At 69.7% G+C, this 226,435-nt stretch carries 205 protein-coding genes, 1 other RNA gene and 1 pseudogene (1 of these 207 running past the window's edge); 126 read left to right on the top strand and 81 right to left on the bottom strand.

Annotated elements, in window-relative coordinates; translation table 11 throughout:
• Positions 1-861: the 3' portion of a serine/threonine protein kinase gene (locus ACWD0F_RS02565; protein ID WP_449872056.1), read on the top strand. Its footprint begins 1,407 nt before the window's first position; 861 of the gene's 2,268 nt are visible here — the last part of the coding sequence; its start codon lies beyond the left edge, outside the window; its stop codon occupies positions 859-861.
• A 198-nt stretch (positions 862-1,059) separates the two neighbouring features.
• Here the strand turns inward: ACWD0F_RS02565 and ACWD0F_RS02560 are convergent, their stop codons facing one another.
• The 4 genes from ACWD0F_RS02560 to ACWD0F_RS02545 form a co-directional block, all read right to left on the bottom strand.
• Positions 1,060-1,347 carry a YbaB/EbfC family nucleoid-associated protein gene (locus ACWD0F_RS02560; RefSeq protein ID WP_449872378.1) on the bottom strand — a complete coding sequence of 96 codons (288 nt, stop codon included), beginning with the start codon at positions 1,345-1,347 and terminating at the stop codon, positions 1,060-1,062.
• Positions 1,348-1,359: 12 nt separating this feature from the next.
• Complete coding sequence (locus ACWD0F_RS02555) at positions 1,360-1,752, bottom strand: YbaB/EbfC family nucleoid-associated protein (protein ID WP_449872054.1); 393 nt, start codon at positions 1,750-1,752, stop codon at positions 1,360-1,362.
• A complete protein-coding gene (locus tag ACWD0F_RS02550) occupies positions 1,749-2,507 on the bottom strand; it encodes a hypothetical protein (RefSeq protein WP_449872052.1) in 759 nt (252 codons plus the stop codon). Before ACWD0F_RS02550 ends, ACWD0F_RS02555 begins: the two co-directional genes overlap by 4 nt.
• A gap of 187 nt (positions 2,508-2,694) precedes the next feature.
• A complete protein-coding gene (locus ACWD0F_RS02545) occupies positions 2,695-3,078 on the bottom strand; it encodes a hypothetical protein (RefSeq protein ID WP_449872051.1) in 384 nt (127 codons plus the stop codon).
• Between ACWD0F_RS02545 and ACWD0F_RS02540 the strand changes: the two genes are divergently transcribed.
• A complete protein-coding gene (locus ACWD0F_RS02540) occupies positions 3,056-3,559 on the top strand; it encodes a hypothetical protein (protein WP_449872049.1) in 504 nt (167 codons plus the stop codon). The two genes, ACWD0F_RS02545 and ACWD0F_RS02540, sit on opposite strands and share 23 nt — an antisense overlap.
• 38 nt (positions 3,560-3,597) lie before the next feature.
• Here the strand turns inward: ACWD0F_RS02540 and ACWD0F_RS02535 are convergent, their stop codons facing one another.
• The 3 genes from ACWD0F_RS02535 to eccCa all read right to left on the bottom strand — a co-directional run bounded on the left by ACWD0F_RS02535 (position 3,598) and on the right by eccCa (position 9,102).
• Positions 3,598-4,719, bottom strand: coding sequence for a transglycosylase SLT domain-containing protein (locus tag ACWD0F_RS02535; protein WP_449872047.1), 1,122 nt, complete (start codon positions 4,717-4,719; stop codon positions 3,598-3,600).
• Positions 4,716-5,024: a hypothetical protein gene (locus ACWD0F_RS02530; protein WP_449872045.1), complete on the bottom strand. Its 309-nt coding sequence runs from the start codon at positions 5,022-5,024 to the stop codon at positions 4,716-4,718. Before ACWD0F_RS02530 ends, ACWD0F_RS02535 begins: the two co-directional genes overlap by 4 nt.
• Before the next feature lie 94 nt (positions 5,025-5,118).
• Positions 5,119-9,102, bottom strand: a complete 3,984-nt coding sequence (gene eccCa, locus ACWD0F_RS02525) for a type VII secretion protein EccCa (protein ID WP_449872043.1) — start codon at positions 9,100-9,102, stop codon at positions 5,119-5,121.
• A 237-nt stretch (positions 9,103-9,339) separates the two neighbouring features.
• On the opposite strand from eccCa, the gene eccD reads away from it, so the two are divergent.
• The 8 genes from eccD (at position 9,340) to ACWD0F_RS02485 (ending at position 15,661) form a co-directional block, all read left to right on the top strand.
• The gene (gene eccD, locus ACWD0F_RS02520) at positions 9,340-10,719 is read left to right on the top strand and encodes a type VII secretion integral membrane protein EccD (RefSeq protein ID WP_449872041.1); all 1,380 of its coding nucleotides are present in this window, start codon (positions 9,340-9,342) and stop codon (positions 10,717-10,719) included.
• Positions 10,720-10,741: 22 nt separating this feature from the next.
• Positions 10,742-11,182: a YbaB/EbfC family DNA-binding protein gene (locus tag ACWD0F_RS02515; protein ID WP_449872039.1), complete on the top strand. Its 441-nt coding sequence runs from the start codon at positions 10,742-10,744 to the stop codon at positions 11,180-11,182.
• Between the two features lie 232 nt (positions 11,183-11,414).
• On the top strand, positions 11,415-11,762 hold the full coding sequence (locus ACWD0F_RS02510) for a WXG100 family type VII secretion target (RefSeq protein ID WP_449872037.1): 348 nt from the start codon (positions 11,415-11,417) through the stop codon (positions 11,760-11,762).
• Positions 11,763-11,779: 17 nt separating this feature from the next.
• The gene (locus ACWD0F_RS02505; protein WP_449872035.1) at positions 11,780-12,085 is read left to right on the top strand and encodes a WXG100 family type VII secretion target; all 306 of its coding nucleotides are present in this window, start codon (positions 11,780-11,782) and stop codon (positions 12,083-12,085) included.
• Positions 12,086-12,157: 72 nt separating this feature from the next.
• Entirely contained in the window at positions 12,158-12,553 is a 396-nt protein-coding gene (locus ACWD0F_RS02500; protein WP_449872033.1) for a hypothetical protein, read from the top strand.
• On the top strand, positions 12,553-13,890 hold the full coding sequence (locus ACWD0F_RS02495) for a hypothetical protein (RefSeq protein WP_449872031.1): 1,338 nt from the start codon (positions 12,553-12,555) through the stop codon (positions 13,888-13,890). Before ACWD0F_RS02500 ends, ACWD0F_RS02495 begins: the two co-directional genes overlap by 1 nt.
• Positions 13,887-14,918 carry a pentapeptide repeat-containing protein gene (locus tag ACWD0F_RS02490; protein WP_449872029.1) on the top strand — a complete coding sequence of 344 codons (1,032 nt, stop codon included), beginning with the start codon at positions 13,887-13,889 and terminating at the stop codon, positions 14,916-14,918. Before ACWD0F_RS02495 ends, ACWD0F_RS02490 begins: the two co-directional genes overlap by 4 nt.
• Positions 14,915-15,661 carry a WXG100 family type VII secretion target gene (locus ACWD0F_RS02485; RefSeq protein ID WP_449872027.1) on the top strand — a complete coding sequence of 249 codons (747 nt, stop codon included), beginning with the start codon at positions 14,915-14,917 and terminating at the stop codon, positions 15,659-15,661. The genes ACWD0F_RS02490 and ACWD0F_RS02485 overlap by 4 nt, the downstream gene beginning before the upstream one ends.
• A 67-nt stretch (positions 15,662-15,728) precedes the next feature.
• Here the strand turns inward: ACWD0F_RS02485 and eccB are convergent, their stop codons facing one another.
• Positions 15,729-17,165, bottom strand: a complete 1,437-nt coding sequence (gene eccB, locus ACWD0F_RS02480; protein WP_449872025.1) for a type VII secretion protein EccB — start codon at positions 17,163-17,165, stop codon at positions 15,729-15,731.
• A 96-nt stretch (positions 17,166-17,261) separates the two neighbouring features.
• Here eccB and ACWD0F_RS02475 point away from each other — a divergent pair, with 96 nt between their 5' ends.
• Together ACWD0F_RS02475 and ACWD0F_RS02470 are read left to right on the top strand one after the other, a co-directional pair.
• On the top strand, positions 17,262-17,651 hold the full coding sequence (locus tag ACWD0F_RS02475) for a hypothetical protein (RefSeq protein ID WP_449872023.1): 390 nt from the start codon (positions 17,262-17,264) through the stop codon (positions 17,649-17,651).
• A 5-nt stretch (positions 17,652-17,656) separates the two neighbouring features.
• Complete coding sequence (locus ACWD0F_RS02470; RefSeq protein ID WP_449872021.1) at positions 17,657-18,985, top strand: WXG100 family type VII secretion target; 1,329 nt, start codon at positions 17,657-17,659, stop codon at positions 18,983-18,985.
• A gap of 10 nt (positions 18,986-18,995) precedes the next feature.
• Here the strand turns inward: ACWD0F_RS02470 and ACWD0F_RS02465 are convergent, their stop codons facing one another.
• Positions 18,996-20,480, bottom strand: a complete 1,485-nt coding sequence (locus ACWD0F_RS02465; protein WP_449872019.1) for an alpha/beta hydrolase family protein — start codon at positions 20,478-20,480, stop codon at positions 18,996-18,998.
• Positions 20,481-20,559: 79 nt separating this feature from the next.
• On the opposite strand from ACWD0F_RS02465, the gene ACWD0F_RS02460 reads away from it, so the two are divergent.
• Positions 20,560-21,123 (top strand): ArsR/SmtB family transcription factor, encoded by a 564-nt coding sequence (locus ACWD0F_RS02460; RefSeq protein WP_449872017.1) that lies wholly within the window; start codon positions 20,560-20,562, stop codon positions 21,121-21,123.
• A 14-nt stretch (positions 21,124-21,137) separates the two neighbouring features.
• On the opposite strand, the gene ACWD0F_RS02455 is transcribed toward ACWD0F_RS02460, so the two are convergent.
• Positions 21,138-25,793, bottom strand: a complete 4,656-nt coding sequence (locus ACWD0F_RS02455) for an FtsK/SpoIIIE domain-containing protein (protein WP_449872015.1) — start codon at positions 25,791-25,793, stop codon at positions 21,138-21,140.
• A 348-nt stretch (positions 25,794-26,141) separates the two neighbouring features.
• On the opposite strand from ACWD0F_RS02455, the gene ACWD0F_RS02450 reads away from it, so the two are divergent.
• From ACWD0F_RS02450 to ACWD0F_RS02395, 12 genes are all read left to right on the top strand, one after another.
• Positions 26,142-26,813: a hypothetical protein gene (locus ACWD0F_RS02450; protein ID WP_449872013.1), complete on the top strand. Its 672-nt coding sequence runs from the start codon at positions 26,142-26,144 to the stop codon at positions 26,811-26,813.
• 1 nt (position 26,814) lies between these two features.
• A complete protein-coding gene (locus ACWD0F_RS02445) occupies positions 26,815-27,531 on the top strand; it encodes a hypothetical protein (protein WP_449872011.1) in 717 nt (238 codons plus the stop codon).
• Positions 27,528-28,823, top strand: coding sequence for a CpaF family protein (locus ACWD0F_RS02440; RefSeq protein WP_449872009.1), 1,296 nt, complete (start codon positions 27,528-27,530; stop codon positions 28,821-28,823). The genes ACWD0F_RS02445 and ACWD0F_RS02440 overlap by 4 nt, the downstream gene beginning before the upstream one ends.
• Before the next feature lie 39 nt (positions 28,824-28,862).
• Positions 28,863-29,711 carry a type II secretion system F family protein gene (locus ACWD0F_RS02435; protein ID WP_449872007.1) on the top strand — a complete coding sequence of 283 codons (849 nt, stop codon included), beginning with the start codon at positions 28,863-28,865 and terminating at the stop codon, positions 29,709-29,711.
• 71 nt (positions 29,712-29,782) lie between these two features.
• Positions 29,783-30,706, top strand: coding sequence for a type II secretion system F family protein (locus tag ACWD0F_RS02430; RefSeq protein ID WP_449872005.1), 924 nt, complete (start codon positions 29,783-29,785; stop codon positions 30,704-30,706).
• Positions 30,703-30,933 (top strand): hypothetical protein, encoded by a 231-nt coding sequence (locus tag ACWD0F_RS02425; RefSeq protein WP_449872003.1) that lies wholly within the window; start codon positions 30,703-30,705, stop codon positions 30,931-30,933. The genes ACWD0F_RS02430 and ACWD0F_RS02425 overlap by 4 nt, the downstream gene beginning before the upstream one ends.
• 22 nt (positions 30,934-30,955) lie before the next feature.
• Complete coding sequence (locus tag ACWD0F_RS02420) at positions 30,956-31,354, top strand: TadE family protein (RefSeq protein ID WP_449872001.1); 399 nt, start codon at positions 30,956-30,958, stop codon at positions 31,352-31,354.
• Positions 31,351-31,743, top strand: coding sequence for a TadE/TadG family type IV pilus assembly protein (locus ACWD0F_RS02415; RefSeq protein WP_449871999.1), 393 nt, complete (start codon positions 31,351-31,353; stop codon positions 31,741-31,743). Before ACWD0F_RS02420 ends, ACWD0F_RS02415 begins: the two co-directional genes overlap by 4 nt.
• The gene (locus ACWD0F_RS02410; protein WP_449871997.1) at positions 31,740-32,156 is read left to right on the top strand and encodes a TadE/TadG family type IV pilus assembly protein; all 417 of its coding nucleotides are present in this window, start codon (positions 31,740-31,742) and stop codon (positions 32,154-32,156) included. The genes ACWD0F_RS02415 and ACWD0F_RS02410 overlap by 4 nt, the downstream gene beginning before the upstream one ends.
• A 108-nt stretch (positions 32,157-32,264) precedes the next feature.
• Positions 32,265-34,940 carry a hypothetical protein gene (locus tag ACWD0F_RS02405; RefSeq protein ID WP_449871996.1) on the top strand — a complete coding sequence of 892 codons (2,676 nt, stop codon included), beginning with the start codon at positions 32,265-32,267 and terminating at the stop codon, positions 34,938-34,940.
• A complete protein-coding gene (locus tag ACWD0F_RS02400; protein ID WP_449871994.1) occupies positions 34,937-35,557 on the top strand; it encodes a hypothetical protein in 621 nt (206 codons plus the stop codon). The genes ACWD0F_RS02405 and ACWD0F_RS02400 overlap by 4 nt, the downstream gene beginning before the upstream one ends.
• A 200-nt stretch (positions 35,558-35,757) precedes the next feature.
• Complete coding sequence (locus ACWD0F_RS02395) at positions 35,758-36,480, top strand: hypothetical protein (protein WP_449871992.1); 723 nt, start codon at positions 35,758-35,760, stop codon at positions 36,478-36,480.
• 59 nt (positions 36,481-36,539) lie between these two features.
• On the opposite strand, the gene ACWD0F_RS02390 is transcribed toward ACWD0F_RS02395, so the two are convergent.
• Positions 36,540-36,971 (bottom strand): MarR family winged helix-turn-helix transcriptional regulator, encoded by a 432-nt coding sequence (locus ACWD0F_RS02390; RefSeq protein WP_449871990.1) that lies wholly within the window; start codon positions 36,969-36,971, stop codon positions 36,540-36,542.
• Positions 36,972-37,062: 91 nt separating this feature from the next.
• Between ACWD0F_RS02390 and ACWD0F_RS02385 the strand changes: the two genes are divergently transcribed.
• On the top strand, positions 37,063-38,220 hold the full coding sequence (locus ACWD0F_RS02385; protein WP_449871988.1) for an MFS transporter: 1,158 nt from the start codon (positions 37,063-37,065) through the stop codon (positions 38,218-38,220).
• A gap of 34 nt (positions 38,221-38,254) precedes the next feature.
• Here ACWD0F_RS02385 and ACWD0F_RS02380 read toward each other — a convergent pair whose 3' ends face one another.
• The 6 genes from ACWD0F_RS02380 to ACWD0F_RS02355 all read right to left on the bottom strand — a co-directional run bounded on the left by ACWD0F_RS02380 (position 38,255) and on the right by ACWD0F_RS02355 (position 44,044).
• Positions 38,255-38,929: a hypothetical protein gene (locus ACWD0F_RS02380; RefSeq protein WP_449871987.1), complete on the bottom strand. Its 675-nt coding sequence runs from the start codon at positions 38,927-38,929 to the stop codon at positions 38,255-38,257.
• Positions 38,930-39,149: 220 nt separating this feature from the next.
• Positions 39,150-39,650 (bottom strand): methylated-DNA--[protein]-cysteine S-methyltransferase, encoded by a 501-nt coding sequence (locus ACWD0F_RS02375; protein WP_449871985.1) that lies wholly within the window; start codon positions 39,648-39,650, stop codon positions 39,150-39,152.
• Entirely contained in the window at positions 39,647-41,047 is a 1,401-nt protein-coding gene (locus ACWD0F_RS02370; RefSeq protein ID WP_449871983.1) for a DNA-3-methyladenine glycosylase 2 family protein, read from the bottom strand. The genes ACWD0F_RS02375 and ACWD0F_RS02370 overlap by 4 nt, the downstream gene beginning before the upstream one ends.
• Before the next feature lie 161 nt (positions 41,048-41,208).
• Positions 41,209-42,150: an NYN domain-containing protein gene (locus ACWD0F_RS02365; RefSeq protein WP_352361843.1), complete on the bottom strand. Its 942-nt coding sequence runs from the start codon at positions 42,148-42,150 to the stop codon at positions 41,209-41,211.
• A 107-nt stretch (positions 42,151-42,257) separates the two neighbouring features.
• On the bottom strand, positions 42,258-42,458 hold the full coding sequence (locus tag ACWD0F_RS02360) for an acyl-CoA carboxylase subunit epsilon (protein WP_449871980.1): 201 nt from the start codon (positions 42,456-42,458) through the stop codon (positions 42,258-42,260).
• A complete protein-coding gene (locus tag ACWD0F_RS02355) occupies positions 42,455-44,044 on the bottom strand; it encodes an acyl-CoA carboxylase subunit beta (protein ID WP_449871978.1) in 1,590 nt (529 codons plus the stop codon). The genes ACWD0F_RS02360 and ACWD0F_RS02355 overlap by 4 nt, the downstream gene beginning before the upstream one ends.
• 36 nt (positions 44,045-44,080) lie before the next feature.
• On the opposite strand from ACWD0F_RS02355, the gene ACWD0F_RS02350 reads away from it, so the two are divergent.
• The 3 genes from ACWD0F_RS02350 to ACWD0F_RS02340 all read left to right on the top strand — a co-directional run bounded on the left by ACWD0F_RS02350 (position 44,081) and on the right by ACWD0F_RS02340 (position 49,206).
• Positions 44,081-44,917 (top strand): ABC transporter ATP-binding protein, encoded by an 837-nt coding sequence (locus tag ACWD0F_RS02350; protein WP_449871976.1) that lies wholly within the window; start codon positions 44,081-44,083, stop codon positions 44,915-44,917.
• Positions 44,918-44,945: 28 nt separating this feature from the next.
• On the top strand, positions 44,946-46,514 hold the full coding sequence (locus ACWD0F_RS02345) for a hypothetical protein (RefSeq protein WP_449871974.1): 1,569 nt from the start codon (positions 44,946-44,948) through the stop codon (positions 46,512-46,514).
• A 70-nt stretch (positions 46,515-46,584) separates the two neighbouring features.
• Positions 46,585-49,206, top strand: a complete 2,622-nt coding sequence (locus ACWD0F_RS02340) for a phosphoenolpyruvate carboxylase (protein ID WP_449871972.1) — start codon at positions 46,585-46,587, stop codon at positions 49,204-49,206.
• Positions 49,207-49,396: 190 nt separating this feature from the next.
• On the opposite strand, the gene fdhD is transcribed toward ACWD0F_RS02340, so the two are convergent.
• Positions 49,397-50,275, bottom strand: coding sequence for a formate dehydrogenase accessory sulfurtransferase FdhD (fdhD, locus tag ACWD0F_RS02335; RefSeq protein WP_449871970.1), 879 nt, complete (start codon positions 50,273-50,275; stop codon positions 49,397-49,399).
• Positions 50,276-50,329: 54 nt separating this feature from the next.
• On the opposite strand from fdhD, the gene ACWD0F_RS02330 reads away from it, so the two are divergent.
• The 7 genes from ACWD0F_RS02330 to bfr all read left to right on the top strand — a co-directional run bounded on the left by ACWD0F_RS02330 (position 50,330) and on the right by bfr (position 55,384).
• Entirely contained in the window at positions 50,330-51,154 is an 825-nt protein-coding gene (locus ACWD0F_RS02330; protein ID WP_449871968.1) for a biotin--[acetyl-CoA-carboxylase] ligase, read from the top strand.
• A gap of 78 nt (positions 51,155-51,232) precedes the next feature.
• The gene (locus ACWD0F_RS02325) at positions 51,233-51,748 is read left to right on the top strand and encodes a PH domain-containing protein (protein WP_449871966.1); all 516 of its coding nucleotides are present in this window, start codon (positions 51,233-51,235) and stop codon (positions 51,746-51,748) included.
• Between the two features lie 201 nt (positions 51,749-51,949).
• The gene (locus ACWD0F_RS02320; RefSeq protein WP_449872377.1) at positions 51,950-52,855 is read left to right on the top strand and encodes an adenylate/guanylate cyclase domain-containing protein; all 906 of its coding nucleotides are present in this window, start codon (positions 51,950-51,952) and stop codon (positions 52,853-52,855) included.
• A gap of 15 nt (positions 52,856-52,870) precedes the next feature.
• On the top strand, positions 52,871-53,956 hold the full coding sequence (locus ACWD0F_RS02315; protein ID WP_449871964.1) for an S-(hydroxymethyl)mycothiol dehydrogenase: 1,086 nt from the start codon (positions 52,871-52,873) through the stop codon (positions 53,954-53,956).
• A complete protein-coding gene (locus ACWD0F_RS02310; protein ID WP_449871962.1) occupies positions 53,957-54,577 on the top strand; it encodes an MBL fold metallo-hydrolase in 621 nt (206 codons plus the stop codon). It begins immediately after the preceding gene.
• 119 nt (positions 54,578-54,696) lie between these two features.
• Complete coding sequence (locus tag ACWD0F_RS02305; protein ID WP_357812177.1) at positions 54,697-54,873, top strand: (2Fe-2S)-binding protein; 177 nt, start codon at positions 54,697-54,699, stop codon at positions 54,871-54,873.
• 25 nt (positions 54,874-54,898) lie between these two features.
• Positions 54,899-55,384: a bacterioferritin gene (bfr, locus tag ACWD0F_RS02300; protein WP_449871960.1), complete on the top strand. Its 486-nt coding sequence runs from the start codon at positions 54,899-54,901 to the stop codon at positions 55,382-55,384.
• On the opposite strand, the gene ACWD0F_RS02295 is transcribed toward bfr, so the two are convergent.
• Positions 55,342-57,708 (bottom strand): glycoside hydrolase family 95 protein, encoded by a 2,367-nt coding sequence (locus tag ACWD0F_RS02295; protein ID WP_449871958.1) that lies wholly within the window; start codon positions 57,706-57,708, stop codon positions 55,342-55,344. The genes bfr and ACWD0F_RS02295 overlap by 43 nt on opposite strands.
• A 236-nt stretch (positions 57,709-57,944) precedes the next feature.
• On the opposite strand from ACWD0F_RS02295, the gene ACWD0F_RS02290 reads away from it, so the two are divergent.
• Together ACWD0F_RS02290 and ACWD0F_RS02285 are read left to right on the top strand one after the other, a co-directional pair.
• A complete protein-coding gene (locus ACWD0F_RS02290) occupies positions 57,945-58,613 on the top strand; it encodes a response regulator transcription factor (protein WP_043620820.1) in 669 nt (222 codons plus the stop codon).
• 2 nt (positions 58,614-58,615) lie between these two features.
• A complete protein-coding gene (locus tag ACWD0F_RS02285; RefSeq protein ID WP_449871955.1) occupies positions 58,616-59,893 on the top strand; it encodes an ATP-binding protein in 1,278 nt (425 codons plus the stop codon).
• Here ACWD0F_RS02285 and ACWD0F_RS02280 read toward each other — a convergent pair.
• Entirely contained in the window at positions 59,877-60,386 is a 510-nt protein-coding gene (locus tag ACWD0F_RS02280) for a GtrA family protein (RefSeq protein ID WP_449871953.1), read from the bottom strand. The genes ACWD0F_RS02285 and ACWD0F_RS02280 overlap by 17 nt on opposite strands.
• Before the next feature lie 295 nt (positions 60,387-60,681).
• Between ACWD0F_RS02280 and ACWD0F_RS02275 the strand changes: the two genes are divergently transcribed.
• The 3 genes from ACWD0F_RS02275 (at position 60,682) to ACWD0F_RS02265 (ending at position 63,403) form a co-directional block, all read left to right on the top strand.
• A complete protein-coding gene (locus ACWD0F_RS02275; RefSeq protein WP_449871951.1) occupies positions 60,682-61,830 on the top strand; it encodes a 5-(carboxyamino)imidazole ribonucleotide synthase in 1,149 nt (382 codons plus the stop codon).
• A gap of 46 nt (positions 61,831-61,876) precedes the next feature.
• The gene (purE, locus tag ACWD0F_RS02270; RefSeq protein ID WP_449872376.1) at positions 61,877-62,353 is read left to right on the top strand and encodes a 5-(carboxyamino)imidazole ribonucleotide mutase; all 477 of its coding nucleotides are present in this window, start codon (positions 61,877-61,879) and stop codon (positions 62,351-62,353) included.
• A 174-nt stretch (positions 62,354-62,527) separates the two neighbouring features.
• Positions 62,528-63,403 carry a GNAT family N-acetyltransferase gene (locus ACWD0F_RS02265; protein ID WP_449871949.1) on the top strand — a complete coding sequence of 292 codons (876 nt, stop codon included), beginning with the start codon at positions 62,528-62,530 and terminating at the stop codon, positions 63,401-63,403.
• 30 nt (positions 63,404-63,433) lie between these two features.
• Here ACWD0F_RS02265 and ACWD0F_RS02260 read toward each other — a convergent pair whose 3' ends face one another.
• Positions 63,434-64,747: a UDP-glucose dehydrogenase family protein gene (locus tag ACWD0F_RS02260; RefSeq protein WP_449871947.1), complete on the bottom strand. Its 1,314-nt coding sequence runs from the start codon at positions 64,745-64,747 to the stop codon at positions 63,434-63,436.
• 126 nt (positions 64,748-64,873) lie between these two features.
• Here ACWD0F_RS02260 and ACWD0F_RS02255 point away from each other — a divergent pair, with 126 nt between their 5' ends.
• Positions 64,874-66,037: an acyl-CoA dehydrogenase family protein gene (locus ACWD0F_RS02255; RefSeq protein WP_449871945.1), complete on the top strand. Its 1,164-nt coding sequence runs from the start codon at positions 64,874-64,876 to the stop codon at positions 66,035-66,037.
• A gap of 349 nt (positions 66,038-66,386) precedes the next feature.
• Here ACWD0F_RS02255 and ACWD0F_RS02250 read toward each other — a convergent pair whose 3' ends face one another.
• Positions 66,387-67,583 carry a helix-turn-helix domain-containing protein gene (locus tag ACWD0F_RS02250; protein WP_449872375.1) on the bottom strand — a complete coding sequence of 399 codons (1,197 nt, stop codon included), beginning with the start codon at positions 67,581-67,583 and terminating at the stop codon, positions 66,387-66,389.
• 2 nt (positions 67,584-67,585) lie between these two features.
• On the bottom strand, positions 67,586-67,882 hold the full coding sequence (locus ACWD0F_RS02245) for a putative quinol monooxygenase (RefSeq protein WP_449871943.1): 297 nt from the start codon (positions 67,880-67,882) through the stop codon (positions 67,586-67,588).
• A gap of 181 nt (positions 67,883-68,063) precedes the next feature.
• Here ACWD0F_RS02245 and ACWD0F_RS02240 point away from each other — a divergent pair, with 181 nt between their 5' ends.
• From ACWD0F_RS02240 to ACWD0F_RS02230, 3 genes are all read left to right on the top strand, one after another.
• A complete protein-coding gene (locus tag ACWD0F_RS02240) occupies positions 68,064-68,492 on the top strand; it encodes an ATP-binding protein (protein ID WP_449871941.1) in 429 nt (142 codons plus the stop codon).
• Between the two features lie 669 nt (positions 68,493-69,161).
• Positions 69,162-70,478, top strand: coding sequence for a hypothetical protein (locus ACWD0F_RS02235; protein ID WP_449871939.1), 1,317 nt, complete (start codon positions 69,162-69,164; stop codon positions 70,476-70,478).
• Positions 70,479-71,174: 696 nt separating this feature from the next.
• Complete coding sequence (locus tag ACWD0F_RS02230; RefSeq protein ID WP_449871937.1) at positions 71,175-71,651, top strand: hypothetical protein; 477 nt, start codon at positions 71,175-71,177, stop codon at positions 71,649-71,651.
• A 1,017-nt stretch (positions 71,652-72,668) separates the two neighbouring features.
• Here the strand turns inward: ACWD0F_RS02230 and ACWD0F_RS02225 are convergent.
• From ACWD0F_RS02225 to ACWD0F_RS02200, 6 genes are all read right to left on the bottom strand, one after another.
• Complete coding sequence (locus tag ACWD0F_RS02225; RefSeq protein WP_449871935.1) at positions 72,669-73,112, bottom strand: hypothetical protein; 444 nt, start codon at positions 73,110-73,112, stop codon at positions 72,669-72,671.
• 857 nt (positions 73,113-73,969) lie between these two features.
• Positions 73,970-74,299, bottom strand: coding sequence for a helix-turn-helix domain-containing protein (locus tag ACWD0F_RS02220; RefSeq protein WP_449871933.1), 330 nt, complete (start codon positions 74,297-74,299; stop codon positions 73,970-73,972).
• Positions 74,300-74,345: 46 nt separating this feature from the next.
• Entirely contained in the window at positions 74,346-75,236 is an 891-nt protein-coding gene (locus ACWD0F_RS02215) for a GntR family transcriptional regulator (protein WP_449871931.1), read from the bottom strand.
• An 11-nt stretch (positions 75,237-75,247) separates the two neighbouring features.
• Positions 75,248-76,507, bottom strand: coding sequence for a carotenoid oxygenase family protein (locus ACWD0F_RS02210; RefSeq protein WP_449871929.1), 1,260 nt, complete (start codon positions 76,505-76,507; stop codon positions 75,248-75,250).
• 114 nt (positions 76,508-76,621) lie between these two features.
• Positions 76,622-77,563 carry a DMT family transporter gene (locus ACWD0F_RS02205; RefSeq protein WP_449871927.1) on the bottom strand — a complete coding sequence of 314 codons (942 nt, stop codon included), beginning with the start codon at positions 77,561-77,563 and terminating at the stop codon, positions 76,622-76,624.
• Positions 77,560-78,378: an SDR family NAD(P)-dependent oxidoreductase gene (locus ACWD0F_RS02200; RefSeq protein WP_449871925.1), complete on the bottom strand. Its 819-nt coding sequence runs from the start codon at positions 78,376-78,378 to the stop codon at positions 77,560-77,562. The genes ACWD0F_RS02205 and ACWD0F_RS02200 overlap by 4 nt, the downstream gene beginning before the upstream one ends.
• Before the next feature lie 140 nt (positions 78,379-78,518).
• On the opposite strand from ACWD0F_RS02200, the gene ACWD0F_RS02195 reads away from it, so the two are divergent.
• Positions 78,519-79,094: a TetR/AcrR family transcriptional regulator gene (locus tag ACWD0F_RS02195; protein WP_449871923.1), complete on the top strand. Its 576-nt coding sequence runs from the start codon at positions 78,519-78,521 to the stop codon at positions 79,092-79,094.
• Positions 79,095-79,152: 58 nt separating this feature from the next.
• On the opposite strand, the gene ACWD0F_RS02190 is transcribed toward ACWD0F_RS02195, so the two are convergent.
• Positions 79,153-79,527 (bottom strand): hypothetical protein, encoded by a 375-nt coding sequence (locus tag ACWD0F_RS02190; RefSeq protein ID WP_449871921.1) that lies wholly within the window; start codon positions 79,525-79,527, stop codon positions 79,153-79,155.
• A gap of 341 nt (positions 79,528-79,868) precedes the next feature.
• On the opposite strand from ACWD0F_RS02190, the gene ACWD0F_RS02185 reads away from it, so the two are divergent.
• Positions 79,869-80,492, top strand: a complete 624-nt coding sequence (locus ACWD0F_RS02185) for a DUF4240 domain-containing protein (RefSeq protein ID WP_449871919.1) — start codon at positions 79,869-79,871, stop codon at positions 80,490-80,492.
• A 284-nt stretch (positions 80,493-80,776) separates the two neighbouring features.
• Here the strand turns inward: ACWD0F_RS02185 and ACWD0F_RS02180 are convergent, their stop codons facing one another.
• Entirely contained in the window at positions 80,777-82,432 is a 1,656-nt protein-coding gene (locus ACWD0F_RS02180) for a DUF6119 family protein (RefSeq protein ID WP_449871917.1), read from the bottom strand.
• Positions 82,433-82,892: 460 nt separating this feature from the next.
• Here ACWD0F_RS02180 and ACWD0F_RS02175 point away from each other — a divergent pair, with 460 nt between their 5' ends.
• Complete coding sequence (locus ACWD0F_RS02175) at positions 82,893-83,966, top strand: serine hydrolase domain-containing protein (RefSeq protein WP_449871915.1); 1,074 nt, start codon at positions 82,893-82,895, stop codon at positions 83,964-83,966.
• A gap of 61 nt (positions 83,967-84,027) precedes the next feature.
• A pseudogene (locus tag ACWD0F_RS02170) lies at positions 84,028-84,190 on the top strand (transposase); the annotation flags it as partial.
• Between the two features lie 28 nt (positions 84,191-84,218).
• On the opposite strand, the gene ACWD0F_RS02165 reads toward ACWD0F_RS02170, so the two are convergent.
• A complete protein-coding gene (locus tag ACWD0F_RS02165; protein ID WP_449872374.1) occupies positions 84,219-85,340 on the bottom strand; it encodes an NAD(P)/FAD-dependent oxidoreductase in 1,122 nt (373 codons plus the stop codon).
• A gap of 285 nt (positions 85,341-85,625) precedes the next feature.
• Positions 85,626-86,051 (bottom strand): hypothetical protein, encoded by a 426-nt coding sequence (locus ACWD0F_RS02160; protein ID WP_449871913.1) that lies wholly within the window; start codon positions 86,049-86,051, stop codon positions 85,626-85,628.
• A gap of 419 nt (positions 86,052-86,470) precedes the next feature.
• On the opposite strand from ACWD0F_RS02160, the gene ACWD0F_RS02155 reads away from it, so the two are divergent.
• The 3 genes from ACWD0F_RS02155 (at position 86,471) to ACWD0F_RS02145 (ending at position 90,185) form a co-directional block, all read left to right on the top strand.
• Positions 86,471-87,952: an AAA family ATPase gene (locus ACWD0F_RS02155; RefSeq protein ID WP_449871911.1), complete on the top strand. Its 1,482-nt coding sequence runs from the start codon at positions 86,471-86,473 to the stop codon at positions 87,950-87,952.
• A 122-nt stretch (positions 87,953-88,074) separates the two neighbouring features.
• Positions 88,075-89,214, top strand: coding sequence for a hypothetical protein (locus ACWD0F_RS02150; RefSeq protein ID WP_449871910.1), 1,140 nt, complete (start codon positions 88,075-88,077; stop codon positions 89,212-89,214).
• 140 nt (positions 89,215-89,354) lie between these two features.
• On the top strand, positions 89,355-90,185 hold the full coding sequence (locus ACWD0F_RS02145) for a hypothetical protein (protein WP_449871908.1): 831 nt from the start codon (positions 89,355-89,357) through the stop codon (positions 90,183-90,185).
• Between the two features lie 161 nt (positions 90,186-90,346).
• Here the strand turns inward: ACWD0F_RS02145 and ACWD0F_RS02140 are convergent, their stop codons facing one another.
• The 4 genes from ACWD0F_RS02140 to ACWD0F_RS02125 form a co-directional block, all read right to left on the bottom strand.
• A complete protein-coding gene (locus ACWD0F_RS02140; RefSeq protein WP_449871906.1) occupies positions 90,347-91,171 on the bottom strand; it encodes an LLM class flavin-dependent oxidoreductase in 825 nt (274 codons plus the stop codon).
• Positions 91,172-91,240: 69 nt separating this feature from the next.
• Complete coding sequence (locus tag ACWD0F_RS02135) at positions 91,241-92,071, bottom strand: GNAT family N-acetyltransferase (RefSeq protein WP_449871904.1); 831 nt, start codon at positions 92,069-92,071, stop codon at positions 91,241-91,243.
• Between the two features lie 118 nt (positions 92,072-92,189).
• Positions 92,190-92,537, bottom strand: coding sequence for an STAS domain-containing protein (locus ACWD0F_RS02130; RefSeq protein WP_449871902.1), 348 nt, complete (start codon positions 92,535-92,537; stop codon positions 92,190-92,192).
• 35 nt (positions 92,538-92,572) lie between these two features.
• Positions 92,573-94,015: an LCP family protein gene (locus ACWD0F_RS02125; protein ID WP_449871900.1), complete on the bottom strand. Its 1,443-nt coding sequence runs from the start codon at positions 94,013-94,015 to the stop codon at positions 92,573-92,575.
• Between the two features lie 81 nt (positions 94,016-94,096).
• Between ACWD0F_RS02125 and ACWD0F_RS02120 the strand changes: the two genes are divergently transcribed.
• Positions 94,097-95,116: a glycosyltransferase family 2 protein gene (locus ACWD0F_RS02120; protein WP_449871898.1), complete on the top strand. Its 1,020-nt coding sequence runs from the start codon at positions 94,097-94,099 to the stop codon at positions 95,114-95,116.
• Here ACWD0F_RS02120 and ACWD0F_RS02115 read toward each other — a convergent pair.
• On the bottom strand, positions 95,111-96,847 hold the full coding sequence (locus ACWD0F_RS02115) for a CDP-glycerol glycerophosphotransferase family protein (RefSeq protein ID WP_449871896.1): 1,737 nt from the start codon (positions 96,845-96,847) through the stop codon (positions 95,111-95,113). The genes ACWD0F_RS02120 and ACWD0F_RS02115 overlap by 6 nt on opposite strands.
• A 75-nt stretch (positions 96,848-96,922) precedes the next feature.
• On the bottom strand, positions 96,923-97,657 hold the full coding sequence (locus ACWD0F_RS02110; protein WP_449871894.1) for an IspD/TarI family cytidylyltransferase: 735 nt from the start codon (positions 97,655-97,657) through the stop codon (positions 96,923-96,925).
• 111 nt (positions 97,658-97,768) lie between these two features.
• On the opposite strand from ACWD0F_RS02110, the gene ACWD0F_RS02105 reads away from it, so the two are divergent.
• The 6 genes from ACWD0F_RS02105 to ACWD0F_RS02080 all read left to right on the top strand — a co-directional run bounded on the left by ACWD0F_RS02105 (position 97,769) and on the right by ACWD0F_RS02080 (position 103,572).
• Positions 97,769-99,184, top strand: a complete 1,416-nt coding sequence (locus tag ACWD0F_RS02105) for a CDP-alcohol phosphatidyltransferase family protein (RefSeq protein ID WP_449871892.1) — start codon at positions 97,769-97,771, stop codon at positions 99,182-99,184.
• On the top strand, positions 99,181-99,804 hold the full coding sequence (locus tag ACWD0F_RS02100; protein ID WP_449871890.1) for a DUF5941 domain-containing protein: 624 nt from the start codon (positions 99,181-99,183) through the stop codon (positions 99,802-99,804). The genes ACWD0F_RS02105 and ACWD0F_RS02100 overlap by 4 nt, the downstream gene beginning before the upstream one ends.
• 147 nt (positions 99,805-99,951) lie before the next feature.
• On the top strand, positions 99,952-100,686 hold the full coding sequence (locus ACWD0F_RS02095) for a phosphocholine cytidylyltransferase family protein (protein ID WP_449871888.1): 735 nt from the start codon (positions 99,952-99,954) through the stop codon (positions 100,684-100,686).
• Positions 100,687-100,714: 28 nt separating this feature from the next.
• A complete protein-coding gene (locus ACWD0F_RS02090; protein WP_449872373.1) occupies positions 100,715-101,755 on the top strand; it encodes an iron-containing alcohol dehydrogenase family protein in 1,041 nt (346 codons plus the stop codon).
• The gene (locus ACWD0F_RS02085) at positions 101,733-102,500 is read left to right on the top strand and encodes a CDP-alcohol phosphatidyltransferase family protein (RefSeq protein ID WP_449871886.1); all 768 of its coding nucleotides are present in this window, start codon (positions 101,733-101,735) and stop codon (positions 102,498-102,500) included. The genes ACWD0F_RS02090 and ACWD0F_RS02085 overlap by 23 nt, the downstream gene beginning before the upstream one ends.
• A 187-nt stretch (positions 102,501-102,687) precedes the next feature.
• A complete protein-coding gene (locus ACWD0F_RS02080; protein ID WP_449871884.1) occupies positions 102,688-103,572 on the top strand; it encodes a glycosyltransferase family 2 protein in 885 nt (294 codons plus the stop codon).
• Positions 103,573-103,600: 28 nt separating this feature from the next.
• Here the strand turns inward: ACWD0F_RS02080 and ACWD0F_RS02075 are convergent, their stop codons facing one another.
• The 5 genes from ACWD0F_RS02075 to ACWD0F_RS02055 form a co-directional block, all read right to left on the bottom strand.
• Positions 103,601-104,314 (bottom strand): acetoacetate decarboxylase family protein, encoded by a 714-nt coding sequence (locus tag ACWD0F_RS02075; RefSeq protein ID WP_449871882.1) that lies wholly within the window; start codon positions 104,312-104,314, stop codon positions 103,601-103,603.
• Positions 104,315-104,408: 94 nt separating this feature from the next.
• Complete coding sequence (locus tag ACWD0F_RS02070; RefSeq protein WP_449871880.1) at positions 104,409-105,371, bottom strand: glycosyltransferase; 963 nt, start codon at positions 105,369-105,371, stop codon at positions 104,409-104,411.
• 56 nt (positions 105,372-105,427) lie between these two features.
• A complete protein-coding gene (locus ACWD0F_RS02065) occupies positions 105,428-106,480 on the bottom strand; it encodes an acyltransferase family protein (protein ID WP_449871878.1) in 1,053 nt (350 codons plus the stop codon).
• Between the two features lie 349 nt (positions 106,481-106,829).
• Positions 106,830-108,431 (bottom strand): LCP family protein, encoded by a 1,602-nt coding sequence (locus ACWD0F_RS02060; RefSeq protein ID WP_449871876.1) that lies wholly within the window; start codon positions 108,429-108,431, stop codon positions 106,830-106,832.
• Positions 108,432-108,653: 222 nt separating this feature from the next.
• The gene (locus tag ACWD0F_RS02055; RefSeq protein ID WP_449871874.1) at positions 108,654-110,243 is read right to left on the bottom strand and encodes a hypothetical protein; all 1,590 of its coding nucleotides are present in this window, start codon (positions 110,241-110,243) and stop codon (positions 108,654-108,656) included.
• A gap of 218 nt (positions 110,244-110,461) precedes the next feature.
• On the opposite strand from ACWD0F_RS02055, the gene ACWD0F_RS02050 reads away from it, so the two are divergent.
• The 3 genes from ACWD0F_RS02050 (at position 110,462) to ACWD0F_RS02040 (ending at position 114,704) form a co-directional block, all read left to right on the top strand.
• The gene (locus ACWD0F_RS02050) at positions 110,462-112,591 is read left to right on the top strand and encodes a hypothetical protein (protein WP_449871872.1); all 2,130 of its coding nucleotides are present in this window, start codon (positions 110,462-110,464) and stop codon (positions 112,589-112,591) included.
• Between the two features lie 118 nt (positions 112,592-112,709).
• The gene (locus ACWD0F_RS02045) at positions 112,710-113,639 is read left to right on the top strand and encodes a glycosyltransferase family 2 protein (protein ID WP_449871870.1); all 930 of its coding nucleotides are present in this window, start codon (positions 112,710-112,712) and stop codon (positions 113,637-113,639) included.
• 3 nt (positions 113,640-113,642) lie between these two features.
• Entirely contained in the window at positions 113,643-114,704 is a 1,062-nt protein-coding gene (locus tag ACWD0F_RS02040; RefSeq protein WP_449871868.1) for a glycosyltransferase family 4 protein, read from the top strand.
• Here ACWD0F_RS02040 and ACWD0F_RS02035 read toward each other — a convergent pair.
• On the bottom strand, positions 114,605-115,564 hold the full coding sequence (locus ACWD0F_RS02035) for a lysylphosphatidylglycerol synthase transmembrane domain-containing protein (protein WP_449871866.1): 960 nt from the start codon (positions 115,562-115,564) through the stop codon (positions 114,605-114,607). The genes ACWD0F_RS02040 and ACWD0F_RS02035 overlap by 100 nt on opposite strands.
• Positions 115,565-115,727: 163 nt before the next feature.
• Here ACWD0F_RS02035 and ACWD0F_RS02030 point away from each other — a divergent pair, with 163 nt between their 5' ends.
• From ACWD0F_RS02030 to ACWD0F_RS02000, 7 genes are all read left to right on the top strand, one after another.
• Positions 115,728-116,555: a methyltransferase domain-containing protein gene (locus ACWD0F_RS02030; RefSeq protein ID WP_449871865.1), complete on the top strand. Its 828-nt coding sequence runs from the start codon at positions 115,728-115,730 to the stop codon at positions 116,553-116,555.
• Positions 116,552-117,643, top strand: a complete 1,092-nt coding sequence (locus tag ACWD0F_RS02025; protein WP_449871863.1) for a lysylphosphatidylglycerol synthase domain-containing protein — start codon at positions 116,552-116,554, stop codon at positions 117,641-117,643. Before ACWD0F_RS02030 ends, ACWD0F_RS02025 begins: the two co-directional genes overlap by 4 nt.
• A gap of 93 nt (positions 117,644-117,736) precedes the next feature.
• Positions 117,737-118,852: a glycosyltransferase family 4 protein gene (locus ACWD0F_RS02020; RefSeq protein WP_449871861.1), complete on the top strand. Its 1,116-nt coding sequence runs from the start codon at positions 117,737-117,739 to the stop codon at positions 118,850-118,852.
• A gap of 32 nt (positions 118,853-118,884) precedes the next feature.
• Positions 118,885-119,964, top strand: a complete 1,080-nt coding sequence (locus tag ACWD0F_RS02015) for a sugar phosphate nucleotidyltransferase (RefSeq protein WP_449871859.1) — start codon at positions 118,885-118,887, stop codon at positions 119,962-119,964.
• Between the two features lie 164 nt (positions 119,965-120,128).
• Positions 120,129-121,025 (top strand): DNA-3-methyladenine glycosylase family protein, encoded by an 897-nt coding sequence (locus ACWD0F_RS02010; RefSeq protein WP_449871858.1) that lies wholly within the window; start codon positions 120,129-120,131, stop codon positions 121,023-121,025.
• A gap of 53 nt (positions 121,026-121,078) precedes the next feature.
• A complete protein-coding gene (locus ACWD0F_RS02005) occupies positions 121,079-123,643 on the top strand; it encodes a bifunctional FO biosynthesis protein CofGH (protein WP_449871856.1) in 2,565 nt (854 codons plus the stop codon).
• A gap of 80 nt (positions 123,644-123,723) precedes the next feature.
• Entirely contained in the window at positions 123,724-125,472 is a 1,749-nt protein-coding gene (locus tag ACWD0F_RS02000; protein ID WP_449871854.1) for a substrate-binding and VWA domain-containing protein, read from the top strand.
• Between the two features lie 49 nt (positions 125,473-125,521).
• Here the strand turns inward: ACWD0F_RS02000 and ACWD0F_RS01995 are convergent, their stop codons facing one another.
• The 3 genes from ACWD0F_RS01995 to cofD all read right to left on the bottom strand — a co-directional run bounded on the left by ACWD0F_RS01995 (position 125,522) and on the right by cofD (position 128,596).
• On the bottom strand, positions 125,522-126,259 hold the full coding sequence (locus ACWD0F_RS01995) for a lytic polysaccharide monooxygenase (RefSeq protein WP_449871852.1): 738 nt from the start codon (positions 126,257-126,259) through the stop codon (positions 125,522-125,524).
• A 91-nt stretch (positions 126,260-126,350) separates the two neighbouring features.
• Positions 126,351-127,661, bottom strand: coding sequence for a coenzyme F420-0:L-glutamate ligase (locus tag ACWD0F_RS01990; RefSeq protein WP_449871850.1), 1,311 nt, complete (start codon positions 127,659-127,661; stop codon positions 126,351-126,353).
• Positions 127,658-128,596: a 2-phospho-L-lactate transferase gene (gene cofD / locus ACWD0F_RS01985; RefSeq protein WP_449871848.1), complete on the bottom strand. Its 939-nt coding sequence runs from the start codon at positions 128,594-128,596 to the stop codon at positions 127,658-127,660. The genes ACWD0F_RS01990 and cofD overlap by 4 nt, the downstream gene beginning before the upstream one ends.
• Positions 128,597-128,776: 180 nt before the next feature.
• Between cofD and ACWD0F_RS01980 the strand changes: the two genes are divergently transcribed.
• The 4 genes from ACWD0F_RS01980 (at position 128,777) to ACWD0F_RS01965 (ending at position 135,853) form a co-directional block, all read left to right on the top strand.
• Positions 128,777-130,918, top strand: coding sequence for a hypothetical protein (locus ACWD0F_RS01980; protein ID WP_449871846.1), 2,142 nt, complete (start codon positions 128,777-128,779; stop codon positions 130,916-130,918).
• Between the two features lie 317 nt (positions 130,919-131,235).
• Positions 131,236-131,499 carry a WhiB family transcriptional regulator gene (locus tag ACWD0F_RS01975; protein ID WP_449871844.1) on the top strand — a complete coding sequence of 88 codons (264 nt, stop codon included), beginning with the start codon at positions 131,236-131,238 and terminating at the stop codon, positions 131,497-131,499.
• A gap of 195 nt (positions 131,500-131,694) precedes the next feature.
• Positions 131,695-134,487: a glycosyltransferase family 2 protein gene (locus ACWD0F_RS01970; RefSeq protein WP_449871842.1), complete on the top strand. Its 2,793-nt coding sequence runs from the start codon at positions 131,695-131,697 to the stop codon at positions 134,485-134,487.
• 61 nt (positions 134,488-134,548) lie between these two features.
• Complete coding sequence (locus tag ACWD0F_RS01965; protein ID WP_449871840.1) at positions 134,549-135,853, top strand: DUF5719 family protein; 1,305 nt, start codon at positions 134,549-134,551, stop codon at positions 135,851-135,853.
• Positions 135,854-135,882: 29 nt separating this feature from the next.
• Here ACWD0F_RS01965 and ACWD0F_RS01960 read toward each other — a convergent pair whose 3' ends face one another.
• Positions 135,883-136,323, bottom strand: coding sequence for a metallopeptidase family protein (locus tag ACWD0F_RS01960; protein WP_449871838.1), 441 nt, complete (start codon positions 136,321-136,323; stop codon positions 135,883-135,885).
• A 192-nt stretch (positions 136,324-136,515) separates the two neighbouring features.
• Here ACWD0F_RS01960 and ACWD0F_RS01955 point away from each other — a divergent pair, with 192 nt between their 5' ends.
• Genes ACWD0F_RS01955 through ACWD0F_RS01935 form a run of 5 tightly spaced genes read left to right on the top strand, consistent with a single transcriptional unit; the run spans position 136,516 to position 140,542 of the window.
• Positions 136,516-136,884 carry a DUF3499 domain-containing protein gene (locus tag ACWD0F_RS01955; protein ID WP_242374918.1) on the top strand — a complete coding sequence of 123 codons (369 nt, stop codon included), beginning with the start codon at positions 136,516-136,518 and terminating at the stop codon, positions 136,882-136,884.
• Between the two features lie 44 nt (positions 136,885-136,928).
• Positions 136,929-138,278: a phosphomannomutase/phosphoglucomutase gene (locus ACWD0F_RS01950; RefSeq protein WP_449871836.1), complete on the top strand. Its 1,350-nt coding sequence runs from the start codon at positions 136,929-136,931 to the stop codon at positions 138,276-138,278.
• Complete coding sequence (locus tag ACWD0F_RS01945; RefSeq protein ID WP_449871834.1) at positions 138,275-138,442, top strand: Trm112 family protein; 168 nt, start codon at positions 138,275-138,277, stop codon at positions 138,440-138,442. Before ACWD0F_RS01950 ends, ACWD0F_RS01945 begins: the two co-directional genes overlap by 4 nt.
• Positions 138,439-139,545, top strand: coding sequence for an SIS domain-containing protein (locus ACWD0F_RS01940; protein ID WP_449871832.1), 1,107 nt, complete (start codon positions 138,439-138,441; stop codon positions 139,543-139,545). Before ACWD0F_RS01945 ends, ACWD0F_RS01940 begins: the two co-directional genes overlap by 4 nt.
• Positions 139,546-139,594: 49 nt before the next feature.
• Positions 139,595-140,542, top strand: coding sequence for a cation diffusion facilitator family transporter (locus ACWD0F_RS01935; RefSeq protein WP_449871830.1), 948 nt, complete (start codon positions 139,595-139,597; stop codon positions 140,540-140,542).
• A 10-nt stretch (positions 140,543-140,552) separates the two neighbouring features.
• On the opposite strand, the gene ACWD0F_RS01930 is transcribed toward ACWD0F_RS01935, so the two are convergent.
• Positions 140,553-140,891 (bottom strand): MerR family transcriptional regulator, encoded by a 339-nt coding sequence (locus ACWD0F_RS01930; RefSeq protein ID WP_449871828.1) that lies wholly within the window; start codon positions 140,889-140,891, stop codon positions 140,553-140,555.
• 102 nt (positions 140,892-140,993) lie between these two features.
• Here ACWD0F_RS01930 and ahcY point away from each other — a divergent pair, with 102 nt between their 5' ends.
• Positions 140,994-142,421, top strand: coding sequence for an adenosylhomocysteinase (ahcY, locus tag ACWD0F_RS01925; RefSeq protein WP_449871826.1), 1,428 nt, complete (start codon positions 140,994-140,996; stop codon positions 142,419-142,421).
• 266 nt (positions 142,422-142,687) lie between these two features.
• Positions 142,688-143,923, top strand: a complete 1,236-nt coding sequence (locus ACWD0F_RS01920) for an adenosylhomocysteinase (RefSeq protein WP_449871824.1) — start codon at positions 142,688-142,690, stop codon at positions 143,921-143,923.
• A gap of 166 nt (positions 143,924-144,089) precedes the next feature.
• On the opposite strand, the gene ACWD0F_RS01915 is transcribed toward ACWD0F_RS01920, so the two are convergent.
• On the bottom strand, positions 144,090-144,725 hold the full coding sequence (locus ACWD0F_RS01915; protein ID WP_449871822.1) for a DUF305 domain-containing protein: 636 nt from the start codon (positions 144,723-144,725) through the stop codon (positions 144,090-144,092).
• A 169-nt stretch (positions 144,726-144,894) separates the two neighbouring features.
• On the opposite strand from ACWD0F_RS01915, the gene ACWD0F_RS01910 reads away from it, so the two are divergent.
• Together ACWD0F_RS01910 and ACWD0F_RS01905 are read left to right on the top strand one after the other, a co-directional pair.
• Positions 144,895-146,319 (top strand): LVIVD repeat-containing protein, encoded by a 1,425-nt coding sequence (locus tag ACWD0F_RS01910; RefSeq protein ID WP_449871820.1) that lies wholly within the window; start codon positions 144,895-144,897, stop codon positions 146,317-146,319.
• 193 nt (positions 146,320-146,512) lie between these two features.
• A complete protein-coding gene (locus tag ACWD0F_RS01905) occupies positions 146,513-147,892 on the top strand; it encodes an LVIVD repeat-containing protein (protein ID WP_449871818.1) in 1,380 nt (459 codons plus the stop codon).
• Between the two features lie 30 nt (positions 147,893-147,922).
• Here ACWD0F_RS01905 and ACWD0F_RS01900 read toward each other — a convergent pair whose 3' ends face one another.
• Entirely contained in the window at positions 147,923-148,903 is a 981-nt protein-coding gene (locus ACWD0F_RS01900) for an RDD family protein (protein ID WP_449871816.1), read from the bottom strand.
• A 51-nt stretch (positions 148,904-148,954) separates the two neighbouring features.
• On the opposite strand from ACWD0F_RS01900, the gene ACWD0F_RS01895 reads away from it, so the two are divergent.
• A complete protein-coding gene (locus tag ACWD0F_RS01895) occupies positions 148,955-149,947 on the top strand; it encodes a stage II sporulation protein M (protein ID WP_449871814.1) in 993 nt (330 codons plus the stop codon).
• A 13-nt stretch (positions 149,948-149,960) separates the two neighbouring features.
• On the opposite strand, the gene ACWD0F_RS01890 is transcribed toward ACWD0F_RS01895, so the two are convergent.
• The 5 genes from ACWD0F_RS01890 to ACWD0F_RS01870 are packed head-to-tail and all read right to left on the bottom strand — an operon-like array spanning position 149,961 to position 155,201.
• Complete coding sequence (locus tag ACWD0F_RS01890; protein ID WP_449871812.1) at positions 149,961-151,343, bottom strand: DUF58 domain-containing protein; 1,383 nt, start codon at positions 151,341-151,343, stop codon at positions 149,961-149,963.
• 58 nt (positions 151,344-151,401) lie between these two features.
• Positions 151,402-152,358, bottom strand: a complete 957-nt coding sequence (locus ACWD0F_RS01885; RefSeq protein WP_449871810.1) for an AAA family ATPase — start codon at positions 152,356-152,358, stop codon at positions 151,402-151,404.
• A gap of 13 nt (positions 152,359-152,371) precedes the next feature.
• A complete protein-coding gene (locus tag ACWD0F_RS01880) occupies positions 152,372-153,550 on the bottom strand; it encodes a DUF4350 domain-containing protein (RefSeq protein ID WP_449871808.1) in 1,179 nt (392 codons plus the stop codon).
• Positions 153,547-154,182 carry a DUF4129 domain-containing protein gene (locus tag ACWD0F_RS01875; protein ID WP_449871806.1) on the bottom strand — a complete coding sequence of 212 codons (636 nt, stop codon included), beginning with the start codon at positions 154,180-154,182 and terminating at the stop codon, positions 153,547-153,549. Before ACWD0F_RS01875 ends, ACWD0F_RS01880 begins: the two co-directional genes overlap by 4 nt.
• On the bottom strand, positions 154,179-155,201 hold the full coding sequence (locus tag ACWD0F_RS01870) for a glycerophosphoryl diester phosphodiesterase membrane domain-containing protein (RefSeq protein WP_449871804.1): 1,023 nt from the start codon (positions 155,199-155,201) through the stop codon (positions 154,179-154,181). Before ACWD0F_RS01870 ends, ACWD0F_RS01875 begins: the two co-directional genes overlap by 4 nt.
• A 515-nt stretch (positions 155,202-155,716) precedes the next feature.
• On the opposite strand from ACWD0F_RS01870, the gene mtrA reads away from it, so the two are divergent.
• From mtrA to ACWD0F_RS01840, 6 genes are all read left to right on the top strand, one after another.
• Positions 155,717-156,394: an MtrAB system response regulator MtrA gene (gene mtrA / locus ACWD0F_RS01865; RefSeq protein ID WP_189138803.1), complete on the top strand. Its 678-nt coding sequence runs from the start codon at positions 155,717-155,719 to the stop codon at positions 156,392-156,394.
• Between the two features lie 18 nt (positions 156,395-156,412).
• On the top strand, positions 156,413-158,161 hold the full coding sequence (gene mtrB, locus ACWD0F_RS01860; protein ID WP_449871801.1) for an MtrAB system histidine kinase MtrB: 1,749 nt from the start codon (positions 156,413-156,415) through the stop codon (positions 158,159-158,161).
• Positions 158,148-159,893 (top strand): LpqB family beta-propeller domain-containing protein, encoded by a 1,746-nt coding sequence (locus ACWD0F_RS01855; RefSeq protein ID WP_449871799.1) that lies wholly within the window; start codon positions 158,148-158,150, stop codon positions 159,891-159,893. The genes mtrB and ACWD0F_RS01855 overlap by 14 nt, the downstream gene beginning before the upstream one ends.
• 120 nt (positions 159,894-160,013) lie before the next feature.
• Positions 160,014-160,730: a ComF family protein gene (locus tag ACWD0F_RS01850; protein ID WP_449871797.1), complete on the top strand. Its 717-nt coding sequence runs from the start codon at positions 160,014-160,016 to the stop codon at positions 160,728-160,730.
• Positions 160,731-161,357: 627 nt separating this feature from the next.
• Positions 161,358-162,023: a ribosome hibernation-promoting factor, HPF/YfiA family gene (gene hpf, locus ACWD0F_RS01845; protein ID WP_449871795.1), complete on the top strand. Its 666-nt coding sequence runs from the start codon at positions 161,358-161,360 to the stop codon at positions 162,021-162,023.
• 173 nt (positions 162,024-162,196) lie between these two features.
• Positions 162,197-162,895: a response regulator gene (locus ACWD0F_RS01840; RefSeq protein WP_449871793.1), complete on the top strand. Its 699-nt coding sequence runs from the start codon at positions 162,197-162,199 to the stop codon at positions 162,893-162,895.
• A gap of 381 nt (positions 162,896-163,276) precedes the next feature.
• Here the strand turns inward: ACWD0F_RS01840 and ACWD0F_RS01835 are convergent, their stop codons facing one another.
• The 4 genes from ACWD0F_RS01835 to ACWD0F_RS01820 form a co-directional block, all read right to left on the bottom strand.
• A complete protein-coding gene (locus ACWD0F_RS01835; protein ID WP_449871791.1) occupies positions 163,277-164,485 on the bottom strand; it encodes a winged helix-turn-helix domain-containing protein in 1,209 nt (402 codons plus the stop codon).
• A 136-nt stretch (positions 164,486-164,621) separates the two neighbouring features.
• Complete coding sequence (locus ACWD0F_RS01830) at positions 164,622-165,017, bottom strand: RidA family protein (RefSeq protein ID WP_449871789.1); 396 nt, start codon at positions 165,015-165,017, stop codon at positions 164,622-164,624.
• A gap of 387 nt (positions 165,018-165,404) precedes the next feature.
• Positions 165,405-165,926, bottom strand: a complete 522-nt coding sequence (locus ACWD0F_RS01825) for a peptidase inhibitor family I36 protein (RefSeq protein ID WP_449871787.1) — start codon at positions 165,924-165,926, stop codon at positions 165,405-165,407.
• 208 nt (positions 165,927-166,134) lie between these two features.
• Positions 166,135-166,395, bottom strand: a complete 261-nt coding sequence (locus ACWD0F_RS01820) for an HGxxPAAW family protein (protein WP_449871785.1) — start codon at positions 166,393-166,395, stop codon at positions 166,135-166,137.
• A 222-nt stretch (positions 166,396-166,617) separates the two neighbouring features.
• Here ACWD0F_RS01820 and secA point away from each other — a divergent pair, with 222 nt between their 5' ends.
• Positions 166,618-169,407, top strand: a complete 2,790-nt coding sequence (secA, locus tag ACWD0F_RS01815; protein ID WP_449871783.1) for a preprotein translocase subunit SecA — start codon at positions 166,618-166,620, stop codon at positions 169,405-169,407.
• A 303-nt stretch (positions 169,408-169,710) separates the two neighbouring features.
• Here secA and ACWD0F_RS01810 read toward each other — a convergent pair whose 3' ends face one another.
• From ACWD0F_RS01810 to ACWD0F_RS01795, 4 genes are all read right to left on the bottom strand, one after another.
• On the bottom strand, positions 169,711-170,151 hold the full coding sequence (locus ACWD0F_RS01810; RefSeq protein ID WP_449871781.1) for an Rv3235 family protein: 441 nt from the start codon (positions 170,149-170,151) through the stop codon (positions 169,711-169,713).
• Between the two features lie 176 nt (positions 170,152-170,327).
• The gene (locus ACWD0F_RS01805; RefSeq protein ID WP_449872372.1) at positions 170,328-171,626 is read right to left on the bottom strand and encodes a PTS transporter subunit EIIC; all 1,299 of its coding nucleotides are present in this window, start codon (positions 171,624-171,626) and stop codon (positions 170,328-170,330) included.
• Positions 171,627-171,699: 73 nt separating this feature from the next.
• Entirely contained in the window at positions 171,700-173,022 is a 1,323-nt protein-coding gene (locus ACWD0F_RS01800; protein WP_449871779.1) for a PTS transporter subunit EIIC, read from the bottom strand.
• A gap of 60 nt (positions 173,023-173,082) precedes the next feature.
• The gene (locus tag ACWD0F_RS01795) at positions 173,083-173,823 is read right to left on the bottom strand and encodes a GntR family transcriptional regulator (protein ID WP_449871777.1); all 741 of its coding nucleotides are present in this window, start codon (positions 173,821-173,823) and stop codon (positions 173,083-173,085) included.
• A gap of 125 nt (positions 173,824-173,948) precedes the next feature.
• Between ACWD0F_RS01795 and ACWD0F_RS01790 the strand changes: the two genes are divergently transcribed.
• The 11 genes from ACWD0F_RS01790 to ACWD0F_RS01740 all read left to right on the top strand — a co-directional run bounded on the left by ACWD0F_RS01790 (position 173,949) and on the right by ACWD0F_RS01740 (position 182,549).
• Entirely contained in the window at positions 173,949-174,983 is a 1,035-nt protein-coding gene (locus ACWD0F_RS01790) for an SIS domain-containing protein (protein WP_449871775.1), read from the top strand.
• A gap of 38 nt (positions 174,984-175,021) precedes the next feature.
• Positions 175,022-175,258 carry a glucose PTS transporter subunit EIIB gene (locus tag ACWD0F_RS01785; protein WP_449871773.1) on the top strand — a complete coding sequence of 79 codons (237 nt, stop codon included), beginning with the start codon at positions 175,022-175,024 and terminating at the stop codon, positions 175,256-175,258.
• A 10-nt stretch (positions 175,259-175,268) separates the two neighbouring features.
• The gene (locus ACWD0F_RS01780) at positions 175,269-175,715 is read left to right on the top strand and encodes a PTS sugar transporter subunit IIA (protein WP_449871771.1); all 447 of its coding nucleotides are present in this window, start codon (positions 175,269-175,271) and stop codon (positions 175,713-175,715) included.
• Positions 175,716-175,856: 141 nt separating this feature from the next.
• The gene (locus ACWD0F_RS01775; RefSeq protein ID WP_449871769.1) at positions 175,857-176,117 is read left to right on the top strand and encodes an HPr family phosphocarrier protein; all 261 of its coding nucleotides are present in this window, start codon (positions 175,857-175,859) and stop codon (positions 176,115-176,117) included.
• Positions 176,114-177,781 carry a phosphoenolpyruvate--protein phosphotransferase gene (ptsP, locus tag ACWD0F_RS01770; protein ID WP_449871767.1) on the top strand — a complete coding sequence of 556 codons (1,668 nt, stop codon included), beginning with the start codon at positions 176,114-176,116 and terminating at the stop codon, positions 177,779-177,781. Before ACWD0F_RS01775 ends, ptsP begins: the two co-directional genes overlap by 4 nt.
• Before the next feature lie 63 nt (positions 177,782-177,844).
• Positions 177,845-179,149: a beta-N-acetylhexosaminidase gene (nagZ, locus tag ACWD0F_RS01765; protein WP_449871765.1), complete on the top strand. Its 1,305-nt coding sequence runs from the start codon at positions 177,845-177,847 to the stop codon at positions 179,147-179,149.
• A gap of 103 nt (positions 179,150-179,252) precedes the next feature.
• On the top strand, positions 179,253-179,900 hold the full coding sequence (locus tag ACWD0F_RS01760; protein WP_449871763.1) for an HAD family hydrolase: 648 nt from the start codon (positions 179,253-179,255) through the stop codon (positions 179,898-179,900).
• A gap of 31 nt (positions 179,901-179,931) precedes the next feature.
• Complete coding sequence (locus ACWD0F_RS01755; protein ID WP_449871761.1) at positions 179,932-180,441, top strand: DUF6912 family protein; 510 nt, start codon at positions 179,932-179,934, stop codon at positions 180,439-180,441.
• A gap of 100 nt (positions 180,442-180,541) precedes the next feature.
• Positions 180,542-180,997 (top strand): DUF2690 domain-containing protein, encoded by a 456-nt coding sequence (locus tag ACWD0F_RS01750; protein ID WP_449871759.1) that lies wholly within the window; start codon positions 180,542-180,544, stop codon positions 180,995-180,997.
• 86 nt (positions 180,998-181,083) lie between these two features.
• Positions 181,084-181,710, top strand: coding sequence for an HAD family hydrolase (locus ACWD0F_RS01745; protein WP_449871757.1), 627 nt, complete (start codon positions 181,084-181,086; stop codon positions 181,708-181,710).
• Positions 181,711-181,787: 77 nt separating this feature from the next.
• Entirely contained in the window at positions 181,788-182,549 is a 762-nt protein-coding gene (locus ACWD0F_RS01740; protein ID WP_449871755.1) for an HAD family hydrolase, read from the top strand.
• A 78-nt stretch (positions 182,550-182,627) separates the two neighbouring features.
• On the opposite strand, the gene ACWD0F_RS01735 is transcribed toward ACWD0F_RS01740, so the two are convergent.
• Entirely contained in the window at positions 182,628-184,238 is a 1,611-nt protein-coding gene (locus ACWD0F_RS01735) for a penicillin-binding transpeptidase domain-containing protein (protein WP_449871753.1), read from the bottom strand.
• Between the two features lie 87 nt (positions 184,239-184,325).
• Between ACWD0F_RS01735 and ACWD0F_RS01730 the strand changes: the two genes are divergently transcribed.
• From ACWD0F_RS01730 to ACWD0F_RS01720, 3 genes are read left to right on the top strand one after another with little or no spacing between them, the layout of a single operon-like run.
• Positions 184,326-185,243, top strand: a complete 918-nt coding sequence (locus ACWD0F_RS01730; protein WP_449871751.1) for a LysR family transcriptional regulator — start codon at positions 184,326-184,328, stop codon at positions 185,241-185,243.
• The gene (locus ACWD0F_RS01725; protein ID WP_449871749.1) at positions 185,240-186,097 is read left to right on the top strand and encodes a serine hydrolase; all 858 of its coding nucleotides are present in this window, start codon (positions 185,240-185,242) and stop codon (positions 186,095-186,097) included. The genes ACWD0F_RS01730 and ACWD0F_RS01725 overlap by 4 nt, the downstream gene beginning before the upstream one ends.
• Positions 186,098-186,155: 58 nt before the next feature.
• Positions 186,156-188,114, top strand: a complete 1,959-nt coding sequence (locus tag ACWD0F_RS01720; protein ID WP_449871747.1) for an acetoacetate--CoA ligase — start codon at positions 186,156-186,158, stop codon at positions 188,112-188,114.
• Here the strand turns inward: ACWD0F_RS01720 and ACWD0F_RS01715 are convergent.
• The 3 genes from ACWD0F_RS01715 to ACWD0F_RS01705 form a co-directional block, all read right to left on the bottom strand.
• Positions 188,104-188,988, bottom strand: a complete 885-nt coding sequence (locus ACWD0F_RS01715; protein ID WP_449871745.1) for an NADP-dependent oxidoreductase — start codon at positions 188,986-188,988, stop codon at positions 188,104-188,106. The genes ACWD0F_RS01720 and ACWD0F_RS01715 overlap by 11 nt on opposite strands.
• Before the next feature lie 118 nt (positions 188,989-189,106).
• Positions 189,107-189,772, bottom strand: a complete 666-nt coding sequence (locus ACWD0F_RS01710; protein ID WP_449871743.1) for a response regulator — start codon at positions 189,770-189,772, stop codon at positions 189,107-189,109.
• Positions 189,769-191,106, bottom strand: a complete 1,338-nt coding sequence (locus ACWD0F_RS01705) for a sensor histidine kinase (protein WP_449871741.1) — start codon at positions 191,104-191,106, stop codon at positions 189,769-189,771. The genes ACWD0F_RS01710 and ACWD0F_RS01705 overlap by 4 nt, the downstream gene beginning before the upstream one ends.
• Before the next feature lie 135 nt (positions 191,107-191,241).
• Here ACWD0F_RS01705 and ACWD0F_RS01700 point away from each other — a divergent pair, with 135 nt between their 5' ends.
• The 3 genes from ACWD0F_RS01700 to ACWD0F_RS01690 are packed head-to-tail and all read left to right on the top strand — an operon-like array spanning position 191,242 to position 194,491.
• Positions 191,242-192,159 carry an ATP-binding cassette domain-containing protein gene (locus tag ACWD0F_RS01700; protein WP_449871739.1) on the top strand — a complete coding sequence of 306 codons (918 nt, stop codon included), beginning with the start codon at positions 191,242-191,244 and terminating at the stop codon, positions 192,157-192,159.
• Positions 192,156-193,718: a hypothetical protein gene (locus ACWD0F_RS01695; protein ID WP_449871737.1), complete on the top strand. Its 1,563-nt coding sequence runs from the start codon at positions 192,156-192,158 to the stop codon at positions 193,716-193,718. The genes ACWD0F_RS01700 and ACWD0F_RS01695 overlap by 4 nt, the downstream gene beginning before the upstream one ends.
• Positions 193,715-194,491 carry an ABC transporter permease gene (locus tag ACWD0F_RS01690; protein ID WP_449871735.1) on the top strand — a complete coding sequence of 259 codons (777 nt, stop codon included), beginning with the start codon at positions 193,715-193,717 and terminating at the stop codon, positions 194,489-194,491. The genes ACWD0F_RS01695 and ACWD0F_RS01690 overlap by 4 nt, the downstream gene beginning before the upstream one ends.
• 66 nt (positions 194,492-194,557) lie before the next feature.
• Here ACWD0F_RS01690 and ACWD0F_RS01685 read toward each other — a convergent pair whose 3' ends face one another.
• The gene (locus tag ACWD0F_RS01685; RefSeq protein WP_449871733.1) at positions 194,558-195,193 is read right to left on the bottom strand and encodes a GNAT family N-acetyltransferase; all 636 of its coding nucleotides are present in this window, start codon (positions 195,191-195,193) and stop codon (positions 194,558-194,560) included.
• Between the two features lie 172 nt (positions 195,194-195,365).
• On the opposite strand from ACWD0F_RS01685, the gene ACWD0F_RS01680 reads away from it, so the two are divergent.
• Positions 195,366-196,190, top strand: coding sequence for a L,D-transpeptidase family protein (locus ACWD0F_RS01680; RefSeq protein WP_449871731.1), 825 nt, complete (start codon positions 195,366-195,368; stop codon positions 196,188-196,190).
• A gap of 242 nt (positions 196,191-196,432) precedes the next feature.
• On the opposite strand, the gene ACWD0F_RS01675 is transcribed toward ACWD0F_RS01680, so the two are convergent.
• From ACWD0F_RS01675 to ACWD0F_RS01660, 4 genes are all read right to left on the bottom strand, one after another.
• Positions 196,433-198,055 carry an NADH-ubiquinone oxidoreductase-F iron-sulfur binding region domain-containing protein gene (locus ACWD0F_RS01675; protein WP_449871729.1) on the bottom strand — a complete coding sequence of 541 codons (1,623 nt, stop codon included), beginning with the start codon at positions 198,053-198,055 and terminating at the stop codon, positions 196,433-196,435.
• Between the two features lie 67 nt (positions 198,056-198,122).
• Positions 198,123-198,947: a hypothetical protein gene (locus ACWD0F_RS01670; RefSeq protein ID WP_449871728.1), complete on the bottom strand. Its 825-nt coding sequence runs from the start codon at positions 198,945-198,947 to the stop codon at positions 198,123-198,125.
• 66 nt (positions 198,948-199,013) lie between these two features.
• The gene (locus ACWD0F_RS01665) at positions 199,014-200,483 is read right to left on the bottom strand and encodes a DUF1996 domain-containing protein (RefSeq protein WP_449871726.1); all 1,470 of its coding nucleotides are present in this window, start codon (positions 200,481-200,483) and stop codon (positions 199,014-199,016) included.
• Positions 200,480-201,124, bottom strand: a complete 645-nt coding sequence (locus ACWD0F_RS01660) for a DUF4142 domain-containing protein (RefSeq protein WP_449871724.1) — start codon at positions 201,122-201,124, stop codon at positions 200,480-200,482. Before ACWD0F_RS01660 ends, ACWD0F_RS01665 begins: the two co-directional genes overlap by 4 nt.
• A gap of 117 nt (positions 201,125-201,241) precedes the next feature.
• Between ACWD0F_RS01660 and ACWD0F_RS01655 the strand changes: the two genes are divergently transcribed.
• From ACWD0F_RS01655 to ACWD0F_RS01640, 4 genes are all read left to right on the top strand, one after another.
• A complete protein-coding gene (locus tag ACWD0F_RS01655) occupies positions 201,242-201,787 on the top strand; it encodes a sigma-70 family RNA polymerase sigma factor (protein ID WP_449871723.1) in 546 nt (181 codons plus the stop codon).
• Positions 201,787-201,984: a zf-HC2 domain-containing protein gene (locus tag ACWD0F_RS01650; RefSeq protein ID WP_449871721.1), complete on the top strand. Its 198-nt coding sequence runs from the start codon at positions 201,787-201,789 to the stop codon at positions 201,982-201,984. Before ACWD0F_RS01655 ends, ACWD0F_RS01650 begins: the two co-directional genes overlap by 1 nt.
• Positions 201,985-202,068: 84 nt before the next feature.
• On the top strand, positions 202,069-202,389 hold the full coding sequence (locus tag ACWD0F_RS01645; protein ID WP_449871719.1) for a hypothetical protein: 321 nt from the start codon (positions 202,069-202,071) through the stop codon (positions 202,387-202,389).
• 38 nt (positions 202,390-202,427) lie between these two features.
• A complete protein-coding gene (locus ACWD0F_RS01640; protein WP_449871717.1) occupies positions 202,428-207,299 on the top strand; it encodes an NAD-glutamate dehydrogenase in 4,872 nt (1,623 codons plus the stop codon).
• Positions 207,300-207,407: 108 nt separating this feature from the next.
• Here ACWD0F_RS01640 and ACWD0F_RS01635 read toward each other — a convergent pair whose 3' ends face one another.
• The 3 genes from ACWD0F_RS01635 to ACWD0F_RS01625 form a co-directional block, all read right to left on the bottom strand.
• A complete protein-coding gene (locus ACWD0F_RS01635) occupies positions 207,408-207,890 on the bottom strand; it encodes a Clp protease N-terminal domain-containing protein (protein WP_449871715.1) in 483 nt (160 codons plus the stop codon).
• On the bottom strand, positions 207,887-208,120 hold the full coding sequence (locus tag ACWD0F_RS01630) for a hypothetical protein (protein ID WP_449871713.1): 234 nt from the start codon (positions 208,118-208,120) through the stop codon (positions 207,887-207,889). The genes ACWD0F_RS01635 and ACWD0F_RS01630 overlap by 4 nt, the downstream gene beginning before the upstream one ends.
• Before the next feature lie 123 nt (positions 208,121-208,243).
• Complete coding sequence (locus tag ACWD0F_RS01625) at positions 208,244-209,260, bottom strand: hypothetical protein (RefSeq protein WP_449871711.1); 1,017 nt, start codon at positions 209,258-209,260, stop codon at positions 208,244-208,246.
• A gap of 47 nt (positions 209,261-209,307) precedes the next feature.
• On the opposite strand from ACWD0F_RS01625, the gene prfB reads away from it, so the two are divergent.
• The 7 genes from prfB to ACWD0F_RS01590 all read left to right on the top strand — a co-directional run bounded on the left by prfB (position 209,308) and on the right by ACWD0F_RS01590 (position 216,912).
• Positions 209,308-210,423, top strand: a complete 1,116-nt coding sequence (gene prfB / locus ACWD0F_RS01620; protein ID WP_449871709.1) for a peptide chain release factor 2 — start codon at positions 209,308-209,310, stop codon at positions 210,421-210,423.
• Positions 210,424-210,842: 419 nt separating this feature from the next.
• A complete protein-coding gene (ftsE, locus tag ACWD0F_RS01615; protein ID WP_449871707.1) occupies positions 210,843-211,532 on the top strand; it encodes a cell division ATP-binding protein FtsE in 690 nt (229 codons plus the stop codon).
• A 20-nt stretch (positions 211,533-211,552) separates the two neighbouring features.
• Entirely contained in the window at positions 211,553-212,455 is a 903-nt protein-coding gene (gene ftsX, locus ACWD0F_RS01610; RefSeq protein ID WP_449871705.1) for a permease-like cell division protein FtsX, read from the top strand.
• Between the two features lie 52 nt (positions 212,456-212,507).
• Positions 212,508-212,975, top strand: coding sequence for an SsrA-binding protein SmpB (gene smpB, locus ACWD0F_RS01605; protein ID WP_449871703.1), 468 nt, complete (start codon positions 212,508-212,510; stop codon positions 212,973-212,975).
• 19 nt (positions 212,976-212,994) lie between these two features.
• A complete protein-coding gene (locus tag ACWD0F_RS01600) occupies positions 212,995-214,854 on the top strand; it encodes a penicillin-binding transpeptidase domain-containing protein (protein ID WP_449871701.1) in 1,860 nt (619 codons plus the stop codon).
• A gap of 315 nt (positions 214,855-215,169) precedes the next feature.
• Positions 215,170-215,553: a transfer-messenger RNA gene (gene ssrA, locus ACWD0F_RS01595) on the top strand.
• A 207-nt stretch (positions 215,554-215,760) separates the two neighbouring features.
• On the top strand, positions 215,761-216,912 hold the full coding sequence (locus ACWD0F_RS01590; RefSeq protein ID WP_449871699.1) for a hypothetical protein: 1,152 nt from the start codon (positions 215,761-215,763) through the stop codon (positions 216,910-216,912).
• Positions 216,913-216,975: 63 nt separating this feature from the next.
• On the opposite strand, the gene ACWD0F_RS01585 is transcribed toward ACWD0F_RS01590, so the two are convergent.
• Positions 216,976-217,626, bottom strand: coding sequence for a class I SAM-dependent methyltransferase (locus tag ACWD0F_RS01585; RefSeq protein ID WP_449871697.1), 651 nt, complete (start codon positions 217,624-217,626; stop codon positions 216,976-216,978).
• On the opposite strand from ACWD0F_RS01585, the gene ACWD0F_RS01580 reads away from it, so the two are divergent.
• Positions 217,625-217,900, top strand: a complete 276-nt coding sequence (locus ACWD0F_RS01580; RefSeq protein WP_449871695.1) for a hypothetical protein — start codon at positions 217,625-217,627, stop codon at positions 217,898-217,900. The two genes, ACWD0F_RS01585 and ACWD0F_RS01580, sit on opposite strands and share 2 nt — an antisense overlap.
• Here ACWD0F_RS01580 and ACWD0F_RS01575 read toward each other — a convergent pair.
• Together ACWD0F_RS01575 and murJ are read right to left on the bottom strand one after the other, a co-directional pair.
• Complete coding sequence (locus ACWD0F_RS01575; protein ID WP_449871694.1) at positions 217,878-218,339, bottom strand: MarR family winged helix-turn-helix transcriptional regulator; 462 nt, start codon at positions 218,337-218,339, stop codon at positions 217,878-217,880. The two genes, ACWD0F_RS01580 and ACWD0F_RS01575, sit on opposite strands and share 23 nt — an antisense overlap.
• 46 nt (positions 218,340-218,385) lie before the next feature.
• Positions 218,386-219,981 carry a murein biosynthesis integral membrane protein MurJ gene (gene murJ / locus ACWD0F_RS01570; RefSeq protein WP_449871693.1) on the bottom strand — a complete coding sequence of 532 codons (1,596 nt, stop codon included), beginning with the start codon at positions 219,979-219,981 and terminating at the stop codon, positions 218,386-218,388.
• Between the two features lie 138 nt (positions 219,982-220,119).
• On the opposite strand from murJ, the gene ACWD0F_RS01565 reads away from it, so the two are divergent.
• The 4 genes from ACWD0F_RS01565 to ACWD0F_RS01550 all read left to right on the top strand — a co-directional run bounded on the left by ACWD0F_RS01565 (position 220,120) and on the right by ACWD0F_RS01550 (position 223,857).
• Positions 220,120-221,271, top strand: a complete 1,152-nt coding sequence (locus ACWD0F_RS01565; protein WP_449871691.1) for a hypothetical protein — start codon at positions 220,120-220,122, stop codon at positions 221,269-221,271.
• 142 nt (positions 221,272-221,413) lie between these two features.
• Entirely contained in the window at positions 221,414-222,112 is a 699-nt protein-coding gene (locus ACWD0F_RS01560) for a tectonin domain-containing protein (RefSeq protein ID WP_449871689.1), read from the top strand.
• A 291-nt stretch (positions 222,113-222,403) separates the two neighbouring features.
• The gene (locus tag ACWD0F_RS01555) at positions 222,404-223,267 is read left to right on the top strand and encodes a hypothetical protein (RefSeq protein WP_449871687.1); all 864 of its coding nucleotides are present in this window, start codon (positions 222,404-222,406) and stop codon (positions 223,265-223,267) included.
• Positions 223,264-223,857 carry a hypothetical protein gene (locus tag ACWD0F_RS01550; RefSeq protein ID WP_449871685.1) on the top strand — a complete coding sequence of 198 codons (594 nt, stop codon included), beginning with the start codon at positions 223,264-223,266 and terminating at the stop codon, positions 223,855-223,857. Before ACWD0F_RS01555 ends, ACWD0F_RS01550 begins: the two co-directional genes overlap by 4 nt.
• A gap of 13 nt (positions 223,858-223,870) precedes the next feature.
• Here the strand turns inward: ACWD0F_RS01550 and ACWD0F_RS01545 are convergent, their stop codons facing one another.
• Positions 223,871-224,275: a hypothetical protein gene (locus ACWD0F_RS01545; protein ID WP_449871683.1), complete on the bottom strand. Its 405-nt coding sequence runs from the start codon at positions 224,273-224,275 to the stop codon at positions 223,871-223,873.
• A 99-nt stretch (positions 224,276-224,374) separates the two neighbouring features.
• On the opposite strand from ACWD0F_RS01545, the gene ACWD0F_RS01540 reads away from it, so the two are divergent.
• Positions 224,375-225,343: a GlxA family transcriptional regulator gene (locus ACWD0F_RS01540; protein ID WP_449871681.1), complete on the top strand. Its 969-nt coding sequence runs from the start codon at positions 224,375-224,377 to the stop codon at positions 225,341-225,343.
• Between the two features lie 70 nt (positions 225,344-225,413).
• Positions 225,414-226,435 (top strand): serine/threonine-protein kinase (locus tag ACWD0F_RS01535; protein WP_449871679.1); only part of this gene is annotated, 1,022 nt, incomplete at its 3' end.

Below are 226,435 nucleotides of genomic sequence, written 5' to 3'. Positions count from 1 at the left end.
GTGCCGTGGGCGATGCCGTCGAGCGGCAGCCCGGACGACGTGGGCCCGATGGTGCTGCCGACCGACTGGACCTCGCCGACGCCGCCCGAGCTGAGCACCGTGCCGACGCCGGTCCCGATCAACACGCAGCCGGTCGTGCCGACCGCCCAGCCGACGGCCACGCAGCAGAAGACGCCGCAGCCCACGGTCACGGTGACGCGCACGCCGACCTCCACCCCCACCCCCACTCCGACACAGACGCCGACCGCCACCCCGACTCCCAGCCAGGAGCCGACCCCGACTCCCACCCCGACGCCGACCGTGACGGAGACCGTGACGTCGACGCCGACCCCGTCGGAGACGAAGACGACGGCCAAGCCGACGCCGACCAAGACGACGGCCAAGCCGACGCCGACCAAGACCACGGCCAAGCCGACCCCCACGCCGACCAAGACGACGGCCAAGCCGGCGCCGACGCCGACCAAGACCACGGCCAAGCCGGCGCCCACGCCGACGACGGCCAAGCCGGCGCCGACGACGGCCAAGCCGGAGCCGGTGCGTAACCCGCACACGCCGACCGCGGTCTGCGGACCGGGCTTCTACGTGCAGCGTTCGCAGCCGTTCGCCGGAGGGGAGACCTTCCAGCTCTACAACACCTCCAGCGGGCAGAACTGCGTGGTCACGATGAAGACCGTGGACGTGGGCAAGGCCACCCCGATGACGGCCGTCCTCGAGGTGCAGGGCGGCGGGCGCCAGGTCGCCAGCGGCTCGTACGCGTACTACGCCGGGCCGGTCAAGCTGCCCGCCAAGGGCAAGTGCGTGCGCTTCGAAGGCAGTGTCGGCTCCGGCCGCACCAGCGCCGGATTCGCCAACTGCGGCTGATCCACCGAAACGCCGGAACCCCCCTCAGGACCGTGGTCCGGAGGGGGGTTCTTTGACTTCGGCGGAGGTTACGGGCGCCGGTCAGGAACCGAAGCGGTGGTGGGCGCCCGGCAGGGAGCCACGGTGGGTGGTGGTGCCGGTCAGCAGCCACGGTGGGTGGTGGTGCCGGTCAGGAGCCACGGCGGGTGGTGGCGCCGGTCAGTGGCCGAGGCGGCCCATGAGGTCGTCCTTGGAGTCGGCGGCGGCCTGCTCCGCCTTGACGACGGCGGCCAGGATCTCGTCGGCCAGCCGCCTGGCGTCCAGCCGCCTTCTGCTCACCGTGCTGATCTCCAGCGCCACCAGGGTGCCGAGGGCGTCGGCCGTGGCCACGATCCGGCCCTCGTCGGCGCGCCCGACGAACTGGCGCGAGCTCCACTCGGACACCATCTCCTCCGCCCGCCTGGCGGTGGCGACGAGCCGCTCCAGGCGGGCCATCGCCTCGTGCATCTCCCGCACGGCTCAACCCTCCCGCAACACGCGCTCGATGTGCGCCGCCAGCGGATCGCCGCCCGCGGGGTCGAACTGCTGCCCGGGGCCGGCCAGATCGGCCGTCAGTTCGGTGAGCCGCTCGCCCATCGCGGCGTGGGCCGCGCCGATCGCCCCCATGACGGCCTGTGCGAGCTGGAGGTTGTCCAGGTCGCGCAGGCCGCGCGGATCGATGGTCAGCCCGGCCAGGCGTCCCTCGCCGGAGATCCGGGCCCGTACGACGCCCTTCTCGTCGGTGCCCTCCAGCCGCTCGCGCTTCAGGTCCTCAAGCCTGCCGGCCATCGCGGCGGACCAGGCGTTCACCTGGCGCAGCAGGCCGCCGACGTCGCCTTCCCTGCCTTCCGCGAAGGCGTTGACGTCGTTCATTGGGGCTCGGCCTCCGGCGCCGGGATCCATTCGCGGTCCAGCCGCGACGGGTCGTCGACGGTGGGCGACAGGGTCAACTCCCGCGCGCCCTGTTCCGGATTGCCGCCGTGGTAGAACTGGGCCTTCAGTTTGTTCAGGCTCTGCTCCAGCTTGTTGAGGTCGCCCTCGTTGTTGTTGTAGATGTCCGCGAACTGCTTGACCATGGTGCTGAGCATGCCGGTGAAGACGGTGGCCTGGGCCACCAGGGCGGCGCGCCCGATCGGGTGGCCGCTCATTCGCGCCAGCGCGCGGAGGATGGACGCCGAGCTGGCGTACACACCGAACACCGATATGTCATACTCCAGCACCTCCTCGTACTGGTTCTGCATGGTCGTGCTCATCTGGTCGCCGACGTCGCCGAGCTTGGCGAACAGGAAGTCCTGGTTGAATCGCATGTACTCCTTGACCGTGGTCGACGCCTGGCCCTTCCAGTTCGGCGAGACGTGGTCGAAGTAGTCGCGCCACATGTCCAGCTTGTTGCCCTCCAGGGAGCCGGACAACTCCTTCCACGTCTCGCGCCGGTCGTAGAACAACCACGGATTGCCTATGTTGAGCGTGGCCGCCACGTCGATGGCCAGCGCGGCCACGCCGAGCCCGGACATCGTCATCGCCGACCTGGTGGTCTGCCGCAACGGGTGAAGCTCGCCGATCAGGCGCTTGAAGAAGCCGGGATCGGTACGGGCGGCGGCGGCCGGCACGGACGCCGTCTTCGGCACGGCGGCGCTGGGGTTGGCGACACGGGGCTGCTGGACGCCCTGCGAAGCAGGGGTCCCTCCGGGGGGCGCCCACGGGCTGGCCTGCGGAGGAGCAGCAGGGGTTCCTCCGGGCGGAGCCCACTGGCCGCCCTGCGGAGCGGCAGGGGTTCCTCCGGGCGGAGCCCAGTTCGACGGGTTCGACATCCGGTCAGATCCCGCTGCCGGCCGGGTGAGCGGCCCTGTAGTTGGCGGCGACCGTGGTGATCCTGCCGCCGTCCTTCGTCAGGGTGTTGCCCAGGATCCCAAGGGTGTCGCTCCAGACGTCGGCGATGGTGTTGAAGCGGCCGACGAACATCTGGCCCACTGCCGGCACGCCGGCGAGCGGCACGAGGTTCCAGCCCTCGAAGCGAGGGACCCGCTCCTTGATCATGTGCACGCCCCGCCCCGTGCTGGCCAGGGTGCCCCCGAACGTGTCCAGGATGCCGATCTCGATCTCATAACCGGTCAGATTCGACTTCCCGCCGGGATCGGTGGGGCGTGTGGGCTGGCGCGGGATGGCGGGCGCCGGCGTGGCGGGCTTCGCGGGCCGCAACGACGGCGGAAGGCACGTCGGCGGCGGGCAGGCGGGGGTGTGCGGGCACGGGCTGACCATGCTCGGCAGCGGCGCGGGAGACGTCGTGGGACTCGGCGTCGCGCTGGGCGTCTCGCTGGGCGTGGGCGTGGGCGTGGGCGTGGTGCTGGGGCTCGGGCTGGGCGTCGGCGTCGTGCCGGGGTCCGGCGTGGTGCTCGGGCTGGGGCTCGGCGTCGTGTCCGTGCTCGGGCTCGGGGCCGGTGTCGTGCTCGGGCCGGGCGGCGACGTCGTGTCCGGGCTGGGACTCGGGCTGGGGGCCGGGGTCGCCGAGGTCGGGGGCGTCGGCGTCCCGCCGGTGGGCGAAGTGCTCGCCGCGGGCGTCGAAGGGCTCGGCGAAGCGCTGAAGGATGGCGAATCGTTCGACACCCGATCTTTGTACCATCGCGTTATGTCACAAAATATGACGTTTGTGCAGGTTAAGATCGAATGCAGTGAGTTTTAAGGCGTTAGTAACCTGACGTTCTTCTGAGCCGGGCGACATCAGTAGGGCTTGTAGGTGCCGCCGTGTTCCAGTGACTTGATGCCGGGATGGTTCGCGAGGTCCCCGTAGCGGCTGTAGGTGTACAGGACGCCGGCGATGATGTTGTCCACGGGCTCCCGGATCTTGTCGTAGGGGGGCAACATGTGCGCGTTGAACGTGGGCGGGATCGTCTGCATCAGGCCCTGGGACGGCACCCCGTTCTGGGCGTTGATGTCCCAGTTGTTGATCGCGTTGGGGTTGCCGCCGGACTCGTAGGCGATGATTTGCGCGATGCGCTCGATGGTCAGGGGGTCGTTCGGGTCCAGGTTGCTCACGTCCAGGCCGCGCTTGCGCAGGATCGCCGCCATCTCCGGCGACTTGATGATCGTGAGGGCCTCTTTGATCCACCCGACGATCTGGGGCTTGACCGCCGAGATGTCGCCGTACGAGGAGGGCGCGCCGGCTCCGCCACCCGTCGTGCCGCCACCCGTCGAGCCGCTGCCCCCATTGGGGCCGCCTGCCGAGGAGAGCGTCGTGGTGGGTTTGTAACCCGTCGTCTTCTGCCAGTCGACCTTGTGGTCGCCGGGCTCGAAGTCGGCGCCGTCGGGCTGACGGATGTTGTGGAAGTACCGGAAGCCGTCCTCCCCGAGCTGATCGGTCAGCGCCTTCTTGGCCGTGGTGAGGGCGGTCTCGGCCTCGGTGACGGCCTGGTTGGCCTTGCCGACGGCGCCGCTGAGGGACGAGACCCCCGTCAGATGCTTCTCGACGTCGTCCGCGGAGGCGTCGGGATGGTTCCGCTTGTAGGTGCCCTCCTCCGCCACCGCGGTCGTGTGGAGGTTGTTGATCGTGCTGTGCGCGGTCTCCAGGGCGCCGGCGGCGGTGTCGAGCGCGGTGGCGCAGGTGATGACCGCCCCTTGCAGGCCCTCTCCCGCCTTCGGATAGGCGGTCATGTACGTCTTGAAGGCATCGGCCGAGCTGCCGCCCCAGGCGCTGTCGACCTCGTTGACGTAGCGCGTGAGCCGGCCGGTCGACGTGGTGACGTGCTCGGCGACCGTGCGCAGCCCGGCGGCGATCTTCATGATCGACTGCGGGTCGCCCGCCACCTTCTGCTTCAGCGAGGCCAGGGTCGTGACGAGGCTCATGCTCCGGAGGCTCCTTCGGCGGTCCTGAAGTTGGCGGCGACCTCGCCGAGGGCCGCGTCGACGTTCTTCAGGCGGTTCCGCCCGGCCCCGAGATCCTCTTCGGTCGAGGCCCAGACCGTGTTCACCAGGGTCGCCAGGTCGCCCGCGCCCGCGATGTCGCCGAAGAGGGCGGCCTTGGCGTCGCCCTTCGGCTGCGGGGTGTCGCTCTCGACGAACGCGTCATCCACCGACAACATGTTCCGCACCCGGCCGGCCTGCCGTCCGCACTCCTCGAGCGCCAGGACGTGCACATCGACAAAACCCATGAAACTCCTTGACCGACTCGCCAGGTGCGCTAACAACCGAGAATAGTGGACTCGAGCCTCTGCTGCCCCAGCGGAATCAGGAGCAGCATGCCTATCAGGACGGCTCCAGATACGCGGTCTGGATCAGGCGCGAGCCGTACTTCCGGTCGACGTAGAAGCCGCGGCCGACCGGCAGGGGCTGCGGGCGGATGTTGCCGAAGAGCTGGCCTTCCTCCCGGTTGCCCGACATGATCAGCGCCGGGCTGGCCATCTCCTTGATGCGCTGGACGGCCTGGTCGTACATGGCGCGGCTGGCGCCGCCGCTCTGCCGGGCCAGCACGAGGTGCAGGCCGATGTCGCGGGCCTGCGGCAGCAGCTCGGCCAGCGGCAGCAGCGGGTTGTTCGAGGTGGCCACGAGATCGTAGTCGTCGACCACGATGTACAGGTCCGAGCCCTGCCACCAGCTCCGCGCGCGCAACTGGTCCGGCGTCAGGTCGGCCGGGGGCAGGCGCTTGAGCAGCGCGGAGCGCGCGTCCTGGATCAGCTCGGCGGCGGCGGTGCTGGAGGCGGCGTAGCCGATGCGGTGGTCCGTCACCGCCGTGTCCAGCAGCGCGCGCCGGTAGTCGATCACGATCATCATGGCTTCGCTCGGCGTCTTCCTGGCGGTCACGCCCTCCATGATCAGCTTGAGCACGTTGGACTTGCCGCACTCGTTGTCGCCGAACACGATGAAGTGCGGGTCGGTCTCGAAGTCGAGCACGACGGGCGCGAGCGAGTCCTCGTCGATGCCGAGCGCGATCCGGTTCGGGCCCGTCAGCTCAGGCGACGGCATGGCGGCGGCGGGCAACATCGAGGGCAGCAGGCGCACGGGACGCGCGGACGGCCCGGGCCAGGACTGCCGGACGAGCTCCACCAGCGCCCGCATCCCGTCGGCCGAGTCCTCGGCCGTGGTCTGCCCGTCGATCCGCGGCAGCGCCGACAGGAAGTGCATGCCGTCCCTGGTCAGGCCGCGCCCGGGCACCCCTTCCGGCACGGCCATCGACGCCTTCCTGTTGATCTCCGACTCGTACGCGTCACCCAGCTTGAACTCGATCCGGGTGCCGAACAGGTCGCGGATGCCCGCGCGGAACTCCGACCACTTGTTGGAGGAGACGACCACGTGGATGCCGTACCCGAGCCCGCGCGCCGCCAGGTCGGTGATCACGGCCTCCAGGCTCTCGAACTCCTGCCTGATCGTCAGCCACCCGTCGACGACCAGGAACACGTCGCCCCAGCCGTCACCTTCGAGGGTGCCGTCGGCGATCATGCGCCGGTAGGCGGCGATGGACTCGACGCCCTGATCGGCGAACTCCCGCTCGCGCTGCCGCAGCAGCCCGGTGACCTCGGCGACCGTCCTTCGCACCCGGTCGCCGTCGAGCCTGGTGGCGATGCCGCCGACGTGCGGCAGCCCGTCCAGCACCGCCAGGCCGCCGCCGCCGAAGTCGAGGCAGTAGAACTGCACCTCGCGGGGCGTGTGGGTGAGCGCCATGCTGGCGATCAGCGTGCGCAGCACGTTGCTCTTGCCGCTCTGCGTGCCGCCCGCCACGCCGATGTGCCCCGCCGCGCCGGACAGATCCAGCCAGTACGGGTCGCGCCGCTGCTCGAACGGCTTGTCGATGATCCCGACGACGGCGTGCATCCGGCCCCTGCCGTCCCAGCCGGGCGTGGACAGGCCGAGCTCCGGCGTGACGGTGAGCGGCGGCAGCAGGTGCGCGAGCGTGGGCGGCTCGGCCAGCGGGGGCAGCCAGATGCGGTGGGCGGGCGGGCCCTTCCCGTCCAGGCGGCTCACCAGGACGTCGAGCAGGCTGTTCTGGGAGGCGCGCTCGGTCACCTCCGCGATCGTCTCCGCCTCCTTGGGCGGCTGCTGCACGACGGGGAGCGGCACGTGGGACGAGCCGTACTCGACGACCTGCCGCATGATCGTGTTGCCGTCGCCCTCGCCGGCGAGGCGGGAGTCGGACTGGTGGGCGCCCGACACGTACGCGGCCTTGAACCGGGTCATGCCGCTGGTGTCGAACTTCAGGTAACCGTTGCCCGGCGCGGAGGGCAGCTCGTACGCGTCGGCCACGCCCAGCACGACCCGGCTCTCCATGGCGGAGAAGGTCCGCAGGCCGATGCGGTACGACAGGTGCGTGTCCAGGCCGCGCAGCCGGCCCTCCTCCAGCCGCTGCGAGGCCAGCAGCAGGTGCACGCCGAGCGAGCGGCCCAGGCGGCCGATCATCACGAACAGCTCGATGAACTCGGGCTTGGCCGACAGCAGTTCGCTGAACTCGTCCAGCACCACGAAGAGCGTGGGCATCGGCGCCAGGGCGACGCCCTGCTCCCTGGCCCGCTCGTAGTCGCGTAGCGAGGCGTAGTTGCCGGCCGAGCGCAGCAGCTCCTGCCGGCGCACCATCTCGCCGTGCAGCGCGTCGTGCATACGGTCGACCAGCGGAAGCTCGTCCTCCAGGTTGGTGATGACGGCCGAGACGTGAGTGAGCGACTCCAGCCCCAGGAAGGTCGCGCCGCCCTTGAAGTCGACGAGGACGAAGTTGAGGATCTCCGAGGAGTGCGTGACGGCCAGGCCGAGCACCAGCGTCCGCAGCAGCTCGCTCTTGCCGGAGCCGGTGGCGCCGATCACCAGGCCGTGCGGCCCCATGCCGCCCTGCGCGGACTCCTTGATGTCCAGCTCCACCACGCGCCCGTCGGCGCCGAGCCCGATCGGCACCCGCAGCCTGTTGCGGCCCGCCCGGGGCCGCCAGCTCACGGCCGGGTCGAGGAGCGTCGCGTCGCCCACGCCGAGCAGGTCGGTCAGCGTGGTGTTGGCGGACAGCACGTCCTCGATCTCGCCGCCGACGGCCGCCGAGGCGCGCAGCGGCGCGAGCTGCCGGGCCAGGCCCTCGGCCCGCATGTAGTCGACGCCGTCGGCGTCGCCGAGCCGCGTCTTGTGCTCCTTGCCCGCGTGGTCGATCTTCACCATGTGGAACCCGTCCGGCTGGACGTCCAGCCGCAACGTGTTCTTCTCCTCCACGTCGGCCGTGGCGCCGGACAGGTCGATCACCGTGACGCCCTGGATGGCGTCGCTGCCGAGCTGGGAGTCGTGCGGCACGTGCCCGCCGTCCATGATCAGCACGTGGTAGGGCAGCGAGTCGGAGGCCGAGCCAGGCCGGAAGCGGGCCCGCTCCTTGAGGTCATCGCCGACCAGCCGGTCCAGCTCGCCGAGGTTCTCCGTCATCAGCCGTACGGGGCCCGCCGCGTCCACCTCGTCGGGATGCAGCGCGTGCGGCAGCCACTTGATCCACTCCCAGTGCGGCATCGTGTCCGCCTCGGCGCAGACCATGATCCGCATGTCGTCGGGGGAGTGGAAGACGGTGAGCTGGGAGATCATGGCGCGTACCAGGTCACGCACGACGGTGGGGTCGCCGGTCAGCCGCATCCTGGCGAACGAGCCGAGCGCGACGGCGACGGGCAGCCCGGCGACCGTCGAGTGCGCCCTGACGAACCTGCGCAGCGCGCCGGCCGACAGCGCGTCCAGGTCCTCCACCGGCTTGGAGTCCGGCGGGATGAGCTGGATGGCCAGCTTCTGGACGCCGGTGCCGAGCCGTACCGTGGCGAAGTCCTCGTCCCGGGGGCGGCGCTCCCACAACCGGGGGCTCATGGCGATCCACCACAGGGCTTCGGGCTCGGGGCCGCCCCACTCCAGTGCCTCGCGCTGCTGCTTGGCCGCGCGCCTGGCCTTCTTGCGCACCTGGCCCAGGTAGCGGAAGTAGTCGCGCCGGGCGCCGTTGAGCCGGTGCTTGCGCTCTCCCGACTGGCGGCCGACCTGACCCAGCGTCATGCCGACCATGGAGAGCGCGAACAGGCCGCTGGCCACGTACATGATCGGGTTGGAGTTGCCGCCCGCCGTGAACATCAGGCCCATCGCCGCGCCGCCCGCCACCATGGGGAGATAGGTGAGGACGGCCGTGAAGCCCTGGCTCTGGACCTCGGGGATCTCGGGGGGCGACTCCAGCAGAACCTCACCGCGCGGCGGCTTGGGGCCGGGGCGGCGTTCTGGGCGGCGTACGACGACGATGCTCATCGAGACGTTCTTACCAGAAGAGACCAGATATGTTCTCTGTTGTCCGTGAGCACACGTGGGGACGCAGAGGTTTCAATGGGACAAATGGTTCATGGGTCTCCGCCCGGTCGGCCGGTCCACGGGCCACCGTCCGGGCCGCCCCCGATGTACGGCCCTCCCCGAGGGTTCCAAGGTCATCCGCCCGGCCCGCCCTCCAGTCAGGGTCCCCTCCAGCAGGGCGCGCTCTCACAGGTGCCCATGCCGCTGCCTTCGCAGTGCCATCTGACGATCGTGGGCCCGCGGCGCAAGGCCGACCTGTCACTGCCCGCCGACATCCCGCTGCCCAACGTGCTGCCCTCCTTGCTCCGGGCGCTGGGCGAGGTCGGCGGCGACGCCGTGTCGGCGCCCGGCTGGACCCTGCAGCGCCTCGGCGGGTCGCCGCTCGACCTGGGGCAGAGTCTGGGCTCGCTGGGCGTGCTCGACGGCGAGATCCTCTACCTCAGGCCGCGTGAGGCGGTCCTGCCGCCCGCTCTCTACGACGACGTGGCCGACGTGGTCGCCAGCGGCGTGCGCGGCGGCCGTGGCGCCTGGTCGGCCAAGCACACCCGGCTCGTGGGCGCCAGCGGCGCGACCGGTCTGCTCGTGCTGGGCGCCGTCGGCCTGGCCGTATCCGGAATGACGGGGCTGACCGTCACGATCGTGGCGGGGCTGCTGGCGCTGCTGCTGATCGTCACGGGCGCGCTGCTGTCCAGAGCCGTCGGCGACTCGCTGGCGGGGGCGCTGATCGGGCACGCCGCGCTGCCGTACGGATTCGTCGCCGGCCTGTTCGCACCGTCCACCGGGGGGACGCTGCTCGGTTTCGGCGCGCCCCACCTGCTCGCGGCGATGGCCTGCACCGCGCTGGTCGCCGCCATCGGCGGCACCCTGATCGCCGACGGCGCGACCGGTTTCCTCGGCACCGCCATCGCGACCACGGTCGGGGCGATCTGCGCGGCCGTGGTCATGGTGTGGTCGGCGTCGCCGGCCGGAGTGGTCGGGGTGGCCGTCTCGGTGCTGCTGGCCTTCACCCCCTTGGTGCCCACGTTGTCGTTCAGGCTCGCCAAGGTGCCGCTGCCGGCCATGCCGACCACCGCCGAGGAGCTGCGCAACGACAACCAGCGCCTGGACGCCGCGAGCATCCAGGAGCGCACCGTGGTCGCCCAGCGCTACGCCACCGGGATGATCGCGGCGGTCGGCATCGTGGCGCTGGTCACGCAGGCGTTGCTGGTGCTGCACGACGGCTGGGTGCCGGCGGTCATGACCGTGTCGTTGTCGCTCACGTTGATCATGCGGGCGCGGGTCTTCCGCGGGCTCGGGCAGCGGATCTGGCTGGTGGGCACGGGCCTGGCGGGGTTCGCGATGTTGTCGATGTCGCTGTTCGGCTCCGGCGGCATCGTGGGGTCGCTGGCGGTGGCCATCGGCATGTTGTGGCTGGCGCTGTCGGCGGTGGGCATCGGCCTGTGGCTGGCGATGGGGAAGCCGTCGCCGTTCTGGGGCCGGGCCGGCGACATCCTGGACCTCGTGCTGATCGTCCAGCTCTTCCCGCTCGCGCTCGGCGTGCTGGAGGTTTACAGCTGGGTGCGCGGGCTGTCCGGCTGATCTTTCGACGCAGGAGGCAGGAATGCAGGAGTTCGGAGACTTCGCGAAAATCGACCTGGAGAAGCTGGTCAAGGGCGCCGACAGGCAGCTCGCCCTGCTGGAGGAGTTCCAGGCGAACATCGGCTCGGTCGTCGGCCGCGCAGAGGACGAGAACGGCTTCGTGATCGTGGAGTACGGCCAGGAGGGCGTGCGCGAGCTGCAGGTGCATCCCAAGGCGATGCGGTTGTCCTCGGGTGAGCTGGCGGACCTGATCAAGATCGTGCTCCAGGAGGCCACGGCGGACTTCCAGCGGCGGCTCAGCGAGGAGGCGGGCGGCTTGTTCGGGGCGGACAACCCGATGAAAACGCTCTCCGACCCTGAGGCCGCGACCGCCAAGCTCAAGGGCGCGGAGTCACTTTATGATCAAGCTTTCGTGGACGTGATGGGCAAACTCGACGGCATCCGCCGCCGGATGGACCTCTGACATCGCTCGATACAGCAGGCGATCATCTGAAGTCAGGACTGATCAGGCTTTCGACCAGCGTGTTTACCGAGAAGATGCCTCGGCGCCACCGATCCGTAATCTGTGATTCCTGTGCCTTCCGTGGCCAATGGTGGCTAACATGCCATTTGATGTTGTTCGCGGAGGGTAGGCCGATCCGTCCGAGGGTGGCCGCCCGCCGTAGCAGACAACGCCACGCTGATTTGGAGGTCCAGTGTCAACTGTCGGGGCAAGTCCCGCTCAGCTCATCAAGGCGGCCGGCCACTGCCAGCAGACCGCTCAGTACATCGAAGGCATGCGGCAGCGGGTTGAGGCGATCAACAGCGGCCTGGTCAACCAGGGGTGGAAGGGCGACGCGGCGCAGGCGTTCGGCCGCGCGCTGACTTCGTGGGACGGCGAGTTCAAAAAGGTCATCGCGCTCCTCGAGCAGATGTACGACAAGATGAACATGAACGCCGGCGTCTACCGGAATGCCGCCGACCAGGACATGGATCTGATGGGCTCACTCACCAGTGCGGGTGAAGCTGGTCGCATCGACAACCTCATCAACCTGCCCCGCTGACCAGGACGGAGAACGCCATGACGCTGCCCTCAGACTACGTATACAACCACTTCCCCTCCATGGAGGCGGCCTACGAGGCGCTCAAGAAGATCGTCACCGAGCTCGACACGGCCACGGACGACCTGTACTCGGACGTCAAGACGGAGCTCGCCGGCGCCTGGGAGGGCGACGTCGAGCGCCTCTTCGACGAGAAGCGCGCGCAGTGGAACGAGATCGAGAAGGCGATGGGACTGCAGCTCTTCAAGGCCGCGGAGGTAGTCAGCATCGCCAAGGGCAACTACGAGATGGCTGAGAAGAAGAACATCAACATCTGGATGGACTAGCACGCTGGTCCATCTTCTCGGCCATCGCCCTGGGGCGCGGTGGCCGAGAGCACCGTTTCCTAGGAGCGAGGCATGACTCATAAGGATGCGATGGACGGGGGTTACGATCCCCTGCGGATCGATCCCCATCTGTTCGATGACGGTACCGGGCGAGAGAACTCGCCGTCCCAGATGCGCGCCATCGCGACGGAGCTGAGAATCAACCTCGACGCGATGCTCGGCCACAGCGAACGACCGAACGGCAACGTCAAGCAGATCTCGACGGAAGGCGGGCTCACCGCGGCGCAGATCGGGCAGTGGAACGACGCCCTCGCGCTCGCCTCGACCGTGGGATCGCACAACGCGGGCAAGAAGTTCGCCGACGTCTACACCAAGTTCATCGAGGCCTACCAGAGCGTGGTCGAGGCCATTGAGGCCAGTGCGGCCAACCACGACAAATCGCGTCGTGCCAGCGAGGGTGAGGCCTGATGGCCGACCGCAGGACCGTCGTCATCCCGACGTACGAGAAGACGCCGCAGGGCGCGTGGGAGCGCAACACCAAACCTGAGATCAAGCGGTGGCTCGACAACACCGACCCGTTCTACGTCTCCGGCACCGGACAGACATACGTGTACGCGGCCTCGAAGATCGAGGCGGCCATCGCCTCTCTCGAAGAGCACGCCGCCAAGATCGCCAACGTCTGGAAGGGGCCGGACGCCGCCAAGGCCCGGCACGCCCTGGAGATGCTGCACGCTTCGGGCAACGAGCTGTCCACCAAGCTCAACGACATGGGGACGGCGCTCCAGTCCTACTCGGGACACCTCGAAACCGCCCAGGCCAAGGTCAACGAGAAGCAGAGCGTCCCATCGGGCCTCGACGCGTCCGAGCAGGCCCTGGCCCAGGAGACTCTGGACAACACGCACGCCCAGCGGGTGCTGCACGAACTCAACCAGAAGATCAAAACCGTCTACGACGTGGAGCTCCCGCGCGAAGTCTCCTACGAGCTGCCGACGGTCAGCCTTCCCACGGCGCCCATCACGACCCGGACCCCTGACTATCCCACCGGGACCGAGATCTCGACCGGCTCCAACAACAACTCCGGCAGCTCGGGCGACGACGAGACCGGGGGCAACAGGACCACGGGCTCGAACACCGGCGGGCCGACCACGGGCTCGAACACCGGCGGCCCGACCACGGGCTCGAACACCGGCGGGCCGAACACCGGCGACTCCAATACGGGCGGCTCCGAAACGGGCGGTTCGGACTCCGGAGAGCCCGGCCAGGACGGATCCGACGGATCCGACGACCCCGGCACCCAGGATCCGGGCACCCAGGATCCGGGCACCGGCCAGGATCCCGGGTCGCAGAACCCTGGGGACGACTCCGTCGACGGCACGGTACCGCCGGTCATCGGGGCCGCCGACAAGACGGTCACCGACGCCGCCGCGAACCCCACCGATCCCCGCCTGACGGACATGGCGAACTATCAGCCGCCGACCACGATCACCCCGCCGACCACGTCGATCGCGCCGCCGTCCACCGCCTACACCCCGCCGTCCAGCATCTTCACCCCCACGCCCGTGGGCGCTTCGCCGGGCATCCCGTCGGTGATCGGCTCTCCGGGCGTCGGCGGCCAGGCCCTGACGGCCGGGCCCGGTGCGGCCCGCGGCCTCACCGGGGCGTCGGGCGGCATGCCGCTCATGCCGTTCATGGGAGGCGGGGGCGCCATCGGCGAGCATGCGGACCTGGAGCGGAGCACGTTCCTGGCCGAGGACTCCAGCGCCTGGACCACCGGTCACAACACGACGGACCCTGTGATCGGATGAGCGGCGAAGGCCAGTGGCCCAGCATCTCGAGCGCCCAACTCCCGAAGCCCTCGTCCGGCATCTCCTTCACCAAGGAGGAGCTGGCCAAGGGCGGCAAGAAGATCGAAGGCACTACCGATCTCTTCGGGACCCTGCGCGAGAGGTCTCACAACCTCCCTGTCCCTTGGCCGCACTTCGGCGTGGCGGGCATCGGGTGCAGCAGCGTCCACGGAAAGTGCATCTCCAGCCAGAACACTGCGCTGGACGCGGCTCGTGAGGCACTGCAGACCTGGACCACGGCCCTCGTAGCGGCCGACAAGAACTACGTGAAAGCCGATGACGACAGCGGGGACAAGGGCGACGACAAGGGTCCCACGGGCGGTCCCAAAACCCCCAAGATCCCAACCCTCAGCGGTGATATGCCCACAGGCCTCGACCCGGGCGACATGCCGACCATAAAGGGCACCGACCTTCCAGATACCGACCTGCCCGGTACCGACCTCCCCGGCACGGATCTGCCGGGGAGCGATGTGCCCGGATCCGATCTGCCGGGAAGTGACCTGCCCGGGAGTGACCTGCCGGGGAGTGACCTTCCCGGCACGGACCTGCCGGGCACGGACCTCCCCGGTACGAACCTGCCGACCACTGATCCCGCGGACATGAAGGTCCCCAGCATCGACTCGGCGCTCAACGACCCGACCAAGACCGACCTGTCGGCCTACCAGCCGACGACGCCGCAGATCGGCAGCAACCTGCCCACGGACCCCTCCAACCTGGGCACCCGCACCGGTCCCGGCACCATGAGCGGAGCCAGCACCGGCCTGGGTGTCGGAGCCGGCGCGAACAGCGGGCTCTCGGGGGGCGCGGCCGGGCTGCGCGGAGCCGGCACGTCGGGCATGCCGATGATGCCGATGATGCCGATGAGCGGCGCGGGTGGCGCGAACAACGAGAACGACCGCGATCAGACCGTCGGTCTGTCCGAGGACGAGGGTGTCTGGGGCGGCGACGAGGACATCGCTCCCCAGGTCATCGGGCTGGAGGACGAGTGAGCGTCTACAAGGAGATGTACTGGACGGCCGGGGGAATGGCGGCGTTGGCCACCGCATTGATTCGGAGTGGCTGGACGTTCTACATCACGAGTGCGATCGGCTCCATGATCTCTGACCCGGAGGGCATGGAGGGATCGGCCAAGCAGACGCTTACGACCGTCAAGAACGGCCTGACGGTCGAGTTCGAGGAGATCGACAAGCTACTGGTGAGCCTGAAGACGCAGCTCAAGGAGCAGGGGACGTGGGAAGGCGAGGCCTTCGAAGCGTTCGAGCAGGTCCACACCAGCTTCAGGGACTCGCTCAAGCAGCTTGAGGACAGCCGTAACGCGACCGGTGAAGGCCTCGAGTCCAGCGCGGCCTTCTGGAAGGTGGGCGCCATCGTCTGCGCCAGCGTCGCGGCCGTGATGCTGACGCTGGGCATCGCGAAGGCGGCGTCCAACCTGGGCGGGCCGATCGGCAAGGCGGCCGCCTGGACTGCGGAGACCGTGATCGCCAAGACCATCATCAAGGTGATGGAGAAGGTGTTCGGCAAGCACCTCCTGGCGATCGGCGCCCTCGGCGGCATCATGTACGCGGCCAACGCCTACGCGGACACGGCCGGCAAGGTCTTCCCGACGCTGAAGGCCATGCCCACCGAGATGGGCAGCATGACCTCGCTGGGCGGCAAGCCCTTCACGAACGACGGCATGATCTACGACAAGGACCTGGGCGCCCTCACCCCGAAGCGGGAACTGCCGGCCTGAGCCCGGCGCGATCCGGCCCGCCACGACCGAAGGCCATCACTGGGCGGTCGGGGCGGGCCGGTCGGTGTCACTGGGTGATCGGGGCGGGCTGCATGGCGTTCACTTCCTGCACGGGCGTCCTGGCGGCGGCCGGGTCGAGCGCGGGCCCGTCGGGAATCAGCCGGAGCAGGTGGGCGGGCACCGGCGCCACGTCCGCGGCGTCGTAGCCCAGCTTGGTCACCACGTCCCCCGTCGCCAGCCGGAATTTCTTGCCCTGATCCGTGATCAGCGAGTACTGCGTGACCGCCGAGAGCTGCCCGTCCCCCGGCAGGGTCCCGGCCAGCGCCGCGCTCCCCGGCGGCAGCAGCACCTGGTCGACCTTCTCCGGCCCCAGGCTCGCGGCCGGTGTCGGGAAGCGCAGCCTGCCACCCGTGGTCAGGACGGCCTTGGTCGAGCCCTTCGTGGTGTCCCCGTAGACGGCGCAGAGCGGGGCGGACATCCCCGGCGCCTGGAAGGCCGGCATCGTGGCGGGCAGGCCGCTGCCCATGGGGTGTTGTGCCGACACCTTGACCGCGTTGGCGCTCGCCGCGTCGATCAGCGTCTCGCGGACCGGCGACCTTCCGTACGCGATCTTGCTGTCCGGGTCCTGGAGCAGCAACTGCGCCTGCGTGTGGTTGATGGGCGCCAGGCCGTCGACGAGGAGCACGTACCAGCGCTCGGCCGCGCCCGCGACGGACGCCACCTTGTACACCTGCCCGGCCCGGGCCGCCCGGCCGCCAGGGCCCCTGACCACCTTGCCGTGCTGGAGGATCTTCGGGGCGGCGAAGTCCACGCCCGGGGGAATGGAGTTGATCCACGAGGCGGGCACGCGGCGCGGCGTCTGGTCGGTCAGCCGGTCCACGTTCGTCACGCGCATGCGCTGGTTGGCCCAGAGCACCCAGTTCTGCTGACCGTCGTTGACGATCAGCGCCTGTCCGCCCACCGGCGTGCCGCCGACGTCGATCCCGCCCACGAGCGTCACGAACGGCTTGCGCACCCCGGCGGCGTCGGCCGCCTCGACCACGCAGGCCGACCACGGCGTCTTGATCAGTCTCTCGCGTTTGGGCAAGGAGTCAGGCGCGCCCTGGATGCCCACCTTGCGACCACGCGCGAAGGGGGCCAGCGACTCGGCGGACACCGTCCTGACCTTGATCTCTTCGCTGTCGAGCATCAGGCGCGCCGACACGTAGTTCGCCACCGGCTGGAGCTTGTTCTCCTGCTGGTTGTAGACGTAGGAGGCGCCGGTCTCCTCTTCGATCAGCAACTGGCCGGCCTCGGTCAGCTTGGTCGCGCCTCCCGGTTTGAGCAGTCCCCAGATGCCGAATCCGGCCAGGATCAGCACCGCCACCAGGATCCCGCCGAACATCGCCACGTTGTGCCGCCGCATCGGCGACTCGGGCAGGTCCGGCTCTCCCTGCAGCAAGGCGAGTCCCAGGCGTTGCGTCATGAGCTTGTGCGCCTGATAGAGATCCTTCTGGGTCTGCATGATGCCTCATGTTACGCATGTTGACTATGTGTCTTCTGTACGCAAAAGAAACACTCCAGTAAGCTGCATGATCGACCGCCAAGGGGGAGGATCTTCGTGGCAGAGCCGAAAGAGCCCGCAGCATGGCCGGGTTTGCAAGCCGAGCGTGACGGCGTCACGTACAGCGCCGAAAAGATCACCAACATCGCCAAGGCCCTGGCCGAGGAGCTCAAGCCCTTCAACGGCCAGGGCGCCGCTGAGACCCGGCGCGGCTCCATCGATGACCTCACCACGTACGGCGGGCTCACCGAACTGCAGGGGCAGTTGCAGACCATTGACAAGTGGGAGGGCGGCAAGCTGTTCTCCGACACCCTGGCGCAGAGTCATACCGAGTTCCTCAACGTGTACCGCCAGGTCGTGGACAACTTCGGCATCGCGATCTCGCTGGTGGCGGCGGGTGCGGGCAACTACCCGACGGCGACCTCGGCTACCGAGGGCGAGGTCTGACCGACGTGGGCGAGAACAAGAAGCAGACGCACCAGCTGAAGCCCGCGCGCGGGGACTGGTCCGTCACTACCGGCGGCCGGAGCGTCGCCGGGGTCAAGAACTTCATCAACAGCATCGATGCCAAGCGCATCGAGGAGGCCTCCAGCGCGTACGGCGACGCCCACACCACGGTCGCCGGCGTCCAGCAGGCGATCTACAACAAGGCCGTCGAGCTGTCCAAAGTCTGGGAGGGCGCGGCCTCGGTGGAGGCACAGAAGGCGCTCCAGACCCTCCACAACACACTGGGCGAGCTGGCGACCAAGCTGAGCAGCATGTCGGCCCCGCTCGGCACGCTCGCCACCGTGGTCCGCGATCACCAGGCGTTCCTCGATGACGACTGGCAAGGGTTCCTGATGCCGACATGGCACAACCAGGCCCTGCTGGGCACCATGAACGACAGCATCGCGGACATCTACCGCACCTACAACGGCGCCCTGGGCAAGGACGCCGGCGGCAGCGGCACCGACTACGGCTCCCAGGACGAGCTGGCCGGCAAGCACCTGAAGACGTTCGGTGACGACCTGCAAGAGATCTACGACAGGATGCCGAACACGGTCGAGAAGGAACTGCGCGACATCAAGCTGCCGGTCGGGCAGAAGCCGTTCACGGAACCGATCACCTACACCGGCGGCAAGCTCACCGGTCCGGGCGACATCTCGACGACCGGGTACGACCCCGACCTGCCCGGCGGGCCGACGAGCGTGCCGGGCATGAACGACCCCTCGCTCGGCTCCGGCGACCCGGCGGCCGGCTCCATCGACCCCACGACCGGCTCCTACAACCCCGACTACACGGGGACGGGCTCACAGGGCGGCGACCTGGGAACGGGCGCCGGCACCGGCGGACCGTCCGGCGTGAACGCCTCGACCGGTCAGAGCCCCGGCGGAGTCACGGACCCGAATTACGGCTCAGCGGGGAACACCGGAAACACGGGCGCCAAGCCGACCACGACCCTGCAGGACTACCAGCCCAACGCCGGCACGTCCACGGGCGCCACCCCCACCGGCACCACGCCCAGCTACGGCCACCCTGCCACGGGGTCGTCCTCGCCGAACGGCGGCACCACCGGCGGCACGTACGGCGGTGGCGGCGGCGTCACGGCCGCCGGCGCGCCGTTGAGCGCCCGGAGCGGCACCGGTGGCAGCAACACCGGCGTGCCGATGATGCCGATGGGCGGCATGGGCGGTGGCGGCGGACAGGAGTCCTCGGACCGGGAGTCGACGACGTGGCTCCATGAGGACGACGAGGTCTACGGCGCCGGCGACACCCAGACGGTGAACAGCCAAATAGGCTGACCCCGGCCCCTCAAGGCAGCAGCAGGCCCCAGTACAGCCCCCACGGGGCGAACACGACCCCGCCCGCCATCAGCAGCCCCAGCCGCCACCTCTCGCCTGCCGACGGCCGACCCGCGCCGTCGGCGGCGAGCCCCCTGCCGTCCGGAACCGACGGCCGGCGCCACCTGATCACGGTGACCGCCGTCGCCACGACGACCACCACCGCGAGCACCTGGAGCAGCAGCCAGATGACCGGCCTACCGGCCAGCACGGGTCCAGGCGAGGCCAGCTTCCCTCCGGTCATGACCAGGTAGAACAGGTAGGAGAACCCGCCCGCCACCGCCACGAGCCCGCCGGCGCTGACCACCCGCGCCGCCGCCGATCCTCCGGCGTCGTCCTCTCGGAGCTCCCGCCGCCGCCACCGCCGGACAGAACGCCAGAGGGCCACCACCGGATACCCTCCGAACGCCACCAGGAACAACACCAACGCCGCGGCCTGCACCCCCGCCGACTCCCACCACTCGACCGGCGGGACCCCCACGCTGTCGACGTCCTGAACCGGCGTGGGCCCCGACACCTCTGCCACGGGCGCCTGCCCCGAGGTCGCCTGACCCACCCACTTGCCGACCAGCTCCGGGTAGCCGGGCGCCAGCTCGGGCAACCGGGTGACCCCACCGTCGGGCGTCCGGTGCGCCGCATGATCGGCATCAGCGAAGAACCGGAACGTGTACTGCCGGTTCCCGCCGGCCGCCAGGGCCTTGGCGAAGATCGGCGGCGTCTCCCTGGGCGGCGTCAGCAGATCGTGCACACCCCAGATGCTCAGCACCGGCTGGCGCAGGCTCTTGATGACCGGTTCCGGATCGAAGTACGGCTCCGGGAACATGTTCCCGTCCGCGATCACCCGATACAGATTGTGCTCCGCCCGAGTGATCAGCGAACCGTCCACCCCCGCCTTCCGCATCCCGGCCGCCACCGCCCAGGTCTGCTGGCGCAGCGGCTGCAGCCCGTTGGCGCCGATGAGGATGACGAACGAGATGTCCTTCGACCGCGAGGCCGCGATCGGTGCCACCCACCCGCCCTCGCTGAGCCCCCAGATCCCGACCTTCGCCGGATCCACCCCCGCCTGCGCACGAAGCGCCCCGACGGCTCCCAGAGCGTCGTCGGCCAGTTGCGCGTAGGACCTGGTGAACAGCGAGTATCCCGCGGAACGCTTGTCGTAGATCAGCACCGACAGCCCCTGCCGCGCGAAGGCGACCGCCTCGCCCAGCAGCTTCTCCCGCGGCGTGCCGGTACCGGCCCCGTGCACCAGCACCACCCCGGCGCGCGGCGCACTCTGGGCGGGCGCGGGACTGATCACGCTCCCGTGTAACAGCAGCCCACCGTCTCCCCTGAAGCTCACCTCCTTCGCCACCAGGTCAGCGGGAAGGTCAGGAACGGCGGCGTGTGCCGCCGGAGCGGCGGCGGGCAGCAGCGCGGCGACGGCCGCGAGCGCCAAACCCGTAAAAATCATTCGCATACGGCCGAGACTAGTCTGCAGAGAAATGTCGGCAAAGGTTTCTCGGCAGATCTCGTCCTTGAGGACTAGCCTGCTCCTCATGAAGGACGACGAGCCGTTCATGCTCCAAGACCCAGGCAGGCTCAAGGCTCTGGCCCACCCCATGCGCCGCCGCATGCTGACCCACCTCAACATCCACGGCCCCGCCACCTCGACCACCCTGGGCGAACTGCTCGGCGCCAAGACCGGCACCACCAGCTACCACCTTCGCCAACTGGAGAAGTACGGCTTCATCGAGGAGATCCCCGAACGCTCGTCAGGCCGGGAACGCTGGTGGCGCCGCGTGGAAGCCCCCCGGGACATCCGCCTCCCGACCCCGGATCAGCTCCCTGAGCAGGACCGCCCGGTCCTGGCCGAGTTTCACCGGATCGGCTTCGAGGAAGACCGCGCCCTGATGGAACGTTTCCCCGCCGCCTACCGCGCCGACCCGGACTGGGCGAGGGGCTCCAGGGGCCTCGCCCGGATGACCAAGGCCGAGCTGGCCGAGTTCTACGAGGCGTACATCGCTTTGCTCCTGAAGTACAGCCACCCGGCCGACGAGGCCCCGCCGGACGCCCGCCCGGTGTACGTGCGCTTCTTCACCCTCCCCGCCGACGAGGACTGACCGGCGGCGGGAGATCAGCCGTTGTCGGGAAACGCTGCCTGGACCTGGGTGATGCTCCCGGTGGTCACCAGGAACCCCCGCCCCGGTGGGCCGCCGACCATCCCGCGCGGGAGCCGGATCGTGAACAGGTCACCGTCGTTCTGTCCCTGGACCGCCAGCAGCAGCCCCGTACGTGACTTGCGCGTCTCGGCCGCGAACCCGCGATAGGCGACGGCCAGGTCTCCGGTGGTGCCGGCGATCAACAACCCGTGATCCCCGTCCCTGCCGGAGCGGAGCACCTCCTCCAGGGCCGTCCCCAGCGGAGAGTCGGCGTTGATCAGCTCCGCGTCGTCCACGAGCACGACGTAGTGCCGCTGCTCCGCGACCAGCTCCGGCAGGTTCGTGGCGTTGCCGTCCAGCACCGCCAGCGCCCCCTCCAGCTCCCGCAACGGGCTGCGCCTGGGTGCGATGGCGATGACCGGCGTGCCTTGCTCGATCAGCGAACGGGCGGCGGTCAGCAGCACCGAGGAACGCCCGGAGCGGGACGGGCCGGCGATCACCGCGCCGGGCCCCTGGGCCAGGAGGTCGAGCCCGAGCGGAGCCAGGGCGTCACCTCCCGCGCCCACCAGCGCCCACAGCGGTGACGGCGGGATGAAGGCCGGATCCAGCTCCATCGCCTGGGCGGCCGTGATGCGCATCGGGAGGGCGTCCACCCGAAGGGGCGGCTGTCCTTCCCAGCGCCAACCGGCCTTCCCTGCGGCGGCCGGCTCCGCCCGCTCGGTGGCGACACGGGCCAGGGACTGCAGGGCCGCCACCTGCGCCGGGCCCGCCGGATCCGCGGACAGGAGGGCTATGTGGTGCTCGATGATGCCGGTCTCGCCCATCGAGAGGGCGCGGCCGGGCGGCATCGACGTGGGCAGGCCCTTGAGCGGGAAGCCGGCCAGGCCGTAGTCGGAGGAGTCCGCGAGACGGAGCAGCAGACGGTCTTCGAAGACCGTGGAGACCTGGCCGAGCAGGCCGGATCGGTCGCTGGTCACCACCGCCCGCAGGCCCACGGCGGGGCCTTCGCGCAGGAGCTGGAGCAGCGCCTCGATCAGCCGGCCGTAGTCGTAGCTCTCGAACGCGGCGACGAAGCCCTCCCAGCGGTCGAGCATGAGGACCATCCAAGGGAGGTGGTGACCTGCCTGGCGGTATTCGGCGAGAGAGGCGTGCCCGGACTCGGCCAGCAGTTGCTGGCGGCGGCCGACCTCGGCGCGCAGCCGCACCAGCAGCCGCTCCACCCGGTCCTGCTGGTCGCGGGTCACCACGGCGCCGCAGTGCGGCATCGCGACCAGGGGGAGGAGGGCGCCGGAGCCGCAGTCGATCGCGTGGACGTGGGCGTCGCCGGGGGAGACCTGGGCGGCGATGGAGCCCGCGATGGTGCGGAGCGCCGTCGATCTGCCGCTGCGGGCCGATCCGGCGATCAGCAGGTGGCCGCCGTGGGCGAGGTCCAGCACCAAGGGGTGCCGGTCCTGAGCCCATGGCCGGTCGGTGACGCCGAAGGGCAACGGCGCCACCTCGACGTCGTCGGGTCGTCCCGGAGGGGCATCCGCCGTCGCGGGGACGGGCGATTCGCCGAGCGCCGGGAGGTCGAGGACGAAGTGGGCGGGAAGGGGGTCCAGCCAGGGGCTGGGCTGGATGGGGACGCCGGCCAGGCGGGTGGCCTCGATCAGGGCGTCGGCGACGAGGGTGAGGTCCGTGGCCGTCGCGTCCTCCTCCGGCGCCGGAGGCGGTGGGAGCGACCTGCCCAGGGAACGCCAGTCCACGGCCAGCACCCGGATGGTGCCGCCCGCCCGGTCGTCGGGCTGGTCGGCCGGGTTCGCCGGGCTGCGGCCCCCGACCCTGGCCGTCTGCACGGCCGTGGCCGCCCCCACCCCTGAACGCACGTAACAACGGCCGGGCGTCGACTTGGAGATGTGGGCGGCGTCCGGGGTGTCGATGACGTCGGCCGACTCGGCCGGCTCCGTCACCCGCAGGGCGATCCGCAACGAGGTGTTGGCCTGGATGTCGGCCGTGACCACCCCGGCGGGGCGCTGGGTGGCCAGAATCAGATGGATGCCCAGCGAACGGCCTCTGCGCGCGATGTCCACCAGGCCCGTGACGAAGTCGGGCAGCTCGGCCACCAGCGCGGCGAACTCATCGATGATCAGCACCAGGCGTGGCATGGCCGAGCCCGTGTAGTCCTCGATGTCCTTGGCCCCGGAGGCCAGCAGCAGGCGCTCGCGGCGGCGGATCTCGGCGGCCAGGGAGTCGAGGGCGCGTTGTGTCAGGTGGCCGTCGAGGTCGCTGACCATGCCGACCGTGTGCGGCAGGCGTACACACTCCTTGAACGCGGCCCCGCCCTTGTAGTCGATCAGCACGAACGTGAGCTGGTCCGGCCGGTTGGCCACGGCCAGCGAGCAGATCAGCGTCTGCAGCAGCTCCGACTTGCCCGCGCCCGTCGTGCCGGCGATCAGGCCGTGCGGGCCGTCGAGCCTGAGGTCCACCGTGAACGGGCCGTCCGGGCCGACGCCGATCAACGCGCGGGTGGAGCCCTCGCCCGCCCATCGCGCGCCCAGCTCCTGGCCGGAGGGGTTGGGCAGGCCCATCAGATCGAGCAGGCGAACCGCGTCGGGCAGGTTGCCCGCCGCGTCGTCCCGGCTCACGTCGCGGATCGGGGACAGGGCTCTGGCCAGGCGGTCACACCAACCGGTGGAGACCAGGTCGGCCAGGACCGGGCCGATGGCGTCGAGGCCGCCGCCGAGCAGGCGCACGAGACCGTCGGTGCCGCACGCCGCCACGGTCTGGCACTCCTCGGGCAGCAGGCGCTGGTCGTCGTCGATGGCCAGCGTGTAGACGCCCGAACGCGGGCCCTGGCGCAGCACCTGCGGCATGTTGGGCAGGCCGCGCAGCACCTGGGCGCCGTCGAGGATCACCAGGACGTCATAGGGCCGGACGTCGTAGGAGGAGAACGTGGGCTTCTCCGGGCCGCCTAGATCGTCCCAGCCCGTGGGGATCTTGCCGAGCTCGGGGATCGTGGTGTTCTGGCGTTCGTCGATGAGGGCGGCGAGCTCGGAGACGCGGCGGGCGGCCGACTCGGGATCGGTGCCGGCCAGCGTCACGCACTCCTCGCCCGCGCGCGGCGCGCAGTGCGGCAGCCAGCGCAGCCAGCCCCATCGGCGGGCCGCGTCCGCGTGCGCCGAGACGACCACGATGGCCAGGTCACGCGGGCTGTGCAGGGTGGCGGCCTGGGCGATCAGCCAGCTCGCCAGGCTGGTCGCGGCCGTACGCGGGCCCGTGACGCCGGCCACGCCCAGCCGGCGCATGGGCAGCGCCACGGGCACCGAACGGCAGATCGGCGGATCGATGGGGCCGCTCTGCTCCTCCGACAACTCCAGGTTGGCGGGCAGGTCGGCGAGGCCGACCCTGAGCCGCAGCGCGTCGGTGTCGTGGATCCGGCGCTCCCACAACCGCCGGCGCGGGCCCGTGGCCGTGAGCAGGACCTGGGCCGGGTCGGGCGCGTCGGACCTGCGCATCGCCTCGTCGGCCACCCTGGCCCGCTCGACCGCCTCGTCGAACGCCTGGACCTGCTCGTTGTACTCCTTGATCGCCTTCTTGTGCTGCTTCTTGCCGTGGCGGCGGTCGCTCCACCACTGGCCGATCATGATGATCGGGGTCATCAGGGCGACGAGCAGGTAATACCACTGCCGCAGGGCGAAGGCCAAGGTCAGCCCCAGCACGGCCGGCAGGAAGGCGGCGAGCAGTTGCAGGCGCAGGCCCTCGTTCCTGCCCGGCTCCTTGGGCTTGACGAACGTGCGCTCCGGCTCGGGCGGCCGCAGCCTGGGCGGCCGGTTGTAGGCGACGCCCCCCTCGCTCCTGGGCGCCAGGTGCGCGTCCTTAGGCTCGATCGAGGTCAGCACGAACACCGAAGAACCACAGGTCAGCACCGCCTGGTCGGGCCATTCGACCGGGTCGGCGAGCGGCCGGCCGTCGAGCTCGGGGATCTCGCCGTAGCCCGCCATGAACTGGGCGACCTCCCGCTCGGCGACCCGTGCCGTCATCTCGGCGACCTCGTCGGCCCACCGCCCCTTGAGCTTGAGTTTGGGCGCCTCACCGGGATGCCGCCACCACGCCCGCGCCACGGTGATCTTCTCCGGCGTCACGCGTACGGTCACCGCCTCCGGAGCCAGCGCCGGATCGGCGGCCGTCATCGCGCACGTCGGATCGGACCCGATGACGTGCACGCCGAGCCCCAGCCGGTGCACCGCGCCGGCCGCCGGCCCGCCCACCACCCGCACCTCGGCGACGCCGCCGGGCTCCTCGACGATGGTCGCGCGGGCGAAGCGGGCGTCGAGCGTGACCTTGTCGCCGTCGCGCAGCACGGCGACGGCGGGGGAACGCGGATCGAGCGGGCGCCCGTTGCGCCACAGGAGGGGTGGCTCGCCCAGGACGCCGGTCCGCTCGGGGCTGCGGGGCTGGGGCACCTGCGGGCCGGGGCCGCCGGTCGCCGACAGGCCGTAGGGGGCTCGGGCCTGGGTCAGCCGGACGACCTGCGCCAACGGCCCGTGGTCGCTGAGGGCCTCGCTCACCTTCGCCACCGTGGCGCCGTCGTCGCCGTCGATGACGACGTCACGGTCGCCCTGCGTGCCGAGCACGGTGAGCATGATCCGCATGGTGCCGTCTCCTCGGTCGATTCGGCCGCCAAGGTAGCGCCAGAAGCGCGGCCAGGCGGGTGGGTTGACGGCAATGGCATGGCCCGGCGGCGTGGTGTCCGGATCGAGGCCGTACGGGGGATAAATCTGCGCAAGGACGTGAATAAAGTGCCTCGTGTTGTTGAAGTGGCGACTAACCGGAAATATCGGCCTCCGTCAACTTGATAGAAACAATAGGCATCGATTATTTCTTATTGACATCCTGCCACCTGCGAAACGAGCATGGGTCCTCGCATTCCCCCCGCAACGCATCGCCCAGCCGCACATAATGGCGTGAATTCCACAATTCACATTGGGAGCCCCCCACCCATGAGGACCAGTGAAAAGCCTGTCGCCCACGCGGCGGCGGGGTTGTCCGGCCCGGCCTCGCGCAAGCTCCCCGTGCCACCCCGTGAACGCAAGCCGGCCCTCGCCGCGCTCGCCGTCCTGCTCATCCTCGGCGGCGCGCTGGCCACCACCCTCCTCGTGCTGCGCAGCGGCGACCGCGTGTCCGCGATCAGGGTCACCCAGCAGGTCGGCGCAGGTCAGAAGTTTCCGGCGGCGGCGCTGGAGGAGGTCGAGATCGCGACCGAGGGGGTCGACTACGTCGGCTGGTCCCAGCGCGTCCAGGTGACCGAGAGCTTCGCGGCCGTCACGATCCTGCCCGGCACCCTCCTCACGAACCAGATGGGCGTCAAGGCCAGCACCGAGCTGGGCCCGGGCAAGGCGACCGTCGGACTTTCCCTCAAACCGGGACAAATGCCAACAGGTATAGAGCCGGGTGACCGCATCCAGGTGATATACGTGCCGAGCCGTTCGAGTCAGGGACAAAGCCGCATACTCGCGCCGAGCGCGCTCGTGTTCGCCGTGGGCGACAGGTCCAGGACGGGAAATAGTTCCGGCCAGATCACCGTGATCGTGGATTCGTCTGCCTCGCCGGAAATAGTGGCCTTCGCCTCCAGCAGTGAGATCGCGGTGGCCGAGCTCCCGGGGGCACGCTGACGTGGCGCTGATCGTACTGGCCGCCGACAAGGGCGCGCCGGGCGTCACCACCGCCGCGACGGTCCTGGCGGCGGTGTGGCCGCGGCCCGTGCTGCTGGCCGAATGCGACCCGGCGGGCGGCGACCTCGCCTACCGGCTGCCCGCCGCCGACGGCGGCGTGCTCAATCCCGGTAAGGGCCTGCTCAGCCTGGGCGCCACGGCGCGCCGCGGCCTTGAGCCCGCCCAGATCCACCAGCACACCCAGAAGATCATCGGCGGGCTCGACGTGCTGGCCGGCCTGACCCATGGCGAGCAGGCCGCCGGGCTCACCTGGATGTGGGGCCCCCTCGGCAGGTCGCTGGCCGCCATCCCCAACGCCGACGTGATCGCCGACTGCGGCCGGCTCGGCGCCCACCCGCAACTCGCCGACCTGACCGCCGAGGCCGAGCAGGTCGTGCTGCTCACCAGGGCGACCCTCGACCACGTCGCCCACCTGCGCGAACGCCTCCAGATCACCAAGGCCCACGGCGTCGTCGTGATCGCCGACCCGCGCAACTACCGCGGCTCCATCGACGACGTACGCCGGATCGTCGGCCCGAACGTGCAGTTCGTCCACGGCCTCGCCTACGACCCCAAGGGCGCCGAGCTCCTGCGCGGCCAGTGGGGCGGCCGCCTGGACCGCTCGCTCCTCGTCCGTACGGCCCGCGACCTGGCGGCAAGGCTGGTGAGCCACCGATGATCGATCATTCCCTGGTCAAACGCTTCCGCCAGGAGGTCGGCGACCGCCTGGCCCACCAGCGCCGCATCGACCAGGCCAACGGCCTGCCCGCGATGACGGGCGAGGACGAGCGCCAGTTCGCCAGGGCGCTGATCTCCCAGGTGCTGGAGGAGCACGCCCGCAACGAGATCGGCCTCGGCCGCACCCCGCCCACGATCGAGGAGGAAGAGGCGCTCGCGGCCGGCATCCACGCGGCGCTGTTCGGCGTGGGCCGCCTGCAACCGCTGCTCGACGACACCGAGGTCGAGAACATCGACATCAACGGGTGCGACAACGTCTTCGTCGGTTACGCCGACGGCCAGGAGCTCATGCACGACCCGGTCGCCGAGTCCGACGACGAGCTGATCGAGCTGATCCAGATCCTGGCCGCCTACTCCGGCCTGTCGAGCAGGCCGTTCGACACCGCCAACCCGCAGCTCGACCTGCGCCTGCCCGACGGCTCCAGGCTGAGCGCCGTCATGGACGTCACGGTCCGGCCGGCGGTCTCGATCCGCCGCGCGCGTCTCGGCAAGGTGTTCATGTCCGACCTAGTCGGCAACGGCACGATAAAGCCGGACGTGGGGAGGTTCCTCGCCGCCGCCATCGGCGCCCGTAAAAACCTGATGATCGCGGGATCCACCAACGCCGGCAAGACGACCCTGCTGCGGGCCCTGGCCAACGAGATCCCGCCCAGCGAGCGCCTCATCACCGTCGAACGCGCTCTGGAGCTCGGCCTCGACCAGTTCGCCGAGCTTCACCCCAACGTCGTCGCCTTCGAGCAGCGCCTGCCCAACTCCGAGGGCCAGGGTGAGATCACCATGGCCGAGCTCGTCCGGCGCTCGCTCAGGATGAACCCCAGCCGCGTCATCGTCGGCGAGGTCCTCGGCGACGAGATCGTCACCATGCTGAACGCGATGACCCAGGGCAACGACGGCTCCCTGTCGACCATCCACGCCAACTCCAGCATGGAGGTCTTCAACCGCATCTCCACCTACGCCCTCCAGGCGAACGAGCGCCTGCCCATCGACGCCACCCACATGCTCATCGCCGGCGCGATCGACTTCGTGGTCTTCATCGAGAAACGTAACGACTATCACGTCGGCGGCACGCTGCGCCGTTACGTCTCCAGCATCCGCGAGGTCAACGGCTGCGACGGCCGCGTCCTGTCCAGCGAGGTGTTCGCGCCGGGCCCCGACGGCACGGCCACCCCGCACGCGCCGGTCTCCTGCCTCGAAGAGCTCGCCGCCCACGGCTACTCGCCAGGGGGCTGGTAACCGATGGTGACCCTCAACAGGCCAGGGAGCCGGTGACCCATGGCGATCAGTTTCGAGCCCTTCGCGCTGCTGGCCGGCGCTCTCGCCGGTGGCGGCCTGTTCCTGTTCCTCATCTCCCTGTACGGCCTGCGCCCCCGCCCGCCCCAGCCCAAGCGCCACCTCGTCAAGATGCTCACCACCCGCACCGCCATCGCCGCCGTGGCCGCCACCCTGGTCCTGGTGATCACCGGCTGGCCGGTGGTCGCGGTGGGTACGGTGCTGCTGGTCTTCGCCTGGCGCGGTTTGTCGGGCGGCGCCGCCGAGGAGCGCGCCGCCATGAGCCGCCTGGAAGGGCTCGCCGCCTGGACCGAGTCGCTACGTGACACGATCGCCGGCGCGGCCGGGCTCGAACAGGCCATCCCGTCGTCCATCAGAGCCGCCGCCCCCATGCTCAGGCCGCATCTGCGGGCCATGATCGACCGGCTGCACACCCGGATGGCACTGCCGGAGGCGCTCGCGCTCTTCGCCGATGAGCTCGACGACCCGTCGGCCGACCTGGTGATCGCGGCGCTCATTCTCAACTCCCGGCTGCGCGGTCCCGGCCTGCGCGACGTGCTGGGCGCGCTGGCCGTGTCGGCCCGCGAGGAGCTCGACATGCGCCGCCGCGTCGAGGCCGAACGCCGCGCCACCCGGCGCAGCGTCCAGATCGTGGTGATGACCGCGCTCACGTTCGCCGCGATCCTCGTCGTGTTCAACCCCTCCTACGTCGAGGAGTACACGTCGTGGCTCGGCCAGGCCGTCCTGGTGGTGGTGGCGGGGCTGTTCGGCACGGGTTTCGCCTGGATGAGGCGGCTGGCCAGATTCGACAAGCCCACCCGCCTCCTCATGGGCGGAGGCGGCCATGGCTGAGCGCACGCCGGTGGCGACGGGAGGGGCGGCGATGGTCAAGGGCACGTCGGCCGTGACGGAAGGAGGCGGCCATGGTTGAGGGCGCGCTGTCCGGCGCCGCGCTGGGACTTGGCCTGTTCGTGTTGCTGCGGGCCATCTTCCCGGCCCGCCCTGGCCTGGTGGCCCGCCTGCTGGCGCTGGACGCCGTACGCGAGGACGCCGACGCCCCCCGCATCCAGCTCGTGCTCCCGGACGAGGAGGTCAGCCCGTTCCGCCGAGGTCTCGGCGTGCGGCTGGCCCGCCTGTACGGCGCCCGGGGCTGGGAGGTCAGATCGGTCAAGGCGGACCTGGCCCTGCTCGGCCGCTCGTTCGAAGCCTTCCTGGCCACGAAGGTGCTGCTGGCCGCCAGCGGCCTGCTGGCGTTCCCGCTGCTGCTCGGCTGGCTCGCGCTCATGGGCTGGGCCACCTCGCTGACGATCCCGTTCTGGTCGGCCGTGATCGTGGCGATCCTGTTCTTCTTCCTGCCCGACCTGCAGATCAAGAAGGACGCGGCGGCCAAGCGGCGCGACTTCCGGCACGTCGTCGGGGCCTTCCTCGACCTCGTCTCCATGAACCTGGCCGGCGGCCGCGGCGTCCCCGAGGCCCTGATGATGGCCGTCTCGGTCAGCGGCGAGCAGCCCAACTGGGCGATGGGCCGCATCAGAGACGCGCTGAGCGGCGCCAGGATCGTCGGCATCACCCCATGGCAGGCGCTCGGCCAGCTCGGCGAGGAGATCAACGTCGACGAGCTGCGCGACCTGTCCGCCGCGCTCGGCCTGGTGGCCGACGACGGCGCCAAAGTACGCGCGTCGCTGACGGCCAGAGCCGCCACGTTGCGCAGAAGAGAGCTGGCCGAGATCGAGGGCCGGGCCGGCGAGCGTTCGCAGTCGATGCTCGTGGCCCAGCTCCTCCTCTGCGCCGGTTTCGTGATTTTTCTCAGCTTTCCCGCCGCTATGAAGATGTTGGGGGTCTCATGAAGAACCATCCCTGGATCGTCTATCTCACCGCCTGCCTGAGCGAGCGCGTCCGCCGTGCCCGCACCGCGCCGAGCCGCGGCGCCTCCGCCGTCGAATGGGTGATCATCACCGCGATCATCGCCGGCGTGGCACTCGGCCTGGCCACCCTGATCAAGACGCTGGTGGAGCAGCAGCAGGGCTCGCTGAACGAGACCTTCGGCGGGGGCGGCGGTGGCGGCAATCCGTAGGAGGCGCGGCGGCGAGCGTGGCGTGACGGTGATCGAGCTGGCTCTGCTGATGCCGGTCATCCTCGCGGTCGCGCTGCTCATCGTGCAGGTGGCGCTCTGGTTCAACGCCCGCCAGGTCGCGGAGGCGGCCGCCAGGGAGGGCGCCAGGGTGGCCAGGTCCGCGCCGTTCGACTCCGGCGACTGGCCGGGTCTGGCCAGCGCGAAGGCCACCGAGATCGTGCGCGCCATCGGTCCCCGGCTGCTCAGCGGCGCCACCGCCACCACGTCGGAGAAGGAGCCGGACGAGCGCTTCGTCACGGTGACCGGCAGCGCCGTACAGGTGGTCCCGCTGCTGCCCGATCTCGCGTTCACGATCACCGCCACCGCGGGCGGCCCCGTCGAGTGCTTCCGCCCCGACAACGGCGGAGAGGACTGTGAATGAGCAGGGCCGAGCGCGGGTCCATGGCGGTGGAGACGGTGATGCTGGCTCCGGTCTTCCTGCTCTTCATCATGTTCCTCGCCGGCGCGGGGGTGCTGGTGGAGTCGCAGGGCCGGGTCAACGGGGCGGCGCGCGACGCCGCGCGCGCGGCGTCGGTGCAGCGCACGCTGGACGACGCGGAAGGCGCGGCCGAGGCCATCGCCACGGGCACGCTGGAGGGCAAGTGCCAGTCCTCGGCGGTGTCCCTGGACGGCTCCGCGTGGGAGCAGGGCGGCCACGTCCAGGCCGAGGTCACCTGCGAGCTGGACCTGGGCTTCCTCGGGTTCGGCGGCACCAAGCAGCTCACCGGCACCGCGGTGGTGCCGCTGGAGCAGTTCAGGCGGATCGAATGAGGTCCGGGCAGCGGGGCTCCATGTCGGTGTTCACCGTGTTGTTCTCCGTGGCCGTGTTCCTGCTGGCGGGCCTGCTGGTGGACGGCGGCTCGGCGATCAACGCCAGGCTGCGCGCCGCCGACGTGGCCGAGCAGGCCGCCCGCGCCGGCGCCGACCAGGTCGACGTCGATCATCTGCGCGCCACCGGTGAGACGCGGCTGCTCGGCGAGGAGCAGGTCTGCGCCAGAGCCGACGAGATCGTGGCCGCGCAGGGCGCCGACGACGTGACCCCCGGCACGTGCTCCACCGGCCAGGGCGCGGCGCAGGTGACGGTCACCGTGTCGGTGCGGTGGGAGGCGTTCTTCCTGAGCGCGATCGGCTTTCCCGGAGCCGAGATGAACGGCGAGGCCTCCGCCGGACCTGAAGCGAGATAGACCGAATCCAGCCGCTCGATGGATCAGCGACGTGTGAGGCACGACGCTGGACCGGAGAAGGGAGAGGCGATGCCGCCACGAGAGCCAGCGCGTCCACCCGGACGTCACGTGCCCGTACGCGCCCCGGCCAGGCGCAGTGCCGGTGACGTGCTCGCCGGGCTCGGGGCGCTGGTCGTGCTGGTCGCGCTCGTGGGCGGCGTGCCGTACGCGCTGCTCACCTTCGTCGGCCCGCCGGTCGATCCCGCGCTGCTCAGCCTGGACCTGCTCACCGACTCCGTCGGCCCGAGCGTGATCCTCGCGGTGTTGCGGCTGCTGGTGTGGCTGGCCTGGTTCCAGCTCTTCGTGTGCGTGCTCGTCGAGGTGTACGCCGGGGTTCGCCGCGTCGGCATGCCCGCCCGCGTGCCGCTCTCCGGTGGCACGCAGGTGCTGGCCAACAAGCTGGTCGGGGCCGTGCTGCTGCTGTTCACGGCGGGGGCGATGATCGTGCCGCTGGCCAAGCTGGCGCCGACCCCGGCCGCGCCGCCCGTGACGGCGGTCGCCTACTCCGCGCCGATCGTCGAGCGGACGCTGGAGACCAGCAAGACCAAGAAGGTGTACGTGGTGCAGCCCCCGCACGGCCGCCACCATGAGAGCCTGTGGGAGATCGCCGAGAAATGCCTCGGCGACGGCCGCCGCTACCCCGAGATCTACCGGCTCAACCAGGCGAAGGAGCAGCCGGACGGCACCCGCCTGCGGATGGCCGACCTGATCAGGCCCGGCTGGGTGCTCGACATGCCGGACGACGCGAAGAACGTGCACATCGTCCCCTCCGAACAGTCCCGCGAGCGCACGCTGCGCGAGCATCCCGGCCGGGCGCACGCCGACCGCCCCGCCGACAAGTCCGACCGCGTGGAGAAGAAGGGCGAGGCCAAGCACCGCCAGCCGGAGCAGCAGCAGCGCGACACCCAGCCGGACACGCGGCGCGACCAGCCGGTCATCCAGGAAGCCCAGAGCGCCGACCTGGCCGACTATCTCGCCGCCGCCTCGCTGGCCGCGGCCGGGCTGCTGTTCGTGCTGGCCAGGCGGCGCCGCGAGCAGCTCTGGCGCAGGGTGTTCGGCCGCCGGATCGTCCGGCCCCGCGACGACGCCGCTCAGGCCGAGGTCGCACTCCGGCTCGGCGGCGACGCGCCCGGCGCCCGCATTCTCGACGTCGGCCTGCGGCTGCTGGGCGCCGAGCTGGCCGCCCAGAACCGCACGCCACCCGTGGTGTACGGGGCCCATCTGTCGCCGCGCACGCTGGACCTGTGGATCCATCCGCCGGACGACGACGCGCCCGTGCCGTGGACGGCCGAGGACGGCGGGCAGGTTTGGCGGTTGCCGGCGCACGAGGGCCGTCTGCTGCCCGATCGAGGGGGCCACGCGCGACCGGGCGGGGCGCCGTACCCGGGGCTCGTCTCGATCGGCACGGACGCCGGCGGGCGGGTGCTGATCGACCTGGAGGCCGCGCAGGGCCTGATCAACGTACGCGGCCCGCAGACCACGGCCGCGCTGGCCGCCCTCGCCGTGGAGCTGGCCACGAACCGCTGGTCCGACGGCATGCGCATCACCCTCGTCGGCTTCGGCGAGGAGCTGACCGCCATCGCGCCCGGCCGGATCAGGGCGGTCGGCGGGCTGGCCGAGGTGCTGCCCGAGCTGGAGGCGGCCGCCACCCCGCGCGCGGAGGTGCTGACCGGGCGCATCACCGGCAGCCCCCGCGAGGCCCACTACCTGCTGTCCTCGGTGGCCCCCACGCACGAGGAGGCCAGACGGCTGGCACTGCTGGCCCGCAAGGACACCGCCGGATACGTCGTGGCGGGCGACGTCCCGCACGCCACGTGGACCCTGGAGATCGACGACGACGGCAAGGCGCGGATCGACGAGCTGGGCTTCGAGGTGCGGGCCCAGCTCCTGCCCCGCCGCCACTACAAGGCCCTGATCGACCTCTTCCGCACCGCCCAGCGGCTCGACGGCGAGCCCATCCCCGAGGCGGAGCCGCTGGCGGGGCTGCACCCGCCGGCCGTCGAGATCAGGATCCTGGGCCCCGTCGAGGTCGCCGGCCTCGCGCCGCTGGAGGAGGGCCGGCTGGCGCTGGCCACGGAGCTGCTGGTCTACCTGGCCACGCATCCGGGCGGGGTGCATCCCGTGGTGCTCGGCGGGGTGTTGTGGCCGCGTGGCGTGCAGGCGATGGTCAGGGACGCGACGATCGCCAGGGTCTCCGAATGGCTGGGGCCCGACCACCTGCTCGCCGACGAGGCGGGCCGGCTCCGGCTGGGGCCCGAGGTGCGGACGGACTGGATGTTGTTCCGCGAGCTCGTACGCCGCTCGCACGTCGATCCGACGGCCAGGGCCGTCCTGCTGGAGAAGGCGCTCGGCCTGGTCAGAGGCCCGCTGCTGACCACCCGCCAGCCCGGCCGCTACGCCTGGCTGGCCGCCGACGACCTGGAGTACGACGTGGCCGCGGCCGTGGCCGACGCGGCGCACCAGCTCTGCGAGTTCAGGCTCGCCCACGGCCAGCCGGACGCGGCCGTGGCCGCCGTACGCGCGGCGCTGCTGCTGGCGGCCGACGACGAGGGCCTCTGGCGTGACCTGCTGCGCGCGACACACGCCACCGCGGACACCGTGCGCCTGCGCGCCGTGGTCGAGGGCCTGACCCGCAGGGCGGCCTCGCACCCGTACGGCGGCGGGATGGCGCCCGAGACCGAGGCGCTGATCGAGGAACTGCTGCCTACGTGGCGCATCCACGTCGTGAGGGAGTCGACGGCATGAAACGAATGGCGATGGTGCTGGTCCTGCTGGTCCTGCCGGTCTTGGTGGGCTGCGGCCCGGCCGAGCGGACGTACGCGCCGGTGGAGGCCCCCGCACCGGCGTCGTCCGCCGACGTCGGCGCGGCCCCGTCGTCGCCGGCCCCGTCCTCGCCGGGTCCGGAGGCGATCACCTCCGGGGGCGGGCACAAGCTGGACATCGACTGGCCCGCCGACCGCGACCCCCTCCTCAAGCTCGTCACCGACTTCTTCGTCGCCTCCAGGAAGGTGCTCGTGACGGGAAACGATCGATACCTACAGGATCTGGATCTCGAACTCACCGCGGTCCGCGAAGCGTACGACTGGGTGCACCTCTACACCGACAAGGAGATGACGGTGAAAGGGACTACCCGGCTCTACAACCTGCGTGTCGCCGCGAAGGTGGGCAAAGGCGTACAGGTCAACGCCTGTGTGGACGAGACGAAGGTGCGCTTGATCTCCCGGCGTACCGGCAAAGCCGCTGTGCCCCAGCCCGGCTGGGTGCGCGCCCCCTATCTGCAGGTCGTGCTCGCGCACCGTGGCGACGACGGCGTGTGGCGGGTCAGGGCACTGCAGTACGACGAGAAAGGATGCGCCGGATGAACGCCTTCGTCCCGATCGCTGTCGCAGGTCTGCTGGTGCTCGGCGCCCCCCCGGATTCGCCCTCGGGCAAGGGCATCTCTCATGACCGGGTGCGGGGCGTTGAGCTCGCCAATTCCAAGATCATTATTTCGGGTGACGGTGCCAAGGGGGGTAGTAGCGATGGCTATGTGGTCAAACGCCCATGCTGGTACGAGCCCGGCTTGACCGCGAGCGAGATGCTCAAGACCCAGGAGGCGCTGCGGCCGTACTTCTTCAGGTTCAGCGAGGACGCGACCCCCGAGGGTTTCAAGGCGTTCCTTCAGCAGTTCAAGGACAAGATCGGTCAAGAGGGGCGCTGGTGGGGGCCGGCGTACAACGCCGCCGATCCGAAGGGGCACGCCTGCTGGGCCGGCCTCGAGCCGTTCGTGTTCGCGCCGCCCGGCACCACGCCGCCGTCCGGAATCACGATCCAGGAACTGGCCGAGCTCGCCAGGGCCGCGCTGACCGTGCCCAAGCCCACCATCAAGCTCAGTCCCGATGCCAAGAGTTACGTGAACCTGCCGACCTGGGTCTGGCTGGAAGGCATCGGGGAGCCGCGCAGATCCGTCACCGCGACGCTGCCCGGGGTCATGAGCGTGACCGTGGTGGCCACGCTGCGGAGCATCAAGATCGACCCGGGCACGGCCGCGGAGCGGGCAGAAGTGCAACAGGAGGGGTGCGGAGCCTCGGGCAAGCCGTACGTCAAGAACGGCACGTTCTCGTGCGGCGTGCGTTACCTGCGAGCGTCGATCGACCAGCCTCGCGAGAGATACGTGCTCACCGTCTCGACCGTGTGGCCGGTCGAGACCACGGGAAGTGCGGTGCCCTTCCAGTTCGCGCCCGTGGAGGTGGAGACGAGCAGGGACGTGCCGGTCGGCGAGATCCAGAGCAACGTCAAGCCCTAGCCCGGACCCCAGCTCAGGTGATCACGGCGGCGCGGGCGGGCTCCGGTTGCTCCGCTCGCTCAGGCGATCACCGCGGCGAGCGGGGCCAGCTCCGGCTGCTCCGCCGCTTCGGTCAGCACGTCCTTCAGCACCGCGTCGTGCGTGGGGCCGGCCAGGGCCAGCAGGTCGCGCCCGGCCGGGGTGACCTCTGAGTAGATGCCCCGCCGGTCGTCCTCGCACAGATAGCGCCTGAGCAGGTCCCGGTTCTCCAGCCGGGTCACCAGCCGCGTCGTGGCGCTCTGGCTGAGCACGACCGCGCGGGCGAGCTGCTGCATGCGCATGTGCCAGCCGTCCTGGCGGCCGAGCACGTCCAGCACGGTGTATTCGCTCACGCTCAGCCCGTGCTCCTTCTGCAGGGCCTTCTCCAGCCTGTCCTCGATCTTCGCGTGCAGGGCCGCGAGGGTGCGCCAGCCCTGGGCGCGCGCTTCCACGGCGTCATCGGCGATGGCCATGTGACGACCTCCTCAGACGTGGTTGTATGGTCAGTTAGTCGGCGTGTGCAAATAATGTCTACGCTTACTAACGTCGTCTGAGGAGAATTCTATGCCTGTCGCCCTGTTCGCCCTCGCGATCAGCGCCTTCGGCATCGGGACCACGGAGTTCATCATCAACGGGCTGCTGCCCGAGCTGGCCGCGGACTTCAGCGTGACCATCCCGGCCGCGGGCCTGCTCGTGTCCGGATACGCCCTGGGCGTCGCCGTCGGCGGGCCGCCGCTGACCATGCTCGGCGGGCGCTTGTCGCGCAAGACCATGCTGCTGTCGTTGATGGTGCTGTTCATCGCCGGGAACCTGCTGTCCGCGCTGGCCCCCTCGTACGGGGTGCTCATGGTCGGCCGTTTCCTGGCGGCCTTCGCGCACGGCGCGTACTTCGGCGTCGGCTCGGTGGTCGCCGCCGACCTGGTGCCGCCGCAGCGGCGGGCCAGTGCCATCGCCCTGATGTTCACCGGCCTGACGCTCGCGAACGTCCTGGGCGTGCCCCTCGGAACCTGGATCGGCCAGGCGTTCGGCTGGCGGGCCACGTTCTGGGTCGTCGTCGCCATCGGCGTGGCCGGCTTCGCCGGCGTGCTCGCCCTCGTCCCGAGGCAGCCGCGTCCCTCCGGAGGCGGGCTGTTGCGGGAGCTGGCCGCGTTCCGGGCGGCCGGCGTCTGGCTGGCGCTGGCGATGACCGTCTTCGGCTTCGCGCCCGTCTTCGCCGTCATCACCTTCATCTCGCCCATCATGACCGGCGTCGGCGGCTTCTCCCCGGGTGCGGTGCCGGTGGTGATGGCCCTGTTCGGCGTGGGCCTGGTCGTGGGCAACCTGATCGGCGGCAAGCTCGCGGACCGGGCGGTCATGCCCAGCATCTACGGCTCGGTGGCCCTGCTCACGCTGCTGGCCGTGGTCGTGGCGCTGGTGTCGGACAACCAGGTGGCCTTCGTCATCGCCATCACGCTGTTCGGCGTGGCCGCCTTCGCCACGGTGCCGCCCCTGCAGACCCGCGTGCTGGACGCCGCCAGCGGTGCTCCCACCCTCGCCTCGGCCGCCAACATCGGCGCCTTCAACCTCGGCAACGCCATCGGCTCCTTCATCGCCGGGCTCACCATCGACGCCGGACTCGGCTACACGGCTCCCGCCTGGACCGCCGCCCTGCTGGGTGTGGTGGGGCTGGGGGTGGCCGGACTCGCCGGCGCCCAGGGCCGCCGCCGTCTCGTACCGGCCTGAGCTGAGTGAGGCCGGCACGTCGTACCGGCCTCACTCAGCCGAACAGCTCGTCGACGCTGCTGGCGGTGACGGCTCTGCTGATCCAGGACTCCAGGATCTCCTGATCGGTGCAGGCGAGGATGCGTTCCTGCGCCTCTTGCGGGATCGGGATGCCGCGCCTGTTCAGAAATATGAGAATGGCTTTGGCTTCACCCTTGGCCTTGCCGTGGTCGATCCAGCCGCGGACCCACGGGTGCTTGATCTCATCAAGGATGGCCATCGAGATCTCCTTGAACTTGGTGACGACGGACTCGGGTAGCAGCGCGACTACCAGGTCAGAATAGCTGCGCTCCTCCTTGGACAGGTGTTGTTGCGAGTCGTACAGCACTTGGAGGACTTTCAGTCCCTCGTCACCGGCCCCGTGCACGATCGCGGAAAGAGCCATGAGCTCGGGCTCGGCGATGGCGCGGGCGATGTCGGTGACCATGGGCACCTGGTCAGGACCGAGGACGATGGGATGGAGCGTCCATTCAGGGTGCCCCATGTGGATGGGCTTAGCGCATTTGCGAGCTTCTGCCGGGTTGGGGCAGAAGACGAGCAGGATGCAGGGACACTTGACCCGCCCTCGGAGTGTGGCCAGGTAGACCGGCCATGTCCAATTTTTACCTTCGTCGTACTCCCGTTGTACCTCCAGGATGACGCCCGAAACCGGCTTCTCGTCGTTCACCATGACGACGACCTAGTCCGCGCGATACTCCGTCGGTTTGCGATCGGTGAGATCGCAGCTCTCCAGACGCGCCTGCGTGAAAGCCGGGACTCTTACGCCCGTCTCGGCCAGCAGGGTGGCGACCAGAGACGGGCGATGTTGGACGAGCTCAAGCAGAAACTCGTGCTGCCGCGTTGGCATGTCGAAAACATTACCGAAAGCTGTCGTCTGATTACGCTACGTTCTACTTTTGTCCAGATTCGTGGGCGATGAGCCATTCTTTGACCGGTGTGCCGTAGTAATAGCCGCCGAACCCGCCACTGCTGGGCAGGACCCGATGGCACGGGACGAACGGTGCGATGAGGTTCTGGGCGCAGGCCGACCCCGCCGCCCTGGCCGCCGTCTTCGGCAGGCCCGCCCGCTCGGCCAGCTCCGCGTACGACACCGTCGTCCCCGCCTTGACCTCGCGCAACGCCGCATGGAGCCGCCGGCGGGTGGGTGTGCCGGGCTGTGAGACCTGGATGGCGTCCAGGGCGTCCAGGTCCCCGGAGAGGTAGGCCAGGACGGCGTCCGTCGCGGGGCCGCGGGCGTCCACGACCTCCAGGCCCTCCGCCCGCAGCGCGGGCGTGAGCCGGACGAACATCTCCTCGGGGTCGGCGGTGAAGCCGGCCGCGACCAGCGTTCCCTCGCGGGAGAGCAGGGCGAGCGGCCCGGCCGGGGTCGGGACGAGCTGGGCAGCGATCATGATGAGCTCCAGAGATGCAGGGCGGCGTACGCCCGCCACGGGCGCCACCGTTCGATGTGGTCGTCGGGAATGCCCAGTCCGGCCATGCGTTTGTTGAGCACGAGGTCGCCCACGGGCCAGGCGTCGGGGTCGCGGAGCGCGCGCAGCGCGATGTAGCTGGCGGTCCACGGGCCGATGCCGGGCACCCGCAGCAGCGCGGCCACCGCCTCCGCCGGGTCCTGGCCGCCGTCCAGGTCGATCTCGCCCTCCGCCAGGCGGGTGGCCAGGTCCTTGAGCGTGTCGATCCGGCGGTTGGTCAGGCCGAGGCCCGTGAGGTCGGTCTCGGCGAGGTGCGCCGCGGTGGGGAACAGGTTGTCGGGAGCGGCGGCCCTGGCGACGATGCGGCCGAGCAGGGTACGGGCGCCCGCCACCGAGATCTGCTGCCCGACGACGGCGCGCACGGCCAGCTCGAAGCCGTCGAACGTGCCCGGCACCCGCAGCCCGGGCCGCTTGGCCACCAGGGGCGCGAGCGAGGTCTGGCCGAGGATCTCGGAGATCGCGTCGGGGTCGGCGTCGAGGTCGAGGAGGCGGCGGCAGCGGGCCACGATGCGGGCGAGCTGCCGGGTGTCGTTCACCGCCACGTCCAGGGCCACGTGGTCGCGTTGCGGGGTGAGGGTGATCGTCCCGCCGGGCACGGCTCGGGCGTACGACGTCCGGTCCGCCACCTCCAGCCCGGGAATCGCCCGCGCGGCCAGGAAGGCGAAGACCCCCTCCACGTCGTACGGCTCGCGCCGGTGCAGCCGCAGCCGCAACGTGGCCGGTGCGGTCGCGACGGCCACCCGGACGCGGCCGGTCGTGGCGCGCAGCTCGCTGGGTGTGAACCCGTACGTCTCCCGCATGGTCGCGTTGAACTGCCGCACGCTGCCGAACCCCGCCGCGAACGCCACCTCCGTGACCGTCAGCCCCGTCTCCGTGAGGAGTTGTTTGGCCAGGAGCAGCCGTTTCGTCCGCGCCACCGCCAGCGGCCCGACGCCCAGTTCGGCCACGAACAGCCGGTGCAGGTGCCGCTCGGTGATGTGCAGCCGCCCGGCCAGCCCGGCGACGCCCTGCTCGTCGGCCGCCCCGTCGTCGATCAGCCGCAGCGCCCGTCCGATGAGGTCGCCGCGCAGGTCCCAGCCGGGGTCGCCGGGGGAGAGCTCGGGACGGCAGCGCTTGCACGGACGGAACCCGGCCGCCTCCGCCGCCGCCGCGTGCCGGTAGAAGCGCACGTTCCTGGAGGAGGGGGTGCGGGCCGGGCAGATCGGGCGGCAGTAGATGCGCGTCGTCGTCACGGCCGTGTAGAAACGACCGTCGAACCGGGAGTCTCTGGCGGAGGCGGCCCGGTAGCAGGAGTCGAAATCGAGCTCTGGTGGCGACATACCTCCGACAGTATGCGCTCCTCGCGGGCACTGACTGGCGGAAATCGGACGTCAGCGTCGAATCGCAGGTCAGCAGGTGAGAGCGGTCGACTGGCGGGAATCGGACCTGGTGTTCCGCCGTACGGGCGACGATGCCCGTACGGCGGCGGCGGGGCCCTCCGCTACTTGGAGGAGACCCCCACTCCTAGATCGAACTCCCGGTAGACGCGCGCCCAGAATCCGTCACGCAACCAGACCCGCGCCTCCGGGTAGGGCCGCAGCGAGTGCCCGAGCTCCTTCTCCGCCTCGATCAGCAGCTCGGTGTCGATGACGGTCGGCAGGATCGGCCCCGGGAGCAGGTCGCGGATGTTGTCGCGGCCACGGGTGAGTATCCACTTCTGCGCCACGTGCTCGCCGACGTCCTCCACCCGCGGGCGGCTCGGCCCGAGCTTGGCGACCTGGCCGGGCTTGGCGTGCGGCTTGACGGGCGCGCGCCCGGCGAACACCTGGGCGGGTGAGGGGGCGGTGACGGGCGGAGTCACCGCGACGGGCTGGGGAGCACGGCTGAAAAAGGGCCTTAGGAAATCAGCAGAGATCACTTCTACGGTGTCGGATTCCCAAACGAGGCGTTCGGCCTGGTTGGTGCCATAAGGCGGCTCGACGCCCCAAAGGTGGATGCGCACGCCGTACGCCTGCGCCGCCTCGACCGCCGGGACCATGTCCTCGTCGCCCGCCAGCAGGATCGTGTCGGTGACCGCATGATGCCTGGCCAGTGCCTCCAGGTCGCTCCTGATCTGCGCGTCCACGCCCTTCTGCTGACCACGGGCGTTCAGGTTGCCAAGTCGCACCTTGACCCAGGGAAGCTGGGCGATGACCCGCTGGTCGACGGTGGGCACACGGTCACGGGCTGCGTCATACCAATAGATCCGCAGAAGTTCGCCGGATATACGTTCCTCTGCATGTTTCTGTAGACTCTGGATGAGCTCATCGGCGGCCACCCGATATTCCTTGCGCTCCTTCGCGCCGAGCAGCACTTCACCTGCCGCAGCGTACAGATAACCGACATCCACTAGGACGGCGTACTTGGCTGCCACAGGATGCGGCATGAGGTCTGGGATGGCCATGTCGTCCTCCAGGCCGCGGTGTTAGTTGATCGGCTGACTATATACGCCTACTTTCTCTAGATAGTCCCAACTCCCAGAGAACTTGACACCCGATTCCCAGGATCTATCTAGGGTAGTGCGCTCATCCGCCATGCCGACTTCCCTGGGGCGACAGTGTTACGCATACCTCTAGCCGGGTTTCGCCATGTTTGCCGTCGTGGCGAGGGAGCGGGCTCAGGTGCGGCGTGCCGGGTCGCGAGTACGGCCACCAACGCGGCGATCTCCTCGGGCGTGGCGTCGCCTCGGACAATATGCAGATCGGCCGTCATAGCGGGATGTTCCCATGTTTCTTGGGCGGGAGAGTGGCCCGCTTGTTCCGCAGCGCGCGCAGCGCTCTGACAATCTGGGGACGGGTTTCGGCTGGCCGAATCACCGCGTCCACGTAGCCGCGCTCCGCCGCGATGTACGGGTTGGCCAGCGTGTCCTCGTACTCGGTGACGAGCCTGGCCCGCTCGGCCTCCGCGTCGCCGGAGGCGGCCAGCTCACGCCGGTAGAGGATGTTGACCGCGCCCTGCGCGCCCATGACCGCGATCTGCGCCGTGGGCCAGGCCAGGTTGACGTCCGCGCCGAGGTGCTTGGAGCCCATGACGTCGTACGCGCCGCCGTACGCCTTACGGGTGATGACCGTGATCAGGGGCACGGTGGCTTCGGCGTAGGCGTAGAGGAGCTTGGCCCCGCGGCGGATGATTCCGTTCCATTCCTGATCGGTTCCGGGAAGAAAGCCCGGCACATCGACAAAAGTCAGGATTGGAATATTGAACGCATCACATGTTCGAATAAATCGCGCGGCCTTCTCGGAAGCGTTGATATCCAGACATCCGGCGAAATGCATGGGCTGGTTGGCCACGATGCCCACGCTCTGGCCGTCGACGCGGCCGTACCCGACCACGATGTTCGGCGCGAACAGCGCGTGGACCTCCAGGAACTCCCCGTCGTCGAGCACGTGCTCGATCACCCGGTGCATGTCGTACGGCTGGTTCGGCGAGTCGGGGATCAGCTCGTCGAGCTCGGGCTCGGGCTCCAGGTCCGCGGCGGCCTCGAAGCCGGGCGCCTCGTCGAGGTTGTTGGAGGGCAGGTAGGACAGCAGCGCCTTGACGTAGTCGAGCGCGTCGTCCTCGTCGGCGGCCTGGTAGTGGGCCACGCCGGACTTGGTGTTGTGCGTGTGGGCCCCGCCGAGCTCCTCGAACGTGACCTCCTCGCCGGTCACCGTCTTGATCACGTCGGGCCCCGTGATGAACATCTGGGACGTCTGGTCCACCATCACCACGAAGTCGGTCAGCGCGGGGGAGTAGACGTGGCCGCCGGCGGCGGCGCCCACGATGAGCGAGATCTGCGGGATGACGCCGGAGGCGTGCACGTTGCGCTTGAAGATCTCCGCGTACAGGCCGAGCGCGACCACGCCCTCCTGGATGCGCGCGCCGCCGCCCTCGTTGATGCCGATGATCGGGCACCCGGTCTTGATCGCCAGGTCGACCACCTTGACGATCTTCTCGCCGTACACCTCGCCGAGCGAGCCGCCGAAGACGGTCACGTCCTGCGAGAACACGCAGACCTGCCGCCCGTCCACCGTGCCGAAGCCGGTGATCACGCCGTCGCCGTACGGCCGCCGCTTCTCCAGCCCGAACATCGACGACCGGTGCCTGGCGAACTCGTCGAACTCCACGAACGAGCCTTCGTCCAGCAGCGCGAGCACCCGCTCGCGAGCGGTCATCTTGCCCTTGGCGTGCTGCTTCTCGACCGCCGCCGCGGAACCCGCGTGGGCGGCCTCGTCGAGCCGTCGCTCCAGATCAGCGATTTTCCCAGCAGTGGTGTGAATATCCGGCATTTCCGGTATCGGGGCCGAGGCTGTGCTCATGCGCGCAAGGCTAGTCCCTCCTCCTAGAGTGGATCCATGACGGATGCGGTTCGCACCCATGGCCTTTTCAAGCGCTACGGTCAGCAAATCGCGGTGGCTGGAGTCGACCTGGTGGTCCCCGCCGGAAGTTTCGCGGGACTGGTCGGGCCCAACGGCGCGGGTAAGACGACCACGCTCAGCATGATCACGGGGCTGCTCCGCCCCGACGGAGGCGCCGCCGAGGTGGACGGCTTCCACGTCTGGCGAGATCCCGTCGAGGTCAAGGCCCGCATCGGCGTGCTGCCCGAGGGGCTGCGGTTGTTCGAGCGGCTGTCGGGCCGCGAGCTGCTGCTCTACAACGGCCGGCTGCGCGGCATCCCCAAGGCCGAGGTCGAGCAGCGCGCGGGCGAGCTGCTGGCCGTGATGGACCTGTCCGACGCGGCCGACAAGCTCGTCGTCGACTACTCCACCGGCATGCGCAAGAAGATCGGGCTGGCGGCGGCGTTACTGCACAACCCGTCGGTGCTCTTCCTGGACGAGCCGTTCGAGGGCGTCGACCCGATCAGCGCCAACACGCTCACCGAGGTGCTGCGGCGCTACACGTCGTCCGGCTCGACCGTCATCTTCTCCAGCCACGTGATGGACCTGGTCGAGCGGCTGTGCGACTGGGTGTCGGTGATGAGCGCGGGCCACATCGTGGCCCAGGGGCCGCTGGCGGACGTACGCGGCGGGCGCAGCCTCAACCAGGTCTTCCTGGAGCTGGTCGGCGGCCCGCGCGAAAGCGGCGACCCGGGCCTGACCTGGCTCGGCGCCCAGCCCGCCGCCCAGCCCGCCGCCCAGCCCGCCGCTCAGCCCGGCGTCCAGCCCGGCGCTCAACCTGGAGCCCAGCAGTGAGCACGCCGATGAGCGTCCGGGAGTGCCGATGAGCACGGTTCTGCTCTTCGCGGGGCTCAAGCTCCGCCTGCTCGCCGGCAACCTCCGCGGCGACCTGCAGCGCAAGCTCGGCTTCATCTTCACCCTGATCTCGGCCACCGGCCTGGCCGGGCTCGGCTTCCTGCTGATGAGCCTGCTCCGGCTGGCCCCCGGCGACATCGCCGCGTCGCTGGTGATCGTGGCGTTCGGGATCTTCCTGATCAGCTGGATGATCGTGCCGCTGCTCGCGTTCGGCCTGGACGACACGCTCGATCCGGCGAAGTTGTCGTTGTTCCCGCTGCGGACACGGGCGATGGCGGTCGGCATGTTCACCGCCTCCGCCACCGGCGTCTGGCCGCTCGCGATGTTGATCGTCACGTTCGGGGCCCTGGTCGCGCTCGCGCGGAGCCCGGGCGGCCTGCTGCTCGGCGTTCCGGCGGTGCTCCTGCAGTTCGCGCTCTGCCTGGTGACGTCGAGGCTGATCACCACATCGTTGTCCAGCGCGCTGCGCACCAGGCGCGGGCGCGACGTGCTCGCCGTGGCGGCGCTGCTCGTGGTGGTGCTCGCCCAACTCCCCAACCTGCTGATGAACCGCGGTTTCGGCGATCCGACGGTCATGTTGCACCAGATGGCGGCCGTGTTCAGGTGGACCCCGCCTGGCATGGCGGCGCACGCCATCGCGGACGGCGGCCTGATCGGCCTGGCCGAGCTGGCCGCCGTGGCCGTGATCGTGGTGGTGATCGGCTGGTTGTGGATCAAGGCACTGGGCCGGGCCCTGGTCACGCCCGACGTCTCCACCCAGGCCGCCTCCGTGCGCAAGGAGAGCGGTCTGACCGACCGGTTCCTGCCCGACGGGCCGCTGGCGGCGGTGGTGACGAAGGAGCTGAAGTACATCAGGCGCGAGCCCAGGTTCCGCGTGGGCTGGTTCAGCGCCGTCGTGGTCACCATCGTGTTGTCGTTCTCGCTGGGTGGCGGCAGCGGCGGTGGCGGTGGGCCGGAGGGGCTGCCGATCGTGCTCACCACCATCGGCGCGCTGATGATCGCGCTGCAGTCGGGCAACACGTTCGGCATCGACGGCCGCTCCCTCTGGATGAACGCCGTCACGTTCGGCTCCGAGCGGGCCCTGGCCACCGACCTGGCCGGGCGGCACCTGGCCAACGCGGTGATCGCCGTTCCGCTGCTGGCCGTCATCGCCGTCGCCACCGGCCTGTTCACCGGCCATCCCGGCACGATCGTGCCCGCCACGCTGGCCGGCTGGGGAGCGCTCGGGATCGGGCTCGGCGTCGGCTCGGTGACCAGCGTGGTCGTCCCCTACACCGTCCCCGAGCGGATGAACGCCTTCAGCGGCGCCGCCCCTGGACAGGGCGGGCAGGCGTTCGCCTCCGCGATGGGGGCCACGGTCGGCATCGCGCTGTTGTCGTTGCCGTTCGTGCTGCCGCTGGCGTTCGGGCTCCTGTGGGTGTCCGTGCTGGCGCCGTTCTACGGGCTGCTGGCCGAGGTGCTGGGCCGGAGGCTGGCCGCGCGGATCGGCTTCGCCCGGCTCCCTGAGCTGCTCGGAGCTGTTTCCAAGGCCACTTGAGGGCAATGGTCTAGTCCAATTGGTGAGACCGGTCTACGGGCGCTCCGAGCGACTGGGTACCCTGCGAAACATGATTGACCAGGGGCTCGAGCGTCGCAGTGCCGCCGTTACCGAGATGCCGGACGAGCTACGTCATGACGTGCGCATGCTCGGCAAACTGCTTGGCCAGGTGATCGCCGAACAGGGCGGCGAGGATCTGCTGGCCGACGTCGAACGGCTGCGCAAAGCCGTCATCGCGGCACGCAGGGGCGAGATCTCGGCCGACGAGATCACCGCCCTGGTCGCCGCATGGGAGATCGAACGGGCGGTCGAGGTCGCCCGGGCGTTCACCTGCTACTTCCACCTGGCCAACCTGGCCGAGGAGCACTACCGCATCCGCACGCTGCGCGAACGGGACGCGGAGGGCCGGGTGCAGCGCGAGTCGCTGGCGCAGGCCGTACACGAGCTGGGCCACGAGCGTGTCACCGAGCTGCTGGCGGACCTGGAGCTCCATCCGGTGCTCACCGCCCACCCGACGGAGGCGCGCAGGCGCGCGGTGGTCACCGCCATCCAGCGCATCAGCGGCCAGCTCACCGAGTACAACTCGCCCGCCCGCGGCGCGTCCGAGCGTGCCGAGAGCAAGCGGCGCATCCTGGAGGAGATCGACATCCTCTGGCGCACCGCCCAGCTCCGCTCCACCAAGCTCGACCCGCTCGACGAGGTGCGCACCGCCATGGCCGCCTTCGACGAGACCCTTTTCCGCATGGTGCCCCAGGTCTACCGCTCGCTCGACGCGGCGCTCGACGAGGGCACCGGCACCCGCCCGCCGCAGGCCAGACCCTTCATCCGGTACGGAAGCTGGATCGGCGGCGACCGCGACGGCAACCCCAACGTGACCTCCAAGGTCACCCGCGAGACCATCCAGATCCAGTCCGAGCACGTGCTGACCGCGCTGGAGACCGCCTGCACGCGCATCGCCCGCACGCTGACGCCCTCCGCCCAGTTCGTCCCCAGCTCGGCCAAGCTGAGGTCGGCGCTGGCCGCGGCCGTGGACGCGCATCCCGAGCTCGTCTCCGAGCTGGCCACCCGGTCGCCGCGCGAGCCGCACCGGCAGTGGTTGCTGCTCGCGGCCGCGCGCATCGCCGCCACCCGCCGCCGTGACCTCGACCTGGCCTACCGCTCGCCCGCCGAGCTGCTGGCCGACCTGCGCCTGGCGCAGGAGTCGCTGGCCGCCTCGGCGCCGCGGCAGGCGTACGGCGAGTTGCAGCACCTCATCTGGCAGGTCGAGACGTTCGGCTTCCATCTGGCCGAGCTGGAGGTGCGCCAGCACTCCCAGGTGCACGCGGCGGCGCTGGAGGAGCTGCGGGCCGGCGGCGAGCTGTCGGAGCGCACCGAGGAGGTCCTGGCCACGATCCGGGTGATCGGCTGGATCCAGGAGCGGTTCGGCGTCACGGCCTGCTCGCGCTACGTCGTCTCCTTCACCCGCACGGCGGAGGACATCGCGGCCGTCTACGAGCTGGCCGGGTACGCGCTCGGCGACCGCGCGCCCGTGCTGGACGTGGTGCCGCTGTTCGAGTCGGGCCAGGACCTGGCCAACTCGCCGCTCGTCCTCTCCGGCATGCTGGAGATCCCGCAGCTCCAGGAGCGCCTGGCGGACAACGGCCGGCGCCTGGAGATCATGCTCGGCTACTCCGACTCGGCCAAGGAGCTCGGCCCCGCCGCCGCCACCCTCCGGCTCTACGAGGCGCAGGAGGAGCTGACCGCCTGGGCCGCCGAGCACGACGTCAAGCTGCGCATGTTCCACGGCCGCGGCGGCGCCCTCGGCCGCGGTGGCGGCCCGGCCAACCGCGCGGTCCTGGCCCAGGCACCGGGCTCGGTCGCCGGCCGGTTCAAGGTCACCGAGCAGGGCGAGGTCATCTTCGCCCGCTACGGTCACATCGCCATCGCCCGCCGCCACCTGGAGCAGGTCACCAACGCCGTCCTGCTGGCCTCCTCGCCCACGATCGGCGCCCGCACGGCCGCCGCGGCCGAGCGCTTCAGGGGGCTGGCCGAGCGGGTGGCCACGACCTCGGAGCAGGCCTACCGCGCGCTGACCGAGGCGCCCGGCTTCCCCGAGTGGTTCGGCCTGGTCAGCCCGCTGGAGGAGATCGGCTCGCTGCGCCTGGGCTCCCGCCCGGCCCGCCGCGGCCTGGGCGCGCCGCGCTCGCTCGACGACCTGCGGGCCATCCCGTGGGTGTTCTCGTGGGCCCAGACCCGGGCCAACCTGCCCGGCTGGTACGGCCTCGGCACCGGCCTGGCCTCGGTCGGCTCGCTGGAGGAGCTGCGTGCCGCGTACGCGGAGTGGCCGCTGTTCAACGCGATGCTCGACAACGCCGAGATGTCGCTGGCCAAGACCGACCGCTCGATCGCCAAGCGCTACCTGGCCCTGGGCGGCCGGGAGGACTTCAGCAAGCAGGTCATGGAGGAGTACGACCGGACCCGCGACCTGGTCCTGCAGGTGACGGGCCACACCCGGCTGCTGGAGAACCGCAAGGTGCTCTCGCGCGCCGTCCAGCTCCGCGACCCGTACGTGGACGCGCTCTCGCACCTCCAGCTGCGGGCCCTGCGCGCCCTGCGCACCGGCAACCCGTCGGAGCAGGAGCGCGAGCGGCTCTCCACCCTGCTGCTGCTGTCGGTGAACGGCGTGGCGGCCGGCCTGCAGAACACCGGCTGACCGGCAGGTGATCGGGTTTCGGCCACGGCTGAAGCCCGATCGTCGTGCAGGCCGGGCCTGTAATGTGATCAGCGAGCGTACGTGGATGAAGTGCAGGTGCTGCCCGTCGATCTCCGTGGTGAACTGCGGGCGGGCTCTGTTCCCAAAAGTCTGACAGAACGGAATAATTCATTCCACTATTCAGAGGATGCTACGTGACGATCCGCTCCTGGCCCGCGTAGACGTTGCAGCGCTCGCCGCGCAGGAACCCCACCAGCGTGATCCCGAACTCCCTGGCCAGCTCCACCGCCAGCGACGACGGCGCCGACACCGCGCAGACCACCGGGATCTCCGCCGCCAGCGCCTTCTGCATGATCTCGTAGCTGGTCCGCCCGCTGACCATGAGCACGTGCCCGGCCAGCGGCAACCGCCCGGCCAGCGCCGCCCAGCCGACCAGCTTGTCGACCGCGTTGTGCCGGCCCACGTCCTCGCGCAGCGCCACCAGCGTCCCGGTGGCCGAGAACAACCCGGCGGCGTGCAGGCCGCCCGTCTTGCCGAACACGCCCTGCGCCCTGCGGAGCGCGTCCGGCAGGCCGTACAGGAGTTGCGGGGTGAGCCGGAGGGTGTCGCCGGGGATGGGCCCGCAGCGGTCGTGCAGGGCGTCGAGGCTGGCCGAGCCGCAGACGCCGCACGCGCTGGAGGTGAGGAAGTGGCGGTCGAGCGCGGGCAGGTCGGGGATGGGGCCGTGCAGGCGCACGGTCACCGTGTTGTAGCGCGCCTCGGGCGGCAGATCCTCGTCGGTGCAGTACGCGATCGTGGCGATGTCCGCGGCCCGGGCCAGGCCCTCGCCGTGCAGGAACCCGGCGGCCAGCTCGAAGTCGTGGCCCGGCGTGCGCATGGTGATCGCGATGGTCTTGCGGGCGCCGTCGGGAGCGGTGAGGCGGATCTCCAGCGGCTCCTCCGTGGCCAGGTCGTCGCGGCGGTCCCTGGCGGCGGCGCCGGTCAGCTCCGTGATCCGCACGCGGGAGGTGGGGCCAGGCCGCGCGCTGACGGGAGCCGGGTGGATACGCGGATCCGGACGCTCGCTCATCCCACCATCTTGCCCCTGTCCGGCCGGGACACGACCATCGGCGAAGATAGGAGGATGCCCGACTCGCGCTACTCCGACCTCGGCCGCCCGCCCCTCTCGGCGGCGGCGCTCAACCGCGCCCTGGTCCGCCCCGGCTCCCTGTGGACGGGCGTCACCGTCGTGGAGAGCACCGGCTCCACGAACGCCGACCTGGCCGAGGCCGCCCGCCAGGGCGCCGAGGAGGGCACGGTCCTCGTCGCGGAGGCCCAGGCGGCCGGCCGCGGCAGGCTGGGCCGCACCTGGTCGGTGCCGCCGCGCGCCGGGCTGACGTTCTCGATCCTGCTGCGCCCCCAGGTGCCGGTCGCCACGCAGGGCTGGCTGGCCCTCATGTACGGCGTCGCCGCCGCCTCGGCCCTGCGCCGCCTGGCCGAGGTGGACGTCCGGCTCAAGTGGCCCAACGACCTGCTGATCGGCGAGCACAAGCTGGCCGGCGTGCTGGCCGAGCGGGCCGACGACGCCGTCGTGATCGGCATGGGGCTCAACGTCACGCTCAGCGCCGAGGAGCTGCCGGTCGGCACGGCCACGTCGCTGGCCATCGAGAAGGCGGCCTGCCTCGACCGCGATCCGTTGTTGCGGGCCGTGCTGAGGGAGGTCGAGACCCACTACCGGGAGTGGACGGCGGCCGGCGGCGACGCGGAGGCGTCGGGGCTGCGCCCGGCCTACCTGGCGGCCAGCGCCACGACCGGGCGGCGGGTCCGGGTGGAGCTGCCGAACGACCAGGCGGTGACCGGCCTGGCGACGGGCGTCGACGGCTTCGGGCACCTCCTGGTGGAGTCGGCGGGCGGCGAGCGCTACACGCTGAGCGCCGGCGACGTCGTGCACGTGCGCCCGGCGGGGTAGCCCCGACCGCCGGACGGCTCCGTGCTCCGTTCCTTCGTCGGCATGGCAGCCGGGCGGCGTTGGTGGCACCATTCACCCATGACCCTTCCCGACCATCATCTGACGCAGGGTGAGCGACGCGTCCGATCCTTCCACCCCCACTGGAAGCGGCTCATCGTCCCCTTCATCGCGCTGGTCCTCCTCGCCGCCGCCTCGGGCGCGGCGATCTACTTCGTCCCGGCCGAATGGGGACAGAACGCCACCTACGTCAGGATCGCGATCGGCGTCGTCGCCCTCATCCTGCTGACGATCTGGTCGTTCGTGCCCTACCTGCGGTGGAAGAACACGGGCTACGTGCTCACCACCCACCGCTTCACGATCAGCACGGGCGTGCTCAACAAGTCGACCGACGAGATCCCGATCACCAAGGTCAACACGGTCAGCTCCGACCAGACGTTCGCCGAGCGCATGCTCGGCTGCGGCACCCTGACCGTGGAGTCGGCCAGCGACCGGGGCGAGATCGTGCTGCGCGACATCCCGAGGATCCAGGACGTCCGCACCGACCTGTTCAGGCTCGTCGAGGACGCCTCGGACGGTGAGCTCGACGGCCGCTGAAGTAGCCTCCTGAATGTGGACCCATCCGGCCGCGGCGAACCGGCCGCCGAGGACGTCGAGCGCCTGAGCGTGGACCAGGCCGCCGAGGACGTCGAGCGCCTGAGCGTGGACCAGGGCGCCGAGGACGTCGAGCGCCTGAGCGTGGACCAGGGCGCGCGCGGCAAACCGACCGCCGAGGACATCGAGCGCCTGCTCACCGGCATGCCACCGCGCTTCACCAGGGAGCAGGTCGCGGCCAGGGCGGGGGTGTCGCAGCAACTCGCCGAGCGCATCTGGCGCGCGCTCGGCTTCGCGCAGCGCCCCGCCGACGCGGTGGCGTTCACCGACGCCGACGTGCAGGCGCTGCGCCGGGTGCGGTCCATGCTCGACAGCGGCCTGCGCGACGAGGCCACGATCATCCGGATGACCAGGGCGCTCGGTCGGACCACGGCCAGGCTGGCGCAGTGGCAGGCCGAGATCATGCTCGGCTCGATGTTGCCAGCGGAGCCGACCGAGGACGACCTGGCCAGGATGCTCGACCTGGCCGAGGGCCTGCTGCCCGACTTCGAGTACGTGCTGATCCACGTCTGGCGCGCCCAGCTCGCCGCCGCCGGCACCCGCCTGCTCGCCCTGGCCGACGTCAGCGGCGAGCTCGTGCCGTCGAAGGTGCCGATGTCGGTGGGGTTCGCGGATCTGGTCTCGTTCACCCGCCGCGCCGCCGAGCTCGACGAGAAGGAGCTGGCCGACCTGGTCGAGGGGTTCGAGTCGCGGGCCTCCGACGTGGTGGCCTCCCACGGCGCCAGGCTGGTCAAGACGCTGGGCGACGAGGTGTTGTTCACCGCGCCGACCCCGGCCTTGGCGGCGGCCATCGCGCTCGACCTGGCCGAGACCGAGGAGTTGCGCATCGGCATGGCGTACGGCCCGGTGGTGCCCATGATGGGCGACGTCTTCGGCACCACCGTCAACCTGGCCGCCAGGCTCACGGCCATCGCCAAGCCGGGCACCATTCTGGTCGACTCCGGGCTGGCCGAGGCGCTGGACGGCTTCGATCTGCACAAGATCAGACGCCGTCCCGCCAGAGGTCTCGGCGTGGTGCAGCCCTATGTCTTGCGGAGATCATCCTCCTGACCCAAGATGGCTGGCATGCCGTACGAAGTGCAGGGCGTCATCGCCCGAGGCAAGGGCCAGGAAGTCTCCCTGGAGACGGTCATCGTGCCGGACCCGGGACCGGGCGAGGCGGTGGTGACCGTGCAGGCCTGCGGGGTCTGTCACACCGACCTGCACTATCGGGAGGGCGGGATCAGCGACGACTACCCGTTCCTGCTCGGCCACGAGGCGGCGGGCGTCGTCGAGGCGGTCGGTGACGGGGTGACCGGCCTGGAGCCGGGCGACTTCGTCATCCTCAACTGGCGCGCGGTGTGCGGCCAGTGCCGCGCCTGCCTGCGCGGCCGTCCGCAGTACTGCTTCAACACCCACAACGCCCGGCAGAAGATGACGCTCAAGGACGGCACCGAGTTGTCCCCGGCGCTGGGCATCGGCGCGTTCCTGGAGAAGACGCTGGTCGCGGCCGGCCAGTGCACCAAGGTCTCGCCCGAGGCCCCGGCCGAGGTGGCCGGCCTGCTCGGCTGCGGGGTGATGGCGGGCATCGGCGCCGCCATCAACACCGGCGGCGTGACGCGCGGCGACAGCGTGGCCGTCATCGGCTGCGGCGGGGTCGGCGACGCGGCCGTGCTCGGCGCCTCACTGGCCGGCGCCGGCACGATCATCGCGGTGGACGTGGACGACCGCAAGCTGGCCTGGGCCCGCGAGTTCGGCGCCACCCACACCGTCAACTCCCGGGAGAACGACCCGGTCGAGGCCATCCGCGACCTGACCGGCGGCTTCGGCGCCGACGTGGTCATCGAGGCGGTCGGCCGGCCGGAGACCTACAAGCAGGCGTTCTACGCCCGCGACCTGGCCGGCACGGTCGTCCTGGTCGGCGTGCCCACCCCGGAGATGGCGCTGGAGCTGCCGCTGCTCGACGTGTTCGGCCGCGGCGGCGCGCTGAAGTCCTCCTGGTACGGCGACTGCCTGCCGAGCCGGGACTTCCCCCTGCTCATCGACCTGTTCCTGCAGAACCGGCTGCCGCTCGACAAGTTCGTCTCCGAGACCATCGGGCTCGGCCAGGTCGAGGAGGCGTTCGCCAAGATGCACCGCGGCGAGGTGCTGCGCTCGGTGGTGAGGATCTAGATGATCGATCGCGTCATCACCTCGGGCACGTTCTCGCTGGACGGCGGCACCTGGGACGTCGACAACAACGTCTGGCTGATCGGCGACGCCCGCGAGGTCGTCGTCATCGACGCGGCCCACGACGCCGCCGCCATCGCCGAGCGGGTCGGCGGGCGCACGGTCAAGGCCATCGTCTGCACGCACGGGCACAACGACCACATCAACGCCGCGCGGCCGCTCGCCGAGCTGACCGGCGCGCCGATCCGGCTGCACCCCGCCGACCAGGTGTTGTGGGAGCAGCAGTACGGCGACGCGGTGCCGTACGAGCCGCTGGCCGACGGGGAGAAGATCGAGGTCGGCGGGATCGTCCTGCAGGTGCTGCACACGCCGGGCCACGCGCCGGGCGCCGTCTGCCTGTACGCGCCGGATCCGTGCGTGGTGTTCAGCGGCGACACCCTGTTCCAGGGTGGCCCTGGAGCCACCGGCCGTTCCTACTCCTCCTTCGGCACGATCATCGAGTCGATCAAGGAGCGGCTGCTGACGCTGCCTCCGGAGACCGTCGTGCACACCGGCCACGGCTACTCCACCTCGATCGGCGCCGAGGCCCCGCATCTGGAGGAGTGGATCACCCGAGGTCACTGACGTTCGCGAGGGGCCGGCGCACTGTGGCGCGCCTAACATAGGCAAGCCTTACCAAAGTGAGCTATCTTAGGAGTGCCTAACCTTATGGCGCCCACCCCTTCGCGAGAGGCTTACCCCCGGTGTACGTGTGCATATGTCGTGCTGTGACCGAGAACGAGGTTCACGACTGCATCGCCTCCGGGGCCACGAGCGCGAAGCAGGTCCGCGACACCACAGGTGCTGGCGGTGACTGTGCCCGTTGTGTGCGGAAGATCTGTGCCATCCTGAAACGGTCTGAAGAACTCACGACCGCATAGTCGATAGCGACGAGGGGCCCGTTTCATGCAGGGCGACAAGCAGATCATCGAGTTGCTCAACGAGCAGTTGACCGCCGAGCTCACCGCGATCAACCAGTATTTCCTGCACGCCAAGATGCAGGAGAACTGGGGGTATACGAAGCTCGCGAAGCACACCCGCGAAGAGTCGATCGACGAGATGCGCCACGCCGAGCGCCTCACCGATCGCATCCTCTTCCTGGAGGGCCTGCCCAACTACCAGCGCCTGGGCACCCTGCACATCGGCCAGACCGTCGAGGAGCAGCTCAAGGCTGACCTTGAGGTCGAGATGTCGGTGGTGCAGCGGCTGCGGCCGGGCATCGCGCTCATGCGCGAGAAGGGCGACATCACCTCGGCGAACATCTTCGAGGACATCCTGCGCGACGAGGAAGAGCACATCGACTACCTCGAAACGGAGCTCTCGCTCATCCGCGCCCTGGGTGAGCAGCTCTACCTGGCCCGATACGCCGAGCCGCGTTCGTACGACGACTGACCTCCGGCCTCGGGCGGGCCCGCTGCCCGCCCGAGGGCCTGGCCGGTGAGCGTGTACACGGTCCCGGCCACGGCCTCCCAGGTCACCGTGTCCCCGGAACGGCGCGGCTGTGGCCCCGGCCCGGCGGCGAGATGCCCGGCCCCGCGTACCGTGAGCGGCCCGGAGCGCCCGGCGCGCAGGGTGATCCGTTCGGGGGCGCCGTTCCGCCAGGAGAGGTCCACCGTCACGTCGCCCCTGGCCCGCAGCCCGCGCACCGACCCCGCCGGCCAGGCCGAGGGCAGGGCGGGCAGCACGTGGATCACGCCGTGCTGGCTCTGCACCAGCATTTCCGCGATACCGGCACAAGCGCCGAAATTTCCGTCGAGCTGGAACGGCGGATGCGTGTCCCACAGGTTCGCCAGCGTCGAGAACCTGAGCTGCTCGCTCAGCATCCGGTGCGCATGATCCCCGTCGAGCAGCCGCGCCCAGAAGTTGATCTTCCAGGCTTTGCTCCATCCGGTGCCGCCGTCGCCCCTCGCGCGCAGCGACACCCCGGCCGCCGTGCCCTCCTGGCTGCCGGCCACGATCTGCCGCCCCGGATGCAGCCCGAACAGATGCGACACGTGCCGATGCTCGTTCTGCGGATCGTCCCAGTCGCCTTTCCACTCCTGGAGTTGCCCCCAGGACCCGATCCGCAGCCCGGGATCCAGCCGCCCCAGCGCGTCGCGCACCCGCTGCCGGAAGTCCTCGTCGCCGCCCAGGACGCCCGCGGCCTCCGCCACGTTCGTGAACAGGTCCCAGACGATCTGCTGGGACATCGACGCCCCGGCCGAGAAATCCCCCTGCTCGGGCGAGTAACTGGGCGAGACCACCAGCGTCCCGTCGCGGGGATCGGTGTGCAGCGTCTCCAGCCAGAGCTCGGCCGCTCCCCTCATCACCGGATAAGCGGTCCTGCGGAGGTATCCGGCGTCCCCGCTGAAGCGATAGTGGTCGTAGAGCTGCTGGGTCAGCCAGGCCGCCGCCTCGGGGAACCAGAATGCCGTGGCCCAGTCGTGCACGCCGGTGAACCCGAAGGGATTCGTCTCGTTGTGCACCACCCACCCGGCCGCCCCGAACATCTCCCGCGCCGTCCGCTCGCCCGCCGCCACCATGGCGGTGACGTAGTCGTCGTACGGCCGCGTCGTCTCGGCCAGGTTCGTCTGGTCGGCGAGCCAGTAGTTCATCTGCAGGTTGATGTTGACGTGGTAGTCGCCCGCCCAGGGCGGGGTGACGGAGTCGTTCCAGACGCCCTGCAGGTTGGCGGGCAACGATCCGGCCCGCGAGGAGGCGATCAGCAGGTAGCGCCCGTAGGCGAAGAACATCGCCTCCAGGGCCCGGTCGTCGGCGGACGCCCCGCCGGTGTACGCCGCCAGCAGCCGGTCCGTCGGGAGCGAGGGAGTGCGCTGCCCGATGTCCAGCCGTACCCGGTCGAACAGCTCCTGGTGATCGTCCTGGTGCGCCCGCCTGAGCGCGTCGTACCCCTGGGCCACCGCCCTGTCCACGGCGGCGGCGACGGCGGCGTGCGGGTCATCGCCGCGATATTCCGGATATATCCCGGCATAGTCGGTCGCGGCGGACACCACGAACACCGCGCTGTCCGCGCCGGTGACCGTGATCCGGTCGCTCCCGTCCGTCCGGCTGCCGCCCGACACGACCACTCGCACCTGGGCCTCGTACGTCATCCCGTTGTCCGCGAGCACCCCGCGAACCGTCAGCCGCCCGTCCGACACGCCGGCGCGCACGCCGTCGTGCGGCGCGGAGACCCTGAGGGTGAACGACACCTGACCAGGCCGATCGGCCGAGATCCGGCCGGCGATCACGTTCGCCGGATGACTGGCGAAATATTCGCGCGAATGCCGCACCCCGTCCGCCGTGTACGCCACCCGGGCCACGGCCTCCCGCAGGCTCAGCTCCCGCCGGTAGCCGCTCGCGGCGCCCTGGCCGTGCAGGTCGAGCCAGAGATCCCCGAACGGCTGGTAGGCCCCGAATCCCGCCTTCGGCTGCCCCAGCCTGCCCGCGACCGCCTCGGGCGCCATCCTGCCCTCGCGATCGAGCCGCTCCCGCACCTCGGCGAGGGCGTCCGGCCGTGGCGAGGTCCAGTTGCCGAAGTCGTATCCCGCCCGCGACCCCGGTCCGCCCGTCCACAGGCTCTTCTCGTTGAACTGGATCCGCTCGGTGCCCGTCCCGCCGAACACGGTCGCGCCGAGCGCCCCGTTCCCGATCGGCAGGGCCTGCGTCTCCCAATCGACGGCCGGCGTGTCGTACCAGAGGGTCGGATCGGCCGGTGTCTCCGGTAAGCCTGGCATGGGGGACAACGCTAACAAGGCCGGGCGGCACTCGCGGCACCGCGGCCGGCACGGCCGGGAAAAAGCGCCGGAGCCGGCGCGTCCGGGCATCAAGAAATACCCTCGGTGATCGCGGTACTTTAATCCCGACTAACCGATATTTAGCTGTGTTTGCCCAGGTCAATGGATAGGTCAACGACGAGTCAAACCGCGCGCTGTGCCCGGGAAACGATCGCCTAAGGTCCTACGATCGCTTTATGACCTGCGTACTTCTCGCCGAGGATGACACCTCGATTTCCGAGCCACTCGCGCGTGCGCTACGCCGCGAGGGCTATCAGGTAGAGGTGAGCCCTGACGGCCCGCAGGCCCTGGAGAGGGCTCTGTCGGGCGGCATCGATCTCATCGTTCTCGACCTTGGCCTGCCGGAGATGGACGGCCTTGAGGTCGCCCGCCGGATCCGGGCCGAGGGCCACGGCACTCCGGTGCTGATACTCACCGCGCGCGTCGACGAGGTCGACACGGTCGTCGGGCTCGACGCCGGCGCCGACGACTACGTGACGAAACCGTTCCGGCTGGCCGAGCTGCTGGCCCGCGTACGCGCGCTGCTGCGCCGCGGCACCTCCGAGACCCCGGTCGTCCAGGGCGTGCGCATCGACGCAGACTCCCGCCGGGCCTGGATGGGGGAGAAGGAGCTGCACCTGACGACCAAGGAGTTCGACCTGCTGCGCGTCCTCGTCCGCGACGCGGGCAAGGTCGTCACCCGTGAGCAGATCATGCGCGAGGTGTGGGACACCAACTGGTGGGGCTCCACCAAGACGCTCGACATGCACATCTCCTGGCTCCGGCGCAAGCTTGGCGACGACGCCGCCAAGCCGCGTTACATCACCACTGTGCGCGGAGTCGGCTTCCGGTTCGAGCGCGAGTAGGAATGCGCCGCCGACTGCTCTCCTCCACCCTGGTCGTCGCGGTCATCGCGGTCCTGCTGCTGGGGGTCCCCCTGGGCGTCGTCGTCAGCCGCCTGATCGTCGATGAGGCGGCTCAGGAGCTCGGGGCGGAGGCCAAGCGTCTCGTGGGAGAGGTGGAGTACGCCCGCGTACAGGAGACGCCGCTCGACCCCCAGCAACTGGAGCAGAAATACCCGGGCAGATACATCCAGATCTGGGAACGTGGAACCCCCCTGAGGGTGACCGTCGTCGGCACCGCCCCGGCGTCGGGTCACCTGATGACCGAGGACGCGCAGACCAACACCGGCGTCTACGTCCGGATCAGCCGTGACCGCGATCAGGTCGAGCAGGATGTCCGGGCTCGCCTCCTGCTGATCGTGGCCCTGGCCGTCGCCGCCCTGGCGGTGGCCGTGAGCCTCGCCGTCGTACAGTCACGCAGGTTGACGCTGCCGCTCCAGGACCTGGCGAAGATCGCCGACCGCCTGGGCTCCGGCGACGCGCGGCCGAGCAAGCACCACTACGGCATCCCCGAGCTCGACCGGGTGGCGCAGGTGCTCGACCGCAGCGCCACCCGCATCTCCGACCTGCTCACGCGCGAACGTGAGTTCGCCACGGACGCCTCCCACCAGCTCCGCACCCCGCTCACCGGCTTGACCATGCGCCTGGAGGAGATCGTCGCGGCCTCGGACGAACCCGACGTCGTGCGGGAGGAGGGCGAGGCGGCGATCATCCAGGCGGAGCGGCTCACCGCCGTGATCGACGAGCTGCTCGCCGCGGCCCGCCGCCAGCGTCATGCCCAGGCCGAGCCGGTCGCCATCGACGAGGTGCTCATCCAGCAGATCACCGAATGGGAGCGGGTCTTCCGGGAAGCGGGCCGTTCGCTGCGGCTCGACGGCTCGCGCGGGCTGAAGGCGCTGGCCACCACCGGTGGCTTCGGCCAGGTGATCGCCTCCCTGCTGGAGAACTCCCTGCGGCACGGCGGCGGCGACGTCACCGTCACCACCACCTGCGGCGACAACTACGTGGTGATCGAGGTCGCGGACGAGGGCCCCGGGATCGCCGACGAGATCGCACCCAAGATCTTCGAGCGGAACGTGAGCGGCGGCGGGGGCACCGGTCTCGGGCTCACGCTCGCCCGCGCGCTGGCCGCCGCCGACGGCGGACGGCTGGAGCTGGTGCGGCGCCGCCCGGCGACGTTCGCCATCTTCCTGCGCCCGGTGGAGGAGGACAGCAGGAACCGGGTGGTCAGCGGTCCTGCCTGACCCCGGACTCGGGCAGCTCGACCGGGATCGGCTCGGTGGCCTCCAGGAAGACCCACTTCTTGTACGACCAGTAGCGGAACAGCGTGCCGAGGCCGATGCCGATGATGTTGGCGATGTTGAGGCTGAGGCCGTCGTCCAGCTGCAGGGTGTAGGTGGTGAAACCGATCACCAGCAGCCCGAACAGCAGTGCGATGCCGTTGAGCAGGAAGAACAGGAAATATTCGCGGCGCAGCCCGCTCTGCTCCCGATGCCGGAACGTCCAGAACCGGTTGCCCGCATAGGCGAACGTCGCCGAGATCGAGGTCGCCACGACCTTGGACGTGAGCGGCCCCCACTCCAGCCCGAGCAGGAACAGGTTGTAGATGCCGGTGTCGAGCAGGAAGGCGAGAATCCCGATGCTGCCGAATTTGGCCAGCTCATGGGCGAGGGAGGCGAACCGCTGGTAGAGGCGCTTGACGAAGTTCACGTCTCTGGTCGGTCCCTTCCTAGCCATGCGATGTCGTCCCCAGCGTACCGGCCATGCTGGGGGCGGGTGTCAGAGCCAAGAACATACCGCGCAAAGAACATTCCTCGAAATATCGCCCTATGCCCGGTATTCCCGAGTGATGGGGATTACGCTGCGGTGCACCGCGGGCCCCGCCCGCGACCCGGACGCTGGACGGTCGTGCCTGTGAGGCGGCCCGGAACGGCTGGTCAAGCCTGCGAGGCAACCCGGAACGGCCGTCCAGCCCCGCGCCTGGTGAGGGCCTTGACGGAAAAGTCGGTCAGTCCCGGTAAGCTCACCTGGCGTGAGTTCCTACAGCCCCATCGGACCGGTCGTCGGCATCGTCGGCGCGGGCCAGCTGGCCAGGATGTCGCAGCCGCCCGCCATCGCGCTGGGCGTCGAGCTGCGGGTGCTGGCCAACGCCCCCGACGAGAGCGCCGCCCGGGTGATCGTCGACACGCGCATCGGAGACTACCGCGATCTTGGAGACCTCCGCGAATTCGCGAAGGGCTGCGACGCGATCACGTTCGACCATGAGCACGTGCCGACCGAGCACATCAGATCCCTGACCGAGAACGGCTACGTGGTCCATCCCGGAGCCGACGCCCTCGTGCACGCCCAGGACAAGGCGGTCATGCGCGAGCGGCTCACCGCGATCGGCGTGCCCTGCCCGGCGTGGGCCCGGGTGTCGTCGGCGGCCGACGTCACCGCGTTCGGCGCCGAGCACGGCTGGCCCCTGGTGCTGAAGACGGTGCGCGGCGGCTACGACGGCCGCGGCGTGTGGGTGTGCCGGTCCGCCGAGGACGCCGCGGAGGCGCTGGCGTCCGGGGCGGAGCTGATGGCCGAGGCGTTCGTGTCGTTCGAGCGGGAGCTGGCGGTGCTGGTGGCCCGCTCGCCGCACGGCCAGGGCGTCAGTTACCCGGTCGTGGAGACCGTGCAGCAGGACGGCATCTGCGTCGAGGTGCTCGCGCCCGCGCCCGGTCTCGACCAGGAGGACGCCGCCCAGGCCCAGCGCATCGGCCTGAGGATCGCCGACGCGCTCGGGGTGACCGGGCTGCTGGCCGTGGAGCTGTTCGAGACGGCCGACGGCCTGGTGGTCAACGAGCTGGCCATGCGCCCGCACAACAGCGGCCACTGGACGATCGAGGGGTCGACGACGTCGCAGTTCGAGCAGCATCTGCGGGCGGTGCTCGACCTGCCGCTCGGCTCGCCCAAGATGACCGCCCAGGTCGTCGTCATGGCCAACCTGCTCGGCGGTGACGACCCCGACCTGTTCAAGCGCTACGAGCACGTGCTCGCCCACGATCCGGGCATCAAGCTGCACTTCTACGGCAAACAGGTGCGGCCGGGCCGTAAGATCGGCCACGTGACCGCCCTCGGCTCCAACCTCGACGAGGTTCGCGCCCGCGCCCGCCACGCCGTCGTCTACCTCACCACGGGGGAATACACATGACCGTCTCGTCGTGCGTGCGGGAGGCAGCGTGAGCATCGGGATCGTGATGGGCAGCGACTCCGACTGGCCCGTGATGAAGCTCGCGGCGGAAGCCGTCGCCGAGTTCGGGCTGCCGTTCGAGGCCGACGTCGTCTCCGCGCACCGCATGCCGACCGAGATGATCGACTACGGCCGCCAGGCCGCCTCCCGCGGCCTCCAGGTGATCATCGCCGGGGCCGGTGGCGCGGCGCACCTGCCCGGCATGCTGGCCTCGGTCACGCCGCTGCCGGTGATCGGGGTGCCGGTGCCGCTCAAATACCTCGACGGGATGGACTCCCTGCTGTCGATCGTCCAGATGCCGGCCGGGGTGCCCGTGGCCACTGTCGCGGTGGGCGGGGCGCGTAACGCGGGGCTGCTCGCCGTACGCATCCTCGCCGCCTCCGACGCCGGGCTGCGGCAGCGGATGGAGGAGTTCCAGGTTTCGTTGAAGGAGCAGGCGTACGCCAAGGGCGCGAAACTGCGCGCGGAGGCCGCCGACCTCTGACGGGGTGGCTTCGGCTTCGGCTTCGGTTGCCTGGCGGCGGGCGGGTGGTCTTCGATGGGGCTGCCTGACGGGTGGCCTTCGCTTGGGGCTGCCTGACGGCGGACGGGTGGCCTCTGTGCGGGTGTTCCTGGCATCTTCTTCCACGGGTGGCGTGCGCGCGGCTACTGTGCCGGGATGGACGTGATCAGCGGGCATGCCGCCCGGGTGCGCGCCGCGGATCCGCTGGTCGCAGGCCATGACGACCTGCGCGAGCGCGGTGAGGAGCCGCTGGAGGCCCCCGGCGCCGTCGGGCTCGTCTCCGTGGACCGGATCGAGCCGGACAGCCTGCGGGCCACCTGGTCCCCGCTGGTCGTACACCGTCTCGACGCCCGCGTCGCGGGCGCCGACCCGGAGGCCGCGCTCGGCGGGCTGCTGGACCGGTGGCTGGCGGGCCTGCGCCCCGGCGAGCCGGAGCAGGCGCTGGCCGTGTCATGGCCGAGCCGGGACACCGCGCCGGTCAGAGCCCTGGCGATCCGCGGCTTCGCGCCCATCGCCGTGGCGGCCGTCCGTTCCCTCCAGAAACGTTCCGTACGCGTTCCCGCCGTCCGCCGGCTCGCCGGGGGTGATCTGGAGGCCGTGGCGCGGCTGTACGAGCGGCTGGTGGCGTACGACGCGCAGTTCGGCTGGGTGACCGTCCGCGCGTCGACCCCGGCGCGTATCCGGGAGTTGCTGGCCGGCGAGGTTCTGCCGCTGGAGTGGTGCTGGGTGGCGGAGGTGGAGGGCGAGCTGGTGGGGGTGGTCATCGTCCAGCCGCCCGAGAGGTCCCGCTGGATCGCCACGTCCGTACGCGCCTCGCCGGTCGCCTACCTCGGCGTTCTGTACGTCGAGGCGTCCGTGCGGGGCCAGGGCGTGGGCGTGGCGCTCGCCGAGACGGCCCAGAGTCACGCGGCGGCGCGGGGCGTGCGGTCCATGGTGCTCCACCACGCCGTGCCGAACCCGCTCTCGGCGCCGTTCTGGGCGCGCAGGGGGTATCGCCCGCTGTTCACCCAGTGGGTCCGGCACCTGCGATAGGCGGCTACGACGCCCGAGCGCGGTAGACGGCTACGGACGCCCGAGAGCGCGGTAGTGCCAGCCGGCCGACCGCCATGCCTCGGCGCTCAGCGCGTTGCGCCCGTCCACGATGCGCCGGGTGGCGACGACCGCGCCGAGCTGCTCGGGGTCGAGCTCCACGAACTCCTGCCACTCCGTGAGCAGCAGCACCACATGCGCCCCGCGAACGGCCTCGACGGCCGAAGCGCCGTAGTTGAGCTCAGGATGGGCCTTACGGGCGTTGTCGAGCGCGATCGGGTCGTACACGGTGACCTGTCCGCCCTGGTGGCCGATGGTGACGGCGACGTCGAGGGCGGGGGAGTCGCGGATGTCGTCGGAGTCAGGCTTGAACGCCGCGCCCAGCACACCCACGGTGCAGCCGTGGAAGGAGCCGCCCGCCAGCTCCCTGGCCAGGTCGACCATGCGGGCCCGCCGCCGCATGTTGATGGCGTCCACCTCGCGCAGGAACGTCAGCGCCTGGTCCGCGCCCAGCTCGCCGGCCCGAGCCATGAAGGCCCTGATGTCCTTGGGCAGGCAGCCGCCGCCGAACCCGAGACCGGCGTTCAGGTAGCGGCCACCGATGCGGTCGTCGTAGGAGAGGGCCTCGGAGAGCTGCTTGACGTCGGCGTGCGCGGTCTCGCAGACCTCGGCCATCGCGTTGATGAAGGAGATCTTGGTGGCGAGGAAGGCGTTGGCGGCCGTCTTGACCAGCTCGGACGTGGCGAAATCGGTCACCACGATCGGCACCTCGCCGAGCGGCTCGTACACCTCGCGCAGCACCTTCTCGGCGCGCTCGGTGCGCACCCCGAACACGATGCGGTCCGGGTGCAGGGTGTCCTTGACCGCGAAGCCCTCCCGCAGGAACTCGGGGTTCCAGGCCAGCTCGGCCTGCGTGCCGGCGGGGGAGAGCCGGGCGAGCTTGTCCGCCAGGCGCTCGGCGGTGCCGACGGGCACGGTGGACTTGCCCACGACCAGGCACTCGCGGTCGAGGAGCGGCGCGAGGGATTCGACGGCGTTGTCGATGTACGTGACGTCTGCGGCGTACTCGCCGCGTTTCTGCGGTGTGCCCACGCAGATGAAGTGCACGTCACCGAAGGCGGCGACCTCCTCGTAGGAGGTGGTGAAGCGAAGGCGGCCGGAGTCCAGCCCGCGGCGGAGGACGGCCTGGAGTCCGGGCTCGTGAATCGGGAGCTCGCCGGCGTTCAAGCGCTGGATCTTGTCGGCGTCGATGTCGAGGCCCAGGACGTCGAAGCCGAGATCAGCCATGCACGCCGCATGAGTGATGCCCAGGTATCCAGTCCCGATCACCGTGAGGCGATATGGCACGAGTGAGCTCCTTTCGATCGCGCAGGCATGCTACAGGGCCCTCGCTACCTCCTACGTGCCACCTGTACTTATTCGCAAACCGTACCGACTGGTAACAAGAAGTTCGGACGTCCTAGTATTTGACGCATGAGCTTTCCTCTATACGCGCCGGCCGAAGAGCACGACATGCTCAGGGACTCGGTCCGGGCCCTGGCCGACGAGAAGATCGCGCCGTACGCCGCCGCGGCCGACGAGAACGAGGAGTTCTCCTGGGACGTCTACAAGGCCCTCGTGGCCGCTGACCTGCATGCCGTGCACGTCCCTGAGCAGTACGGCGGCGCCGGGGCGGACGCCCTGGCCACGGTGATCGTCATCGAGGAGGTGGCCCGCGCCTGCGCGTCGTCCTCCCTGATCCCCGCCGTCAACAAGCTGGGCACGGTCCCGCTCCTCCTGTCGGCCTCGGAGGAGCTGAAGTCCCGCTACCTGAAGCCGGTGGCCAGGGGGGAGGCCATGTTCTCGTACGCGCTGTCGGAGGCGGAGGCGGGCTCGGACGCGGCGGCGATGAAGACGCGGGCGGTGGCGGACGGCGACTCGTACGTCCTCAACGGCACCAAGACGTGGATCACCAACGCCGGAGTGTCGGAGTTCTACACGCTGATGGCGGTGACGGACCCGTCGGCGGGCGCGCGCGGCATCTCGGCCTTCGTCGTCGAGAAGTCGGACGAAGGCGTCTCCTTCGGCCCGAAAGAGAAGAAGCTCGGCATCAAGGGCTCGCCCACCCGCCAGGTCATCCTGGACAACGTCCGCATCCCGGCCGACCGCATGATCGGCGCGCCCGGCACCGGCTTCAAGACCGCCCTGGCGACCCTCGACCACACCCGCATCACCATCGCCGCCCAGGCGCTCGGCATCGCCCAGGGCGCCCTGGACTACGCGATCGGCTACGTCAAGCAGCGCAAGCAGTTCGGCCGCGCGGTGGCCGACTTTCAGGGTCTCCAGTTCATGATCGCCGACATGGCGATGAAGCTGGAGGCGGCCCGGCAGCTCACGTACCACGCGGCGGCCAAGTCGGAGCTGGCCATGAACGGCACGCCGCAGAAGGACCTGACGTTCCTGTCGAGCGCGGCCAAGTGCGCGGCCTCGGACGCGGCCATGGACATCACCACGGACGCGGTGCAGCTGCTGGGCGGGTACGGCTACACGAAGGACTTCCCGGTGGAGCGCATGATGCGCGACGCCAAAATCACCCAAATCTACGAGGGCACCAACCAGATCCAGCGCATGGTCATGGCCCGGCAGCTCCTGAAGTAGGTGGGCCGGCTGCCACCCACCCGTTGCCCGTCTGGGTGGTCGCCTGGCGGGATCCCGACCCGAGCGGTCCTCGCTCCGCTCGGGCGTCCTGTTGTGCGTGCCTTCGGCCCGCACAAAGGTCTTCGCCTGGGAGCGCTTCGCGCACGGGGCTCAGGCGTTCTCCTTGAGGCGCCTGCGGCGCACCCCCGCGCCTGCGGCGCCATCGGGCCCTCCCGTTGCCTGGTTACCAGGCTGGCCGACGGAAGCCCATCCCGATGCGGCGTCAGAACCGGGGGAGTACAACGGTCGATCAGGCGGGGATCGATGGCACGTTCGGCATGCTGCTCAACCCCTCCGACGACCTGATGCTCTACGCCCCGACTCGTTCGGCCAGTTCCCGCAGTGCGGACGGCGCTGGTTCCTGCATCGACAGCAGGTCGGAGACAAGTTGCCGCACGACTCGATGGTTACGGATCTGCTCAGGGGTGATGCTCTCGGCCTCCAGGAGCTGTGCCACCGCCTCATCAACCTGACGACGCTGCGCGTGAGCCCGCGCGAGATCCACCGCCAGCCGCGCCCGCCGCTCCGCCGACAGCGACGAGGCGTCCATTGCGGTCCCTACGCGCAGCGCATGTCCGGCGTCGCCGACCTCCACCGCCACGGCCACCTCGTGCAGGGCGACGTTGGCCGGCCCGAACTCGGTGTTGTAGTCGTTGCGGCCCTCGCCCACCCGCGCCGCCATCTCACGGGCTCGCGACAGGTGTTCGTAGGCGACATCGGCTTGATTGAGCCTTGAGGCGGCCACGGCCCGCTGCAAGGTGAGCCCGCCCCACAACGACATTGCTTCCAGGTTGCCTTGATCGGTGAGGATCCACAGCGCCTCGGCGGTGGTGCGCGCTGTCTCCTCCACCTGATCGAAGTGACGCGCTCCCAGGAAAACGAACCCCAGCCGGAAGGCGCCGGCCGCCATCAGCAACGGGCTGCCCGCCCGCTCGGCCGCGCTGATGGCCCGATCAGCGGCGATCCACGCCGCCTCAGGCTCGCCCAGCTTGGCCAGCGAAGCCGAACACGTCTGATAGGCCACCGACAGCAACTCGAACAACCCGGCCTGCTGCTCAGCAGGAGCGGACCGGGCGGCGTTCTCCAAGGTGGGCACCAGTCCGCGCAGCAACTCGGTCAGCTCGACGTAGCGGCTCTGGTGCGTCAGCTCCCACGCGTGATCGACCCGCGGCTTGAGCTGATCGATCGCGGGCACCGGCGTGGCGTGCAACATGGCCTGCAGTGAATGAGCACCGGACAGCACAAGGCGCAGCCCAGCCGTGCCGGGCACCTCTTCATTGGTGGCAGCGACCACGGGCGCTTCGGCGGCCAGCTCCGACAGCGGCACATCCAGCGTCTCGGCGACCTTCTCCAGCACCGACATGCGATCGACCTTGCGCACGCCCCGCTCTACCTGCGAGATCCACGCCACCGACCGATCCACCAGCCGGGCCAGCTCAGCCTGTGACAGACCGCGCCGCTTACGCTCTTGGGCGATACGCCGTCCGAGCGCCCGCTGATACTCCATGCTCACGACGTCGTGCCCTTCCCACTCAGCAGATCCAGCCAGTCGACCTCAACCGAGGCCAGCAGTTCTTCGCGAGCGGCCAGGAAATGCCTGGTGTGCTCGGTCTGCTCGTGGGCGTCGAAGGCGTCGCGGTCTCGGTACAGCTCGTAGAAGATCCGCTGGAGCGGCTGACCGTCCACCCGGTGCGAGGCGTACACGATCGTTTCCGGCTCGTGCCGGCGGATCGCCTCGATTGTCTCACCGACAAGGGTGTCGAACGCCGCCGCGCTGCCCTCGTCCTTGCAGGTGAATCGAACCATTAGTCCGAACATGTGCACCTTCCTGGGTCGCCGCCGGTGTCTGGGATCTCGGTTCTTTACTCGACCAGTACTTATTGTGCGGCGTACATCAAGTCGCTTGTACTTGAAGTATAGCACTAGTACTTTAAGTACTGATAGCGAATCGCAGTGCTTTGACCTGCATGAACTCAAGGAAACCGCGATGGCCTCAGCGCTCAACAGCCCCGCAGAAATCCACCGGTGGTGTCGCAGCTTCCCTGGCGCGAGGGCCCAGATCAGCGAGGCGCGCCAGTTCGTCGCCAGCTATCTCGGCGATCGCTGCGAAGCCGACACCGCGCAACTCGTCGTCTCCGAACTCGCCACCAACGCCATCCGCCACACCCGCAGCGGACTACCTGGCGGCCGATTCGGCATCACCCTCCACGCAGGCAGCACCCTGCTCATCCTCGCCGTCCACGACGAAGGCTGCCCCACCACCCCACACCTGCGCCAAGCCGACGACGAGGACCAGAGCGGCCGCGGCCTCTACCTCGTGGAGACACTGAGCACCCGCTGGGGCGTCCACGGAGACAACGCCGGCCGCACCGTCTGGGCACTCATCCCCCTCGCACCCGACGACCAAGCCGCATGAGCGACTGCCTGTCTCCCCACATCCCAGAACCGCAGGTGGACTGCAAGCGCCTGATCTGGCTCAAGGCACGAAACGAACCACGACGCAGGGCCCTCCTCTGGACCTGCCACTGCGATGACGTCTTCTACGAACTGTGCGCCACCGGCGGCCAAGCCTTCCTCTGGCGCACCGACCCAGCGACGGAGAAGGGCGTGGAGACCCACCGCATGAGCATGCGACAGGGACACGCCACGTGGCAGGCCCTACTCGAAGGACGCGTACAGTAGGCGCACCCGCAGCTCCGGCGCCATGCGCTCGAGCACGCATCAAGATCATTTGTCGCGGTCCTGTTCGTGGATGAGAACTTTCTCTACGGTTTCAAGGGCAGTCCGCCTGCGGCGGCCTGCCGCGCGTCGGGCGGTCGCTGGCCGCGCTGCGGCTCTCCGGCCGGTCGCGGCCAGCACCGCCCGCGCGGAGAGCCAGATGGGTAGCCGATGGCCTAGAGGGTCACGATAACGATGCTTATAAGCACTTTGCAGTTGGCGACCACTAGTGGCAGCATGTACTAGTTATTGGTCGCCATCGCCATGCATCGAATTGTATAGCGCCCACGAGGAAATGTGTTCTGATTTTCGCCGTATTAACCCGTCTCTGCCACATCTTTCAGCCGCACTGATAAATGAGGTCCTAATGTTTCCCGTAGTGGGAGGGAAAGCGATAGTAAGTAGAGAAGACGTCGTCGAGGGACTTACGCGTATTTTCCCTCGAAGTGCGATTGATGGGGAATATATACTGCTAAGCGAGCAGCTGAGGCTATCCGAGGACCAGGCGCATGATCGAATTCCTATATCTGAAGTGGATTCCCTGATAGAGTCACTATCTGGTTCCATGCTTGTAAGGGATGCTGGAGTTGCGTGGGCGGATCACGCAGAGTTTCTTATTACACCCTTGGGCGACGGCAGATTTGACCGAATCTTCTCGGGTAACAGTGTCGTCGGTTATGGCGAAAACGCGCTCTCTTATGCGGCGGGGCCGCCTTCGAGAGAACTAGTCATTCTACTCTGCGCCTTCTTCGCAAATGCGACGGAGCATAGGAGATCGCGCAGATTAATGTTTCTTAGAGATAGATTTAGGCGAGCATCTCGCTATGGTCCGGTAAGAGATGGCGAAAAAGTGACGTACACATCAGTGCTAGACGCCGCTGCGGATTTCATGCCGATGACGACGCTGAAGGTTGCAGCGCCGGGGAGCAGAAACGACTTCGAGGGGCTCGCCACATCCTTCCTATTTCATGCTGCGTACAATCTTGATTCAGCGGCGCGTTTGAGTGGAGGGTTCGACGAGGTTTTTCGCGATAGCCGCATCCAACGGGTTCGTAGAGTCGATCCCAGTGGTCTCGATGCCCCGAAGAGGGTATATGGATCAGATCTCGTGCAGCACTATCTCATGGGCGTATCGGCAGAGATACCTCTGCTCGAGTACTTGGCCTACTATCATATCGCCGAGCACTATTTCGAGAAAGTGTTCAATGACGATCTGGTAGAGCAGGTGCGCAATGAGATCACCGATCCCTCCTTCTCGGCCCGCCGCTCAACGGATATTCATAGAGTGATTAAGGCCATTAATAAGGTGCAGCGTCAAGTTAGGGAGGAAGGAGGTGTTAATGAGCAGCGTGCGCTGCAGCTAGTTCTGGAGCGGTTTGTAGATATAGATCGGCTCACTAGCGACCTTAATGCTTATGACAGTTCTTTGATCACTTACTACAAGACCAGTCATGCACCCTTTGCTGAATCGGGAAAAGCAGACCTCACCGCCAGCGATCATAGCGAGGTCAAGGGTGCCCTTGCCAAGAGGATATATAAGGTGCGAAACGCTCTTGTGCATGCTAAGGAGGGGGCGCTCCCTAAGTACGCCCCTTTCGTGCATGACATCGAGCTTGCGCGCGAGATCCCGCTAATGAGGTTCGCTGCCGAACAAATTATCATTGCACACGGCAAGGTGCTCTGATCGCTGACCCACACCCGTGTGGGAGGCAGTCCTAACGCACCTCTTCTGCCAAGAACAACTGTCTACGCCAAACTGGCCCCGTGGCGAAAAGTGAAGAGGAGCTGCCGCGCCGCTTCCGGTGCTCGGGCCTGGCGGCCCTGCGCTCCGGGTCGGCTTGCCACCGGATACGCGGGTTGCTGTGGTCTGCTGTACAGCAGGGAAGTACAGCAACGCCGCCTCACACGGCCTGATCGTCCCGTACGGCGTCACGCGGTTGAGCAGCAGCGCCGGCTCTCGACCACGGCCCTCCGCTTGACTCGTAATGAAGTGCTCAGTGGCGGCCGTGACGATCGCTGAGTTCGGTTCACCCATAGGTGGCCAGGGTGGTTGACTGCCGCGCCGCCCCGGTGCTCGGATTGAGGGTCTGCGCTCTGGGCCGGCTTGCCACCGGAACGTCCGGGTGGCTCGCCGTATCGGGGTATTAGATCGAGTCGTTGCTGTAGCAGAGGTACGGCGCTCCTATCGGGCGTGCTCGTCTTGGGATAGACCTGCTGGAGGTCCTCCGGTCCGATGAAGGAAGCAGGCCGGTGGAGGCGGCTTCCCAAGTTGGTAGCAGATTGCCAACCAAAGTGCGAGACTGGCCAAGAGAGCTGATAAGTACGGCTCGATTGGGTTCGCTTAGGACTGTACTTCGCTGCCAGTGCAATGGAGGCGTACGTGGACGTAGAACGACTCAAAACTTCCGGCGCACGGTCTATGGTCGTCGCACTGAATTGTTGGTACAGCAACTATGACGACATGGCCGTCATGAATGCCGGTATTGGGTGTGAGCATCTTCTCAAGGCATATCTAGTCAACTATCACCCATTGCTTATATCGGACGCACGAGATCTTTCTCTTCGGTTTCATGCAATTGGTCGAGAGGATGCTGCTCTAACGCCATTAAGTCAGGCTCGTACAATAAGTGCCGACCAATCATTCAAGCAGGCAGCTGCGCTTATGAATAATCGAATGCCAATCAGTGCGAGGGACTTCGAGCTTATTCTTGCGGCAAGAAACGGTGTGGCTCACTCGGCTTTCCATGATGAGTCTCGAACTGCAGAGACCCTTGACTTCGCTATCAAGGTCGCAGATGCCATTCGTATCGAACTTCAAGTAGAAGAAGGTGAATTCTGGGGCAGTTATGTATCCTGAGGGCCGATCTAGAAGCTCAGCGAGAGTCCTTGATGCATGTACGGGAACGTGTCGAGAGTGAAAAGTTTAGCCGACTGCAGATGTATATAGAAGCTTCTGAGAAGCGAAATATATCTCCTGCGCTCAGAGCCGAACAGCATGGAGACGGGCGACAGAAATCGTCTGTTGAGCATATGGTTGAGATGAAGCTCCGCTATGCTCGCAAAATCTATGAAGCGAGGTGGCGAAAAAGAAAGCCGTTATCCCTGAAGGATGTAGATATCTGCCGCAAAGGGGACCTTTGGGATGCGCAAGGATGGGAGCGCCTCTCTCCGGGGATAGCTTCATCTGGAGAATGCATAAAATGTCCGGCGTGTGGATACTCCAATGGTGAAATCTTTGGCCATGTCGAAACGAAGCCTTGCGATTGTGAACATCCGGGAAAATTCAGCTGTCCGCACTTGCGAGGTATGAAGATAGTGAGTCGTGCGACACAGTATCACTGCGAAGCCTGCAGTTTGGAGACGCAAAACGTAGATGAATTGCAAATCATGGGGATTGACGTACAGCCAAACGAAATATTGATGGCTCCGCTACCGCTAACGTTGGGTGAGAGCTATGGCGAGCGGGATCCCGGATGAAGTAGGAATCCTAGTAAATTGCGTAGGCAGCGCCATCCTTGCTGAACGCCTGGCATCAGTCGATGCTTGGCGATCGGTCGCCGGAAATCCCGTCATTGGGCTTGCCGCCGGATGAACGCCTGATCTTGCGGTGGTGGTGCTGTACGGCAGCAGAGGAAAGCAACGTCGCCGCATACGAGCATGCACCATCAGTCAGCGTCTGTCGGCGGACGAGGATGAAGGCTCCTCAACGTTAATACTGGTCCTTTTGCAAGTAGGCGCTCATGTGACACCAGTGCAAGGCGCGCAAGCCGATCAGGTGGCGCCAGCGGCGGGCCTGCTTGCGGGGGCCAGGGAGGAATATGGCTGTAGTGACAACGATGCCCCCGTCTGCCTCCCTATGAAGGGTATCCTCACGTCAGCCGTCATTGAGGGGAGCCACTTCTTCTCGCAGACGCTCGATGTATCCGGATAAGTTCGAGGTGATCTTACCTAGCACGAGTGGAGTATACGCGGCGATGTCCCGCAATGTGGAGCTGGTCTCCAGTGGCCGACCAGGAAGCTTGCCTCCGTGATACTGGTAGAGGTAATTAATAACCTCATGCTTATGGTCGTAGGCCTGGAACGGATCTACGTCTGCGTAGTCGTGTACGTCGGTCAGATGCACGAACTTGTTTCCGAATCCATACACGGCGGAGATCCAGTTGTTGTCACCGATAGCGACGTCGATCATGCGTCGATCAGTGATACGGCCTCGCTCATCCTTAAATCCGTTGCCGGTTACACACGATGCCAAGATACGGTCCCGCACATCCGGGTTGTGCAGTAGGTATCTGACGCGGATCATAGAGTCGAGTTCCATGCGCAGCACGCTGCCGGCAATCGCCCACTAGCCCCGTTCCAGGGCGACATCCATGGCTTGATGATGTTCCTGCGAACGTGCCTTGACCGTCCTGCGGAAGGTGTTGAAGTCCTCGGCTGCCGTCACAAGGGAATGCTACGGGCAAAAGCCGACGTCCCGCGCCCGTCGTAGGGCCCCGAGGGAAATGCGATCAGCCACTGCTTCTGCGGCGCGGAAGGGCAGTGGGTGCCAGGCGGGAGAACGAAGGGCGGTGATAGAGAGGTTCTATGGAGAACTGGGCCACCTGCGCCTGATGGAAACCTAAAGCCAGCCAGACGTGACCCAGTCGATGAGGCGCGGTGTTCCGTCGCTGTTCCGTGGGAGCGCCGAAAGTAGCGAGAAGCGATGCGAGACGGTCATAGGCTCAGTCCCTGCTCAGCGGCGTGATCGGGTTGTTTCCCCAGATGGACGTAGCCAGTGTCGGAGATCACCCAGATCTACGAGGGCACCAACCAGATCCAGCGCATGGTCATGGCTCGGCAGTTGCTCAAGTAGGCGTTGACATGCTGAAACTCGGCTCTCCTGGGGATGGGCCGGGTCCGCTGAAACGCTGGCTGATCTTCGGGGTCCGCCTGTTCCGTGATCTTGAGCTTCTTTGTTCGTCAGGACTACTGCCTTGCTAACGCAGCGTTCTTGGAGGGCTCTGGGGCAGCCCCGGTGTTCGTCCGTGCCGAGGCCAGCAGAGTGGGCCGAATCAGTACGTGTACGGCTAGCCAGAGCAGAGTGTCGAGTTCTGGCTATTCGAACCCCAGGACGGATCGCCTACGACGCTTGCGGCCGAGGGGATGTCGCATGCCGATCGACGGTCGGGTTCATGGTCAAGCGACCCGTACAGAGTGAGGGCCGACGCTGATCGTCACGTCGACGTGGCCACCGAGAGCAGCTGCGTAGGTGCGGATGGTCTCGAGCTCCATCGAGTCCAGATCACCGTTCTCGATCTGAGAGACGCGTGCGTGTGAGATCCCAAGAGCAGCCGCCACCTCGGATTGCGTCTTGCCGACAGACTTGCGCAGTTCCTTCAGATGGTGGCCGGCGATGTAGGCATCCAGTTGCGCGTCGGCGACAGCCTGCCGCTGCGGGTCGGCCAGTTCGGGGTACAACCGGTGCGCTTCCGCCTTGACCTCACGCCAGTTGCGTCCTGGGCTCATCGCTTGTCCTCCCTCTTCGTCTCAGCCAACTCCGGCGAAGACCCGGTCACCGGCGGACCTCCCGGGGCGCGATCACGGTGGCCAGGCCGTCGAGCAGGCGTTCGAGGCCGAAGGTGAACAGTGATTCCAGGTCAAGCTCCGCCCCCGGCTCCGTGACCTGGGCGATCAGCGGCCCGTCCACGGACAGCTTGGCCTTGCCCCACTGCTTGCTGGTCATCCCCGTGTCCAGCTCGGCGACGGCCTCGCTCTCGATGTTGATCGCCGTCCCGCGCACATAGTTGACCACCGTGGCGTAGATGTGCAGCCGGGTGTCCGGGTCCAGGTCGAGGCCATCGAGAGCGCGCAGGGTCCACAGCCCGTACGCCATCTGCCCCGGCAGCGTCACCGGCCGGGTGATGGACACCAGCCGCGGCAACCAGGGATGACGCTGGTAGGCCGCCCACTGCAGCCGCGCGGCCACCCGCAGGCGGGAACGCCATCCCGGCGGCGGCTCCGGATACTCGATCTCGGCGAAGGCGGCATCGGCGATCAGCTGGGTGAGCTCGGCCTTGGCCTCGAGGTGCCGGTAGAGGGCCATGGTGGCGACCCCGAGCTTGGCCGCTACCGCCCGCATGGACAACGCGGCCAAGCCGTCGGCGTCGGCGATCTCCATGGCCACGCGGACGACGCGGTCACGTTCGAGACCTCCGGCCGAACGCGAGGGCAGTCTCCGGGCGGCGACCACGGCGCCGACCCGGGACTTGGACTCGATGGCGCCCGCCTGCTTGAGCACGGCCAGCGCCTTGCTGGCCGTCGCCATGGCGACGCCCCACTCGCGCATGATCACTCTGGTGGTGGGGACGGGATCGCCAGGCCGCAGCTCACCGTCGGCGATGCGCCGTTCAAGGTCGGCGACGATCCGGAGGTACGGCGGTTGCGGATCGTTCACAACGGCCATGCTGCCACGCCTCAGCGGTCAGGCAGCCAGTTGCCGTGCAGGCCGAGCGGCACTCTGACCGGGAGGTGGACGCGCGCGACGGGCTCACCGGTGAAGTCCTGGGCCGAGAGGATCACCAGGTCGCTCGCGTTCCGGAGGGGATTGTGCACGTACGTGAGCAGATACCCCTCGTCCTCCCCTTCCCCCGCGACGGCGAACACCGCCTCCCCGACCGCCTCATCCTTGCCGAACCCGTGCACCTCGGTCGTCCCTCGTTCCAGGTCATGCTTGACCAGGGCGTTGGTGAAGGCGTCGTCCGGCGGCATGCCCTCGGGCGCGAACGGGATCCCGTACAGGGCGGTCGCGGCGGAATAGCCATATCGGTACGGGCGGGTGGTGCGCGCCTCGTTCAGCCGGGGGAAGTCCTGCGGCCGGTCGTCGACGCGCCGCTGGTGGATCTTGTCCGGCGCGATCGTCCAGCGGTCCAGTGTGGGCCGGATCGCCCCGGGGTCGGCGGGATCGAACGGGCCCTCGGCCGTGACCAGGTCGACCACGATCGAGTCACCGTCGTCGTAGGCGTTGAGCGTGTGGCTGACGTGGATCGGGTCGATGTCCAGCCAGCGTACGTCGCCGCCCGTCCGCGGCATGACGCCCACCCGCGTCGGGTGCTCCGGCAGCCACCGGCAGTCGAACCCGTCGAAGCCCAGCGGCGTGTCCCACAACACCACGTGGTTCTCGGTGAGCGCGAAGTCGTGCATGAACGGTGTCCGCGTCATGGGGATGCCGGTGGTCTGGATGACGGTCCCCCCGGCGTCGGTCACGATGTACTGAACGAAGTCGCGGCCCACCATGTACGACAGCGAATGCAGCTCGCCGGTGAGCGGGTCGTGCTTGGAGTGCGCCCCCGCCGTGAACCCCTCCGCGGTCCCTCCCAGCTCGCACACGCCCACGGTATTCAGCTCCTCGTCCACTTCGGCGGGCGGCAGACCGCCTTCCGCCAGGGCGAAGGTGCGCTGGGCGTGCTCGATAACGTGCACCATGGGCGCGAAACCCGCTGTTCGCACGAAACGGTTGCGGTACCACTCGGCCCGGCCGTCACGCAGCCGCACCCCATGCACCATGCCCTGGCCCATGCCCCAGATGTGCACAACGGGGTCTTCAACGCCCAGCGGGTTGGGTCCGTTACGCAGGTAGCGGCCGTTGAGTTCGGCCGGGATCCGCCCGGTGACAGGCAGGTCGTAGGCGGTGACTTCTTCAGCGACGGGCGCGAAATGCCCTTCCAGATACTTCATGTGGACACCGTACGCAGGAGAAGGACTGATCCCACGACAGCAGCCGAAAATGCCATCCTGTGCACTAGTGCAACATCACGAGCCCACTCGAAAAGGGCGCTCGCGGCATCGCGGTTACGAAGAGGGGGCGGAATGACTCCGATGTCCCGAAGCGGTGTCCGCGGTGACCCCTTGGGAATGGTGTGGTCTTTGGCTGTCGCGACCGGGTTGCCGCAGGCCGGCGATCACGCCCGCCGTGACGAGCAGGGCGCCGATGACGTCGGCGGGGCCTGCATGGCCGAGGCCGAGCGCGACGGTGGTGAGCAGGGCGCCGACCGGGACGAGGCCGGCGAACAGGCCCGCGCGGTCGGCGCCGAGGCGGCGCAGTGCGTCGTACCACAGGAAGAAGGCGGCCGCGGTGACGATCGCGCCGAGGTAGCCGAAGGCAGCCGCTTGGCTGAGGGTGGGCAGCCGCAGGGAGGCGGTGCCGTCCAGGGCGAGGCCCGTGGCCAGCAGCATGGGTACGGCCAGAGCGGCGGGATAGGCGGCGACCCTCAGGGGCCCGAGTTTTGGCAACAAGGGGATGGCGAGCAGGGAGAAGGCCACCTCGCAGGCGAGCGCTCCCAGGGACAGCAGCAGGCCCTGCAGGCTACCCGAGCCGAGGCCGGCGGCGACGGCTGCGCCGAGTGCGACCACGATCGCGGCGCCGACGGTGCGGGGGGCAGGGCGGCGGCGTTCCAGTAAGGGCCCGACGAGGGCCAGGATGAGGGGGACGGCGCCGACCACGGTGGCGATCATGGCGGGGCCGGCATGCCGGGTGGCTTCGACGAGGAAGAGGTTGAACCCGGCCAGGCCGGTGGCGGCCAGTGCGATCAGGAGCAGGATGTCCCGTGCGGTCAGGCGGACGCGGGGCAGGCGCTGGTAGCCGACGACGGCGAGCAGGATCGCCGCGGCAAGCGCATACCGCAGGGCCTGTCCCGTGAAGATCGGGTAGTCGGCGATGGTGGCGGAGACCGCGGTCGAGGTGCCGACAAGCAGCATCGCCGAGGCCGCGCCGACGGTGGCGGAGGATGTCATGCGGCGTGCTCCCGCACCGTCGAGGTGGCGGACGAGGGGCCTAGGACCTTGCGGGTGACGCGTTCGGCGATGGCGGCGACCAGGGTGCGGGGGCGGCGGGGCGTCAGGTGTGCGGCCAGGGCGTTGCCGAGTCCGGGGGCGACGTAGCCGCGGTCGCGCTCCAGCGCGCGCAAGGCAGCGCGGACGACGGGCTCCGGGGTGGTCATGGAGCCGGTGACGGCCGCCCGGCGGGTGCCGATGGTGTCGAAGAAGGCGGTCTCGACCGGGCCGGGGCACAAGGTGAGCACGCGGATGCCGCGCCGGCGATACTCCTGACGCAGGGCGAGGCCGAAGTTCAGCACGAATGCCTTGGCCGCGCCGTAGACGGCGAAGTACGGGGAAGGCTGGAAGGCGGCGTTGGAGGCGACGTTGACCACCGAGCCGCGGCCGCGCTCCAGCATGGCGGGCAGCAGCTCATGGGTGAGGTCGACGAGCGCGACGACATTGACCATCAGCTGGTCGTGGTCGCGGGCTGTGGGTATCTCCTCGAAGTGGCCGCACGTACCGAAGCCGGCGTTGTTGACCAGCAGATCGACGCTCAGAGCGCGGGCGGCCAGCTCGTCGGCGACGCGGCGGGCCGCGTCCGGCTCGGCGAGGTCCTGGACCAGCACATGGGCACGGACGCCATGCTCGGCGATCAGGCGCTGGGCGAGGGCGGTAAGCCGGTCGCGGGAGCGGGCCACCAGGATCACGTCGTGCCCCTGGGCGGCGAGCTGCGCGGCGAACTCCGCGCCGAGGCCTGACGACGCTCCGGTGATGAGGGCGGTGCTGTGCACGGGTTCTCCTTCAGTCGAGAGCAACTGGAAGGAGAACGTATCAGTTATCTGCTGATATGCAACAGCCTTGATGCAGATTAGATTCAGATCGCATCGAGGGTGTAGTGTTTTTCTGGATAGATGGTCTAACGGGAGACGTGATGGGTGAGACGGCAGCACGACCGTTGCGGGCGGACGCGGAGCGCAGCGTGCGCGCGATCCTGGAGGCGGCCGAGCAGGTGCTCGCGGAAGATCCCGGCGCATCCATGGAGCAGATCGCCGCAGCCGCGGGAGTAGCCCGCACGACGATCCACCGGCGCTTCGCCAATCGACAGGCGCTGATCGAGGCGCTGGCCTCCTCCGCAGCCCGCCAACTCGCCCAAGCGGTGGACGACGGCAGGCCGGACACCGCGCCGCCGCTGGTGGCGATGCACCGGATCACGGCCAACGTGCTCCAGGTCAAGGGCGCCTGGGCGTTCGCCTTGGAGCTGCCGGCAGAGCCGGGCAGCGAGGCCGCCGTCCTGCAGCAGGACATTGCCGGCCGTTGCACCGCGGTGCTGCAGCGGGCCCAGGCCGACAAGCTCATCGACGAAGCAGCCGACCTCGACTGGGTGCGCCGGGTCTACTACGCGCTCATCGGGGAGTCCCTGCACGGCAACACGGACGGCACCGACCCGGACACCCTCGCCGCCCGCATCATCGACTCCCTGCTGCACGGCGCCGGCCCGCGCGCCTGAGCCGGGAGCTCTGCAACACATCGACTGTCCGGAATCACCGCGACGCCTCAGGCCGGTTCTATCTACGCGTAAATGGGACAGCGTAGGCAGGCGGTTGGCCGTTCATCAGCTCGGTCAGGTCCTCATCAGAGAGGGCAAGCTCGAAGGCGTTGCCCGCTTGTCGCGGATTCCAGCCATGACCGAGCGCCATGCTTATGGTCGCCGTCACGAGGGCCGGCCGTATGGCCATCGCCCGTTCTCCTAACCACGCGTCCGGCCGTGAACAGGGAAGCGACACCAGAAGGACACGACCCGACGCGCCGACCAGTTCCACCGCGAACGTCATCGGGCGCCAGCTGTTCCCCTGGCAATACGTGGGCTTACGACGGACGCGCCAGCGGAATACGGTGCCATCGACGGTGATGAGCCGCGAACCCTTCTTCGGGATCGCCATGAGCAACCTCCTGCCCTGTTCCCGTCACTGTTCCGTGGGACGGCCAAGAAGCAGCGAGAAACGACGAGAGCCAGTCGAAACAGTAACCCTTGTCCATGGTCCTGATCGACAGGTTTCCGCAGGTGGCTGCCCAGGGGCACCGGAGATCACCTAGGTCTACGAGGGCACCAACCAGATCCCGCGTATGGTCATGGCCCGCCAGCTGTTGAAGTGCGGAAACCCGGCACTTTCTGTGAGGTGGGCCGGGTTCGCCGAAACGCCGGCTGATCTTCGGTATGCGCCTGCTCGTCACTGCTCCGTGATCTTTACAGGGCGGCCCAGGGGTGTCAGCATCACGCGGCATGAATGTCGATGACTTCTGGGGCCTGATCGAGCGTTCTGGGCGCGAGACCGACACGAGGAGAACGCGTGTCTCGTGGTTGGTGGACGAACTCTCTCGCCGTCCGGTCGAAGAGATCATCGACTATTACATCTGGTGGACGACCACTCAGAATCGCGGCTGCACCATCGATCTGTACGCGGCGTACTGGTTCGTGTTCCGCATGGGCTCGCTGGATGGCTTCGAGTACTTCGTGAACTGGCTCGTCAGCCTGGGACGTGAGACGTTCGAGGCTGTCACTGACTGCCCTGATCGGCTGATCGAGCTGCCTCAGGTCTTCCACCTGCTGGAACTGGAGGAGACGTATGCCAACTCCGCCAAGCGCCGGCCACAGGATCCGGAGCAGATGAGGGAGGAGCGACCTGAGTTCGATCCACTGGGTCACGTGGCCTACCACGCCTACGAGAAGGTGACCGGGCAGGATCCGGACGGGCTCGCCGAAGCCGCGAATGCTCGCGGCGTTTCACGCGGTTTCCCACTGATTCCGGTGCTCGGCAGCGTTCCCCATGGAGAACAGTGGGATTTCGACGATGACCAAGAATTGGCTCACAGGCTTCCGCGGATAGCCCGCTACCGGGATCGGTGAAGATCCCGGAAATGTGACACCACTACGCCGATGCAACGGCCGCATGCGGCCGACAGAAACGCTGGGCTGGGCTTCAGCCACCCGTTGCCCGTCTGGTGGTTGCACGGCAGGATCCTGTCCCGAGCGGTCTTCGCTCCGCTCGGGCGTTCTTCCTGCGGCGTGCCTTCGGCCCGCACAAAGGTCTTCGCATGGGGGCAGTTCGCGCACAGGACCTCAGGCGCTTTCCTTGAGGCGCCTGCTGTGCAGCCCCCGCGCCTACGGAACCACGGGTCGTCGGAGCCCCCCTATGCGGCCTCCGTGTCATAAGCCGGCTCGACTGGGATGGTGGCGACCTCGACCGCCACGCCGTACTGCCGCATGAGTGTGTCGGCGAGGTTCACGAGCGCCACCTGCGCGAACGGGTAGAGCGAGTCGGAGGTCAGTTCTTTGCCCTTGAGGAGGATCGCCAGCGTGACCTTCTTCGGTCTGAAGTCCTCCGGCACCGTGAGCCGGCCGCCGCTGAGCTCCGAGACCTTGGCGTTGAACTTGGCCCGCGCCGCCGGCTCCTCGTACAGGGCCTGGGTGGAGATGAGTGCCTGGTTGAACTGATGTCCCAGCGGTTCGGAGCTGGCGGCCGCCTTGACGTGGACCAGAGTGTGCTGGTCGGTGATCCCATCACAGGCCTCCAGGCCCCTGCCTCTGCGGTGCTGGGGCGTCTGGAAGAGGTGCCGGTCGAGGCAGACGTACGTGGCCGGGCCGAAGTGGCGCTGCATCCGCTTGTTGTAGTCCTCCTCAGTCTCTTTCGGATGCCACGGCAACATGGCGAGCTCTGGCTGCTCCACGATCAGCTCGCGCAATCGGCGCGTGATCGAATCCAGATAGACAGTGCCGCATTCGTACCACTCACCGTCACTGAGCTGGTAGATACGCGGCCCGATCGACACTGTGGCCTCGATCCAACGGATCGCCGAGGTGCGGCCGATCGACTGCGTGCCTTCGCCGTCGGAGCACATCTCGATGCGACCCTCCCGAAGTGCGGCGACGGGGGTACGACGGTACTGGACCTTGCAGCGCCACCGCAGGTCAGCCAGGTCAAGCTCCTCCCTGACAACGGCCGCGCTGCCGACTTTGATGAGGTAGGAGCGACAGTCATGGCGACGCTCGCCGAGATCCGCCGGGATGACAAGTTGTAGCCGGATGTCGCCGTTCTCTCGTAGTCCTTCGTCCAGCAGTGCGTCCAGTCGCTCGCACAGCTCCTCGTCGGCCACTGGTTGGATGGCCTCAAGCAGCTCGAACTCGGGACGCACCTGGCGGTCGCGGATCTCGTTGAGGCGCCGCAGCAGTGCCAGGAACCTCCCCTGCTCCAGCGGGATCGGAAGTCGAAGCCCGTCTCCGCCTTCGACGGAAATCGACTCACGGTGGTTGAGGCCCAGATCAGAGGCCTTGATCAGGCCGCCGAGCCTCTTAACCAGCTCGGTGTAGCCGCGCACACCGACGACGCCGATAGGAATGCCCCCCGGGGCTATCGTCGAGTCCTGGCGGGAGAGGCCGCCGATCGTCCGGCGGACGACATCTTGGACCTGGCCCGGGTCGACGGTGCGTAGCGCGCAGCGAAGGCCGAAGCCGCGCTCCTTGATACCGGAGATGGATAGATAGCCCTGGCCGAAGCCAAGTGCGTAGACGTGACCGTCGACGGCGATGACGAGTACTGCCTCCGCTTCCTGCTTGAGAAGGGCAAGGGGCAGACCCGTGAGCCTGGACAGTCTCGGACACCAGTCAGGCTCCGTAGTGGGCCGCTGGCTGTAGTAGAGAAGCGCCGGCGCGCCGGCAATCTCCAACGCGTCGAAATCGACGCCCGGCCCGGTCAGACGACTGGAAGTAGTGGCGTCGAACATGCCCTCCATGGTCGGCCTGACGCCGCTGAGCCGGTAGACGGTGGCCCTCAATATGGTGGACGACATGGCGTTCCTCCAGGGGGAGCAGAGGCGGCTAAACCGCCTCCGGTATTTGCGTACATCCACTACGACTGAAAGCGCCGTCATTTTGTTCGCCACTTTTTTGAAGTCAGCTTAAGGGTGATATCATCCGAATTTATAGGACTTCATCCGCTAAGGCTATTGGCGGCGGTGTCGTGCTATTGACTTAGTGCACATTGCCGCAACTGATATCGATGCCAAGCCTCTTGCGGCGTGACAGAGGTCCACGCGTGACCAATTCGAACCGCGGTAGCGAGTGCCTGTGGAAGGTGCGGCAGAGCCTGGCTCATCCCGGCTCTGTGGAAACGCTGAGGAAACAGATTTCTGTCTAGAACTGGGGCTTCACATCGGAGCTTTGGCTTTGCAGGAGGAGTGCTTCATGGTTTCGCGTCGATCTGCAGGCGCGCGCGCCGTCTCGGCGGCATGCGCGGCATTGGCTCTCAGCGTGTCCGCGCCCGCCATCGCCACGACTGACAACACCTCCGTCAAGGTCGGGGACGTGCAGAAGGCGATGGAGGCCTTGGTGAAGACAGGCCACGTGGTGGGCGCCATCGGCGAGGTGTACGTGAACGGCAAGCGAGCCGGGAAGGGATCGGCCGGATCCCGGCTGCTCGACGGCGCGGGCGGCGCGATCCCCTCCACCGCCCGCTACCGGATCGGCTCACAGACCAAGAACATGACCGCCACCGCGGCCCTGCAACTCGTGCGGAGCGGCAAGCTGAAGCTGGACGACAAGCTCGGCAAGGTGCTCCCTGAGGTGGCGGAGCAGGATCTGGTCGAACGGGCCGACGAGATCACGGTAGGCAACCTGATCCAGCTCACCTCGGGCATCCCCGACTTCCTCACGCCCGGCATCCAGGCGCTCGACCCGACGATCACGTATCGCCCCGTCGATCTGCTGGCCGCCTCCCGCAAGCAGCAACGGCCGTCGGAGATCGGGACCTTCAACTACTCCAACACCAACTACATCCTGCTCGGCATGATCATCGAGAAGGTGACCGGGCATTCGCTGGCGGCCGAGCTCAAGCGGCGGATCTTCACCCCGCTGGGCATGCGGGACACCTACCTGCCGGTCAAGGCCGCCGAGGGGATCAAGGGCCCGCATGGGCACGGCTACCTGCTGGATGAGACGGGCGCGCTGATCGATGTCGACAAGCTCAACGCCACTACCCTGCTGGGCGCCGGCGGCGTGATCTCCACCGCGCGCGATGTCAGCGCCTTCCAGCGCGCGTTCGTTCAGGGCAAGCTGCTGCCGGACTCCCTGCGCAAAGTGATCACCGACCCGGTGCCCGGCGCGCCGTCGCCGCCGCAGGGCGGGCCGTGCGCGGGCAACCCCAGCTTCCAGCCACGCGGCGGCAGCGCCCCCGGCTTCGTCGCCACGACCTACACCTCGCAGGACGGGAAGCTGCAGTTCGCGGTTTCCGTGACGGTGGCCATGGACGATGCCGAGCGCGGCGCTGTGGCGCGGCGACTCGACCACGCCCTCATCTCGCTGTTCTGCCCGGCATCTGCCTCATAGCACCAGCGTGTAAGCCTGGGCGCCGCGACGCCGGCTCCGCGCCGACCGGCGCGGAGCCGGCGGCGTGCTGATCGCCGATGCGACCGGCTCCGTCAAGAAGAGCACCGGTTCGGCAGGGTGCAGCGTCAATACAGTGGTGCCCGGGCCGGATCGAGAACTGCCAGATCGGCGTGTTCCTCGCCTACGCCACCACGCGCGGCCGAGCACTGCTGGACCGGCGGCTCGCGGTACTGGTGGCGCTCGTTCGGGCGGTCAGGGGGGGAACCGCTCCGGGCGGAAGTCCGCAAGCAGCTCATCTCTCTCCCCGCCGAGAATCTCCGAAGCAAGCAGCCGGCCGAGTACCGGCCCGAGCGTGATGCCGCTGTGGGAAACGGCCTCGTAGTAGCCCGGCACAGACGGCACCGCTCCCACCGAGGGGAATCCGTCGGCTGGGATGGGCCGGTCGGCTACCCGTGTCTGCACGATGCGGGAGTTCCCGAGCTCGGGAACGACGTGCCGCGCCGATTCGTGGAGCAGCCGTCCGAGTGCCGCTGGATCTTCGCCGGTGTCGATGAGCGCGTCGATCTCGAGGCTGTGGAGGACCACCGAAGCGTCTCCGTCAGGACGGATCGCGATGCGAGGCGTGTGCATGACCCGGTGAAACGGGACCGGAGCACAGCCGATCCGGGTGACGGCCCCGGGTTCCCGGCGCATCGGCAAGTGCCGTGCGATGAGCCTGGCGATGTGGGAGGCGCTGGGGCCCGCGGCGTTCACGACGACGTCGACGTCGAGACGGCTCCCATCGGATAGAGCGACTGTCCGGACGCTCCCGTCGGCGCCGGTGCCGATGTCACAGACCGCGGCGCCGAACCGGTGCTCGGCGCCGGACGCCACGGCCTGGCCGACCAGGCGGCCGACGAGATGACGTCCGTGCACCCAGGCTTCGTCGGGGTAGAACACGACCGGAACCTCGCCGGGCATCGTGAGACCAGGTTCGAGGCGGCGGCGCACCTCGGCCCCCGTGTACATCTCGACCCGGTAGTCCCAGCCAGCCAGCAGCCCGGCTGTTTCCAGGAGCTGCGCCTCCGCTGCGGGGTCGGCTGCCCAGCGCAGGTGGCCGCTGGGATACCACCAGGAGTCTGGCCCGATGGTCTTGGCAAGCTCGCGGTACGCCGCCATGCCCGCGACGTTCAGGTCGAAGTAGGACCTGCGCGCGGTCTTGTTGCTGGCATTGACCCACGAGAAAGACCAGTTGGTGACGCCTTCGCCCGGCTGGCCTGCGTCGATGAAGACCACCTTGGCGCCGTGCCGGGACAGGTTCCAGCCCACGCCGGCTCCGAGGATGCCCACTCCGATGACAGCGACACGTTCAGACCGCTGCACGGACCCGATCATCACGAACGCCTCCTTCCCGGATCACGGGCGTCGCCCGTTCCTCATATGCAAACACGAGGAACGGGTGAGCACGATGAACGGGACAGACAGAGCCTCCGGAATCGGGTGCCGAGGCGGGCGGGCGCGGTGGCTGCGGTGGTGGGCGGTGGCGGCGATGTTGGTCCAGCCGATCAAATGGGCCAGGCGTGTCTGCCCGACGGCTACGGGCACGGTGAGAAATCATAACGATACTGAGCGTAGTGAGCGGGCTACTGGCAGAACTTAACACCCCAAGAACCGTAGTCACTACCGAATTTGGGTGCATCGAGGGAGGTCTTCGATGCCGCCGCCTTCCGGGATCATGCCCCAGAGGAAGGGGATCAGATACTGAGGCGGTTCGCCCAGGAGCACGGTCAGTTCGTTCTCGGTGACGGTGAGGGTGAATGCCGGGCCCGGTTGCCGCGAGTTCCATCCTTGTTCGGCGGCGCGTCGGATGCATGCGCTGACGAGGATGGGACGGACCGCGATCGTCCGCTCTCCTGCCCAGTTGTCCGGCCGGGCGCAGGGGAGGGACACCACAAGAACGCCTCCCGGCTCCCCGGCTCGCTCGGCGGCGAAGGTGAAGGGGATCCAGCTCTTGCCCTTGGTGTAAGTGGGCCTGTGGCTGACGCACCAGTGGTAGACGGTGCCGTCGACGGTGATGCGCCGCGAGCCCTTCTTCGGCATTGCCACGGGCCGCCTCCACATTCTCCTCTTGGTCCGTCGCTGACGACCGCAAGAGTATGTGCTGCTCATCAACATGATCGAGCCGTTTTCTCAGGCGATCACGCATGCTCGCCAGCACCAGAGCGATGCCCACATGGCCAGCGGCCACCGCCAGCGCAGCGGAAGGGGCTCACGCCGCCCCTCGCGGGTTTGGGCACGATCACGGCGGGAGCCAGCGGCATCAGGATCGCCAGGGCGCATAAGGCAGGTCCAGCAGTGCCAGGGTCGGCCACCAGTTCCAGATGTTGACGTGCAGGGACTCGCCGTCGGGGGTCTCCAGCCGTCTCGCGCGCAACCCGGCGGTTCGCCGCGCTCAGGGCCCTGGGTTATGCAGAACCATACTTCCGAGAAGTATGGTTCTGTATAACGCGCACTGGAGGACCTTGATGGAGAAGCCCGAGCGGGTCTACGACCGCCTGCGGGAGTGGGAAGGGCTGGCGCGCTTCGTGGCTCCGGAGCGTCGCCCGCCTTCGGGTACGGGTGCCAGGCTCGGAGTCGTCAGTGGGCGGCGCCGGCAGGGCAAGAGTTTCCTGCTGCAAGCGTTGGCGGAGGCGGCCGGCGGGATGTATTTCGGGGCCATCGAAGCGACGGAGGCCGAATCCCTGCGGCTCTTCGCCGACGCGCTCACCCGCTTCACCCGTGAGCCCGTGGAGATCCCTTTCCGGGATTGGAACGACGCGATCACGTACATGTTCCGGGCCTTTCGCGCCCGGCCGGTGCCCCTGGTCATCGATGAGTTCCCGTTCCTCATCAGAGCATCGCCCGCGCTGCCGTCGATCATCCAGCGTGAGCTCGGGCCGGGAGGCAGCGGGAGAGAGAGTGACGCACGCCTGATCCTCTGCGGATCGGCCATGTCGGTGATGGGCGGGTTGTTGTCGGGGCAGGCGCCGCTCCGTGGGCGTGCCGGGCTGGAGCTGGTGATCCGCCCCTTCCGCTACCGGCAGGCGGCGCGGTTCTGGGGGATCGAGGATCCGCGGTTGGCCGTGTTGGTGCACGCGGTGGTGGGGGGCACACCTGCCTACCGGTACGAGTTCACCCAGGGGGATGTGCCGGAGAACCTCGCCGATTTCGATTCCTGGGTCGTCAGGACCGTGCTGAATCCGCAGACCCCGCTGTTCCGCGAGGCGCGCTATCTGCTGGCGGAGGAGCCGGATATCCGGGATCCGGCGCTCTATCACTCGGTGCTGGCCGCCATCGCGAGCGGGAACTCGACCAACGGCGGGATCGCGGGCTACGTGGGCCGCAAGTCCGATCAGATCACCCACCCGCTCAACGTCCTGGAGGACTGTGCGCTCATCACCCGGGAGCCCGATCTGTTCAGGTCCGGGCGCGCCCGCTACCGGATCGTGGAGCCGTTGATCGCCTTCTACGAGGCGATCATGCGGCGGCGCTGGCCGGAGCTGGAGATCCACCGGGCGGAGACCGTGTGGCAAGCGGCCAGGCAGACGTTCCTGGCGCAGGTGATGGGTCCGCACTTCGAGGCGTTGTGCCGGGACTTCGCCCTGGATGCCGAGGATGCGATTTTCGGGGAGTTCGCGGCGGAGGTCGGGTCCGGCGTGGTGGCTGATCCGGCCAACAGGACGCAGATCGAGGTCGACGTGGTGGCGCTGGCCCCGCAGGAGCCCGGACGGCCGCGGCGGATCCTGTCGCTCGGTGAGGCCAAGTGGGGTGAGGTCATGGGGCGCCATCATCTCGAACGGCTCGCCAGGGCGCGTGACCTGCTGGAGCGCAAGGGTTACGACACCCGTGACACCGTGCTGGCCTGCTTCGGGGCGGCGGGTTTCGGTGCGGAGTTGCGGGCGGTGGCCGCGGGGGATGGGCGGGTGCTGCTGGTCGGGCTCGATGAGCTGTACGCCGGTCGCCGATGAATGTCCCGAATGAGGGGTTTGTGGGCTATTCACTGTCAGTTTAGGTAAATGTCAGACAGCGGCATTCGGTCGGTATACGGTCAGGTTTCGGTCTGTTCCGTAACCGAAGACGGGTACTGCACATGCGTAAGGTTCTGACACTCGCCCTGGCCGCCACCACGACTTTCGGCCTGCTCTCAGCCCCCGCGACCGCCTCTCCTGCCGATCGCCCCCAGTCGTTCCCGACCGAAATCAACGGCGGAGCCTGGTCCGAAGGGCATGTGCAAGGCATCGCCCTAGACCAGCGCAAGGGGTACATGTACTTCTCCTTCACCAACGTCCTCGTCAAGACGGACCTCAAGGGGAACCCGGTCGGCTCGGTCACGGGCTTCACCGGTCACCTCGGTGACATGGACTTCAACGCCAAGGACGGCCGCGTGTACGGCTCCCTGGAGTACAAGGAGCAGGAGTCCTTCTACATCGCCATCTTCGACGTCGACCGCATCACCAGCATGAACATGGACGCCCAGACCACCGACGTGGTCAAGACGGTCTACCTCAAGGACGTCGTGGCCGACTATGTCGCGGACATGAACGGTGACGGCAAGTTCGACGGCAACATCGCCGACACCGCCGACCACCGCTACGGCTGCAGCGGCATCGACGGGGTGTCGTTCGGGCCGGAGTTCGGCAAGAAGCACGGCAAGGACAAGCTGACCGTGGCGTACGGCATCTACTCGAACGTCACCCGCCAGGACAACGACTACCAGGTCCTGCTCCAGTACGACATCCAGCAGTGGAAGAAGTACGAGCAGCCGCTCACCGAGGACGCCCCGCACACCAGCGGCCCCGACCAGGCGGACGGCAAGTACTTCGCCTACACCGGCAACACCACGTACGGCGTGCAGAACCTCCAGTACGACGACCACACCGGCAACTGGATGCTGGCCGTCTACAAGGGCAAGAAGCCGCAGTTCCCCAACTACTCCTTCTTCATGGTGGACGGCGCCGCGCAGCCCAGGAACGGCGACCTCGTGGGCCAGCCCCAGCCCGAGCAGGGCCGGCTGCTCACCCTGGCGCCCGGCGGCCTGCAGCATGACGCGTCGGGCGTCCGGGGCTGGGAGTTCACCGGCGAGTACGGGCTGATCTCACTCGGCGGCGGCCGCTACTACGTCTCCAAGGCGGGCACGGTCACGGAGAACGGCGTCACCAAGCACACGGGCGTCGCGCAGCTCCACCGCTGGACGGGCCAGACGCCGACCCCGTTCGAGAAGGTCGGCTGACCGAGGACCGGCCGGCTGCGGCGTGAGCGAACCGGGCGGCAGCACCGCGTAGCCGACGGCCTGCCAGTGGGCGGTCAGTAACGGCTGTTAGGGTCGTCCCTCATTCTCTTTAACACGTAAAGAAATCTTGGAGGAGGGTCATGAGGACTACCCGGAAGATCGTGGTCGTCGCATCCGTGCTGGCCGGAGCGGCCGGCCCGATCGCGGCGGTGGCCCCTGCGGCCGGCGCCGAGACGGCGTCGGCCGCTGCTTGGATCGCCTATCACGACCTCAGCGCCTCGGCGAGCGTGTCGCGGGTCCAGCAGTTGAAGCAGCAGGGCTACCGGCCGATCACGGTGAACGTTTCGGACGGGGAGAGGTACGCGGCCGTCTGGGTCAAGGACGGGTCGTCGACCAAGTGGGGCATCTGGCAGGGCATGTCCGCCGACGGATTCCAGAAGCGGTTCGACGCGGGGCTGAGGGAGGGGACGCAGCCGGTCTCCGTCTCGGCCACCGGACCGGCTGACGCGCGCGTTTTCACCGCCATCTTCGAGAAGAAGGGCGGCAGCTTCTACACCAGGTCTAACCTCACCCCGAGCCAGTTCGAGGCGGCCAACAAGCAGTACACCGCCAAGGGGCTCGCGCTGACCTCCGTCGACGCGTACGGTACCCCCGGCGACATCCGCTACGTGGGCGTGTGGACGACCAACAACGGCGGGGCCTGGTACTACTCCTACGGCAAGTCCCGCGAGGCGCACGAGGCGTACTTCGACGCCAAGCAGAAGCAGGGTTTCCGGCCGGTCAAGGTGGCCGTGGCGCCCGACGGCACGTACTCGGCCGTGTATCGCAAGGACGGCGTCAGGTCCTGGGCGCACTACATCGACATGTCGAGCTCCGGCTACCAGAAGCGGTTCGACGAACTCAAGGGCAAGGGCCTGGCCCCTGTCCAGGTCAACGCCGAGAACGGCCGCTACACCGCCATCTGGCAGTAGGCGTGCTCCGGGGTGGCCGCCGCTGCCGGCGGCCGCCCCGGTCAGCGGGCCAGGGGCCGGACGTCGCCCGGCATGCTGCCGGCGCTCTTGGTGTCGTCCTCGATCCCGGAACGTTTCGCGGCCGTCCCTGCTCCTGAGCGGCACCGCGTAGGACCCCGGGGTTACAAAGCCGACAGCAGGGCGTTGACGTGCCGGAGCGGGTCGGTGCCGAGCGGACGCACCGCCACCGTCTCAGCCCCCGCCGCCCACAGGCTCTTGACCTGCGCGGCGGCCTCCTCCGGCGTGCCCACCGCCATCACCACGTCCTCAGCCGCGATCCCCAGGAACTCGGCCTGCCCGGCCACCATGGGCGCGACGGCCTCGGCGGAGGCCGGACCCGTGTGCAGGAACGTGAAGACCACCAGCTCGTGACCGTCACCGGCTCCGATCTGGTCGAGGATCCCGGGAAGCTGCTCCGGCCCCACCCCCTCAGGCACGATCGTGCCCTCGGCGAGGCGGCCCGACAGCGCCAGCGACTTGGGGCCCTTCACTCCGGCCAGCACGGGCGGGGGCACGACCGGCGGGTGCACCAGCGACACCCCGTCCAACTGCACCGACCTGCCGTGCAGGGTGACGGTCTCGCCGCGCAGCAGGGCGCGTACGGAGGTGATGGTCTCCTCCAGGAGCGACAGCGGCGATGGCACGGCGGCGCCCACCTGGCGCATCCAGTTTCCGCCGCCGTGCCCGATGCCGGCCGCGAGCCGCCCCGGATGCAGGCGGGCGAGGTTGCCCAGCTCCATCGCGAGCAGCATCGGGTTGCGCAGCGGAGCGGGCGTGATGCCGATGCCCACCCGCAGCCGCGACGTCACGGCGAGCGCGGTGGCGGCGGACGAGATGCCGCCCGTCCAGCCGAGGTCCTCCACCACCCACAGATCGTCGACGGTCGTCGCGTCGAGCGCCCTGGCGAACGGGATCAGCTCCTCTGGCGGCAGGGCACGGTCGAACATGACGCCGAGTCTCACGGTGCCCTCCAGAAGAAACAGACGCCGAGTCTCACAGTGCCCTCCAGAAGAGTCTCACGGTGCCCTCCAGTAATAACGGAACAAGCGGCCGACCTCCGAGTATCCGGCACGCTTGAAGGCATCCGCCATCGGAACGTTGCCCACGTCCGTGGCCGCGACGATGCGTGGCAGCCCGGCCTCGGCGAGCGTGCGGGTCCCCTGGGCCAGGAGGTCGTTGACGTAGCCGTGCCCGCGATGCTCGGGCACGACGCCGATGTAGGCGATGGAGTGGTCGTCGGGGGCCACCAGGCCGACGGGCTGGTCGCCCAGGTGGGCGATGACGAACCAACTGGGCTTGGCCTTGCGGTTGACCAGGTCGTCGTACATCCACCGGGCCTCCCGCTCGACGCCCGACGTGGCCACCTCGACGCGGGTGTCGTGGTCGAGGGAGCCGTCGGAGATGCGTACGAGGATGTCGAGCACCTCGGCGGGCTCCATGTGGCGCGCCTGCCGGTAGGTCAGCCTGCCGGGGTCGTCGGGAACGTCGCTGCCCACCACCCACTCCAGCAGCAGCCGCTCCACCTCCATGGTGAACCCGGCCCCGGTCAGCGCGCCGTGCTCGACGAGACGGTCGACCACGGGAGTGAGCCCGGGTTTGAGCGAGATGTCGTGGATCACCTTGCGCACCCCGAGCGCCGCCATGCTCCGGCGCAGCAGCCCGGCGGCGGCGACGGGGTCGGGCCCCGGGTCGAACTGCCAGACGAGCAGTGGCTCCGAGCCGGGAAGAGGGGCCCAGAACGCCAGGTGGGCCGGCCCTTCGACGAAGCACCACTCAGGCCGGGTCCTGCCCTCGTCGAAGGCGGACGCGAGCTGGGAGCGCGCAGGCTCGGGGAACTGGTCGAACAACGTGAAAGCCTCCGCATGCCGTGGGGCTTCCCCGCGACGTCATGAGGCCGTGGAGAGAGGTGTGCCCGTGATGAACATGACCATGTTCTCGCACACCTCCACGCCATCTGACCGTGGTTTATGCCGCCGCTTCCAGGGCCGCGCGGGCCTCTCCCATGGAACCGCTGGTCTCGAAATACCGGTCGAGATTCGTGATCGTCAGCAGGTGGCGGATCATTCCCGGTGAGAGCACGAGGATCAGGCGGCCGTTCATGTGCTGGATGGTGTTGAGCGTGGCCACCAGCACCCCGAGTCCGACGGAGTCGCAGAACGGGACCTCGGTGAGGTCGACGACCAGGTTGGGTGGATCGGCGGAGGCCAGTGCCTGCTCCAGCCCGGCCCGCAGCCGGGGGGCGCCGGCGACGTCCAGGTCGCCCTCGACGTGCAACACCGTGCAAGGGTGCTCTTGCCAACACCTGACCACCATGGGGCCTCACCTGCCCGAACCGCAGAAAGCTATGCCTATTTCTTACATATGTTCTGCATTGCCGTTTTCGTCGTTGGTGTAACACTCGGCTTGGCGGATGGTGGAGAAGACGCCTTCTGCTTCCCGATTTTCGGCTGGTCGCTGCCCGCGATCACTTCGATGCCGTCGATGTCGGCCTTGCGGAGCTCCGCGCCCGGGATGGCGGCGCCGACCGCCCGCGCGGCGGCCTCCCGGCCCTCGCCGTAGCGGATGACGGTCTTCTTGTAGTCCTTCTTGCCGGTGTTGCCCGGCTCGCCGGGCACCTTGAAGCCGTAATCGGTCAGGGCCGACTTGGTGCGGGCGCCGAGGCCGGTGATGAGGGTGCCGTTCTTGACCTTGAGTGTGATGCTCCCGGGCGAGACCGGGGACGGCTTGGCCGACGGCGTGGCGCTGGCGGCCGGCGTGGGCTTGGTCAGGTCCTGGTCTTTGTCGATCTTGGCGAACAGGTCGCGGGCCGCCTGCTTGTCCCACAACACCGCCGACTCGCCGGTGGGCGCCTTGAAGTCGACGTCGGACAGCGGCACCTCGGCGAACTTCACGTCGTCCAGCGAGACGTCCCGCACCTGGCCGGCCAGGCCGAGCAGCCCGTCGTCGGGATCGACCTTGACCGTGCTCAGCGTCGAGTTGACGAACGCGGCCAGCTTGGCCGGATTGGCCAGCGTGTCGGCGCTCAGCGCCCGGTTGAGCAGGGCCGAGATGACCTGCTGCTGCCGGTCGATGCGGTCGAGGTCGGAGCGGGCGGTGGCGCGGGTGCGGGCATAGCCGAGCGCCTGGACGCCGGCGAGCTGGTGGGTGCCGGCGGGCAGGTTGAGCGCGATCTTGGCATCGCTGATCGGCACGGGTGTGCAGACGGTCACGCCGCCGAGGGAGTCGACGACGTCGATGAAGCCGAGGATGTTGACCTCGATGTAGCGGTTGATCTGCAGCCCGGTGGCGGCCTCGACGGTCTGCTTGGCGAGCTTGGGCCCGCCGAACTGATAGGCAGAGTTGATCTTGTGATCGCCCTTGCCCGGGATCGTCGTCCAGGTGTCGCGCGGCAGGCTCACCACGGTGACCTGCCGGTGGTCCTCCGACAGATGGATGATCATCATGGTGTCGGTGCGCTGGCCGGACTCGCGGCCGAGCTTGAGACGATTTTGTTGCTGGCGGGTGAGGTCGTCGCGCTTGTCGACGCCGACCAGCAGGATGTTCTCGGCGCCCCGGGCCGAGGAGGCGGTCACGCCCGCGTCGACGGTGCCGATCTGGCGCGGGGTCGCCCACACCGCGCCGGTGGTGATCAGGATGCCCGTGGACAGGAGGCCGGCGATCACGATGTTGCGCCGGCGGGCCTTGGCGCTCCTCTTGAACGGCTTGCGGGTGCGGGCGGGTGTGAGCGTGACGCCGCCGTAGGCGTCTCCGCCCACGAGCACACCGGCGTCCTCCTCGCCCGGGTCGCGCATGCCGTCCCCCTTTTGTGACCCCGGAGGATCGGGCCTTCGATTGCCCTCCTCCCGTGCTCGTACAGTAGCGTGAGCCCCGCCATGAAGCAGTTCCCCGACTCGCCGCACGCGCCCACGGAGACGCACGGCTGGCCTCCCATCTCCGTCGTCATGCCGGTCCTCAACGAGGAGCGGCACCTTCGCGAGGCTGTTGATCAGGTCCTCGCCCAGAGCTACCCCGGTGAGATCGAGGTCGTTCTCGCCGTGGGTCCGTCCCATGACCGCACCCAGGAGGTCGCCGACGCCATCGCGGCGGCCGATCGACGGGTGACGGTGGTGCCCAACCCCACGGGCCGCACGCCCAACGCGCTCAACGCCGCGATCGCCGCCGCTCGCAACGGCATCATCGCCAGGGTCGACGGGCACGCCATGTTGCCCTCCGACTACCTGCGCGTGGCGGTTCAGACGCTGGCGGAGACCGGTGCCGACAACGTCGGCGGCGTCATGGCCGCCGAAGGCATCACGCCCTTCGAACAGGCCGTGGCCTGCGCCATGACGTCCAAGATCGGGGTCGGCGCCGCCGCCTTCCACGTGGGCGGCACGGCGGGCCCCGCCGACACCGTCTACCTCGGCGTCTTCCGGCGCTCGGCGCTCGACCGGGTCGGCGGCTACGACGAGCACTTCCAGCGCGCCCAGGACTGGGAGATGAACCACCGCATCCGCCAGAGCGGCGGTCTCGTCTGGTTCCAGCCGCGCATGCGCGTCTCCTACCGGCCGCGGCCCAATGTCAAGGCGCTGGCCAAGCAGTATTTCCACTACGGCCGCTGGCGCCGGGTGGTCTCGCGCACCCACGAGGGCACGATCAACCTGCGCTACCTGGCGCCGCCCGGCGCGGTGCTCTCGATGGTGCTGGCGCTGGTCGTCTCGCCGTTCTTCCCGCTCGCGCTGATCGTTCCCGGCGGCTACGTCCTCGCCATCGTGGCGGGCTCGGGGCTGACCGGCAGCGGGCTGCCCACCGCGGCGAAGGTGCGGCTGCCGCTCGTGTACGCGGCCATGCACTGCTCCTGGGGCTGGGGCTTCCTCACCAGCCCGAAGAAGCTGGCCAGGCCACCCGGGTCATGACTGCGCGAAGACCCGCTCGATCGCCGCGTCGAAGCGGGTCAGCGCATCCGGATACTCCGGCCCGAACAGATAACTCCGCAACTTGATCCTGGCCCGGGCGAGCGTGTCCTCCCCACCGAGGAAGTCCGCCAGCCCGGCCAGGTCCTCCCCGAGCAGCACCCCGGCCTCGGTGCTGGGATAGCGCTCGTGGAAGGCCCGCTCGGGCAGTCCCGCGACGTTCGTCACCGCGTACGGCTTCTCGCTGGCCAGGAAGTCGGCCACGACGCTGGAGATGTCGCTGACCAGCAGATCGCACTCGTTGAAGCAGTCGTAGAGGTGCGGCTCCCGCCCAGTCACCACCAGATGCCTGATCGGCGAGGTCGCCGCCGCCACGCTCGACGGGTGCCTGGCCTTCGACTTGGCCAGCTCCAACGTCTCGATCATGGCCACGATCTTCCGGTGCGCGCGGATGGCGCTCTTGTCGCGGGTGCCGGTGAGCGGGTGCGGCTTGTAGATCACGCGCAGCGCGGGCCGGTGGTCGAGCAGGGCGCGCACGATGCGCGGGCCCATGGTGATCAGCGAGGTGTGGAACAGGTCGTCGTTCCAGCCCTCCCAGGTCGGGGCATACAACACGGTCCGGTACGGCAGCGCGGGCCCCTCCGTCGAGATGCCTTCGAGTTGCGGCCGGCCCACCTCGCGGATGTTCTCGTCCCTGACGCGCACCTTGGCCCGGCGATAGCGGTCCCTGCCCGCGGGTCCGGCCACCCAGACCTCGTCGTACACGCGGGAGAAGGGGTTGAACGAGGCTTCCTTGTCGCTGTCGCCGTGGTTGAGGAAGGCGCTGCGCACGGTCGGGATGCGCAACATGTGCACGTTCCTGCCGACGTTGGAGACGTACAGGCACAGGCGGGCGCTGTAGAGGGAGCGGAAGCTCATCAGGTCGGCAGCCGACGGGATGCAGAGCATCGGCAGCGTGGTCGGCTCCAGGTGGGTGGCCATGCCGCGCTCGCGCAGCACCACGATGGCGCGCCGGCCGACGAGCTCCAGCGTGGGCAGCCACATCCTGGCCTGGTAGGCGGCCGCGGGGGTGCCGGAGAAGTACAGGATGATCTCGGGGTCGTACTTCCTGACCTGCTCGCCCACCACCTCGATCACCCTGGCGGTGTCCGTGAGGGGGGTCGCGCGGCGTACGTAGGGCATGAGCGCGAGCGCTCCCAGGGCGCCCGCCACGAGCGCCAGCCCGGCGCCGAGCGTGGCGGGAACGGCGCCGAAGGCCGCGCCGAGCACCGGCAGCGCGTCCAGGTAGAGGAAGCGCACGCTGCGGGCGTCCCCCAGGAAGAGCGGCGGCATCTTGGGGATGCGCAGCGCGGAGACGTCCAGGTTGCGGGTGGTCACCGGCATCTGGCTGAGGGTCTGCTTGAGCCGCAGCGCCAGCCCCGTGTGCGCGGCCCGCACCACGTGGACGCCGAACACCCCCGCCGCCAGCGCCACGAACCACGGCGAGTCGGGCCCGGCGGTCCGTGCCACCAGCAGCAGGGCCGCGGTCTCCCTGGCCGCGAACCGCAGCGTGATGCCGAGATGCACCTTGCCGAGCAGGTCGGGCAGCGGCCGGGCGGCGCGCGGCGCGATGTACTCCAGGGCATAGGAGAGGGCGGCCACCACCCCGAACACCAGCGGCGCCGGCCACAGCGCCGACACCAGCAGCACGGGATAGCAGCAGAGCAGTGCCGCGAACACGATGAGTCTCCCCATGCGTCCGCACGGTAACAACCGTCAGGTCAAGGGGCGTCCACGCGCACGTCTATGACTTGGACTGATAGGTCGCATTCATCCGTCGGCTAGCTGGAAGAGCAACTCGGCGATCCGCAGGTCGGCGGGATGGGTGACCTTGATGTTGCGCTCGCTGCCCGGCACGAGGTGGATCGGCACGTCCGGCAGGTAACGCAGCACCACGCCGCAGTCGTCGGTGGCCGGCCGGTCGGCGAAGCCGGGGTCGGCGAAGGCCCGCTCGTAGGCCGCGCGGATCACCGACAACCTGAAGCACTGAGGCGTCTGGCTGCGCCGCAGCAGCGACCGGTCCAGCACCTCGCCGATCACCTCGCCGCCCGCCCCGCCACCCGGCTCGGGAACGGCCACGAACACCGTGTCGGAGCTCGGGATCGCCACGTTGACGGCCGCGTGCGTCTCCAGTGCCTTGACGCATTCGGTGATGATCCGGGGCTCCAGGAGGGGGCGTACAGCGTCGTGGAGCAGCACGTCGCACTCCTCCGTGCCCAGCGCCTGCAACGCCCGCCACGTGCTCTCCGTACGGCTCGCGCCCCCGTCCACGATCTTGCTGACCTTGCGGTAACCGCCGCGCGCCACGATCTCCCGCACCCGATCGGCGTAGCCCGGCGTCATCAGCACCACGATCTCGTCGATCTCCGGCGCGCCCTCGAACACGGCCAGGGAGTGCTCGATGATCGTCTTTCCCGCCACCTCGATGAGCTGTTTCGGCGTGTCGCGCCCGACCCGCTGCCCCACACCGCCCGCGAGGAGCACTGCAACCGACCGTGAATCCATGACGCGAGCGTAACGGTCCTGTTCCGTGATATTGCGTTGACCTGTCGCTACGCTGTGGCTACGCACCCCCAAGCCACGCGGCTCCCGAACGACCGGGAGGAGACCTGCGCTTTGCCCGACTCATTGACCCGTGAAAGCACGACCCCGGCGGCCGTGCTGCTCGCCACGACCCCGGCCTGCAAACTCTCCTGCGCCGACGGCACGCTGCTCGACCGCGTCAGCGACCAGCTCGCCGTGCTGCTCGTCCACGACGTCCAGGTGCTGAACGCGGGCGGCCTCGGAGCCGATCTCCGGGCCGTCGCCAAGATCGCCAGAGCGGCCACCGGCGCCGTCGCGGTGCTCCCCGCCGACCTCGTCGCCCACACCGAAGCGCTCGCGCTCCTGCTGGAGCACCCCGCGCGCGACACCGGCGCGCTGGTCGCGCACGACGCGACCGCCTCTCCCATGCGGCCGCCCGTCCGCGTCCAGAGCGGCCGGATCGTCGCCGCGGGCAGCTCGTTCCACACCGTGCCCGAGGCCAACGCCACCTTCAGGGGCGTGCTCCAGACCGGTGAGGCCGACCTGGCCGCGCTGGCCGACGTCGCCGAGGAGCTGGCCGAGCTGGCCGACACGGGCAAGCTCGGGCCCGTCACCGCCGTCGAGGCCGTGGACCTGCTGCTGGTCGGGCTCGTCAGATCGGGCGTGCGGGTCCGGGCCACGGCGATCGGGCCGCTGCACGCCGACCGGGTGACCGGCCAGAACGCCGCTGACAGCGCGGTCACCAGGCTGGCCGACGTGGACGAGGCCAGAGTCAGGCTCGACACCTCCGTCAAGGACGACGACGGGTTCTTCGCCACGTTTCTCGTCTCCCCCTGGACCCGCCACCTGATCACACCCGCCGTCCGCCTGAAGCTCACGCCCAACGCCGTCACCGGCATCTCGATCGGCCTGGCGGCGTTGTCGGCCGTCTGGTTCTCGGGCGGCACCCAGGGCGAGCGGCTGGCCGGGGCGGCGCTGCTCTACCTGTCGTTCGCGCTCGACTGCCTCGACGGCCAGCTCGCCCGCTACACGCGCACGTTCTCCCCGATGGGCGCCTGGGCCGACGGCATGTCCGACCGCCTGAAGGAGTACACCGTCTACGTCGGCCTGGCGCTGGGCTTCGGCGGCGGCGAGGGCATCTGGCACCTCGCCGTGGCCGCGATGATCCTCCAGGTCGTGCGGCACGCCGTCGACTACTCCTACGCCGGGGCCGTCGCCGACGCCACCCGCGTCGGCGCGCTCTGGGGCCGCCCGGCCCGCTCCCTGCTGGAGGCGGCCGACGCCGGGCGGGCGCACGGCGTGCTCGGCCTGGCGCAGCGCATCGAGCGGGACACGATCGCGCACTGGCTGAAGAAGATCATCGTGCTGCCCATCGGCGAGCGGATGGCGCTGATCGCCATCACGGCCGCCGGATGGAACGCCAGGGTGACGTTCCTGTCGCTGCTCTGCTGGGGCGGGGTGGCGGCTCTCTACCAGCTCGCCGGACGGATCGCGAGGTCGTCGCAGTGATCTCTGTGCACATGACACCCGTCCCCGGCAGCACGGTCGTGGCCTACCGCGACGACGGGCCGCTCTCGCGGGCGATGGGCCTGCTCGTGGCCGGGCAGTTGCCGCCGCTGCCGCCGGTGATCGCGGGCACGTTCGTCACCGGGGTGCTGCTGCTGATCGGCGTGGCCGGGTCCGACGGGCTCGCGGTGTTCGCGCCGGCCGTGACGCTGCTGCTGGCCGGGCCGGGCAGCAGCCATCCGCACGACGGCCGCTTCGACTGGCTGGTGCCGCCTGTTCTGCGGCTCATCGAGTACACCTTCGTCGCGGCGTGCGGGTTCGCGCACCAGGTGCATCCCGTACTGATCTTCCTGCTGCTCGGAGCGCTGGCCTTCCACCATTATGATCTTGTGTACCGGCTCAGGCAGCACGTCTACCCGCCGGCGTGGCTGGCCACGTTCGGACTCGGCTGGGACGGGCGGATGATGGTGGTCTCGCTGGTCGCCCTCACGGGCTGGATGACCGGCGGTTACCTGGTGCTCGCGCTCTACCTGTGGGGGCTGTTCGGCTGGGAGAGCCTGACGTGCTGGCTGGCCGCGCCCCGCTCCGGAGTGGATGCGGCTGATATGGGAACGCAAGACTAACGCCGGATTACCCGCTGAGGGCCCAAAGACGAATACTCTTTGGGCCTACGGTGGGACGCGCCCCCGCGTTCCACAGGATGTAACGGTTTTTTGTTTGTACGGTGAGCCGCAATGCGGCGGCCCACATGCTCGACTGAGGAGTGCACGTTGCTGGGAATGGTTCTGGCCGCTGGAGCCGGACGACGCCTGCGGCCGTACACCGACACGCTGCCCAAGGCGCTCGTGCCGGTCGACGGCGAAACCACGATCATGGACATCTCGCTGCGCAACCTCGCCGAGGTGGACCTGCGGGAGGTCGTGGTCGTCGTCGGGTACGCGGCGCAGGCCGTGCACGAGCGCAAGGAGGAGCTGGAGAAGCGCCACGGCGTCCGGCTCACCCTCGTCCACAACGACAAGGCCGAGGAGTGGAACAACGCCTACTCCCTGTGGTGCGCCCGCGACTACTTCGCGCAGGGCGTGCTCCTGGTCAACGGCGACACCGTGCACCCGGTCTCGGTCGAGAAGACGCTGCTGTCCGCGCCGGAGACGAGTGACATCCTGCTCGCCGTCGACAACGTCAAGAAGCTCGCCGACGAGGAGATGAAGGTCACGCTCTCGCCCGAGGGGGCGCTGCGCCGCATCACCAAGCTGATGGACCCGGCCGAGGCCTACGGCGAGTACATCGGGGCTACGCTCATCCGTCCCGGCGCCGCCGAGCGGCTGGCCGACGGGCTGAAGACGACGTTCGAGCGTGACCCGCAGCTCTACTACGAGGACGGTTACCAGGAGCTGGTCGAGCGCGGTGAGCTCATCCAGGTCGCGCCGATCGGCGAGGTCGACTGGGTCGAAGTGGACAACCACGAGGACCTCGCCAAGGCTCGCACCATAGCCGTTCGCTACTGAGGGGGCGCTGATGCCGCTTCTAGCGAGGATGCTTCCGGCGCCCCTGACCATGGAGGTCAGGCGCGGCGCGGTGGCGCAGCTCGGCGCCCTGCTGGCGGACAGCCGCGTGGCGACCTCCGGCAGGGTCGCGGTGGCCGTCGGCCCCGGCCAGGGTGACCACATCGAGAGCCTGATCGCGCCCACGCTGGGCGAGGCAGAGGTGTTCAGGGTGGCCGACGGGTCGGTCGACGCGGCCGTGTCGCTCGGCGCCGACCTGCGCAAGGGCGCCTACGAGGTGGTGGTGGGCGTGGGCGGCGGCAAGACGATCGACGCCACCAAGTACGCCGCCTCGCTCGCGGGCATCCCGATGGTCGCGGTGGCCACCAACCTCTCCCACGACGGCATCTGCTCGCCCACGGCCTCCCTCCTCTATGAGGGCGGCAAGGGCACGTTCGGGGTGCCGATGCCGCTGGCCATCCTGGTCGACCTCGACTTCGTGCACAACGCGCCGAAGTCGCTCGTCAGAGCGGGCGTGGGCGACGTGGTGAGCAACCTGTCGGCCATCGAGGACTGGCAGCTCGGCAATCTGGAGCGCGGCGAGCCCATCGACGGGCTGGCCTGCTCGATGTCCCGCACCGCCGCCGAGGCGCTGATCGGCCGCAAGGACTCCATCGAGTCCGACGCGTTCCTGACCGTTCTGGCCGAGTCGCTGATCCTGTCGGGCATGTCGATGGTGGTGGCGGGCTCCTCACGGCCCGCGAGCGGTGGAGATCATGAGATCCTTCATGCCGTGGATCAGCTCTTTCCCGGCACCTCCAACCACGGCGAGCTCGCCGGGATCGGTGCCGCCTTCTGCTTCTTCCTGAGGGAGGACGCGACCCGGGTCGATCAGGTCGTCGGCTGCCTGCGCCAGCACGAGCTGCCCGTCGTCCCCGCCGACATCGGCCTCACCAGCGAGCAGTTCGCCGAGGTCGTCGCCCTGGCTCCGGCCACCAGGCCGGGCCGTTACACCATCCTGGAGCACCTGCGCATGCAGGACTCCGAGATCCGGGATCGGGTGGGGGACTATGTCCGCGCCTTCGGTAGCTGAGCTGCGGCGGGTCGCTCAGCCCGCCGGCCACCTCGAACGCAGGAACGGCGAGCACTGGGCCGGCGTGCTCTACATGCGCAAACTGTCGATCTATGTCACCTGGTTGATGACGAAGACGCCGGTGACGCCCAACCAGCTCACCTGGGTGATGACGGTGGCCGGGATCGCCGCCGGGGTCGTGCTGGCCCTGCCGGGGTTCTGGGCCGTCGTGGCCGCCGCCGTGCTCGTGCAGATCTACCTGCTGCTCGACTGCTCCGACGGCGAGCTGGCCCGCTGGACCGGCAAGACCTCGCTGGCCGGCGTCTACCTCGACCGCGTCGGCGCCTACTTCGCCGAGGCCGCGCTGCTGGTCGGGCTGGGCTGGCGGGCGTCGGCCGTGCTGCCCGACTGGTACACCGTGCTCGGGGTCGCCGCCGCGCTCGGCGCGATCCTGATCAAGGCGGAGAGCGACCTCGTGGACGTGGCGCGGGCCAAGGGCGGCCTGTCGGCGGCCAGCGACGCGTCCGGCGTGCAGTTCCGCTCCGGGCTGCTGGGGCTGGGCCGGCGGGTGCTGGCGGCGACGAAGTTCCACCGGATCGTGCAGCCGATCGAGCTGTCCCTGCTGGTCCTGGCCGCGGCGGTGGTCGATCTGGTGGTCGGCGACCTCGTGGTCACCCGGCTGCTTCTCATCGCCTGCTTCGTAGCGGCCTGCCTACAGGTTGTCCTGCATTTGGTCAGCATTCTCGCATCGAGGCGGCTGGCGTGATCTCATGTCGGAACCGGACGGGCCTCCCGTCCGTCGTATTGATCGGACGTCCGCCGTTCGGTGGGGGTTCACCCTCGGTTCCGATACGCTTAGCTCACCCAATATTGAGAAATATGCAGACCAGCAGACTCGGTGATCATGAAAGAATGCTCCGCCCGTGCTCTCAACGCGTCAGGACGATGATTCGTTGAAGATCTCGTGCGTCATCCTCACCATGGGCAACCGGGTCGCGGAGCTGGACCGGGCAGTCGAGTCCGCGCTCAACCAGGTCGACGGAGACGTCGAGGTGGTGATCGTGGGCAACGGCGCTGATGTGCCCGAGTTGTCGGCGACGCCACCCGAGGGGTCGGCCGCGGTCGTGAAATCGATCCGGCTCGACCGCAACACGGGCATTCCCGCAGGCCGTAATCGCGGCGTGGAGGAGTGCTCGGGAGATGTCGTGCTCTTCCTCGACGACGACGGCTGGTATGCCAGCCAGAAGGTCGTCTCCCATGTGCGCGACCGCTTCGCCACGGAGCCCGACCTGGCGGTGATCTCCTTCCGGGTGATGGACCCCGACGGCGGCATCGGCCAGCGGCGCCACGTCCCGCGCCTGCGGGCCGGCGATCCGGAGCGCTCCTCGCCGGTCACGACGTTCCTCGGCGGCGCCTCGGCCATCAGGCGCTCGGCCTTCCTCCAGGTGGGCGGGCTGCCTGAGCAGTTCTTCTACGCGCACGAGGAGACCGACCTGGCCTGGCGGCTGCTGGGCGAGGGCTACCGGATCGAGTACGACGCCGAGACGGTGATGTATCACCCGCAGGTCCCGCCGACGCGGCACGCCCAGTTCTACCAGCTCAACGCCCGCAACCGGGTGTGGCTGGCCCGGCGCAACCTGCCGTGGCCGCTGGCGTTCCTCTACCTCACCAACTGGGTCGTGCTCACCCTCCTGCGTGAGCGGGGCTCCGGGGTGGCGCTCAAGGCGTGGTTCGCCGGGTTCTTCGAGGGCCTGCGGACGCCGGCGGGCGAGCGCCGTCCCATGGCCTGGCGCACGGCCTGGCGCATGGTCAAGCTCGGCCGCCCGCCGATCGTCTGACGCCGCCCGTCCATCTGATCCGGCCGGGTCAGATGGGAGTGGCCTCGCCGAAGCTCATGGCCGCGTGCGCGATCGTCGAGCTGAACATCGGCCGCTTGGGCAACCCCAGCTCGCTCAGCTCCTTGGCGACGGGATGGTTGCCCAGGCGGATCAGCGCGCCGCTGGGCCGGACCCGCGCCCCACGGGCGCGTACGGACCAGGGGACCCGCCGCGTGACCCCGTCCCGGTGGGTGTAGGCGTCGAGCGGCGCCATCGCCGTGGCGCCCGGCATGGGCGCGCCAGGCTTGATCAGCATGTCGAGCACGAGCCGCCCGTCCTTGCGCAGGATGCACCTCTTGTACGGAGAGGCGAGCCGCAGGTCGATGTCCGCCAGCTCCTTCGGGAACCCCCACAGGGTCCGCCCGGCCTCCAGCGTGAACGGCTGGTCCACGGGCAGCCAGTGCACGAACACCCCGGCATGCCGCAGATCTCCCAGCCCGACCGAGCCCGGCAGACCCGGCGGCCGCACCAGGAAGGCCATGCCGAACTCGTGGTAGGTGTCGAGATCTCCGTCACGGTAGTCCACGAACAGCAGCACGCAGACCGCCTTGCCGGGCAGGATCTCGGCCACGTCGAGGCCGGAGTAGGCGATGACGGCCCTGGCGGCGTCGGCGCGTACCGGATAGAAGGCGCTGCAGACCTCGGCGTCCCACACCCGGACAGGCAGGCCCACCGTCCGGCCCTGGATCAGATGTGATGCCATGGGACCAGTACATCAACCTCCAAGCCGTGTGACCATTCCCGCTCCGGTGCCGTCTAGATGCGAGGTGACAATCGGCAGAACACGGGGGGCGGCATCAGACGGCTAGCGCGTGCGCCGTCAGCCCCGCCCACGACTCGGCCCGCTGGACGAAGGCCGCGGCGTGATCCGGCCAGTGGTGGCGCAGGCGCGCCTGTGCGTGCCCCAGCCCGCCCAGCCCGGCCCGCCGCGCCGGGTTCTCCTTCAGATCCAGTACGGCGTTCAGCACGGCGTCCACGTCCAGCGGCACCACGACCCCGCAGCCGGCGCCCTCGACCAGTGAGGCGCCCTGCGGAGTCGTGATCACGGGCAGGCCCCGGCCCATGTAGTCCATGATCTTCGTGGGCAGCGTCCGCACCGTGTCGTCCGCCAGCGACAGACCCGCCAGCGCGCCTTCGGCCATGCGCAGGGCGTGCCGGTTGGGGACGTACCCGAACCAGTCGAGCAGCCCCACCCGCTGTGCGTCACGCAGCAGGGGGCGCACCTCGCGGGCCGCGGCGCCGATCAGGTCGAGCCGGATGCCGTGCGGGACCAGCCGCTCGGCCAGGCCGATGAGCTCCGACACGCCGCGTTCGGCCGACAGGCGGCCGATGTGCACCACCCTGGTGTCGCCCGGAGGGGGAGGGTCGGACGACACCAGGGTCGCCTCGGGCACCGTCAGGGGCGTGACCACCTGGTGGCGCCTTCCCGCTCGGGCGAGCCGCCTGGGCGTGACCTGCTCGCGGACGTCCCACACGACGGGCGGGCGCCGGTGGGGCAGCACGCGCAGCAGCCGGTGGTCGTGCACGATCAGCAGGTCGGCGTCCTTCATGCCGCGCCTGAGGGCGGCGCGGGCGCGGCCCTGGGAGGCGTGGTGCGCCACGTCCACCGCCGCGAGTCCCATGGCGGGGGTCACGTTGAAGTAGGTGAACGGCGCGACGTAGGTGACCTCGTGGCCCGCGTCGAGCAGTGCCCGGATCTGCCGATGCATGATCCGGGCGTCCTCGGGATGGTGGACGGTCGTGGCGACACATGCGCGCATATGCCGATGCTCCGCGCCTACCAGGTCAACGGCGTTAATGCCGGTGGAACGGCCGCTTAACTTCGTGAGGGGCGACGATAGAGCCAGGTCAGGCGGGGTTCGAGCACCCACTTGAAGACCGTGCGGGTCTCCGGCAGGCACAACACGATGGCCAGCGCGAAGCAACTGGCGCTGATGGCCAGCACGCCGAGCGGCCCGTACAGCCACGGGAACTCCAGCCAGCCCATCTCCTTGGCGATCAGCACCGGGATGCCGTGGAGCAGGTAGCAGTAGAGGGTGCGGGTGCCGAGGTCGGTGAACCAGGTCTCGGTCCTGGGCACCAGCGCCAGCACGGCGACGCACAGCGCCAGCGCGCACAGCAGCATGCCGGTGCGCATGCCGAGGCCCATGTACCAGGACAGGTCGAGGTCCTGGTAGCTGTCCTTGAAGTAGAAGGGGCCGAGCGGGGCCCTGGGGGCGACGACGATGGCCACCGCCGCCGCGCCGAGGATCGTGATCACGGAGAGGATCTTGATCCAGCGCCGGTTGAGCCGCTCGAAGTGCTCGGGCTGCATGACCAGGCCGATCACGAAGAACGGCATGAGACCGAAGAAGCGGTCCATGCTGAAGTCGCCCTCGATCTGCGAGAACCCGGCGAACAGATAGATCGCGATGGCCACCGGCACCGGATATTTCATCCGCTTCCACACCGGCGTGGACAGCCGCCAGAACAGCAGCGCCAGCAGATACCAGTTGAGCCAGGCCGGGTCGATGATCGTGAGACTCCACTTGCTGCCCAGCGTGTAGCGGAGCGCGGCGTAGCCGACCTCGACGATCACGTAGGGAACGACGAACGTGTCGACCAGCTTGTTGGTCTTCGCGTTGGAGTTCCAGAAGTTTCTGGACAGGTAGCCGCTGATCAGCACGAACAGCGGCATGTGGAAGGTGTAGATGAAGATGTAGAGCGCTCTGGAGGAGTCGGCCGAAAGCGTCGGCACCAGCGAGTGGCCGATGGGCACGAGCGCGATCAGCACGAACTTGACGTTGTCGAGGAACGGATCGCGCCGCCGCTTCGGCTTCTCGGGCTCAGGTGCGGGCTCCGGCTGCTCCTGGGGCCCGTCGCCCGTCACCGCGGCGTGCGGCTCGGTGCGCTCTCCTGGAGCTACCCCATGGGGATCGGCCTCCTCACTCCAGAAGGCCTCCTCCGGCAGTGGCCAGCGAGCCCCTGTGCTGGCGGGACCGCCATCCTCATCGGGGCTCCGCGGGGTCGTGACGGGTGGGGAGGATCTGGTGTCAGACACAGAGGAGTCGCTCAGCTTCGCTCGGGGCCGGGGAACACGACGACAACACGACGTGAAATCCACCTTACGGCGGGGTGTCGTGCTGCGTCGCCGACCCGCAACAGACTATCCCGCTCGCCAGGTTCCTGTCCCTCGCGGAAACCCAGAATGCCCGATTCCACAGGGAACTTGGAGCCTTTCAGGTGCAGACGTTCTTCTGGTCGGAGGCGGTGATGGTGCTGTTGTTGACGCTGTCAGGAAGCTTGGTGACCTTGATCGAATCGAAATCCTCGCCCACGACGAGCTGGATCACCGGAGTGCCCTTCGTCGCCGCCCCGGCGGTGGCGGCGGTGGTCGCCGCGTACTGCTGCGGGTTGGTCACGGCCACCTTCCCCGACGCGGGAGCGGGCTTGGGCACGACCGAGCCGGCCAGTGTGGCGGCGTAGTCGGGCGCGGTGGCGCTGGACTTGGCGTAGTGGACCTCGCTCTTGGCCAGGCTCTTGCCGTCCGCGGCCTCGTAGTTGCCCACGCTCACGACGCTGAAGCCCTGATCGGCGAGCTGGTCGGCGACCTCGCGGGCCTTGCCCACGGTCTTGGTGCCGTTGAGCACCTGGACCTTCACCTGCTCGGGCTTGAGCGCGACCTTGGGCTTGGCGCTGGTCGTCGGCGCCGGCGCGATGACCTCGGTGTCCTCCTTGACCGAGGTGAACAGCCTGGTGGCGTCGGGCTCCTTCCAGACCACCCGGTTGGGGTCCACGGGATCGGGGCCCCACGGGATCGTGGTGAACTGCACGCCCTTGGCGGTCAGCTCCTTGGCGCTCGACGCGATCGTGATGAGCTGCTCGGTGTCGTTGGCGAGCTCGGGGTCCATGGTGACCGAGCTGGCCGCGGCCGCGATGAAGTCGCGCAGCTGGCCCACGTCGGTGAGCAGCTCGCTGCTGGTCGCCTTGGCGACGACCTTGCTCAGGAAGATCTGCTGGCGCTTGATGCGCTGGATGTCGCTGCCGTCGCCGTACTTGCGCAGGCGTACGTAACCCAGCGCCTTCTCGCCGTTGAGCAGGCTCTTGCCGGGCGGCAGGACCAGCTTGGAGGCCTTGTCGTTGACACCGGACTTCAGGCAGATCTCGATGCCGCCGAGCGCGTCCACGATGCTCTTGAAGCCGCTGAAGTCGATCTCTACGAAGTGGTTGACGCGGATGCCGGTGAGGGTCTCGATCGTGGACATCGTGCAGGCGATGCCGCCGGAGTTGTACGCCGAGTTGATCATGTCCCGGCGGGCGGCCATCTCCTGCTTGGTGGTCTCGTTCTTGCACCGGGGGATCTGCACCATGGAGTCACGCGGGAAGCTGATCAGCCGTGCCTTGTCCCGGTTGGGGGAGATGTGCAGCAGGATGATCGTGTCGGTGCGCTTGCCGCCCGCGTCGGCCTGCCTGGCGAGCTGCTGGCCGTATTTCGCGTTGCCGTCGCCCGCGCGGGTGTCGGAGCCGACCAGCAGCACGTTGAGCGCGCCGGTGTCCGGGGGTCGCGGGTTGATGATGTCGTTGTTGACGCTCTTCTGCTTGATGTTGCCGAAGACGTCGCGATAGACGGTGTAGGCGGTCAGCGATCCCGCGACCATGAGCGCGGTCATGCCGATGCTGACCCAGGCCAGCATCCGCATCTTGCCCTGCCCGCCGCCCGCGCCGCCACGATGGCCGCGCGGCGGCCCGTCGTCGTACGGTGGCGGCGGCCCGCCGGCCGACGCGGCTCTGCGCGCCATCCGGCTGCCCGGCGCCGTAGGGGCGGATCGGTGGTCGTGCATCGAATCGACTACCGGCGCGCTCCTGTAGTCACTCATACGCCCCCTAGCCTCACTGCTCGCGCCTGACGCGCTGGCTTGGTCGCTTCGCGCCACGAGACTAGGTCACGTACGGCGTGCCCGAGGCCATGACCGCGAGGAACGGCTGTGACCCGGGCGTGATGTTTTCGCGGCAAAGCATACTCAGAGCCGGACATTGGGTGGAATATCATCGCCAAACTCTTTCTAGCTTCCGGACGGTCTTAGCACGTCAGGCCTGATACTGAGAGCCGCCGCCAAGCAGGCCAGGGGCACGGCCGGCAACACGTAGCGATAGTCGAACTCGGCCGCAGCGGCCGGTGTGATCAACAGCACGACGGCCGCCGACCAGGGCACCAGCCAGGCCGGAGCACCCGCGAGGCGCCGTTTTCCCTTACGCCTGCGCGCGATGGCCGCCACCGGCGGGGCCAGCAGGACCACCAGCAGCACCGGGCCGGGCAGCCGCGCCATGCTCTGATAGGCCCGCAGCCAGCCGGCATAAGGCTCGACGATCTCCGTGCCGATCGCACCCTGCTCATAGAGCTTGGCATAGTCGGCGCCGACCTGCGCGGGATAGCGGCCAGGTGGCCCCGGCGGGGTCACCGGGAACTGGTAGTAGCCGTAGATCTCCTGATCCGGATAGACCGGACGGTCCCACCGGAAGGTACGGCCGAGCTCGGCCAGCACCGAGGCCGCGTAGTCGAGCGGTTGCCTGGTCATCGCCAGCATCGCGAACCTGCCCGCGAGGTCGTCGTTCTCCCGCGTGAACGTGATCCCCGGCAGCAGCACCAGCGGGGCGTCCTTCGCCCAGATGTACTCCTGGGAGGGCGGTCGCCGGTCCGGCGGGCGCGGGTCGCACAGGACGCGCAGGTCGGGCGGCGGGTTCATCTTGGCGCAGTCGGCGAACGACATCGTCCTGGCATAGAGGAAGGCGCCGTTCGCGCCCACCAGGCCGACCCGCTGGTAGGTCGCGTAGAACCAGGCGCCGTAGGCCAGCAGGGGCACCAGCGCGGCGGCGATCAGCACGCCGGCCAGCCCGGCCCGCCCGCGAAGCACGCCGGCCAGCCCGGCCCGCCCGCTCAGCTCCCCGGCTGGCCCGGTGCGCTCGCGCAGCGTGTCGGCTGGCTCGGAGCGCCCGCGCAGCGCGCCGGTCGGCCCGGCACGTCCGCAGAGCGCGAACCAGGCCGCCAGCACGACGATCAGCGGCTGGCCCACGGTCCTGCTCAGCGTGGCGGCGGCCAGCAGCAGGCCGATGGCGGCGACCGTGGCCGGCCGGCGCGTCGTGCTCAGCACCACGGCCGACAACACCAGGAACATGAACAGCGTGTCGGAGACCAGCAGGTGCTCCAGCTCGATCTGGTACGCGTCCAGCAGCACGGGCACCGTGGCCAGCGTCGCCGCCCACCGGGGAGCCCGCCGGGCGGCCCGGTAGATCAGGACGCCGGCGGCCAGGCCGAGCAGGTGCTGGGCGGCCGTGACCATCCCGAAGGAGTGGAAGGGCTCCAGCAGCTTGAGGAACATCGAGTAGCCCGCCGGCCGCACCAGGTCGGGCCGCGGCCTGAAGACGGTGACGATGTAGGTGTAGGAGTCGGGGAACCACAGGGCCGGCCGGTAACCGAGCATCGCCAGCGCGCGCAGGGCCGTACCGAGGGAGAGGACCGCGAGGAACCAGCCGTGCCGCCGCAGAATGTCCCGGCCCCGGTCGCGAGGCAGGCGGCGCTTTCCGTGGCCGGTTGGGACGGGCTCCTGGGCGCGAGCCTCCGACATCACCCGCACGTCCTCCCGTCCTCCGGCCACTGCGGCTGTCTCGCGTACGCTACCGGCGTTTGCGCGAACCCCGTGCTTCTGGCCGGTTGGGAGGCGTCGGGCGAGGTGCCGGCTCGCGGTCGGGTGGAGCGCGGAGCGTTGATCGGGGTGCCGACGGCCGGGGGTGGGGTGTCGGCTTGCGATCGGGGTGCCGGTCGGCGGTGCGTGTGGGCTGATGCGGGCGCGGGGTTGGATACGCTCGCTCACCGATGGAACTCGTTCGACCCGGCCGGCTGCTCGCCGCCCTCTCGGTGTTGCCCGCCCTCGCCGTGGCGGGCTGGTTGCTGGCGGGGCTGCCGCTGCTGCTGCTCGGCCGGTTCGCGCCGCTGCCCGCCCTGCTGCTCGGCCTGCCCGTGGCCGCACTGCTGTGCTGGGCGGGCACGCGAGGGCTCGGCGGTGTGGGCACGCGAGGGCTCGGCGGGCCGGGGACGCGAGGGCTCGGCGGGGCGGGGACGCGAGAGGTCGGCGGGGCGGGCGCGCGAGAGGTCGGCAGGGCGGCTCGGGAGACGGGGACGGACTCGCCGGGTGTGGCCGTGGAGGCCACGTTCTGGCAGGTTGCCGGGGTGGTCGCGGTCGCGGCGGCCTCGGGCGTGTTCAACGTGATCATGCACACCGAGCAGATCATCGTCCGGCGTGACCCCGCCACCTACGCCCAGTACACCGCCTGGATCGCCCGCCACGGCTCGCTGCCGATCCCCACTCAGGCGGCGGCCTTCGGCGGCGCCGATCCCTGGCTCGTCTTCGACAGCGTCGGGTTCTTTTCGTGGGACGGGGCGGTGGTGCCGCAGTTCATGCCGGGGCCGCCGATGGTGTTCGCGATCGGCGACTGGCTCGGCGCGCCGTTCGTGATGCCCGCCGTGCTGGGCGCGCTGGCCGTGCTCACCCTGGCCGGAGTGGTGGCGCGGCTGGCCGGGGCGCGGTGGGCGGTGCCCGCGGCGGCGGCGTTCGCGATGAGCCTGCCGATCCTTTACACCTCGCGCAGCACGTTCAGCGAGATCCCGTCCATGATCCTGCTGTTCGGGGGCCTGGCGCTGGCGCACGACGCACTGGCCAAGGCGGGCAGGGCGAGCGGGCTGCTGGCGGGGCTGGTGCTCGGGCTGGCCGTGCTGGTCAGGGTGGACGGGCTGCGGGACGTGCTGCCGGTGCTGGCGTTCGCGGGGCTGCTGATCGCGATGCGGCGCTTCGGCCGGCCGCAGGGCCGGATCGGGCTGCCGCTGCTGGCGGGGCTGGCGGCCGGGGCCGGGGTCGGGATGCTGGCGGCGTACCTGCTGGCCAAGCCCTATCTGGACTATCTGTCCACCTCCGTCCGGCCGCTGCTCCTCATCTGCGCCGCCGTCCTCGTGCTCATCGCGATCGGCACGGCCGCGGCCCCGATGCTGACTCGCGTACGGCTGCCGAAGTGGGCTCCCACGGCGGGAGCCGGGCTGGTCGTACTGCTCATGGCCGCCCTCTACGCCCGCCCGTGGGTGCAGCGGGTGACCCGCGTCCCCGTGAGCGGGGACGACCGGCGCACGGCCAAGATGATCGAGCAGACCCAGCAGGCCAACGGCCTGCCCATCGACGGCACCCGGCTCTACTTCGAAGACTCCCTGCACTGGGTCGTCTGGTACGTCGGCGCCCCCGTGGTCGTGCTGGCCACGATCGCGGCGGCGCTGCTCGTCCGGAGGCTGCTGCGCGAAGGCCGGCCCGTGGAGTGGCTGCTGCCGCTCGCGGTCGTCGGCTGGACGACGGTCACCACGCTGCTGCGGCCCGAGATCACCCCCGACCACCCGTGGGCCGCCCGCCGCCTGGTCCCCGTCGTGATCCCCGGGCTGATCCTGCTCGCCTCCTACGGGCTGTCCTGGGTGCGGGACGTGGCCGGGCGGCGTGGCCCGCGCGTCCGCCGCTGGACGACGGCGGTGATCGTCCTGCTCGTGCTCGTGCCGCCGGCCGTGACCTCGATCGGCACCGCGTTCACGCCGGTGGAGCGGGGTGAGGCGGCGGCGGTCGAGGCCCTGTGCGCCAGGATTCCCGCCAACGCCTCCGTGCTGATCGTGGAGCGGGTCACCGCCGACCGCTTCACCCAGCTCGTACGCGGCATGTGCGGCCGCCCGGCGGCCTGGGTGAACAGGAACAACGTGGAGACCGCGCCGCAGCCGCAGGTCCGCCGCCTGATCGAGCGCGTGCGCGCCACCGGCCGGGTGCCCGTCGTGCTGGCCGCCGAAGCCGCGCAGGTATCACCGTACGGGCCGGCCACGCAGGTCATGGCGCTCGTCACCCGCCAGGACGAACGCTCGCTCGTCGACGCCCCGAACGGCACGTATGCGTTGCGGGTCAACGTATGGATGGCCGTGGTCTGACCGAGGCCCGGGAGGCCCGGCGCCGGGGGCCAGACTGGTGAAAAAAAGGGCGAATCCGGAGCTGCTGCTGTGGTGATGTGGACTCGGCTTGTGGTTGGGCAGAGTAACCTCGACCCCCGTGAGCACGCTTGAGACCCCCAAGAGTGGACCTGCTGTGGAAGAAGCGCCGTACGTCACCATCGTCCTGCCCTGCTACAACGAGCAGGATCACGTCATCGACGAGGTCGAGCGCATCACGAAGGCCATGGACTCCAGCGGCTACACCTACGAGCTCGTGGCCGTCGACGACTGCTCCACCGATGACACGCTGGCCAAGCTGGAAGAGGCCGCGCCCGGCTATCCGCACCTGCGCGTGCGGGCCTTCCACCGCAACGGCGGCTCCGGCACCGTGCGGCGCATCGGCACGCAGGAGGCCAAGGGCGAGATCGTCGTCTGGACCGACGCCGACATGACCTACCCCAACGAGCGCATCCCCGAGCTGGTGCAGATCCTGGAGAAGGACGACACGGTCGACCAGGTGGTCGGCGCGCGCACCAGCGAGGAGGGCTCGCACAAGCTGCTGCGGGTGCCGGCCAAGTGGGTGATCCGCAAGGTGGCGGAGAAGCTCGCCGGGCAGAAGATCCCCGACCTCAACTCGGGGCTGCGGGCCTTCCGCAAGTCGGTGGCCAGGCCCTATCTGCGGCTGCTGCCTCCCGGGTTCTCCTGTGTGACGACGATCACGTTGTCGTTCCTGTCCAACCAGCACGACGTCTACTACCTGCCGATCGGCTACGCGAAGCGGGCCGGGACGTCGAAGTTCAGCTTCGTGTCCGACGCCTACCGCTACATCCTGCAGGTGCTGCGGATGATCATGTACTTCAACCCGCTCAAGGTGCTCATGCCGCCCGCGTTGTGGCTGGTGGCGATCGGGTTCGTCAAGGGCGTCTGGGACATGGTCCAGCACCCGTTCTACTTCCCGGCCAACACAGTGATGATCTTCCTGTCCGGCATGCTGATCGGGTCCGTGGCGCTGCTGGCCGACCTGATCGTGCGCTCGCGGGGAGAATGAGCGGTGCGGATCGCGATCGTCGGCCCGACTTATCCGTACAAGGGGGGCGGGGCGCAGCACACCACCGAGCTGGCGCACCGGCTCGCGGCCCAGGGGCACGACGTGGTGATCGAGTCGTGGCGGGCCCAGTATCCCTCGTTCCTCTATCCGGGGCAGCAGACGATCTCCGCGCCCGAGGGCACGCCCTATCCGAAGACCGCGCGCCGGCTCGACTGGCGCCGGCCGGGCGGGTGGGTCGCGGCGGGGCGGCGGTCGCGGTCCGCTGACCTGGTGGTGCTGGCGGTGCTGAGCCCGGTGCAGGTCCCCGCCTATTTGGGGATTTTGTACGGCATAGGGCGAAAAGTCAGGACCATTGCGCTCTGCCACAACGTGCTGCCGCACGAGAGCAAGCCCTACGACGCCCCTCTCATGAAGGCCCTGCTCAAGCGGGTCGACGGCGTGCTGACCCACTCCGACCAGCAGGCCGAGCTGGCCGCCACGCTGACGGACCGGCCGGCCACCGTGGCGTCGATGCCGCCGCACCTGCCGTCGACGACGGCCGAGCGGTCGGCCGAGGTGCACCGGCGATTGTTGTTCTTCGGCATCGTACGGCCGTACAAGGGGCTGGATCTGCTGCTCAGAGCGCTGCCCGAGGGGATCTCGCTGACGGTGGCCGGCGAGTTCTGGGGCGGGCTCGACGAGACCAAGGCGCTGATCGGCGAGCTCGGCCTCGGCGATCGGGTGGAGTTGCGGCCGGGTTACGTGGCCGCCGGGGACGTGCCGGCGTTGTTCGCCGCCGCCGACGCGCTCGTGCTGCCGTACCGGAGCGCGACCGCGAGCCAGAACGTCTGGCTCGGCCACGAGCACGGCGTGCCCGTGATCGCCACCCGCGTCGGCGCGCTGGCCGATCACATCACCGACGGCGTCGACGGACTGCTGGTCGAGCCCGGTGACGCCGGCGCCCTGCGCGCGGCGATCGAGCGGTTCTACGCCTCCGGCGAGCCCGAGAGGTTGCGGTCGGGCGTCAAGGCGGTGGATCCCGAGCCGTTCTGGACGGCGTACGCGGGGGCGCTGCTCGGCGCCTGACGGCCCAGCAGGAACGCCAGGCCCGCCGCCGTCGCGTCGGCCAGCGTGAACGCCAGCCGCGACACGATCGCCACCGCCAGCGCGGCCGGGGTGCCGATGATCGGGCCGAGCACGAGCACGAGCGCGCCCTCCCGGACGCCGACGCCCGCCGGGACCACGACGGTGAGGATCCCGGTCGCCCAGGCGAACGCGTAGGCGCCGGTGGAGACGAGATAGAGGTCGGGCCGGCCGGCGATCAGCCAGATGTGCAGGCCGTACACGAACCAGCCGAGTGCCGTCCACGCGACCGCGACCACCACCGTGCGGCCGGGCAGCACGCTCTCCAGCGGCTCCTTGCGGGCGAGGCGGAGCACCAGGTTGAGGCCCCAGGTGAGCACCTTCGGATGCAGGCACACGATGATCACCGGCACCAGCAGCACGAGATACCAGGCCTGCCGGACCGCGGCCAGCGAGCCCAGCGTCGCGGCGGCGATCGAGATGCCGACCCCGAGGTTGATCACCAGCCCCAGCGAGATCGTCGCGAACGTGCGCCGCGGCGGGCTGCCGTGGTCGCGCCCGAGGTCCATCATCGCCGCGTACGCCCAGACGGCGCCCGGGATGTACTTGCCGAGCTGCCCCACGAACATGATGCGCCCGGCGGTCCGCAGCGGCACCCGCGTGCCGAGCCCCGCCAAGATCTCCCGCCAGGCCACCAGCATGAAGAACTGCCCCAGCAGCACCGCGGCGAACGCCCCGAGCACCGCCCACGGCGACATCGCGGCCACGGCCGACGTGGTCTCGTCCCAGTTCGCGGCCAGGCCGTAGCCCAGGAAGGCGATCGCCACCAGGGCGAGGAGGACGCGCAGCAGGCGTCGGAGCATTGGCCCAGGCTACGCGCGGTCCGCCGGATAAAGCCAGAGCACGGCCGATCCGAGCGCGACCCCGGCGGCCGCGGGTCTTCGGTGCGCCGTATGACCAGGTCGGCCGCCGTACCCAAGGTCGTTTGACGTCGTGACGGCGCAGAGGTCGGTACTGTGTGGACCCGTGGGTAAGCAACGGGTCGCGCAGCTCGAATACTCGGAGTTCCAGTCCGCCATGCTCGATGAGGAGAAGCGGAGACGGAAGGCTGCGAAGATCATCGCGGTGCTCGAACACTTCCACGGGCCGCTCGGCGGGCTGACCGTGGGCGACGTGGGCTGCTCCGCGGGGTTCATCGCCGACGAGCTCGCGCGCGCCGGGGCCAAGCACACGCTGGGCATCGACATCGACGTGCCGGGGCTGCGCAGGGCGGCCGACAGGTTCGGCGAGCGGGTGGCGTTCGTCTGCGGTGACGGCACGGCGCTGCCGTTCCCCGATGCCTCGGTCGACGTGCTGGTGTTCAACCACATCTACGAGCACGTGGTCGACCCCGACGCGGTCGTGGCCGAGATGCGCCGCGTGTTGTCGGACGACGGGGTGCTCTACCTCGGGCTCGGCAACCGGCTCGGGGTCGTCGAGCCCCACTACAAGCTGCCCTTCCTGTCCTACCTGCCGCCCGCGCTGGCCGACCGTTATGTGCGGGCGTCCGGACGGGCCGATCATTACTACGAGCGGTTCAGGACGCGGCGCGGGCTGCGGAAGATGTTGCGGGCCTTCCACGTGTGGGACTACACCTTCCCCGTGCTGGCCACGCCTACTCAATTCGCGGGGGCCGAGCTGTTCCCCGGGGTGCTGGGGAAGGTGGTGCGGGCCGTGCTGGGCAAGGCGCCGCGCGCGTTGTTGCGGTTGTTGCTGCCCGTGGTGCCGACGTACCTGTGGGTGGCCACCAAGACGCCGCGGCGTCCGGTGGGGGCCGCGCTGCCCCAGCCGCCCGAGCGGGTCCGCCCGCTGTGAACACCGGCGGATCCGGGACGGCGGGCAGACGCGAAAGCCTCGACGTCGGCGCTGAGGGCGGTCCGGGCAGCGGTGCTGAGGACGGCGGTGCTGAGGACGGCGGTGCTGAGGACGGCGGTCTGGGCGGCGGCGGTGCTGAGGACGGCGGTCTGGGCGGCGGCGGTGCGGGCGGTGCTGACGGCAATGCTGAGGCGGATGACGTGAGGCCGGCTCGTAAGGGGCGGCCCGTTCTTCGTAAGGTCGTCCGGTTCGGGTTCCTCCTGGTGGCGCTCGGCTTCGGTGCGTACGCCGTGCTGAAGCAGTGGGACGCCGTGGCCGCCGGATTCGCCCGCCTGTCCTGGCCCGCGCTCGCCGGGTCGCTGGCCGCCGTGGTGGCCGCGCTGCTCGGAGCCATGCTCACCTGGCGCACCCTGCTGGCCGACCTCGGCTCGCCGCTGCCCCTGCGGCCCGCCGCCAAGGTCTTCTTCGTCGGCCAGCTCGGCAAGTACATCCCCGGCGCCGTCTGGCCGATGCTCGCGCAGATGGAGATGGGCCGCGACCTCGGGGTGCCGCGTTCGCGCAGCGCGGCGGCGTTCTTCCTGATGATGCCCGTCCAGATCGCCACCGGCCTGCTCGTCACGCTGGTGACGCTCGGCTGGGACCGCTACGGCTGGCTGCTGCTGTTCATCCCGCTGCTGCTCGTCCTGCTCGAACCCAAGGTCGTCAACGGCCTCATCGGCTTCGCCCTGCGCAAGCTCAAGCGCGAGCCCCTCGACCGCCCGCTCACCCGGCGCGGCATGCTCACCGCCCTGTGCTGGGCGGTGGCCGGCTGGCTCTGCTACGGCGTGCACCTCTACTTCATCGCGCCCCAGGGCGGCCTGCTCTTCGCGGTCGGCGCCTTCGCGCTGTCGTGGTCCCTGGGCATCTTGACCTTCGTCATCCCGGCGGGCGCGGGGGTGCGGGAGATTGCGATGGTTGCGGTGCTGGCGCCGCACCTCGACGCGGGTTCGGCAATTGCCGTGGCCCTTTCCTCCCGCATTGTCATCATCATGGGGGATCTGATCTGCGCAGGCTTGGCGGGAATTGCGGCACGTCGCGACTCGGTGTGATTTGGCCCGCGATTTAGGGGAGGCTGGTCATAAGCTGACTATCAGAGGGGGACGCCAGTCCCACGTTGATCTTGAGGGGAGAAGATCTACGTAATGCCTCGTGTGCTCGTCGACGCGGCTGCGGTCCCCGCAGACCGCGGCGCGTTGATCAGGTATGTGGACGGCCTCGTGGCCGCACTCCACCGGGCCGGGGCGGACCTGGCCGTGGTCTGCCAGCGGTCCGAAGCGGAGCGTTACCGGCTGCTCGCGCCCTCCGCCAGGATCATCGCGGGCCCTGTCGCCATCAACAACAGAGCCACCAGGCTCACCTGGGAGCAGACCGGCCTGCCGCTGCTCGCCCGCCAGGCCGGAGCCGACGTCATCCACGCCCCCTACTACTCCATCCCGCTCGGCTCGGGCCTGCCCACCGTCGTGACGGTGCACGACGCCACCTGGTTCACCGAGCCCGAGCAGCACGGCGCACGGGCGTCGTTCTTCCGCTCGGCCACCCGCACCGCCGTCCGCCATGCCCAGCGGGTGATCGTGCCGTCCAAGGCGACCAGGGACGAGCTCGTGCGCGTGCTGGCCGCCGACCCGACCCGGATCGACGTCGCCTACCACGGCGTGGATCTGACGCAGTTCCACCCGCCGAGCGAGCACGAGATCCGCAGGGCCGTCATGAGATGCGGGCTGCACGGCCAGCCTTATGTGGCGTTCCTGGGCGCGCTCGACCCCCGTAAGAACGTTCCCAATCTGATCAGGGGCTTCGCGGCGGCCGTCAAGTCGCTGGAGAAGCCGCCCGCGCTGGTGCTCGGCGGTGGCGTGCACGAGGACGACGTCGACGCCGCCTGCCGCGAGGTCGAGGCCACCGTCAAGGTCGTGCGTCCCGGCTACCTGGGCCCCGCCGACCTGTCCGGGTTCCTCGGCGGGGCGCTCGTCGTGGCCTTCCCCTCGCGGGGCGAGGGCTTCGGGCTGCCGGTGCTGGAGGCCATGGCCTGCGGCGCTCCGGTCCTGACCACGCATCGCACCTCGCTGCCGGAGGTCGGCGGCGACGCGGTCGCCTACACCGAGCCGGACGCCGACAGTATCGCCACGGCGCTCGGGCAACTGCTCGCCTCGTCCGAGCGGCGGCAGCAGCTGCAGGAGGCCGGTCTGGCCAGGGCTCGCGAATTCACCTGGGACGCCTCCGCGGAGGCTCATCTCAGCTCCTATCAACGCGCGATCGAATAGTTCGGTAACCTCACGGAGTGATGGAGAGCTCTTTGCCAGACCTCGAGGCGATCCTCCTGGTCGGAGGGCAGGGCACGCGCCTGCGTCCGCTGACACTGGGCACGCCCAAGCCGCTGCTTCCTACCGCCGGCGTGCCGTTCCTGGCCCACCAACTGGCGCGCGCGCGATCATTCGGCGTTCGCCGCATCGTCTTCGCGACCTCGTACAAGGCGTCGATGTTCGAGCCGGCCTTCGGTGACGGGCGGGCCTTCGGGCTCTCGCTCGACTACATGACGGAGGAGACGCCGCTCGGCACCGGCGGGGCGATCCGCAACGCCGCGGAGGCTCTCACGTCGGGGCCGTCCGACCCGGTGCTCATCCTCAACGGCGACATTCTCTCCGGCCATGACATCGGCGATCAGATACGCGCTCACCAGGCGCGAAATGCCGCTGTAACGCTCCATTTGACGGAGGTCGACGATCCGACCCGGTTCGGCTGCGTGCCGACGGACGAGTCGGGGCGCGTGACGGCCTTCCTGGAGAAGACGCCCAATCCGGTGACCAACCGCATCAACGCCGGGTGCTACGTCTTCACCCGGTCGGTGATCGACTCCATTCCGCGCGACGAGGTCGTGTCGGTGGAGCGGGAGACGTTCCCCGGACTGATCGAGTCGGGTGAGCTGGTGCTGGGCTACGCCGACCGCACCTACTGGCTCGACGTCGGCACGCCCGCCGCCTACGTCCAGGGCTCGCGGGACCTGGTGCTCGGGCGGCTGGCCTCACCCGCGCTGCCCGGCCCGACCGGCGAGCACCTGGCGCTCGAAGGCGCCCGCATCTCGCCCGAGGCCAAGGTCCAGGGCGGCACGGCGGTCGGCGCGCGGGTGGTCGTGGAGGCCGGGGCCTCGGTCATCGGGTCGGTGCTGAACGACGACAGCGTCATCGAGTCGGGCGCCTCCGTGACCGACTCGGTGGTGGGCCTGGGCGCGCGGGTCTGCGCCGGCACGGTGGTCCGTGACGCGGTGATCGGTGACGGGGCCGTCGTGGGGCCCGGCAACGAGCTGCAGAACGGTGTACGCATCTGGCCGGGGGTCGAGCTGCCCGAGCGGGCGATGCGTTACTCCAGCGACGTCTGACCGCGTGTCCGGCGATGTCTGGCCCGGGTTCGGCGATGCCTGACCGCGCGTCCGGCGGTGTCCGGCCCGGGTTCGGCGGCGTCTGGCCGTGCGTCCGGCGGCGCCCGGCCCGGGGCCGGGGGCGGCTGGTCTGACCAGGTGAGGGGCGGGGGCACACTGGACGGGTGAGGGAGCGCAGGTGGGTGCCCGGCGGGCCGGTGGACGCGGTGCTGGCCCTGCGGCCGCATCAGCGCGGCAGCGGCGACCCCACCTGGCGCCAGGGCGGTGACGGCACCGTGTGGCGCACCTCCAGGACGCCCGACGGGCCGTGCACGCTCAGAGTGGGCGTCATGGGCGGCGCCGTGCACGGGCAGGCGTGGGGGCCCGGGGCGGAGTGGGTGCTGGAGGAGATGCCGGCGCTGCTCGGCGGCTTGGACGACATTTCCGGATTCAGCGTCAAACATGACGTTCTAGCCGAGGTTGTCAGGAAATATCCGGGCTTGCGGATCGGCCGGACCGGCCGGGTGATGGAGGCCCTCGTACCGGCCGTCCTGGAGCAGAAGGTGGTCGGGCGGGAGGCCTGGCGGGCCTGGCGCTATCTGCTCACCCGCTACGGCGAGCCCGCGCCCGGCCCCGCGCCCGACGGGATGCGGGTGATCCCGGAGCCCGCGGTGTGGCGGCAGATCCCGACCTGGCACTGGCACCGCGCGGGCGCCGAGGCCGTCCGCGCCCGGACGATCGCGAACGCTGCCTGGCACGCCGGCAAGCTGGAGGCCGCCGCCACCACGGAGGAGCTCGACCGGTTGTTGCGGGCGCTGCCGGGGATCGGGGTGTGGACGTCGGCCGAGGTGCGCCAGCGCGTCTTCGGCGACCCGGACGCGGTGAGCGTCGGCGACTTCCATCTGGCCAAGCTCGTCGGCTATGCCCTGACCGGGGAGAAGACCGACGACCCCGGGATGTTGCGGCTGCTGGAGCCGTACGAGGGGCACCGGCATCGCGCCACGGTGCTCGTCTATCTGACCGGCCTGCGCCCGCCCGCACGCGGGCCCAGGATGGCCGTGCGCGACTATCGCTCGTTCTGACATACGGGGCCCTGGGTGCGACCGGCGAACTCAGCCCGTCGTACTGTGCCGTTATGAGTCTTGTCAGTGATTCCGCCGTTCGCCGAGCCCTCGCCCGTGCCCGCGACGGCAAGGCCCTCGACGTCACCGAGGCCACCGTTCTCCTGCACGCCCGGGGCGCGCAGCTCGACACGCTGCTCGAACACGCCTCCCGGGTCCGTGACGCCGGCCTGCGGGCGGCCGGTCGCGACGGGGTCATCACGTACAGCAGGAAAGTGTTCATCCCGTTGACGAGGTTGTGCCGGGACCGGTGTGGATACTGCACGTTCGCGACCGCGCCGCACAAGCTGGACGCGCCGTTCCTGAGCCCGGACGAAGTGCTGGAGATCGCCCGGCAGGGTGCGGCGATGGGGTGCAAGGAGGCGCTGTTCACGCTGGGGGACCGGCCCGAGGACCGGTGGCACCAGGCGCGGGAGTGGCTCGACGCGCACGGCTACGACGACACGTTGTCCTATGTGCGGGCGATGGCGATCAGGGTGCTGGAGGAGACCGGGCTGCTGCCGCACCTCAACCCGGGCGTGCTGAGCTGGCGCGACCTGCAGCGGCTCAAGCCGGTCGCGCCGTCCATGGGCATGATGCTGGAGACGACCTCGCGGCGGTTGTTCGAGGAGAAGGGGCAGCCGCACTACGGCTCGCCCGACAAGGACCCGGCCGTACGGCTGCGCGTGCTGGAGGACGCCGGCCGGACGAACGTGCCGTTCACCACCGGCATCCTGATCGGCATCGGCGAGACCATCGAGGACCGGGTCGAGTCGATCTTCGCCATCCGGCGGGTGGCCCGCGAGTACGGCGCGATCCAGGAGGTCATCGTCCAGAACTTCCGCGCCAAGCCCGACACGGCCATGCGCGGGCTGCCCGACGCCGACCTGCAGGAGCTCGCGGCCACCATCGCGGTCGCCCGCCTGATCCTCGGCCCCCGCGTACGCCTGCAGGCACCGCCCAACCTCGTGGACGCCGAGTACGAGCTCATGATCCGGGCGGGCATCGACGACTGGGGCGGCGTGTCGCCGCTCACCCCCGACCACGTGAACCCGGAGCGGCCCTGGCCGCAGATCGACGACCTGGCGGCCCGCACGGCCGAGGCCGGGTTCCGGCTGCGCGAGCGGCTGACGATCTATCCCGAGTACGTGCTGGCCGGCGAGCCCTGGTTGGACCCGCGGCTGTTCGGCCACGTGGCCGCCCTGGCCGACCCGGAGACGGGTCTGGCGCGGGAGGACGCCGAGCCGCGCGGCCTGCCGTGGCAGGAGCCCGACGGCGGGTTCACCTCATCGGGGCGGGTGGACCTGCACGTCGAGGTGGACACCTCGGGGCGCACCGCGGATCGGCGCGACGACTTCGACCACGTCTACGGCGACTGGGACGCCCTGCGCGACCGGCTCGGCCCGGACGCGGCGCCCATGGCCGCCACCCTCCCGAGCGCCGTGCGGCAGGCGCTCAAGAAGGCCGGGTCCGACCCGGCCGGGCTGACCGACGCCGAGGCCGTGACCCTGCTGAGCGCGGAGGGGGCGGCGCTGGACGAGTTGGCCGCCATCGCCGACGACCTCAGGAGGCAGGCGGTGGGCGACGAGGTCACCTACGTCGTCAACCGGAACATCAACTTCACCAACGTCTGCTACACCGGCTGCCGCTTCTGCGCCTTCGCCCAGCGCAGGACCGACGCCGACGCGTACACGCTGAGCCTCGACCAGGTGGCCGACCGGGCGCAGGAGGCCTGGGAGGCGGGCGCGACCGAGGTGTGCATGCAGGGCGGCATCCATCCCGACCTCCCCGGCACCGCCTATTTCGAGATCGCCAAGGCCGTGAAGGAGCGGACGCCGGGCATGCACGTGCACGCGTTCTCCCCGATGGAGGTCATCAACGGCGCGAGCCGGACGAACCTGTCGATCGAGGACTGGTTGCACGCGGCCAAGGAGGCCGGCGTCGACTCGATCCCGGGAACGGCGGCGGAGATCCTGGACGACGACGTGCGCTGGGTGCTGACCAAGGGCAAACTGCCCACCAAGGAGTGGGTCGACGTCATCACGACGGCCCACAAGGTGGGGATCCCGACGACGTCCACCATGATGTACGGCCACGTGGACAACCACCTGCACTGGGTCAGGCACATCAAGCTGATCAGGCGCATCCAGGAGGAGACCGGCGGGTTCTCCGAGTTCGTGCTGCTGCCGTTCGTGCACACCAGCTCGCCCATCTACCTGGCCGGCGTCGCCAGGCCGGGTCCGACGGCGCAGGAGAACCGGGCCGTGCACGCCCTGTCGCGGATCCTGCTGCACGGCGCGATCAAGAACATCCAGTGCTCGTGGGTCAAGCTCCAGGACGACCTGTGCCGCCAGGTGCTCCAGGGCGGCGTGAACGACCTCGGCGGCACCCTGATGGAGGAGACCATCAGCAGGATGGCGGGCTCGGAGAACGGCTCGTACAAGACCATCAGCGAGCTGCGCGAGATGGTCGAGGTCAGCGGCCGGCCGGTCAGGCAGCGGACCACCGAGTACGGCGTCCCGGCGGAGGAGCGGCTGCGGGCCTCGGCGGCCAGCGACGGCGTCTGCCGTAGTGTCAGGAGGGTCCTGCCGATGGCGTAGTTGTAACATGTTCTAACAAGCCTTGCGTCCGCTGGGGGAGACGCTGGAAGAATCGTCACTCCCTTGGAGAGAGGTTCACCGTGCGGTTGGGTCGGCACCGCGCCGCGCTATCCGGCGAGCAGCGACGTAAGAAAGCGCTCCAGCGTGGCATGCTGGCCGGGCTCACGGCCGCGGCCATCGTGGCGGCCGCGCTCGTGGTGGTGTTCGGCGGCGTCGGCGCGCTGTGCACCACACGAGAGCCTGTTCTGGTCAGCGTGACCGCCGCGGTCGACGTGGCGCCGGCGGTCATGGAGGCGGCGGGACGGTTCAACGAGACGAAGACGTCGATCGGCGGCCGGTGCGTGCTGGTCCAGGTGACCGAGCAGCCGCCGGCCACCGTGCTGCGCACGCTGATCGGCGACCGGGCGGGCGTGCTGCGCGAGCGGCCCGACGGCTGGATCGCGGACTCGTCGGCCTGGATCAGGCTGGCCCGCCAGCAGGGCGCGAGCGCGCTGCCCAGCGGTGAGAGCGTGGTGGCGACCTCGCCGCTGGTCTTCGCCACCCGGTCGTCGCTGGCCCAGCGCTTCACCGTGGGCAAGACGGAGATGAACTGGCGGATGGTCTTCCCCTCGACCGTGCGCGGGCGGCTGACGCCCACCGAGAACGAGCCCGACGTCGTACGCGTGCCGGACCCGTCGCTGGCCGGGGCCGGCATCGCGACCGTGGCCGCCGCCCGGGACGTCGTCGGCACGGGACCGGCCGCGGACAAGGCGCTGACCGCGTTCGTGCGGTGGGCGCAGGCGGGCTCGGCCCCCGACTACCGCAGCATGCTGGCCGCCGTCGACGACCGCACGTTCTGGCGGCGCCCGGTCGTCATCGTCCCCGAGCAGGCGGTGTGGAACCACAACCTGCGCCCGTCCTCCGACCCGGTCGTCGCGCTGCATCCGCGCGAGGGCACGATCAACCTGGACTACCCGTACGTCGTCACCGCCACCGATCCGACGGTCGCCGAGGCGTCCACGGCCTTCGCCGCCTGGCTGAAGGGCGCGCAGGCGCAGGAGATCGTCCGGCGGGCGGGCTTCCGGTCCGGCGACGGCACCCGGGGCCCGATCTCGCCGGGGCCGCAGATCCCCTCCGAGGCGCCGAAGACCCGGCAGTCGGTCTCGCCCCAGGACATCGACGAGGCGCTGCGCGCCTGGAGCAGGCTGGCCCCGCCGACGAACATCCTCGTGCTGGCCGACACCTCCAAGCACATGGCCGAGCCGCTGAACGGCAAGAGCAGGGTCAGCGTGGCCCTGGCCGCGGCCAAGATCGGGCTGCAGCTCTTCCCCGACTCCACGCACATGGGCCTGTGGGAGTTCGCCGACAAGCTGGGGCATATCAAGGGCTACCAGGAACACGTCGGGCTGGGCCCGATCATCGAGCCGGAGACGGGCCAGGTGATCCGGCGCAGCCGGCTGACCGAGCTGACGAGCACGATCACCGCCCATCCCAAGCTGGACAGCTCGCTCTACGACGCCGTGCTGAGCGGCTTCCGCAAGATGTCGGCGGAGTACCGCGAGGAGATGAACAACACCCTCCTCGTGATCACCGCGGGCCGGGACGACGGCAAGGGCACGAAGTTGCCGCACCTGCTCGACGAGTTGCGGCGCGGCTGGAACCCGGACAAGCCCGTACAGATCATCGTCATCGCGTTCGGCAAGGGCGTCGACCGCGGCAGTCTGTCGCAGATCACCGCGGCCACGAACGGCTCGCTGCACGAGGCGCAGGAGCCTGGCGAGATCATCGACGTCTTCCTGGCGGCGCTGGCCCGCCGGCTCTGCCATCCCACCTGCAAGCCGACGACCTGAGCGACATCACCCCTGAGAAAAGGGGGCGCGGGCGCGCCCCCTTTTCGGATCAGACGCGCTGCCAGAGCGCCGGGACGTTGGGCGGCTCCCAGCCGGCCAGGGCGGTGTGCGCCTGGAGGCACCGGTAGGTGGAGCCGTTGTAGGTCACGGTGCTGCCCGTCGCGTAGGCCGTGCCGGCCCGCCACGTGCCGGAGGGCGTCGTCGGGGTCACCGTCGGCGTCGGGGTCGGCGTCGGGGTGACGGTCGGGGTGGGGGTCGGGGTGGGGTTGCCGCCACCCCCGCCGATCTGCAGGTCGATGCAGGAGTAGAAGGCGTTGGTGGTGTCGGAGATGTTCCAGATGGCCAGGACCCTCTGGCGGCCGGAGTAGCCGGAGAAGTTGACCGTGTGCGCGACCGTGGCCGGCGGCTGCTGGTTGTTGCCGCTGAACGAGGCCACCCGCGTGTTGCCGATGTAGTACTCGTAGTTGGACGTGGCGTGCCTGGCGGTGAAGACCCAGTTGAAGGTCACCGTGGTGCCGACCGACGCGACGGGCCACGCCTTGCTCTCGTCGCTGAGCTGCGCGAACTGGCCCAGGTTGGCGTGGCAGTTACGCAGCCCCTTCGGGCCTTCCACGCTCTGCGGCTCGTAGATGATGTTGCCGCAGCCGGACACCCTGCCCTGGGCGCAGTTGGCCTGGCGGCTGGGGGGAGAGTTCACGTAGCCGTGCGCGAACGCCGGTGTGGTGTTGAACACCGTGGTGGCGATGGCGATCACCACCACGGCGACCAGCGTGAGAGTCCTTCTCATGAAGTGGCTCCTTTACATGGGGGGATGCTCCAAATGTAAAGGAAACTTTCCTAACGGTAAACGGCCACTGACCGGGTGTTCGACCCGGCGGTCAGCGGACGACGATGAAGTCCGCGGCGTCGCGGGGGGCCCTTTCGCGCGGCGGGGCGGCTGCGTGCCCGACGGCCACGCAGCCCATCGGGTCCCACGAGCCGGGCAGATCGAGCACCTCGCGGACGACCGGCCGGCAGAACATGGTGGAGGAGACCCACGCCGAGCCGAGCCCTTCGACGGCGAGCTGGATGAGCAGGTTTTCCACTCCGGCGCCCATGGCCACGACGAACATCTCCCGCTCCGAGGCGTTGCGCCGATCGTCGCGGTAGGTGTGGGAGCCCTCCATCACCAGGCACGGCACGACCAGGTAGGGCGCGCCGCGCAGCACGTCGCCGCGCTTGATCCGCTTGGCGATCGACTGCTCGGTGAAGCCGTCGCCACGCAGGTCCTCGATCCACGCCTCGCGCATGGCGTCGAGCAGCTTGACGCGGGTCTCGGGCGACTCGACCAGCACGAACCGCCACGGGGTCGTGTGGTGCGGCGCGGGCGCGGCGATGCCCGCCGCCACCGCCCGGCGCACCGCGCCCGGGTCGACGGGCCGGTCTGAGAACTCCCTGATCGTCCGGCGGGCGAACACGACGTCGCGCGAGCCGAAGCGGAACAGGTCGTCGTCGGCCGCCCGGACCAGCGGCCTGACGCCCGGCCCGTCGTCCTCGGTGACCAGGTGGGACAGCCCGCGCACGATCGCGACGGGAACGCCGGAGAGCTTGCCCTTGACCAGCTCGGCCGCGCCCGCGATCTCGTCGGCCAGCGCCGTGACGGTGGCGTTGAGCGCGTTGCCGTAGCCGTCGGAGACGCCTCTGAAGTCGTCGAGCGGGCGCACGCCGGCCGCCCCGATGGCCACGTCGGTGAGCCCGTTGCGCCACGGCCGGCCGAACGTGTCGGACACGATCACGCCCGCGCGCACGGGCAGGCCCTTCCTGATGCGCCTGGCCGAGGCGTCGGGGTCCTCGGGCAGGAGCAGCACGGTGCCGGGCTCGGTGTTGGAGGCGTCGACGCCCGCGGCGGCCATGACGAAGCCGTGGCGGGTCTGGGAGATGACGGTGTCGCCGCGCCTGGCGACCACCCGCTCGGTCTCCTCCTCGATCGCCCGCATGCGGTCGGGGGCGTGCCGGATCCGGCCCTCGGCCTTGCTCACGATCTTGGAGGTGACGACCACGATGTCGCCGTCGCGCAGGCCGGCGTCCTGGAGCAGCGCGGCGACGTCGTCGCCCGGCCGCACCTCGCCGATGCCCGCGACGGCGAGCACCTCGATGTGCTGGGGGACCTCGACGTGGCGGGGGACCTCGGCGTGCGGCGGGACGGTCATCGGGCGAGCTCCTGGGCGAGGTCGAGGGTGGTGCGGGCGATGTCGGCCGCGGCGTCGGCGTCGTGCATGAGGATCGGGCGGGCCAGCACGCGCACGCCGTCGAGCGCGACCCCTTCGTCCTCCTCCGCCACCAGCCAGCCGTCGATCAGCTCGGCGCCGTAGAGCTCCAGCACGGCCTGAGCGGTCGTCTCCACCCCGATGGCCGTCAGGCACGCGTCGGCCATGCCCCGGACGGGAGCCCCGCCGATGATGGGCGACACCCCGACCACGGTCTTGGCGAGCAGGGCCTCGCGGATGCCGGGGACCTGAAGGATGGTGCCGATGCTGACGACGGGGTTGGACGGCGGCAGGATGACCACGTCGGCCTGCTGGATCGCCTCCAGCACCCCCGGCGCGGGCTTGGCGGTGTCGACCCCCACCAGCGCGAACGACCGGGCGGGAACGGAGGCGCGCAGGCGCACCCACCACTCCTGGAAGTGCACGGCGCGCTTGCCCTGCTCGTCCTCGATCACCACGTGGGTCTCGCAGCGGTCGTCGCTCATCGGCAGCAGCCGCACCCCCGGCTGCCAGCGCGCGCACAGCGCCTGGGTGATCTGGGAGAGCGGATAGCCGGCCTCCAGCATCTGCGAGCGGACGATGTGGGTGGCGAAGTCGCGGTCGCCGAGCCCGAACCACTGCGGCTCCACGCCGTACGCGGCCAGCTCCTCCTTGACGACGTGGGACTCCTTGGCCCGGCCCCAGCCCTGCTCCTCGTCGATGCCGTTGCCCAGGGTGTACATCACCGTGTCGAGGTCTGGGCAGACCCGCAGACCGAACAGGGTGATGTCGTCACCCGTGTTGCCGATGACGGTGATCGAGGCGTCGGGCGCGGTGGCGCGCAGGCCGCGCAGGAAACGGGCGCCGCCGATGCCGCCGGCGAGTGACACGATGTGCATGCGGCCCAGTCTTCCACCGGCCTCTGACAACGCCGTCTCGGGAGTCGTTTTCGCCACTCATCGAGAGGTGAACCTCCAGGTTGAGCGCTTTTGTGATGTAAGAGGTTTCTGGGACCTCCGCCGGGCATGTCGGTGATGTGGCAAACTCCCTTCGGGCCAAAGGGTCCATTGGGGGTAGTTATGAGCAAACTTGATGTAGCTCGGCTGAAGGAGCCGGCCGCTTGGATCATGCTCGTCACCGGGCTGGTGAACGTGCTGCTGACGATCGGCCACATCCTGATCGGCACGTCGTCCAGCTCGTCCTTCATGGACCGCGCGGCCTCGAACTTTCCGAGCCTGACCAACCCGGTCTTGACGGCGTTGCTGCTCGGGGCGGTGCTGCTCGTCACCAAGGTCGGCGCGCCGACGCCCAAGGCCAAGCCGATCACGTACGGGTCGGCGGCCGGGCTGCTCCTGGCGACCGTGGTGGGCATGCTGGCGCTGCTCCTCGGCCTGTTCGCCGGAATCGGTGCCCGGGAGACCGTGGAGTTCGTGCTCCTGGGTGTGCCGCAGCTCGCGCTCACCGCCCTCGCCCTGGTCTACCTGCTTCCGCAGGTCCTTCCCGAACGTCCGGTCGCGCAGGTCTACCAGCCTCAGTTCGGCCAGCAGCCGCCGTTCTTCGGTGGTCAGCAGCCGCAGCAGTTCGGCCAGCCGGAGCCGGCTCAGGCCGCGCCCGGATACGGGCAGCAGCCGCCGTCGGGTCAGCAGCCCGAGTACGGCCAGCACTCCGAGTACGGCCAGCAGCCGCCTTCGGGCCAGCAGCCCGGTTATGGTCAGCAACCGCCCTCCGGTCAGCAGCCCGGTTATGGTCAGCAACCGCCTTCGGGCCAGCAGCCTGGGTATGGCCAGCAGCCGCCGTCCGGTCAGCAGCAGCCTGGGTACGGACAGCAGCCGCCCTCGGGCCAGCAGCCCGGCTACGGCCAGCAGCCGCCTTCGGGCCAGCAGCCTGGGTATGGCCAGCAGCCTCCCTCTGGTCAGCAGTCTCCCTCCGGTCAGCAGTCTGGCTACGGGCAGCCGTCCGGTTACGACCAGGCCGGCTACGATCAGCCCGCTTATGAGCAGTCGTCCGGTTACGGGCAGCAGCCGCCTTCGGGTCAGCAGGTCGGCTACGGGCAGCAGCCGCCGAGCTTCGTCGGCCAGCCCGAGCCGCCGCAGGCGATCTACGCCCAGCCGGAGCCGTACCAGCCGATCAGGGCCGCGCTGCCCGCCGCGCCGGCGGACCGCCGGCCTGAGCCGCAGCCCGGCCAGTCCGATCACGCGTACCCGCCGCAGAGCTTCGGGCAGGACTCGAACCACGGCCAGGCGGCCTACGCCCCCGCCGAGACGGCCCCCTCGATCCAGGATTACGCCACCCCGCCTCCTGCGGTCCAGGATTACGCCACCCCGCCTCCCTCTGTTCAGGATTACGCCACCCCGCCTCCTGCGGTTCAGGATTACGCCACCCCGCCTCCTGCGGTTCAGGACTACGCCACCCCGCCTCCCTCGGTTCAGGATTACTCCACCCCGGCCTCGGAGTACCAGCCCGCCCCGTACGTCCCGGCGGACAGCCAGCCAAGCCTTTACGGTCAGCCGAGCCCGAACCCCTACGCGCCCCCGGCGAACGACCAGCAGAGCCCGTACGCGCAGGATCAGCAGAGCCTGTACGCGCCGGTGGAGACCGCGCCCAACGCCTTCGCCGAGCCGGCCTTCCCGTCGGGTGAGACCACCCCGAACGTGCAGTTCCCGCCGGCGGCCGAGCAGCCGCAGTTCGGCCAGCAGCCTTACTACGGCCAGAGCGCGTTCGATCAGCAGGCCGCCGGTCAGCAGGCCCCGCAGCAGCCGGCCCCGCAGCAGGGCGGGCAGCCGTTCACGGGCTACTCGGGCCACGAGTTCGCGGCCCCGCCCGCCTACCAGGAGCCCGACCCGCCCGTGGACCCGCGCTCCCAGCAGCTCATGGACGCCTACCAGCAGGCGGAGACGTACCAGAGCTCCGCGCCCCAGCACCTGCCGGCCGGCGGCCAGCCCGAGCTGCGGGTGCCCGACTATTCCAGCCAGGCGGGCGCGCCCAGGTCGTACGACGACCCGTTCGGCCACCCGCAGCAGCACGCCGAGTACGGGTCCCAGCAGGCCCAGTACCGTCCCACGCACCAGGCCCCGGCCGGTGGGGCGGCCTGGCCGGAGGCCCCGGCCGAGTCGACGATGCGGCTCGACCCCAGCGCGCTGGGCGGTGGCGAGCAGCGTCGTCCGGGAGACGATCCGATCGACCCGACCGCCATATACACCCCTAACGAGCCCCGCAGGTAACGGACCGGCAATGGACGGCTAGAGAGAAGGTGGGCCACGGGCGGGGGTCTTTCCGCCCTGGTACGGTTCGGACCGCTAGCAGCGTTGAAAAGCTACGCCGACGCCGGCTGCAAAGGGGTGTCGGCGGGGTGCGAACATCACATGCCAAGCACACCGGGGCGAGATCTGGTCTTTCCCCGGATACCTGCATGCCGCTTGACGTCGGCTACGGCACACGCGTGTAATTACAACCATGTTGTTACGCCTTCCAGTGGGTGGGTAGTAAGGAAGGCGTCCATGGGGGGCTCCATTGCGGGCGGGCGGCAGGGAGGTGTGCAGTGACCGATCCGGTCATCGCACAGGAACAGCTTGACGACGCTGAAGAACTCGGCTGGCAAGAGCGTGCGTTGTGTGCTCAGACGGATCCGGAGGCGTTTTTTCCGGAGAAGGGCGGCTCCACCCGAGAGGCCAAGAAAGTCTGCCGATCGTGCGAGGTCCGTGCTGAGTGTCTTGAATACGCACTTGAGCACGATGAGCGGTTCGGCATCTGGGGTGGGTTGTCCGAGCGTGAGCGCAGACGGATCAAGCGCCAGGCCGTTTAGGTCCGATGGGTGATCTGCCTGGCGGACTGCTGTCACGGTCCAAGACCGGGGCGGCGGCCCGATGAGCAGGTTTCCCGTCAGGGATATGGGCGAAGGGGTCACGCGGGTTGCCGTGTGACCCTTTTTCGCCTCTCCCGATGAGGTTTCACCTGTATGGTGGGCGCGCCTGATCATCCCCCCAGGAGTCACCCGCCGATGTCACGTCCCTACGTCACCGCGATCGTCGTCTCCCACGACGGCGCCCGCTGGGTCGGGGAGACGCTGCGCGCGCTGGCCGGTCAGAGCCGCAGGCCCGACCGCGTGGCCGGCGTCGACAACGGCAGCAGGGACGCCTCCGCCGACCTGATGGCCCAGACGCTCGGCCGTGGCAACGTGTTGTCCCTGCCCCGCTCCACCGGGTTCGGCGAGTCCGTCGGCGAGGTGCTGGCCAAGCTGCCGTCCGCCGGCGGCGACGAGTGGATCTGGCTGCTCCACGACGACTGCGCCCCCGACAGGCGGGCGCTGGAGGCGCTGCTGGCGGCCGCGCAGCACCATCCGAAGGCCGCCGTGCTCGGCCCCAAGCTGCGCGACTGGCTCGACCGCAGACGGCTGCTGGAGATCGGCGTCACCGTGGGCAGGACCGGGCGCAGGGAGACCGGGCTGGAGCCGAACGAGTTCGACCAGGGGCAGCATGACGGCACGCGGGAGGTGCTGTCGGTGTCCACGGCCGGGATGCTGATCCGCCGTGACGTGTGGGAGCGGGCCGGCGGGCTGGATCCGTTCTTACCGCTGTTCCGCGACGACCTCGACCTGTGCTGGCGGGTGCGCAACGCCGGGCACAAGGTGCTGAACGTGACCTCCGCCGTGGCCTACCACGCGGAGGCGGCGGCGCGCAGACGGCGGCGCATCGCGGTCAGCGGGGACCATCCGCGCCGGCTCGACCGGCGCAACGCGATCTTCGTGGTCATGGCCAACCTGCCGTTCGGCGCGATGCTCTGGGCGTTGCTGCGCACCCTGCTGGGGTCGGCCTTCCGGACGTTGTTGTTCGTGGTGAGCAAGCAGCCCGCGAACGCGCTGGACGAAGTGGTGGCCATGGGCTCGGTCCTGGCGCACCCGTTCAGGCTGCTCCGGGCGCGACGAGCCCGCCGCCACGGCCGTAAAACGGGATATATCCGCATTAAGGGGTTGATGGCGCCGCGGGGAGCGGCCTACCGGCGGCTCGTCGACCTGACGCAGAGCTTCCTCGCCGGCCAGGCGCCCGTCGACTCGACCGGGCGTCACCACCACGCGTCCTCGTCCGCGTCCGCGCCGGACGAGGACGTGGTCCCGCCGCCGGACACCGGCGCGGTCAAGCGCTTCATCGGCCGTCCCGGTGTGCTCCTCATGCTCTCGCTGACCGTGGTGGCGCTGGTCGCCGAGCGGTCGCTCCTCTGGGGCGAACGACTCGGCGGCGGCGCCCTGGTCCCGGTGACGGGCAGTGCGAGCGACCTCTGGACCTTCTACACCGAGGGCTTCCACGACATCGGGCTCGGCTCCGACGCCTGGGCGCCGCCGTACGTGGCCGTGCTCGCCGCCCTGGCCACGCCGGCGTTCGGCAAGACGTGGGTGGTGGTCTCCGTGCTGCTGCTCGGCTCGGTGCCGCTGGCGGGCGCCTCGGCGTACCTGGCGACGCGGCACATCATCCCGGCGGTGCCCGCACGGGCGTGGGCGGCCGGGACGTACGCGCTGCTGCCCGTCGCCACGGGGGCGGTCGCGGCGGGGCGGCTGGGCACGGCGGTGGTGTTCGTACTGGTGCCCGTCTACGCCTCGCTCGGCACCAAGCTGCTGTCCGCGGAGCGCCGCCGCGCCCGCCGCGCCGCCTGGACGCTGGGGCTGCTGCTGGCCGTGGGCACGGCGTTCGTGCCGCTGGTCTATCCGCTCTTCGCCGTTCTGGGGGTGCTGGCGGCCGTCGCGTTCCGTGGCGTGCTGACCTCGATGGTGATCGCGCTCGTGGTGCCCGTGGTGCTGCTGCTCCCGTGGCTGGCGACGCTGGTGACCGATCCGGGCAAAATCCTGCTCGAAGCCGGTCTGCACGATCCGGCCCTGGTCGACGCCGGGCTGGCGCCGGAGTCGCTGCTGGCCCTGAGTCCGGGCGGACCGGGGCTGCCGCCGTTCTGGGTGACCTCGGGCCTGCTCGTGACGGCGCTGGCGGCGCTGCTCATGCGCCGCCAGCGGATGATCGTGGCCCTCGGCTGGGGCGTCGCCCTGTACGGGGTGCTGGCCGCCATCCTGGTCAGCCGCGTCAGCGTCGAAGGGGCGCGGGTCTGGCCTGGGGTGCCGCTGGCGTTCGCGGGAACCGGGCTGCTGGTCCTCGTCGGCCTGACCGCGCACCGGCTGTCGGAGTTGCGGGCCGGCGGCGGGCTCGCGCGGGTGGGCGCCACCGCGCTGGTGGCGGTGGCGTTCAGCACGCCGCTGCTGGCGGCCGGCCACTGGATGGCGAGCGGCGTGCCCGGGCCGCTGGTGGGCGACGCACGCGAGGCGCTGCCCGCGCTGGCGGCGGCGCGTACCCGGAACGGGGAGCGGACCCTGGTCGTCAAGGGGACGGCGTTCACGGTGCTGCACGGTCGCGGCCCGCTGATCGGCGAATCGGAGCTGCCGGTCTCGTCCGAGGCCCGCACCCGCGTGGCGGCCGCCGCGCGGGGGCTGATCGGCGGGCGCGGCGGGGACGCGGCCACGCTCGCCCAGCTCGGCATCGGCATGGTGGCCGTGGCGCCGCCCGTCTCGCCCGAGCTGGCCGAAGTCCTCGACTCGCAACCGTCGTTGCAGCGCCAGAGCCTGTCGGCGGCGGGCGGTCTGTGGTCCCTGAGCGAGCCGGTCACCCGGGTGCCCGCGCAGCCGGAGAGCGTGCTGCACACGCCGTGGCTCTGGGCGCAGGGGGCGCTGGTGCTGCTGGTGGTGCTCCTGGCCGCGCCGGGGCGGCGCGCGCCCGAAGGCGTGGAGTCGTCCGCCGTGGCTCTGGCGGGCGCGTGATGGCGGCGTCCGCGGCTCCGGTGTTCGTGGTTCTGGCGTTCGCGGCTCTGGCGGGTGCGTGATGAAGACGTTCGTGGAGAACCGGTTCGGGCTGCTGGCGCTGGTCGTGGTGGCCCTGGTCGCCATGTACGGCGTCGCGTTCGTCACCAGGCCCGCCCCCGTGCCGCCGGTGCCCGACGGCCCGCGCAAGGTGGCCGTCGAGTCGGTCACCGCCGTGTGCCCCGGCACGAAGGGGGAGCGGGTCGACGTCTACCTGCCCGGCACGCTGTCCCACGAGGCCATGGACGCCGAGCCGTACCGGACGAACGGCCCCGGCGGACTGGAGGCCGGCTACGTCACCCGCGCCACGACGGGCGCCGGCCGCGGCCTGTCCGGGGTCCGCTGCACCGAGCCCGCCCCGCGGACCTGGCTGGTCGGGCCGGGGCCCGCGAACGCCGACGTACGCCTGCACCTGACCAACGCCGACAAGGCGCCGGCGCTGGCGGACGTGCAGGTGTACGCGGCGGAGGGCCCTGTCTCGGGAGACGCGGGCCGCGGGCTGGAGATCGCGCCGGGCGAGCACCGGGAGATCGACCTCAAGACGCTCGCCCCCTCGGCCGACATCATGGCCGTGAGCGTCACCACCTTCTACGGCCGGCTCGCCGTGGCCGCCAGGGCCACCATGGAGATCGGCGGCGTCGACTGGCTCCCGGCCGCCGCGCCGCCCGCCACGCGCGTGGTCGTCCCCGGCATCCCCGGCGGCGGCGGGCGCCGCGAGCTCCTCGTCGCCGCCCTCGGCGAAACCGACGCTCTGGTACGGGTGCGGGCGGTGAGCCAGGACGCCGAGTACGCCATGAAGGGCCGGGAGACGATGGACGTGCCGGCCGGAAGCGTCGTCTCGCTGGACGTCACCACCGGGGTGGGCGGCTCGCCGGCGGCCCTCGTTCTGACCTCGCCGGTCCCGATCGTCGCCGGGCTCGTCATCACCGGCACCGGCGGGCGCTCGGACGTGGCCTTCACCGCCGGGACGCCGTCGCTGGAGCTGGGAAGCGCCGTGGCGCGCAACGGCGCCGGGTCACGGCTGGTGCTCACCGCCCTGGGCGCCCGCGCCGGGAAGGTCCGGGTGCAGGTGGTGGCCGGGAAGGGCGATGCCGCGCGGCCGTTCGACGTGGAGGTGCCCGCGGGGCGGACCCGCGACGTGCCGCTCAAGGCGAAGGGCGCCTTCGCCGTCGTGGTGACGCCTGTCTCCGGGGAGGTCTATGGGGGCCGGGTGGTGGAGGAACGCCTGAAGACCGGACTCATGATCACCACTCAGCCTCTGGCCCCGGCCCGGACGTGGACGATCCTCCCACCCCTGACCGACTCCCCCCGCGTCGTGCAGCCCTGAGCAACTACCCGCGGACCACCGCAGATGGGTCAGCGGCGGTCGTCGTAGCCCGGGTCGACGGTTTCGGGGGAGATGCCCAGCAATGTGGCCACCTGCTCCACAACCGTGTCATGGACCATGGCGCCCAGCGTGTCGCGGTCGCGGGCGCGCGCCTCCAGCGGGCGGCGGTAGATGACGATCGAGGCCGGGCTCTGGCCGCTCGCCGCGTCCGCCCGGCCGAACGGGATCGGGTCGGTGCCCAGGCTCGGGCCGTCGTCCAGCTCGCTCAGCGGGGGCACCTCCTCCACCGCGAACTCCACGGCCGAGAGCTGGCGCTCCCATCGGGGGCGTAGCCGGTCGACCGCGTCGAGGACGAGATCGTCGAAGCGCTCGCTGCGCGCCTTGGCCATCGGGATGTGGGAGGGGGCGAGCGGGCCGCGGAGGCCGCGACCGTGGCGATCGCGCCGTCTGGGACCGCGCCTGTTTGTCACAGGGGCAAGTGTAGGGGGCTGTCCCGCCCGTTCCGGGAGTGGCGACGCCGGTCCTCGGGCGCGATCCTGAGCAGGGGCGCCATCGGGGCATGTGGGTGGAAACGCTGCGACAGGTGTCCGAATTGTGGCGACACGCTCGTTAAGAGCCCTCAGATAGTGGCGCCTCGCACTCTTACCAGATACGGTCCCTCCGTGAGCCCCGTCCGCCGCTGTTCCCGCACCGCTTGCAGCCAGCCTGCCGTCTTCACGCTCACGTACGTATACGCCGACTCGACCGCTGTCCTCGGCCCCCTGGCGACGTACGCGGAGCCACACTGCTATGACCTGTGCGCCGAACATGCCGAGCGGCTTACCGCCCCCCGCGGCTGGGAGGTGGTGCGGCTGCCGACGGATGGCGCCTCACCCAGCTCCGATGACCTCGAAGCGCTGGCCAACGCGGTCCGTGAGGCGGCGCGGCCCGCACCGTCCGGCGGCGGTGAGCCGGTCGGCCAAGGGGTCGAGGTCGGCCGCCGTGGGCACCTGCGCGTTCTGAGGTCGGCTCAGCAGCACCGCGACCGGTAGGCTCGTTTTACAAGGGAGAAACGACCTAAGGGCGGAGCTGGAGAGTGGGCGACCTCGCCAAGATCTTCAAAGCGTACGACGTTCGCGGAGTCGTTCCCGACGAGCTCGACGAGCCCACCGCCGAGGCCGTGGGGGCGGCCTTTGTCGAGGTGACCGGAGCCGAGTCCGTGGTGGTCGCGCATGACATGCGCGCGTCGTCCGCACCGCTGGCCGAGGCGTTCATCCGCGGCGCCCGATCGCGTCACGCCGACGTCGTGCACGCCGGCCTGGGCTCCACCGACCTGCTCTACTACGCCAGCGGCAGCCTCGGGCTGCCCGGCGTGATGTTCACCGCCAGCCACAACCCGGCCCGCTACAACGGCATGAAGATGTGCCGCTCCGGTGCCGTGCCGATCGGCGGCGACAGCGGGCTGGCCGAGATCCGTGACAGGGCGGCCGAGCTGGTCGGCGTGACCGCCGCGCCCACCGGATCCGTGATCGAGAAGGACCTGCTGTCCGGCTACGCCCACCACCTGCGCTCCCTCGTCGACCTGTCGGGCATCCGGCCGCTCAAGGTGGTCGTGGACGCGGGCAACGGCATGGGCGGGCACACCGTTCCGGCCGTGTTCGACGGGCTGCCGATCGACCTGGTCCCGCTCTACTTCGAGCTGGACGGCGAGTTCCCCAACCACGAGGCCAATCCGCTGGAGCCGCAGAACCTCGTCGATCTCCAGCGGGCCGTCGTGGCCGGCGGAGCCGACATCGGGCTCGCCTTCGACGGTGACGCCGATCGTTGCTGGGTCATCGACGAGCGCGGCGAGTCCGTCTCGCCGTCGGCCATCACCGCGCTGGTCGCGGCGCGGGAGCTGGCCAAATATCCGGGCGCGACGGTCATCCACAACCTGATCACCTCGCACGGCGTTGCCGAGATCGTCCGCGAGCACGGCGGTGTTCCCGAGCGCACGCGCGTCGGTCACTCGTTCATCAAGGCCGAGATGGCCCGCACGGGAGCGGTGTTCGGCGGCGAGCACTCGGCCCACTATTACTTCCGCGACTTCTGGTACGCCGACTCCGGGCTGCTGGCGGCGATGCACGTGCTGGCCGCGCTGGGCGAGCAGGAGCGGGCGCTGTCCGAGGTCGTCGAGGCCTACTCGCGTTACCACGCCTCCGGCGAGATCAACAGCGCCGTCGCCGACCAGGATGAGGCGCTGCGGCGGGTGCGCGCGGCGTTCGACGGGCGCGGCGACTTCGACGAGCTCGACGGGCTGACCGTCACCGGCTCCGGCTGGTGGTTCAACCTGCGGGCGTCCAACACCGAGCCGCTGCTCAGGCTGAACGCCGAGGCGGCCGACGAGATCAAGATGTCGGCGATCAAGGACGAGGTCCTCGCCATTGTGGGAAAGGTGTCAGTGTGAAGATCGACGACTGGCTGCTGGAGATCCTGGCCTGCCCGGCGTGCAAGGCGCCGCTGCGTGCCGAGACCGAGACAGAGGAGCTGGTCTGCACGGATTGCGGCTTGATCTACCCCGTTCGCGATGACATTCCCGTCCTGCTCGTCGACGAGGCCAGGAAGCCGTGACCTGGGAGCCGGGGCGGCTCGACGATCAGCGTCACCTCAGCGAGGTCGACTCCCTCGGCATGTTGCCGGCGGTGGCCGCCTCCGCGGCCCACGTACGCACCGGCTACCGCACGGCCATGGAGGCCCGCGTCGACCGCCTGGCCTCCCAGGGGCGCCCGCGGGCCATCGTGGTCGTGGGCATGGGCGGCTCCGGCATCGCCGGCGACATCCTGGCGGTGGTGGCCGGCAACGGCGCGCCGCTGCCGATCGTGTCGCTGCGCTCCTACCAGCTCCCCGGCTGGATCGGCGCGACCGACCTGGTCATCGCCGTCTCCGGCTCCGGCGACACCGAGGAGACCCTCTCGGTCGCCACCCAGGCCGTGCGGCGCGGCTGCTCGCTGATGGGAGTGGGGCCCGCCGGCTCGCCGCTGGAGGCCATCGCCACCCAGGCGTCGGCGACCTATGTGCCCGTGCCCATCACCGGCACATCCAGGGCCGGCATCTGGTTGCTCGCCATCCCGCTGATCGTGGCCGCGATCGAGCTGCGTCTCGTGGCCGCGGACGCCGACCTGTTCGAGCGGGTGGCGAAGGCGCTGGAGGACATGGCGAACCGGTGCCGCCCGTCGAGCGAGTCGTTCATCAATCCGGGCAAGACGCTCGCGATGGATCTGGCCGAGACGGTGCCGGTGATCTGGGGCTCGTCGCCCGCGACGGCCGTGGCGGCGTACCGGATGGCCTGTCAGCTCAGCACCAACGCGAAATACCCGGCCCTGCACGGCGAGCTGCCCGCGGTCGGCCACAACCAGGTGGCCGTCCTTGAGGGGCCGATGGCCGAGCGCGACATCTTCGCCGACGCGGCCGGGCACACGATCAGGCTCGTCATACTGCGTGACGTCGAGGAGCATCCGCAGGTCATGCGGCGACGTGAGGCCGTGCTGCGCCTGGCGCGCGAGCGCGACGTGCTCGTCACCGAGCTGGCGGCCGACGGCGTGCACCCGCTGGAACGGATGGCCGGCCTGATCGCCCTCGGCGACTACGCCAGCACCTATCTGGCGCTCGGGTACGCCATCGATCCGACCCCTGTGTCATCGATCACTGAGCTGAAGGCCAGAATTTCGCAATAGGATCCTTTTCGGGCCTGAATCACGTGATCTTTATGAGTGGAGAACCCCGGTGAGCGCGAGCGGCGGAACCAAGGCAATCGTTGCGGCATTGACCGCGAACCTGGCAATCGCCGTGGCCAAGTTCGTGGCGGCATTCTTCACGGGGTCGTCGTCCATGCTGGCCGAGGGCATCCACTCGGTCGCCGACTCAGGCAACCAGGTGCTGCTGCTGGTCGGTGGCAAGCGCGCGGCCAGGGCCAGGACCAAGGAGCATCCGTTCGGCTACGGCCGCGAGCGTTACTTCTACGCCTTCGTGGTGGCCGTGGTGTTGTTCACGATCGGCGCGGTGTTCTCGCTCTATGAGGGCGTGCACAAGATCACCGATTCGCACAACACGGTGGAATCGCCGATCTGGGCGTTCGCGGTGCTGATCTTCGCGATCATCGCCGAGGCGTTCTCGTTCCGTACGGCCATCAAGGAGTCGAACGCGGTCCGCGGCAAGCAGTCGTGGGTCTCCTTCGTCCGCCGCTCCAAGTCGCCCGAGCTGCCCGTCATCCTGCTGGAGGACCTGGGGGCCCTGCTCGGTCTGTTCTTCGCCCTGTTCGGTGTGACGATGGCAGTCGTCACCGGCAACGGCGTCTGGGACGGCATCGGCACCCTGATGATCGGCGTGTTGCTGGCCGTGATCGCGGTCGTGCTGGCCCTGGAGACCAAGTCGCTGCTGGTCGGCGAGGGCGCGTCGCCCGAGATGGAGGCGCAGATCCGCACGACTCTGGAAGCCGCGCCCGAGGTGAAGCGGGTCATCCACATGCGCACGCTGCACCTGGGCCCCGAGGAGCTGCTGGTGGCCGCGAAGATCGCGGTGCAGCACGACGAGACGGCGGGTGAGGTGGCCCGCGGCATCGACGAGGCCGAGCGCCGCATCCGTGAGGCCGTTCCGATCGCGCGCGTGATCTACCTGGAGCCGGATCTGGACCGGCAGCACACCGCCCCCACGTCAAGCCCCTCGTCCAGCTGAGCCGCGGAGGTCAGCGGCCGGACGGGCGCAGGAGGCGCAGGGCCTTCTCCTTCTCGAAGTCCAGTGCCCGGCGTGGCACCTGGATGCGCCCGATCCGCACGCCCAGATCACGAACCGCCGCCGCCACCCCGGGCTCGCTCAGCACCCGCAGCGCGAACGCGAGCTCGGCCGGCGACACGTCGAACCGCTTCTCCAGCTCCACCCCCTGAGCCACGGCGGCCAGCTCCTCAGGCCCGAACCGGCGGTGCGCACCCTGCTCCCGAATCGGTGGCAGCAGGCCGAGAGCCTCCCGGTATCGGAGCATTCGCGGGGACATGCCGAGCCGCTTGGCGGCTTCCGTGATGCGCATCCTTACATTCTTACGTCAGATTCACCGTCGTCGTGGTGCGGGGCCGGCGGAGAGACGCCTAAACTCGTCGGCGACAACATTCGTGATGCGAGGGGAAACCCGATGGACTTCAAGGTCGCCGACCTTTCACTTGCCGACTTCGGCCGCAAGGAGATCCGGCTCGCCGAGCACGAGATGCCCGGCCTCATGGCGGTTCGCAAGGAATACGCGGCCTCACAGCCCCTTCGTGGCGCGAAGATCATGGGCTCCCTGCACATGACGATCCAGACCGCCGTCCTCATCGAGACGCTGGTCGCCCTCGGCGCCGAGGTCCGCTGGGTGAGCTGCAACATCTTCTCCACCCAGGACCACGCCGCCGCCGCGACGGTCGTCGGCCCCAACGGCACCCCGGAGGACCCGCAGGGCGTTCCGGTCTTCGCCTGGAAGGGCGAGACGCTGGAAGAGTACTGGTGGTGCACCGAGCAGGCCCTCACCTGGCCGAACGGCGACCGCCCCAACATGATCCTCGACGACGGTGGCGACGCCACGCTCCTGGTCCACCGGGGCGCCGAGTACGAGAAGGCCGGCGCCGTGCCGCCCGCGACCGCCGAGGACCCGGAGGAGTGGCACGTCGTCGTCGACCTGCTCACCCGCACGGTCGGCCCGGACAAGCGCTGGACCGGGATCGCCGAGAGCATCAAGGGCGTCACCGAGGAGACCACGACCGGCGTGCACCGTCTCTACGAGATGCACAAGAACGGCCAGCTTCTCTTCCCGGCCATCAACGTCAACGACTCGGTCACCAAGTCGAAGTTCGACAACAAGTACGGCTGCCGCCACAGCGTCATCGACGGCCTCAACCGCGCCACCGACGTGCTGATCGGCGGCAAGGTGGCCGTGGTCTGCGGCTACGGCGACGTCGGCAAGGGCTGTGCGGACGCGCTGCGCGGCCAGGGCGCCCGCGTCATCGTGACCGAGATCGACCCGATCTGCGCGCTCCAGGCGGCCATGGACGGCTTCCAGGTGACCACGCTGGACGAGGTCGTCGGCATCACCGACATCTTCGTCACCACGACCGGCAACTTCAACATCATCACCGCCGAGCACATGGCGAAGATGAAGCACCAGGCGATCGTCTCCAACATCGGCCACTTCGACAACGAGATCGACATGGCCGGCCTCGCCAAGCTGCCCGGCATCCAGCGGAACAACATCAAGCCGCAGGTCGACGAGTGGATCTTCGAGGACGGGCACTCGATCCTCGTGCTCGCCGAGGGCCGCCTGATGAACCTCGGCTGCGCCACCGGCCACCCGAGCTTCGTCATGTCCAACTCGTTCACCAACCAGGTGATCGCGCAGATCGAGCTGTTCGCGAAGACGGACGAATACCCGATCGGCGTCTACACGCTGCCCAAGCACCTGGACGAGAAGGTCGCCCGCCTGCACCTCTCCGCCCTGGGCGTGAAGCTCACGGAGCTCACCAAGGAGCAGGCCGCCTACATCGGCGTGCACGTCGAGGGCCCCTACAAGTCTGACCACTACCGCTACTGAACCGCGCTGAAGGTTGCCGACCAGCGCTGAAGGTGCTCCGGGAGGGGGTTGATCTCCTCTCGGAGCTTTGCCTTATCAACCATCTTTTACGGCAAGCCAAGTTGCCCGCACGCGCCGACCCCGGTTCCCGTCAGTCATGGCCGGTCGTGAAGGCTCACGGGTCGCTCGCCGTTACGAGCGCATTCTGTGCCGTCTTCTTCGGTCAGCCGTAACCTTCGGTCAGCCGTCTTCTTCGGTCAGCCGTCATCTTCGGTTAGTGGTGAGCCATGGATCTCTGGGAAAGCGGCGAGCGGCAGATCTCGTGGGCCGCGCGCTCGATGCCGGTGCTGACGGCGATCGGCGAGCGGTTCAGCCTTGAGCGCCCGCTCGACGGGTTGAAGATCGCCGCCTGCCTGCACGTCACCGCCGAGACCGCCGTGCTGATGGGGGCGCTGAAGGCGGGGGGCGCCGAGATCGCGCTGGCCGCGTCGAACCCCCTGTCCACGCAGGACGACGTCGCCGAGGCGCTGCGGGCTTACGGGATCGCCGTGCACGCCCGGGCCGGGGTGGATCGGGCCACCTATTACCTGCACATCCACCAGGCGCTCGACCTCGGGCCCGATCTCGTGCTCGACGACGGGTGCGATCTGGTGAACATCCTGCACACCGAGCGTACCGACCTGCTGGCGGGCGTCAGCGGCGGATGCGAGGAGACCACGACCGGGATCATCCGGTTGCGGCAGATGGCGGCCGAGAACGCGCTGAGGTTCCCTGTCGTCGCGGTGAACGACACGCGGACCAAGCGCATGTTCGACAACCGGTACGGCACCGGGCAGTCGACGCTCGACGGGATCATGCGCGCCACCAACACGATGCTGGCCGGGCGGACCGTGGTGGTGGCCGGGTTCGGGTTCTGCGGCCGGGGGGTGGCCGAGCGGGCCAAGGGGTTCGGGGCGCGGGTGATCGTGACCGAGATCGACGCCGTGAAGGCGCTCGACGCGACCTTGCAGGGTTATGAGGTCCGGCCGATGGCGCAGGCCGCGATGGCCGGCGACCTGTTCATCACCGTGACGGGCAACCGGGACGTGATCAGGGCCGAGCACCTGTCGGTGATGAAGGACGGCGCGATTCTGGCCAACGCCGGGCACTTCGACGTGGAGATCGACGTCCGGGCGCTGGACGAGCTGGCCCACGAGGTGCATCGGGGCGTGCGGCCCAACACCGACGAGTACGTCATGCCCGACGGCCGCCGCCTGCTGCTGCTGGCGGAGGGGCGGCTGGTCAACCTGGCCGCCGCTGAGGGGCACCCGGCCGCGGTCATGGACATGTCGTTCTCCGCGCAGGCGCTGGCCGTGGCGTGGCTGGCCGGGGAGCGCGCCGGGATGGAGCCCGGCGTCTACGACGTGCCGGGGGAGATCGACCACGAGGTGGCCAGGCTCAAGCTGGCCGCCACCGGCATCGGCATCGACGTGCTCACCGCCGAGCAGGAGGACTACCTCCACTCGTGGCGCGTGGGCTCCTAGAAACCGGCAAAGGTCCCGAGAGGCCGGCGGGCTTCCGAGAGGCCGGCGGGCTTCGGAGGGGCGGCGGGTTTCCGAGAGGTCGGCGGGCTTCGGAGGGGCGGCGGGTTTCCGAGAGGTCGGCGGGCTTCGAAGGGGCGGCGGGTTTCCGAGAGGCCGGCGGGAGTTTCTACAGGGTCGCCTGGAGTTGCTGCATGCGGCGGATCTCCGTCGCCTGCGTCACGCTCACGTCGGTGGCCAGCTCCTCGATCTTGATGTGCGAGCCGTCGGTGAGCACCTGCTCCGACATCTTGATCGCACCCAGATGGTGGTTGATCATGAGCTGCAGGAACATCTGGTCGAAGGTCTTCCCCTTGGCCGCCTTCAGCGCCTCGATCTGCTCGGGCGTGGCCATGCCGGGCATGCCGGCGTGCGCGGCGTGATGGTCGGGCACCTTCTGCTCCAGCTCCTGGAGCCAGGTCGTCATGTACTGGATCTCGGGGCCCTGGGCCGCCTTGATCCGGTCCGCCAGGGTCTTGAGCTTGACCGAGTCCGCCCTGCTGGGGGCCAGCAGAGCCAGGTCGAGGGCCTGCCGGTGGTGGATGATCATGTCCTGGACGTACTTCACGTCGGGGGCGTTCGCGGTGGCCGAAGGGACGGCGGTGGCGGCCTCGGACGGCGCCAGCGTCCTGGCCTGCTCGCCGGGACGCCCAGGGGCGATCACGGGAGCGGTCGAGTCGGCCCGCGGCGCCTGCGGCGCGCCACCGGAGCTGCAACCGGAGAGGGCGATGACCGTGCCTGCGATGACGATGAGCGCGGCGCGCACCCAGCCTCCCTGACTGACTCTGTGGAGAATGTGCACTCTAGGTGATAGTCGTCCCCATTGAAAGAGGGCGAACAGGAACAAAAATTGACAAGTTGGTCGCTGGCCTGCAGCGGTCGGAAAGGTGAGGATGGCGTAGATTTATGCCCCCCTTATCGGAGGTTGGTGCCGAGTGTTAACCCCCCGCAGGGCCCTCATCTTGATCGCGGCGGTCGTCGCGTTGACGGGCGTCACCATGCCCGTGCAGGCCGCGGACATCCCCGCTCCTGGCGAGATCGTCATGAGCCCGAACATCAAACATGTCACGAACGTGCCGAAGCCCGCGGCGCTGGCCGACATCCACACGGACATGGCCTTCCAGGGCGACTACGCCTATGTGGGCAACTACTACGGTTTTTCGATCTACGACATCAAGAACCCGAAGCGCACCTCGGTGGTCAGCTCGGTCGTGTGTCCCGGTGGCCAGATGGACCTGTCCGTCTACGGTGACCTGCTGATCGGATCCGTCGACTCCTCGCGCAACGACGACTCGTGCGCCAGCACGTCGCAGAGTGCCACGGTCAAGGAGTCGTGGGAGGGCATCCGCATCTTCGACGTCTCCGACAAGGCCAACCCGAAGTACATCAAGTCGGTGGAGACGAACTGCGGCTCGCACACGCACACGCTGGTGCCCGACCGCAGGCGTGAGAACGTCTACATCTACGTCTCCTCCTACAGCCCGAACGCCACGTATCCGGACTGCCAGCCGCCGCACGACCTGATCTCGATCATCAAGGTCCCGCTGCGGAACCCGACGGAGGCGGCGGTCATCGCGACGCCGAACCTGTTCCCCGACGGCGGCTTCCCCGGCGTTCCCGGGTCCTACCCCGACGGCAAGTCCGCCACCACGGGCTGCCACGACATCACGGCCTACCCGGAGAAGGGCCTCGCGGCGGGCGCCTGCATGGGTGAGGGCGTGCTGTTCGACATCCGAGACCCCGAGCAGCCCAAGGTCACCACGACCGTGCGCGACGAGGTGAACTTCGCCTTCTGGCACTCGGCCACGTTCAACAACGAGGGCACGAAGGTGATCTTCACCGACGAGCTCGGCGGCGGCACCAGGGCCACCTGCAACGAGGCCATCGGGCCGGTCAAGGGCGCGAACGCGTACTACGACATCGTGCGGGGGCAGTTCGTCTTCAGGGGCTACTTCAAGATCGCCCGGCACCAGGCCGACACCGAGAACTGCGTCGCGCACAACGGCTCGCTGATCCCGGTCAAGGGCCGCGACATCATGGTGCAGGCGTGGTACCAGGGTGGCATCTCGGTGGTGGACTTCACCGACTCGGCGCACCCGCAGGAGATCGCCTACTTCGAGCGCGGCCCGGACAGCACCGCGCCGGCGTTGAGCGGCGGCTTCTGGTCGGCCTACTACTACAACGGCTACATCTACGGCTCGGACTTCAACCTGGGCCTGGACGTGCTGAAGATCAATGATCGGCGGACCGACAAGGCCAACGGCGTCAAGATGCGCTCGCTGAACGCGCAGACACAGGCGTCCTACCCCGAGCGGGGTCACGGCCACGACGACTGGGGTCACGGTCACGGCGACTGGTGATCGTTGAGCGCGGCGAGGGCCGGCGGGTCCTCGCCGCGAATCCGGCGGATCGTACGATGACCTTGAACGGCGCGCAAGCCGTCATGTCATGAAATTTCTTGACAAGGTGACATCTGGTGGCGATGCGGGCTTCGGTTCAGGATTCGGGCATCTGTGTGTTCACCAGGACATCCGTGATCAAGGAGGCTCCCGAGTGTCCCACCCGCGTCGCGCACTCGTCTTGGCCGGGGCGGCCGTCGCCTTGGCATTTGCGGCCCTGCCCGCGGCGGCCGCCGACATCCCGCCGCCCGACACCGTCGTCACCAGCCCCAACGTTACCCACGTCCTGAACATCCCGAAGCCGGCCCCGATCGCCGCCACGATCAACACCGACATCGCCTTCCAGGACGGCTACGCCTACGTCGGCAACTACGGCGGGTTCTCGATCTACGACGTCAAGAACCCCAAGAAGACCAGCGTCGTCAGCTCCGTCGTCTGTCCAGGCTCCCAGATGGACCTCGCCGTCTACGGCAACCTGCTGTTCACCGCCGTCGACAACTCGCGCAGCGACGACTCCTGCAACAGCACGCCCCTGTCGGCCGACAACAAGAACGCCTGGGAAGGCGTCCGGATCTTCGACATCTCCGACAAGGCCAGTCCGAGGTACATCAAGTCGGTCGAGACCAACTGCGGCTCCCACACCCTCACCCTGGTGCCGGGCAAGGGCCGCGACCGGAACAAGAACGTCTACATCTACGTCTCGTCGTACCTGCCGGCCGCGAACTTCCCCGACTGCCAGCCGCCGCACGACAAGATCTCGATCATCAAGGTGCCGCTCCGGAGCCCGGCGGACGCCGCGGTGGCGGCCACGCCGGTCGTCTTCCCCGACGGCGGCAACGAGACCCAGCCCGGACTGCTGGTGCCGACCTCCGGCTGCCACGACATCACCGCCTACGCCGAGAAGGACATCGCGGCGGGCGCGTGCATGGGTGACGGCGTGCTGTTCGACATCTCCGACCGGCTGAACCCGAAGGTCACCGCCAGGACCACGGACCCGAACTTCGCGTTCTGGCACTCGGCCACGTTCAGCAACGACGCCAGGAAGGTCATCTTCACCGACGAGCTCGGCGGCGGCGGCCAGGCCACCTGCAACGAGGCGACAGGGCCGAACCGCGGCGCGGACGCGATCTACGAGATCTCCAGAGGGCAGTTCGCGTTCAAGAGCTACTTCAAGATTCCGCGCTACCAGGACGACAGCGAGAACTGCGTCGCGCACAACGGCTCGCTGATCCCGGTCAAGGGCCGCGACATCATGGTCCAGGCCTGGTACATGGGCGGGTTGTCGGTCTGGGACTTCACCGACGCGCGTAACCCGAGGGAGATCGGCTACTTCGAGCGCGGTCCCCGCGCGGCCGGCGGCGGTGGCGGCATCTGGTCCGCCTACTACTACAACGGCTACATCTTCGCCGCCGACTTCCACGAGGGCCTCGACGTCATCAAGATCGACGACCGGCTCACGGACAGCGCCAAGCACGTCCGCACGGACCGGTTCAACGTCCAGACCCAGGAGTCGTACCGGAACGGGGGCCACTGACAGAACGGCTCGCCCGCCCGGTGTCCGCGCTCACTGCGGCGGTGCGAACCCGCCCGGAGTCGCCTGCGGCGGCTCCGGCGCGGGTGCGCCAGGAGGCTGATGCGGAGGGCCGACCGGCCGCGGGTACGACCTGGGACCAGCCCCCGCATCCGGTCCGCCCTGCGCGTACGGCGGCGTGTATGACGGGCCCTGTGCGTACGGCGAATTCTGCGCGTACGGCGAGCCCTGGGCGTACGTGGCCTGGTGTTGCCGCAGGGCGAGCTCGGCGCGCCGCGCGAACCGGGCCTGCTCCCGCCGGCGGCGCTCGGCCAGCACGGCGCTCAGATAGGCGTGCGGCGGCACCCCGGCCGGCGCGGCGGGCGAGACGAACGCCGCCGTCTGGGTCGCGATGCGCACCCCCATCTCGTGCTGGACCAGCGGCGACAGATCGTGCCAGCGCGTCAGGTACTGCCTGGCGGCCTGCGCCACCTCGTCGGGGAGCTGGGAGAGCTCCAGCGTGGCCGCCCAGGCCGCCAGCGGCGGCGGCATCAGGATGACCTGCCCGGTGTCACGCGGCGCCCGGTCGGAGATCACGATGGTGCCCGCGAACACGTCGCCGAGCCGCTTGCCCCGCTGCGAGACCAGCGAGGCGATGAGCGCCGGCGCCCCCGAGAGCGTCCAGAACTCCAGCACCCCGGCCAGCCCGCGGAACAGCGCCTGCCGGAAACGCACGGGGCTGCCGTCGTCGCTGACCACGCGGAGGCCGAGCGCCAGCTTGCCGAGGCTGCGCCCCCTGGTGAGGGTCTCGAAGATCACGGGGTAGCCGACCAGCGTCAGCACCACCAGCACGATCATGACGGCCGCGAACATGGCGGGATCCGTCATGATCGCGAACGCGCCCAGGACGGCGTAGGCGGCGACCAGCACGGTCGTCTGCACGGCCATGTCGATGATGATCGCCACCGCGCGCGAGGGCATCTGCGCCACGCGCACCTCGACGACGACCGCATCGCCGGTCACAACCTCTGACATATGTGGAGCCTAACGGCTTTGCCGCCCTGGTTGAGCGGCCAGAATGTTCGGGTGGACATCGACGCGTTCGTCACAGCACATCGTCCCGTGTGGGACCGGCTCGAATACCTCGTGAAGCACCGCTCGTCGCTGACGGGCACCGAGGTGGACGAGCTCGTTGACCTGTATCAGCGGGTGGCGACCCATCTGTCCATCGTCCGCTCCTCCTCCAAGGACCCGATGCTGATCGGGCGGTTGTCGGCGCTGGTGGCCCGGGCCAGGTCGGCGGTGACCGGCGCGCACGCTCCGGCCTGGCGGGAGCTGGTGCGGTTCTTCACGGTGTCGTTCCCCGTGGTGGCCTACCGGGCACGCTGGTGGTGGCTGGGCAGCACGGTCGCGTTCCTGGCGGTCGCCCTGGTGATGGGCGCGTGGGTGGCGGCCAACCCGGACGTGCAGGCGTCGATCGCCTCGCCGGAGGAGATCACCCGGCTCGTCGAGCACGACTTCGCCGACTACTACTCGGAGGACCCGGCCGCCTCCTTCGCCAGCCGGGTCTGGACGAACAACGCCTGGGTGGCGGCGCAGATGATCCTCTATGCGATCGTGCTGGGCCTGCCGATTCCCTACATCCTGTACGCGAACGCCGAGAACGTCGCCGTCTCCGCCGGGCTGATGGCCTCGCGCGACAAGCTGGACATCTTCTTCGGCCTGATCCTGCCGCACGGCCTGCTGGAGCTCACCGCGGTCTTCCTGGCGGCGGCCGTGGGCATGCGCCTGGGCTGGACGGTCATCGATCCCGGGCCGCGCAGGCGGATCGAGGCGCTGGCCGAGCAGGGCCGGGCGGTGATGAGCGTGGCGCTCGGGCTGATCGCGGTGCTGTTCGTGTCGGGGCTGATCGAGGCGTTCGTGACGCCGTCGGGGCTGCCCACCTCGATCAGGGTGGGCATCGGGGTGCTCGCCGAGGTGACCTTCCTGGCGTACGTGATCGTCTTCGGGCGGCGCGCGCTGCGCCGGCACGAGAGCGGCGACATCGAGCGCGCCCCCGACGTCGCCCCCACCGCCTAAGCCCCGCGGAGGGTCAGAGACGGCCCGCCGCCTTCAGGGCCAGGTACGCGTCCGCGAGCGCCGGCGCGATGTCCTCCGGGAGCGCGTCCACGACCTCCACCCCGTGCCGCCGCAGCTTGGCGGTGATGCGCCGCCGTCCGAGCTGGGCGTGCTCGGCCGCCGCCGCGTCATAGACCTCCTCCGCCGACCCCCGGCGACCGGCCATGGCCGCCACCCGCGGATCGGCCACCCCGGCCACCAGCACCAGGTGCCGGGAGGAGAGCTGGGGCAGCACCGGCATGAGTCCTTCGTCCAGGGCCGCCGAGTTGAGGTCGGTGAGCAGCACGACCAGGCAGCGCCGCTTGGCCCGCGACAGGATGGCCGCGACCATGCCCTGCGAGTCGGCCTCCACCAGCTCGGCCTCGATCGGCGCCATCACGTTGACCAGCGACGACAGCAGCTCGGTCCGTGACACCCCGCCCACCCAGGCGCGTACGGCCCGGTCGTAGGCCAGGAAGTCGACCTGGTCGCCGGCCCGCGCGGCCAGGGCGGCGAGCAGCAGCGCCGCGTCCATCGACCAGTCCAGACGGGGCCAGCCGGGCGCTGGCCGCGAGTCCGGTGCGGCCATCAGCCCGCCGCCACCGTTCGTGGCGGCCCAGGAGCCCGCCATGGGGATCGGCGCGTCGCCGACCCGGCCCGCCGAGGTGCGGCCGGTGTCGATGACGATCAGCACGCGGCGGTCGCGTTCGGGCCGCCAGGTGCGGACGACCACGTCGTGGCGGCGCGCCGTCGCCCGCCAGTCGATGGAGCGCACGTCGTCGCCCACCACGTACTCGCGCAGCGAGTCGAACTCGGTGCCCTGGCCGCGGACCAGCGCCGGATGCTGGCCGTCGAGCTCGCGGAGCCTGGCCAGCCGGGAGGGCAGGTGCTTGCGGGACAGGAACGGCGGCAGCACACGGACCGACCAGGGCGCCTGATGGCCGCCCTGGCGCGCGGCCAGGCCCAGCGGTCCCACCGAGCGCACGGTGACGGCCACGGAGGACCGGTCGCCGCGCCGGGTGGGGGCCAGCGTCATCACGATCTTGCGGCGCTCGCCGCGCGGCACGTTGAGCTCGGCGACGCGCGGGGTGGCGTTCGCGGAGGGCTGCCAGGCGTCCCGCAGCACGCCGCGCACGCGCCTGCGGCCCGGGTTCTCGACGATCAGCTCGACCGTGGCCTGCCCGCCCAGGCGGACGAGCGTGTCGCCCGAGCGGTGGAAGCGCAGCGGGCGTACGGATCCGGCGAACACCAGGTCGACCAGGATGGCGACGGCGAGCAGCAGGCAGACGCCGGCCAGCGCGGCCCCGGGCTGGGGCGAGAGCATCACCACCACGATCCCGATCGCCGCGATCAGGCCCGCGCGTCCCGTCAGAGCCATCGGCGCACTCCCGCGATCCCGGCCGCCGTGCGCCGGGCGCGGCGCTCCGTCAGCGCCATCAGCGTGGGACCGGGACCGAGGCCAGGATGCCGTCGAGCAGCCCGTCGGCGGTCGCCCCCTCAAGCTCGGCCTCGGGCCGGAGCTGGATGCGGTGCCGCAGCGCGGGCCTGGCCAGCGCCTTGACGTCGTCAGGCGTCACGTAGGGCCGCCCGGACAACCACGCCCACGCCCGCGAGGCCGCCAGCAGCGCCGTGGCGCCACGCGGCGAGACGCCGAGCTGGAGCGAGGCCGACTGGCGGGTGGCGCGGGCCACGTCCACGATGTAGCCGAGCACCTCGGGCGCCACGTGCACGCCCGCGACCGCCATCCGGCCCGCCGCCAGGTCGTCGGCCGTGGCGACGGCCTTGACCTCCGACAGGTCGCGGGGGTCGAAGCCCCGGGCGTGCCGCTCCAGCACCATGATCTCCTGATCGCGCGGCGGCAGCGGCACGGTCAGCTTGACCAGGAACCGGTCGAGCTGGGCCTCGGGAAGCTGGTAGGTGCCTTCGTACTCGACGGGGTTCTGGGTCGCGCACACCACGAACGGGTCGGGCAGCAACCGCGCCGAACCCTCCACGCTGACCTGCCGCTCCTCCATCGCCTCCAGCAGCGCCGCCTGCGTCTTCGGCGGCGTGCGGTTGATCTCGTCGGCGAGCAGCAGGTTCGTGAACACGGGACCCTCGCGGAACTCGAACGCCGCGGTCTTCGCGTCGTAGATCAACGACCCGGTCACGTCACCCGGCATCAGGTCGGGCGTGAACTGCACCCGCTTGAAGTCCAGCGAAAGGGCCGCCGCCAGCGTGCGCACCATCAGCGTCTTGGCCACGCCGGGCACGCCTTCGAGCAGCACGTGCCCCCGGCACAGCAGGGCGATGACCATCCCGGTCACCACCGCGTCCTGCCCGACCACGGCCTTGGACACCTCGGCGCGCAGCGCGGCCAGCGCGTCACGGGCCGCGTCGCCGGAGGGCGTCACGCGGAAACTTTCCTCAGAGTACACTGACCTGCCTTTCGATGTGATCCAAGTATCCGGCCAGGTCGACGAGCCGCGGGTCGTCCGCCGGAGGCGGTCCGTACAACGCGGCGCCGACCTGCTGCGCGTCCTCTCCCGTACGGGCGGCCAGGGCCGCGACGATCTCCTGCGCCCCAGCCCCCGACCCGAGCCCCAGCCGGGGCGTGAGCCGGTCGATCGTGCCCGCGCGCAGCGACTCGGCCGCCCGCTGCCTGGCGCGCCTGGCCCGGTAGAGCCGCCCGCGTCCCTCGACCGTCTCCGCGGCCCGCACGATGACGGGCAGCTTCTCCGCCACCACGGGACCCAGCCGTCTGCCCCGCCAGAACGCGGTGACGGCCAGGGCGATGATCGACATGTAGATGATCCAGCGGATGTTGCCGGGCATCAGGTCGTACATCGACCGGCCGCTCTCGCCGGGCAGGTCGATGGCGGGCGGGGTGTCCGGGCTCACCAGCCAGGTCACGGGCCTGCCCGTGCCGATCAGGTTGAGCGCCAGCGCCGCGTTGCCGTCCTCGGCCAGGCGCTGGTTGGTCATGAAGGCGCCGTCGCCGACCACCGTGATGACGCCGCCGCCGTAGGGGAAGCGGACCAGCGAGTGCCACTCGGCCGCGGGGTAGCAGAGGGTGGCGCCCGCCGGCCCCTTGAGTGCGGCGCCGCCGAGGTAGGCGCTGCCGGCGGCCGTGGCGGCGGGCAGGCCGCACCCGGGCTCACGGGAGCGGACGTGGGTCCCGCCCGGCTCGGTGCGCACGCCGGGGGCCAGGGCGGACAGGCCGGGGAGGTCGCCGACGATGAGGCGGTCGCCCGGGATCTTGGCCAGGGCGTACTCGTCGAGGTAGGTCGTGTCGGTGATCAGCATGAGCCGCTCGCCCGTCGCCGCCTTGGCGGCCGCGGCCTCGGCCGAGTCGACCCGGTCCACGGTGACGCCCCGGTCGCGCAGCAGCTCGGCCAGGGCTCTGGAGCCCGAGAGGGAGGTGTCGCCGGGGTCGAGGTAGCGTTCCGGGCCCTGCTCGGGGCCGAGCAGGACGCCGCCGACGGCGATGAGCACGACGATGAGGCCCAGCAGCCCGATCCACCGACCGGACCGCCAGGTGGAGCGGGCGGTGGGGGAGGTGGAGGAGGAGTCGCCTGCCTCGGGCGGACGCGTGATCACGCTCATGGCGCCCCTCCGCCCGGGGCGGCGGTGCTCAGGAGGGCGGGCCTGGCCTGGCGGAGGCGCTCGTCGAGGCTGCTCATCGCCTGATAGGCCTCCCGGGTGCCGGGCACGCCGCCGTAGGTCACGTCGTCGAACGACCGCGCGGCCGCCGCCAGCTCGTCCGCGAACGCGGGCAGCGCCACGGCGGCCTCGGCGGCCAGCTCGTCGGCGGTGCGCCCCGGCATGCCGTCGACCAGCGCGCGCTCCTCCAGGTCACGGGCGATGGCGCGCAGGCGCTCGCGGAGGGCCTCGCTCCATCGGCCCTCGGTGGCGAACTTCTCGGCGGTCCGCCGGTGCTCGGCCGCGGTCATCGCCCGCTCGCCGTACAGGCCGCCCGTGGCCGGCGCGTGCCTCCGCGCGGCCTTGCGGACCTGCCAGGAGATCAGCACGATCACCGCCAGGATGATGAGCACGATCACCGCGGCCGCGATGACCCCGCCGGTGGCGCCGCCGCCCGTGGCCACGTCGATGAGATCGTCGATGAACTGCATGACGTGCCGGTAGATCCGGTCGAGCAGCGGCTCCGCCTGGTAGGCGGGATCGAGGAGCTCCTGCGCGGCCTGGCGCGCGGCCTCCTCGCGGTCGATCGGGTTCACGGCCTGGCGGAGTTGGACGGGTGCCAGAGCTCGTCCGCGGAGGCGTGCACCCAGCCCTGGCGCTGCTGCTCGATGGCCGCGGTCTGCAGCACGAGGTCGAACGCCTCACTGCGCATCCGCCGGTCGGCGTAGAGCAGGCCGGAGACCCCGGCCTCGAACGGATAGGTGAACATGGCGCTGAGTGTGCCGCCGATCGCGATGAGCACCGCCGAGACCACGGTCGTCACCATCGAGCCCGCCGAGAACATGCCGAACATCGTGCCCGCCAGCGTGAACGGCACCGACAGGACGCCCGCCACCAGCCCGACCAGCAGGGAGGTGAGCAGCAGGATGCCGAACACCCGCCAGAAGTCGCCGCTCACCAGGTGCCACGACCGCCGCATGGCCTCGATCGGCCCTCTGCCCTCCAGGACGACCACGGGTGAGGCGAAGGCGAAGCGCGTGCGCAGGAACAGGTAGTAGGCGACGTAGGCGAGCAGGAAGACGACGGTCAGGCCCAGGGTCCAGCCGATGGTGTTGGAAGAGGAGTTCAACGAGATCGCCACGATGATCAGCACGAAGAGGATCACGGGCACCAGCAGCAGCACCGCCATCAGCCCCACGACGCCGAACAGCGCCGGAACCCTGCCCTTGACCAGCCGCCAGGCCTCGCCCGCCGTGAGGTTGCCGCCGAAGACGGCCCGGCCGAGTATGCGGGTCAGCACGCCGGTCAGCATGGTGACCACGACGAACTGCACCGCGTAGGAGACCAGGGCGCCGCCGTACTGGGCGGCGAGGCCGTACACGCTGGTCAGGTCGTCGGGGGTGCTGGTGGGGTCGGCGAAGACGCCGCCCATCGCGTCGAGCAGGAACGCCTGGCCCACGGCCACCGGCACGGAGGCGAGCAGGGCGGCGACGGCCGACAGGCCGAGCACCGCCTTCGGGTTGGACCTGATCAGCTTGATCGTGCCGTCGAGCATGTCGCCGAGACCCAGCGGGCGCAGCGGGATGATGCCCGGGCGCAACGCCGGCGGCGGCATGTAGCCGTAACCGGGCTGGGGATGCGGGCCCCCGTTGGGGTAGGGCTGCTGGGGATGGGGCGGATAAGGTGTCTGGGGCCCAGGGTGGTAGGGCTGCTGCTGTTGCGGTGGCGCTTGTCCGTAGGGCGCCTGCTGCTCCGAGCCTGGGGCGGTCCACGGAGAGGCCGACGGAGCGCTGAAGGGCGGGGGCTGTTCGGCCGACCAGCCTGATGGCGTCTCGGGCGGGGGACCGTGACCGTCTGACATATACCAATCCTGGCATGCTGGGCGGGTCATTAGTGTCACAGGCAGGATTCGCGACCTCATCTTGCCCGCATTCTCGGGCGAATCCGGGCAGGGTTCGCGTCCAGGGATGGCCGAAAGTCGCTTCGTTACCCCAGACTGAGATTGCGGTCGTGGGGGCGGACCTAAAATTCGCCTTTTGTAGGGCTCATGTCTCACTCATGGGCTCGTCAAGGGTAACCTTCAGCGATCGTGCGGGTATGTCCCACAATGCGTAGAACGAATGAGGGGCCATGAAAGGTCGCGTGCTGGTCGTCGACGACGACGCCGCTCTCGCCGAGATGCTGGGGATCGTGCTGCGGGGGGAGGGTTTCGAGCCGTCTTTCGTCTCTGACGGTGACAAGGCCCTTGACGCGTTCCGGGACACACGCCCGGATCTGGTGCTGCTCGACCTGATGTTGCCGGGGGCCGACGGCATCGACGTCGCGCGCAGGATCAGGGCCGAGTCCGGCGTTCCGATCGTCATGCTCACCGCCAAGAGCGACACGATCGACATCGTTCTCGGGCTGGAGTCGGGCGCCGACGACTACATCGTCAAGCCGTTCAAGCCGAAGGAGCTGGTGGCCCGGGTGCGGGCGCGGCTGCGCCGCACCGACGAGCCGACCCCGGAGATCCTGCAGATCGGCGACATCACCATCGACGTGGCCGGCCACTCGGTCAAGCGGGACGAGGAGACGATCAACCTCACGCCGCTCGAGTTCGACCTGCTCGTCGCGCTGGCCCGCAAGCCCCGCCAGGTCTTCACCCGCGAGGTCCTGCTGGAGCAGGTCTGGGGCTACCGGCACGCGGCCGACACGCGGCTGGTCAACGTGCACGTCCAGCGGCTCCGAGCCAAGATCGAGAAGGACCCCGAGCACCCCGAGATCGTCGTGACGGTCCGGGGCGTCGGTTACAAAGCCGGCCCCGCGTAGTCTTCCCCCCGCCCTGCCATGCCCCCGACGAAACGGAAACTGTTCCGCCGACGTACACTCCGCCAGATCCTCGGCGGCGTCCGCCGGCGGGTGCGGCGTGCGGCGGGCAGGGCGCGCAGCGTGTGGCGGCGGTCGCTGCAGCTCCAGGTGATCACCAGCACACTCGTGATCTCCGTGACCGTGGTGGTCGTGCTGGGCACGTTCCTGTTCGGCCAGATCAACAAGTCGGTGGTCGACAGCAGCCAGCAGTCCTCGGTGGGCGAGGCGTTCGCCGACCGCCTGCAGATCGCCGACGCCCTGGCCCTCGACCCCGACGACGAGAGCAAGGCCGCCGAGAGCGGCGAGCAGCGCACGGCCAACGCGCTCGACGACGTCATGGACAGCGTCTCCGGATCGGGTGAGGACGGCTCCAAGAAGCGCTACGACGTGCTGATCTACAACCCGACCACGCCCGGCGAGTCACGCGCGTCCGGCAGTGTCGTGCCGCTGAACGTGCCGCTGGGGCTCAAGGGCAGGCTGCAGCGCAACGTGGAGAAGCTGCAGTTCGGCGAGACCGTCGCGTCCGTCGAGGAGATCAAGTTCGCCGGGCAGAGCCAGGCCAGGCTCACGTACGTGACCGCCGGCGTGGTCCACGTGCCCTCCACGGGCCAGAACTACGAGGTCTACCACTTCTTCCCGTTCGACGAGGAAGAGGACCTGCTGTCCACCGTCCGGCTCGCCATCGTGGTGGTCGGCCTCGGGCTGGTCCTGCTGCTCGCCGCCATCGCCTACCTCGTCGCCCGCCAGGTCGTCACCCCCGTGCGCCTGGCGCGCCAGGCCGCCGAGCGGCTGGCCGCCGGCAAGCTCGACGAGCGGCTCAAGGTGCGCGGCGAGGACGACCTGGCCCGCCTGGCGGGCTCCTTCAACGAGATGGCCGCGAACCTGGCGCTCAAGATCCACCAGCTGGAGGAGCTGTCGCAGGTGCAGCGGCAGTTCGTCTCGGACGTCTCCCACGAGCTCCGCACGCCGCTGACCACCGTGCGGATGGCGGCCGACCTGCTCTACGACGCCCGCGAGGACTTCGACCCGATGGCCGCCCGGTCGGCCGAGCTCATGCAGGCGCAGCTGGAGCGGTTCGAGTCGATGCTGGCCGACCTGCTGGAGATCAGCCGTTACGACGCCGGCGCCGCCACGCTCGACCTCGACCCCGTGGACGTGCGCGACGTGGTGCTGCGGGCCATCGGCGACTCCGAGGCGCTGGCCGAGCGGCACACGACCCGCTTCGAGCTCAGGCTGCCCAACGAGCCCTGCCTGGCCGAGATCGACAACCGGCGGGTGGAGCGGATCCTGCGCAACCTGCTGTTCAACGCCATCGAGCACGGCGAGGGCCGGGACATCGTGGTCACCGTGGGGGCCGACAGGGACGCCGTGGCCGTCGCCGTACGCGACCACGGGATCGGCCTGAAGGGCGCGGAGGACACGATGGTGTTCGACCGGTTCTGGCGGGCGGACCCCTCGCGGGCCAGGACCATCGGCGGCACCGGGCTGGGGCTGGCGATCTCGCGCGAGGACGCCACCCTGCACGGCGGCTGGTTGCAGGCGTGGGGGCAGCCGGGCGAGGGCTCGCAGTTCCGGCTGACGCTGCCCAGGATGGCGGGAGCCGACCTCAAGGGCTCGCCGTTGTCGCTGGTGCCGCCGGAGATCGAGATGCGGCGCACCTGGCGCGGGGCCATGACACCGGTCCTGCTGCCGGCGTCGGGGGACGGGGCCGGCCATGACGAGGACTAGGCGGGCCGGGTTCGTGCTGGTCCTGGTGGCGATCGTGGCCTGGGCGGGCTCCGGCTGCACCGTGATCCCCGTCAGCGGCCCGAGCACCGTCAACGAGACCGGCACCGGCGATCCGCTGAGCAAGCCGTTCCAGCGCATGATCGCCATCTCGCCCCGGCCCGACTGGGGGCCCGAGGAGACCATCAAGGGCCTGCAGGCGGCCATGGCGGCCTACGCGGATGATCCCAGGGTCCTGCCGCAGTACCTGACCCCGGAGGCGCGGAGCAAGTGGAGCGCCTCCGGCCCGGTGACGGTGATCGAGGAGGGGTTCGGCTTCGCGTACCCGAACCAGCGTGACAGCACCGAGACGGTGCAGAAGATCACGCTCAAGGGGCGCTGGGTGGCCACCATCAGGCCGGACGACGCGTACGTCCCCACGGGCGGCCCCTGGGAGGAGCCCTTCGAGCTGGTGAAGGACGAGAAGGGCGGCTACCGCGTCAACCGGCTGCCCCCCGGACTCCTGCTGACCAGCGCCGACGTGGCCCGCGCCTACCGGGCGACCAACCTCTACTACCTGAACGGCAGCACGCAGGACCGCCTCGTCGTGGACCGCGTGCGCCTGCGGCTGGCGCCGACGAAGAGCTTCGCGCAGACCATCCTGGAGCGCCTGCTCAAGCAGCCCACCGAGTCCCTGCAGGGCGGGGCGGTGACCACCAGCTTCCCGGCCGGCGCCAAGATCGAGTCGGTGGGGTGGCGCGAGGAGCGCGTGGTGGTCAATCTGTCCGGGCCGATCGATCCCCTCGACCTGAGCGCGGAGAGCACGCTCAGGGCCCAGATCAGGTACAGCCTCACCAAGAACGAGGTCGCCAAGGGCCGCATCATCGAGATCCTGCTCGACGGCGAGCCGTACGTCATGGACCGGCCCGAGTCCGACGAGACCTGGCTCAACGACAGCGGCGACACCGCCTACTTCGTCAGCAAGGGCGCCGTGCACTTCCTGGGCAAGGACGGCCCCGCGGGCACCGTGGCCGGTCCCGCCGGGCAGCCGCACGCCGGCTACTCCCACTTCGCGCTGTCCAAGGAGAAGAACGCGCTCATCGCCGCCAAGACCTCGACCGGCATCTCCGTGGCCAGGCTCACCCAGGACGAGGACTGGCAGCAGGTCATCGAGGGCACCGACCTCACCGCGCCGTCCTGGAACCGGGACGGGTCCCTCTGGACGTACGACGGCGAGAAGGAGGTCGTGCTGCGGTACGACCCGGCCGGCGGACGTCCGGCCGAGGTGGTCACCGCGCAGGCCAAGCTGCAGGGCCTGGACATCACCCGGCTGCGCGTCGCCAGGGACGGGGTGCGCGTGGTGATGACCATGGGGGAGAACACCGTCCAGATCGCCGCGCTGGCCGGCAAGGGCGCCGCGACCATGCTGGTGAACCTCCAGCTCCTGACCAGCACCGAGGGGGGCGACAAGATCCTCGATCTGGCCTGGGAGGATGACGAGCACCTGCTCATGCTGGTCGAGACTGAGGCGGGGCAGATACTCAACCAGATCAACGTCGGGGACGGGGAGACGGTCGGGGTGCCGTTGAAGGAGCCGCTGAAGTCGCTGGCCGCGCTGGACGATCGGGTGCTGGCCGAGGCTAAGAAGGGCAAGGCGGACAGGGGTAACCAGATCGTCGAGCTCAACCCTGATCGGCAGACCTGGACCACCAAGGTCGACTCCGAGGCGAGCACGCCGCTCTTCCCGCTGGGGTGAACCGGCCGAGGTGAACCGGCTGGGGTGAAGTGGCCAGGGGTGAACCGGCTGGGGATGAGGCGGCCGGGGCGAGTTGGCTGGGGATGAAGCGGCCGGGGCGAACTGTCGGTGGGGCCCGGCATGCTGGTCAGCGTGCTGAGCGCCGTACTGGATGTCGTGCTGGATGTCGTCCTTCCGCAGACCTGCGCGGGCTGCGGTGCCGGAGGGGCCCGCCTCTGCGGGAACTGCGTTGCCGCGCTGACCGTCGCCCCGGCGAGACGCATGCCCGTGCCGGCCCCGCCCGGCCTGCCCGAGTGCTGGTCTGCGGCCCCTTATGACGGGGCGGTCCGCAGAGCGCTGGTGTCCTACAAGGAACGGGGCGCGGTGGCGCTGGCCGGCGTGCTGGCGGAGGCCATGGCGTTCACCGCCGTGACGGCGCTCGGGCGTACGGGCGGGCTTGAGGGGCTTGAGGGGCACGGCGGGATCGCCGTCGTGCCGGTCCCCAGCGCCGGGCGCAGCCGGCGCGTCCGGGGGCATGACCCGGTGGGGCGGCTGGCGGTGCTGGCCGCGTGGCACCTGCGGGCCTCCGGCGTGCGGGCCGAGCCGTGGGCGGTCCTGAGACAGCGGCGGCGCGTGGCCGACCAGGCGGGCCTGAGCGCCACGCAGAGGGTCGCCAATCTCGCCGGGTCCCTCTGGGTCGACCGGCGCGCGCCACGGCCGCCAGTGGCCTGTGCGCTCCTTCTGGATGACATCGTCACGACGGGCGCCACCCTGCTCGAAGCCGCCAGGGCCCTGCGATCGGCGGGGATGCCGGTGCCGCTGGCGGTGACCGCCGCCGCGACACGCCGAAGATCTTGAAAAGCATTACCGTCACGGTGTGTAAAGAAAGATCCACATCGGCAGTCTCACCAGGAGGTCACATGCCCCTTTCTCGATGGCCGCATCGAGGCTGTTCAGCGGACGAGAAGATCGCTCCCGTAAGGGTTGCCGATCGGTTGAACGAGACATGGGATGGTGCCGCAGAGCCCCCTGGAAACCACGCAAAGTGATCCTTTGGCGCCGCCTCCGGCTGACATTCGGCCTGGATACGGATAGCGTTCTGACATGGCACCCGTTCGGGTCCGTGGTTGCGCAGGGCCGGGGTTCCCGGCTCTGCTAGCCGATGCCAGCCGCAGGCAAAACGGTCCACGTAAGGCGACTCTTTGTCGACCGATCACGGTGCGGCTTAGGGATAAGTCCTGCCTTCCCGAGGGGTCAGATACCCCTCGCCAGAAGAGAAGGGCAGTAGTGGCAACAGAGCTGCGAAATCCTCAGCAGGCGGATGTGGGGTCGAAGACCAGGTCGGCCGGGCGGGTGCCATCCGAGTTCCCGGTGACGCCGAGGCGGAAGAGGGTAGCGGTGACGGAGAGGCAGACAGAAGGCCCCGCCCGGCATGCACATTGTCGGGCGCTCGTGCTCAGTCGTTAGACGAAGGGGGGCTGTTGCATGGACATCATCGTCAAGGGCCGGCACACAGGAGTGAGTGAGCGGTTCCGCGACCACGTGACGACCAAGCTGGCCAGAATCGAACGTCTGGACAACAAACTCATCCGAGTCGACGTGGAGGTGTCGAAAGAACGCAATCCTCGCCTCGCTGATCAGCGGGAGCGTGTCGAGCTCACCATTCACTCGCGAGGGCCGGCCATTCGCGCCGAAGCCTCCGCCGACGACCGGCTAGTAGCTTTCGACATGGCCCTCGACAAGCTGGAAGGCCGCCTCAGGCGTCTGTCCGACCGGCGCAAGGTCCATCACGGCAACCACGCCCCGCCTTCGGTGGCGGAGATCACCGCGACGCTCCCTGGTGTCGCCGGCCCAGCCCCGACGGCGGAACCCGCCGCCTCCGAGCAGGCCGAGCCCGACGAGGAAGAGCTCCTGCGCAGTGATCAGCGCTACGACGACATCGTCCCGATCGAGATGGACGGCGATGGCCCGCTCGTCGTCCGGGAGAAGCATCACAAAGCGGAACCCATGACCATCGACCAGGCTCTTCTCGAAATGGAGCTGGTCGGCCACGATTTCTACCTCTTCCGTGACAAGGAGAGCGGTCAGCCGTGCGTCGTATACAACCGGCGTGGGTACAACTACGGCGTGCTGCGGCTCGTAGAGCCCTGATCGCGCCCTAAAAGATCTTCTCGACCACCCGAGAACCGCCTTGTACATGCCATCATTGGCGGTTCAACGGCTCTGGCCCCCCGACGAGGAGGACACGTGAGCGAGCTCAGTCAGGTCCAGTTGAGCGAGCGAAGCGAGGGAACGGCAGACGCGAGGCCGACCGAGGTGGCCTCGTGACGGAGTCTGGCGAGGTCCGCGCGCCGGTGGGCGAGCCGATCCGGGTCATGATCGTGGACGATCATGAGCTGATCAGGCGGAGTCTGGCGCTGGCGCTGGCGGCTGAGCCCGACATCGAAGTGGTCGGTGAGGCGAGCGACGGGCAGGAGGCGGTCGACCTGGCCGACCGCCTCATGCCCGACGTCGCGCTCATGGACGTGCGCATGCCCCGGCAGGACGGCATCGAAGCGACCAAGAACATCAAGGCCTCGGTGCCGAGCACCCGCATCATCATGCTGACGGTCAGCGACGAGGAGGAAGACCTCTTCGAGGCCATCAAGGCCGGCGCGACCGGCTACCTGCTCAAGGACGTCCAGATCAACGACGTTCCGGCGGCGGTGCGCGGTGTGCACGAAGGTCAGTCGTTAATCAACCCGGCGATGGCGGCCAAGCTCATCAGCGAGTTCCAGAACATGAGCCGCAAAGAGACCGAGCGCCCGGCCCAGCTTCCCGTGCCCCGGCTGACCGAACGCGAGATGGAGGTCCTGCGTCTGGTCGCCAAGGGCATGAACAACCGGGAGATCGCCAAGCAGTTGTTCATCTCCGAGAACACGGTGAAGAACCACGTCCGGAACATCCTCGACAAGCTGCAGTTGCACTCGCGGATGGAGGCAGTGGTTTACGCGGTGCGAGAGCGCATGCTGGAGATCACCTAGCCGGCTGTGGTGGCCGCCGCCTCGGTGAGATTCCGAGGACACGCCGTGGGGGGCGTGTCGAGGCGGGCCACCTCAAGCCGCACACGGCCTCACGCCGCACTGCACGCGGCCTCACGCCGCACTGCACGCGGCCTCACGCCGCACTGCACGCGGCCTCGCCTCGCGTTGCACACGGCCTCGCGCCGCCGTCGCACACTCGCCTCGCGCGTTCGACACGTGATGCGGCGTGTGGGGCCCATGCCATGGTGCGGGCATGTGTGCCGGCTCTGGTGCTGTCCGGTGGCCGACCGCCAGGTAGTCCGGCGGTTCATGCTCAGGCAGTCCGCGCTCCATGCCCAGGCAGTCGGGCGGTTCATGCTACGGCGTCGTCCGGTGGTCGGGTCAGGTCGTTTGGCGGTTCGTGGTGAGCAGGGAGGCCAGCTCCGGTGGGTCGGCGCGCTCAACGCGTATGGCGTCGCAGCCTACCCACTCGGCCGCCGACCACAGGGCGTCGTGTAAGGCGTCGGCCCACTTCGCGGCCGAGAGGCCAGGTTCCAGGCTGAGCTGTCTGATGACCAGCGTGGAGCCTTCGCGGGCCGGGTCGACGCGGCCGATGATACGGCCGCCGGCCAGCACCGGCATCGTGAAGTAGCCGTGGACGCGCTTGTGCTTGGGGACGTAGAGCTCCAGCGTGTACGTGAAGCCGAAGACCCGTTGGGTGCGGCCACGGTGCCAGATGAGCGAGTCGAACGGTGACAACAACGTGTTGCGGTGCCGGCCGCGTGGCTCCGACTCCAGGGCCGCCGGGTCCGCCCAGGCGTTGGCCTGGCCCTTCCTGCCCGTCCAGCCCGAGACGGTCACAGGCACCAGACCGGCCGCGCCGCTGAGCAGGACCTCGTCGAGGATCGCCGCGTAGCGGCCCTTGAGACGCAGGAAGTCGATCAAATCGGTCCTGTTGGCCACGCCCAGCGAACGGCCCGCGATGGCCGCGAGCCGGACGATGCACTCCTCGTCGGAGAGGCCGGCCGCCAGGAGGTCGGTGGGGACCACGCGCTCGGCCAGGTCGTAGACACGGCGCCAGCCGACGCGGCGGCTGCAGACGAGCTCGCCGATGTCGAGCAGCCACTCAAGGGAGATCTTGGAGTCGGACCAGTCCCACCAGGCGCCGCCGTTCTTTGCGCCGCCCACGTCGGTGGTCGTCACCGGGCCTGACTCGCGCACCTGGTCGAGAAGCTTGTCGACGTTGTCGGGCACCTCGTGCCAGCGGTAACGCCTCTCCCGGTAGGCCCGGCGCCGGAACTCGTAGAGCGGCCAGTGCTCGATGGGCAGGATGCAGGCGGCGTGGCACCAGTATTCGAAGCTCTGGGCGGGGTCGTGCCAGTAGGCGCGCTCGACCTGGGGTCTGCCCACGGCGCCCAGTCGGGCGTACGCGACGAGCTCGTGGGAGCGGGCGAGGACCGAGATCGTGTCGAGCTGCACGGCGCCGAGCCTGCGCAGCATGGCGTGCACCCCGCCCTTGCGCGCGTCGGCGCCGACCAGGCCCTGTGCGCGCAGGACGAGCCGGCGCGCCTCGTCGGCGGTGAGGTCGATCAGGTCGGGCGAGACGGTCATGACTGCGAACCGGTACGGCGATGCATGCGAGCAATGTAGCGGCGGGGACCGACAGAAAGAGATCGGCCCTGGCTGTCGTTCATGCGAGCAGCGTAGGGGCGGGGGCCGACAGTAAGAGACCGGCCCTGGTTGTCGTTCAGTCGAGGACCGCGATCGCGTCGACCTCGATCAGGTAGCCGGGTGCGGCCAGTGTCTCCACTCCGAGCAGGGCGTCGGTGGGTTTGTGGGCGCCGAACAGCTCGATCCTGGCCGCTTCGATGATCGGCAGGTACGCCGGGCGGTGACCGACGACGTAGATCGAGATCTTGGCGACCTGGTCAGGCCGGGCGCCGGCGGCGGCCAGGGCGCGGCCGAGATTGGTGAACACCTGCCGGGCCTGGGCCGCGAGGTCGCCGGGAGCGACGAGACCGCCCTGACGGTCGTCGGACATCTGCCCGGCGATGAACACCATCCGGCCGCCGGTCGCCACGATGACGTGGGAGTAGGTCTCCGGTCTGTCCAGGTCCTCGGGCTGGATGATGTCGAGAGCCATTGACGCGGATCCCTTCGTGGACGAGCGGCGAACGGGGCCCGTACCGCCCGGCCAGGTGGGAAGAGCGTTCCCACGAAGTGGCCGCGCGGCATCGACCCTGGGCGCGCGTAGTCTGGCCGACCGGACCCTGGGCGGGCAAGCCCGCTGATAGGAGCATGGGCGGGCCGGCCTGCTGATGAGCCCGTGGGCGTGCGGGCTCTGCTGGTGAGCTTGTGAGCGGGGGCCCGCTGGTAAAGCCTGTGGGCGGGCGGGCCCGCTGGTAGGACCATGAGCGGGCGGGTCCGCTGGTAAAGCCTGTGGGCGGGCGGGCCCATTGGTAGGTCCGTGAGCGGGCGGCGCCCGGCAGCGCGTGAGTCCTTCAACCGGTCCCCGAGCCCTTCGCGGATGTCAGTCGGTGTAGCCGCGGGCCGCGTAGTCGATGCGGTCGTTCAGACTGCTCAGAAGGGGTCTCTTGCCCTCGAATGCCTGGAAGGGGTCGGGCTGGAACGCCTTCTTGTCCTTCAGGAAGTAGTTGTTGTCCGGGCAGGTGCCGCGCGCCCAGAACGAGGAGACCTTGTCTCGCCAGTAGGGGGTGAAGTTGAACTTCTTGCACCTGTCGCGGGAGGCCCGCCACTTGGCCATCGCGCCGCGATAGTACTGGTGCTCGTACACGCAGTAGTACCCGTTGGGGCAGGACGCCGCGGTGGCCGACAGCACCACACCGACCTCGCCGTTCTCCCAGGAGATCTCGTTGTTGCTCACCTTCGTCCCGTAGGGGAACGCGGCCATGTAGGCATCGACCCTGGCGCTGGCGCTGGAGTCGGCGGTGGCCGCTTGGGCCGGGAGGGCGCTGGCGATGATGGCACCGGCGCCGATGGCGATACCGGCCGTTCGGAGTGCTCTGCTGCTGAAAAGCGGGTGCTGGCTCATTTCGTCTCCCTCTTCGTGTGGTCGAGAGGAAGGTAGGCACCCCGGTGTTCAGCCTGCGTTGAGTTCCTGTTGAGGCGGCACGGCGGCACGGCGGCGCCGCCGGGGGCTGGTCGAGGTTCGGCAAAGGTGCGGGCATGGAGTGGTCTGCCGGAGGAACGGAAACGGCGGGCGACCGAGGAGACTCGGTGCCCGCCGTGTCAAGCCTTCGTCAGCGGTGATCTTCAGCGCGCATGCCCGCACGGGGGGCGTCGATCACCACGTCGGTGAAGATGTCGAAGACGAGGGCCAGGATGCCCCCCACGACGAACACCCCGGCGCCGATCCAGACCAGCGTCCAGTTGGTGGCCGTCAGTCCGAAGCCGGCCACCACGGTGCCCACCAGCATCACCGTCACCGCGAGCCACGAGGACGCGCGTCCGCCGTGGCTGCCGAGGTTTTCGGTCTGCTCCGACTTCTTGCCCTCAACCATGACTAATCCTTCCTTTGCCGGATATCCCGCTTCTGGTGCGAGCCGGCTTTCAACCGGCATACCCTCTGCCTTACCCCATTCTCCCAGACGGGTCCTGCGCCCTCGTCGTCACGGTGGCTGTGTCTGGTTGCGGAACCGCCTACGATGGCAACGGGGAAGTTTGTCTCGGCCTCTCCTCCTGGCGGCGCCGCCGGGGTAGACCTGCGAGGAGCTTTACATAAAGTGGCAGCCATTCTCGACAAGATCCTACGTGCCGGCGAAGGCAAGATTCTGCGTAAGCTCAAGCGGATCGCAGACCAGGTCAACTCCATCGAGGACGACTTCACGAGCCTGTCCGACTCGGAGTTGCGCGCCATGACGGACGAGTTCAAACAGCGTCATGCGGACGGCGAGTCCCTGGACGATCTGCTTCCCGAAGCGTTCGCGACCGTGCGCGAGGCGGCTCGCCGCGTGCTCGGCCAGCGGCCCTTCGACGTGCAGATCATGGGCGGTGCCAACCTGCATCTCGGCAACATCTCGGAGATGAAGACCGGTGAGGGCAAGACCCTGACCTGTACGCTGCCCGCCTATCTCAACGCCTTGGCGGGCAACGGCGTCCACGTCATCACCGTCAACGACTACCTGGTCAAGGTAGGCGCCGAGAACATGGGCCGCATCTACCGCTTCCTCGGCCTCGAAGTCGGGATGATCCTGGCCGGCCAGGAGCCCAACGAGCGCCGCAAGCAGTACCAGGCGGACATCACGTACGGCACCAACAACGAGTTCGGCTTCGACTACCTGCGCGACAACATGGCCTGGTCGCTCGAAGAGTGCGTGCAGCGCGGCCACCACTTCGCGATCGTGGACGAGGTCGACTCCATCCTCATCGACGAGGCCCGGACGCCGCTGATCATCTCCGGCCCGGGCGAGCAGTCGGGCAAGTGGTACAACGAGTTCGCCAAGATCGTGCCCCGCCTGCGCAAGGGTGTCGAGGCCAAGAATCCCGGCGAAGAGAGCACCGGCGACTACATCGTCGACGAGAAGAAGCGCACGGTCGGCATCCTGGAGTCGGGCGTCGAGAAGGTCGAGGACTGGCTCGGCATCGACAACCTCTACAAGCCCGAGCACACCCACCTGGTCGGCTTCCTGAACAACGCGCTCAAGGCCAAGGAGCTGTTCAAGAAGGACAAGGACTACATCGTCACCGAGGGCGAAGTCCTGATCGTCGACGAGTTCACCGGGCGCATCCTGCACGGCCGCCGCTACAACGAGGGCATGCACCAGGCCATCGAGGCCAAGGAGAGCGTGAAGATCAAGGACGAGAACCAAACTCTCGCCACGGTCACCCTCCAGAACTACTTCCGCCTCTACGAGAAGCTGTCCGGCATGACCGGCACGGCCGTCACCGAGGCCAACGAGTTCCACCAGACCTACAAGCTGGGCGTCGTCCCGATCCCGACCAACCGGCCGATGATCCGCAAGGACCAGCCGGACGTGGTCTACAAGAACGAGGACGCCAAGTTCAACGCGGTGGTCGAGGACATCAAGGAGCGCTACGAGGCCGGGCAGCCGGTCCTCGTCGGCACCACCTCGGTGGAGAAGTCCGAGCGGCTGTCCAAGGCGCTCAAGCGCCGCGGTGTGCAGCACGAGGTGCTCAACGCGAAGAACCACGCCCGCGAGGCCGCGATCATCGCCGAGGCGGGCCGTAAGGGTGCCGTCACCGTCGCCACCAACATGGCCGGTCGAGGCACCGACATCATGCTCGGCGGCAACTCCGAGTTCCGCGTCGACCTGGAGCTGCGCCAGCGCGGCCTCGACCCGCTCGAGACGCCGGATGAGTACGAGAAGGCCTACCCCGAGGCGCTGGAGAAGGCCAGGGCGGCGGTCAAGGCCGAGCACGACGAGGTCACCGGCCTCGGCGGCCTCTACGTCCTCGGCACCGAGCGGCACGAGTCGCGCCGCATCGACAACCAGCTCCGCGGCCGTTCCGGCCGTCAGGGCGACCCCGGCGAGTCGCGCTTCTACCTGTCGCTCGGCGACGACCTCATGCGCCTGTTCAACTCGGCCAGGGTCGAGATGATCATGACCAGGCTGCAGATCCCGGACGACCAGCCGATCGAGTCCGGCATCGTCTCCAAGGCCATCGCCTCTGCCCAGCACCAGGTCGAGCAGCAGAACTTCGAGATCCGCAAGGATGTTCTGAAGTACGACGAGGTGATGAACCGCCAGCGTAAGGTCATCTACGCCGAGCGGCACCGCGTGCTGGCGGGCGCCGACCTGCACGAGCAGGTGCGCGGCTTCATCGGTGAAGTGATCGACGGCTACGTCGTGGGTGCCACCTCCGACGGCTTCGCCGAGGAGTGGGACCTCGAGAAGTTGTGGAAGGCGTTCAGCGAGCTCTACCCGATCACGGTCCGGATCGAGGACCTCGTCGAGGAGGCCGGCGGCCGCGAGGAGCTGTCCGCCGAGTTCATCAACGAGAAGATCAAGGCCGACGCCTACGCGGCGTACGCCAGGCGCGAGGAGGAGTTCGGCGCGGAGACCACGCGCGATCTTGAGCGCCGGGTGATCCTGTCCGTGCTCGACCGCAAGTGGCGCGAGCACCTCTACGAGATGGACTATCTGCGCGAGGGCATCGGCATGCGGGCCTACGCGCAGAAGGACCCGCAGATCGAGTACCAGCGTGAGGGCTTCGAGATGTTCTCCGCGATGCTGGAGGGCATCAAGGAGGACTCCGTCGGGTTCCTGTTCAACCTTGAGGTCGAGGTGCAGGAAAACCCGATCGTCGAGGAAGAGGACGCGGTGCTGGCGGAGACCCGCTCGATCATCGCGCGCGGGCTGCGCGGGCCGGAGCGGCCCGCCGAGCTCGAATACTCGGCGCCTGGTGAGCAGGGCGACGTCGAGCACACGCGGGTGCGCACCTCGTCGGAGCAGCGTGCGGCTTACGGCAACGTCGAGCGTAACGCGCCGTGCCCCTGTGGCTCGGGCAAGAAGTACAAGCGCTGCCACGGCGATCCCAAGCACGCCGGCTGAGCCGATTCGGTCGCTTGGGCGGCTCGAGCACGCCGGTTGATCCGGCCGCTCGGGCGGCCCAAGCGCGGGCGGACTGACACGTCGGTCGCTCGGGTGGTCCACGGGCATGGGCGTACCGGCACGTCGGGTGTTCGGGTCGTTCACGGGCGCGGGCGTACCGGCACGTCGGGTGGTCCACGGGCGCGGGCGTACCGGTATGTCGGGTGGTCCACGGGCGTGGGCGTACCGGTATGTCGGGTGTTCGAGGTCTTTAGGTTGTTCGTCAGGCCCCCACTTCCCTTGCGGAAGTGGGGGCCTGACGTGTTATGCCGTCTCGAACTCGGTGCACAACCATTGGACGCCACGGCGTTCGAGGCGTATGGCGAGGACGTGGTTGCGGTCGCCGCAGTGAATGAGGACGCACATCTCCACGGCGCCCTCCCTGGGCTCCTTCACGTGCAGGCTGCCGGCGAAGGGGGTGCGGGTCGTGTGCAGCATGCGTCCCGACCGGAGCAGGTCCCGGTACGCGCGATCCGTCAGCCGGTCGGCCACCGTCTCGGGGGCGCGCCGGCCGGAGAGCACCTCGGCGAGGGCCTGGCCGAGGTGGCGGAGCCGGCGCTCGTCGGGGATGGCGCCGGGCGGACCCCACGCCGGCGGGCGGTGGTCCAGGGCCAGGGATCCCAGGGTGTCCGGGGAGTGGAAGTGCTCGTCGTCATAGGGGGGCTCGGGGGCCGGGGTCAGGCCGATGCGGGGGGTTGCCGACACGTGTGCTCCATGCTCTCGGAGTGCTGAATGCATTTGTCATCAATGAGTTTTCGGTCCGGCTGACCTGGGCAAATGGTCACCAGCTTTCCCGGGAGCCGCCCGGCTTTGTCCTCAGAGATGCGGAACGTCGTAAGAAGCTGGGTTCCCCTGAGCACTCACTCCTCGAATTTGGGGCGTTACGGATCGGCCTTTTCGGCGGGTTCACGGCCGGGGGTGGGCAGGTTCAGGTAGCGGATCATGAGGGTGAAGACGGCGTAGTACACGACCAGGTACACCAGGCCGAAGCCGAGGATGAGGCCGAGCTTGTGGGTGTTCGACTTGCCGGCGTTCAGGAGCAGGTCGATGGCGCCGCCCGAGAACGTGAAGCCCAGGCGGGCGCCGAGCTCGGCCATGAGGGCCATGGACAGGCCCGTGAGCAGGGCGTGGACCACGAAGAGCGCCGGGGCGACGAAGATGAAGGCGAACTCCAGCGGCTCCGTGATGCCGGTGACGAAGGCCGTCAGGCCGGCGGACAACAGGATGCCCCCGACGGCCTGGCGGCGGCCGGGCGGGGCGGCGCGCCACATGGCGATGGCCGCCCCCAGGAGGCCGAACATCATCACGGGGAAGAAGCCGGTCATGAAGACGCCGGCTCCTTGTTCTCCGGCGAAATAGCAGTTCAGGTCGCCTGCGGCGTCCCGGGTCGCGCCGTTCACGCCCGCGCGGCACTCCGGGAGGGTGAACCAGACGATGGTGTTGAGGAAGTGGTGCAGGCCCACCGGGATGAGCAGGCGGTTGGCGACGCCGTAGATGCCGGTGCCGACGGTGCCGTGGGCGGAGAGCCAGTCGCCCACCGTCGCCAGCCAGTCGCCGACGGGCCGCCACAGGAGGCCGAAGGCGACGCCCAGCAGGAGGGCGGCGACGGCGGTGACGATGGGGACCGAGCGGCGCCCGCCGAAGAAGGCCAGCCACGACGGCAGTTTGAGGCGGTAGAAGCGCTGCCAGAGGAGCGCGGCGGTGAGGCCGATGAGGATGCCGCCGAGGACGCCTGTGGGGTTCTGAGCGCCCAGGTCGAGGACGGGGGTGCCGTTCTGGAGGAGCCGGACGACCTTGTCGTGGACGGCGCCCTCGCCCGCGTCGAAGAAGAGGGTCTTGCTCACGCGGTCGAAGACCAGATAGCCGACGAGGGCCGCCAGAGCGGTCGAGCCGTCGGCCTTGCGGGCGAAGCCGATGGCCACGCCGATGGCGAACAGCAGCGGGAGGTTGTCGAAGAGGGCGCCGCCGGCCGCCGCCATGACCTTCGCGACGGGCAGCAGCCAGGGCACGACGGCCCCGAGGCCGTCCTTGCCGAGGAGGTCGTCCTGGCCGAAGCGGAAGAGCAGGCCGGCGGCGGGCAGCACGGCGATGGGCATCATCAGGGAGCGGCCGATGCGCTGGAGCACCGCGAAGACGGCGGGCCAGCCCTGCGTGCCGGTCGAGCTCAAGGTCGTGCGCACCCCCGCCGCGATGGTGGGGGAATGCTGGGTTCCTACCACGCGGGATCATCGGGAAAACCGCCCTGCCGGAGGGCTACGTCTCGCCGGAGTCGGAGTCCGGGTCGGGGTCGGGTTCGCGGCCGGGGGTCATGATGTTCAGCTTGCGGATCATGAACGTGAACACGACGTAGTAGAGGACGCCGTAGATCACGCCCAGCAGCAGGATGCCGGGTAAGTTCTGGGTGTTCGACTTGCCGGCGTTCAGGAGCAGGTCGAGCAGGCCGGCCGAGAAGCCGAAGCCGAGCTGGCCGCCGATCAGCGTCGTCACGGCCATGGACAGGCCCGTCAGGACCGCGTGCACGGCGAACAGGGCCGGGGCGACGAAGACGAAGGCGAACTCCAGCGGCTCCGTGATGCCCGTGACGAACGACGCCAGCCCGGCCGACAACATGATGCCGCCCACCGAGGCCCGCCGATGTGCCGGCGCCGCGCGCCACATCGCCAGGGCGGCGGCGGGCAGGGCGAACATCATGATGGGGAAGAAGCCGGCCATGAACTGGCCGGAGTGCGGGGCGCCGCCGAAGTAGCAGTTCCAGTCGCCGCCCAGGACCCGGCCGCCCACGTCGCACTGCGGCACGACGTACCAGACGACCGAGTTGGCGAAGTGGTGCAGGCCGAGCGGGATCAGCAGGCGGTTGATCAGGCCGTAGATGCCGGTGCCGACCGGGCCGATGGCGGCCAGGGCCTCGCCGGCGTGGCGGATCCACTCGCCGATCACCGGCCAGAGCCAGCCGAAGAGCACGCCGATGAGCAGCGCCACGATCGAGGTGATGATCGGCACGAACCGGCGTCCGCCGAAGAAGGCCAGCCAGGAGGGCAGCTTGATCCGGTGGAAGCGTTGCCAGAGCAGGGCGGTGACCAGGCCCATCACGATGCCGCCGAGCACCTTGGTGGGGTTCTGCATGCCGTAGTTGATGATCTCCCGGAAGCCCTGCTCCTGGTCCTCCCTGATGAGGACGGTGTCCCTGATGTCGGAGCCGAAGAACATGACCTTGCTCACGCGGTCGAAGACCAGGTAGCCGACCACGGCGGCGAGCGCGGTGGAGCCGTCCGACTTGCGGGCGAAGCCGATGGCCACACCCACCGCGAACAACATCGGCAGGTTCTCGAACAGGGCCTCGCCGGCGGCGGCCAGCACGCCGGCGACCTGGTTCATCCAGGCGAACCCCGCCACGTCCGCCAGGCCCCCCGGCCGCACGCCGTTGGAGCCGAGCATGTCGGGCTGGCCGAAGCGCACCAGCAGGGCGGCGGCGGGCAGGGCGGCGATGGGCAGCATGAGCGAGCGGCCGAGCCGCTGGAGCACGGTCATCAGGCGAGCGAACGGCGCAGGCCGGGCCGCGGCGGTGGTCTCGTTCACCGGGCGTACCTCCGGGGGGCGGAGTCGGGCGTTCCTCCGGGGCGCGGAGTGCGGAAGGTCTCAGCCCCGTCTGACGGGCATTTCCAGAATGGTACGGAGTTGGTAGCGGTCGGCGCGGTAGGTGGAGACGCCCAACTCCGCGCAGACGCCGCCGGAGAAGGAGCGGCGCTGCAGCAGCAGCACGGCGCCGCCGCGCGGGAGCTTCAGCAGGTCGGCGTCGCTCGGGTCGGCGAGGCCGCTGTCGATGGTGAGCTCACCGGCGTCCATGACGAGGCCGTAGCGACTCTCCAACAGCTCATACAACGATTTTTCCGACAAATCGTACGAAGCCAGGTCCGGAGCAAGTTTGACCGGGATGTGCGCCCGCTCGATGGACAGCGGCTCCCCGTCGGCCGTCCGCAGCCGCTCGATGAAGTGCACCTCCTCGCCCGGCTGGATCCCCAGCTCCTTGGCCAGATGGGCACTGGCCCGCACGATCCGCCGGTCGAGGTCGCGCGAGCCCGGGATCAGGCCGCGGGCGCGCATGTCCTCGGTGAACGAGGTGAGCTGCAGCGCCAGCTCGATCTTGGGCCGGGCGACGAACGTCCCCTTGCCGGGAACGCGGTGCAGCCGGCCCTCGGAAACGAGATGGTCGACGGCCTGCCGCACGGTCATCCGGGACAGGCCGAAGCGCTGGCACAACTCGCGCTCCGACGGGATGGCCGCGCCGATGCTCAGCTCGTCGCTGTCGATGAGGTCCAGCAGGATCTCGCGGAGCTGGAAGTATTTGGGCACCGGGCTGTCCGGATCGATGTGCGCCACGGATCCTCCCCTCGAATCAACCTCGGACAATGGGCTATGGTTCGTACTGGTCTAGTCCGGACTAGACCACATGTCGCGAAAGACGGTCAAGTCCGACCCGCACTGAGTTGAAGGAAGAGCCCACGATGACCACGAAGATGCGCAGCGAGATCGCCGAGCAGCCGGCCGCGCTGCGGGCCACACTGGACTCTCTCCTCCCCAGGATCGATGACGTGCGGGCGGTGGGTGAGCAGGCTCGCCAGCTCCTTTTCATCGCGCGTGGCACCTCTGACAACGCAGCAGTGTACGGGCGTTACCTGGTCGAATCGCATGCCGGCCGCCTGTCCGCGCTGGCCGCGCCGTCGATCGCGACGACGTACAAGCGCCGGCTCGACCTGGACGGGGTGCTGGCCGTCGCGATCTCGCAGTCGGGGCGCACCGAGGAGATCGTCGAGACGCTGGCCTGGGCCAAGGACTGCGGGGCCAGGACCGTCGGCATCACGAACGGCGGGGAGCAGAGCCCGCTCGCGCAGGTCGCGGACGTGGCCCTGTGCACGGTGGCGGGCGAGGAGAAGGCCGTTCCCGCGACGAAGACGTACACGACGCAGCTCGCGGCGCTGGCCGTGCTCGCGCTCGGGCTCGGCGCGGACGTGGACGTGGATGAGCTGCGGCGGGTGCCCGACGCGGTGGAGAAGCTGATCGCCGAGCCCGGCGACCTCGACGCCGTGGTCGAAGGGCTGCTGGACAAGCCGGGCGTGGTCGTGTCCGGGCGCGGGCTGGCGTTCTCCACCGCCCTGGAGACGGCGCTGAAGCTCAAGGAGGCCTGCTACCTGCACGCCATGGGCTTGTCCTATGCCGACCTGCTGCACGGCCCCATCGCCGTGGTCGACGCCGACACCCCGGCGCTGCTCGTCGCCGCCGAGAACAGCCCCACGCTGGCCGGCACGGTCGCGCTGGCCGAGCGGGTGGTGGCGGCGGGCGCGGCGGCGTACACGGTCGGGGGCGGCGACGCGCTCGCGCGGGCGGGCACGGCCGCGCTGAACGGGCCCGACCTGCCCGAATGGGTGGCGCCCATGGGGCTGATCGTCCCCGGCCAGCTGCTCACCGAGGCGCTGGCCCGCCGGCTCGGCATCGACCCCGACGCGCCGCGCGGGTTGAACAAGGTCACGCAGACGGACTGATCTAGCCTGGTCGGAGTGCTCATCCTAGGGAGGACCGGATGGCGGCGGATGTGAATGCGATCATCGCCGGGCTGGGCGGTGCCGACAACATCATCGAGATCGAGCCCTGCATCACCCGCTTGCGCACGGAGGTGCACGACGCGGCCAAGGTCGATCACGCCATGCTCAAGGCGGCGGGCGCGCACGGCGTGATGGCCGCGGGCAACGTGGTCCAGGTCGTCGTCGGGCCGGAGGCGGACACGATCGCGAGCGATATCGAGGACATCATCGGCTGAGGGCGAGTCCATGACGACTGTTCTCGCCCCGGTCGAGGGGGCTGCTGTGGGGTTGGCCGCCGTGCCCGATCCGGTGTTCAGCGCGGGCATGGTGGGGCCGGGAACGGCGATCGATCCGCTGAGGGGGCCGGGAAGGGCCGTGGCCCCCATAGCGGGAAAAATCATGAAACTGCATCCGCATGCGTACGTCATCGTGGGGGACGACGGCAAGGGTGTGCTGGTGCACCTGGGCATCGACACCGTCCAGCTCAAGGGCGAGGGGTTCCGGCTCCTGGCGGCCGAGGGCGACCGGGTGAGCGCCGGGCAGCCGATCGTGGCCTGGGACCCGGCGGCGATCGAGGCGGGCGGGCGCTCGCCGGTCTGCCCGGTCGTCGCGCTGGACGCCGTCTCCGGGGCCGTGACCCGGGTCGTGGCCGGGGCGGTGCGGGTGGGGGACGCGCTCTTCCGGTGGGAGTAGCCGCCGTACCGGCCGGTCCGCCGGTGATCGAGGCGGCGGGGACACGAGACAATGGACACATGACCACCGATTTGACCGCGATCGGCCGGTTCCATGCAGATAGGTCCGGCTGGTCCGGACCGGCACAGAAGGAGTAGGTACATGGGCGAGCGCAAGGCCACCGTGGCAGCCGAGGTAGGGCTGCACGCCCGTCCCGCGGCGACGTTCGTGCAACGGGCCAAGAAGGCTTCGATGGACATCTCGGTGGAGAAGATCCGTGGCGGGGGACCGGTCAACGGCAAGAGCATCCTCGCGATCATGGGCCTCGACGTCCGTCAGGGCGAGGACATCGTGATCCGCGCCGACGGCGACGGCTCCGACGAGGTCCTCGACGAGCTGGCCAAGATCGCCAGTACGCCATGAACCTGCGGGGGGTAGGGGTCAGCCCGGGCATCGGGCACGGCCTCTCGTTCGTTCTGACCGTCTCTGTGCCCGAACCCCCCGAGGGCGCCACCTACACCGGTGCGGCGGAGCAGGAGAAGGAGCGCGCGATGGCCGCGCTCTCCCAGGTCGCGGGCGAGCTGGAGTCCCGCGGCAACCAGGCGGGCGGCGCGGCCGAGGGCATTCTGAAGGCCCAGGCGATGATGGCCGAGGACCCGGGCCTGGTCGTGAAGGTGAGATCGCTGATCGACCGTGGCCTGGCCGCCCCCAGGGCGGTCTTCGAAGCTTTCACGAGATATCGGAACATGCTGGCCGAGTCAGGCGGCTATCTCGGCGAGCGGGCGGCCGATCTCAACGACGTCAGGGACCGGGTGATCGCGCAGCTCAACGGGCAGGCGCTGCCGGGGCTGCAGGGAGCACCCGACGAGCCGTACGTGCTGATCGCCCGGGATCTCGCCCCCGCCGACACGGCGCTGCTGTCCAGGGACGTGGTCGTCGCGTTCGTCACCGAGGAGGGCGGGCCCACCAGCCATACGGCGATCATCGCCAGGGCGATGGGGGTGCCCGCCGTCGTGGCCTGCCCCGGCGCGACCGGCATCCCGTCGGGTGTCCCGGTGATGGTGGACGGCAGCTCCGGAGACGTACGCGTGGAGCCGGCCGCGTCCGACGTGGCCGAGGCGGTCGGCGCGGCCACGGCCAGGCAGGCCGCGCTCGCCACGGTGCAGGGTCCCGGCAGGACGGCCGACGGGCATCCGGTGCCGCTGCTCGCGAACGTGGGCAACCCCGCCGAGCTGCGGGCCGCCGTCAGCGCGGGCGCGGAGGGCGTCGGGCTCTACCGGACGGAGTTCCTCTTCCTCGACCGGGCCGAGCCGCCGTCGGCCGAAGAGCAGCGGCAGGCGTACCAGGCGGCGCTGGAGGCGTTCCCCGGCGGCCGGGTGGCCGTACGCACGCTGGACGGCGGCGCCGACAAACCGCTGGCGTTCCTGCCCGTGCCCGCCGAGCCCAACCCGGCGCTGGGCGAGCGCGGCCTGCGGCAGTACGCGAGATTCCCCCAGGTGCTGGAGGCGCAGCTCGACGCCCTGGGCGCGGTCGCGACCGGAGGACTCCAGGTGATGGCGCCGATGGTGGCCACGCCGCAGGAGGCCGCCTGGTTCGCGCGGATGTGCCGGGCGCACGGACTGCCCAGCGCGGGGGTGATGATCGAGATCCCGTCGGCCGCGCTGCGCGCCGCGCAGGTGCTCGCGGAGGTGGACTTCGTCTCGGTCGGCACCAACGACCTCGCCCAGTACGCCTTCGCCGCCGACCGCCAGCTCGGCGCGATGAGCGCGCTGCAGGATCCGTGGCAACCGGCCCTGCTCGACCTGGTCGCCATGGCGGCCGAGGCCGCGGCGGCGGCGGGCAAGCCGTGCGGGATCTGCGGGGAGGCGGCCGCCGATCCGGCGCTGGCCTGCGTGTTCACCGGGCTCGGCGCCTCGACGTTGTCGATGGGGCCCACCGCGCTGCCCGCCGTCCGCGCCGCGCTGGCCGCGCACACGCTGGAGCAGTGCCGGCTGGCGGCCGAGGCCGCGCGGGTGGAGGCGACGCCGGCCGAGGCGCGCGGCGCGGCCCGCGCGCACCTGCCGGAGCTCGGCACGCTCGGGTTGTAGGTTGGGCCGCAGTTGGCAAACGGTCCGGCCCGGACGGGTCGTCGGATGGATACCTTGGAAGGCATGTTTTCCAGCGCTCGACGGATCGGTACGGCAGGTCTCCTGGTGCTCGCCCTGGCGGCGTGCGGCAGCGGCGGCGGCTCGGCGGGCGCGACCCCTCCGACCGGAGGCAGGGCCGCGCCGCCCGCGCGCGCCACGCCGCAGAGCTCGCCCCAGGCACAGGAGAGCCCGGTCGAGCGCGTCCTGGCCGAGATGAGCGTCGAGGAGAAGGTCGGCCAGCTCTTCATGCCCGTCCTGTACGGCACGTCGGCCGACACGGTGTCGGGCGAGAACCAGGCCAGGTACGGCGCCCAGACCCCGGCCAAGGTGATCGCCAAATACCACCTGGGCGGCGTGATCCTCTTCCCGCAGAACGTCAAGAGCACCCCCCAGGTCGTCGGCCTCACCAACGGCATGCAGCGGGCGGCCGAGCAGGTGCCGCTGCTGATCGGCACCGACCAGGAGAACGGCCTGGTGTCCAGGATGTCGGCGCTCATGACGGACTTCCCCGGCGCGGCCGAGATCGGCGCGACGAAGGATCCCGACCTGTCGCGTGCCGTGGCCAAGGCGACCGGCGAGGAGTTGCGCGCGCTCGGCGTCAACCTCGACTTCGCCCCGGTCGCCGACGTGAACGTCAACCCGCGCAACCCCGTCATCGGCCGGCGGGCCTTCGGCGACGACCCGAAGCGGGTGGCCACGATGGTGGCGGCGGCGGTCAAGGGGTTCGAGGACGCCAAGGTGGCCGCCACCGCCAAGCACTTCCCGGGGCACGGTGACACCTCCGTCGACAGCCACACGGGGCTGCCGGTGATCAAGCACACCAGGGCTCAGTGGGAGCGCATCGACGCGCCGCCGTTCAAGGCCGCGATCGAGGCAGGGGTGGACGCCGTGATGAGCGCCCACCTCGTCTTCCCCAAGCTCGACCCCTCGGGCGACCCGGCCACGCTGTCCAAGCCGATCCTGACCGGTCTGCTCAGGGAGAAGCTCGGTTTCCAGGGCGTGATCTCCACCGACGCGCTCAACATGGCGGGCGTGCGCAAGAAGTACAACGACGGCGAGATCGCGGTACGCGCCCTGCTGGCCGGGGCCGACCTGCTGCTCATGCCGAACGACCTGCCCAAGGCCCACCAGGCGGTGCTGGCGGCGGTCAAGTCGGGGCGCGTCTCCAAGCAGCGGCTCGACCAGTCGGTCACCAGGCTGCTCACGCTCAAGCAGAGCAAGGGGCTGCTGACCGAGGCGCCCGTCGCCTCGGCGCAGGAGGCGGTGCGCGTGTTGCGCTCGGCGGAGCACCGCAAGCTGGCCGCCCGGGTCAGGCGCGCCGCCGACTAGTGCGGCCCGCGATGACGGGGACGTTGGTTATTCGCGAATATGTCGTGCAATAGCCACCTGGGTCGGTGCGAAAGTTATTTCTGGGACGCTCTACCCTAGAACGATGGTTACGGGTGTGCTCATCGACTGGGGTGGGGTGCTGACGTCGAGCCTCACCGACTCCATCGCGCGGTGGATCGCGGCGGACCGGATCGACGGCGAGCACTACCGCGAGGTGATGCGCGAGCTGATCGAGCACGCCTACAGCGGGCGGGACGGGGAGAACACGATCCACGCCCTGGAGCGGGGCGAGATCGACGGCCCGGCCTTCGAGCGCGACCTGGCCGCCCGGCTGCGGACCGTGGACGGGCTGCCGCCGGTGGCCGACGGGCTGCTGGAGCGCATGTTCTCGGGGTTCGAGCGGGTGGACGCAATGTACGACATGCTCCGCGACGTACGGACAAATGGGCTTAAAACGTGCTTGCTGTCTAACTCCTGGTCCCACACCTACCCCCGCGACGACTGGGACGACATCTTCGACGCGGTCGTGATCTCCGGCGAGGTCGGCATGCGCAAGCCCGAGGCGCGCATCTTCCACCACGCGCTCGACCGGATCGGCCTGGACGGCGGCGAGTGCGTGTTCATCGACGACATCGAGGCCAACATCCTGGCCGCCCGCGAGCTCGGCATCTCGGGCATCCACCACAAGGACGCGGACACGACCATCGGAGAACTCGAGTCTCTCCTCCGTCTCACGCTGCGGCGGGCATAGTTGAGGCCTTGCACGCTTTGAAAGGTTCGTCATGCGCGTCTATCTGCCCTGTACCCTCCCGGCTCTGGCCGGCGCGGTCGAGACCGGAGAGCTGGGCCCGGCTCCGTTGACCGGCTACGCGGTGACCCCCGCGCTGACCGAGTGGTATGCCTCGGGAGACACCGAGGAGCTTGAGTACGTCGCGCTCACCGAGGCGGCCCGCGCCTCGCTGCGCCTGCTGGCCACCGGCCGCGCCGACGGCGTCGAGGCCGCGCCCCGGCGCGTCGTGGTGGCCGCCGAGGTGCCGGACGGCGCGGTCTCCGCGGGCGTCGACCTGGCGGAACGCGCCCGGGTGCGCCTCACCGAGCCGATCCCGATGGCCAAGGTGGCCGCGGTGCACGTCGACGACGGCAGAGCGGTGGCCGACGTCGAGGCCGCCGTGGCCGCGGTGGCCGCCTCCGACGCGGGCGACGACGACGCGCGGTTCACCGTGGACGGGGCGGAGGCCCACGAGCTGCTGTGGTACGCGACCCAGGAGATCCCGGACCTGCTGCGCTCATAACAGTGACGTCACATGGATCACGGTTCCTTGACGTCGCGGAGCTCGATCTCGCTAAGGTCACGACGCATCGTTGTTCTCTGACTGAAGGAGTCGATTTCAGATGAAGCGTCGAGTTGCGATCACGGCGATCGGGGCGGTGGCAGTGGCCCTCTTGGCAGGTTCCCCCGCCCACGCGCAGACGTCGGGCAAGCGTTTCTACGACCACAAGGACCCCTACAAGGCCGGTTGCGGAAACTCGGCCAGTGTCGTCCGGCAGGGCGCCATCAAGAGCCGGATCGACGGCCAGGTCGGCACGATCAAGCTTTGGTGGTCCGGCAAGTGCAAGACCAACTGGATCGAGATCAAGACGGCCACGTCCGTGACCGGCAGCATCACGGTGCGCACGCAGGACGGCCGGGCGGACACCTTCAACTTCAAGGCCGGCAACGGCGGCCGGCACTGGGGGAACATGCTGGAGGCGAACAACATCTGCGCCTGGGGCAGCACGTACGTCCGCTGGAACGGCGGCCGGGGCGGCCAGTACGGCACCGGCTCCACCCCGAAGGCCTGTAGGTAAGTTCAGCGCGCGGGGTCGTGGCCGAGTGGCCGCGGCCCCTCGGTGTTCACGAACTCGTCACAGCCAACGACTAAGCTTGTTGCGACATGACAAAGCACATCATCTGGGATTGGAACGGCACGCTCTTCCACGACATCGATGCCGTGGTCGGGGCCACCAACGAGCTCTTCCGGCCGTACGCGCTACCTGAGATGACCGCCGACGGCTTTCGCGCGGTCTACACCCGGCCCATCTGGGTCGCCTATGAACGCATGCTCGGCCGCCCGCTCGCCGAGGGGGAGTGGGAGCTGCTGGACGACGGATTCCACGAGCACTACTTCCGGCTGAGCGACGCCTGCGGGCTGGCCGCCGACGCCGAGCACGTGCTCAGAAGCTGGACGGGCACCCAGTCGCTCTGCTCGATGGCGCCGCACGTGCACCTGGTGCCCAAGGTCGACTCGTTCGGCATCACCCGGCACTTCACCAGGATCGACGGGCTGCTCGGCGTCACCGGCGGTGAGAAGGCCACCCACATGACCGCGCACATCCAGGCCCTGAGCGTGGATCCCGGCGAGGTCCTGGTGATCGGCGACAGCGTGGACGACGGGCTCGCCGCGCAGCACGTCGGGGCCAGGGCGGTGCTCTACACCGGCGGCATGACCACGCGCGCCGAGCTGGAGGGCACCGGGCTGCCGGTCGTCGACACCCTGGCGGAGGCCCTCGCCTACGCCTGAGGTCTCTTACGGCCGCGTCTGAGGTCTGCTGCGGCCGGGACGACCATGCTTAAATCGCTCATGCGGGAGCTCCTAGCATGGCCCCGGCCCTACCCTTGCAGGGAACCCAGGAGGCTGCCATCAACCGCCTTGTGTTGTGGAACATCGACCTGACCCTGGTCGACGTCGCCATCGTGACCAGGGAAGCCTACGCCGAGGCCTTCCGCCACGTGACCGGGCGGCCGCTGGTCAAGCTCGTTCCGCCGCTGGGCCGGCCGGACTCCGAGATCGTCTTCGAGACGCTCGCGGTCAACGGCGTCGTGGCCGAGGACGCCCACCTGCCCAAGTTCCTGTCGGCGCTGGCCATGGCCTTCGCCGACCGGCGCGGGCGGCTGGCGAAGGAGGGGCGGATGATGCAGGGGGCCAAGGACGCGCTGAAGGCGGTGTCCAGGCTCGACGGCGTCGTCCAGACCGTGCTGACCGGCACGATCAAGGGCAACGCCGTGCACAAGCTCAAGGCGTTCGGGCTGGACAAGTTCATCGACTTCGAGCTGGGCGGATACGGCGAGGAGGTCTATCCCAAGGCGACGCTGCTGCAGGTCGCCCAGGGGCGGGCCAGGCAGCGGCTCGGCACGCCGTTCACCGTGGCCAACACCGTGCTGATCGGGGACTCCACGCGTGACGTGCAGGCCGCCAAGATCGGCGGGGCCATGATGATCGGGGTGGCCTCCGGGCGCTCGATGGCGGCCGAGCTGAGCGAGGCGGGGGCCGACCTGGTGCTGCCGGATCTGTCCAACGCCTCCGAGGTGGTGGCGGCGGTGGCCGCCCTCACCGCGCCGGCGAACCGCCGGGCCGGCTGACCCTCGCGCGGGTCAGCTCAGGGCGGTCGCGCGGGTCAGCTCAGGGCGGTGAGGAAGCGGGCCGCGACGGGTGCGGGATCAGCTCAGGGCGGTGAGGAAGCGGGCCGCGACGGGTGCGGCGACGGCGGAGCCCGCCCCGCCGCCTTCGACGATCACCGCGAACGCCACGTCGCCTTTGTACCCGATGAACCACGAGTGCGCGGGCGGCTCGTCACCCGAGCCGTACTCCGCCGTGCCGGTCTTGCCCGCCGTTCCCGCCGGGAAGTGCACGGCGTGCGCGGTGCCGTCCGTGACGACGGCGGGCATGAGCTCGCGCAGCGCGGCCACCACCCCCTTCTCCAGCGGACGCGGATTGTCCGGCTGCTGGCCCGGGATCAGCTCATCGCGGACGAGCCGGGGCGGGATCCACGCCCCTGAGGCGATGGCGGCGGCGACCGAGGCCATGTTGAGCGGGCTGGCCAGCACCCTGCCCTGCCCGATCGCGGCCGAGGCCAGGTCGGTGTCGTCCTTGGGGTCGGGGAACTCGGCGCGGACGGCCGGCACCCCCGGCGTGATCGCGGTGCCGAATCCGAAGCTCTTGGCGACCTCGGCCAGCCGGCCGCCGTTCAGCCGGGCCACGCTCATCTCCCCGAACGTGGTGTTGCACGAATGCGCGAACGCGTCCTGGAACGACAACGTGCCGAAGTCCTCGAAGCCCGCGTTGTGGAACGGGAAGCCGCCGATGTTCTTCTCGGCCGGGCAGGCGACCTTCCTGGCCGGCTCGACCCCGTCCGCGACCAGCGCGGAGGCCGTCACGACCTTGAAGGTCGAGCCCGGGGGATACTTGCCGAGCAGCGCCCGGTTGAACCCGCCCGGCTTGTTGACAACCGTCAGGATCTCCCCGGTCGAGGCCCGGAGCGCCACCAGCGAGGCCGGCTTCGACACCCCTTCCAGCGCCTGGGCGCCGGCGCGGTGCACCTTGAGGTCGATGGTGGTCTGCAGCGCGCGGTTCCCGTCCGGCTTCTCGATCGTCCGGATGACCTCGTCCCCCTGGTAGAGGTCGATCCTGGATCGGTCAGGGGCCGCGAAGCGCTGCGGGTAGGTCTCCTTGATGCCCGCCACGAGCTGCTGGACCGAGCCGGGCGCGTCCGGCGTGCCGACCGGGGTGCCGTCGGCGGCCAGCACCTGCGGCGGCTCGGCCTTCTCGGTGCTCACCCGCAGCGAGCGCCCCTGCTTGAGCAGCGGATGGATGGCGGCCGGCGTCCAGGCCACCTTCCAGGCGCCGCCGCGCTCGACGAGCTGGAGCTCGCCGTCGTAGGTCCAGTCGTGTACCCCGGTCAGCCTGGCGGAGAAGCTCACCTTGCCGTCCTTCGACGTGGACGCGAAGACCCCCGAAGGCCGCGGCCGGGTGAAGGAGGCGCCGGAGAGTTTGAGGTCGGTGCGGAAGCGGCGGTACCAGGTCTCGAAGCCGGCCGGCGGGTCCACCACGAGCGCGCGCATCGCCGGGTAGTCCTGATCGGTCCAGGCCGACAGGTAGGCGTCGGCGCTCTCCTCCGGCGAGCCCTGTGTGCGCAGCACCCACACGACCCCGCCCGCCGCGACGACCGGGACCAGGATCGCCGCCAGGATCCACGGCCAGCGTCGCCGGCGCCGTCTCGGTGGTTGCTCCGGCTGGAGGTGTGCGTACATCGTCCCCGTTTGTCGTGCCATAGCCCAGAGAACACCAGAGCAGGGGCAGTGGTGTCCAATATTGATATATCCGGTTTATGGATATAAATGTGGATATAGTTGCTGGTCATGGACCTTGTCCGGCATCTGCGCTACTTCACCGTAGTGGCAGAGGAACTCCACTTCGGCAACGCCGCGATCCGGCTCGGCATGGCGCAGCCGCCGCTCAGCCAGCGCATCAAGCGCCTGGAGGAGGAGCTCGGCGTGCGGCTGTTCGACCGTTCCGCCCGCCAGGTCCGGCTCACCGAGGCCGGCCGGCTGCTGCTGGGCGAGGCCCGCGAGATCATCGTCAGGGTGGACCGGCTGCACGAACTGGCCAGGCACGGCGCGGGCACGGTGCTCAAGGTCGGCGTCCCGCCCGATCTGGCCGCCGCCGTGATCGCCGCCCTGGTCGCCGGCTTCCGCGAGACCACCCCCGAGGTACGCCTCGCGCCCGCCGAGATCTGGACCGCCGACCAGGTGACGGCCCTGGCGGAGGGCGCCATCGACGTCGGCCTCGTCCGCCATCCGGTCACCGCCGCCGGGCTCCGGTTCGGCCAGGTCCTCGTGCAGGCGCAAGGGGTGCTGCTGGCGGAGGCCGACCCGCTGGCCCGCGTCGGCGAGGTGCACCTGGCCGACCTGGCGGGACGGGAGCTGCTGATGCCCCCGAAGGAGGGCGAGCCGGGCCTGCACGCCGAGACGTTGTCGGAGTGCCGCCGCCACGGTTACGTGCCCGCCCAGGTGCATCAGGGCGCCGGGCTGGGGCTGGTGCTGGCCGGGGCGGCGGTGGCGTTCGGGCCGAAGGCGACTCAGCCTGGGCTGACGTGGCGGCCGCTGCTAGGCTCGCCCATCGCGTGGCGGGTCTCCACTGCCTGGCGCGTGGCGACGGCCGAGGTGAGCGAGTTCTCGGCCGTGGCCGTACGAACCCTGAAGGAGAACGCCGGGATGACGGACGAGGGCGCCGTGCCCACGCGGCGGATCAGCCGCAGGCCGGGGATGCTGGCATGACCGAGCCCGACCTCGACGCGCTGTTCCGCCCGGCGGGCGTGACCGGCTGGCTGTACGCGGCCGACATCGACTCCGGGCGGGCGGTCGGCCACGGCGCCGACGAGCCGCTGCCGATCGCGTCGATGTGGAAGGTGCCGCTGCTGGTGGAGTTCTGCCGGCAGGCCGACGCCGGGCTGCTGGATCCGTCGAGCCGGGTCACCGTGACCGCCGCCGACCGGGTCGCGGGGCCGACCGGGATCTCGGGGATGCTCGACGACGTGACGATCTCGCTGCGCGACCTGGCGTACCTGATGATCGTGGTGAGCGACAACACCTCGGCCGACGTGCTGCTCCGGCAGGTCGGGAGGGACGCGGTCAACGCCATGCTGGGCACGTTCGGGCTCGCGGGCACGCGGGTGGCCTACGGCGCCGGGGCCGCCGACGACAGCATGGACGCCGACACCGGGCACGGGTGGCCGTACGTGGATCCCGAGGACATCTCCCGGCTGAGCGCGCTCGACCCCGCGCGCACCAACCGCGGCACCCCGCGCGAGATGGCCGCGCTGTTCGGGCTGATCTGGCGCGACGAGGCGGCCTCGGCGCAGTCGTGCGCCTGGATGCGCGCCGTGTTCAACATGCAGGTGTGGCCGCACCGGCTGGCCTCCGGCTTCCCGTACGACGACGTCGCCGTCAGCGGCAAGACCGGCACCCTGCCCACGCTGCGCAACGAGGCCGGCGTCGTCGAGTACCCCGACGGGGGACGCTACGCGGTGGCCGTCTTCACCCGTTCCTTCAGCACCGCGCTCAACCAGCCGCGCGCCGACGCGGTGATCGGCACGGCCGCGCGTATGGCGGTGGACCACCTACGGAGATGACAACTTATGGGGGAGGCCGGGTATGACATTCCCCTGATCTGGCGACAGGATGGGACACATGGTTGCTGAGGGCACGCTTCTCTGGGAGCCGGGCGAAGAAGTCGTCGCGGCGGCGCGGCTGACCCGCTACATGGAGTGGCTGGGCCGATCGGGGACCTACGAGGACCTGTGGCGATGGTCCGTCGACCACCCGGCGGAGTTCTGGGCGTCCATCTGGGAGCACTTCGACGTGATCGGCGAGCGGGGCGCGGGCCCCGTACTGGCCGGGACGATGCCCGGCGCCCGGTGGTTCGAGGGCGCGTCGATCAACTACGCCGAGAACGCGCTGCGCCGTACCGAGGGCACCGCCGTCGTGTTCGTCTCCGAGGACGGCGCCCGCCAGGAGCTGACCTGCGCGGAGCTGCGCGAGGAGGTCGCCCGCGTGCGGGCGGGCCTGGTCAGGCTCGGCGTCGGGCGCGGCGACCGGGTGGCCGGCTACCTGCCGAACATCCCGCAGGCGCTGATCGCCTTCCTCGCCACCGCCTCGCTGGGCGCGATCTGGTCGGCCGGCTCGCCGGACTTCGGGGTGCCGAGCATCGTCGACCGATTCCGGCAGATCGAGCCCAAGGTGCTGATCGCGGTGGACGGCTACCACTACAACGGCAAGAGCTACGACCGCACGGCCGCCGTCAACGAGATCGCCGCCGAGCTGCCCTCGCTGCGCGCCACCGTGTGGATCCCCTACCTGGCCGCCGCCGCGGAGGGCCGCGCGCCCCAGCAGGCCGAGCCCGCCCCTGTGCGCACCGGCGAGCTGCCGCACGGCGAGGTGATCGGCTGGGAGGGGCTGCGGGCCGAGGCGGCGCCGCTGACGTTCGAGCGGGTGCCGTTCGACCATCCGCTGTGGATCCTCTACTCCAGCGGCACGACCGGGCTGCCCAAGCCGATCGTGCACGGGCACGGCGGCGTGGTGCTGGAGCACCTGAAGTCGCTCGCCTTCCACCAGGACCTGGGGGAGGGCGACGTGTTCTTCTGGTACACCACCACGGGCTGGATGATGTGGAACTACCTCGTCGGCGCACTGCTGGCCGGGGCCACGCCGGTGTTGTACGACGGCTCGGCCGCCTACCCGTCGCCCGCCGTGTTGTGGCGGATCGCCGCCTCGGAGGAGGTGACCTACTTCGGGGTCGGGGCGCCGTACATCATGGCCTCGCTCAAGGCCGGCATCCACCCCGAGGGGCTGGAGCGGCTGCGCGGGATCGGCTCGACCGGCTCGCCGCTGCCGCCCGAGGGCTTCACCTGGGTGGCCGAGGAGCTGCCGGGGATCCCGATCGGGTCGTTCTCCGGCGGCACCGACGTGTGCACGGGCTTCGTCGGGGCCACCCTGCTCCATCCGATCAGGGCGGGCGTCATCCCGTGCCGGTCGCTGGGGGCGCGGGTGGAGTCGTTCGACCCGCTGGGCAAGGCGGTCGTCGGCGAGGTGGGCGAGCTGGTCCTGACCCAGCCGATGCCGTCGATGCCGGTGATGTTCTGGAACGACCCCGACGGCCGGCGATACTCCGACAGCTACTTCGACGTCTACCCGGGCGTGTGGCGGCACGGCGACTGGATCAAGATCAACGAGGACGGGAGCTGCGTCATCTACGGGCGCTCCGACTCGACACTCAACCGCGGCGGCGTCCGGATGGGCACCAGCGAGTTCTACCGGGTCGTGGATCGGTTCGACGAGATCGCCGACAGCCTGGTGATCGACACGGGCCGGCTCGGGCAGGAGGGCCGGCTGCTCCTGTACGTCACCCTCACCGAGGGTGTCACGCTCACCGAGCAGCTCGAACAAGCCCTGTGCGCCGCGCTGCGCCAGGAGTTGTCACCCCGGCACGTGCCCAACGAGATCCGCGCCGTCCCCGGGATCCCCCGCACCCTGTCAGGCAAGAAACTGGAGGTGCCGGTACGCAAGATCCTGCTCGGCACCCCCGTCGAGGAGGCCGCCAACCCCGACGCCATGGCCAACCCCGAGGTGCTGCGCCACTTCAGACCGTGATGACGATCTTGCCGCGGGTGTCCCCGGCCTCGGCCCGGCGGTGGATCGTGGCGAGCTCCGGCAGCGGATGCGTCTCGGCCACCTCGACGGCCAACTCGCCCTTGGCGACCAGGTCCGCGATCCTCGTGAGCTGCTCCCGGTCGTTGCGGGTCACGAAGTGCGTGCCGCCCGGGATGGGGGTGGCGACCGTGAACACCGTACGTGCGAGGCCGGCCAGGGCGGCGGCGCTCTCCTCGGGGACCGCGGCCAGGTTGAGCAGCACGTCCATCCCGCCCGGCAGCGGAGTGGTCGTGTAGTCGATCACCTCGTCCGCGCCGAGCCGCTTGACGGCCGCCGCGCTGCGCTCGCCGGCCGTGGCCGTGACGGTCGCGCCCGCGAGCCGGGCGAACTGAACGGCGAACATGCCGACCCCGCCGCCCGCGCCGTTGATCAGCACCCGCTGCCCACGGCTCACCCTGGCGTGCTCGAAGACCGCCTGCCAGGCGGTGAGCGCGGCCACCGGGATGGCGGCGGCGTCGGCGAGGGGAACGCCCGCGGGCGCCGGCGCCAGGACGGCGGCCGATGCCACCGCGTATTGGGCCGCGGCGCCGTCGATCTGGCCGAACACGCGGTCGCCCGGGGCGACCGCGGTCACGTCCGGACCTGTCTCGGTGACCGTGCCCGCGACGTCCCAGCCGAGCGTGTGCGGCAGGGTGATCGGGAGGATACCGCGCAGGAGGCCCCTGCGCAGGCCGATCTCCGAGGGGTTGAAGGACGTGGCCGCCACCTCGATCAGCACCTCTCCCGGGCCTGGGCGCGGGATCGGGATCCGGTCGTGCCTGATCACCGAGGCGTCGCCGTAGTCGTGAATCCTGGCTGCTTCCATCGTTCGCATGCGGCCCACCTTAGAAGGACTTCTGGAGACAGCCAATGCGTCAAACGCGCGTCTTTCATACGTGAACGTCTTTTCAAATAGACTTCCGCTATGCGTGAGTCACCATGCCGGTGGGGGCTCAGGGGCGTCCGCGTGGGACGACCAGGCCCGTCTCGTAGGCGGCGACGACCGCCTGCGTCCTGTCGCGCAGGCCCAGCTTGCCCAGCACCCGGCTCACGTGGGTCTTGACCGTCTCCTCCGTGACCGTCAGCCGGGCCGCGATCTCCGGGTTGGACAACCCCTCCGCGACCAGCCGCAACACCTGGGTCTCGCGCGGGGTCAGCGCCGACAGCGCCGCGACCGGAGCGCCCGCCCCGGGCCCCAGCCGGGCGAACTCCCCGATCAGCCGCCGGGTGACCGCCGGCGCGAGCAGCGCCTCGCCGGCCGCGATGACCCGGACGGCGTCGAACAGCCGCTCGGCGGTGACGTCCTTGAGCAGGAACCCGCTGGCTCCGGCGCGCAGCGCGTCGTAGACGTACTCGTCGAGGTCGAACGTGGTCAGGATGAGCACCCGGGGCCCGTCGGCGAGCAGCCGGGTGGCCTCGATGCCGCCCATGCCGGGCATGCGCACGTCCATGAGCACGACGTCGGGGGAGAGCTCGCGGCAGAGCCGCACGGCCTCGGCCCCGTCGGCCGCCGTGCCCGCGACCTCGAAGTCCGGCTGGGTGTCCAGCAGCTCGGCGAACCCGGTGCGGACCACCGGATGATCGTCGGCGATGACGATGCGGACCTTCGGGCTGCTCACTGGGTATCCCCGTCCTTACCCGGCAGGCGGGTCTCGACGAGGAAGCCCCCGCCGGTCACGGCGCCGGCGCGCAGCTCGCCACCCACGGCGGCGGCGCGCTCACGCATCCCCGCCAGCCCATGCCCGCCGGTGTTGGCTTCGTCGTCTTTCAGGCCAGGGCCGTTGTCGCGGATGAGCACGCGCAGGTCGTCGCCGGTGTAGTCGAGCTCCACGTCCACGGCGGCCCCGGGCGCGTGCCGCCGCGCGTTCGTGAGCGCCTCCTGGATGATCCGGTACGCCGCCAGCTCCACGCCCGGGTCGAGCTCCACCGGCGCGCCGCGCAGGATGAGCCGGGTGCTCGTCCCGGAGGCGGCGCGCGACTCGTCGAGCAGCTCGTTGAGCTCGTGCAGGCGCAGGCCGGGCTGGGGCCGCCAGGCCGCCTGCTCATCCCGGGCGTCCTCGCGCAGCACACCGAGCAGCCGCCGCATCTCGGTCAGCGCCGCGCGGGCGGTGTCGCCGATGGCCAGCAACCGCCGCGCGCCGGCCTCCGGCATCCCGGGCACGGCCAGCCGGGCCGTCTCCGCCTGCACGGCCACCATGGAGATGTGGTGGGCGACGACGTCGTGCAGCTCGCGGGCGATGCGCGCGCGCTCACCGCGGGCGGTGTGCTCCAGCAGGGTCTCGGCGATGACCTGCCGGGCGGCCGTCTCCACTTTCGCCCGCGTGCGGGCGCGGAGCAGGATGCCGGTCAGTGCCGCCGCCGGCGCCAGGCCGGCCAGGAGCAGCGTGAGCGCGTGCAGCCGCCCGCCGGGCCCGCCTGCCGCCGCCAGCACCGGGAACGGCACGGCGACCAGCACCGAGACCAGCCCGGCTGCCGCCTGCGAGCCGTGCCGTGCCAGCCGGTGGCCGACGACGAGCTGCGCGACCACGCCCGCCGCGGTCAGCGTGTGGAAGGCCGAGATCGACAACACGCTCGCGCCGGAGACGAGGAGCGCGGCCACGAGCGGCTGCGTCCACAGCAGCGGCAGCGGCAGCGTGGTGGCCAGGGCGAGCAGCGGGAGGACGGCGGTGAACGAGCGTCCGTCATCGATCACGGGCGGGCCGCCTCCGGGCATCGGCCCGCCCGCCGGCACGCGGACGGTCTCGTTGAGCCCGGGCATGCCCCCCGCCTGCGTGACCGACTCGGCCAGCGCGGCCAGCGCCAGCACCACACCGAGCACCACGGGCGCGTACGCGGCGGCGTAGGGGCCGGTCGCGATCCGGCGCCGCCACCGCGCGACGGGCCCGTGTCCGGCGAAGGGGCCCGCCGCGATCCGGCGCCGCCATCCGGCCCAGGTCTCTCGCGCTCGTTCCACGGAAGCCATTGTCACGGCCCTGGCGGAGTGCGGCATCCCTCGTGTGAGGGATACGGCGTAGCTGGCGCCAGTGACGGCGTGGATCGCTCGGCAGCGTGACGACCGGGCAGGGGTCCGCTGCCTAGTCTGCTCGGCGTGGAAGCAACCATCGAAGTCAGCGGGCTGCGCAAGCGGTTCGGGTCCGCCCAGGCACTGGACGGCATGACGTTCACCGTCCTTCCCGGGCAGGTGACCGGGTTCGTCGGGCCGAACGGGGCGGGCAAGTCCACCACGATGCGGGTGGTCCTCGGCCTGGACGCGGCCGACGAGGGCAGCGCGCTGGTCGGCGGGCGGCGCTACGTGAGCCTGCGCTCCCCGCTCAGCCAGGTCGGAGCGCTGCTGGACGCCGCCGCGCTGCAGCCGAGCCGGAGCGCGCGCAACCACTTGTTGTGGCTGGCGCACTCCCAGGGGCTGGGCGCCAGGCGGGTGGACGTGGTGCTCGGCCTGGTCGGGCTGGAGAGCGTGGCGCGGCGCCGGGCAGGGGGGTTCTCGCTGGGCATGCGTCAGCGGCTGGGCATCGCCGCGGCCCTGCTCGGCGATCCGCCGGTGCTCATGCTGGACGAGCCGTTCAACGGCCTCGACCCCGAGGGGATCGTGTGGATCAGGGGGTTCCTGCGGTCGCTGGCGGCGGAGGGGCGGGCCGTGCTGGTGTCCAGCCACCTGATGAGCGAGCTCCAGGACACCGCCGGCCATCTCGTGGTGGTGGGCAGGGGCCGGGTGGTGGCGGACACCAGCGTGGCCGCGCTGATCGCGTCCGCGTCCGACGGGCGGGTCACACTGCGGACGACGGCGCGGTCCGAGGCGATGTCGGCGCTCGCCCACGCCGGTGCGACCGTGGCCGCCACCGAGCGCGACACGCTCACCGTGTCCGGGCTGGCGGCCGAGCACGTCGTACGTCTCCTCGGCGCGCAGGGGGTGCCGTTCTCCGAGGTGTCCGCGCACCGCGCGACGCTGGAGGAGGCGTACCTGGAGCTCACCAGGGACGCGGTCGAATTCCGGGGGACGGCGCGATGACCACCGCGTACCGCTCCACGGTGACCGGCCGCGACGGCTTCGCGCGGCTGCTGCGCGCGGAGTGGACCAAACTGCGCACGGTCCGCGGCTGGACGGCCGGCCTGGTCGTCGCGGCGCTGCTCATCCCGCTGCTGGGGCTGCTCATGGCCACCGGCAGCAGCTCCACGTGCAGCAACGGGCCGGTCGAGGTGCCGTGCCCGGTCCCTCCGCTGGGCCCTGGCGGCCAGGCGGTGGAAGACGATTTCTTCTACATGCACCAGTCGTTGAACGGGGACGGCGGCATCACCGTGCGGCTGACCTCCATGACCGGCCAGATCCGCCTGCCCGACGCCACCCCCGGGGTCAGGAACGTCGCGGGCGGGCTCGTCCCGTGGGCCAAGGCCGGTGTCATGATCAAGGAGAGCACCAAGCAGGGGTCCGCGTACGCGGCGGTGATGATGACCGGCGCCCACGGCGTGCGCATGCAGCACGACTTCACCGAGGACGTGGCCGGGCGCCCCGGCGGCGTCTCGAAGGAGTCCCCGCGCTGGTTGCGGCTGACCAGGGCCGGCGACACGATCACCGGCGCGGAGTCGCCCGACGGCAAGCGGTGGACTACCGTGGGGACGGCCCGCCTGGAAGGGCTGCCGGCCCAGGTCCGCATCGGGATCTTCGCCGCCTCGCCGGGGGACGTGCGGGTCTCCAGGAACGCCGCCGGCGGCTCCATCTCGACCTCCCGCTTCGCCGAGGCCACCGCCATCATGGACCAGGTCGGCGTACGCGGCGTGGCCCCCGGCGGCACCTGGCGGCAGGACGACATAGGGGCCGCTCTTGAGGAGAACGGCGAGGTCCACCACCCTGGCCGGCTGACAGACTCCGCCGGCACGTACACCATCACCGGGGTCGGCGACATCGCGCCCGTCGCGACCCAGGGCAGGATCGAGCACACGCTGACCGGCGCGCTGACGGCCCTGGTCGTGGTGATGGTCGTGGCGGTCGTGTTCGTCACCGCGGAATATCGGAGAGGGCTGATCGGCACCACCCTGCTCGCCAGCCCGCGGCGCGGCCGGGTGCTGGCGGCCAAGGCCGTCGTGATCGGCGGCGCCATCTTCGCGGTCACCCTGGCCGTCATCGCCGTCACGGTCCCGGTCACCGCGAACATCATGTCCGGCAACGGCATCTTCATCCTGCCGGTCCCCGTCCTCACCGAGCTGCGCGTGATCGCCGGCACCGCGGCCCTGCTGGCCGTGACCGCCGTCTTCGCCCTGGCGCTCGGCGCGATCTTCCGGCGCAGCGCCATGGCGGTCATCGCGGCCGCCGCGGCGATCGTGGTGCCGTACGTGCTCGGGATCGCGTCCATCCTGCCCGAGGAGGTGTCGCGGTGGTTGTTGCGGCTGACCCCCGCCGCCGGCTTCGCGGTCCAGCAGAGCATTCCCGCGTACGAGCAGGTGCTGGAGCACTACGCGCCGGTGGCGGGCTACTTCCCGCTGGCGCCGTGGGCCGGGTTCGGGGTGACGTGCCTCTACGCCGCGCTCGCCCTCGGAGTGGCGATGCACCGGCTGCGCCGGAGGGACGCATGAGACGGGCGCTGCACGCTGAATGGACGAAGACGCGCACCGTGGCCGGGCCGGCCTGGCTGCTGGTCGCGGTGGTCGTGCTGACCGCAGGGCTGAGCGCCGTGGCGGACGTCGCCGTGACGTGCGCGTCCCCCGGCTGCGGGGAGGACGTCACCAGGCTGAGCCTGATGGGGGTCCAGCTCGGTCAGGCGGCGGTCGCGATGCTGGCCGTGGTGGCGGTCTGCGGGGAGTACAGCACGGGCATGATCCGCACCAGCCTCACCGCCATGCCGCGCCGGGTCACCGCGCTGGCCGCCAAGGCGGGCGTGGTCACCGGTCTGACGCTGGCCGCCGGGACCGTCGCCGTGCTGGGGTGCCTGCTGGCCGGGCGGTTGTTGTTGCCCGGCAGCGGTTTCGTTCACGCGCACGGCTACTCCCCGCTGTCGTTGGCGGACGGGCCGACGTTGCGCGCCGCCGCCGGGTCGGTGCTGTATCTCGGGCTGATCGCGCTGCTCAGCGTGGGGGTCGCGGCGGCCGTGCGGGATTCGGCGGCGGCGGCCGGGGCCGTGCTCGGGCTGCTCTACCTGCTTCCGCTCGCCGTCCGGCTGGTCTCCGATCCGGACGCGCAGGAGTTGTTGTGGAAGCTCGCGCCGACGAACGCGGGGCTGGCCGTCCAGGCCGGCACGGATCTGGCCGTCCTGCCGATCGGGCCGTGGGAGGGGCTCGGCGTGCTCGCGCTCTGGGCGGCGGCGGCCCTCCTGGGCGGCGGCCTGCTGCTACGGCGTCGCGACGCCTGACCCCGAGCGCGGAGGCGGGGGCCTCCGCGACCGGGGCTCAGGTGTCGCGACCTCCGCGACCGGGGCTCAGGTGTCGAGGCCGAGGAGGGGCAGGCACTTCGTGTGGTTGTGGAGCTGGATGCCGGGCCGCTCCGTCCAGTCCTCGCGGGCGAGGCGGAAGCGCCGGCTGACGACGGGCTTGCCCATGCGGTCGTACACGTTGATCCCGTCTTCCCGGTAGCCGAGCTTCCTCGTCACGGCGAGCGACGCGTGGTTGTCCTCGAACGCCTCCGTCGTCGCGAACCGCGCCCCCAGACCGGCGAAGGCGAGGTGCAGCACGGCCGCGCGCATCTCGGTGCCGATGCCCTGGCCCTGGAAACGCCGGGCCAGCCAGGAGCCCGTCGTGGCCTCCAGGGTGCCGGGGAAGCTCTTGGCCGAGATCTCCTGGGTGCCGGCGACCTGACCCTCGTGGACGACCACGAACGCGATCGCCCAGGCGTCCCGGCTGAATTCACTCCACAGCCGGAAGTGATACTGCACCGTCCGCCTGGCCCGCTCGGCCGGCTCCACGTCGGACCAGGGGACCAGGAAGGGCATGTAGCCCTCCTCGTGGATGCCGTCCGCCGCGCGGTCGCCCAGCTCGTCGAGGTCTTCGAGGGAGGGGAGGCGCAGCTCCAGGCGCGGTGTCGTGATGGAGAGCTCGAAGAGCGGCCAGTTACGCATGACACCGCATGCTCCCAGTCGCACGGGCCGGGCGCGACCCGTTTTCCGCCTGACAGCAACCTATAAAAGCGAAATGCCGGTATTTAGCGTGATTCGCTGTTCTGGCTGGGCTTTTGATTGACAAAACCCTTATAGGAGATGGATTCTCGGCCATCTGGGTAGGCGTTGATTTATGAGGATAAAAGTATGTGGAATTGCCGCTCTCGCCCTCAGCCTGCCCTTTCTGACGGCGGCGCCCGCCAGGGCGGACACGGAGACGGAGACAGGAACGGAGGCGGAGACGCGGCCGGAGACGCGAACGGAGACGCGGCCGGAGACGCGGCCGGAGACGCGTACGGAGACGCGTACGGAAACGCGGCCGGAGACACGTACGGAGAAGGCGGCGTTCGTGCTGAAGCCCGGCGACCGCGGGGAGAGCGTGCGGCTCCTGCAGCGCAAGCTGCACAGTGACGGCTACTACTACGGCCGGCTGAGCGGCGTGTACGACGAGCAGACCAAGTTCGCGGTCTGGGCGCTGCAGAAGAACCGGCGGCTGATGCCGAAGGGGCAGGTCGGCCCGGAGGTCTGGCGGACGTTCGAGCGCCGGGCGCGTAACCACGCGCTGGTCCCCAACGGGGGCGCGAATCGGGTGGAGATCGACCTGCGCAACCAGCTCCTGACCGTCTACCGCCACCGCCGCCCCGTGCTGTTCTCGCACATTTCGAGCGGCGCCGAGCGCAGCTACTGCGACAACGGCCACTGCGGCAACGCCATCACGCCGGTCGGCGACTTCCGCGTCAGCAGGCGGGCGGCCGGCTGGCACACCGGGGCGCTGGGCTCGATGTTCAACTCGCTCTACTTCGTCGGCGGCATCGCGATGCACGGCTCGACGCAGGTGCCGCTGCGCCCCGCCTCGCACGGCTGCGTACGCCTGCCGCTGACGACGTCCAAGCGCCTGTTCGAGATGGTGAAGATCGGCGAGCCGGTGTACGTGCGCGGAAAGCCCTACGGCTCCTGAAGGCAGCAGAAAACAGCCGGCCGGGGTCATAACGCGATTTCCCCTCGGCCAGTTGCGCCGCGTTCAGCCCGTGGCAGGCGCCGTCAATTCAACGTCATTCACATAGGCGTGATTATCCGCCGCCACTGGGCGATCGACGCGGACCAGTGCGGCGGCGTGCCGGAATTTCCGGCGGTCCACGGACGTCTCCCAGAAGAATCATCGGTGAGACGGCCGGCCCGCCAGGTTCGGTCACCTGTTTCTCACCCGGCTGTGCCTCCCAGAGCGTTCGGGGCGGGCGCGAGCCCTAGCCGGGTCAGGCGGGGCACGCTGGCGCCCGCCTTCTTGAGCACGCCGTCCTTGACCAGCCGCAGCGGCTTGCCGGGAGGAGGCGGCGGCCCGTCGCCGGTGGTCCTGGCCAGCCGCAGGGCCAGCGCCGGGCACATGTCGACCGCCCGCCGCGCCTCCTTGGCCAGATAGCCGGGGACACTCCTGAACGACGGGAACCCGTAGTCGTCCAGGTCCACGAACTCCGGCAGCAGATGCGCGCAGAGCCCGTGCCCCTGGCAGCGGGACCAGTCGACCTCCAGCCGGTACTCGACGTCGGCCTCGCGCTCGGGCATCGGCAGCACGCCGCGGACCGGCCGGCCGCACGAGCCGTGCTCCAGGTGGAGCGCGATCTCGGTCTCGAACGCGTCCAGTGCCGACAACACGAACTTGGCCGTGCCGTCAGGGTGGAAGCACGCGCCGCGCCGCTCGACGCCGCGCACGCACCGCCGGACCGCGTCCACCGAGCCCGTGCCCTCGACCAGCGCGTACATGGCCCTGGCGATGTCGGGCAGGCCGAGCCGGCAGGGGCCGCACTGGCCCGCCGACTCGGCCGCGAGGTAGGCGGTGACCCGGGCGGCCTCGCCGAGCGAGCATGTGGACTCGCCCAGGGGGACGATGATCCCGGCGCCCAGGGTGGCCCCGGCCGCCTTCATGCCCTCGCGGGAGAGCACGGCCGTCTGGGCGACGTCCGCCGACAACCAGGCGCCGTGGTAGCCGCCGACGAGCACGCCGTCGCCGACCTCGGCCTCGGTGAGCGCGAGCACGTCGGCCAGGTAGGTGCCCGTGGGCGCCTCGATGACCGCGCCCTCGGCCGCGCCGCCGCTGACGGTGAGCAGGATGGTGCCCGGCTCCTTGCTGGTGCCGACCTCGGCGTACCGCTCGGGGCCGAGCTCGGCCAGCAGCGCGAACTGCGCGTACGTCTCCGTGTTGGACAGCAGGGTGGGCAGGCCGTCCACGCCGCTGGTGGCGGCGCGCTTCTTCCGGCCGGGCGGGATGCCCTCCTCGCCGTTCACGGCGCGGACGAGCGCGCCGCCCTCGCCGGAGATGAACCGCTCCTTGATCCCGACCACGCGGATCGGGACGCGGCTCTCGGCGCCACCCGAGATGTTCGCCGCGCGGCGCTCGGCCACGGCCGCGGCGACGGACGCCTCGGCGACCTCGCCCCCGGCCGTGGCCACGATGACCTCGCGGGCGCCGAGCGCCTCGGCGGCCAGCACCGCACCGTCGAGCACGAGATGCGGGTTGCGGGTAAGTAGCATCGCGTCCTTGGAGCTGGCCGGCTCGCCTTCCGCGCCGTTGACCAGGACGATGCTCTCGCCCGAGCCCGCCGCGTCGGCGACGGCCCGCAGCTTGCGCGCGAACGGGAACGCGGCGCCGCCCCGCCCGCGCATGTCCACCTCGTTGATGTGCGAGATGAGGTCGCCGAGCTCGCGCGGCTCGGGAGCGCCGTGGAGCGTGCGGTGGGCAGGCAGGTCGAGGCGCCGGCAGTGGTCCAGCCCGGCGGTGAGCCGGGCCGGACCCATGCGGAGCACCCGTGGCACCCGGGCGGGGATCACGATCGCCCCCCGGGGAACGGGAGCAGACTCATCCGGCCTCCTGATATGTCCGCCGGGCCGAGCGGGTTCATCCCGCCTCCCGGTATCTGCGCCGAGCGTCCGCGAGACTCACGGGCGCGTTCATCCGTGCGGCGGTGGCCGCCGCCGCCCCGACCTTCTGCGGCCGTTCCACGGGCACGCCCGCGGCGACGGGCGCCGTCACCGCGGGTCCTTCGACCCGCTCGGCCATGATCGGCGGCCGGCGCAGCGTGGCCAGCACGCGGACGATCAGCGCGCCGCCGACCGCCGCCATGCACGCCACGTACGACCAGGCCACCCAGCCGGCCGGTGGCCGGCCGGCCGTCAGTCCATGCATGATCGCGACCGGCCAGGCCAGGTACGCGGCGGAGTGCAAGATCCGCCACAACCACGGCTTGGTCCGGGTCGCGAAACGCCCCCTCAGGATTCCCGTGACCACGGCCAGGACCATGAGGTCGAAGGCCAGCGCGCCAAATCCCACGTAGAGCCCGGCTACCGGCACGACCGCCGCCCCCGGCGACACGTGTCCCAGGCTGATCATGAGGGTGATGTGCGTGAGCAGGCAGGCCAGTCCGCCGAACGCGGCGGCCCGGTGCGCGAACTGGGCCCTGACCCGGTTGGCCGGCGACAGGAAGACGCGTTCGGTGGTGAGCAGGCCGAGCGCGACTGTCGCGGTCAGCAGCACCAGAGAGAACACGCCCGCATAGAACTCGAGGAAGCTGACCCCTCGGCCGAGCAGCCCGATCCCGCGTTCCGTCCTGGTCAGCACGAAGGCCGACAGCACGATGGCCGCGATGGAGGCGCTCGCCCCCAGCCGGACGTTCCTGCTGTCCAGCTTGGTGGGGGCGTGCCGGGGGTGTCGTCTGTGGAGCATGTATTTCCCTCCAAGGTCGAGTGAGGGTGCGACTCGGAAGGCGAGTGCCCGCAAAGGCCTGTCAGATCAGCAGCGGCGACCCCGGTTGATGCATGAGACGACGGACTGCATCAACCTGTCGGGCATCACGTTGGCGAAGTCAGCGTGGTCGGTGATCGGGTTGTGCTTCTGCTCCGGGAAGGCGTCCACGGCGTACGAGGGACCCTGCGGCACGGTGTACGCGAGGGTCATGCGAAGCTGCGGAATCGCTCTGGTGCCCTGCGGGCAAGCACCACCCTGGCCGGGGAAGACCACGTGCGTGCGGTGATTTGCGCTGTCGGTGTTCTGGCCGTCCCAGCAGCTAGGGAAGTCCAGAATACGAAGAACCTGACTGCCGCGCGGGCAAAGCGTGTATTTGTCGGGACTTATGCGATTTTGGAATCCCGAGCAGCTCCAGCCGGCCCGTGCGTTGGCGGGGCCGTTGGTGGCCGCCTTGGCGTCGCCGGTGATGATCCTGATGAACCTCGGCATCGCGACCACCCTGGAGGTGGCGTTGCCGCGGAACTGGAGCGTCACGGAGCGGGGTCGCAACACCTGGCCGACGTTGCCGTCCGGGTCCTCGGTGTTCACGTCCACCTTGCGGTCTCTGACGACCGGCCAGAAGTAGGTGGACTGGTCGTTCTGCCGGCACGTGGTCCCCGCGGCGGCCAGGCTCTCGTCGGTGGAGAAGCCGTCCGTCGACAGGTTGCCCACGTAGTCGTGCAGGTGGTGGGCGCCGTTGCTCACGCCGGGCGCGACGATGAAGTTGTCGGGGTTGTTGTGGCCGTTGCGGTTCGTCCCGCACTGGGAGACGAAGGTGCCGCGCGAGCCGTTGCGGCCGGCGCGCGCGTCCTGCTGCACGGCCTGGACCTGGCGGATGTTGACGAAGTCCTCGACGAACGGGCCCAGGTCGGCGCACTCGTCGTGCTCGCCGGTGGCCGTCGGGGAAGGCGACGCGGAGCCCGTCGGGGAGGCGCTCTGCGACGGCTCGCCGGTGGCGTCGTCGTCGGGGTTCTGGGTCTGGCTGGGAACCGGGGTGGCGGTTCTCGTCGGGTTGCGGCCGCGGCGCGAGAACGTCGAGGCGGTCTCCTCGGTCTCGGGGGCGGCCTCGGGGGCCGCTTCAGGGGACTCGGCCGGGTCGAGTACGGCGGCGCCACCGGCCTGACCCGTCTGGTCCTGCTCGTCTGCCTGCTGCTGGTCTGCCTGTTGCTGGTCCGGGGCCTGCTGGTCCGGCGCCTGTTGGTCCGGGGCCTGCTGATCAGGGGCCTGCTGGTTCTGATCCTGATCCTGCTGGTCCTGGTTCTGGTCCTGCTGGTTCCGGTTGCGGCCCCGCTGGGTCGCCGTGGGTGACGCGCTCGGGCCGGCACTCGGGGCCGCCGATGGTGACGCCGTGGCCTGGGCCGGGTCGCAGTGGTCGGCGCGCGCGGGGCCGACCCCGATGACAGCCGCGGACACCAGTCCGCCGGCCGCGACGGCCAAAGCTGACACGGCCGCGGCCATGCGTCTGGATCTCCTCATGTGTGTCTCCTCGTATCGACCGCCAGTGCGACGGGTGGAGCGGGTGAGGGCGACGGGGGTTCCGGCAACTCGTTGTGATCGACCAGGCCGGTGGATTCGAGCAGCGCCATGTGTCTCATGACGAAGTTCACGCCCTCTTGGGCGAACTTCCTGATCTCGGAGTTACGGGTTCCGGCTCGTACGCCCGCCACGACGGTGAAGACCTTCCCGTGCGCGGCACGCAGCAGGTTCGCGAAGTCCTTGTCGAAGGCCGGGCCGCTTTCCGAGGCGAGCTGGGCCATCCAGCGTTGCTGGTCGGGGTTGGGCTCGTCGGGGATGGCGACGCCCAGTTTCTTGGCGACCTGGCGGGTCAGCAGGTCCAGCTTCAGGTGATCTTCCATGATCAGCCTGCCGACTTCTTTGACGCGTTGGGACTCGGCGCGGGTCTTGGCGTACTCGCCGACCGGCATTTCCCAGAGGCCCGCCTGCCGCACCTTGATCACCAGGTCACGGTCGGCGGCCGTCAGGGGCCCGGAGGACGTCTGTGTCCACTGGGCGGCGGCTGGGTCGATCGCCGGCGGCATGACCAGCAGGATCGTCACCGCGGCCGCTACGACGAAGCCGCCGAGCATGAGTAACTCACCGCGCAAAAGCCTGTGCATGGTCGGAGGTACGTGGGCATCCCTGGCGTGGTTCACCTATGGCCGGAGATAGTTAGAAATGACTGGAGTTATCGGAGTGGCTACCGCCGAGATAACGAAGGTGTAAAGATGTGCCCCGTGCTAGGTCACCTCGACGGCAGGTTCGAGAGTGCGGATGCCGAGGCGGAGCATCGCATCGCGGTGCTTTACCAGGAGTTCGGCGGCCCTCTGCTGCGACACGTCCGCAAATCCACAGGCAATGACCTTCAGTGGGCCGAGGACGTGGTGCAGGAGACGCTCGTCCGAGCCTGGCGAAACTCGGCAAGACTGCAATGGGAACCAAGCCTCCTATGGGCGTGGCTGCTGACAGTGGCCCGCCGCATCGTTATCGACGGACGTCGACGGAAGAGCGCCCGGCCTCACGAGGTCGAGCCGCCCGAAGTCGACATGCTGGCGGTGCCCGACGGCTCGGAGCGTGCCCTGTCGGCGATCGTTGTCGCCGACGCGCTCCGCAGTCTGTCCGAAGAACACCGCGAAGTCATAGAGCAGACCTACCTCCGAGACCGTACGATAAGTGAAGCGGCGGCGATTCTGGGGATCCCGCCGGGCACGGTGAAGTCCCGGCTCTACTACGGCATCCGGGCACTCCGTGAGCTGCTGCGGGACAAGGGGGTTGCCGGCTGATGCATGACGGGGTGGCCGCCTATGTCCTCGGTGTCCTCGACGAAGAGGAGCACGAGGCGTTCGAACGCCACCTCGATACGTGCGAGCAGTGCCAGGCGGAGCTGATTGAGCTCGCCGAGTTGCCGGAGCAGCTCGACGAGCTCAAAAACGTCTCCTCCACCTCCGACGACGATCCCCCGATGTCGATGTCACGTTGACGTCTATGCCCTTTTCGGGTGATATCGGTACGGCGAGACAGGCGCCCGGTGTAACAGGCCGGGCGGTTTTGGGGGAGGTGTTCGGTGGGCATCGACGGTGATGCACCCGGTCCCTCGCGTCGGCGGTGCGGTGACGAAGGCGGCCGGCCGTCGTACGACGGCCGCCTCCGCCTGCCCGCGCTCCTCGCCCAGCGGCCACCCGGCTCCCCGCCCCTGCGGCTCCGCGAGCTCGTGCCGGGCCTGACCGGAGACCTGCTGACCCACGACGAGAGCGCCGCGCGGGCGCGGACGCGTCACGTCCAGATGGTCGAACGTCAGATCGGCTCGACGGGCGCCCCTTTTCTGCGCGGTCGCCCGCGCCTGCACTACTTCCCACCGCTGTGGGAACTCAGAGCCTGGCTATGAACAGTCATGGCGAACCCTCACAAAGGAGTGAGAGCGAAATGCCGCTCGACGAGGCCAAGGATGAGCTGCTCCAAAGAGCCGCAGAGAGCTGCGCGGCCGGCAGCGAACATGTGAGCCCGGAGGAGGCGCTGTCCTTCCTGCGGTTCTACTATCGCCACGTCGCGCCGGAGGACCTGCTTCATCGCAACCCCGTCGACGTGTACGGCCCCGCGATGTCCCAGCGGCAGATGGCCGAGGTCCGCCCCCAGGGCCGGGCCGTCGTCCGGGCCTACACCCCCACCTTGGACGAGAACGGCTGGGACCCCGGGCACTCCGTGGTCGAAGTGGTCACCGACGACATGCCGTTCCTGGTGGACTCGGTGACGATGGAGCTCGACCGGCACGACCTGGGCATCCATCTGGTGGTCCATCCGCAGATGCGGGTGCGCCGCGACATGACAGGCCGGATGCTCATCCGCGGCCAGGAGGACGTCACCGGCCAGATGCTGGTCGAGTCGTGGATGCACATCGAGATCGACCGGCAGGCCGATCCCGGTGTGCTCAAGCAGCTCGACGCCGACCTGCAGCGGGTGCTCACCGACGTGCGCCACGCGGTCGAGGACTTCAGGAAGATGCGGGCACTGGCCGTGCAGACCGCCGAAGACCTGAGCATGAGCCCGCCGCCGCTGGAGCCCGCGGAGGTCGAGGACAGCCTCGACCTGCTGCGCTGGCTCGCCGACGGGCACTTCACCTTCCTCGGCTATCGCGAGTACCGCCTGGAGCGCACCGACGAGGGCGACGCGCTGCGCGCGCTGCCCGGGGCGGCGCTGGGCATCCTGCGTGACGACAAGGCCGGCTCGGAGAGCTTCTCCGCGCTGCCCGCCGAGGTGCGGGCCAAGGCCCGCGAGAAGCAGCTCCTGATCATCACCAAGGCCAACTCCAGGGCCACCGTGCACCGGGCGACCTACCTCGACTACATCGGGGTCAAGCTGTTCTCGCCCGAGGGCGAGGTGATCGGCGAGCGGCGCTTCCTCGGCCTGTTCACCCACGTGGCCTACAACGAGTCGATCTCCAGGATCCCGGTGCTCCGGCGGAAGCTGGCCGACCTGCTCGACCAGGCGGGCCTGACGCCCGAGAGCCACGACGGCAAGGATCTGATCGAGATCCTGGAGACCTTCCCGCGCGACGAGCTGTTCCAGACCTCGGTGGAGCAGCTCCTGCCGATCGCGCTGGGCGTGTTGCGGCTGCGCGAGCGCAAGCAGGTCAAGTTGTTCCTGCGACGTGACGACTACGGCCGCTACATCTCGTGCCTGATCTACCTGCCGCGCGACCGTTACACCACCAAGGTGCGGCTGAAGATGCAGGAGGTCCTGATCAAGGCGCTGGGCGGCAAGTCGCTCGACTACAGCGCCATGATCGGCGAGTCGGTGCTCGCCCGGCTGCACGTGGTCGTGCGCGGCGAGCGGGGCAGGCAGCTCCCGCCGCCGAGCGTGGACGTGGAGGAGCTGGAGTCCCGGCTGGCCGGGCTCACCCGCTCCTGGGAGGACGACCTGGCCGGCGCGCTGGGGGACATGGCCGCGGAGGAGGAGGCGCCCGCGCTCATCAGGCGGTACGCGGCGGCGTTCCCCGAAGGCTACAAAGCGGACTTCCCGCCCAAGGTGGCCGTGGTCGACCTGCGCCGCCTGGAGCAGCTCGTCAGCGCCGAAGACGGGGAAGTCGGGATCAACCTCTACGAGCCGTACGACGCGGCCGAGGGGGAGCGGCGGCTGAAGATCTACAAGGTCGGCTCGCCCATCTCGCTCTCCCATGCGCTGCCGCTCATCCAGCGGCTCGGCGTCGAGGTCGTGGACGAGCGGCCCTACGAGATCGACAGGGACAACGACCCCGCCACCAAGAACGCCTGGATCTACGACTTCGGGCTGCGGTACGCGCCGTCCGCCGAAGTGGATCGTAACGACTTCAAGCGGCTCTTCCAGGACGGGCTCACCGCGCTGTGGAAGGGGCGGGTGCAGGCCGACAACTTCAACGCGCTCATCCTGCGGGCCGGGCTGACCTGGGAGCAGGTCGAGATCCTGCGGGTGTACGCCAAGTACCTGCGGCAGGCCGGGAGCACGTTCTCACAGCTCTACATGGAGCGGGTGCTGGCCGGGAACGTACGGCTGGCGCGGCTGCTCGTGCGGCTGTTCGAGGCCAAGCTCGATCCGCGGCGCGGTGACGACGTGCGGATCGATCTCGTGGACGCGCTCAACGAGGAGATCCTGGGGGCGCTGGACGAGGTGGCCTCGCTGGACGAGGACCGGATCCTGCGCGCCTACTTGGAAATGATTCAGGCGACATTGCGCACGAATTACTTCCAAACGGTCGATGGACAGCGGAAACCGTACATATCGCTCAAATTCGACCCGCAGGCCATCAGTGTGTTGCCGTTGCCGCGGCCCAAGTACGAGATCTTCGTCTATTCGCCGCGGGTCGAGGGTGTGCACCTGCGTTTCGGAAAGGTGGCGCGGGGCGGTCTGCGGTGGTCGGATCGGATGGAGGATTTCCGTACCGAAATCCTGGGGCTGGTCAAGGCACAGATGGTGAAAAATACCGTTATTGTGCCGACTGGGTCTAAGGGCGGATTTGTCGTTAAGCGTCCGCCTGCGTCCGGTGCTCGGGAGGATCTGCTCGCCGAAGGCGTGGCCTGCTACCGGACCTTCATCTCCGGGCTGCTCGACATCACCGACAACCTCGTGGACGGCAAGGTCGTGCCGCCGGCCGACGTGGTCAGGCACGACGGCGACGACACCTACCTCGTCGTCGCGGCCGACAAGGGCACCGCCACCTTCTCCGACATCGCCAACGACGTCGCCAAGCAGTACGGCTTCTGGCTGGGCGACGCCTTCGCCTCCGGCGGCTCGGTCGGCTACGACCACAAGGTCATGGGCATCACCGCCCGCGGCGCGTGGGAGTCGGTCAAATACCACTTCCGCACCATGGGCGTGGACGTGCAGAGCACCGACTTCACGGTGGCCGGCGTCGGCGACATGTCCGGCGACGTGTTCGGCAACGGGATGTTGTTGTCGCAGCACATCCGGCTGGTCGCCGCGTTCGACCACCGGCACATCTTCGTGGACCCGACGCCCGACGCCGCCCGCTCCTTCGGGGAGCGGCAGCGCCTGTTCGAGCTGCCGCGCAGCTCGTGGGAGGACTACGACGAGAAGCTGATCTCCCCAGGAGGCGGCGTCTATTCGCGCACGGCCAAGTCCATCCCGATCACGCCCCAGACGCGCGAGGCGCTCGGCATCCAGGACGCCGTCACGTCCATGGCCCCGAACGACCTGATCAGCGCCATCCTGCGGGCCCCGGTCGACCTGCTCTGGAACGGCGGCATCGGCACCTACGTCAAGGCGAGCTCCGAGTCCCACGCGGACGTGGGCGACAAGGCCAACGACGTGCTGCGCGTCAACGCGGCCGACCTGCGCTGCAAGGTCGTCGGCGAGGGCGGCAACCTGGGCTTCACCCAGCTCGCCCGGATCGAGTACGTGCTGAACGGCGGCCTGGCCAACACCGACTTCATCGACAACTCGGCCGGTGTCGACACCTCGGACCACGAGGTGAACATCAAGATCCTGCTCGACCAGGTCGTCCGCGACGGCGAGCTGACCGACAAGCAGCGCAACCAGGTCTTCGCCTCCATGACCGACGAGGTCGCCGACCTGGTGCTGCGGGACAACTACGCCCAGAACGTGGTCCTGGCCGCCGCCCGGAAGCAGGCCGTGGAGATGCTCCACATCCACGCCCGCTACCTGCGCCGCCTGGAGCGGGACGGGCTGGTCAACCGGGAGCTGGAGTTCCTGCCCTCGGACAAGACGCTGGCCGAGCGCCGCCAGGCCAGGCTCGGCCTGACCGCGCCCGAGTTCTCCGTCCTGCTGGCCTACACCAAGCTGGTGGTCGACGCCGAGGTGCTCGCCTCCGACCTGCCCGACGAGTCCTACCTGGAGTCGTGGCTGGTGTCGTACTTCCCGTCGGCGTTGCGGGAGCGCTTCAGGCCGTACATGGACGCGCACCCGCTGCGGCGCGAGATCATCACCACCTGCGTGGTGAATGAGCTGGTCAACTCCATGGGCACCACGTTCATGCACCGCTTCGGCGAGGAGACCGGCGCCTCGGCGCCCGACATCGTGCGGGCCTACCTGGTGGCGCGCGAGGTGTTCGACCTGCCGTCGTTCTACCGGGCCGTGGAGGCCCTGGACAACCAGGTCGACACCGCCACCCAGATCGCCATGTTGCTGGAGGCCCGCAAGCTCGCCGAGCGCGGCACCCGGTGGCTCCTGGTCAACCGCCGGCCGCCGCTCGACCTGGCCGGATCCGTGCACTTCTTCACCAAGGGCGTCAACGGGCTCGTCGGGCACGTCACCAAGATGCTCACGGGGCCCGACCTGTCCGCGTACGAGGAGCGCCGGGACTCCTTCCTGGCCAGGGGAGTGCCGCAGGAGCTGGCCGAGCGGGTGGCCGCCATGGTGCCGGCGTACTCGACGCTGGATCTGGTGGAGATCTCCTCGGTGACGGGCCGGCCGGTCAACGAGGTGGCCGAGGTCTACTTCGACCTGGCCGACCGGCTGCAGCTGGCCCGGCTCCGTGAGCGGGTCATCGCGCTGCCCAGGGACAACCGGTGGAACTCCATGGCCCGCTCGGCCCTGCGTGACGACCTCTACGCCGCGCACGCCTCGCTGACCCAGGACGTGCTGGCCCACAGCACGCCAGGACTGTCGCCCGAGGAGCGGCTGGACCGCTGGTCGGAGGCCAACTCGGCGGCCGTCTCGCGGGCCCGGCAGACCTTGTCGGAGATCTGGGAGAGCGAGCACTTCGACCTGGCCACGCTGTCGGTCGCCCTCCGTGCGATGCGCACGCTGGTCGCCGCCAGCAACCTCCCCCACACGGAGGCCTGACCACCCGCGGACCCCGCGGCGCCCTTGTGGTGTCGCGGGGTTCACCCGATCCGCCGGAGAGCCCGTTCGCGGGGTTCACCCGATCCGCCGGAGAGCCCGTTCGCGGCGTCACCACACCTGGGCCGGGAGCGTCTGGCGGGTGCGTGTCACCAGGCCGGTCCTGTCCACGCCCGCCAGTGCCAGTGCGCGGGGCACGGTGCCCACCTCGGCCTCCAGGATGCCGAGCAGCAGGTGCGCCGGCCGCAGATCCTTCTTCCCGGTGGCGGCGGCGAGACCGCGTTCGAGCGCGAGCCTGGCCGAGGCGCCCACGGACATCGAGCGCCTGGCGTCGGGGGTGGGCCTGGGGAGGCCGAAGGCGGCCAGGGACACCCCGGCCCCGCTCAGGCTGTGCTCGAACTCCCGGTCCAGCGCGCCCCTGATCGCCTCACGGGTCAGCCCCGCCGAGGTCAGCACCTCGTGGGCGGCGGTGCCGGCCTGGGCGGAGACTGCGAGCAGCAGGTGGTGCACCTCGACCGCGGCCGACCCGTCCGCACGGGCCTCGGCCTCCCCCCGCTCCACGATCGTGGTGATGTAGTGGTCGATTGCGCTCATTGTCGTCTCCTCAGACTGACGCCCGCGTCGATGAGCCGCTTGGCGTGCTTCTTGTGGACCGCCTGGCGCGTGATGCCGAGCGCCTCGGCGACCTGCGGCCAGCTCCAGCCCGCCCGCATCGCCTGCTCGACGGCGGCGTCCTCCAGCTGGTCGGCCAGACGCCGCAGCGCCACGACGGACGCCAGCGCGTCGGCGGGTTCCTGGGGTACGGGTGTCTCATCAGCCGGCATGCGAGCAACCGTAGTTGACTAATGCGCAGATAGTCAACTGTGGTTGCTTAAGTTGGCCCACGGGTCAGCGAAGAAGGAGGCGCTTCGTCACGGTGAGCGGGCGTCAGAGAAAGAGCACGCGGCTCATTGGCCGCTGGCGCGGGTCAGCGCGCCGTCGTGCGCGATCACCGCGGCGGCCGCCGGCGCCGTGAGCGGCGGCACCGCCGTGGCGTACTGGTGCGTCTCGACCAGGCGCAGCGACCGCCGCACCACCGCTGAGCCGATCGCCCACCGAGCCTGCTCCGGCACCGGGATGTATTCGTCCTCGGCCGTCTTGGTCGTCGTGGTCGTCGTCCGCGACAACGAGTATTGGATCAGCGCCCCGCCCGCCTTGGTGCGCAATGCGTACACCGGGAAGTTGTCGGCGCTGAAGATCGAGTCATAGCTGAACCCGTTGAGCTTCGCGTTCTCCCGGAGTCCGGCGATCTGGGTGGCCACGTCGCTCGTGTACGCCCCCGCCGCGAGCAGCCCGCCCGTGACCCCCGCCGTGCCCGTCTCGGCCACACTGGCGTGCACCGGGCCCATGAACTGGGGGCTGATCGTGATCGTCTTGTCATCGGGCGTCAGCGTCGTGGCGTAGCCCTCGGCGTCCAGCTCGATCTCCGGAAGCTCCTGGCCCGGCAGGAGCTGGGCCGCCGAGCTGAGCCGCCAGCGGTCGGACTTGGCGAACGTCAGCAGCGTCGCCCGCCCGTCGCGCGCCGCCAGCGCGCTGAACCACGGCGCCCGCTCGTCCGGCCCGAACTTGGGCACGAGCAGCGCCGGCGCCCCCCACGTGTAACGGTGCGGGGCGTAGCCGGTGGACAGGTAGGCGGCCACGGCGAGCTGCCCCTGACCGCCGGTGGTGAGGTCGACCGCCATCGCCAGCCGGCCTTCGAAGTCGCTTTTCACGCGCAGCAGGTCGTCGGACAGGACGATCTCGTTGAAGACCTCGGCGGCCTCCTCGCGGGTGATCGCGACCGCGCTCGCCGTCGGCGAAGGGGAGGCGGAGGGGGCCGCGGCCGATCTGGTGGGCGCCGGTGGAGGCGCGCTCGTGCACGCGGCCGCCGCGGCCATGAGGCCGGCCACGAGCGTCAGCACTCCCCGCCGACCGTATGCATGCACCTCGCCATGTTATTCGGGCCCGCGAGGGTCGCGTACCCTTGGGAGACGTGGCAGGCATCGATCCGGCAGAAGAGATCAACGAGCTCCGGGGCACGCTCCGCAGCATCCAGGACGTCCTCGACCTCGACGCGATGCGCAAGCAGATCGCGGAGCTGGAGCAGCAGGTTGCCGTGCCCGACCTCTGGGAGGACCCTGATCAGGCCCAGAAGGTCACCAGCAAGCTCTCTCACCTCCAAGGTGAGCTCAACCGCGTCGAGGCCCTCGTGCGCCGCCTGGAGGATCTGACTGTCCTCTACGAGCTCGCGGCCGAGGAGAGCGACGAGGACACCCGCGTCGAGGCCGACAGGGACCTGGAGTCGTTGAAGTCCGACATCGGCGCGATGGAGGTCCGCACCCTGCTCTCGGGGCCCTATGACGCCCGCGAGGCACTCGTCACGATCAACTCCCAGGCCGGCGGGGTCGACGCCGCCGACTGGGCCGAGATGTTGTTCCGGATGTATCTGCGGTGGGCCGAGCGCAAGGGCTACGGCACCGAGGTCTACGACACCTCCTATGCGGAGGAGGCCGGCATCAAGTCGGCCACGTTCGCGATCAAGGCCGCCTACGCCTACGGCACGCTGCGCGGTGAGCACGGCACCCACCGCCTGGTCCGGATCAGCCCGTTCGACAACCAGGGCCGCCGGCAGACCTCGTTCGCCGGGGTGGACATCGTGCCGGTCGTGGAGCAGACCGACCACATCGACATCGTCGAGGACGATCTGCGTATCGACGTCTACCGCTCCTCGGGTCCCGGCGGCCAGGGCGTCAACACCACCGACTCGGCTGTGCGCATCACGCACATTCCGAGCGGCATCGTGGTCTCCTGCCAGAACGAGCGCTCCCAGCTGCAAAACCGCGCCTCCGCGATGAACGTGTTGCAGGCCAAGCTGCTGGAGCGCAAGCGGCAGGAGGAGGCCGAGAAGATGTCGGAGCTGCGCGGCGCCACCACCACGTCGTGGGGCACGCAGATCCGCAACTACGTGCTGCACCCCTACCAGATTGTGAAGGACCTGCGCACGGGCACCGAGGCCGGCAACCCGACGGCGGTGCTCGACGGCGACCTCGACGGCTTCATCGAGTCGGAGATCCGCTGGATGCGCCGGCAGGAGTCGGAGACGGCCTAGCGGGCCGCCCCCTGCGGCCCGGTGTCTAGAGACCGCTCACGTGCTCCAGCACCAGGCTCAGGAAGAGCAGGACGACCAGCAGCAGAGCGATGAGAGCGGGTGACAGCCCGGCGAAGCCGTGGTTGTGCATCCGCTCTCTGTTGGCGCGGCAGAGAGCGCAGCGGCCCTCGATGACAGGGTGGGCGCACTGGGCGCATACGAGGTGTTCGCAACTCATGACAGCCCCAAGTCTAGCCGCACAATCGTTTTGTTTCCGTTATGGACGTTCCATGCCAGTCTTCCCCCTAGACTGTCGTCTGGCCAATCGGAACGTCGATCATCAGTAAAGAAGACGCCCCCGCTCGGCCAGTGGCGGGAAGTGGGCATGTGCCACCCTCGCTTCCGTCCTGACCCCTAGACTGGCATGCCGTGATGCTCTCGTGATCCATTTCGATAATGTCACCAAGGCCTACCCGAACCAGAACCGTCCCGCCCTCGACCACGTATCCGTAGACGTGGACAAGGGTGAGTTCGTGTTCCTCGTGGGTCCTTCGGGCTCAGGCAAGTCCACGTTCCTGCGCCTGATCCTCAAAGAGGAGCGGCCCAACTCCGGCGCGATCCACGTCGCCGGCAAGGACCTGGCCCGCCTCTCCAACTTCAAGGTGCCGCACCTGCGCCGCCGCATCGGCTGCGTGTTCCAGGACTTCAGGTTGCTCCCGAACAAGAACGTCTACGAGAATGTGGCGTTCGCTCTCGAGGTCATCGGCAAGCCCCGGCGGTTCATCCGCAAGGTGGTGCCCGAGGTCATCGAGCTGGTCGGCCTCGAAGGCAAGGCACACCGCATGCCCGACGAGTTGTCCGGCGGCGAGCAGCAGCGCGTCGCCATGGCCCGCGCGTTCGTCAACAGGCCGATGATCCTGCTGGCCGACGAGCCCACGGGCAACATCGACCCCGCGACGAGCATCGGCATCATGAAGGTGCTCGACCGCATCAACAGGACTGGCACCACGGTCGTCATGGCCACGCACGACGCGGCCATCGTCGACTCCATGCGCAAGCGTGTCGTGGAGCTGGAGGACGGCAAGATCGTCCGGGACCAGTCGCGTGGCGTTTACGGCCAGGCGTACTGACAGGGAGCTGTAGACAGAACATGCGGGCGAATTTCATCTTCTCCGAGGTCTGGATCGGCCTCCGTCGCAATCTGACCATGACCATCGCGGTCATCATCACCGTGGCGGTCGGCATGGCGATGCTGGGCGTCGGCTTGATGATCAACGCTCAGGTCACGATGATGAAGGGCTACTGGGACGATCAGGTCGAGGTCTCGGTCTTCCTGTGCAACAAGGGGTCGGCCATCCCGGAGTGCAACGGGAAGGCGATCACGCCCGCGCAGATGAAGACCCTCCAGGCGCACATCGAGGGCACCCCCGGTGTCGAGAAGGTGTTCTACGAGGACCAGGCGGCCGCGTACAAGAACTTCCAAGAGGCGTACGCGACCAACAAGGCGCTCGTGAGCGCCACCAAGGTCGAGGACATGCCGCAGTCGTTCCGGGTCAAGGTCGCCAACCCGGACAACTACGACAATGTCATCCAGGCCGTGGAGGGCCAGCCGGGCGTCTCGCAGGTCAAGGACCACGCCGAGCTGATCGGCCCCTTCTTCGAGATGCTCGACAAGCTCGCCTTCTACGCCCTCGCGGTCGCGATCGTGCTGGTGCTGGCGGCGGCCCTGCTGATCGGCAACACGGTCCGGCTCTCGGCGTTCAACCGGCGCAGGGAGACGGGCATCATGCGGCTGGTCGGGGCCTCCAACCTCTACATCCAGCTACCGTTCGTGATGGAAGGCGTCATCGCCGGCCTGATCGGCGGCGTGTTCGCGGCGATCATCCTGATCATGACGAAGGTCTTCCTCTTCGAGGAGCTGGCCGGCTACTTCGGCAAGGCCCAGATCGGCTGGGACGCGGTGGCGCAGACCATCACGTTCACCATGGCCATCGGCGTCGTGATCTGTGTGCTGGCCTCGTTCGTGACGCTGCGCCGTTATCTCCGGGTGTAGCGTGCACACGCACATGGGGCGGCGCCGCCCCGGTCGCCGGTAAAGTCGAAGCATGCCACGTGAGACCGGGCGGAAGGTCATCGCCCAGAACAAACGTGCTCGGCACGACTACCACGTCGAGGACACCTTCGAGGCTGGTCTCGTGCTGCAGGGCACCGAGGTGAAGTCGCTCCGCGAGGGCCGCGCCTCGCTCGTCGACGGCTACGCCAGCATCGACGGCAACGAAGCGTGGCTCCTCAACGTGCACATTCCCGAATACACGCAGGGCACGTGGACCAACCACGCGGCCCGGCGCAAGCGTAAGCTGCTGCTCCACCGCAAGGAGATCGACAAGCTCGCCGCCAAGACCAAGGAGGGCGGGCTCACGATCGTGCCGCTGGCGCTGTACTTCAAGGACGGCAAGGCCAAGGTCGAGATCGGGCTCGCCCGCGGCAAGAAGGACTGGGACAAGCGGCAGTCGCTGTCGGAGCAGCAGGCCAAGCGCGAGATGGCCCGCGCGATGCGGCACCGCAACCGATGAGAGAGCGGCACCTCAAGCGATGAGACGCGCCCGCCGCACCCTCGCCGCGACCGTCACGCTGGCGGTCGCGAGCACCATGCTGACCGGCTGTTTCGAGGAGCCGTCGCCGCACAACGCCGTGCGCGACTTCCTCGTGGGCTGGCAGTCGGAGGACTACGACCTGGCCGCGGGGCGCACCGACGGCGACGTGGCCACGGTGCGCAAAGCCCTGGCCGGCGCCAAGCTGCAGCTCGACGCGGCCTCCTTCCGCTTCAAGATCAAGAGCCTCAGCGTGGAGGGCGACGAGTCCAAGGCCGACTTCCACGCCGAGGTCGATCTGGGGGAGAACAACCCGCTCTGGGAATACGACGGGATGTTGCCGCTGCACCTGGTCGACGGCACCTGGAAGGTGCGCTGGTCGCCCTCGGTGCTGCATCCGCAGCTCAAGGAGGGGCAGCGGTTCGCGGTCGACACCGAGCCCAAGCCACGCCAGCCGGTGGTCGACCGGGAGAGCGACCCGCTGCAGAGCGACACCGTCCTCTTCGTCGCCGGCGTGCACCCGTCCAAGCTGGGCGACCAGGCAGAGGCGGTCGTCGCGAAGTTGTCCGAGGTCACCGGTTACGCGCAGGACCGGCTGCTGAGCCGCATCAGGTCCTCGCCGCCCGACAAGTTCGTGCCGCTGGTCACGTTCGGGCGCTCGCGCTACCAGTCGATGGAGCCCAAGCTCGCGGCCATCACCGGCATCGAGATCGACGAGCAGGAGCAGCCCGTCGACCCTGACGCGCCCCGGCAGATCGTCGGCACCGTCAGCGCGCTCACCCCGGAGTCGGAGCAGAAGCTCGGCGGCCCGCAGCGGGCCGGCGACTCGGTCGGCAAGAGCGGCCTGCAGCAGGCCTACCAGGACTACCTCACCGGCTCCACGGAGACCAAGGTGATCACCCTGGACCTCAAGACCAGCAAGCAGGTCACCCTGCTGAAGGAGTGGCCGGGCCGGCAGAACGTCTCGGTCCGGACCACCATCGACCGCAAAATCCAGCAGGCGGCCGAGCAGGCGGTGGCCGACACGGACACGAGCGCGATGGTGGCCGTGCAGGCCGGCACCGGCGAGATCCGCGCGGTCGCCACCAAGGGCGCCATGCACCAGGAGAAGGACGCGCTGGCGGGCAAATATCCGGCGGGCACGGCGTTCTCCATCGTGGCCGCGGACGCGCTGCTCAAGAACAACGTCAGCACCAAGCAGCGGCTGGCCTGCCCGCAGGAGCGGACGGTCGGCGGCGCCAAGTTCGTGCACGCCGGTCAGGCCACGGGGATGACGACGTCGGCCACGTTCCAGGACAACTTCGCCAAGGGCTGCGTGACGGCGCTGGCCTCGCTGGCCCGCCGGCTCACCGCGGGCGACCTGGCCGAGAGTGCCAAGGCGTTCGGCGTGGGGCAGCCCTGGCGGCTGCCGCTCAAGTCGTTCAGCGGCACGCTCCCGTCGCTGTCCAGCGACGCCGACAGGGCCAAGGCCATCGCCGGCCAGAACGTCGAGGTGAGCCCGCTGGGCATGGCACTGGTGGCCGGCGCGCTCTCCTCGGGCACCTGGCGTCCGCCCGTGCTGGTGACCGACCCCAAGTCGCCCGACCCGGCGGCCGAGGTCGTCTCCGCCACCCAGCCGGCGCCGGTGCCGGTCGATCCCCAGGTCCGCACGGCGCTGACGGCCATGATGCGGGCCGGCGCGACCGGCACGCCCGCCCAGGCGGGCAAGGGCAGGGTCTACGGCGTGACAGCGACGGCGGGCAACCAGCTGACGTGGTTCGTGGGCTGGCAGGGCGACGTGGCCGTCGCGGTGCTGGCGAAGAGCTACAACGCCGGGGCGGTGGCGGGCAGCTTCTTCTCGGCCCTGCGCAGCCCCGCATGACGGACCCGGCACAACTCATCGCGAAAAAGTCGTCACCCTGAGCAACCATCGCGGCCGCCGGTGGCGTCTTACTGAGTGACTGGGTTCGCTCGGGGGGTTGCGGATCCAGTCGCCGTGATGAGATCAGGACTTCATCTCGGGGGAAGTCCTGCCGTCCGGACCGGCTCGACCCTGCCGGTCGGCCCCCGGGAGCGCGTGCTGCTGTGCCGCGCTTCCGGGGGTTTCGCCATGGGGAATTAAGTTGGCGCTCAGGGCGTTCTCCCATGTACGCTCATGTTGCTCATCCTCCTCGGAGGATGTGTTGACAAGTGCACAGGGGGTGACTGGTTTCGACTTTGACCTTGCAAGTCAGGTGAAGCGGGCCGAGGACTGCGGACATAACCTCGTTAACACTGTGACCGCAAACAACAAGTGCCAATTCCAAGAGCACTGTGGCGGCCAGGGACTCCCTGGCCCTCGCTGCCTAAGCAGCGAAACCACTGTCAGCCCGGGAGTGCCTTCGGCCCGGGGTCTGGCATCGCTAGAAGGCTCAACCTTTCGACCCGGCCGCGGGGAAGATCGGGAAACTAAACAGTGGCTGAGCCCGTCGGCGACTCGCCTGCGTGACCGCCGGGGCTGAGAAAAACACAGCAGGCTGCGCCCGGAGAAGCCCTGACCTGGGGTTGAAGGACGCGGGTTCGATTCCCGCCACCTCCACCAGTGCAAACCGCCTCTTACTTGCGAAACATCGCAGGTAGGGGGCGGTTTCGTGTCTGTGGGGCACACCCCTGCCGGAGAGGCCGCGTCGACGCGCCTGCGATGATCTCTCGGCCGCCGGCGGTCGCCGTCGCATTCGCGAGGCTCACAGGTTGCGCACGGACAAGTGATCTTCGTAGGGTGGGGGCTTTCCGCAAGATCGGAGTCTCGATGCTCGAGCCTGAGCCCACGCCTGCCGACCAGTGGTCCCGATGGGACACGAAGCCAACGGTCCCGACATACTGGCCTGGCTTCGGTAACGAGCATCGGAGCGAAGGGTTCGAGATCGACCGCAAGGGCGTGCGCGTCGTAGCCGCCCGGCTGCTCAAGGCTGCTGTCGGCACCGGCGATTACGACGACAGCTCAGCCGGTGGCCTCGTGCCCTATGGCATCCAGTGGGCGCTGCCTCGTGAGCTCGACGAGCTCTTCGCCCTGGCCGATGTGCGGGTCCGCGACTTTTGGAGAGACCTGCACGCTGAGGTCGGTATGGCCGGGCTCCTGATCAACCGATCGGCCACCAATTACCAGCTTGGCGACGATCCCCGGCTCGGCGACCTCCCCCTCCACGATCTTGATACGTTGCACAGGGACATCATGCCGGGTGAAGCTCCGGGTAGCGTCTTCATGACGTCGACTCCGAGCGAGCTCTACCCCAACGGCAGCGAGACGTTACAGCTTCCCGCGTCGATCGACTACGGTGTCGGGCAGATGACCGCGGAGATGGCGATGCAGGACATCGCCAAATTTTTCCATGGCTTCAGCGGGACTCTGGACACATACAAGCCGATGGCCGACTCCCTGGTCGAACTGGCGAACACGGTGCAACTCCGGGCGCAGGACCTGCGCGACGCTCCATGGCGAGGCGAGGCCGCCGACATCGCACAGAGCGCGCTGCGGCAGATCTACGCGAACGCGACCGCTCTGGCCGCCATCGTCGGCGGTCTGATCGGCGCGAGAGCCAGGTTCAAGGAGATCACCGACTGGTGTTACCAGAACTTTGAGCAGATGGCGGACCCGGACCGGAGCGACATGGATGACCTCTTGGATGCCGGGGACACCGCGGACAGCCGGACCCGGAGTTTCCTCGAGCAGGCGAACAAGGAGTTCTTCGGCGTCCGCGACATGATGCCCAAGCAGATCAAGGAGGACCTCCCGGGCCTGATGGTGACCGACTCACATGTCAATGACCTACGCGCGTACGCCGAGGAGACGGCGAGCAGGTCCACGGACTCGGAACGGCTCAAGCAGGAAGACGCTGACTGGCAGAAGCAATACCTGCCGATCCTGCAAGGCTCAGAGCGGGCTGAGGAGAAGTACGGCTGACGGCCCGCGGATCACGCCATGCCGCCCAGGGGTCTTGGAGGTGTCTCCGGCTGGTTCCTGGCGTCAACGCGGCGGGGCGTCGTAGACCAGGGTGTATCGCCAGAACAGGCGACGCCGGATCCGGGCGCCGGGCAGCTCTTGGGCGGCCGCGTCACGGATGTCGGCCAGGGTTTCCTGCGGCTCGGCGGTGGGCGCCGTCATCTGCGAGGGCGGCGCATCGGTGCGGCCCGGGTGCTTGATCAGTCCCATGATCGGGTTGGCGACCAGCGCCGTCAGGGAGGTGAGCAGGTCGGCGGGCCCGGCCTCCCGATAGCAGCCGACGACCACGAGGCGCCCGCCCGGGGCAAGACAGCCGCGCAGTTCACTCAGGGTGGGCGCCAGCGGGAGATGGTGCAGGACGGCGACGAGGGTGACGGCGTCCCAGCGCCGCTGCGGGTCGCGCCCGGCGAAGTCGGTTCGGACGATGGCGACCGAGGAGTCGTCGGTGAAGCGCTGCGCCGCCGCGTGGGCGGTCGCGGGGTCGGGTTCGAGCCCGGTGACGGTGGCGGCGCGGTGACGGAGCAGCGCGGCGAGGTTGCCCGTGCCGCACCCGACGTCGAGGACGTGGCGGGCGCCGGACGCGGCCACCTGGTCGGCGATCCAGCGGCCGTAGTGGTCGTTGTGGCTCCACGGGTGCCGCCGGTTGAAACGGTCGAGGTGAGACAACAGCGCCATGACGATCACCTTAATGATCACTGCTCCCGCCCGCAGCTACGAACCCGAACGCCTGCGCCTGTTCACGTGGCCGCACGGCTCGTGCGCGGCGGACGCCGACTGCGCCTGCGCATCGCCGCCCGATGGCCCCATGAAATCCTCACCGCCCTCGTCCGCAAGCCCTGCCCGCACCAACCTGGCCCTTGAAGAAGGATTCAAGTTCGTTCTACGAACCATATTGATTCGCAGCACGAACTGCAACTCTTTCCCGGTCAGCGATGATCTGGTTCCATGAACACGCTGGGCACCTTGTTGTCCGCCACGACGCGGCCGAGCATGGCCGCGAGCGCGGCGCGCTCCTCGGGCGCGAACTCCGCGGTCAGGTCCTCGATGCGCCGGCAGGTCTCGGTGTAGAACTCGTCGACCAGCCTGGAGCCCCGCCCGGTGAGGGCGACCCGCACCGCGCGGGAGTCGTCCGGGTCGGGTTTGCGCTGGACCAAGCCATTGCGCTCGCTCCGGTCCACCAGGCCGGTCAGGCTCGACTTGGCCAGGCCGAGCATCGCACCCAGCTCACTCATCCCGTACGGCTGCGCCATCAAGACGCACAACAGCTGGCCCTGCTGCTGGGTGAGCCCGTACGCACGGGCGGATTCCGCATACACGGCGTTCACCAGGAACGTGGACCGGACCAGTGCGGCCACCACCCCGATCGGGCCGTCGGCATGTTCACTCACTGGCCAAGAGTAACAAATTCGTAGAACGAACTATCCATGGTGGTGATCAAGTGTTGTCGATCCGCAGAGCGGTGGTGAGGGCTCTGAACTCGGTGATGCGGAGGACTCGCGCGGCCAAGGCGTAGAGGGCGGCTCCGATCACGGCCGCGGCGCAGACGGTGATGAGCGAGCCGGTCCAGTCCGTCCCGGCCGTGGCGCCGAGGGCGCGGTTGACGGTGAACGCGGCGAGGCCCGCGACGATCGTCGCGGCGAGTATCCGGGTGTGGGTGTTGAGCAGGCGGTGTCCGTCGACTCTGCCGATCCGGCGGCGCAGCAGCTGGGCGGTGAGGAGGAGCCCGGCGGTGTAGACGATGGCGGAGCAGGCCGCGAGGGCGATGACCAGGTTCGGGCCGGGCTTGAGGCGTGCGGCGGCCAGGCAGGTGGCGATGGTGACGGCGGAGACGCCGACGCTCAGGAGTGCCGGGGTGCGGGTGTCGCCGAGGGCGTAGAAGACTCGCGACATGATCTGGTAGCCGGCGAAGGGGACGAGCGCGAGGCCGTAGGCGGCGAGCACCGAGCCGGTGAGATGGGCGGCGGCGGGTGAGGCGTTGCCGTGGGCGAACAGCACGGTGGTCAGCTGCGGGCCGAGCACGATGAGCGCTGCGGCTGTCGGGACCAGGAGCACGCTGGTGAGCCGCAGGCTCTGGGACAGATCGGCGGTGACCTGGGCGAGGTCACGGTCGGCCGCCGCCCGGCTCATCCTGGGCAGGACCGCGGTGATGACGGTGACGGCGATGACCGCGTAGGGCAGTTGGAACAGCGTGTAGGCGTTGGAGTAAACGCTGACGGCGCCTGGGCCGGCCTGCGAGGCGATCCGGGTGATCACCACGAATACGGCCTGGGCGGCGGCCACGGATGTGATGGTCCATCCGGCCAGGGCGACGATGCGCCGGACGCCGATGCCTCGCGAGTCGGCGCGCAACCGTAGCCGGAATCCGGTCCGCCGGCTGACCACCGCGAGCACGATCATCTGGGCGGCGACCCCGGCGCTGGTGCCGATCGACAACAACAGCAGCTGAACGTGAGTCAGCGACTCCAGCTTCCCGGTGCCGCCGATCAGCAGGAAGATCGAGGCGGTGGCGATGACGACCAGGTTGTTGGCCACCGGCGCCCACATGGGCGCGATGAAGCGGCCGCGTGCGTTGAGGATCGCGGCCAAGGTCGCGCTCACGCCGTAGAACAGGATCTGGGGCATGAAGTACCGGGTGAGGACGACTGCCAGCTGCCGCTGATCGGGGCTGAACCCGGGAACGTAGAGGTCCACGATGAACGGCGCGGCGATGATCGTCACGATCACCACGGCTCCAAGGCCGTAAACCACCAGCGACAGCAGCCGCTGGGCGAACATTTCATCGTCGACGTCACGGTCGGCAGCCGTACGGACCAGCAGCGGAACGAGCACGCTCGCGAGCGCGCCGCCGAAGACGAGCTCATAGATGGTGTTGGGAGTGACGTTCGCCGCGGTGTAGGCGTCCAGCAATCGGCTGCCCAGCCCGAGGGCGGCGACCAAGGCCAGCGTGCGGACGAAGCCGGTGGTGCGGGAGACGATGGTGGCGAACGCCATCGCCCGGCCCGTCCACATGAGCCGTGGCCGGTCACTCATCGGTGATCTCTCCTTCGTCCGGGAAGCCGGGTGTTCTCTGGAGCACCAGGTTGCCGTCGCGTCGGAGTTGCGCACAAGGTTGCGCATGCGCGAGTGATCTTCGTAGGGTGAGGCATTTCCGCAAAGATCGGAGTCTTCATGCTCGAGCCGGAGCCCACGCCTGCCGACCAGTGGTCCCGATGGGACGCCAAGCCAACGATCCCGAGTTACTGGCCTGGACTTGGCTACGAGCATCAGAGCGAAGGGTTCGAGATCGACCGCAACGGCGTGCGGATCGTATCCGGCCAGCTTGTCAAGATGGCTCGCCCCGTCCTCGATTACGGCAGCCCTTGGCCCGGTTCCAAGTCGCCGCTGGGCATTCAGTGGGCGCTGCCTCGTGAGCTCGACGTCCTCCTGAGCCGCGCCTCTACACAGGCCACCAACTTCTGGGTCGACCTGCACGCTGAGGTCGGCATGGCCGGGCTCCTGATCAGCCGGGTGGCCACCAACTACCAGCTTGGCGACGATCCCCGGCTCGGTGACCTCCCCATCGACCAGCTTGATCAGCGGCTCGTCGATATGATGCCGGGCGATGCTCCCTCCCACGTCTTCACGGCTACGAGCGATCTCTACCCCAACGGCACCGACACCTTTCAGCTTCCCGCGGGGATCGACTACGGTGTCGGCCACATGAGCGCGGAGATGGCGATGCAGGACATCGCACAATTTCCCTACTTCGGTGGTTATCCGGAAGATCAGGGGTGGCTGAAACAGATGGCCGACTCCGTGGTCGAGGTTACGCACACGCTGTTGCTCCGGGCGCAGGACCTGCGCGACGCTCCATGGCGAGGTGCGGCCGCCGACGTCGCGCAGAGCGCACTGCGGCAGATCTACGCGAACGCGACCGCCCTGGCCGCCACGGTCGGCAGCCTGGACGCCGCGACATTCAGGTTCCAGCAGATCGCCGATTGGTGTTACAAGAACTTCGACAAGGCGGCTGACCCGAACCGGAGCGACTGGGATGACTACTGGGATGGCGGGGACACCGCGGACGGCCGGGCCCAGAAGTTCCTTGAGCAGGCGAACCAGAAGTTCTTCGAGGTCCGCGACATGATGCCCAAGCAGATCAAGGAGGACCTCCCGGGCCTGATGGTGACCGATGAACTTGTCAATGAGCTACGCGAGTCGGCCCAGAACGTGGCAACCAGGCCCAAGGACTCGGAGTTCCTCAAGGAGAATGACGCGGCCTGGCAGAAGCATTGGCTGCCGATCCTGCAAGGCGCTGAGCTGGCTGAGGAGAAGTACGGCTGACGGTTGGCGGTTCGTTAACTGAGTCATACACGGACTGTTGCCTGACATCAACTCCTTGTAATAAATCCACCCCCATGCCAATGTCGTTTTGACTCACTGTAGTTATGCAGTCACTCTGCATGACGAAAGGAAGGGTTCCGGCATGGCTCATTGGGAAACAGTCGCGGGCGGTCTCACGGCGATCTCGGCAGGGTCCAGGAGCAACGTCTGGGGGGTCAACGCCACCGGAGGGATCTACCGCTACACGAACGACGATGCCAATCCCTGGGTGCAGCTCCCCGGCGGCCTGAAGGAGATCGGCGCCGCCGCCGACGGGACGGTGTGGGGGGTCAACTCCGCGGGCAACATCTTCCGCTACACCGGCGACCAGGGCTCCAGCCACTGGAAGCAGATCTCCGGCGGTCTGGCCCGGATCTCGGTCGGTTCCAGGAGCAACGTGTGGGGGGTCAACTTCACCGGCGGCATCTACCGGTACACCAACGACGACGCCAACCCGTGGGTGCAGATCCCCGGAGTCCTCACGGACGTCGGCGCCGCCGCCGACGGGACGGTGTGGGGGGTCAACTCCGCGGGCAACATCTTCCGCTACACCGGCGACCAGAGCTCCGACCACTGGAAGCAGATCCCCGGTGGCCTGGTCCGGATCTCGGCGGGGTCCAGGAGCAACGTGTGGGGGGTCAACGCCACGGGGGGCATCTACCGGTACACCAACGACGACGCCAACCCGTGGGTGCAGATCCCCGGAGTCCTGACGGACGTCGGCGCCGCCGCCGACGGGACGGTGTGGGGGGTCAACTCCGCCGGCAACATCTTCCGCTACACCGGCGACCAGCCGGGCTGAACCGCCGGCGGCCCAGCCGTGATGGCGTAGCGCCCTTCTGCTGATCGGACGGCAGTGCCGGGGCGCCCCGGTCATGCCGACAGCGGCCCCGTGATCACGATGGTGGTCACGGGGCCTTCGTCGTGCCCCGCCCTGGGGCCGGCACGCCGTGGCCCCGGTGGTGGCCGGCCGGCACCCTCCGGCTCGCGGGTTTCGCCGTTCTAAGAGCTGATTTCGGACTGTCACCCCATCATTGCTTTACGTATGCTTAGGTAGTGCTTTGACAATTTTTGTGCCGGAGTGGGGTTAAGGGTGTCAAGGTACGACTGGCGTCATTCGGCGTTCGCGCCGGTGGTGGGTCTGGGGGTCTCCGCGCTGCTCATGGCGGCCGGAGTGGTGGCGAGTTTGCTGGAGACCGTGGGCGCGGCGACGGCGCCGATGGCCGCGGAGCTGGTGGTCACGCTGATCATCGCGGTGTTCCTGACGACCGTGCTCAGGATCGTCAGGGCGGTGCCGGACCTGCGGCGGGAGAGCGCCGCGACGGCGCGGGCCGTGGCCGGCATCCAGACGGTGCAGCCGGGCGAGGACACCCTGGTGGCGCGGCGGCTCAAGCTGTTCAAGGCGTCGGCCGAGGCCGGGAACGACTGCGAGGCGGTGCTGAGCGCGCGGTCGGCGCTGGACGAGAGCGAGATGGCCAACAAGCACCATCTCGACCACGCGCTCATCTGGGCGCTGCCGGTCTTCGGGTTCATCGGGACCGCGCTGACGATGGCGGCGATGGTGGGGGCGTTCTCGGACGCCCTGGACAGCCAGGGCGATCCCGGCGCGCTGATCATCGCGCTCAAGCAGCACGTGCTGCCCGAGCTGGCCTCCGCGTTCGGCGTCACCCTCGTGGCGTTGTTCCTGAGCGTGCTCGCCTTCGGGACGATGGCCGTGGTCGAGCGGGCGGAGCGGGCCGGTGTGGTGGCGGCGGACGAGGTGTTCCTCGTCCACATCGCGCGCCTGCCGGCCAAGCAGGCGGCTCCCGCCATGCAGGGGCTGACGCAGGAGCTGGCGCAGTCGAGGGGCAGGACCGAGGAGCTGGTCAAGGGGCTGGACGCGCTGCGGACGGCGGTCGAGCGGCTGAGCGCGGCCGAGAGCCGGCCGCACACGTACACCCTGGTGAGGGAGGCGTGAGGCGGCGTCCCGTCCGGGCGTTCGCGCCGCCGCTCGACCTGCGATTCATCGACCTGTTCATGGCCATCGTGCTCGCGCTGTCGTTCGTGGCGATCATGCTGACCGTCGTGGCGCGCATGTTGCCGACGGAGGCCGCCGCGCCGCCCCCGCGCCAGGGCAAGAGCGTGGCCCAGCTCAAGCGGCAGCTCGACGCCGCCATGGTGGCCAAGGAGAAGGCCGAGACCGAGCTGGCCACCACGCGGGCGCAGATCGCCGAGCAGACCGCCTTCGCGTTGCCGTGGTGGCTGATCGGGTTCTGCGCGCTGCTGGGCGTGCTGGCCGTGTTCATGAGCTGGCGGATCCGGTTGTGGAGCAAGGGGAGTCTGCCGCGGTTGTGGAGCTGGCTGGTGGTGACCGCGGTGGTGGCGGTGGTCACGGTGGTGATCAGGTCGCTGAGTGACAGCGACGGCTACCTGCTGCTCGCCGAGATCCCCTGGTGGGCGGCCGACGCCCTGTGCCTGGGGCTGTTGCTGGTGGCCTGGGTGCTGATCTCCGACATCCGGACCGGCCGGGCGGCGCTCGGTGCGATCAAGCGGGGTTCGCCCGGTTGATCCGGTACGCCGCTCAGTGGTGGCAGCCGGCGTACTCGTCGAGGCGGCGCAACATCGCCAGCAGCATGAGCGGGAACATCGCGACGTGCGCCACCGTCATCAGCGCGCCGCCGTCGATGGCCCCGAGCCAGAGCAGGGGGAAGAGCGGCACGATCGGAACGAACATCGCGGCGCACATCTCCAGCGTCGGGGCCCAGCCATGGCCGCGGATACGCATCCACGCGGCCATGCCGACCGACATGTTGAACGCCATCACCAGGTAGGCCAGCTCCGGCTGCTGCTCGTGGGAGAGGCCGAGCCCGACGGCGGACTGCAGCATGCCGAGCGCGAACATCCCGACGAACATCGAGACGATCATTTCGAGGTAGTGCAGGGCGAACTTGCCCCAGCGGCGGCCGGGCTTCGTGCTCGTCGTCATGCCCCGACTGTGGCCGAGCCGGGCCGCCGGGGCCAAGAAAAGCGGCCGGGAAGGTCCGAAAACTAGGGAACTCTGTCCGTCGGTCCTACAGTCGTTGCCATGGACGTGCGACGGGTGGCCGTGGTGGGATACGAGGCGGCCGGGCTGCTGGACATCGCCTGCGTCACCGCGACGCTGGAGTCGGCCAACTGGTACGGCGCGGCACCGCACTACGAGACGCACCTGGCCACGCCCGGCGGCCACCCCATCACCTGCGGCACCGGGCTGACCATCCAGGCGCAGCAGGCGCTGGAGCGGATCACCGGGCCGCTCGACACGCTCCTGGTCTCCGGCGGCATCGGCTACGAGAACGCCGCCGCCAATCCGCTCATCGTCGGCCACGTCCGCCGGCTGGCCCGCGACAGCCGGCGCGTGGCGTCCGTGTGCACCGGCGCGTACATCCTGGCCGCCGCCGGCTTACTCGACGGCCGGAGCGCCACCACGCACTGGGAGCAGGCACCTGAGCTGGCGGCCCGGCACCCCGAGGTGACCGTGGACGCGGGCCCGATCTTCATCCGCGACGGGAACGTCGCCACCTCCGCCGGCGTCACCGCCGCCCTCGACCTCACGCTCGCCTTCGTCGAGGAGGACAACGGCACCGAGCTGGCCAGGACGGTGGCCCGCCACCTCGTCACCTACCTGCAGCGGCCCGGCAACCAGGCGCAGATGAGCATGTTCGTCAGCGCGCCCGCGCCGGCCAACAGCCTGGTCAAGCGGATCATCGAGCACATCGGCGCCCACCTGGGCGACGACCTCGGCACGGCTACGCTGGCGGACGCGGCGGGGGTGAGCGTGCGGCACCTCACCCGGCTGTTCCTCAAGCACCTGGGGCAGACGCCCGGGCGCTTCGTGCGGCAGGCCCGCACCGAGGCCGCCGCCCAGCTGCTGGCCGCCACGTCGTTGCCGATGGCCGCGATCGCGGTGCGGTGCGGGTTCGGAACGGCGGAGACGTTGCGGCAGGCCTTCATCGACCGGTACGGAATCCCGCCCTCGCACTACCGGCTGACACAGGCCAAGGTGGCCGGGTGACCCGGTTCAGCATCTCTGTTCCCGGCCGTGGTGGGCGGGGAAATGTCCGGACCTGGCTAGTGTGTCTGCGATGAACGAGGTCATAGGTGGGTACGCGCTCCGGCGCCTGCTCGGCCGGGGCGGCATGGGCGAGGTGTATCTCGCGGCCACGCCCACCGGCGGCCTGGCCGCGGTCAAAATCGTCCATCCGGAGCTGGCCCGGGATCCGGCGTTCCGGCGGCGGTTCGAGCGGGAGGTGGCGGCGGCTCGCCGGGTGGCCAGGTTCTGCACCGCGCCGGTGCTGGACGCCGGGATCGACGGGGACGTCGCCTACCTCGTCACCGAGTACGTCAAGGGGCCCGATCTGGCGCAGGCCGTCCGCGAGCAGGGGCCCCTGTCGGGCGGGAATCTGGAGGCGCTCGCGGTGGGCATCGCGACCGCGCTGAGCGCCATCCACGGGGCCGGGGTGATCCACCGTGACCTCAAGCCCTCCAACGTGCTGCTCTCGCCGCTCGGACCACGAGTGATCGACTTCGGCATCGCGCACCTCGTGGAGCACGACAGCCTGACCAGCCAGGCGATCCTGGGGACGCCGGCCTTCATGGCGCCCGAGCAGGTGCGCGGGGAGCCGGTCACGGCCGCGGCCGACATCTTCGCCTGGGGCGGGGTGATCGCGTTCGCGGGGACGGGGCGGCTGCCGTTCGGAGGTGGGGCGCCTGGGGAGGTGCTCTACCGGATCACTCAGGAGGGGCCCTGGCTGGACGGGCTGGACGAGGGGATCCGGGAGGTGGTCGAGCGGGCGCTCGCCAAGGACGCCCGGGTCCGGCCTACCGCGCAGCAGTTGCTGGCGGAGCTGGTGGGCGGCACCCGCCTGACCACGGCCACCGAAGTGGTCGAACGCACCTGGACGGGCACCGTGGCCCCGGAGGTCCGGACCTCCGGGGCGCTGCCGCAGCCGACGACGGGCGGGAGGGTTGCGCCGCCGTCGCCGCCGTCGCCGCCGTCATCGCTGTCGTCGCAGCCGCAGCCGCAGCCGCAGCCGCAGCCGCAGCCGCAGCCGCAGCCGCAGCCGCAGCCGCAGCCGCAGCCGCAGCCGCAGCCGCAGCCGCAGCC

Source organism: Nonomuraea sp. NPDC002799 (genome assembly GCF_053592075.1).
The sequence above is the reverse complement of the archived record's forward strand: the minus strand, read 5'-3'. Positions and strand labels throughout refer to the sequence as shown.

Bases quoted from the DNA above. Each gene is read 5' to 3' on its own strand.
- ACWD0F_RS02490 (WP_449872029.1), top strand. From the start codon at position 13,887: ATGAGCGGCGAAGGCCAGTGGCCCAGCATCTCGAGCGCCCAACTCCCG.
- ACWD0F_RS01735 (WP_449871753.1), bottom strand. From the start codon at position 184,238: ATGGCACGACAAACGGGGACGATGTACGCACACCTCCAGCCGGAGCAA.
- ACWD0F_RS02560 (WP_449872378.1), bottom strand. From the start codon at position 1,347: ATGCACGAGGCGATGGCCCGCCTGGAGCGGCTCGTCGCCACCGCCAGG.
- ACWD0F_RS02255 (WP_449871945.1), top strand. From the start codon at position 64,874: ATGAGCTTTCCTCTATACGCGCCGGCCGAAGAGCACGACATGCTCAGG.
- ACWD0F_RS02555 (WP_449872054.1), bottom strand. From the start codon at position 1,752: ATGAACGACGTCAACGCCTTCGCGGAAGGCAGGGAAGGCGACGTCGGC.
- ACWD0F_RS01880 (WP_449871808.1), bottom strand. From the start codon at position 153,550: ATGAGCGTGATCACGCGTCCGCCCGAGGCAGGCGACTCCTCCTCCACC.
- ACWD0F_RS02285 (WP_449871955.1), top strand. From the start codon at position 58,616: ATGCGCCGCCGACTGCTCTCCTCCACCCTGGTCGTCGCGGTCATCGCG.
- ACWD0F_RS01665 (WP_449871726.1), bottom strand. From the start codon at position 200,483: ATGAGGAGATCCAGACGCATGGCCGCGGCCGTGTCAGCTTTGGCCGTC.
- ACWD0F_RS02075 (WP_449871882.1), bottom strand. From the start codon at position 104,314: ATGGCATCACATCTGATCCAGGGCCGGACGGTGGGCCTGCCTGTCCGG.
- ftsX (WP_449871705.1), top strand. From the start codon at position 211,553: ATGCGGGCGAATTTCATCTTCTCCGAGGTCTGGATCGGCCTCCGTCGC.
- cofD (WP_449871848.1), bottom strand. From the start codon at position 128,596: ATGCACATCGTGTCACTCGCCGGCGGCATCGGCGGCGCCCGTTTCCTG.
- ACWD0F_RS02380 (WP_449871987.1), bottom strand. From the start codon at position 38,929: ATGGTGAACGACGAGAAGCCGGTTTCGGGCGTCATCCTGGAGGTACAA.
- ACWD0F_RS02365 (WP_352361843.1), bottom strand. From the start codon at position 42,150: ATGGCCATCCCAGACCTCATGCCGCATCCTGTGGCAGCCAAGTACGCC.
- ACWD0F_RS02210 (WP_449871929.1), bottom strand. From the start codon at position 76,507: ATGAAGTATCTGGAAGGGCATTTCGCGCCCGTCGCTGAAGAAGTCACC.
- eccB (WP_449872025.1), bottom strand. From the start codon at position 17,165: ATGCAGACCCAGAAGGATCTCTATCAGGCGCACAAGCTCATGACGCAA.
- ACWD0F_RS02225 (WP_449871935.1), bottom strand. From the start codon at position 73,112: ATGGAACTCGACTCTATGATCCGCGTCAGATACCTACTGCACAACCCG.
- ACWD0F_RS02190 (WP_449871921.1), bottom strand. From the start codon at position 79,527: ATGGCGATCCCGAAGAAGGGTTCGCGGCTCATCACCGTCGATGGCACC.
- ACWD0F_RS02465 (WP_449872019.1), bottom strand. From the start codon at position 20,480: ATGCGAATGATTTTTACGGGTTTGGCGCTCGCGGCCGTCGCCGCGCTG.
- ACWD0F_RS02355 (WP_449871978.1), bottom strand. From the start codon at position 44,044: ATGAGCACAGCCTCGGCCCCGATACCGGAAATGCCGGATATTCACACC.
- ACWD0F_RS02060 (WP_449871876.1), bottom strand. From the start codon at position 108,431: ATGCACGACCACCGATCCGCCCCTACGGCGCCGGGCAGCCGGATGGCG.
- ACWD0F_RS02085 (WP_449871886.1), top strand. From the start codon at position 101,733: ATGTCCGCGCCTTCGGTAGCTGAGCTGCGGCGGGTCGCTCAGCCCGCC.
- ACWD0F_RS02440 (WP_449872009.1), top strand. From the start codon at position 27,528: ATGATCGATCATTCCCTGGTCAAACGCTTCCGCCAGGAGGTCGGCGAC.
- ACWD0F_RS02505 (WP_449872035.1), top strand. From the start codon at position 11,780: ATGACGCTGCCCTCAGACTACGTATACAACCACTTCCCCTCCATGGAG.
- ACWD0F_RS01835 (WP_449871791.1), bottom strand. From the start codon at position 164,485: ATGACCGTCTCGCCCGACCTGATCGACCTCACCGCCGACGAGGCGCGC.
- ACWD0F_RS01920 (WP_449871824.1), top strand. From the start codon at position 142,688: ATGGATCTCTGGGAAAGCGGCGAGCGGCAGATCTCGTGGGCCGCGCGC.
- ACWD0F_RS02150 (WP_449871910.1), top strand. From the start codon at position 88,075: ATGCGTAAGGTTCTGACACTCGCCCTGGCCGCCACCACGACTTTCGGC.
- ACWD0F_RS02410 (WP_449871997.1), top strand. From the start codon at position 31,740: ATGAGGTCCGGGCAGCGGGGCTCCATGTCGGTGTTCACCGTGTTGTTC.
- ACWD0F_RS02360 (WP_449871980.1), bottom strand. From the start codon at position 42,458: ATGACGGCCGATCTGCATATTGTCCGAGGCGACGCCACGCCCGAGGAG.
- ACWD0F_RS01965 (WP_449871840.1), top strand. From the start codon at position 134,549: ATGAAGACGTTCGTGGAGAACCGGTTCGGGCTGCTGGCGCTGGTCGTG.
- bfr (WP_449871960.1), top strand. From the start codon at position 54,899: ATGCAGGGCGACAAGCAGATCATCGAGTTGCTCAACGAGCAGTTGACC.
- ACWD0F_RS01580 (WP_449871695.1), top strand. From the start codon at position 217,625: ATGACGATCACCTTAATGATCACTGCTCCCGCCCGCAGCTACGAACCC.
- ACWD0F_RS02245 (WP_449871943.1), bottom strand. From the start codon at position 67,882: ATGGTTCGATTCACCTGCAAGGACGAGGGCAGCGCGGCGGCGTTCGAC.
- ACWD0F_RS02535 (WP_449872047.1), bottom strand. From the start codon at position 4,719: ATGAGCCTCGTCACGACCCTGGCCTCGCTGAAGCAGAAGGTGGCGGGC.
- hpf (WP_449871795.1), top strand. From the start codon at position 161,358: ATGGACATCATCGTCAAGGGCCGGCACACAGGAGTGAGTGAGCGGTTC.
- ACWD0F_RS02345 (WP_449871974.1), top strand. From the start codon at position 44,946: ATGAGCACGGTTCTGCTCTTCGCGGGGCTCAAGCTCCGCCTGCTCGCC.
- ACWD0F_RS02005 (WP_449871856.1), top strand. From the start codon at position 121,079: ATGAGTCTTGTCAGTGATTCCGCCGTTCGCCGAGCCCTCGCCCGTGCC.
- ACWD0F_RS02070 (WP_449871880.1), bottom strand. From the start codon at position 105,371: ATGCGCGCATGTGTCGCCACGACCGTCCACCATCCCGAGGACGCCCGG.
- ACWD0F_RS02215 (WP_449871931.1), bottom strand. From the start codon at position 75,236: ATGGCCGTTGTGAACGATCCGCAACCGCCGTACCTCCGGATCGTCGCC.
- ACWD0F_RS02115 (WP_449871896.1), bottom strand. From the start codon at position 96,847: ATGGGGAGACTCATCGTGTTCGCGGCACTGCTCTGCTGCTATCCCGTG.
- ACWD0F_RS02415 (WP_449871999.1), top strand. From the start codon at position 31,351: ATGAGCAGGGCCGAGCGCGGGTCCATGGCGGTGGAGACGGTGATGCTG.
- ACWD0F_RS02370 (WP_449871983.1), bottom strand. From the start codon at position 41,047: ATGTCGCCACCAGAGCTCGATTTCGACTCCTGCTACCGGGCCGCCTCC.
- ACWD0F_RS01870 (WP_449871804.1), bottom strand. From the start codon at position 155,201: ATGCCGCCGCCGGCGTTGCGCCCGGGCATCATCCCGCTGCGCCCGCTG.
- ACWD0F_RS02455 (WP_449872015.1), bottom strand. From the start codon at position 25,793: ATGCGGATCATGCTCACCGTGCTCGGCACGCAGGGCGACCGTGACGTC.
- ACWD0F_RS01930 (WP_449871828.1), bottom strand. From the start codon at position 140,891: ATGCGCATCACGGAAGCCGCCAAGCGGCTCGGCATGTCCCCGCGAATG.
- ACWD0F_RS02130 (WP_449871902.1), bottom strand. From the start codon at position 92,537: ATGGTGGTCAGGTGTTGGCAAGAGCACCCTTGCACGGTGTTGCACGTC.
- ACWD0F_RS02295 (WP_449871958.1), bottom strand. From the start codon at position 57,708: ATGCCAGGCTTACCGGAGACACCGGCCGATCCGACCCTCTGGTACGAC.
- ACWD0F_RS01990 (WP_449871850.1), bottom strand. From the start codon at position 127,661: ATGACCGTCCCGCCGCACGCCGAGGTCCCCCGCCACGTCGAGGTCCCC.
- ACWD0F_RS01650 (WP_449871721.1), top strand. From the start codon at position 201,787: ATGCATGACGGGGTGGCCGCCTATGTCCTCGGTGTCCTCGACGAAGAG.
- ACWD0F_RS02460 (WP_449872017.1), top strand. From the start codon at position 20,560: ATGAAGGACGACGAGCCGTTCATGCTCCAAGACCCAGGCAGGCTCAAG.
- ACWD0F_RS02425 (WP_449872003.1), top strand. From the start codon at position 30,703: ATGAAGAACCATCCCTGGATCGTCTATCTCACCGCCTGCCTGAGCGAG.
- ACWD0F_RS02145 (WP_449871908.1), top strand. From the start codon at position 89,355: ATGAGGACTACCCGGAAGATCGTGGTCGTCGCATCCGTGCTGGCCGGA.
- ACWD0F_RS01680 (WP_449871731.1), top strand. From the start codon at position 195,366: ATGAGGATAAAAGTATGTGGAATTGCCGCTCTCGCCCTCAGCCTGCCC.
- ahcY (WP_449871826.1), top strand. From the start codon at position 140,994: ATGGACTTCAAGGTCGCCGACCTTTCACTTGCCGACTTCGGCCGCAAG.
- ACWD0F_RS02020 (WP_449871861.1), top strand. From the start codon at position 117,737: ATGCCTCGTGTGCTCGTCGACGCGGCTGCGGTCCCCGCAGACCGCGGC.
- ACWD0F_RS02165 (WP_449872374.1), bottom strand. From the start codon at position 85,340: ATGATCGGGTCCGTGCAGCGGTCTGAACGTGTCGCTGTCATCGGAGTG.
- ACWD0F_RS02325 (WP_449871966.1), top strand. From the start codon at position 51,233: ATGACCCTTCCCGACCATCATCTGACGCAGGGTGAGCGACGCGTCCGA.
- ACWD0F_RS01790 (WP_449871775.1), top strand. From the start codon at position 173,949: ATGACCACGAAGATGCGCAGCGAGATCGCCGAGCAGCCGGCCGCGCTG.
- ACWD0F_RS01670 (WP_449871728.1), bottom strand. From the start codon at position 198,947: ATGCTCCACAGACGACACCCCCGGCACGCCCCCACCAAGCTGGACAGC.
- ACWD0F_RS02450 (WP_449872013.1), top strand. From the start codon at position 26,142: ATGAGGACCAGTGAAAAGCCTGTCGCCCACGCGGCGGCGGGGTTGTCC.
- ACWD0F_RS02385 (WP_449871988.1), top strand. From the start codon at position 37,063: ATGCCTGTCGCCCTGTTCGCCCTCGCGATCAGCGCCTTCGGCATCGGG.
- ACWD0F_RS02140 (WP_449871906.1), bottom strand. From the start codon at position 91,171: ATGTTCGACCGTGCCCTGCCGCCAGAGGAGCTGATCCCGTTCGCCAGG.
- ACWD0F_RS02035 (WP_449871866.1), bottom strand. From the start codon at position 115,564: ATGCTCCGACGCCTGCTGCGCGTCCTCCTCGCCCTGGTGGCGATCGCC.
- ACWD0F_RS02495 (WP_449872031.1), top strand. From the start codon at position 12,553: ATGGCCGACCGCAGGACCGTCGTCATCCCGACGTACGAGAAGACGCCG.
- eccD (WP_449872041.1), top strand. From the start codon at position 9,340: ATGCCGCTGCCTTCGCAGTGCCATCTGACGATCGTGGGCCCGCGGCGC.
- ACWD0F_RS01785 (WP_449871773.1), top strand. From the start codon at position 175,022: ATGGCGGCGGATGTGAATGCGATCATCGCCGGGCTGGGCGGTGCCGAC.
- ACWD0F_RS02430 (WP_449872005.1), top strand. From the start codon at position 29,783: ATGGTTGAGGGCGCGCTGTCCGGCGCCGCGCTGGGACTTGGCCTGTTC.
- ACWD0F_RS02240 (WP_449871941.1), top strand. From the start codon at position 68,064: ATGGCCTCAGCGCTCAACAGCCCCGCAGAAATCCACCGGTGGTGTCGC.
- ACWD0F_RS01560 (WP_449871689.1), top strand. From the start codon at position 221,414: ATGGCTCATTGGGAAACAGTCGCGGGCGGTCTCACGGCGATCTCGGCA.
- ACWD0F_RS01730 (WP_449871751.1), top strand. From the start codon at position 184,326: ATGGACCTTGTCCGGCATCTGCGCTACTTCACCGTAGTGGCAGAGGAA.
- ACWD0F_RS02265 (WP_449871949.1), top strand. From the start codon at position 62,528: ATGGACGTGATCAGCGGGCATGCCGCCCGGGTGCGCGCCGCGGATCCG.
- ACWD0F_RS01545 (WP_449871683.1), bottom strand. From the start codon at position 224,275: ATGACGACGAGCACGAAGCCCGGCCGCCGCTGGGGCAAGTTCGCCCTG.
- murJ (WP_449871693.1), bottom strand. From the start codon at position 219,981: ATGAGTGACCGGCCACGGCTCATGTGGACGGGCCGGGCGATGGCGTTC.
- ACWD0F_RS02235 (WP_449871939.1), top strand. From the start codon at position 69,162: ATGTTTCCCGTAGTGGGAGGGAAAGCGATAGTAAGTAGAGAAGACGTC.
- ACWD0F_RS01585 (WP_449871697.1), bottom strand. From the start codon at position 217,626: ATGGCGCTGTTGTCTCACCTCGACCGTTTCAACCGGCGGCACCCGTGG.
- ACWD0F_RS02390 (WP_449871990.1), bottom strand. From the start codon at position 36,971: ATGGCCATCGCCGATGACGCCGTGGAAGCGCGCGCCCAGGGCTGGCGC.
- ACWD0F_RS01685 (WP_449871733.1), bottom strand. From the start codon at position 195,193: ATGCGTAACTGGCCGCTCTTCGAGCTCTCCATCACGACACCGCGCCTG.
- ACWD0F_RS01630 (WP_449871713.1), bottom strand. From the start codon at position 208,120: ATGCCGGCTGATGAGACACCCGTACCCCAGGAACCCGCCGACGCGCTG.
- ACWD0F_RS02185 (WP_449871919.1), top strand. From the start codon at position 79,869: ATGAATGTCGATGACTTCTGGGGCCTGATCGAGCGTTCTGGGCGCGAG.
- eccCa (WP_449872043.1), bottom strand. From the start codon at position 9,102: ATGAGCATCGTCGTCGTACGCCGCCCAGAACGCCGCCCCGGCCCCAAG.
- ACWD0F_RS02195 (WP_449871923.1), top strand. From the start codon at position 78,519: ATGGGTGAGACGGCAGCACGACCGTTGCGGGCGGACGCGGAGCGCAGC.
- ACWD0F_RS01775 (WP_449871769.1), top strand. From the start codon at position 175,857: ATGGGCGAGCGCAAGGCCACCGTGGCAGCCGAGGTAGGGCTGCACGCC.
- ACWD0F_RS01830 (WP_449871789.1), bottom strand. From the start codon at position 165,017: ATGGCTCTCGACATCATCCAGCCCGAGGACCTGGACAGACCGGAGACC.
- ACWD0F_RS02315 (WP_449871964.1), top strand. From the start codon at position 52,871: ATGCCGTACGAAGTGCAGGGCGTCATCGCCCGAGGCAAGGGCCAGGAA.
- ACWD0F_RS01660 (WP_449871724.1), bottom strand. From the start codon at position 201,124: ATGCACAGGCTTTTGCGCGGTGAGTTACTCATGCTCGGCGGCTTCGTC.
- ACWD0F_RS02180 (WP_449871917.1), bottom strand. From the start codon at position 82,432: ATGTCGTCCACCATATTGAGGGCCACCGTCTACCGGCTCAGCGGCGTC.
- ACWD0F_RS02515 (WP_449872039.1), top strand. From the start codon at position 10,742: ATGCAGGAGTTCGGAGACTTCGCGAAAATCGACCTGGAGAAGCTGGTC.
- ACWD0F_RS01755 (WP_449871761.1), top strand. From the start codon at position 179,932: ATGCGCGTCTATCTGCCCTGTACCCTCCCGGCTCTGGCCGGCGCGGTC.
- ACWD0F_RS02090 (WP_449872373.1), top strand. From the start codon at position 100,715: ATGCTTCCGGCGCCCCTGACCATGGAGGTCAGGCGCGGCGCGGTGGCG.
- ACWD0F_RS01780 (WP_449871771.1), top strand. From the start codon at position 175,269: ATGACGACTGTTCTCGCCCCGGTCGAGGGGGCTGCTGTGGGGTTGGCC.
- ACWD0F_RS02340 (WP_449871972.1), top strand. From the start codon at position 46,585: ATGATTGACCAGGGGCTCGAGCGTCGCAGTGCCGCCGTTACCGAGATG.
- ACWD0F_RS01695 (WP_449871737.1), top strand. From the start codon at position 192,156: ATGACCACCGCGTACCGCTCCACGGTGACCGGCCGCGACGGCTTCGCG.
- ACWD0F_RS02320 (WP_449872377.1), top strand. From the start codon at position 51,950: ATGCCACCGCGCTTCACCAGGGAGCAGGTCGCGGCCAGGGCGGGGGTG.
- ACWD0F_RS01540 (WP_449871681.1), top strand. From the start codon at position 224,375: ATGGACGTGCGACGGGTGGCCGTGGTGGGATACGAGGCGGCCGGGCTG.
- ACWD0F_RS02250 (WP_449872375.1), bottom strand. From the start codon at position 67,583: ATGGAGTATCAGCGGGCGCTCGGACGGCGTATCGCCCAAGAGCGTAAG.
- ACWD0F_RS01855 (WP_449871799.1), top strand. From the start codon at position 158,148: ATGACGAGGACTAGGCGGGCCGGGTTCGTGCTGGTCCTGGTGGCGATC.
- mtrA (WP_189138803.1), top strand. From the start codon at position 155,717: ATGAAAGGTCGCGTGCTGGTCGTCGACGACGACGCCGCTCTCGCCGAG.
- ACWD0F_RS02435 (WP_449872007.1), top strand. From the start codon at position 28,863: ATGGCGATCAGTTTCGAGCCCTTCGCGCTGCTGGCCGGCGCTCTCGCC.
- ACWD0F_RS02400 (WP_449871994.1), top strand. From the start codon at position 34,937: ATGAAACGAATGGCGATGGTGCTGGTCCTGCTGGTCCTGCCGGTCTTG.
- ACWD0F_RS01690 (WP_449871735.1), top strand. From the start codon at position 193,715: ATGAGACGGGCGCTGCACGCTGAATGGACGAAGACGCGCACCGTGGCC.
- ACWD0F_RS01740 (WP_449871755.1), top strand. From the start codon at position 181,788: ATGGCCCCGGCCCTACCCTTGCAGGGAACCCAGGAGGCTGCCATCAAC.
- ACWD0F_RS01565 (WP_449871691.1), top strand. From the start codon at position 220,120: ATGCTCGAGCCGGAGCCCACGCCTGCCGACCAGTGGTCCCGATGGGAC.
- ACWD0F_RS01825 (WP_449871787.1), bottom strand. From the start codon at position 165,926: ATGAGCCAGCACCCGCTTTTCAGCAGCAGAGCACTCCGAACGGCCGGT.
- ACWD0F_RS02330 (WP_449871968.1), top strand. From the start codon at position 50,330: ATGCCCGACTCGCGCTACTCCGACCTCGGCCGCCCGCCCCTCTCGGCG.
- ACWD0F_RS01720 (WP_449871747.1), top strand. From the start codon at position 186,156: ATGGTTGCTGAGGGCACGCTTCTCTGGGAGCCGGGCGAAGAAGTCGTC.
- ACWD0F_RS01970 (WP_449871842.1), top strand. From the start codon at position 131,695: ATGTCACGTCCCTACGTCACCGCGATCGTCGTCTCCCACGACGGCGCC.
- ACWD0F_RS02375 (WP_449871985.1), bottom strand. From the start codon at position 39,650: ATGATCGCTGCCCAGCTCGTCCCGACCCCGGCCGGGCCGCTCGCCCTG.
- ACWD0F_RS01980 (WP_449871846.1), top strand. From the start codon at position 128,777: ATGAGCAAACTTGATGTAGCTCGGCTGAAGGAGCCGGCCGCTTGGATC.
- ACWD0F_RS01900 (WP_449871816.1), bottom strand. From the start codon at position 148,903: ATGTCAGAGGTTGTGACCGGCGATGCGGTCGTCGTCGAGGTGCGCGTG.
- ACWD0F_RS02290 (WP_043620820.1), top strand. From the start codon at position 57,945: ATGACCTGCGTACTTCTCGCCGAGGATGACACCTCGATTTCCGAGCCA.
- ACWD0F_RS02110 (WP_449871894.1), bottom strand. From the start codon at position 97,657: ATGGATTCACGGTCGGTTGCAGTGCTCCTCGCGGGCGGTGTGGGGCAG.
- ACWD0F_RS01820 (WP_449871785.1), bottom strand. From the start codon at position 166,395: ATGGTTGAGGGCAAGAAGTCGGAGCAGACCGAAAACCTCGGCAGCCAC.
- ACWD0F_RS01890 (WP_449871812.1), bottom strand. From the start codon at position 151,343: ATGGCTCTGACGGGACGCGCGGGCCTGATCGCGGCGATCGGGATCGTG.
- ACWD0F_RS02205 (WP_449871927.1), bottom strand. From the start codon at position 77,563: ATGACATCCTCCGCCACCGTCGGCGCGGCCTCGGCGATGCTGCTTGTC.
- ACWD0F_RS01590 (WP_449871699.1), top strand. From the start codon at position 215,761: ATGCTCGAGCCTGAGCCCACGCCTGCCGACCAGTGGTCCCGATGGGAC.
- ACWD0F_RS02280 (WP_449871953.1), bottom strand. From the start codon at position 60,386: ATGGCTAGGAAGGGACCGACCAGAGACGTGAACTTCGTCAAGCGCCTC.
- fdhD (WP_449871970.1), bottom strand. From the start codon at position 50,275: ATGAGCGAGCGTCCGGATCCGCGTATCCACCCGGCTCCCGTCAGCGCG.
- ACWD0F_RS01635 (WP_449871715.1), bottom strand. From the start codon at position 207,890: ATGAGCGCAATCGACCACTACATCACCACGATCGTGGAGCGGGGGGAG.
- ACWD0F_RS02220 (WP_449871933.1), bottom strand. From the start codon at position 74,299: ATGAGCCCAGGACGCAACTGGCGTGAGGTCAAGGCGGAAGCGCACCGG.
- ACWD0F_RS02310 (WP_449871962.1), top strand. From the start codon at position 53,957: ATGATCGATCGCGTCATCACCTCGGGCACGTTCTCGCTGGACGGCGGC.
- ACWD0F_RS01850 (WP_449871797.1), top strand. From the start codon at position 160,014: ATGCTGGTCAGCGTGCTGAGCGCCGTACTGGATGTCGTGCTGGATGTC.
- ACWD0F_RS01750 (WP_449871759.1), top strand. From the start codon at position 180,542: ATGAAGCGTCGAGTTGCGATCACGGCGATCGGGGCGGTGGCAGTGGCC.
- purE (WP_449872376.1), top strand. From the start codon at position 61,877: ATGGGCAGCGACTCCGACTGGCCCGTGATGAAGCTCGCGGCGGAAGCC.
- ptsP (WP_449871767.1), top strand. From the start codon at position 176,114: ATGAACCTGCGGGGGGTAGGGGTCAGCCCGGGCATCGGGCACGGCCTC.
- ACWD0F_RS02530 (WP_449872045.1), bottom strand. From the start codon at position 5,024: ATGGGTTTTGTCGATGTGCACGTCCTGGCGCTCGAGGAGTGCGGACGG.
- ACWD0F_RS02125 (WP_449871900.1), bottom strand. From the start codon at position 94,015: ATGCGCGACCCGGGCGAGGAGGACGCCGGTGTGCTCGTGGGCGGAGAC.
- ACWD0F_RS02120 (WP_449871898.1), top strand. From the start codon at position 94,097: ATGAAGCAGTTCCCCGACTCGCCGCACGCGCCCACGGAGACGCACGGC.
- ACWD0F_RS01760 (WP_449871763.1), top strand. From the start codon at position 179,253: ATGGTTACGGGTGTGCTCATCGACTGGGGTGGGGTGCTGACGTCGAGC.
- ACWD0F_RS01600 (WP_449871701.1), top strand. From the start codon at position 212,995: ATGAGACGCGCCCGCCGCACCCTCGCCGCGACCGTCACGCTGGCGGTC.
- ACWD0F_RS01745 (WP_449871757.1), top strand. From the start codon at position 181,084: ATGACAAAGCACATCATCTGGGATTGGAACGGCACGCTCTTCCACGAC.
- ACWD0F_RS02500 (WP_449872033.1), top strand. From the start codon at position 12,158: ATGACTCATAAGGATGCGATGGACGGGGGTTACGATCCCCTGCGGATC.
- ACWD0F_RS01715 (WP_449871745.1), bottom strand. From the start codon at position 188,988: ATGCGAACGATGGAAGCAGCCAGGATTCACGACTACGGCGACGCCTCG.
- ACWD0F_RS02050 (WP_449871872.1), top strand. From the start codon at position 110,462: ATGGAACTCGTTCGACCCGGCCGGCTGCTCGCCGCCCTCTCGGTGTTG.
- ACWD0F_RS01995 (WP_449871852.1), bottom strand. From the start codon at position 126,259: ATGAGAAGGACTCTCACGCTGGTCGCCGTGGTGGTGATCGCCATCGCC.
- ACWD0F_RS02155 (WP_449871911.1), top strand. From the start codon at position 86,471: ATGGAGAAGCCCGAGCGGGTCTACGACCGCCTGCGGGAGTGGGAAGGG.
- ACWD0F_RS02350 (WP_449871976.1), top strand. From the start codon at position 44,081: ATGACGGATGCGGTTCGCACCCATGGCCTTTTCAAGCGCTACGGTCAG.
- nagZ (WP_449871765.1), top strand. From the start codon at position 177,845: ATGTTTTCCAGCGCTCGACGGATCGGTACGGCAGGTCTCCTGGTGCTC.
- mtrB (WP_449871801.1), top strand. From the start codon at position 156,413: ATGCCCCCGACGAAACGGAAACTGTTCCGCCGACGTACACTCCGCCAG.
- smpB (WP_449871703.1), top strand. From the start codon at position 212,508: ATGCCACGTGAGACCGGGCGGAAGGTCATCGCCCAGAACAAACGTGCT.
- ACWD0F_RS01725 (WP_449871749.1), top strand. From the start codon at position 185,240: ATGACCGAGCCCGACCTCGACGCGCTGTTCCGCCCGGCGGGCGTGACC.
- ACWD0F_RS01640 (WP_449871717.1), top strand. From the start codon at position 202,428: ATGCCGCTCGACGAGGCCAAGGATGAGCTGCTCCAAAGAGCCGCAGAG.